This is a genomic window from Stenotrophomonas sp. 86428_Sma (assembly GCF_056481585.1).
Genome location: NZ_CM151156.1, coordinates 4,224,403 through 4,448,141, shown reverse-complemented (window position 1 = coordinate 4,448,141; position 223,739 = coordinate 4,224,403). Strand labels below are relative to the sequence as shown.

Below are 223,739 nucleotides of genomic sequence, written 5' to 3'. Positions count from 1 at the left end.
TGCAGAAGATGCGAAGGCAGGAGGCCCTGCTGCTGCTCGACGGTGATTCCACCCACGCCGACCGCGCCAGCGAGGAAAAGCTGCCGTTCGACCTCGCGCTGGCGGGCCTGCCCGCGGATGCGCAGGACGCCCTGCGCAGCGGGATGGAGGGCTATCAAGGCGCCCTGCTGGGGTATACCGCGGCCCGCGTCGGCCTGGATGTGGAAGCGCAGTCGCTGCTGGATACCGCCGCGGGCGTAGCGCCGGCGCTGGCCGCTTTCCAGCAGGCGCAGGTGGCAGCGCTGGCCAAGGCGCAGGCGCGCCAGCAGGTCGCCGCGCGCACGATGAGCGTGCTGTTCGCACTGACCCTGCTGCTGGTGGCCGGCGTGCTGATCACCAGCCTGGTGCTGGCGCTGCGTGCGGTGCGCCAGCCGATCCAGGACACCCTGCGTTTCGCCAGCGACATCGCCGACGACCGCCTCGACACCACCCTGCGCGTCTACAACGCCAACGATGAGATCGGCCAGCTTGCCCAGCGCCTGGTCGACATGCAGCAGCGCCTGCGCGCGCGCATCGAAACCGAGCGTGCCGTGGCGCGCGGCAACACCCGCGTGCGCCAGGCGCTGGACAGTGCGCAGACCGGGCTGATGGTGGTCGATGCCGAGGGCCTGGTGGCGTACGCCAATCCGGCGCTGCTGGAGCAGCTGGAACGTCAGGGCGATGAGCTGGTGGGGAGCGATGCGGTACGCCTGCATCCGGCGCTGGCCAGCCTGGCTGGCGTGCGACAACGCGAAGAACGCGAGATCGGCCATTGCGGTGTGCGCTATCAGCTGGTCGCCAATCCCATTGTCGACGAGGGGCATTTCCTCGGCGTGGCGGTGGAATGGCGCAGTCGCGCGCTGGAAACCCTGCTGGAAACCGAAGTGGCAGCCCTGGTCGACGCGGCCGCGCACGGTGACCTGCACGGTCGCATCGCGCTGGAGGGGAAGCAGGGCTTTGTGCGCACGTTGTCGACCAGCATCAATCGCCTGTTGACCACCTTCGAGACCAATCTTGGCGATCTGCAGGCGCTTCTGGCCGCGCTGGCCCGCGGTGACCTCAGCGTGCGCATGGAAGGTGAACTGCAGGGCGTGTTCGCGCGCATGCGCGATGATGCCAACGCCACCGTCGCGCAACTGGGCCGCATCGTCACCCGCATCCAGCAGGCCACGTCCAGCCTCGATACCGGTGTCGGCGAGATCGTTGCCGGTCACCATGATCTGTCGCAGCGTACCGAGCAGCAGGCGGTCAATCTGGAAGAGACGGCAGCGTCGATGCACGAGCTGACCGACACTGTTGGCCGCAATGCCGATGCCGCGGGCCGTGCGGATGCGCTGGTCAAGGGCGCGGCGGCAGTGGCCCAGCGCGGAGGCGAGGCGGTCGGCCAGGTGGTGGCCACCATGCATGGCATCAGCGAAGCCTCACGGCGGATCGGTGACATCACCCAGCTGATTGATGGCATCGCCTTCCAGACCAACATCCTCGCGCTCAACGCGGCGGTGGAAGCGGCGCGCGCTGGAGAGCAGGGCCGCAGCTTCGCCGTCGTGGCTGCCGAAGTGCGCCTGCTGGCTCAGCGCAGCGCGGAGGCGGCCAAGCAGATCAAGGGATTGATCGAGGATTCGGTGGCGCGTGTGGGCCAGGGCAACCAGCAGGCCGAACAGGCCGGCACCACGATGGGCGAGATTGTCGGCAGCGTGCAGCAGCTGGCGGATCTGCTGGCCGGGATCCGCAGCGCGTCGCAGGACCAGCATGCCGGCATCGCCCAGGTGAACCAGACCATCGTGCAGATGGAGGCCAGTACACAGCGCAACGCCAGTCTGGTGGAAGAGGCGGGGGCCTCGACCGCGCAGATGCAGGCGCAGGTGCATGCCCTGGCAGAAGCCGTGGGCGCGTTCCGTCTGCAGTCGATGCCACAGGCGCGCGCTGCGGCCTGATCCCGCTCCGGTAGTGCCGGCCGCTGGCCGGCACCGTCGATGATCCTGCCGGCCAGCGGTCGGCACTACCCTTGTGGCTCAGTACACGTCGCGCCGGTAGCGCCCGGTCTCCAGCAGCGTTTCCACAACCTCATCGCCCAGCGCAGCGCGCAGCACCTGGTCCACGCCTTCGGCCATGCCCTGCAGCGAGCCGCAGACATGAATCACCGCACCACGCTGCATCCATTCGCGCAGCGCATCGGTGGCGGCATGCAGGCAATCCTGCACGTAACCACCTTCGCCATCGCGCGAGAACGCCAGGTCCACCCGCGCGAGATGGCCATCGGCCTGCCACGCTTCGATCTCGTCGGCGAACAGGAAGTCGTGCGCGCGCTGGCGCTCACCGAACAGCAGCCAGTGCCCGTGCTCGCCTGTGTGGGCAGCTTCGCGCAACAGGCTGCGCAGACCCGCGATGCCGGTGCCATTGCCGACCAGCACCATCGGGGCGCCACTGACACGATGGAATCCAGGATTGCGGTGCACACGGGCCACGATGCTGGCACCGACCGGGGCATGCAGCGCCAGCCAGCCCGAGCCCAGCCCGGCTCGACCCGACAGGTCATGCACCAGGCGCACCACCAGTTCCACCACTTCATCACTCGTGGAGGAGGCGATGGAGTATTCGCGTCCGGGCAGCGTTGGCAATCCGGACAGCCACAGGCAGGCATCCTGCACCGCCAGCGCGGCGTCGGCCTCGGGCAGCTCGCGTTCACTGGCCAGCGCCAGCAGGGTGCGTGGGTGGCCGTCCACCAGCAGCGGCTGCAGCGGATCCAACCCCTGTGCCTTCAACACGGCGTTGGCGTGCCGTGCGTTGTGCCGGGGCGCGATATGCAGGATGTCGCCCGCCTGCCACTGCACGTCGGCCGGTGGCGCAAGACGGATGCGCCAGATGGCACCACCGATGCTGCCCGGATTGAGCCGGTCGCGGCCGAGCAGCCGCCACTCATGCATCTGCGTGGCCGCCGGCAGCACGCTGTCATCGGTGACGATGCCGGTCAGCGCGCCCAGCTGCAGCTGCCATTGGCGCAAGGCCGCTACCGAGGCGGCATCGACTTCGACGCGGTCGAACAACGGGCGCGCGCCGTTGCCGAGCAGCCAGCCATCAACCTGGCGACCGAAGCCGCAGTAGTGCGGGTACTGTCGGTCACCCAGCGCCAGCAGTCCAAACTGCAGGCCTGACAGGTCGAGTGTCTGTGCCGTCAGCCGTCGTGCAGCGCCTCGCGCCGCATCCGGTGGCTCGCCGTCGCCGAAGGTGCTCAGTACCCACAGCACCTGCGCGGTGCGTGCCAGCTGCGCGGCATCAACGCGGGCCAGTGGCAGCACCTGCACCGCATGACCGGACGCCTGCAGCTGCGCGGCGGCGCGCCATGCCAGTTGTTCTCCCAGTCCACTCTGGCTGGCATGCACCACCAGCCACGGCGTACCACCGCCATCGGCAGGCGTTGCTGGCAGCGACTGGCGCAGGTCACGCGCGGCGCGCTGGCTGCGGCGGCGGTCCAGGTAGAGCATCCAGCCGGTGATGAAGAACAGGCTCATGCCCAGGCTGCTGAGCATCACCACGACACGCCCGGGCACGCCGAAGTAACTGCCCGAGTGCAGCGCGAACACGCTGGTGGCCAGCTGCGCGCCGGCGCCCTGGCGCGCATAGGGGCGGGCATCGAGCGTGGCCCCCGTGCCTGGGTCCAGCTGCAGCAGATCATGCGCGCGGTCATGCTGGCCGCCGCGCTGCGACGGATCACCGGCCATCACCCGCACGTTCAGTGCCTGCCCCGGCTTCTCCGGCAGGCGCAGGTCGATGTAGCCGGTGCGCACGCCGGGCAGTGCGTACAGCGTGGCTTCGATGCGTTCCAGGTTCAGGGCGGCGTCGGTGGCGACCTTGTGCTTGGCGGCCGGTGCGACGCCCAGCAGGGTGTTGGCGGTACTGCGATACCAGTCGAACGACCACCACAGGCCGGTCAGCGCACTCATCAGGTAGATCAACAGCACCCAGGTGCCGACCACCGAGTGCAGGCTCCACAGGAAGCCACGGCCGCTGCGTTTCCATTCCACCGCCAGCCAGCTGCGCCAGTGCCACCAGCGCCGCGGCCAGCGCAGGTAGAGCCCGGACAGGGTGAAGAACAGCAGCGCGATGGCACAACTGCCGGTGATCCATTTGCCGCGCTCGCCGGCGGCGAGGTGGCGGTGCAGGTCCTCGACGAAATCGAAGAACGCCTGCCCGCGCAGGGCACTGAAGCGCTCACCGCTGTACGGGTCGAAGTACACCCAGTGTTCCTTGCCGCCGGCAAAGCGCGCCACCGACGGCCGCTGTCCGGTGGCATCCACGCGCAGGCGCTGCAGCGGGCGTTCGCTGCCAGCCTGCAGCAGCGGCACCAGCTCGCTGAGTTCAAGCGGAAGCTGGCCGTCGGCATGGTGCTCGGCGATCTCGGCGAAGCCGGGATTGGCCGCCCGCAGCAGTTCATCCTCGAAGGACAGCACGGCGCCGCTGAGGCCCATCACGGCCAGCACGGCGCCGGCGGTGATGCCCAGCAGCCAGTGCAGTTGGAACAGGACGTTCTTGAACATCGAAGGAGGAGGGCCTGGAAGGCTGCCGCCCGCATCCTGCGCAACAGCAAATGAGAATTAGTCGCGGAATTCTCCGTGGCGCCCCGGCTGTGGTCAAGCAGGGGATATCGGCCGGGCGCCGCCCGGCACCCGTGGTAGTGCCGGCCGCTGGCCGGCAACCTCAGAAGCAACAGCCGAAGCAACAGCGGGTTTCCTGTGAGGAGGCGGGGTGGGTCCGGTTGCGGGGGACGGCGTGAATACGTCCATGTAGCCTCGGTCGCGCCATCCATGGCGCTCACGCCCCCTCAACCGGACCTACCCCGCCTTCGACAGTTTCCTGCGATCTGTCGGAACGGCGTTCTGCTTTGGTGGGTGCCGACCGTTGGTCGGCACGGGGTCTGATTCCGCTCTGAATATCGATATCTGACAGATGTGTCGACCAAGGTCGACACCTGGCAACAGCCGCGAAGATCTGTCAGAGGTGGGGCGGTGTCGGAGTGCGGGGTGTCAGCCGCATGGATGCGGCTGCCAAGCTTACAGGGATGTACTTGCAGCGTCCCCGCACTCCGATACCGTCCCGCCAACCCACGGAATGCCCGCTTTGGCTGTTGCCGTTGCCGTTGCGTTGCATTGAGCAGGGTGCAGGGCTGCAAGCCCTGCAAAAAACACCCTCACTTCACCCAGCTGTCGATCTCGCCGTGGGCGAACGGCCCCAGCTTCGCCTTCACCAGCCGGCCCTGTGCATCGAACAGCACGCTGTAGGGCAGCAGGCCCTGCGTATTGCCCAGCTGCACGCTGGCATCGCGTGGCCCGGGTGTCTCGATCACGATCGGGTAATCCACCGGTACCCGCTGCAGGAAACCGCGCACGTCTTCCGGCGTATCCAGCGCCAGGCCAAGAACCTGCACACCGTTGTCGCCCTGGGTGTGGGCAAAGCGCGCCAGTTCAGGCATTTCTTCAACGCAGGGCGCGCACCAGCTGGCCCAGACGTTGATCAGCAGCGGGCGGCCGGTAGCGTGCTGGCGCAGGTCCAGCGGTCGGCCTTCAAGATCGGGCAGCGACAGCGCGGGCAGGTTGTCGCCGACCTGCAGGGCGGGTGCCACCGCCGCCACCGCAGGCGCCGCTGGCATGGCCTCAGGCGCAGCCGGCGCGGGAGCCAATCGATGCCCGGCCCACAGGCCGAGGCCGGCGGCCAGCACCGCTGTCCACAGCAGCGCTGGCCGTTGCCACTTCATCGTGCGGTGCGCAGCAGCGCTTCCTCGACCACCGCCTGGGTCAGCAGGGTCGGCAGCACGGTCGGCGGTGCGCCGGGGCCGTACACCACGTACAGCGGCACGCCCACGGCCTTGTGCTCTTCCAGGAACGTGGTGATCTGCGGATCGACGTTGGTGTAGTCACCGCGCATGTACACCGCGTTGGTGCGCTTGAGCAGTTCCTTGAACTCTGGGCGCGACAGCACGGCGCGCTCGTTGGCCTTGCAGCTCACGCACCAGTCGGCGGTCATGTTCACGAACACCACGCGGTTGTCGGCGCGCAGGCGATCCAGCAGCTGCGGCGAGTATTCGACCACGTTGTCAGTGGCCGCCTGTGCGGCACGCGCCGGCGCTGCCAGCTGGGTCACGCCCCAGGCCGGAACCAGTGCACCGATCGCCAGCAGCACGCCGAGCAGGGTGACGGCGCGCGAGCCGGTCCAGCGGTTGCGTTCAAACAGCCACAGACCGAAGGCCAGCAGCAGCAGGCCACCCAGCACCAGCGCCATGCCGTCCACGCCGCGCTGCTTGCCCAGCACCCACAGCAGCCACAGCACGGTGGCATACATCGGGAAGGCCAGCACGTGCTTGAGCGTTTCCATCCACGGGCCCGGCTTGGGCAGGCGGCGCGCCAGCGCCGGCACGAAGCCGATCAGCAGGAACGGCAGGGCCAGGCCCAGGCCGAGGAACAGGAACACGGTCATCGCCTTCAGCGGCGGGGCAATGAACGCGTAGGCAATCGCGCCGCCCATGAACGGGCCGACGCAGGCACTGCCGACCACGCAGGCCAGCGCACCGGTGAAGAAATCACCGGCCGGGCCACTGCGGCTGGCCAGCGACTGGCCGAGGTTGCCGATGCCGCCGCCCAGTGTGAACACGCCGGACAGGCTCAGGCCCACCGCGAACATGATGTAGGCCAGCGCCGCCACCACGCCCGGGTGCTGCAGCTGGAAGCCGATGCCGACGGCGTTGCCGATCGCGCGCAGGCCAACCATCAACGCACCGATCACCGCGAACGCGACCAAGACGCCCAGCGTGTACCAGAGGGCATGGCTGCGCGCGCGCTGCGGGCTTTCGCCACTCTGCGCCAGGCTCAGGACCTTCAGCGACAGGATCGGCAGCACGCAGGGCATCAGGTTCAGTACCAGGCCACCGGCCAACGCCAGCAGCAGGACCCATACGAACGAACGGTCCGGATTCGGCGTGGTCACCGGCGGTCGCGTGCGCAGCGCGTTGTCACCCTGTGCATCGGCGGCGAACTCACTGCTGGCGGTGCCGTCACCTGCAGCAGGGGTCGTGGCATCCGTATTGGGCACGGTTGGCAGCAGGCGCAGCGGTGCGCCGTTGGCGGCTTCGCGTGGTGCGCCGTTGGCAGCGGGCAGCGGGCTGATCACCTCATTGCGCGGTGGCGCCTGGTCGGCACTGCTGCTGACCTTGCCGGCCGGAATGGACAGCTTCACCCGGCGGGTCATCGGCGGGTAGCAGATGCCATCGGTCTGGCAACCCTGGAAGGTCACCACCAGAGTGCTGTCGACCGCATCGGCGATGGAGCGGCGCAGCGGCAGCGGCACTTCCACCTGGTTGAAGTACACCGAGACATCGCCGAAGTGTTCGTCGCGATGCGACTGTGCGGCAGGCCAGCGCAGCTTGTCGGCCAGCACCCCGGTGCTGCCGTCCAGCTTCACCGATGTGCGGTCGCGATACAGGTAGTAGCCCGGTGCCGGGCTGAAGCGCAGCAGCAGGGTATTGCCGTCGCTGGCGATGGCGTCGAAGCCGAACGCCTGCTCCGACGGCAGCGGCAGCGCCTGGCTGTTGCTGGCCGCGCCCGGCAGGCGCAGGCCACCGCTGTTGCCGGCACCGGCCAGCGGGTTGTTGAACGGGCTTGCCGCACCGGCACGCGCGGCAGGCACCGCGGCCGCCGCACCGGCGCCCGGCAGCGTGACCTGCACCACGCGCTTCTGCGGCGGGTAGCAGACACCGGCATCGGCGCAGCCCTGGTAACGCACTTCCAGGCTGATGGTGCCGGCGGCGTCGGTCGGCGTGCCGGGCAGGGTGGCCTGCAGGCGTTCGCGATAGGTTTCGACTTCGCCGAAGAAATCGTCGTGGTGCTTGTCGCCCTTGGGCATCTGCAGCGCGCCGGCATTGAAGGCCGGGTCGGCCTTGACGCTGGTGCGGTGGCGATACAGGTAATAGCCCGGTGCGATCTTGAACTGCAGTTGCACCTGGCCCCGTTCGGGGGCGCTGGCGGTCAGCGCGAACGCCTGGTCCACCGGCAGCAGGTCCTTCTCATCCAGCGCGAAGGCCGGCAGCGAGAGCCACAACAGGGCGCACAAGGCGGCGCCGCGCGCAAACAGAGTCTTCAATCAGTGTCCTCCCGGGTCTGTGCCCGGATCCAGTCCAGATACGCCGGCAGGCCGGCCCGGGTTTCGACCGCAATGCACTCCGGGAGTTCATACGGATGCAGTGCGACGATCCGGGCAATCGCGTCATCGACGCGGCTCGCGGTGGTTTTCACCAGCAGCTGCAGTTCGGCGTCGGTGGTCACCTCGCCCTGCCAGCGGTAGGTGGACTGCGCGCCATCGAGGCGGGTCACGCACGCGGCCAGGCGCTCGCCGACCAGCGCGTGCGCGATGCGCTCGGCACTGGCCCGGTCCGGGCAGGTGGTCAACAGCAGCAGGACGGGATCGACGGTCGACATGACCGTCGAGTATAGGGCCGCCGCCGGGTCAGGGCCCGGCGGCGGCAGTGGACCGCTGCGTTGCGCGGTCAGTTGGCCAGCTGGCAGGAGGCCGGCTTGGCCGAGGTGAACAGGCCCGGGGTCGCCCACTCGGGGTGGTCGATGAACGGGTTGCGGTTGCCCTGGAAGCTGTAGATCACGTCGTTGCGGGCACGCTCGGCATCATCCGGCGGATCGGACAGGTGCCAGTCGATCAGCGTCGAGAGCAGGCCCATGTAGGCCGGCGAACTGCTGGTCTTGACGATCCTGCTGCGGTCGTCGGTCAGCTCCAGGTCCGGCTCGGACTGGCCGGTGGCCGCATCCTTGCCGCCCTCGTAGCGGATCGCCATGTACATCACCGCACGTGCCATGTCGCCCTTGCGCTTGCCCCACACCTCGAAGGTGCCGGTGTTGCCGTCCGGCGTGCGCACCCAGTTGGAGTTGCCCGGGTAGCCGCCGCTGCCGCCGCCCTGGCCGTTGTTGGCCTCGGTGGCGCGTTCGCCGCAGTTGGCGTCGCACTTGCCGAACGGCTTGTTGCCACGGTCGGCGTTCCACTGCGCGTCGGTCAGGTACAGCATGTGGGTGTCGGTGTACGGCGCGTACGGCAGGCCCTTGTCGCCGGTGGTGCTGGCAAAGCCCAGCGAGTTCGGCCAGGTGTGCTCGCGGTTGTACTTCAGGCCGCCGCCGCTGCCGGCGCGGTCGGTCACCTTGGCGTAGCTGCGGTTGCGGTACGCATCCAGGATCCTGCCGCTGTTGTTCGGATCCTCGTCGGCGATTTCCAGGATGGTCCAGGTGCTGGTGCCCGAGCCGCTGTACGGGTAGGCGGTGTGGCCCTTGATGGTGGCGTGCAGCGAGCAGCGCAGCTGGCTGGGGCTGCTGGTATTGACCTTGGAGTAGTAACCGGCCGGCACGCCCGGGTTGCCCGGGTCCGGATTGCCGCCGGTGCTGGCCACGGTGAAGGCGATGCGGCTGTCGGCGGCGGGGTGCGCCCCCTGCAGGTCGGTGATGCGCGCGGCGCGGATGTCGAAGCGGCAGGCTTCACCGGCCACCAGCGCGGTGTTGGTGGACAGCTTCACGCTGCGGCCGCTGGCCGGGTAGGTCAGCGGCACGATGCCGGAGGTACCGCAGCTCAGCGCGAACGCGCCGCTGGCCAGGTTCACCGTCTCGCTGAACACCACTTCCAGATCGGCCGCGGCCGGGAAGGTGCTGCTGCCCTGCGCCGGGGTGGTGGTGGACACCGACGGCGGCGTGTTCGGGCCCGGGGTGCCGCCGCCGCTGAAGGTCTGGCCGTTGTTGCAGCTGCCGAAGGTCTGCCTGGCCGACTCGGCCCAGGTGAAGTGGGCGTACTGGCTGCCGCTGCCGGTCAGCTGCAGCGAGGTGCCGGGGGCCGTGCTGTTGGTCTCGGCCACCGGAATGTTCTGGCTGGTCATGCCGGCGGCAGGGCCACCGGAGGCGGTGATGGCGCCCTCGTAGCTGAGGAACTGGACCACCTTGCCGCTGGCGTCGACCAGGGCGATGCCGTCGTTCGGGCCGTTCTGGATGCCGTTGGTCGGGTAGTTGACCACGGCGATGCTGGCGCTGCCGCAACCGGCGGCGGTGCCGGCCGGGACCGGGTTGTTGGCGTAGACCGTGGCGGCCGAAGGATTGCTGCCGTTGTAGAGGTAGAGGCGGTAGCCGGACAGGTCTTCACCTGCGGTAGCGACCACTTCGATGACTTCGCCGACGTCACCGGCGGCGGTGCTGTCGTCGTAGTGCAGTTCATTGATGAAGACCTCGGCCTGGGCCGGCGCCGCGGCCAGTGCCAGCAGGCAGGCGGCGGCAAGCGGGGACAGCAATCGCATCGACTACTCCTTGTGATTGGGAATGCCTGACCGAGCCTAAGGCCGATCCAGTGACACTTTGTCGTAAATGAACGTCAGATATCTGACAGTGCGACGCTTGTCACCGAAATTGTCCAGGACCGACGCCGTGGCCGAGGCGCGCGGGTGGAAAAAATTTTTTCATTCCGCCCTTGAAAGGGGGCGGCGCGGCTCCATCTCTGCCCTGCTCCCGACGTTGTCGGGTTTCTTCACGTGCGGTTCTGGCACTCGCCTGGGGTGAGTGCTAACATCGCCGGACTTTTTTAGACCAATCAATCACTTAAGAGGTCTCCTATGAGCATCAAGCCGCTGCACGACCGCGTTGTGGTCAAGCCGATCGAAGCCGACGAAATCTCCGCCGGTGGCATCGTCATCCCCGACTCGGCCAAGGAAAAGTCCACCAAGGGTGAGGTCGTGGCCGTCGGCCCGGGCAAGCCGCTGGACAACGGCAACGTGCGCGCGCCGTCGCTGAAGGTCGGCGACAAGGTCATCTATGGCCAGTACGCCGGCAGCTCGTACAAGAGCGAAGGCGTCGAATACAAGGTCCTGCGCGAAGACGACGTGCTCGCCGTCATCGGCTGAGCCTCGGCGCGACCTGTTTCAACCTGATCCCAAACTCCCAGCCGCCGGGCATCGTCCGGCGCTACCAATGAGGTAAATGCAATGGCTGCCAAGGATATTCGTTTCGGTGAAGACGCCCGTTCGCGCATGGTGCGCGGCGTCAACGTTCTCGCCAATGCCGTCAAGGCCACCCTGGGCCCGAAGGGCCGCAACGTCGTGCTGGAAAAGAGCTTCGGCGCCCCGACCATCACCAAGGACGGCGTCTCCGTCGCCAAGGAAATCGAACTGGCTGACAAGTTCGAGAACATGGGCGCGCAGATGGTGAAGGAAGTTGCTTCGCGCACCAACGACGATGCCGGCGACGGCACCACCACCGCCACCGTGCTGGCCCAGGCCCTGATCCGCGAAGGCGCCAAGGCCGTTGCCGCCGGCATGAACCCGATGGACCTCAAGCGCGGTATCGACAAGGCCGTTTCGGCCGCCGTCGCCGAGCTGAAGAACATCTCCAAGCCGACCGCCGACGACAAGGCGATCGCCCAGGTCGGTACCATCTCGGCCAACTCGGACGAGTCGATCGGCCAGATCATCGCTGACGCGATGAAGGAAGTCGGCAAGGAAGGCGTCATCACCGTTGAAGAAGGCTCGGGCCTGGACAACGAGCTGGACGTGGTCAAGGGCATGCAGTTCGACCGCGGCTACCTGTCGCCGTACTTCATCAACAACCAGCAGTCGCAGACCGCTGACCTGGATGACCCGTTCATCCTGCTGCACGACAAGAAGATCTCCAACGTCCGTGACCTGCTGCCGGTGCTGGAAGGCGTCGCCAAGGCCGGCAAGCCGCTGCTGATCGTGGCCGAGGAAGTTGAAGGCGAAGCGCTGGCCACCCTGGTCGTCAACACCATCCGTGGCATCGTCAAGGTCGTGGCCGTCAAGGCGCCGGGCTTCGGCGACCGTCGCAAGGCGATGCTGGAAGACATGGCCGTGCTGACCGGCGGCACCGTGATCTCCGAAGAAGTCGGCCTGTCGCTGGAGAAGGCCACCATCAAGGACCTGGGCCGCGCCAAGAAGGTGCAGGTCTCCAAGGAGAACACCACCATCATCGACGGCGTCGGCGACAAGGCCAACGTTGATGCACGCGTGGCGCAGATCAAGACCCAGATCCAGGACACCTCCTCGGATTACGACCGCGAGAAGCTGCAGGAACGCGTGGCCAAGCTGGCCGGCGGTGTTGCCGTGATCAAGGTCGGCGCCTCGACCGAAATCGAAATGAAGGAAAAGAAGGATCGCGTCGACGACGCCCTGCACGCCACCCGTGCGGCCGTTGAAGAAGGCGTGGTTCCGGGCGGCGGCGTTGCCCTGGTCCGCGCGATCACCGCGCTGGCCGGCCTGAAGGGCGCCAACGAAGACCAGAACCACGGCATCCAGATCGCCCTGCGTGCGATGGAAGCCCCGCTGCGCGAGATCGTTGCCAACGCCGGTGACGAGCCGTCGGTCATCATCAACAAGGTCAAGGAAGGCACCGGCAGCTTCGGCTACAACGCCGCCACCGGCGAGTTCGGCGACATGCTGCAGTTCGGCATCCTGGACCCGACCAAGGTGACCCGTTCGGCGCTGCAGAACGCGGCCTCGATCGCTGGCCTGATGATCACCACCGAAGCCATGGTTGCCGAAGCTCCGAAGAAGGACGAGCCGGCCATGGGTGGCGCCGGTGGCATGGGCGGCATGGGTGGCATGGGCGGCATGGACTTCTAAGTCCCCGCATTCGCACCGCAATGAAAAACCCCGCTGCAAGGCGGGGTTTTTTTGTGGCCGGCTGCAATGGCATCGCTTTTCGAGCGGCTTATCCTGCGTCCTGCAGGGTGTGTGTGCCTGCTGCCTGCGGCGTCATCAATGCTGCATGCAACCAGGTCATGAAAGCAGGTATCGCCGCGTTGGCCTCGCCGTCCGCACGCGTCACCGCGTAGTAGGCAAAGGCCTGTGGCCAGGGCTGGTCGATCACCACCTGCAGCCGGCCATTGGCGAGTTCTTCGGCCGCGTGGATGTCGCGCACCAGGGCGATGCCTTGCCCGGCCACCGCCGCGCGGATCAGCAACAGGTCGTCATCGAACGCAGGGCCGCGCTCCAGTCGTTCATCGACGGGTAGATCCAGTGCCTGGAACCACAGCCGCCAGTCGCTGCGGTCGGCGTCCTGCAGCAGCGGCAGCTGCAGGCAATCCTGCACCGTACCCACGGCAGGCGCGCTGGCCAGCAGCGCAGGGCTGGCCACCGGCAGCAGTACCGGCGCCAGAAGATGCTCGGCATGCAGGCCAGGGTAGCGGCCCAGTCCATGACGGATCGCGATGTCCACCCCCTCGCGGCGCAGGTCGACCAACGCCGCGCTCGAGTCCAGCTGCACGTCCACCTGCGGATGCAACGCACTGAACCGGCCCAGTCGCGGCGCCAACCACTGTGCGGCGAAGCTCGGTGCCGCGCTGATGCGTAGCGTGCACCGGGTTTCCCAGCGTTCGAGTGTCTGCAGGCTCTGTGCGATCTGATCGAAGGCCTGCAGCAGCTCCGGATACACGCGCGCGCCGGCTGCACTGAGCACCACGCCATGCCGGGTGCGGTCGAACAGGCTCACGCCCAGCCGCTCCTGCAGCTGTCGAAGCTGCTGGCTGATTGCACCAGGTGTCACCCCCATCGCATCGGCGGCGGCGGTCAGGCTGCCATGTCGGCCGGTTTCAACGAAGGCCCGCAGGCCCAGCAGCGGCAGCACCGCACCCATCTCCACTCTCCTGTAACCGCGTCGGCACGCGCCGCGCTGCGACAGCATATCGACCACACTGCAGCCTGTCGCGCGCGCGTCGCGCACGTTGAGCCCCGCTCAACTCCCCGTGCAGAAGACATCGTTTCCCCGCGACGCAGGCCTTTCCTAGACTGCCTGCACGGCTGCTGCAGCGCCCGTTCCCGCATCGCCCGGCCACCTTCAACGGCCGGTACCTGCCGTCGCTCCCTGCCGTCCAGGATTCCCATGAACGAACCTTCGCTGCACCTGTACTCCGACAGTTCTCCCAATGGCTTCAAGGCCACCATCGCACTGGAAGAGCTGGGTCTTCCCTATCGCCTTCACCACGTCCACATCGCCGATGGCGAACATCGCCATCCCGACTTCCTGCGGCTCAACCCGCATGGCCGCATTCCCGTGCTGGAAGATCGCGCGCGCGGCATCGTTGTCTTCGAATCGGCGGCGATCCTGATGTACCTGGCCGAACAGGGCAATGCGTTGCTGCCTTCCGAACCGGCTGCGCGCTGGGAGACGCTGACCTGGCTGATGTTCCATGCCGCCAGCGTCGGCCCGATCCTCGGCCAGCGCGTGCACTTCGAGCATTTCGCACAACAGCCCGATTCCGCGGCAATCGAACGCTACCGCCGCCTGAGCGACGAGCTGTTCGGCGTACTCGACCAGCGCCTGCAGGGACGCGAGTGGTTGGCTGGCGATCACTACTCGATTGCCGACATCGCCCACTTCGGCTGGCTGCATATCGCCCGCATCATCGACATCGATTTGTCGCGGCATCGCCATCTGGATGCGTGGTACGCGCGGGTTGCAGCACGCCCTGCGGTACAGCGCGGCGTGCAGCTGCCCGAGCCGGCCACCGGTCCGTAAGGAGGCGATGCTGATGAATGATTCCATTGCGATGCCGGGCGCGTCGGCGCCGGTCTTTGCCGCGCACCCGGGCTACCAGCGCATGTTCCGCGCCGATGCACTGACGCTGGGCATCTACCTGCCGCTGCGCTTCTACCAGGGCGACATGGCCGTGCTGCAGGGCCAGGCGCGGCTGGTGGAGGAGATCGACCGCCACAACTTTGCCGCGGTATGGGTGCGCGACGTGCCGCTGTTCGATCCGCTGTTCGGTGATGCAGGCCAGCTGTTCGATCCATTCACCTACCTTGCGTGGCTGGCAGCGCGCACACAGCGCGTGGCCCTGGCCACCGGCAGCGTGGTGCTGCCACTTCGCCATCCGATCGATCTGGCCAAGGCCGCGGCGTCGATCGATCAGCTGTCCGGTGGGCGGCTGGTGATGGGTGTGGCGTCCGGTGATCGACCGCTGGAGTTCCCGGCCTATGGACTGGAGCACGCGGCGCGCGGAGAGCGTTTCGCCACCGCAATGAACGAGATGCGCCGTTGGCTGCAACCGGGCACGGATGGGCGGATGACACACGCCGGTGCCGGGCAGGGCGTGCAGTTGCTGCCGCCCACGGTCAGTGGCCGCGTTCCGCTGGTTGTCACCGGTGGCGCACGTCAGCCACTGGAGTGGATCGGCCAGCATGCCGATGGGTGGCTGACCTATCCAGAGGCCACCCATGACAACGCCGGTCCGCAGCGGCTGGCCGCGAAGATCGGCGCCTGGCGCGCGCTGATTCCGGACGGCGGCTTCCGTCCGCACATGACCAACGAATGGATCGACCTGGTGGACGATCCGGATCATCCACGCATGCCGTTGCGGGGTGGCTTCACCCTGCGCACCGGCCGCAAGGGTCTGATCGATCTGCTGCAGGCCTGGCAGCGGGCCGGCGTCAACCATGCCGCACTGGGGATCCAGTTCGCCGAGCGGCCTGCCGGCGAGGTGCTGCAGGAGCTGGCCGAGGAGGTACTGCCGTTGTTTCCGTCGCATCCCGGGCCGGCGGCGAAGGTGATGGACTGGTAGCCACGCCGAAGGGGATGGCATATGATTAGGCGCCTAATCATATGCTCATCACGAGATGATCGAAGCCAAGCACAATGCCCTGCTGGAAGAGGCGCTGCGACGCGGCCATGCCAATGTTGCGCAGCTGCGCCTGTGCTTCCAGCTGCTGTCGTTGTCGTCGTCCATCGACCACGATTGCGCCACCCGGCTGGCGCCACACGGGCTCAGTGAGGGTCGCTTCATCGTGTTGTTCCTGCTGCATGGGGCCGGTGGCACGTTGTCGCCCCACGAGCTGGCCGAACGCGCAGGCGTGACCCGCGCCACCATCAGCGGCCTGCTCGATGGCCTGCAGCGCGAAGAACTGCTGCAGCGTCGCAGCGATGCTGAGGATGGCCGTCGCCTGCAGATCGTATTGACCGCACGGGGAAAACGCTTGGCCGAGACACTGTTTGACCAGCACACACAGTGGATCGGAGGCCTGTTCAATGGTCTGGATACCGATGAACAGCAGCAGCTGTCGCGGTTGCTGCACAAGGTCTGGCAGCACACCGATGCTGGACGAGAGTCTGCAGCATGAGCCCGGCGATTGCGGCGCAACGCCTGCATGAACTCAACACCGGTCGCGTTGCCACCGCCCATCTGGCCGAATGCCTGGCAGTGGATTTCGCCGCGTTGCTGCAGGTGGTGGCGCCTGCGCTTGCACCGGAAGCGCTGCAACGCATGCGGGATGCCTCAGGCAAGGGCATCACGCTGCGCATGGCCCTGGCCGCGCAACTGCTGCGTGAGGCGGGGCAGGGCGCGCCTGAGTTCTGGCAGGATCACAGCTCCGATACCGTGCGTGGCTGGGCCTGCTATCTGGTCGGCAACGATGCCCACGCAACGTTGGCAGAGAAGCTGCAGCAGATGCGCACGCTGGCCGATGACCCACACTTCGGTGTGCGCGAATGGGCGTGGCTGGCGCTACGCACGGACATCGTTGCCGCGCCGATGCAGGCGCTTGAGTACCTGCAACCCTGGACACAGGAAACATCGCCGTACCTGCGCCGCTTCGCCTGTGAAGCGCTGCGCCCACGCGGTGTCTGGGCCACGCATATCGCACTGTTCAAGCAGCATCCGGAACTTGCGTTACCCATGTTGGAAGCACTGGCTGACGACCCGGAACGCTATGTGCAGGATTCGGTCGGCAACTGGCTCAATGACGCCGGCAAGACTCATCCGCAGTGGCTGCGCGAGCTGTGCACGCGTTGGCAGCACGAGCGCCACAGCGACGCCAACGCCTACATCCGCAAACGCGCATTGCGCTCGTTCCGGTAGTGCCGGCCGCTGGCCGGCAACCCCGCAACCCCGTAAACCTCAAGGACGAACCACCATGTCGCACACCTTCATCGAGCTCTACACCGCCACACCAGCCTGGACCGCACTCCCGCCCGAGCAGCGGAATGCCTTCTTCGCCCGTATTGGCGCCGGCATGCAGCAGTTCGATCCAGCCCGCATCACGCCGCTGGCGATGGGCCGCATTGCCACGGACGTACCGCACGGCAGTGGTGAGCAGTTCTATGCCGTCTGGTGCTGCGCCAGCCGCGAGGAGGCCGACGCGCTGGTGGCGGGCATCGCCGCCACCGGCTGGCACGACTACTTCACCACCACCCATGCGGTAGGCGCGGTGGACGACATGGCCCAGCATCTGGCTGATCTGGCTGCGTTGTAGCGGCGCGAAGAGCGCTCGCATAGCGCAGCCCACGGCATGGATGGCACATGCGCCTGTCACCCAGACACGGTAAACAGTGCATTGCCCATGTCCATCCGCAGGGAAGTCGATCATGCAGAGCACGCTCCAGGTCACGCTGTTCGGCCCTCTTGGCGACAGCCCGGCGTTGCAGTTGCCGGGCCTGGAGGGGCCGTCGGTGGCCATCCCGGAATCGGCCCTGCGGCGGTTGGTTTCCGACCTCTACACCGCGCGTTCCCTGCTCAACCCCGAGCAGCTGGACGAAGCCAGGCAGGAGCTGGACCGCGTGCTGGAGCGCTGGGCCGACATCCATGAGGGCCTGCTGCTGGACGTGGAAGTGCATGGTAAATGAGCAACTTCGCGTGGCTGCCGCCGCGTAGGCATGGCTGGTGCGCACCTCGCTGAACCGCGTCCCCAGTTGCGGATGAAACATTTTGCACTGCGCAAAAGCTGTGCTATCAATAGATCCCATGAACGCAGCCGCCACCCGCTTTTACTGGTATTACTTTCCGAAGCCACTGGCGGAGGAAGGACTGCGCTCACCCTGAAGAAAGCTTCAGACGCATTCCCGAAAGCCGCCAGCGAACCTGGCGGCTTTTTTCATGCCGCCACGCTGGGGGCCCCCAACGTTCCGGAGATCTCCTGCAATGCCCCCGCACACCGACGACCTGCGTATCCGCACCATCGAACCGCTGACACCGCCTGCCCAGCTGCTGGCGATGCTGCCTTGTGACGATGAAGCTTCCGACACCGTCAGCGCCTCGCGCGCGGCCCTGCACCAGATCCTGCATGGCCGTGACGACCGCCTGGCGGTGGTGGTTGGCCCGTGCTCGATCCACGACCCGAACGCCGCCATCGAGTACGCCCAGCGCCTGAAGCCGCTGCGTGACGCGCTGGCCGGTGAGCTGGAGATCGTCATGCGCGTGTACTTCGAGAAGCCGCGCACCACGGTGGGCTGGAAGGGCCTGATCAACGACCCGGACCTGGACGGCAGCTTCAGGATCGACAAGGGCCTGCGCATTGCCCGCGGCCTGCTGCGCGACATCAACAAACTCGGCCTGCCGGCCGGCGTCGAATTCCTCGACGTGATCTCGCCGCAGTACATCGCCGACCTGGTGGCATGGGGCGCGATCGGCGCACGCACCACCGAAAGCCAGGTGCATCGCGAGCTGGCCTCGGGGCTGTCGTGCCCGGTCGGCTTCAAGAACGGCACCGATGGCAACGTGAAGATTGCGGCCGATGCCGTGGGTGCGGCATCCAACCCGCATCACTTCCTGTCGGTCACCAAGCAGGGTGGCACCGCCATCGTGTCGACCACCGGCAACCCGGACTGCCATGTGATCCTGCGCGGCGGCAAGCAGCCGAACTACGACGCAGGCAGTGTTGCCGAGGCCTGCCAGGTGCTGGCCAAGGCCAAGCTGCCGACGCGCCTGATGATCGACGCCAGCCATGCCAACAGCCTGAAGAACCCGGAGAACCAGCCGAAGGTGATCGAGGACATCGCCGTTCAGCTGGAAGACGGCGAACAGCGCATCGTTGGCGTGATGATCGAGAGCCATCTGGTCGGTGGCCGCCAGGAACTGGTGGAAGGCCAGCCGCTGGTCTATGGGCAGAGCATCACCGATGGCTGCATCGACTGGGACACCACCGTGACGGTGCTGGAGCGACTGGCTGCGGCCGTGCGCGCCCGTCGCGACGTGAAGGTGTCCGAAGCAGCTTGATGGAAGCCGCCTGAGTGCGGCACGTGTGTGGATGGCGGCCAGCGCCTGCGGGGGTGCGGCCGCGATCAGGGCCGGTCGGAGTTGGAGACCGGCCCATCTGCACCGGCGATGCGCCTGGCGCTGCGCATGAGCGACAGCGCCAGGTACATCGCCGGGGTGGCAGTAGATCCACGCCATGCGTGGACGATTCGCCGTCCCCGGCAATGACGGCTACGACCGCTGGAGGCCACATTTGTCGCGGGCCCGTCGGGTCGCACCCGGCACGCCAAGTGGTCCAGTCCGCACAGTGCGATGATCCGCCTTGGACACGTAGAGTCGAGCTTGCTCGACTGCGGAAAAACGTGCACCAACGGCAGTCGAGCAAGCTCGACTCTACTCAAGGTCCGCAGTAGATCCACGCCATGCATGGATGTGGGCCACAATGCGATCACTTCTCCTTGCGGCTGCCGCCATGAAAGAACTGATCATCCCTGAAGCTGCCCAACGCGACGAATCTTCGGTCGAGATGATTCGCGTGTGGATCGCTGAGCGCGGGCTGCATGCATCATTGAAAGTGGGGCTGTACGAGGATCGCCCTGACATCCGCGAAGAACGTGCCTGGGGGCGAATTCTTGCAGATGTTGCCCAGCACGTTGCCGACGCGCTGGTGACCAGTGAGGGCATGGACCGTGACGTGGTGGTCGAGGCCATCAAGGCAGCCTTCAACGAGGAGCTGCAGGCGCCATCCAGCGGCCGGTCCGGCGGGTTCGTCGTGCGGCATTGACGGTAGATCCACGCCACGCGTGGATGAATTCCCCGCCCCACCTTCACCGCTTCGCCCGAATCCTCGCCAACGCCAGATACATCGCCGGGGTCGTGTACAGCGTCAACCATTGGCTGACCAGCAAGCCGCCGACAATCGCAATGCCCAGCGGTTGCCGCAGCTCCCAGCCTTCGCCATTGGCCAGCATCAGCGGCAGCGTGCCCAGCAGCGCTGCCAGCGAGGTCATCAGGATCGGCCGCAGGCGCAACCGTGCGGCTTCCATCACTGAATCCTTCGCGCTCAGCCCGCGCCGCTCGCCGGCCAGTGCGAAATCCACCAGCAGGATGGTGTTCTTCATCACCACGCCCACCAGCAGGAACAGGCCGAGCAGGGCGATCAGGTTCAGTTCGTTGCCGAACAGCCACAGCGCCAGCAGCGCACCGACACCGGCCGAAGGCAGGGTGGACAGGATCACCAGCGGCTGCAGGAAGCTCTCGTAGAGGATGCCCAGCACCAGGTAGACCGCCAGCGTGGCGCCCAGCACCAGCCATAGCTGGCGCGCGCGCAGCTGATCCAGGCCGCCGGCTTCGCCGGACAGTTTTCCCTGGACCGAACGTGGCAGCATCAGTTTCGACATCGCACCATCGATCGCCTGCGTGGCCTGTTCCAGGCCCACCCCCGGTGCCAGTGCGAACTCGATCCAGATCGAGGCGAACTGCTCGCTGTGGTACACCCGGTCCGGTGCCATGCCATAGCGCCAGCTGGCGATGCTCGACAGCGGAATGCGCTGGCCGTTGCCATCGATCACCTGCAGGCGTGACAGCGTGCCCGGGTCCTGGGTGTGCTTCGGGTCCAACTCCATCACCACGCGGTACTGGTTGAGGCTGTCGTACAGCGTGGCGACCTGGCGCTGGCTGAAGGAGTTGTTGAGCATGTTGGCCACCGTGCGCAGGTCGACGCCGTGGCGCGCGGCTGCTTCGCGGTCGATATCCAGCACCACCTGGCGCATGCCCGCTTCACCCTGTGCTTCCACGTCCACCAGTTCGGGCAGGCCACGCAGCGCGGCCGCCACCTTCGGCGCCCATTCGCGCAGTGGTGCTGTATCGGCCGACAGCAGCTGGAACTCGTACTTGCCGCTGCTGCCGGCGCCCTCCAGGCGGATGTCCTGGTCGACCCACAGATAGAGATTGCCGCCGGGCAGCTTGGGCAGCCGCGCGCGCAGGCGGTCGATCACCTGTTGGCTGGACACCTTGCGCTCGGCCAGCGGCTTCATCTTGATCATGATGAAGGCGTTGTTGACCCCGTTGCTGCCACCGATGTAGCCGATGATGTCCTCGATGGCCGGATCGGACAGCAACAGCTTCCTGTACGCATCGATCTTCGGTTGCATGGCCTGGAAGGACAGGCCGTCATCGCCGCGCGCGAAGCCGCGCAGCTGCGCGGTGTCCTGCTTGGGCACGATGCCCTTGGGCACCTGCTGGAACAGCCACGTGTTAAGCGCGATGACTGCAACGAAGGCCAGCAACGGCCAGCGCAGCCGGCGCAGGCTGGCCTGAAGCGTGCGCAGGTAGGCGCTGCGCACACGTTCGAACAGCGCATTGCTGCCCCGCTGCCAGCGCGAGGGTTGCTGCGCGGCATCCACGAACAATCGTGCACACAGCATCGGCACCAGGCTCAGCGCGACCAGCACGGAGACCGTCATGGCCGCCACCAGGGTCAACGAGAATTCGCGGAACAGGCGTTCGACGAAGTCGTCCAGGAACAGGATGGAGACGAACACCACGGCCAGTGCAACGTTCATCGACAGCAGCGTGGCACCGACTTCCGATGCGCCACGCACCGCCGCCTGCCAGCGGTCAGCGCCCAGCTCGCGATGGCGGGCGATGTTCTCCAGCACCACGATGGCATCGTCCACCACCAGCACCGCCGCGACAATCAACGCCGTCAGCGAGAGCGTGTTGAGCGAGAAGCCCATCAGCGCGATCAGCGCCAGCGTACCGAACAGCACCACCGGAATCGCCACGCTGGGCACCAGTGCAGCACGCCAGTGGCCGAGGAAGGCCAGCACCACCAGCACCACCAGTACGATCGCCAGCACCAGGGTGAGCTCTGCCTCATGCAGGGTGGCGCGGATTACCGGCGAGCGGTCCATCACCAGCCGCATGTCCACGCCGGAGGGCAGCAGTGCATGCAGCTGGGGCAGCTGGGCCTGGATGGCATCGACGGTGGCGATGATGTTGGCGCCGGGTTGGCGGCTGACGATCAGCAGCACGGCCGGGCGTTCGTTGTGGAAGCCGCTGGCGTAACGGTCTTCCACGCCATCGGCAACGGCGGCGACATCGCCCAGCCGCAGCGTGCGGTCGTCGCTCACCTTCAGAGCCAGTTCGCGGTACTGCGCGGCCTGGCGCAGCTGCAGCGGCGCTTCCAGCTGCCACTGCTGGCGGTCATCGCCCACGGCACCCAGCGGGCGCATGGCGTTGGCGCGGCCGATGGCCTGGGCCACGTCCTCCAGCGCCAGGCCTGCATGGTTCAGTGCATTCGGGTCCAGCGATACACGCACGGCGGGCAAGGCGCTGCCGCCCACCTGCACTTCGCCCACGCCCGGTACCTGCGACAGCTTCTGCGCCAGCACGGTGGAGGCCAGGTCATACAGCTGGCCTGGCGAACGCGTGTCCGAGGTCAGTGCCAGCGCCAGGATCGGTGCCTGTGAGGGATTGACCTTGCGGTACTGCGGCATGCCGGGCATGCCACTGGGCAACTGCCCGCGTGCAAGATTGATGGCGGCCTGCACTTCACGCGCTGCCTCATCGATGTCGCGGCCGAGTACGAACTTCAGTTCGATCTGGGTCTGGCCCTGGGTGCTGGCCGAGTCGATGCGTGAGATGCCGGGCAGGCTGCCCAGTGCGCGCTCCAGCGGCGTGGCGACGGTGGCTGCCATCGACTCGGGCGAGGCGCCGGGCAGGCTGGCACTGACTTCAATGGCGGGGTAATCGACCTGTGGCAGCGGCGCCACCGGCAACAGGCGCAATGCCAGCAGGCCGGCCAGCACCAGCGCCACCGCCAGCAGGATCGTCGCTACTGGGCGCTGCACGCAGGCCTGCGCCAGGCGCGCGATGGGGGTCACGCGCGCGCCTCGTCAACGGCCACCGGGGACGTCGCACGGCCTCGCTGCAGGCGATCAAAGGCCAGGTAGATCACCGGCGTGGTGAACAGGGTCAGTACCTGGCTGACCAGCAGCCCCCCCACCATCACCCAGCCGAGTGGCTGCCGCAGCTCTGCGCCGGAACCACTGGCCAGCATCAGCGGCACTGCGCCGAACAGCGCGGCCAGCGTGGTCATCAGGATCGGCCGGAAACGCAGCAGCGCGGCCTGATGGATCGCCTCGCGCGGTGACATGCCGCGTGTGCGCTGCGCGTCCAGCGCGAAGTCGATCATCATGATCGCGTTCTTCTTCACCAGGCCGATCAGCAGCACGATGCCGATCACCGCGATCAGGTCCAGGCTGCGTCCGCTTACCCACAGCGCAGCCAGCGCACCGACGGTGGCCGAGGGCAGGGTGGAGAGGATGGTGATGGGGTGGATGAAGCTCTCGTAGAGCACGCCCAGCACGATGTACATCACCACCACCGCGGCCAGGATCAGCCACAGTGTGGACGACAGCGAGCTGCTGAAGGCCGCTGCGGCACCCTGCAGGCGAAGTTCGATGCTCTGCGGCAGGTTCACCTGTGCGCGCGCGGCGTGCACAGCCTCCACCGCTTCGCCCAGCGAAGCGCCCGGGGCAAGGTTGAACGACAGCGTGGCCGCCGGGAACTGGCCCACGTGATTGCGTAGCAGTGCGGACGGACCCACCTCTACTCGCGCCACCGCACCCAGCGGCACGGTCTGCCCACTGCTGCTGCGCACACGCAGGCCCGTGATCGCCTCCGGCCCGGGCTGTCGTGAAGGATCGGCCTCCAGCACCACCCGGTACTGGCTGGCCTGGGTGAAGATGGTCGAAATCTGGCGCTGCCCATAGGCGTCGTACAGCGCATCGGCTACTGCTTCCACGCTTACGCCCAGGCGCGCCGCCGCATCGCGGTCGATCGCCACGCGCGCCTGCCGGCCCTGCATCTGCAGATCGCTGGCGACATCGCGCAGTGCAGGTTGCTGGCGTAGCGCCTGCAGCAGCTTCGGGGTCCAGCGTTCCAGTGTTTCAAGATCCGGCGTGGTCAGGGTGAACTGGTACTGGGTGCGGCTGATGCGGTCTTCGATGCCCAGCTCCTGCACCGGCTGCAGGTACAGGGTGATGCCGGGGATACTCGATACGCGCTGTTGCAGGCGCGCCATCACCACGGCGGCGCCGTCGCGGTCGCCGTGCGGTTTCAACTCGATCAGCAGGCGGCCGGTATTGAGCGTGGCGTTGTTGCCGTCCACGCCGATGTAGGACGAGACGCTGGCCACCGCCTCGTCGGCTTCGATGGCCGCCGCCAGCGCCTGCTGGCGCTGGCGCATGGCCTGGAATGAGATCGCCTGCGGCGCTTCGCTGATGCCCTGCACCAGGCCGGCATCCTGCACCGGGAAGAAACCCTTGGGCACGGCGAAGTACAGCGCCACGGTCAGTGCGAGGGTGGCAACGGTGGCCAGCAACATCAGCGGCTGGCGCTGCAGCACCCAGCGCAGCTGGCGGTCGTAGAGGCTGATGACGCGGTCGAAGACATCGGGCGCATGTGCAGTCTTCGCGTGCGGCTTCAGGAACCGCGCGCACAGCATCGGCGTCAGCGTCAGCGAGACCACCAGCGAAATGCTGATGGCTACCGCCAGTGTCACTGCGAACTCATGGAACAGTGCACCCACCAGGTCGGCCATGAACAGCAGCGGGATCAGCACCGCGATCAGCGAAACAGTCAGCGACACCAGGGTGAAGCCGATCTCGGCTGCGCCTTTCAGCGCTGCATCGCGGGGGCTTTCGCCTTCCTCCAGATGGCGGGCGATGTTCTCCAGCATCACGATGGCGTCGTCCACCACGAAGCCGGTGGCGATGGTCAGCGCCATCAGCGTGAGGTTGTTGAGCGAATAGCCGGCCAGCAGCATCACCGCGAAGGTGCCGATGAGCGACAGCGGCACCGCGACGCTGGGAATGAGCGTGGCCGGCAGATTGCGCAGGAACACCCAGGTGACCAGCACCACCAGGCCGATGGCCAGTACCAGTTCTTTCTGCACGCCGCGCACCGACGCGCGGATCGATTCGGTGCGGTCGCTCAGTACATTCATCTGCACGCCGGCGGGCAGCGTGGCCTGCAGCTGCGGCAGCAGCGTACGCACCTGCTCGACCACGGCGATCACGTTGGCGCCGGGCTGGCGCTGGATGTTCACCAGCACTGCCGGCGTGGTACCGCTCCACGCAGCCAACTGGCGGTTCTCGGCGCCATCGGTAATGGTGGCTACATCGCCCAGCCGCAGCGGCGCGCCGTCGCGCCAGGCCAGTATCAGGGCACGGTACTCATCCACGCTGCGCATCTGATCGTTGGCATCGAGCATCACCGCGCGGATCGGGCCATCGAAACTGCCCTTGGGCAGGTTGACGTTGGCGGCGGCGATGGCGGTGCGGATGTGGTCCATGCCCAGGTTGTTGGCGGCCAGCGCCGCTGGATTGACCTGGATGCGCACCGCCGGGCGCTGGCCACCGGCCAGGCTGACCAGGCCGACGCCGGGCAACTGCGCCAGGCGCTGGGCGATGCGCGTATCCACCAGATCGTGCACCTGCGGCAGCGACAGGCCTTGCGAGGTCACCGCCAAGGTCAGGATGGGGGTGTCGGCCGGGTTGACCTTGCGGTACACCGGCGGCACCGGCAGGTCCCCGGGCAGGAAGCTGCCCGCCGCGTTGATGGCGGCCTGCACGTCCTGCTCGGCCACACCCAGCGACACCTCCAGCCCGAACTGCAGGGTAATGACCGAGGCGCCACCGGAACTGGTCGACGACAGTTGTTTCAGGCCGGGAATCTGGCCGAGCTGGCGCTCCAGCGGTGCGGTGATGGTGCGTGTGGTCAGTTCGGGGCTGGCCCCCGGATACAGCGTGGTGATCTGGATGATCGGGTAATCGACCTGCGGCAGCGCCGCCACCGGCAGCAGGCGATAGGCCAGCACGCCGGACAGCAGCAGCGCCACCATCAGGAGAGTCGTTGCGACCGGGCGCAGGATGAACGGGCGCGAGAGGTTCATGCGCCGGCCTTGGTCGCGGCCTCCTCGGTGATGATCTCCACCGCCGTGCCGTCTTCCAGCCCGTCGATGCCTTCGATCACCACCTTGTCCCCTGCGGCCAGCCCGGAGCGCACGGCCACGCGTCCATCATCGGCTGGACCGAGCACCACGGTGCGGCGTTGTGCCTTGCTGTCCTTGTCGACGATATGCACGTAGTTGCCCTGGCTGCCGAACTGCACGGCGGCATCGGGAATCAGCAGCGCGGGCTGCTCGCCCAGCTGCAGGCGGACGTTGACGAACTGGTTGGGGAACAGCGCCAGATCGTGGTTGTCGAAGTGCGCACGCAGTTTCAACGTGCCGGTGGTGGTATCGATGCGGTTGTCGACGCTGGACAGCGAGCCGCGGGCCAGCTGCCGGCGTTCTTCGCGGTCCCAGGTTTCCACCGCCAGTGCCGGTTGCGCCTGCACGGCATCGAGCAGCGCAGGCAGCTCGGGTTCGGGCACGGTGAACAGCACGCTGATCGGCGCGGTCTGCGCCAGCGTCACCAGGCCTTCGGCATCGCTGGCGCGCACCAGGTTGCCCACGTCCAAACGGCGCAGCCCGACGCGGCCACTGACCGGCGCGGTGATGCGGGTGTACTGCAGCTGCAGGCGCGCTTCATCAACAGACGCCTGATCGCTGAGGCGGCGGCCCTGCAGCTGGCGCACCTTGCTCTGCTGGTCGCTCAGTTCCTGCCCGGACACGTAGTTCTGCTTCTGCAGTTCGCGGTAGCGCTGCAGCTGGCGCTCAGCGTTTTCCAGCTCGGCCAGATTCTGCTGCTGGGTACCCTGCGCCTGTGCCAGCTTCACTTCATACGGGCGCGGGTCGATCTGCGCCAGCAGATCGCCGGCCTTCACCTGCTGGCCTTCCTGGAAATGCAGCCGTAGCAGTTCGCCATCCACGCGGCTGCGTACCACCACGCTGTGCAGCGGGGTGACCGTACCGACCGCCTTCAGGCGCAGCACCAGCGGCTCGGCGCTGGCGCGTGCCACGCGTACCGGCACCGTTTTGCCCGGCGCATCGTCGCTGCTGCCGGCACCATTCCGGGGCCACAGCCACCACGCCAGAACGGCGACGAGGGCGATGGCCAGCACCGCCCATAACAGGCGGGCACGACGGAAGCGGGAATTTTCGGCGACAGACATGGGGCATCCTGCGCCCTGCGCGCGCAGGGACATGCGGGCCCGTCGGCGCGTTCACGGCACCACGGGCAGCGGGGAGGGAGTTGTCTGGCGGGGCCGCGGGCGCGGCGTGGCTGGATGCCGTCGCGGCAGCGACGGGGTGACAATGGTAGCCAATCACCCCGGCCAATGCCGTATGACCATGGTCATGCAACGCATTCGGTAGTGCCGGCCGCTGGCCGGCAACCTGCCGGAATCTGCGGGCGTGTGCCGTGTTGCAGGCCAGCGGCCGACACTACCGACAAACAATCAATGCACTTCGTCGTGATAGACGAACTTCGGCATTTCCCAGCGGTAGTGGATCGCCAGCAGGCGCAGCGCGAAGCCGCCGCCGAGGCAGCACAGGATCGCGGTGGCGTCGGCCACGCCCCAGTGCAGCAGCAACAGGTAGGCCGCGCCGGTCAGCAGCGCGATGATCGCGTACAGCTCCTTCTGGAAGATCAGCGGCACCTCGTTGCAGAGAATGTCGCGCAGCACGCCGCCGAAGGCGCCGGTCAGCATGCCGGCGATCAGCACGATCGGCATGGCATGGCCGGCCTCGCGCGCGATCGAACAGCCGATCAGGGTGAAGGCGATCAGGCCCAGGCCATCGAGCACCAGGAAGGTGCGGCGGAAGTGGTGCATCCAGCGTGCGACCCAGGTGGCGATCAGCGCCGCACACACGGTGAAGCCCAGGTACTCGGGATGCTTCACCCAGCCGAGCGGATAGTGACCGAGCAGGATGTCGCGCAGTGATCCGCCGCCGAGGGCGGTAACGCAGGCGATCATGACCACACCGAACAGGTCCATGCGGCGGCGGCCGGCGGACAGCGCGCCGGTCATGGCTTCGGCGGAAATGGCGATCAGGTAGATGATGGACAGCAGCATGGGACAGGCTCCGGGCGCGGTGGGGCCGGCCATGCGCGGCTACCGCCACTGCCTGCGCAATGACGGGATGACGATGACCGGTGCCGCTCCCGCTGTCCTTTTGCCTGAGAGTTCAGCGGCGTAGGCCGCGTGCCCCTTCGGCGGATCGTCCCGGGCGTGCCCGGTGACCTCTCTCCAGCTCGGCGAGTCGAATGCATGGTTGGTGGGATTCCAGCCCACCGGCCTGAGCGATCATGGGAGCCTGCGCCTTCGGCGGGCGCCAGCGCGGCGCCTCTCTCCTGCATTCGGGCGCCAGTATATCCGCTGCAGTGCAGCACGGCATAATCCGGGCATGGCCCCGTCCCTCCGCCCGTGGTTCCTGTACCTGCTCGAATGCCGCGATGGCAGCTATTACGCCGGCATCAGCACCGACGTGGACGCGCGCTTCGCCGCCCACCAGGCCGGCAAGGGCGCGCGCTACACCCGGGCCCGGCCGCCGCTGCGCGTGCTGGCCGTGCGCGAGTACCCGGACCGGGCCGCCGCCTCGCGGGCCGAGTGGCAGCTCAAGCAGCAGCCGCGCGAACGCAAGCTGGCCTGGCTGCAGGCCCCGGTCCTGTAGATCCACGCCATGCGTGGATGGTGTGCTGGGCCATGCCATCATCGCCACATCCATCGACACAGGAAGCGGTCCGATGAAATCCTGCTGGATGCTGATGTTGACGTTCTGTATCCCCCTGTCGGCCTGCGCCCAGACTCCGCCACCGCTGCAGCACGGGCAGATCGGCAGCGCCGCCGAACTGGCCGCACAGCGCGGCCCGGACACGCCCGAGCCCATCCACCTGCGCCGCGACCAGGTGCCGCCCGATCTGGTCGACCTGATCCCGCTGGCCGAAAAATGGGGCATCGGCGATGACCTGCTGCGCGATGAGATGCGGGAACATGCCACCGACGCGGAAAAGCGCGCGATAGCTGATGCGCTGAAGCATCGGCATGCGCGCATCTCCGCCTGGCTCGACAGTTTCCCGCAGGGCCAGCCGATGACCGACGAAGCGGCCGCGTTCCTGTACATGCAGCTGAGCGTCGACGAAATGGGCCTGATGCAGTAGATCCACGCCATGCGTGGATGCGGCTTGCCCATGCGATGATCGCCCCGCGCCCAGAGCCGGAGACCCGGATGTCCACGATTGCCCTGCTGTTCGCTCTTTCCGCAGCAACGAGCCCTGCCGCCGACCCGGCCACCATCGCGGCCATCGAAGCCACCTGCCACGATTACGTCGACGGCCAGCTGGAGGCCGACCCGCAGCGCGTCGCCCGCTCCCTGCACTCGGACCTGGCCAAGCGCGCGGTCCTCGGCGATACACCCGACGAACGCTTGGGCCTGCGCCGCATGTCGAAGGAAGAGCTGGTCTCGTTGACGAAGCAGGGCGCGCTGAAGACCCCGAAGGATCAATGGGACCGCCGCTGCACGGTGCTGGACGTGACCGGCAACGCGGCCTCGGTACGGCTGGAAACGCCGTGGTTCGTCGACTACTTCCACATGGGGCGCTTCGACCAGCGCTGGGTCATCGTCAACGCGCTGTGGTACCCGAAACCGAAGGCGCGGTAGAGCGATGCGTGCCGCAGGTAGAGCTTGGCTTTCAATTGCCGGTACTGCGAGAAAGGAAGACCTCTGCCGGGTTTGGTCGAAACGGCGAGTGCCCGGCGGCCTGATGAGGCAGTAGAGCCACGCCATGCGTGGCTGAGCTCCATGCGGCCTGGACAGACATTCATCCACGCATGGCGTGGATCTACTCCCAGGCAGAGAACCCGTGTCCGTCTTCGGCCCTAGCGCCTCGGTCGCCGGTCTTCCTGGTCATCACCGAAGATGATGCGCGCGCTGCGCTGGTAGCTCCAGTACGCCACGGCCCAGTTCAGCAGCACCACGATGCGGTTGCGGAAGCCGATCAGGAAGAACACGTGTGCGGCCAGCCAGAACCACCAGGCGAGGACGCCCGAGAGTTGCAGCCGGCCCAGGTGCACGATCGCGGCCATGCGGCCGATGGTGGCCAGGTTGCCGAAGTCGGCGTACTTGAACGGCCCCGGTGCGGCCTTGCCATGCAGACGCGCGCGGATCACCTCGGCCACGTACTTGCCCATCTGCTTGGCGGCGGGCGCGACGCCGGGCACCGGCTTGCCATTGGCTTGATTCAGTGCGGCCAGATCGCCGGCCACGAACAGCTCGGGGTGGTCGGGCAGGGTCAGGTCCGGCTGCACCTGCACGCGTCCAGCGCGGTCCAGTGGCACGTCCAGGGTGCGCGCCAGCGGTGAAGCGGCCACGCCGGCGGCCCAGACCACGGTGCGGGCCGGCACGAACTGATCGCCGAGCTTGAAGCCCTGGCTGTCGATGTCGCTCACCGGGGTACCGGTCAATACTTCCACGCCCAGTTTTTCCAGTTGCCGCCGTGCCTTCAGCGAAAGCACTTCCGGGAACGAAGACAGCACGCGCGGGCCGGCTTCGACCAGCCGCACCTTGGCGCTGGCCGGGTCGATATGGCGGAACTCGTTGCGCAGCGTATGCCGCGCGATTTCGGCCAGGGTGCCGGCCAGTTCAACACCGGTGGGGCCGCCGCCGACCACGGCGAAGCTCAACCACGCCGCTTTCTTCGCCGGGTCCGGCTCGGCCTCGGCGCGCTCGAACGCCAGCAGCAGCTTGCGGCGCAGTGCGATGGCATCGTCCAGCGTCTTCAGCCCGGGCGCATCATCGGCCCATTGGTCGTTGCCGAAGTAGGCGTGGGTGGCGCCGGTAGCCAGCAGCAGGCTGTCGTAGTCCAGCGTGCTGCCATCGGCCATGCGGATCTGCCGGGCCTGCTTGTCGATGGTCACCACTTCGCCGAGGCGGACTTCCACATTGCGCTGGTGGCCGAGGATGTGGCGCAGCGGCGCGGCGATGTCCGGCGCGGACAGGCCGGCGGTGGCCACCTGGTACAGCAGTGGCTGGAAGAGATGGTGGTTGCGGCGGTCGACCAGGGTGATGCGTATGCGCTCGCGGGCCAGGGCACGGGTGGCCCAGAGGCCGGCAAAACCGCCGCCGACAACGACCAGATGGGGAACGCGCTCGCGACTCATCGACTCACTCCAGTGGGGGCATTGGGGGAAGCGCCTGGCATCTTCGCACGATGGCGCCCTGTCACGTCAGCGCCCGCATGGATCGGCGATACTCGGGTTCAGGCAACCGCCCGTGAGGAGCCCATGAGCGAACCGGAAAAGCGCATCGCCCTGTTGATCGACGCCGACAACGCGCCGGCCTCGAAGATCGACGAGGTCCTGGCTGAAGTCGCCCGCTACGGCGTGGCCAACGTGCGCCGCGCCTATGGCAACTGGAAGAGCCCACGGTTGAAGGGATGGGAGGCGGTGCTGCACGAGTACGCGATCCGCCCGATCCAGCAGTTCGCCTACAGCAAAGGCAAGAACGCGTCGGACATGGCGATGGTGATCGATGCCATGGACCTGCTGTACGCGCGCAATCTGGATGGCTTCGCGATCGTGTCCAGCGATGCCGATTTCACCCCGATGGTGATGCGCCTGCTGACCGATGGCGTGAAGGTGTATGGCTTCGGCGAGAAGAAAACGCCGGAACCATTCGTCAATGCGTGTTCGAAGTTCACCTATCTGGAAGCGCTGGGCCAGACCCATGCCAGCGTGCCGGATACCGAACAGGCGTCCAGCGAACAGGCATCGAACGAGCCCGTGGCCAACGACGATGCGCGTCCACGCAAGAGCGGCGCGGAAATGCGCAGCGATACGCGGCTGGTGAAGATGCTGCGCCGTGCGGTGTCCTCGGCCGAGGGCGAGGATGGCTGGTCGCACCTTGGCCCGGTCGGCAGCCAGATCGGCAACCAGGCGTCGTTCGACCCGCGCAACTACGGCTACGGCAAGCTCAGTGACCTGCTGGCGGCGATCGGGCTGTTCGAGCTGAAGAAGGACGGCAAGTCCTCCTACGTGCGCGCGCTGCCGAAGAAAAACCGGTAGTGCCGGCCGCTGGCCGGCAGCGCGCAGATGCCCGATTCCACATCCGCCACCCACACACCCACTCCGATCAGGCGTATCGTTGCCGCTCGCATTGCCAGCAAGGAAAAACCCGCATGTTGAAGATCTGGGGCCGCCGCAATTCCAGCAACGTCCGCAAGGTGCTGTGGTGCGCCGAGGAAATCGGCCTGCCGTACGAATCCATCGAGGTTGGTGGCAGCCATGGCGGCACGCAGACGCCGGAGTACCTGGCGATGAATCCCAACAGCCTGGTGCCGGTGATCGAAGACCATGGCCTGCCGCTGTGGGAATCGAATGCCATCGTGCGCTACCTGAGCGCGCGCTACGCGCTGGGCACGCTGTACGCCGAAGACCCGATGGAACGCGCCCAGGCCGAGAAGTGGATGGACTGGAGCACCTCGCGCATGGCGCCGCTGTACACCGACCTGATCTGGGGCATCATGCGCACCGCCCCAGCTGACCGCGACGAAGCGCGCATCAATGCCGCCATCGTGCGTGCCGGTGACTACCTGGCGATGGCCGATGCCACGTTGGCCAGACAGCCGTGGCTGTCGGGCGAGACGTTCGCGATGGGTGACATCCCGCTGGGCTCGCTGATCTATGCCTGGTTCGAACTGCCCATCCAGCGCCCGGACCTGCCGCACCTGGCCGACTGGTACGCCCGCCTGCGCGAACGCCCGGCCTACCAGCGCGGCGTGATGTCGCCGCTGACCTGAGGGGTAGCGCCGGGCCATGCCCGGCGAGCGTGGTATGCGGAGGACCGCCGGGCATGGCCCGGCGCTAGCGTTCGTCTGCCTCAATACAGATCCGTCGGGTCCATACGGACCGACGGTAGAGTCGAGCTTGCTCGACTGTTTCTGGCGCACGGCAGTCGAGCAAGCTCGACTCTACGCAGCATTGGGCAGCGCCCTCAATACAGATCCGTCGGATCCACATCCAGCGACCAGCGCACCTTGCGTGCCTCCGGCAGCGCATACAGCTGCGGCACCAGCTGGGCCAGCACGCCATGCAGCGGTGGCCGCTGCAGCGCGGACAGCAGCAGCTGGGTGCGCTGGTAGCCGGCACGCCGCGGCATTGGCGCCGGCATCGGCCCGTAGGCCTCGACCACATTCTGTTCCCCCAGCAGTTGCCGCGCCGCCAGCAGGAACGCATTGGCATGCTCGACCTGCTGTGCCTCGGCGCGCATCAGTGCCAGATGCGCGAACGGCGGGAATCCGGCGGCCTGGCGCTGGTTCAACTCGGCCTGCGCGAACAGGTGGTAGCCACCGCTCACCAGGGTTTCCAGCAGCGGATGCCCGGGGTGATGGGTCTGCAGCCAGACCTCGCCGGGATCGCGTGCACGGCCGGCGCGGCCAGCGACCTGGATCAGCTGCTGTGCCAGTTTTTCACTGGCACGGAAGTCGGCCGAGAACAGCCCTTCGTCGATGCCCACCACCACCACCAGTGTCAGCTTCGGCAGGTCGTGGCCCTTGGCCAGGATCTGCGTGCCGACCAGGATGCCGGGTTGGTCGCCCAGCCTCGCCAGCTGCTGTTCCAGTGCGTCGCGTCGTGAGGTGGTGCCGCGGTCGATGCGCACCACCGGAAAATCGGCGAAGGCGGCGGTGAGGTGCTCTTCCAGGCGTTCGGTGCCGATGCCCTGCGGCTGCAGCGCCAGGCTGCCGCAGGCCGGGCATGCCAGCGGCGCCGGTTGCCGCGCACCGCAGTGGTGGCACTGCAGCCGGCGGCCGCCACCATGCACGGTCATCGGTGCATCGCAGCGCTGGCACGGCGCGGTCCATCCGCAGTCGTGGCACAGCAGCACCGGTGCGTAGCCACGGCGGTTCTTGAACACGAGCACCTGCTGGCCACGCTGCAGGTGCTCGCCGATGCCGGCCAGAACATCGGCCGAGAGGCCATCGTGCAATGGCCGTTTGCGCACATCAAGGATGCGCACGCGCGGTGGTCGTGCATCGCCGGCACGCTGCTTCAGGCGCAGGTGGGTGTAGCGCCCGGCATAGGCGTTGTGCAGTGTTTCCAGCGAGGGCGTGGCACTGCCGAGCAGCACGGGAATGCCGAGCGCCTTGGCGCGCACCAGGGCGAAATCGCGCGCGTGGTAGCGGATGCCGTCCTGCTGCTTGTAGCTGCCGTCATGTTCCTCGTCGATGATCAGCAGACCGGCCTGCGGCAGCGGCGTGAACACTGCCGAGCGGGTGCCGACAATGACCCGTGCTTCACCACGTGAGGCGGCTGCCCAGACGCGAGCGCGCTCGTTATCGTTCAAGCCCGAATGCAGCGCATGCACGGCGATGCCGAGGCGGCCGCGGAAGCGTGCCAGGGTCTGCGGAGTCAGGCCGATTTCCGGCACCAGCACCAGCGCCTGCCTGCCCTGTGCCAGGCAATGGATGATCGCCTGCAGGTAGACCTCGGTCTTGCCGCTGCCGGTCACGCCATCCAGCAGGAAAGGCTGGAAGCCGTCGGCGGCGTTGATCGCAGTCACGGCCTCGGCCTGGTCCGGGTTGAGCGTGGGCCCGGGCAGCGGCTGCGCATGCTGCGGTGCCACCGTCATCGCCACGCGCTCGGCCAGTGCACGCTTGGCCAGACTGCGTGCGGCGGTGCGCCAGTCCTCCATGCGTTCGCCCAGTACGTCTTCATCCACCACGGCCTCGGCCAGCAGTTCGGCCAGCTGCCGCGGGCGGCTGCCGGCGCGCAGCTTCCCGCGCTGGGCATGGCCTTCGGGTGTCAGTTGCCAGCCCCAGTGATGGGTGTCGGGCAGGGCCTCGCCGTGGCGCAGCGGGCCGGGCAGGGCAGTGCTGAGTACTTCGCCCAACGGCGCGTGGGTGTAGCGCGCCAGCCACTGCAGGCTCTGCCACAGCTCACCCTGCAGCAGCGGCTGCGGGTCGCACCAGGCCAACGCCTGGCGGAGTCCCTGGCCGTCGTCGGTCTGGCCGTGTCCCACCACCACACCGACCAGCTCACGGTTGCCGAACGGCACCTTCAGGCGGCAGCCGACCGCAACCGTGGGGGCCACGCCCTCCGGCGACAGGTAGTCGAACAGGCGGGGCAGGGGGACGGGCAGGGCGACCTGCAGGGTCGGAATCGGTGAAAGCATCGGGCCAGTGTACCGGGCCATGCGCGCGCGAATGGCGGAGTGGGCGGCGGCGGGGCGGGGTCCGTTGAATCATAAATGTCACCTAAATATCGGTGTCCATTGGAGATTCAGTCTTATCCACATGTTCTGTGGATAACGCTGTGCGTTACCGGTCGGCGGGCGCGCAGGAGGCCGATGGCGACGGCCTCACGCTCGGGTTGGTCAAAAAATCGCCATACTTTAAAATCCATCAAAATCAATGAGTTAAGTGTGAAACAATGCTGAAACAGAGTGAATTCAGCTGGATGCCACAGTTTCCTGCGCAGGCAGCGTGGTGCTGTGCACAACCTGCAGCACGAAGTGCCTGTGGGCGCAAGTCCTACGGGCGCCGATGGCCTGCCGCTATCATGCGGGCAGACCTTTGGAGTGATCGATGACGGCTGTGCCCGCCCCTGTTTCCTCGACCGCGGCCGGCGCGCTGTCGGCGTTCCTGCGAGGCGTTGAACGCCGCGCCCTGGTGGTGGCTGAACTGCAGTGCGGCGATGCTGCCCGGGCCGAACAGACCCTGGTGGCGGTGATGCGCGCGTTTGCGGCGGTCGCCAGTGACCTGCCGATGGCGCAGTGGCCAACCCGCTTCTGGACCCTGCTGGGCCAGCGCCAAGCGCTGCGTGAGCCGGTGGGCGGCCAGTGGGAGCCGCCGCTTGCCGCCTTGGGCCAGATGGGACCGTTGCCGCGCCTGGCGCTGTTGCTGCGGGTGGGCGGCAGCCTGGATGAAGGTATCGCCACGCGCGTGCTCGACCAGGACGAAGCCGGCTACCAGCAGTTGCTGGCCGATGCCTGCCCGCGTGACGCGCACGGCCAGCCCGACGCCTCGGCCTGGCGCCAGCTGGCCGAACAGGTGCAGCTGCGCATCCGCGATCTGCCCGTCAAACGCCTGCAGCAGCTGCAACAGCCGGCCGCACCGACGAACAGCAGTGAAGCGCCGACCTCCAGCTGGCGCACCCCGCAGCGCGACGAGCGGGCTGCAGCCACTGGCAAGCGCCGCCGCGCCAATGCCAAGCCGCGCTGGCGCGGTCCGTTGATCCTGCTGATAACCGTGGTGGTACTGCTGGCCGCCGCGCTGGGCTGGCGCCATTGGCAGGGACATTCGTTCGGCAGCGACGCACCGCTGCCGGAAGGCGTGGTTGGTGAGGCGGGTCCCGTCACGGTGGAAGCACTGCCGCCGAGCAAGGTCAATGCCACGCCGGACGCGACCCCTGCGCAGGCGACGGACGACGCCACGATGCTGGCCGACCGCGACTATCCGCTGGTGGCCGATGCCGATCTGTATGCATGGACCGCCGCGGGCGGCCCGCTGCCGGTGGACGAGTCGCAATCCAAGCCGAGTCGGCCGGAGCCGGCCAGCGCCACGCTGGAAACCGCTGCTGCCGATGAATAAGACCGTATTCGCCAGCCTGCTGCTGGCCCTGCCGTTGTCGCTGTCCGCCGCGCCGCAGACCTTGAACGTGCCGCTGCCGCCGCCAGTGCCGGGCAGTTCACCGGCGGCCCCGGCCACCACAGGTACGACGCCCGCTGCGTTCGCCCAGCTCGATGCCCAGCAGCAGCGCCAGCGCCGCGCCGACTACGCCGCATGGCGGGCATTGCCGGAGGGCGAGCGTGAGCGGATCCGTCAGGCCGCTGCGCGATTCAATGCGTTGCCGGCCGACCAGCAGCAGCGCCTGCGCCAGCAGTTCCAGGCGCAGGACCAGGCCTTCCGCGAAGGCTGGCGGCTGGGCCCGCAGCTGGGCCTGGAGTTCCCCAAGCTGCACGGCCTGTTCGGCTTCGTGCCGCCGGAACAGCGCGAGGCCGCGCTGGCCGTGCTGCGCCAGCTCAGCCCGGCGCAGCTGGCCCAACTGACCTTGGTGGCACAGCGCACGCCACCGCAGGAGCGCGACAAGGTCCGCGGCGCGTTCCTCGCGGTGCCGCCGGCCGAGCGCGATACCTGGCTCAAGCGCCAGGCCGGGCAGTAGAAAGAAAAGGGGACGGAGGGGATTAAGTCGTATTCGGCACAGTCGGGCTTGAAACGACTTAATCCCCTCCGTCCCCTTTTTCTGTTCGTAACGTGATCGCAACGCGTGATGCCGGGGCCTGCCGGAACCCAGCATTCACGCCATGTCATGGGAATGCGCGCGCTGCACGCGTAAGATGGCGGCCCGCAACCCGGTGCCTGTGCCCTTCGCGCGCAACCGTAGTTCGCGTCAAGCACCTTATGTCTACTGCAACCTCCACGCCGCGCTTCAGCAAGGAAGTCGGCGCTACCGGTCTGCTCGCCCTGCCGCTTGTGCTCGGGCATGTGTCCACCGGTCTGATCTCCTTCGTCGACAATGTCATTGCCGGCCACCACGCCACGGCGACCCTGGCCGCGGTGACCATCGGCACCGCCCTGCTGTGGCTGCCGATGCTGATCCCGATCGGCACCCTGATCTCACTCACCGCCTCGGTGTCGCAGCTGCATGGCGCTGGCCGCGAGCGCGAGATCGGCCCGCTGTTCCGCCAGGCACTGTGGCTGGCGCTGGGCCTGGGCCTGATCATGTTCACCTTCCTCACCGTGGTGCCGCCGCTGCTGCCTGCGTTCGGCATCGCACCGGACATCGTGCCGGGGGCCACCGCGTTCCTGCACGCGGTGCGCTGGGGCGGACCTGCGCTGACCCTGTACTTCTGCATGCGCTATCTCAGCGAGGGCATGCACTGGACGCTGCCGACCATGCTGCTCGGCTTCGGTGGCCTGCTGGTGCTGGCACCGATGGGCTACGTGCTGGCCAACGGCAAGCTCGGCTTCCCGGAAATGGGCGCCGAGGGCCTGGGCATCGCTTCGGCGGTGATGATGTGGCTGCAGGCGATCGCCTTCGCCACCTACCTGTGGTTCACCAAGCGCTTTGCCCACCTGCAGCTGTTCTCGCACTTCGAAGGACCGCGCTGGAAGGCGATCTGGGACCTGCTGCGCACTGGCCTGCCGATCGGCATCACCGTGCTGATGGAGGGCGGCCTGTTCATCGTCACCGCGCTGCTGATCGGCCGCCTTGGTGCCAATGAAGCGGCCGCGCACCAGATTGCGATCAACGTCGCCCAGCTGTGCTTCATGATCCCGATGGGCGTGGCCGAGGCCACCACCGTGCGCGTCGGCCATGCGGTCGGTCGTGGCGATGGCTTCGGCGTGCGGCGCGCGGCCTGGGCCGGCTACGCGATCATCATGGGTACGCAGACGTTGTCGGCAGCGGTGCTGCTGTTCGGCCATGACGCCATCGTCGGTGTCTACACCAACGACCTGGCGGTGGCCGGCCTGGCCTCCACCCTGCTGCTGTACGCGGCCACCTTCCAGTTCCCGGATGGCATCCAGGTGCTGTCGGCCGGCGCGCTGCGCGGGCTGAAGGACACCCGCGTGCCGATGTTCATCGCCATGTTCGCGTACTGGGGCCTGGGCATGCCGCTCGGCGCCGGGCTCGGCCTGGGCCTGGGCATGGGCCCGCAGGGCATGTGGATCGGCCTGATCGTCGGCCTGACCGCCGCCGCCATCCTGATGGGCTGGCGCCTGCGTCGCAGCAGCCTGCGCATCGGCCAATCGATGTTGTCCTGATCGTCCCGCCCGCCCTGCCGACCCATGGCGGGCGATCCCCTGACTTGTGTCCGATGCCGCATCACACGGCACCGGCTATGCTGGCACCACGGCAAGAAGCCATCCGGAGCGTTCCATGAATCAACCCGTGCCCCCGCTGCCCCCGGCGCGTCGCAACCCCGTCGCCAGTTTCTTCATCGGGCTGTGGGACGTCATGAACTTCACCCGCCGGTTGATCCTCAACCTGGTGTTCTTCGGCCTGCTGTTCCTGCTGCTGGTGATGTTCGTCATCGCCGCCGGCATGGGCGCCGGTGCCAGCAAATCGCTGCAGGACCGCACGACCCTGGTGATCGCGCCGGAAGGCCGCCTGGTCGAGCAGTTCAGCGCTGACCCGGTCAGCCGCGCGCTGGCCAAGGCGGTGGGCGACAACGGTGCCGAAGAGATCCAGCTGCGCGACCTGCTGCGGGTGATCGAGTCGGCCAAGGAAGACAAGAAGATCGAGCGCGTGGTGCTGGAGCTGGACAAGCTGCAGCCGTCGGGCTTCGCTTCGCTGCGTGAAGTGGCCGCGGCACTGCAGGACCTGCGTGCGTCCGGCAAGCAGCTGGTGGCCTACAGCGAGAGCATGGGCCAGTCGCAGTACCTGCTGGCCGCACAGGCCGACGAGGTCTACCTGGACCCGATGGGGTCGGTGGTGCTCGAGGGCCTGGGCCGCTATCGCCAGTACTTCCGCACCGGCCTGCAGGACAAGCTGGGTGTGGACGTGCACCTGTTCAAGGTGGGCGAGTACAAGTCCGCCGCCGAACCCTACGTGCTCGACGCCGCTTCGCCGGCCTCCAAGGAAGCTGACCTGTTCTGGATGAACGACGTGTGGCAGCGCTACCTGGGCGACATCGCCAAGGCCCGCCGCCTGGATCCGGCACAGCTGGCTGCCGGCATCGACACGCTGCCGGAAGGCATCGCCGCTGCCGGTGGTGACCTGGCCAAGTTCGCCCTGCAGCAGAAGCTGGTGACGTCGCTGAAGACCCGCGAGGAATTCGAGGATCTGATGATCGAGCGCGGCGTGGCTGACGACGATGCCGACGGTGGTTTCCGCAACATCGACTTCGGCTCCTACCTGGGCCAGCTCGATGCGCGCCGCAACCCGGTCGACAGCCGTCCGCAGGTGGCGGTGGTGGTGGCTGCCGGCGAAATCAGCGGTGGCGACCTGCCGGCCGGCCGCATCGGTGGCGAATCGACCTCGGCGCTGCTGCGTGCCGCGCGTGACGACGAGAACGTGAAGGCCGTGGTGCTGCGCGTGGATTCGCCGGGTGGTGAAGTGTTCGCCTCCGAGCAGATCCGCCGCGAAGTGGTGGCCCTGCAGGCCGCCGGCAAGCCGGTGGTGGTGTCGATGGGCGACCTGGCCGCCTCCGGTGGCTACTGGATCAGCATGAATGCCGATCGCATCTATGCCGATCCGTCGACCATCACCGGTTCGATCGGCATCTTCGGCATGGTGCCGAACTTCAGCCGCGCGCTGGACAAGATCGGCGTGCACACCGACGGTGTCGGCACCACCCGTTTCGCCGGTGCGTTCGATGTCACCCGCCCGATGGATCCGGCCGTGGGCCAGGTCATCCAGTCGGTGATCAACAAGGGTTACGCCGACTTCACCGGTCGCGTCGCCGACGCCCGCAAGAAGCCGGTCGAGGCCGTCGACGAAGTGGCCCGTGGACGCGTGTGGAGCGGTGCGCAGGCCAAGGAACGTGGCCTGGTCGATGCCTTCGGTGGCCTGAAGGATGCGGTGGCCGATGCCGCCAGCCGCGCCAAGCTGGGCAAGGCTGATGCCTACCGCGTGCGTTACATCGAGAAGGCGGCAACGCCGTTCGCGCAGTTCGTCAGCGGTTTCGCCGGCAGCCGTGCAGGTGCCTGGATGCTGTCCGACTCGGGCATGGCGCGGATGGTGCTGGCGCGCACGATGCCCGAAGTGGATACGCAGCTGCGATTTGTCGAGAACGCGGCCCGCGAGAAGGGCAACGGCACGCCGGTGAAGGCGCTGGCGTACTGCTTCTGCGGGTTCTGATCGGAGGCCATCCACGCACGGCGTGGATCTACTGGAAGCGCCCGGCCTCGGCCGGGCGTTTTCGTCTGCGGGGTTACTGCGTCGCGTCGGCTTCCGCCTTGCGCTCACGCGCGGCGGCATCGTCCACGGTCTTCTGCACGCCCTTGGCGCGGTCCAGCGGTTCGTTGATTGCGCGCGACATCGCCCGGGGCACCGGTGGCTTTTCCGGGTTCGGCGCCGGTGGGCGCTGGCAGCCCGCCAGCAGCGCGGTGGCCAGCAGGGACGTGGACAGGATCAGGATGCGCATGGCGGCACTCCGTGATGGGCGTGCGGGCAGTGTCGCATCCTCGGCAGGGGGCGGCCGTGAGCGCGTATCCTTGCCGCATCGAAACACAGCGGGCGCGGCCCGGGAGAACACATGACCCAGCAACGGTGGCGCCTGGACGGCCAGACCGCCCTGATCACCGGCGCCAGCGCCGGCATCGGCCTGGCCATCGCGCATGAACTGGCTGGCTTCGGCGCCGATCTGATGATCGTCGGCCGTGATATCGACATGCTGGAGACCGCGCGCGACGAACTGCTGGACGTGTATCCGCAGATGCAGGTGCATGCGCTGGCCGCCGATGTCTCAGACGACGAGGACCGCCGCCAGATCCTGGACTGGGTGGAGGACCATAGTGATGGCCTGCACATCCTGGTCAACAACGCCGGCGGCAATGTCACCAAGGCGGCCACGGAGTATTCCGAGGACGAATGGCGGAAGATCTTCGAGACCAACCTGTTCTCGGCCTTCGAGCTGTCGCGCTATGCACATCCGTTGCTGGCACGCCACGCGTCGTCATCCATCGTCAACGTCGGCAGCGTGTCCGGCCTGACCCATGTGCGCAGCGGCGTGGTCTACGGCATGACCAAGGCGGCGATGCATCAGATGACCCGCAACCTGGCCGTCGAGTGGGCCGAGGATGGCATCCGGGTCAACGCGGTGGCGCCGTGGTACATCCGCACGCGGCGCACGTCCGGTCCGTTGGCGGACCCGGACTACTACGAGGAAGTGATCAACCGCACGCCGATGCGTCGTATCGGCGAGCCGGAGGAAGTGGCCGCAGCCGTGGGCTTCCTGTGCCTGCCGGCGGCCGGCTATGTGACCGGCGAGTGCATCGCGGTGGACGGCGGTTTCCTGCGCTACGGGTTCTGATCTTTCAGCAGGTAGTGCCGACCGCTGGCCGGCAACTGCAATCATCTGCAGATCCTGTGGTTGCCGGCCAGCGGCCGGCACTACCGGTGGCTGTCACCCCGGTACCGGGCAGTTGCTGGCCTCCAGCACGCCCTGCAGCCGTTCGCGTTCACCGCGCACGGTATCGCGGTTCTCCGGCGCGGCGAAGCGCTCACGGCCGCGGGCATCGCGGAAGCGCTGCTGCCAACCACCGCAGCGCTGCGCTTCGGGAAGCGCTTCGCAGTGGTCGCGCACCACTTCACAGCTGGCGGCATTCACCGGCGTCACTCCGCCAAGGCCCTGTACCGTCATCAGCTCGCAGCGGCCGGGCGCGGCTTCGTACTCGTACAGGTAGCCGCCGCCCTGGCTGTCGGTGCACTGGAAGATCGGAGGAAGCGGCGGCTTCGGTGGACCGTCACCTGCGGCGGCGCGGGCCTCGGCATCGCGGCGCAGCGTCGCGCTGTCGAGGATCTGGTCGTCTCCTGCGTGTTCGACCATGCCTGCTTCCATGATCGTGCGTCCTTCGTCCGCGCGTCGCGGTTTTGCTGGGGCCGCAGGGGCAACAGCCGGTCCGGCCGGCACCGGCGCGGGTGTTTCAACGGGCGCGGATGCAGGTTCGGCGGCTACAGGCGCAGCGGCGGCCGCCTGCGAGTTGGCCGGGTCGGGGATGCGCAGCACCTGCTGCTTGCTGCCGGTGGCGCACGGCGTGCGCTGCAGGGTAGGGACGTCACTGCTGCTGGAGGTACAGCGGTAGATCACGCCCTCTTCGGCCAACGCGCTTCCGGGCAGCAGCACCAGGAGCAGCCAGATCACTCGGTTCATGCGCACAGCGTACAGGCTGCGACGGCGTGCTGCGCTCAGCGTTCGCAATCGCGCGACAGGCGCGCATCGATACCGCGCTGTTCGTTGCTGATGGCGGTGCGTTCACTCTGCAGCGCGCTGTTGTAACGGCGATCCAGCTCCCAGCGGCGGTCACTCAGCCGTGCGCAGACTTCCTGTGGTGGCAACGCATGGCAGCTGTCGCGGACCAGCACGCTGCCGGCCGGCACCTGCACGTCCATGCCGATCGAGGGGCGGCGATAACCCGTGCCTTCGCCGATCGGCGTGCCGATGGCCGGGCGTGGTCCGGGATAGGCTGGACCACGATGGCCGTGCGGCAGCCAGACACTGGTCCACAGTGGCACCCAGCGCGGATTGCCTTCGTTGTTGTCGCTGGTATAGCGCCGTCCGTCCTCGCTCACGCACTCGTACATCGGCTGCGGCGGCTGGATGTAGACGTGGCGGACTTCGCGCTCGCGGATGACCGGGGTTTCGCTGGGCGGCGGAGGCGTGGCATCACTGCGCACCACCCGTGGAGCGGGATCGCGCGGGCGCTGCAGGTCGCGCACCTGCTGGCGGCCGCTGTTGCACGGCCTGTCCTGCAGGGCGACGGCACCGTTGCTGGCAACGCAGCGGTAGACACGCACGTCCTCGGCCGCGGGTGCCGTCCACGGCAGCAGCAGGCACAGGCTCAAGGTGGCGCGCAGCAGGGTCATGGCGGCAGGGTGCGTGATTGTCCGCAGCAGCGCAATCGCCGGCTCAGGAGCGCAGCACGTTGCCGCTGAGCGCGTCGCGGATCGGGGTGGGCTGGGCCAGGCCGCCGGTCTGCCCATCGAGGATGCCGTCGAGCAGGCGCAGCAGGCGCGGGTCCAGTTCTTCGCGGCTGCGCGCTGGTGGTTCGCCGGCCAGGTTGGCACTGGTGGAGACCAGCGGGCCGCCCCAGGCGCGGCAGAGTTCGGCCACCAGCGGGTGCGCGCTGATGCGCACCGCGATACCGCTGTGTTCGCCGGTGACCCAGGGCTGCGCGCGCGGGCCGGCAGGCAGGATCCAGGTGTTGGCACCGGGCCAGCTGGCCAGCACCGCGCGCTGGCGGGCGTCGGGCAGCGCCTGCAGTCGCACCCAGCCTTCCAGCTGCGCCAGTTCGGCCGCGACCAGGATCATGCCTTTCTCGATCGGGCGCTGCTTCAGCCGCAGCACCATGTGCACCGCAGCTTCGTGCGAGGGATCACAGCCCAGGCCCCAGACCGCTTCGGTCGGGTAGGCGATCACGCCGCCCGCGCGGAGCGTGGCGACAGCAGAGTCCAGGGTGAGTTCTTTCATGGCGGCGACCGGCCCGGCGTGGGCCTTCATTATCCCCCTGCCGCGTGCAGAAGGGGTGGACCCTGGCACACGGTAGTGCCGGCCGCTGGCCGGCATCAGCGGTAGGTAATGACTGCTTATGGTGGGTGCGGACCGTTAGTCCGCACACCTTGACCCTCATCCACGCATGGCGTGGATCTACTTCTTTGCAGCGGCCTTCTTCGCCGAGGCTTTCTTCGCAGCAGCCTTCTTCACCGCTTTCTTTGCCGGGGCCTTCTTGGCAGGCGCTTTCTTTGCAGCGGCCTTCTTCGGCGCCGCTTCCTTCTTCACCGCGGCCTTCTTTGCCGGGGCCTTCTTCGCGGCAGCCTTCTTGGCGCCGAAGCCCTTGCGCACCGGCTTGCCGGTTTCTTCCATCAGCTGCTGCACTTCGGCCAGGGTAAGCGAGGCCGGCTCGCGATCCTTGGGGATCTTGCCGTTCATCTTGCCGTCGCTGATGTACGGGCCGAAACGGCCGTTCAGCACCTGGATGTCGCTGCCCTCGAACTCCTTGATGATCCGGTTGCGCGCGATCTCTTCCTTCTCTTCGACGAGGAACACGGCGCGGGCCAGGTCGATGGTGTACGGGTCGTCTTCCTTCTTCAGCGAGGCATAGGTGCTGCCGCGCTTGGCGAACGGGCCGAAGCGGCCGATGCCGACGCTGACCGGCTCGCCCTTGTCCTCACCCAGCGCGCGCGGCATCAGGAACAGTTCCAGCGCGTCTTCCAGGGAGATGGTGTGCATCGACTGGCCGGGGCGCAGCGAGGCGAACTTCGGCTTCTCCTCGGCGTCCTCGGCGGTGCTGCCGATGGCCGCATAGGGCCCGAAGCGGCCCAGGCGCACGCTGACCGGCTTGCCGGTCTTGGGGTCGGTGCCGAGCTCGCGCGCGCCACTGGCCTCGGCACGGTCGACCGATTCCTTCTTGTCTTCCACCAGCTCCTTGAACGGCTCCCAGAAGCGGGCCATCAGCGGGATCCACTCTTCTTCGCCACGCGAGACGGCGTCGAGCTCGTCTTCCAGCTTGGCGGTGAAGTCGTAGTCCACGTACCGGGTGAAGTGGCTGGACAGGAACTTGGACACCGCGCGGCCGACGTCGGACGGGCGGAAGCTGCGGCCTTCCATTTCCACGTACTTGCGGAACAGCAGGGTCTGGATGATCGAGGCGTAGGTCGAGGGACGGCCGATGCCGTACTCTTCCAGCGCCTTCACCAGCGCCGCTTCGGTGTAGCGCGGCGGCGGCTGGGTGAAATGCTGTTCGGCCTGGATGCGTTCCAGCGGCACGCGGTCGCCGGGCTTCATCGCCGGCAGCTTGCGGCCTTCGTCCTCGTCTTCGGCGCTCTTGTTGTCCTTGCCTTCTTCGTACACGGCCAGGAAGCCGGGCACCACCACGGTGGTGCCGCTGGCGCGGAACACGTGTTCGCTGCCGGCGGACAGATCGACGCTGACGGTGTTGAGGGTGGCCGGAATCATCTGGCAGGCCACCGCACGCTTCCAGATCAGCTCGTACAGCTTGCGCTCGTCATCGGTCAGGTAGCGCGCCACCTGCGCAGGCGTGCGCAGCGCCGAGGTCGGGCGCACCGCTTCGTGCGCTTCCTGGGCGTTCTTCGACTTGGTCTGGTAGGTGTTCGGCTGGTCCGGCAGCGAGGCGATGCCGTAGTCGCGGGCGATCACGTCGCGGATCTCGGCCAGCGCGTCCTGCGACAGGTTCACCGAGTCGGTACGCATGTACGAGATCAGGCCGACGGTGCCTTCGTCACCGATCGCCACGCCTTCATACAGCTTCTGCGCCACCTGCATGGTCTTGCGGGTGGTGAAGCCGAGCTTGCGCGAGGCTTCCTGCTGCAGGGTGGAGGTGGTGAACGGCGGCGCCGGGCGGCGCTTGCGCTCCTTGCTGGCCACATCGGTGACATGCAGCGAGCCCTGCGCGGCCTGCTGGATGCGCAGGCGGGCGGCCTCGGCGGTGTCGCCGTCGGTGATGGTGAACTGTTCGAACTTCTGCCCGTCCAGCTTGATCAGCTTGGCGTTGAAGTGCTGCGACGGGTGCGCGCACTCGGCGGCGATCGACCAGTATTCGCGGGCGATGAAGGCTTCGATCTCTTCCTCGCGCTCGACGATCATGCGCAGCGCCGGGCTCTGCACGCGGCCGGCGGACAGGCCGCGCTGGACCTTGCGCCACAGCACCGGCGACAGGTTGAAACCGACCAGGTAATCCAGCGCGCGGCGCGCCTGCTGGGCGTCGACCAGGTCGCTGGCGATCGCGCGCGGCTGGCTGATCGCTTCCTTGATGGCGCGCGGGGTGATCTCGGTGAACACCACGCGCTGCATCGGCTTGTCCTTGACCAGCCCGCGTTCCTTCAGGATCTCGGCGATGTGCCAGCTGATCGCTTCACCCTCGCGATCCGGGTCGGTCGCCAGCAGGATGTCGTCGGCGCCCTTGGCGGCCTTGGCGATCGCATCGACATGCTTTTCGTTCTTGTCGATCACGTCGTAGTGCATGGCGAACCCGTTGTCCGGGTCGACTGCGCCTTCCTTCGGGATCAGGTCGCGCACGTGCCCATACGAGGCCAGGACCGTGTAGTCCTTGCCGAGGTATTTGTTGATCGTCTTGGCCTTGGCCGGCGATTCGACGATGAGCAGGTGCTTGGGCATGTCAGGAAAGGTCTGTGGGCGGACCGGGGGAGAGGGGCCGCTAGGGTGGAGCAAACGGCCGCATTAGTGAAGCGGCCACGGGCAAATCCATAAACTGAACGCCCGGTAATGTGCCGGGCGTTCAGGTTTCACCTTATTAGAGGAATCACGCCCGGCCAGCCCATGTCAAGCAGCCAGGCGTGAGGATGGCCGTTCATGAGGCCATCTTGGCGATGAAGCCAACCGCGAACACCATGAGCGCCAGGCCCACCAGCGACAGCAGGCCGGTCAGTACGAGCACCAGCACGGTCACCGTGCCCAGCTCCCGGCGCTGCAGCTGCGGCTGGTCGGTGTAGGCCCAGCGGTCGACCACCAGGGTGTCGCAGATCATGTCGTGCAGGCCCTGCTTGCGCTCGGTGAAGGCGGCCATCAGGAAACCGATGCCGAGGGTGAAGGTGCTGAGCACCGCGGCCCAGTAGCGACCAAATGCGCGGGCCTTGGTCAGGCGCTCGCCATTGCTGCGCACGACCTTGATGCCGACCGCCATCTTGCCCAGCGTGGCACCGCCCTGCGAGGCATGGAACCAGGTGTAGTACGCCATGCCGATGGCCAGGTTGATCAGGGCACTGGCCAGCTGGGCCACGATTTCGATGGCCGATTCGCCGCTGCCCACCGCACCCATGCTGGCACCAAGCGCCACACCGAGGATGGCGCCGATGATGCCGCCGGGGATGGCCAGCACGAAGTAGTCGATCATGTAGGCCGCCACGCGCTTCCAGAAGCCCGCGTAGACCACTTCGCCGCCCATCACCGGCTGGGCATGGCCGCCGCCGCCGAGCGCCGCAGGGGCGCTGTAGGGCGAACTGCTGAGCGCGCCGGTGCCAGGCAGTGGCGCCGTACCGTTGTCGATCGCGGCATAGTCGCCACGCAGGTCGAAGCCGCCACTGCCGGTGGCGGTGCTGGCATCGGCCAGGGTCTGCAGGCCGAGCTCGTCGACCACCTGGCGCAGTGCAGCCCACTGGGCCATGCCCTCGCGCCAGACCAGGGTGTCCAGGTTCAACTGGCCGCGCTGGAAGCGCTGGCGGATCTCCTGGACCGGCAGCGGGCCCTGGCGTTGCTGTCCTTCGGCGTAGTACCACTCAGTCATTGCATGTTCCCTGTTGAATCATCCTTGGAGGTGCTGGCGTGCGCGTGGCTCAGCCGCGGCACGTCGGCGGCAGGTACTTGTCGTTGCTTTCGCCACTGCATTCCCAGCGGCCGCTGTCGCGATCGTATTCCAGCCACAGCAGGTCGCCGTCGATGCCCTTGCCTGGTACCGCCAGCGTTGCTTCGATGCCGCAGTGACCGTTGTTGAAGCGGCCGATGTTCACCGCCGACAGGCCCGCGTTGGCGAAGTCGCCCGGGGCCGGGAAGCCGGCGTCATTGGCACCCGGGCAGCGGCCTTCGTCATCGGCGAAATGCTGCACCTGGTCCTTCAGCGGCTGCAGCGCGGCCACGGCGCTGGCGACTTTGCTGCGCACGGTGTAGTCGTTGTAGGCGGGCAGCGCGATGGCAGCCAGGATGGCCACGATCGGGACCAGCACCAGCAGCAGGCCGCCGCCGATGATGGCGGTCAGGGCGCAGCCGGACAGCTTCTTCTTCGGCGCCGGCAGGGCGGTGGCCGATGCACTGGTGGTGTAGGGCGTGGACGGCGGCAGTACCGGCGGCTGCGGCGGAGGCGGTGCCACCGGTTCCGGATCGGGCTCGGGTTCCACCGGCGGTGCGGCAGCGTCCAGCGCCGGCACGATCAGGCCGAGTTCGTCGACCACGGTGCGCAACGGCTGCCATTGCGGCAGGCCGTCGCGCCAGACCAGGGTGTCCAGGGAGATCTGGTTGTTGCGGAACAACTCGACCAACTGTTCCGCCGGCAGCGGACCCTGCTGCCGGTTGCCTTCTGCATGGAACCACTCGCTCACGGGGACGCTCCTGAATGCGCTATGCCCCCAAGTGTACGGTCAGTGCAGGGGTTCTGGCTCGTCCATGAACATCTGCGTCTCCATCCAGGCGTACGCCGCCTCGGAGCCGGGCTGGTTGAACAGCACCATCAGCACGACCCACTTCAGGTCGTCCAGGTCCAGTTCGTCCTGGTCCAGGGCCATGGCCCGGTCCAGCACCAGCTCGCGCTGGTCGGCGTCGAGGATGCCGTGCTGTTCCAGGTACAGCAGGAAACCACGGCATTCCACGTCCAGCTTGTCCAGTTCGGGGCCGTGGTAGACGCGCACGGGGCCATCGACCCGTGCCTGGGCCACGCTCGGCCGCTGCGCGGCCAGGGCATCGAGCCAGTCGAATGCCTTGTTGATCTCGGTTGGGCTGAAACCGGCCTGGATCAGGCCGTTCTGGAGCGAATCGCGGTCACGGATCAGGTCCGCATCTTCGCTGAAATAGTGTTCAAACAGGTACAGCAGTACGTCCAGGATGCTCTCTTTCATTGCCCCTCGGCCTGCGTCGCGCGACGCTGTGGAGGTGAAGAAACTAGGGAGTTCGACAGTAGCGGCCGTGTACGCACACCACGATTCCCGCCAGTTCCATGGCCAGCAGCATGGAGGACACCTGGGGCGCCGTCAATCCACAGCGCGTGATCAGTGAATCCATACCGCTTGGGTTGTGGTCCAGGGCCCGCCACAAGCACTGGTAGTCAGGGTCGTCGGCCCAGCGCGCCGGCAGGAGTACCGGCGGTGCCTGTTCAGTCGGGGTGGCGAGCCGTGATTGCAAGCCCGGCAGCTGCTGGCGAAGGGCGGGCGCCAGCAGTTCAAGGACCTCCTCCGGGCGCTCGACCAGTGCGGCACCCTCGCGGATCAACCGGTGGCAGCCCGCGGCGCGTGGGTTGAGTACCGAACCGGGCAGGGCACAGACCTCGCGGCCGGCCTCGGCGGCCAGGCGTGCGGTGATCAATGCGCCGGAGCGCTGGGCGGCCTCGACCACCACCGTCGCCAGCGCCAGCCCGGCCACCAGGCGGTTGCGGGCTGGAAAGTGACCGGGGCGTGCCGGTGTGCCCGGCAGGTACTCGCTGAGCACCGTGCCTTCGGTGGCGATCCGGGCCTGCAGCCTGGCGTGGCTGTCCGGGTAAGCCCGGTCCGGGCCGGTGCCGATCACCGCCACGGTGCAGCCCCCGGCGTCCAGCGTGGCCTGGTGGGCGGCCGCGTCGATGCCTGCCGCCAGGCCGCTGGTCACCGCCAGCCCGGCTTCGACGAAGCAGCCGGCAAACCGGGCGGCCAGGGCGCGTCCGCCCGGCGTCGGCGAGCGGCTGCCGACCAGCGCCACCGACGGGCGCCAGGCCAGGCTGGGGTCGCCGGCGATGAACAGCGCCAGGGGTGGGTTCGGGACATCCAGCAGGGGCGGGGGGAATGCCGGATCGGTGAAGGCCAGCAGGTGCTGGTTGTCGTCTTCCAGCCAGCGCCGTGCCGCGGCCCAGGCCCGGGTGTCCGGGCGTTCCAGCGCGGCGCACTGCTCGGGCGTGCAGCCGTGCGCGCGCCAGTTCGCGGCGCCCTGCGCGATCGCAATCTCCGCGCTGCCTGCGGCCTGCAGCAGTGCCCGCCGTGGCGCCAGCGCGCCGCCTGCCATCAACAGGCGCAGCAGCGCCTCGTCAGCTTGGTTGGTCATCCCCCACTATCGAGCGCATACAACAAAGGCGCCCTAGGGCGCCTTCGCATGTGGCTGTCAGGTTTTGCCGGAGGTGCCTGCCGGCCAGCGGCCGGCACTACCTGCAGTGGCCGGGCAACCCGGGACTGGTTACTTCGCGTCCGGGTGCAGTGCGTTGAACCCCACGCGTACCGGCTTCACGCCCTGCATCACCAGCGCGTAGCTGACGTTGTCGAAGGTACGGAACACCATGGCGTGCGCGGCGTATTCGTCCGGCAGCGAAACCCGGCCGGCGCCGGTGCTGAGCGAATCGTCCATGCGCGACGAGGTGGGGTACTTCATGCGGTGCGCCACGTGGCGGCCCGGGCGCCACAGCGAGAACACGGTGCCGTTGTCCACGCCCTGTGCGCGACCTGCGGAAATCGCGATCACATCGCGCGGGCCAGCGGCGGTGAACATGTCGGTAACGGCCAGCACGCGCACATCGACGCCCTCGACACCGGCGGCCGGGACATGGGGGACGAACTGCAGGTCGTACGGCTTGGCCTCGACCGGGACCAGGCGGTCGCCGGCACGCACCTCGCGGCCGCCTTCGTTCTTGTCCAGCACCAGGGTGGACGCCTCGACCTTGCCGCCGGCGACATGGGTGATGGTGCCGGTGGCGACCTGGGCCAGCTCATAGCCGAGTATGCCGCGGCGGTGGTTGGGGGCGTTGTAGGCCCGCCACAGGTTGCCGCTGCCGGGGGTGACGTCGCCGTTGGCGGTCAGGTCCTCGGTCGGCTTGGGCTGGGCGTAGCGCACGGTCGGGCGGACCACGGCCCAGCGCTGGCCCAGCTGGGCGTCGGCCAGGCGCACGTAGACCGCACTGCCGCTGGTGACGCGCAGGCGTTCTTCTTCCAGGCCGGCCACGTAGGGTAGCTGCTCGATGCTGTCGACCACGCTCAGCTGCTTCAGGAACGGCTCGACCTGGGCCAGCGGAATGGCATCGATCGGGGCTTCCTGGCGCGGGCCGGGCTTGGCAGCGACGGTCACCCGGTCCAGATAGGCCAGGCTGAGCACGTCACCGGGATAGATCAGGTGCGGATTGGCGATCTGCGGATTGGCCTGCCAGATCTCCGGCCACAGCCACGGCTTCTGCAGGAAACGTGCGGCGATATCCCACAACGTATCCCCTTTTCGGACCACATAGGTGTCCGGGTGCCCGCCATTCACTTCCACGGCGGTAGCATAGGCAGCCACGGTCAGCATCGCCGCGGCGACGACCGTACGAAAACGAAGCAACATAGGTGTGAAGCCCTGATTCCCCAACAGGTCCGCGCACTATAGTCCAGAAACCGGGGCGCAAGGCAAGCGTTGGAGCTAGAATCTGCGACGTATGCCGGCGTGCCGGCCCCCTATCCGGAAACAGCCATGGCCCTTCTCCCCATTCTCGAGTTCCCCGATCCGCGCCTGCGTACCAAGGCTGCGTTGATCGAAGCCGCCGAAGTCACCACGCCGGCCTTCCAGGAACTGATCGACAACATGTTCCTGACCATGTACGACGCCCCGGGCATTGGCCTGGCCGCCACCCAGGTGGACGTGCACAAGCGCTTCATGGTCATCGACGTCAGCGAAGAAAAGAATGAACCGCATGTGTTCATCAACCCGGAAATCGTCGCCAAGGACGGAGGCCGGGTGTACCAGGAGGGCTGCCTGTCGGTTCCGGGCATCTTCGCCGACGTGACCCGCGCCGATACCATCACCGTGAAGTACCTGGACCGCAACGGCCAGGAACAGCAGCTGGAAGCCGGCGAAGTGCTGGCCACCTGCATCCAGCACGAGATGGATCACCTGGACGGCAAGCTGTTCATCGACTATCTGTCGCCGCTCAAGCGCGAGATGGTGCGCAAGAAGCTGGCCAAGCAGCGCAAGCACGTGGCGTGATCGCCAATCCGGGCCGCCCTTCGGGTGGCCCGTGCCTGCGCGACGCGCGCGGGCTGTACGGCGCCGGCCGACGGCGCCGTTTTCTTTCCTGCACGAATCCATCCTGCAAGTGGGGTAGCCATGAGGATTGTCTTTGCCGGTACGCCGGAATTCGCGGTGTCGTCGCTGCGCGCGGCTGCGCGCCACCATGAGGTCGTGGCCGTCTACACCCAGCCTGATCGTCCGGCCGGCCGTGGCCGTGGCCTGGCGCCGTCGCCGGTCAAGCTTGAAGCCGTGGCCCGTGGCATTCCGGTCTACCAGCCCGAATCGCTGAAGGATGAAGCCGCCCAGCAGCAGCTGCGCGACCTGCAGCCGGACCTGATGGTGGTGGTGGCCTATGGCCTGATCCTGCCCAAGGCGGTGCTGGCCATTCCGACCCACGGCTGCTGGAACGTGCATGCCTCGCTGCTGCCGCGCTGGCGCGGTGCCGCGCCGATCCAGCGCGCGATCCAGGCCGGCGATGCGAAGACCGGCGTCTGCCTGATGCAGATGGAGGCCGGCCTGGATACCGGCCCGGTGCTGCTGCACCAGGAGCTGCCGATCGCGGCCACCGATACCGGTGGCCAGCTGCATGACAAGCTGGCGGAACTGGGCGCGCAGGTGCTGTCCGACGGCCTGGGCCTGCTGCGGGCCGGCATCAAGCCGATCGCGCGGCCGCAGCCGGAGCAGGGCGTGACCTACGCGCACAAGCTGGACAAGGCCGAGGCCCGTCTGGACTGGGCGCTGGATGCAGAGGCGCTGGCACGCACCGTGCGCGCCTTCAATCCGTGGCCGATCGCCGAGGCGACGCTGGCTGGCGAGCGGGTGCGCATCCATGGCGCGGTGGCGCTGGATGAGGCCCACGGCCAGGCGCCGGGCACGGTGCTGGCGGCCAGCCGCGATGGCATCGACATCGCCTGTGGCCAGGGCGCACTGCGCCTGCGTGTGCTGCAGCGGGAAGGTGGCAAGGCGATTACTGCGGCCGACTACCTCAACGCCCGTCGCGATCTGCGCGTGGGGGCATAAGCGGTGTCGAAGCAGAACGATTTCTCCGTCGCCAAGGCGGCGCCGGGCGCGGCCACGCGCATGCTGGCCGCACGTGTGCTGGCACAGGTGTTCACCCGTGGCCGTTCGCTGAAGGCCGAACTGGCCTGGGCGCTGCCGAAGCTGGCCGACAGCCGCGACCGCGCGCTGCTGGAAGCCCTGTGTTTCGCCGTCCTGCGCCGCCGCAGCACCTATGACGCGGCGCTGCAGTCGTGGATGCAGAAGCCGCTGTCGGCGCGTGATGCCGATCTGCGCACGCTGCTGATGGTCGGGTTCGCCCAGCTGGACGTGCTGGAGCTGCCGGCGCACGCGGCGCTGTCGGCCACCGTCGATGCCGCGCGTGCACTGGGCCGTGAGCGCCAGGCGGGCCTGGTCAATGCGATCCTGCGCCGCGCGCAGCGCGAAGGTTTCCCGGAGCAGCCAGCGCGCGATGCCTTCCCGGAATGGCTGGCCGATGCGGTGCAACGCGATTGGCCGGCACAGGCCGACGCGATCTTCAGTGCCAGCCTGCAACCGGCGCCCCTGTGGCTGCGCGCCAACCGCCAGCAGGGCGGTCGTGACAAGGCACTGGCCGCGCTGGCCGAAGCCGGCATTGCCGCAGAAGCCAGTCCGCTCAGTGCCGACGCGTTGCGCCTGGCCTCTCCGGTTGCCGTGAATCAGCTGCCCGGCTTCGCCGAGGGCGCGATCTCGGTGCAGGACCTGTCGGCGCAGTGTGCCGCCGATGCGCTGGCCCCGGTGGCCGGTGCCCGCGTGCTGGACGCTTGTGCGGCACCCGGCGGCAAGTCGGCGCACCTGCTCGAGCGCGACCCCAGCCTGCGCCTGCTGGCGCTGGATATCGACGCGCGCCGCCTGGCCCGTGCACGCGATACCTACACCCGTACCGGCGTGGGCGAGCATGCGCAGACCCTGGCGGCAGATGCCAGTGATCCGGGCGCCTGGTGGGATGGCGTGCCGTTCGACGCGATCCTGCTTGATGCGCCGTGCTCGGCGACCGGCGTGATCCGCCGCCAGCCGGATGTGATGTTCCACCGTCGCGCCGAAGACATCGATGCACTGGTCGGCGTGCAGGCGCGCCTGCTGGAAGCCTGCTGGTCGATGCTGCGCCCGGGCGGCGTTCTGTTGTATGCCACCTGTTCGATCCTGCGCGCCGAGAACATCGATCAGGTGCGCGCATTCCTGAAGTGGCATCCGGATGCCGTGGCGCAGCCGCTGGGCGATGCATTCGGCGTGGATTGCGAAGGGGTGGCGCGCCAGCGGCTGCCGGGTGAAAACGATGCTGACGGTTTCTTCTACGCGCGTCTGTTAAAAGCAGCCTGACCCCCGCTGCCGTTTCGAGTCCCATGCTGAAAGCCCACGCGTCGCGCCAGACGTGGTTGTTGGTGGTGATGGCCCTGCTGGTGCTGGGGGCCGGCCTGGGCCTCCGTGATCCATGGCCCTCGGATGAGCCACGTTTCGCGCTGGTGGCCAAGCAGATGGTCGACAGTGGCTACTGGTTGTTCCCGCATCGCGGCCCCGAGCTGTATTCGGACAAGCCGCCGATGCTGATGTGGTTGCAGGCGGCGATGTACAGCCTGGTCGGCCACTGGCGGGTGGCGTTCCTGCTGCCCTCGCTGCTGGCCGCGCTGGGCACGCTGTGGTGCGTGGTCGATCTCGGCCGCCGCCTGTGGACGCGGCAGGTGGGGCTGTACGCGGGCTGGGCACTGCTGTTCGCGCTGCACTTCACCTTCCAGGCGAAGAAGGCGCAGATCGATCCGCTGGTGGTGCTGTTCATCACCCTGGCCAACTACGGCCTGCTGCGCCATCTGCTGTTGGGTCCGGCCTGGCGCTGGTGGTGGCTGGGCTGGTTCTTTGCCGGCGTCGGTGTGATCACCAAGGGCGTAGGCGTGCTGGCGCTGATGATGATCGCGCCGGCGGCAGTCGCATCCGTGCTGCACTGGCCACGGGTACGCCTGCACGTGCGCGACCTGCGTTTCTGGCTGGCACCGTTGGCCTTCCTGCTGGCGGTGTCGTTGTGGCTGGCGCCGATGCTGCTGGCAGGCTTCGCCACCGGTTCGGAGCCGTACCGCGCCTACATGGACGACATCCTGTTCCGGCAGACCGCGCGGCGCTATACGCAGTCCTGGGACCATCACCAGCCGTGGTGGTACTTCCTGGCGATCATGCCGTCGATGTGGATTCCCGCGTTCCTGCTGCTGCCCTGGGCGCTTCCGGCCTGGTTCCGGCGGCTGCGCCGGCGCGATGCGCGCTACCTGCTGCCGTTGGCCTGGTGGCTGCTGGTCGTGCTGTTCTTCTCCCTTCCGCACGGCAAGCGCGACGTCTACATCCTGCCGGCATTGCCGATGTTCTGCCTGGCGTTGGCGCCGTTGCTGCCCGGGTTGCTGAGGCGGCGCGATGTGCAGCGCGTGCTGGGCGCATTCACCGCGTTGCTGGCACTGGCGCTGGGGCTGGTGGGTGCGCTGGCGCTGCTGGGTGATCCGGATTTCGAAGTGCGCCTTACCCATGGCCGCGGGTTGCTTCCCGGTGCCACCGATGCGCTGGCCTGGGCGGCGCTGGCGATGGCGGTCTGGTCGGCCTTGAGCCTGTGGGTGTGCGGGCGCCAGCGTCGGCACGTTGCCCTGGTCTCTACCCTGGCAGGAGTCTGGGTGCTGTACAGCCTGGTCGGTTATCCGGTATTGAACGACTCCAGCTCGGCCCGTGGCCTGATGCGTGAAGTGAGTGTACGCATCGGCCCGCAGGCCGAGCTGGGACTGGTGGCATGGAAAGAGCAGAACCTGCTGATGGCCGATCGCCCGGCGGCCACCTTTGGATTCGAAGCACGTTGGCATCAACAGCTGCAGGCGGCCGTGCGCTGGCAGCGGCTGGTTCCGCAGCAACGCTGGCTGCTGGTGAACGAGGATGCGATGCAGGCCTGCATCGATCGTGCGCGGGCCGAGATGGCGGGCATTTCCAATCGTCGCCGCTGGTGGCTGGTGCCTGCCGATGCGGTCGCCGGCGACTGCCGGCCGTCAGTGGCGGAACTCGAGCACGAGCGCCGCCTGCAGGGGCCCGGCATCACCGATTGAGCGTTCGGGGAGCGTGGCTCAGGTGCTGGCCAGGGCGGCGTGGTAGCTGGCCAGCGTGGCGTCGGCGAATGTCTGCAGGCCGAACTCCCGCTGTGCATGGCGGCGTGCTGCGCGGCCCTGTTCCGGCAGCGCATCGCGCTGTGCGTACAGCGCCTGTACCTGGGCGGCGATGGCGTCGATGTCGCGTGTGGCAACCACCCAGCCATCGACGCCTTGTTCGATGTTCTCCGGCAGGCCTGCGTAGTCGCTGACCAGCATCGGCTTGGCGCTGGCCATCATCTCGCGGCAGGCGAAGGAGATCGTCTCGACGTCATGGGACAGTACGAAACCAGCATCGCCGGCCGCGATCAGGACGCGGGTATCGGCCAGCAGGCCGGTGAAGTGCACCTGCGCGGCCACCTCGCCCAGCGCCAGCACCTGTTCGCGCTGCTGCGCGCTGGGCAGGTGGCCGGCCACGGCCATGTGCACATGCGGACGCACCGCATCGGGCAGCCGTGCGATGGCCCGGGCCAGGTCGATCCAGCCCTTGTAATCGTCGGTGCCGGCGTTGCTGACCAGCACCAGCGCCTGTGGATCCTGCGTCCACTGCTGGCGCAGCGCGCTGCCGGTGCCGGCCGGCTGCGGTGAGTAGCGCTCCAGGTCAACGCCATTGCGGACCACGTCGATCGGGCAGCGACGGTACGGGCCCTGTTCCAGCAGGCGCTTGGTGTCGGCCGAGACCGCGATCAGTCGATCGGTGGCCCAGCGTGCGCGCAGCGCATTGCCAAAGGTATTGGTGGGTTTGCTGTTGTGCTTGGTCAGCACGATCGGCGGGCGGCGCATGCCCAGCAGCCCCTGCATCACGAAGCGGTGGTCGCGTGCACCGTTGACATGGATCAGGTCGATGCCTTCATCGTGGACCAGCCTGCGCAGCGCGCGCTGTTCGGCCAGCTGCCGGGGCAGCGTTGGCAGGCCGCTGCCGAACGCAATCGGCAGTGTGCGGGCAATGCCTTCATCGGCCATGGTCCGCAGCAGGCGGCTGTCGGCCGGCGCGGCGACGTGGAGCGTGTGCTGGCCGTGCAGCGCACGCGCCAGCGAGACGATGTACGTGGTGTGGCCGCCACCGTCGCCGTAGTGGAAGTTGGTGTACAGGATTTTCATGGGGGGTCTTCAGGCAACGCCCACGCAGTGTGACACAGCGTGGTCAAGGCCGGTCCGCGGAAGGTGCCGGGTCGGCCACCGCCTGTCCATTTCCCAGCATCCACAGCATGATGGTCTTCTGCCGCACGTAGTTGGCGCGGACGTAGGCGTAGACCAGGCCGTGCCAGCCGTCGCGGAAGCCGCCACGGAACAGGAAGCCGCGCCAGAACCGCCAGGCCGGCGCCAGCACCAGCTTGCCCAGCGTGGCCCGCTTGCCGCGTGCGAACTCGTGCTCGGCCATCATCCGCGCGTACTTCTCGGTCTTGGCCAGCTGCTGCTGCAATGACCGGTACGGATAGTGGATCAGGTCGCCGCGCAGGGTGCCCACACTGCCGTCGACACTGGCCGCCTCGTGGATCTCGCGCTTGCCGCGCCAGCCGCCGCGGCGGCGGTCGAACAGGCGCATCACCCGGTCCGGGTAGGCATTGCCATGGCGCAGGAACTTCCCGAAGTACTCCGAGAGGCGGGCGAAGCGGTAGCCGGCCTGGCCGGCGAAGCCACCGTCGCGGGCCTGCTCGATGGCGGTGCGCAGCTCGGGGCTGATGCGCTCGTCGGCGTCCAGGCACAGCACCCAGTCGTGGCTGGCCTGCTCGACGCAGAACGCCTTCTGGCTGCGGAAGCCCTCGAACCGGCGCTGCAGCACGCGGGCACCGGCGGACTCGGCGATGGCTACGGTGGCATCGGTGGACTGCGAGTCCACCACCACGATCTCATCGCAGAAGGCCAGCGAGGCCAGGCAGTCGCCGATGCGCCCGGCCTCGTTGAACGCGATAATGCACGCCGAGATGCGAGGCCGTTCGATGGGAGCGGTCGTGGAGGACATGATGGCCGGGTACCTGTTGTTTGCGACGGAGCGCTATGCGCTGCCTATTCTCGCCCCGTTGGCGCAGGCCTTGCACGCGTCCGGGCAGGAGGTGGCGGCCTGGTTCGAGGACGGCGCGGCCGGCAGCAGCCTGCCGGGGGTGCCCAACGTGGGCCTGAAGCAGGCCCTGGCAATGCGTCCGCGGGCGGTGTTCAGCGCGGCCAACTGGGTGCCGACCTTCCTTTCGGGGGCCAAGGTGCAGCTGTTCCATGGCTTCAACGTGGAGAAGCGGGACAGTGCGCGCGGCCACTTCCGGGTGCGCGGCATGTTCGACCTGTACTGCACGCAGGGGCCGGCCACGACCGCACCGTTCCGCGAGATCGCCAGCCTGCAGGGCCACTTCGCCGTGGCCGAGACTGGCTGGCCGAAGCTGGACCCGCTGTTCCGCGATGACGGAGGCGAGAGTTCCGCGCTGCGCGCACCGGCCGGTGACCGCCCGGTGATCCTGTTCGGTTCCACCTTCACCGAGCGGCTCAGCGCGGCTCCGCACCTGCATGCGCAGATCGCCGCTGATATCGCCGCCGGTGACCACTACTGGCTGCTGACCCTGCACCCGAAGTGCCCACCGGAACTGTTCGAACGCTACCGCGCGCTGGCCGGTGCCAATGCCCGCTTCATCGAGCCGGAGCAGGTGATGGCCGCGCAGCGCGCCGCCGATGTGCTGGTGTCGGACACCTCATCGATCGTTTCGGAGTTCATCGTGCAGCACAAGCCGGTGGTGACCTTCCGCAACCGCGTGCCGAAGCCGCACATGATCGACTTCGATGATCCTGCGCAGCTGCAGGCGATGCTGCAGCGCGCGCTGCACCCGGACGCCGCGCTGCAGGCGGAAATCGTGCGCTACGCCGATGCCATCCACCCTTACCGCGATGGCCGCTCCAGTGAACGGGTGATCGCGGCCACCGAGGATTTCCTGTCCGGTGAAATGGGTGCGTTGCGGCGCAAGCCATTCGGCAGCTGGGTGCGCGATCTGCAGATCCGCAAGGACCTGGGGTATTGGGGCCCGTCGCAGCGCTGATGCCTCGCTGACCCCGCTCGCGGTAGTGCCGGCCGCTGGCCGGCAACCTCGGGAATGGCGGCAGTTGCCGGCCAGCGACCGGCACGACCTGTAGTGCTTACCAGCGCAGCTTGCGCCGCGCCAGCGCCGCCGCCAGTTGCTCCATCACGTGTTGCGCCTGCGCCTGCGGCAGATGATGCAGCGTCAGCGCCACATCACCATGTGCACCGGCGGTGTCCAGCTGCAGGCTGCTGGTGCCCAGCAGTTTGTCCAGCGGCGAGCGTTGCAGGCGCAGGCCCTGCACCTTGTCCAGCTCGGCCCAGCGCCACCAGCGCTTCCACCAGCCGCCGCGCACCGCCACATAGTGTTCGTCCAGGTACCAGCCCATGCGTGCCATCTGCCGGTGCGCGACCAGCAGCGCCACCGGTAGCCACGCCAGCACCAGCAGGCCCCATGGGCCCCAGCGCCAGTACGCGGCCGCAGCCAGCAGCGGCACCAGCACCAGTGCGCCCAGGCACAGCCGCCACCAGCCGCGCTGCGGAATGGACTGCCATTGCAGCGGAGGCCACTGCAGCTGCGGCAGCAGGTGCTGCACCAGCTGCTCACAACGTGTACTGGACGCCAGCGGCGCGAGTTCGCGCAGGGCGCGGTCCTCATCGCGCGCGGGGCCACCGGCGGCACTGTCGATGCGCAGCTGACGCAGCCCGAACCAGCGCTGCAAAGTACCTTCGCGCAGCGTCCAGGCCTGGATGCGCCGGCGCGCCACGCTGCTGCGGGTGCGGCTGAGCAGACCGGCCGATACGGTCAGGCGTCGGTCCTGCTCGCTGAGGGTGAAGCCGTGGTAGCGCAGCAGCGTCAGCACCACCGACAGCACGCGCAGCGCAAGCCAGCCCAGCAGCAGCGCGGCAGCCAGCAGCAGAAACGCACCGGTCACGCCGGGGTGCAGATGGCTGGCGTAGCCAAAGGCTTCGCGTCCACCGCGCTGGAGGGCATCGTCCATCACCGGCCGTGGCACGGTCTGGAACAGCACGCCGAACGCGGCGATCGCCAGCGCCCAGCCGCGGTTGGAGAGCAGGCCCATGCGTACCACGTCCCAGCTCGACAGGCGCAGCAGTACCTGCTCGTTCTCAGTCGCGGTGCTGGCAACCGGGTCGGGCTCGGTGATGCCGGCGGCCTGCGGCGCCTGCCCGCGCTGGCGGACCAGCCGTTCCAGCGCCAGCGCCTGGTCCAGCTTCAGCACCCGCATCTCCGCTTCCGGGCGCACGCCACCGGCCGATTCCAGGCGCAGCTCGGCCACACCAAACAGACGGTGCAGCGGGTTCTGTCGCACCTCCACGTTGTGGATGCGCGCGAACGGAATCTCGCGCCGGTTGCGCGCGAGCAGACCGCTGCGCACGGTGATCGCATCACTGCCGATACGGTAGCGGTAGCTGAGGTACTGCAGCACCGACACCAGTACCAGTGCGGCAATTGCCGTCAGCGGAATCAGCTGCGCCCACATCGGGTCGCGGTCGCCGCGCTGGCCGAACACCAGCAGTGCGACCAGCGGCAGGAAGTAATGGCGCAACTGCATCAACAGTACGAACAACCACGACCACGGATGCAGGCGATGGTCCTCGCCACCGGCAGGCAGCGATGCGGGCAGGGGCGGCGGCAGGCTCACAGGGCGTCGGCGTCCTGGTCGAGCTGATGGGACAGGGTGTCACGCAGGCGCTCGGCGTCGGCCTCGTCCAGGCCGCTCACGGTCACTGCGCTCATGCGGGTCCCGGCGGTGTGCACGATCAGCGTGGCCAGGCCGGCACGGCGTTCCAGCGGGCCGCGGCGCAGGTCCAGGTGCTGCACGCGCGAAATGGGGATGCGCGTTTCCAGCTGCCACATCAGGTCGCGGCGCAGGCCCAGCCCTTGGGCATCCAGCCGCCAGCGGGTGCGGGTCAAGCGCCGGCGGCCGAGCCAGGCGCCGAAGACGATGCCGATCAGCAGCCCAAGGGCGGCCGTCCACAGGTCGCCGGGCAGGTCGAAGAACCACGCGGCTGCGGCCAGCGGCAGGCCCGGCACAAACAGGCCGCCGAAGGCACCTTCCAGTGCGGCCAGCCGCGCGGCGCGGCGCGGCAGCGACTGCCAGGCATCGGTGGTCGGAGCAGTAAGGGGAACGTCGGTCACGCGGGCTCCGTCAGGTGGCAGGGCGGGCGGTGGCGGCCGTGGCCGCACCGCGCAGACGGTAGCAGGTCGGCTGCGTTACTGGGCAGCCTGGATCAGCGCGTCCACATCCAGCATGTGGCCGGCACGATCAGCCTTGGTGCGCAGGTAGTGCTCGTTCTCGGCGGTGATCTCGCCGGTGACCGGAATGCAGTCCAGCACCTCGATGCCAGCGTTGCGCAGGCGCTGCGCCTTGGTCGGGTTGTTGCTGAGCAGGGCCACGCGCGAAATGCCCAGGCCGCGCAGCATCGCCACCGCGCTGCCGTAGCGCCGTTCGTCGGCGCCGAAGCCGAGCTGTGCATCGGCATCGATGGTGTCCAGGCCGTCATGCTGGTAGCCATAGGCGAGCATCTTGGCGGCGATGCCGGTGCCGCGGCCTTCCTGGTCCAGGTACAGCAGCACGCCGCCGCCCAGTTCCTTCAGCTTGCGCAGGCCGCGCCGCAGCTGGTCGCCGCAGTCGCACTTGAGCGAACCGAACAGGTCGCCGGTCAGGCACGAGGAGTGCACGCGTACCGGTACCACCGCCGACAGATCCGGTTCGCCGACGATGATCGCGACCTGGTCACGCTGGGCGACGCCACCACGGAACACCGCGAACGTGGTCATGCCGACATCGCGCAGCGGTACCGGCGAACGCGCCACCAGTTCGTAGTCATGCGCGGCATGTGCTGCGCCCTCGGCCAGGTCGCACAGCGCAACCTCGGCCGCGCCATCGAAGGTGTGGTCTTTGGCGTCCAGGCGCACCGCCACCATCGCCGGCAGCAACAGGCCGAGGCGGGCCAGTTCCACCGCGCCTGCATCGAAGGCGTCACCGGCGCTCCAGCCGTCCGGCATCGGGCCCGGTTCACGCAGGTAGCCCAGCGAGGGCAGGGCATCGAAGGCAACACCGGCCAGCGGCAGGCGCGCACCCTGCGGGGCCTCCACGCCAAGCACGCGGGCGCGGGTGGCGGTCAGGAACAGGTAGTGCCGCTCGCGGGCGGCATTGGCGAAGGCAGCGAAGCTGCTGGCCGTGGCGCTGTCCAGCGCGATCACCGCCAGGCGCTGGCCCTGGCCATCGTGGAGAAGCACCGGGCGACCGGCACGCAGTTCGGCCACCGCGCGCTCGCAGCGGATCGCGGCCGGATCGCCGAACAGGGAAGAAGCAGCAGACATGGCAGGACCGGGGGAGTCGGACATCGCAGTCTCTATGGGGGCGCCGGCGTCGTATTCAACGTGGTGCGGCCGCCGGTCGCAGGGGCCGGATGGGCCTGGGTGCGGCGGCCGTCAGTGCGGATGCTCTTCGGTCGCGTACGGGTCTTCTTCGCCGCTGCCCGGTGGCCGCAGCGTATAGCGCTTGTAGGTCCACTGGTACTGCGCCGGATCGCGGCGGGCAATGCGCTCGATGCCGGCATTGAGCGCGGTGGCGGCCACCTGCGGGTCGGGGTCGGCCACGGCGGCGTCGGTCGGTTCGATGTGCAGGGCGAATTCCATGTCCGGGCCGATGCGCTCGCACCAGCCATACAGCACGGTGGCGCCGGTGCGCTCGGCCAGCCGGTTGACCAGGGTCATGGTCAGCGCCTGCACGCCGAAGAACGGCACGAACACGCCATCGCCGGCCTTGGGCTGCTGGTCGGGCAGGATGCCGGTGGCACCGCCGTCCTTGAGCACCTTGAACAGCTGGCGCACGGCCGGGCCTTCGGCGCGCACCTGCTGTACGTTCTGGCCGCCCCGCACCAGCTGCAGGAAGGCATCGCTGGCCTCGTCCTCCGGTGGCTTGTAGACGATGGCGATCTGCCCGCGCGAGGCCAGCCACTGGTTCAGCAGCTCCCAGTTGCCGAAGTGCGGTGCGGCCACGATCACGCCCTTGCCGCTGGCCAGGGCCGCGTCGTACAGGGCCTCGCCGTGGCGCTGCTTCAGGTGCAGGCGCAGGTTGTCGGCCGGCGCCTGGCTCCACAGGCGCAGGGTCTCGATGGCCTGCAGGGCGGTGGAGCGCAGCAGCTCCCGGTGCAGGCGGTCGCGCGTGGCGCGGTCCAGGTCCGGGTAGGCCAGCTCCAGGTTGCGTCGGGTGACGCGGCTCTCACGGGCATTGAGACTGATCCAGGTCCAGGACAGGGCACGGGCGATTCCCCGCAGCAGCGGCCAGGGCAGGCGGGCGAACAGGGTGGTGGCGCGGTAGACCAGCCGGGCTTTGCGTTGCGGATTCATCTGCGCCAGTTTAGCCAAGGGCGCTGCTATCGTGGCCGGCCCCGTTCATTGGAGCCCACGATGCTCGTCCTTATCCAGCGTGTCAGCCAGGCTGCCGTCCACGTCGATGACGAAGCGGTCGGCCAGATTGGTCCGGGCCTGCTGGCGCTGGTGGGCATGGAACCGGGCGATACCGAGGCCCAGCTGCGGCGCATGGCCGAGCGCCTGCTGGGCTACCGGGTGTTCGCCGACGAGGCCGGGAAGATGAACCGGTCGCTGCGCGATACCGGCGGCGGCCTGCTGCTGGTCAGCCAGTTCACCCTGGCGGCCGATACCCGTTCGGGCATGCGGCCCAGCTTCACCAGCGCCGCACCGCCGGACGAGGCTGAACGCGGGTTCAATCGATTTGTCGAGATCTGTCGTGAAAATCACGCACCAGGGGTGGAAACGGGCCGATTTGGTGCCCATATGGTCGTCAGCCTGGTCAATGACGGTCCCGTGACCTTCCTTCTCAGGCCCTGAGCCTGCGGGACCACCGCCCGGCAGGCGGGGCCCCGGGCTGGTATAATGCTACGTTCCCTATTTCTCCCTAGCCGGTGGCGCGAGCACTACATGGCCAACGAACGTCCTGCCCAATCCGAAATCAAGCAACTGATCAGCAAGGGCCTGGAACAGGGCTACCTGACCTACGCCGAAGTCAATGACCATCTGCCGGACGACATGGTCGACCCGGAACAGATCGAAGACATCATCGGCATGATCAACGGCATGGGCATCGATGTCCATGAAGTTGCGCCGGATGTGGAAACCCTGCTTCTCAACGATGGCAACACCGGTAACCGCGAAGTCGATGACACCGCGGCCGAAGAAGCCGCCGCCGCGCTGAGCGCGCTCGATACCGAAGGTGGCCGTACCACCGACCCGGTGCGCATGTACATGCGCGAAATGGGCACCGTCGAGCTGCTGACCCGCGAAGGCGAAATCGCCATTGCCAAGCGCATCGAGGAAGGCCTTTCGCAGGTCCAGGCCGCCCTGGGCCAGTTCCCGGTCTCGGTCGAGTCGCTGCTGACCGACTACGAAGCCCACAAGGAAGGCAAGAAGCGCCTGGCCGAAGTGATCGTTGGTTTCAACGACCTGGCCGACGAAGAGCCGGCGCCGCCGGCGGCTGCTGCCGATGACAGCAGCGATGCCGACGCCGAAGGCGACGAGGACGAGGACGATGATGTCGAGGGTGGCGAGGAAGAAGCCGCACCGACCGGTCCGGATCCGGAGGAAGTCGCTGCGCGCATGCAGGCGCTGAGCGATGCCTTCAACGCCTTCAAGAAGGCCGCCACCAAGGGCGACAAGAAGAACCTGCCGCGCCTGCGCGAAGAGATGTCGGCGGTGTTCGTCACCCTGAAGCTGCCGCTGCCGCTGACCGACGTGCTGACCAAGCAGCTGCGCGACACCATGGCGTCGATCAAGGCCCATGAGCGCCGTGTGCTGAATCTGGCGACCGTCACCGCCCGCATGCCGCGCAAGGACTTCATCCGTTCCTGGGAAGGCAACCAGACCAATCTGGAGTGGGTGGAAGACGCGCTGAAGCGCAAGCAGAAGTGGTCTTCGGCCCTGCGCGAAGTAAAGGACCAGATCATCGCCGAACAGCAGGCGACGATCGACATCGAGAAGCTGACCCAGCTGGACCTGGAAGAGCTGAAGGAAATCAGCCGTGCCATGGCCTACGGTGAAGCCAAGGCGCGCAAGGCCAAGAAGGAAATGGTCGAGGCCAACCTGCGCCTGGTGATCTCGATCGCCAAGAAGTACACCAATCGCGGCCTGCAGTTCCTCGACCTCATCCAGGAAGGCAACATCGGCCTGATGAAGGCCGTGGACAAGTTCGAGTACCGCCGCGGTTACAAGTTCTCGACCTACGCCACCTGGTGGATCCGCCAGGCGATCACCCGCTCGATCGCCGACCAGGCGCGCACCATCCGTATTCCGGTGCACATGATCGAGACGATCAACAAGTTGAACCGCATTTCCCGCCAGATGCTCCAGCAGTACGGCCGCGAGGCTACGCCGGAGGAGCTGGCCAAGGAAATGGACATGCCGGAAGACAAGATCCGCAAGGTGATGAAGATCGCCAAGGAGCCGATCTCGATGGAAACCCCGATCGGCGACGACGAGGATTCCCATCTGGGCGACTTCATCGAGGACACCAACGTGGAGTCCCCGATCGAGAACACCACCAACATCAATCTGTCTGAAACCGTGCGCGACGTGCTGGCCGGCCTCACCCCGAGGGAAGCCAAGGTGCTGCGCATGCGCTTCGGTATCGACATGAACACCGACCACACCCTTGAGGAAGTCGGCAAGCAGTTCGACGTGACCCGCGAGCGCATCCGCCAGATCGAAGCGAAGGCCCTGCGCAAGCTGCGTCACCCGAGCCGCTCGGAGCAGCTGCGCAGCTTCCTGGATATCGATTGATTTCCAGCGGCTGTTGAAGCGTTGAGAGAAACCCCGCTTCGGCGGGGTTTTTCTTTGCCCACCATATCCCTGTAAAGCCGAGCCTTTGCTCGACTGAGGCTTATGATTACGTAACAAATAATGTAACGGAAGACCCGCGTCGAAGCTGGCTCTTCGTGAACATGCCCATTATTTTCAAGCTCATAGGTGCACGGCCGCGCTTGCAGTCCCGCTTTTTTGATGCTAATTACGTAACAAATTTCGTATTACGTAATGCACATGCCACGCGCTCAACGCCCACAGGTACTGGATCTGATCGCTCAGCTGGCCCCCGGCCAGCCGCTACCTGCCGCGGCGCTGGCCGAGCGTCTGGGGGTGGACCGGATGGCGCTCAGCCGGCTGGTGGCCGCCAGTGGCCCGCAGGTGGTGCGCATGGGCAGCACCCGGGCAACCGCCTATGCACTGCGGCGGCCCACCCGGGCCGGCAGCGAATGGCCGCTGTACCGGCTGCGCGAAGATGCGACGCTGGAGGAGCTGGGGCGGGTAATTGCGCTGGTAGGAGGCGGCTTCCACGTCGATGCCGGGCCTGACTGTCCGAACCTGCGACGCGCGCCCGAAGGTGACGTTGCCGCCTTCTTTCCTGACTTGCCGTGGTACCTGGATGACCTGCGACCGCAGGGATTTCTTGGTCGCAGCTTCGCCCATGGCCGTGCGCAGGCGCTCGGCCTGCCGAAGGACCTCAAGAGCTGGCAACCGGACGATGTGTTGATGGCCCTGGTAACCGCTGGCGGGACTGAAGCGGGCGATCTGCTGCTCGGTACCGCCGCCGTGGAGGCGGCGATGGAGACGTTGCAGGTGCCGATCGATCGGGTTGCGGCCGACGATCGTCTTGCACAGTATCGCGAGCGTGCGCGTGCTGCGCTGGACGGAGAGGACGTGGGCTCCTCGCCGGGTGGCGAGCAACCCAAGTTCACCGCCACCGTAGAGGCCTACGGCAGGCGCCGCTCGGTCCTGGTCAAGTTCGCGCAGCCCGATGAAGGCGCCGCCGCCCAGCGCTGGAGCGATCTGCTGGTCTGCGAACATCTGGCGCTTGAGGCCCTGCGCGAGTCCGGACAAGCCGCGGCGTCCAGCGAACTGCTGCAGTCGCCCACGCACACCTTCCTGGAAATCGAGCGCTTCGACCGCACGCCCGATCTGCTGGGGCGGCGAGGCCTGGTCTCGCTGCTGTCGCTATCGTCTGCGTTCACCGGCGAGGTCACCCCAGCGTGGCCGGTTGCAGGCGCCGAACTGCGTGATCAAGGCTGGCTGACGGCCGACACCGTGCAGGCGATGGGCCGACGCCATGCGTTCGGGCGGCTGATCGGCAACAGCGACATGCACCACGGCAACATCGCCTTCCACTTCATTGATCGCGGCCCGCTGCCGCTGGCGCCGGTCTACGACATGCTGCCGATGTCGCTGGCGCCGTCAAAGCTGGGCGTGTTGCGCGCGGACGAGCCGCTGTCGCCGGTCGCACCGCTGGGCAGTGGTGATCTGCAGCATCTGCGCTGGGCGGCACCGGTGGCTGAAGCATTCTGGCAGTGCGTGGCTGTTGACGGGCGGATCCAGTCGCCGGCAATGCGGTCGTTGGCGGGGGCGAACGCCGAGCGGGTGCGGGAGATGGGCGCGCGGTTTGGGTGAGCCAGCTGTTGCGCAAGCCTGGGCGCGTGGCGTTGCGCAGCGATGGCTGAGGGTTTTTCAGTGTGTCTTGGCGCCGGCGGGTAGCCGGTTGAGCGCAGGCTCCACTACACTGTGACGCTGCGCAGGGCCTATAGCTCAACGGTTAGAGCAGGGGACTCATAATCCCTTGGTTTCAGGTTCGAATCCTGGTGGGCCCACCAACCCAGCATGCATGAACAGCTGCTGGTCTGCCTTCAAGGCAACATCTGATCCACACGCAAGGATCGAACATGCCCGACACCCGCGCCCCGGTGGAAGACTTCACCACTGAAATCGAAGACAGCCGGCATCTGTTCGCCTGGTGCCTGGTGCGCTACGGCCAGATTCCCGAAGCGCTGGCAATCGAACAGGCACGCGAACGCTATCCGGACCAGGCCGCCGGCCACGAATACGAGCACGAACTGCTCTTCCACGACGAGCCCTGGCATTGGGCGATGCTGCATGTGCTGGGCGAAGGGTACTGGTACCAGAACCCGGAACTGTTGCAGCCGTCGCTGGAGTACGACACCGAATCGGACGCGCTGTGCCTGGCGCGCGGCGAGCCGATTCCCTTGCTGGATGAGGATGAGTATCTCGGTGCGCTTGCGCACGCGCGCCATATGCATGCGTGGACGTTGATCCATCAGGCAGGGATTGACGAAGAGCAGGCACAGCGGCAGGCGCTTGAGTACTACGCGTACTTTCCGCCGCATCATCGCTGGCGCATGTGCGTCCACGATGCGCGCGCTGCATGGGTCGACGTGATGAGCGTACTGCACATCAATGACTACTGGAGCCGGCCCGAACTGCAGAGGCCGCCTGAGGCGTACTGGCGCGCGTCACGTGCATTCGCCCTGGCACAGGGGCTCCAGCTGCCGGAAATTCCGCCTCCCTCATGAGAGGGCGCTGCAAGGGTGGCATGATGCGGCTTCCGCCGATCCGTACGACAAGGAGCCCGCATGAAGCGCAGTGCCCGTGTGTTCGTCGCCCTGACTGCCCTTGCGGCACTGCCTGCCGCTGCCGAGCCGTCCGACTCACCCAAGCGCCCGTCGGTTGACACCCTGCAACGCCTGATCGTCGACAAGGCACCGCAGACGCGCGTAGCAACACCGGACCACGAGCGCATCACCGCACGGCGCATCGATATCGTCGATGACACGGGGGTGATCCGCATGACGCTGTCCGGAAAGACACCGGCACCGATCATCGATGGCCTGCAGTACAAGCGCGCCTTCAATGTGGCCGGCATGGTGCTGTACGACGACAAGGGCAGCGAACGCGGTGGCTTCGGCACCGCCGATGTCGACGGCGGCATGGCGGTGCTTGCGCTGGACCATCCGGCGATGGATGCGATCGGCTGGCGGGTATCGCCGGACGGCGCGGTGAGTTTTTCGATCAACCAGGCGCCGAAGCTGATCCGCGAGCCTGCGCTGGGCAACAAGCTGATTCCTGGGGTGCAAGCACCGACCCGCATCGGTCTGGTGGTCGGGCCTGACGGCACGCCGGCCATCGCCTTGAACGACAAGGCAGACCGCACGCGACTGCGCCTGACTGTCACTGCGGAAGGCTACGGTGCGATCGAGTTCCTCGATGCGCAGGGCAAGGTGATCCACACATTGGCGCCGGAGGCTGAGCTTCGGCGCTAGCGCGTGGGGGGGCGCCGATCGGCGCTTACCCGCGCCGCCCTCTGCCATCAATGCTGTACCGCCCGGCCCCGGTGCAGGCCAGCAGCAGGAAGCCACCGGCCAGCCCCAGGTTCTTCAGGAACATGATCTGTTGGGTCTGGTCGGCGAAGTTGTGATGGAAGATGAAAGCGGTGACCAGGCTGAAACCCACCAGCACGATCGACACCAGCCGGGTCTGGAAGCCGAACAGGATGCACAGTCCGCTGCCGATCTCGAAGGCGATGGTGGGCCAGAGCAGGATGCCGGGCACGCCCATCGCTTCCATGTAGCCCTGGGTGACGCTGAGATCACCGAGCTTGCCCAGGCCGGAGATGAGGAACAGCGCCATCAGCAGGATGCGTGCAAGCAGGTAAGCGAGCGAATGGGATGAGTGGCTCACGTCGGTGTCCTCGGAGATGGCCGGCGAAGGCGATCGGAGCCCACCGGCAGTGAAGCCCGTGTCTACGCCAAGGGCAAGGCGCCTTGACAGCTGGCCGTCCGCAGGAGACCTTTCTCCCATGACGATTGATATTGAATCGCTCAGCCTTCGGGAGCTGGGCGCCTTGGTGGTTGCCGCTGAACAGCGGAAACAGCTGATATCCAGCCGCCGTCCGGCCAGTGCGGTACGGCGGATGTTGAAGGCCGCAGCAGCAGAAGCGGGGTATACCCTCGAAGAGCTGTTCGGCGGAGAGGTGAACGAAGAGGCCGCTCCCCGCCGGAAACCGGCACGGCGCAGAACCGGGAAAGTGGCTGCCAAGTACCGTGACCCGGAGTACAAGCGCCTGACCTGGTCCGGCCGCGGGCGCATGCCGCGCTGGCTGGCGTCCAAGGTGCAGAAGGGCCACAAGGTGACCGACTTCCTGATTCCCGGCCTGGCCCGGCCGACGGCGCGCAAGAGCAGCCCGATCGGCAAGCGCACGGTTTTCAAGAAGGATTGAACCTGCCGCGCTGCTACCCTGCCGGGGTCTTTGAACGAAGGAGCGCGCGATGGCACACGATGGCAGCCTGACGATCTCACCCAGAGTCCTCTACATCGCGGCAGGCGCGGCGGTGCTGGTCAGCCTGCTGGCCTGGGCAGTGGAATGGAGCGGGATGGCCTATGTCTGCCCGTACTGCCGCGTGCAGCGCACGGTCATCGGCGTGCTGGGCGTGCTGATGCTGTTCGCACGACCGGGCGGCCTCATCGTGCCCTGGTTGTCGTACACCGCAGGCGGCTTCGCGTTCGTGGTCGCGGCGATGCAGCACTTCAACGGCTGGAAGCGCATTTCCGCCGGAGATTTCAGCTTCAACGCGCAGTGGTACATCGACCCGTGGCTGCTGTCAGGTTGCGCGATGCTGATCCTGGTGGCGCAGCTGATGCTGGTGCAGGCCGCATGCCGGCGCAGTCTGCACTGAGGCTTGCCCACGGGCGTAGCGTCAGGCGTTCTGGAATACCGCCAGCTGCGCAGCAAACGCACGCTGGTAGGCGGGGCGCTGCGTTGCACGGCCCACATAGGCCACCACCTGCGGGTACTCATCGAGGAGGCCGCTGCTCTTCAGGCGCAGCAGCACCGAAACCATCATCAGGTCGCCGGCGCTGAACTCGCCCTCCAGCCACAACGCCGATCCCAACCAGGCGGACAGCTGCGCCAGCCGCATACGCACACGCTCATCGAGCATCGGCAGGCGCTGCGCATACCAGGGCTGCTCGTGCTCCAGCACCCAGGCCATCGAGCGCTCGACGATGGGCGGCTCCACCGTATTCAATGCAGCGAACACCCACATGATCGCGCGCATGCGTGCATCTGGATCAGCAGGAAGCAGGCCGGCATGCTGCTCGGCCAGGTGCAGCACGATCGCGCCGGATTCGAACAGGATCTGGCCGCCGTCCTGCCAGGTGGGGATCTGCCCGAAGGGGTTGCGGGCCAGGTGCGCGGGCTGCTTCAGCTCGGCAAAGCCGAGCAGCTGCACGTTGTAGGGCACGCCCAGCTCCTCCAGCGCCCAGCGCACGCGCATGTCACGGGCCAGGCCCTGGCCGCGGTCCGGGGAAGTGGCGAAGGCGGTGAGGATCGGGCACATCGTGGCACTCCTGCAGGTCGAAGGGCCTGCCTTTCCTGTTCCGACGAACGACGGGGCGGGAAATCGACACCCTTCCCGGGACGGCGGGCGATACACTGCCCCCCACCCACCACTCCTGTGCCTCCTCATGTGGCAGCGCCGCACTTCCCTGGCCGAACTGCAGCAGCAACGCGATGTGCTGCAGGCTGAGATGGATGCGGACGCCCAGCGATGGGTCTCACAGCTTCCGCCGGATGATCTCGTGGCAGCGCTGATGCCGCAGTCGCGCCGGCTTCAGGAGCTCAATCAGCTGATCCTGCGGGCTACACCACCGCGTGAGCTGATGAAGCGCCTGAAGGCGCTTGAGCGACAGCTGCTCGAACCCGGTACACAGAACGCAGGCGTGCGGAGGGGGCTGGAAGATGAACTGCGCGATCTGCACCTCTATTTCAGCAATCCCCGCCGTCGCCCATTGACGGCAAAGGTCATTCTCATCCTGTTCGCCTGCGTTCTGGCCGCCTTGTTCCTGCCGAGGCTGCTTGCGGACCTGCTGATCGCTCTCTAGACCGCCCTCACCCCGCCCGATGCAGCTTCCGGTACTGATCCGGCGTGCACTGCGCGTGCCGCTTGAACATCTCAGCGAAGGCGCTGACGCCGGAATAGCCCAGCTCCTCGGCGATCCGGCTGATCGGCCGGCGGGTGCACAGCGCCTCGGTGGCGCGCACGAACTTCACCCGTCCACGCCAGTCGCCGAGCGACATGCCCAGCTCGCTGCGTGCCATGCGCTCCAGCTTGCGCACGCTCATGTGGTGGCGCTGCGCGATTTCGGCAACCGATTCGGCCATCGACAGGTGTTTCTCCATGTACGCCATCACCTGCTTCAGCGCATCGCTGCTGGCGATTGGCAGGAAGCTGGGCACTACGGCCGCATTGACGATCTGGTCGATCACCACGGCGGCCATGCGCCGCTGGGCCGGGGTCTGCGGATCGGTCACGCCCTGCCGTGCCAGTTCGTGCAGCAGCTCGCGCAGCAGCGGGCTGACTTCCAGTGCACGGCAGCGATCAGGCAAGCGGCGTGACAAGGCCGGCGACAGATAGGCCGAGCGGTAGGCCAGCTGCGAGCGGTTGCGCGAATAGTGGGCCATTCCCGGTGGAATCCAGATCGCGTAGTGCGGCGGGGACACCATCCATTCGCCGTCGATCTTCATCTCCATCACACCCTGCGCGACGAAGTTGAACTGGCCCCACGGATGGCTGTGCGTGCCCCAGTCCGTGGGCTCCATCGCACCCTGCCGGAAGTAGATCGGACCGGGCAGCTGGCGGAAGGTGGGGATTGGCTCCATCGGTTGCCGCAAGCCGGGGTCGGTGTGGCGCATTTTCGGGATGTCCTCGATATGCGCCAAGCGTACGCTGGCCATTCCCCTACGTACACCCGCGTTCCGTGAACTATCTTTTCCCGATCCTCGCCTGCCTGCTGTGGGGCGCGAACACCATCGTTACCAAGCTTGCTTCGGGCTCGGTCGGTCCCATCGACATCGGCTTCTTCCGCTGGCTGGTCGCGGCGCTGGTCCTGCTGCCGTTGGCGCTGCCACGTCTGCGCGAAAACCTGCCGACCGTGCGCGCCAATCTCGGGCGCTTCCTGGTGCTGGGCTGCCTGGGTGGGGTGATGTACCAGTGCCTGGCCTACTATGCGGCGCACTTCACCTCGGCCACCAACATGGGGGTGATCCAGGCGCTGATTCCGTTGATCGCGCTGGCGCTGTCGCGCGTGTTCATGGGCCATCCGGTGCGAGGCACTTCCATTCTTGGCGCGGTGATCTCCACCGTCGGCGTGGTGGCGGTGGTCTCGCAGGGCGACCTGGCACGGCTGGCGGCGCAGGGCCTGAACCGAGGAGACGCGATCATGCTGATCGGCGCATTGGCCTTCGCCGCCTACAACGTGCTGATGCAGCGCTGGAAGATTCCGCTGTCGGTGCTGGAGTCGCTGTTCCTGCAGGCCACCGCTGCATCGCTGATCCTGTTGCCGGTACAGCTGCTGGTCGGCACCGGGGTGAACAACCTCACGGCGGTCGGCTGCATCGGCTTCGCCGCCGTGTGCGCTTCGATCCTGGCGCCGCTGACCTGGATGACCGGACTGTCACGCCTGGGCGCTGCGCGCGTCTCTGGCTTCTTCAACCTGGTGCCGATCGTGACCGCCGCGCTGGCTGTACTGCTGCTGGGAGAATCGCTCAGTGGCTGGGTACTGGGCGGTGGCCTGCTGGCGGTGTCCGGCGTGGTGTTCGCTGAGTACAGCGCCAGGCGCGCCGCCGCAGTGCCGAGCGAGCAGCCCGCATAGGGCTTCGCTCATGCGGGATACGTGTCTCCGCTCAGCGCCTGTTCCACCCGCTGTTGCAGCGCGTCTGCATCATGGCCGCGTTTGCCCTGCAGGCTGAGATACAGCGAAAGCGGGTCCACCACATCGCCAATACTGGTGAATGCCGGCGGATAGGCCCAGATCTGCAGCCGTGCGCTCTGAAGGCAGTCCGGGCCGGGCATGGGAAGTGCGCCCAGCAACCGCCACGCATCGATGTGCAGTGCGCGGGTGCCACCGATCGGGGGCGGTGACGTTTCAGCAAGCGCATCGAGGCCGGCCGTCGGCGCCGGATGCCCCGCATCGCGGAGTGCCTCGGCGGTCGGGCCCCAGCAGACATCCACTTCCTTCAGGATGGGGGAACGCAGGAACGGCTGTGCCCTGGCCCAGACCTCGTCGCGGTTGCCGGCCAGCTTCAGGAAGCGCTCGCGGCCCCCGGTGGAGCGCTCGACCAGGCCGCGACCGACCAGTTCGGCAGACAGGCGCGACGCCGTCATCGAGGTGTAGCCGGCGACGGCACTGATCTCGCGCGGCGACCACCAGCGCGACTGGCCGCTCAGCAGCACGTGGATCAGTACGGCCTGCGCCGAAGGCAGCAGCGAGATGGCTTTCTTCTCATGATCGGGGTCGTCGCGGAACTCAATGGCCAGGCTCGGCGCGAACAACTGGGTGTGCGGGACCACGAAGTCGATGTGGTTCTCGACCAGGAAGCGGCGCTGGGTCGGCGTGAGATAGGGCGAGACGTACAGCACCAGTGCATTCGCTGCAGAGCGCAGGCAGCGCACATCCTGGATCACACGGGTGCTGGATTCGCCCGGCTCGCGGGCCACGGCGAGCATGGCGGGGGTTTCCCCGTACAGCATCAGCCCGGCGAGGTGGTAGCGCGATGCCATCGCGTGGGGAATGGCATGCAATGAAGCAAGTGGATGCACTGCCGAGGCGAGCCCGGGGAGAATCCTGCGCAGGTACCGCTGCGCGTCAGCGACCAGGTCGGTCAGGCCGGTGCGAACTGCCGTCGTCATCTCGTACTTCCCTTGCGGCGGCATGTCCGGAAGATCGGAACCCGGCCACACCGTCACATTCAGTGGTGAACCTGGAGACGGGTGTGCAGTGTCGGGGCGCGTGGCGATCCATGCGGTCCTGCTCCTTAGCCGTCATGACATCAAGTGTTGCCGGGAACCTTGGAGATTCCGTCGAAAAACGATGGAGATTGGGTGGAGGCGGTGTGCATCGTGGCCGGCGGACTCCCCTTCCGCCGGCCACGAGCACGGACCTGCCCGTCAGAAGCGCTGCGAGTACTTCACGTACACGGTGCGGCCGATATCGAAGCCGCCGTAATAGGGGAAGGAGCTGGACGGCTTGGAGAACATGATCGGGCCCTGGTGGTTGAACACGTTGTTCGAACCCAGCGCCACGGTGCCGTCCCACGGCAGCTTGTAGCTGACCTGGATATCGTGGAAGGCATTGGAACCGACCTTGCGCAGGGCATCCGGCTCACCGTAGGCGTAGCGGTCGGGCAGGGTGCACGGACGGTTCGGTACGCAGTTTTCAACCATGCCGGAGTAGTAGCGCACGGTGTACTGCGTACTGAAGTTGCCGAGCTGCCAGTTCACACCCAGGTTCGAGCGCAGGCGGGAAATTCCCGGCTGGCCGATCCGGCCCATCATGATCGTATCGCCGGCGGAGTTCTGGTTCTCCTCGTCGTACTTGGAGACATAGCTGTTCTGCAGGTCGATGGTGAAGCGGCCGAACGAGAACTCGGGCAGGCGGTAGCGGATACCCAGGTCCCAGCCTTCGGTTTCCATCGAGCCCAGATTGGCCAGACCGTAGAACATGCTGGTGATGTGGCCATCGCCAGCGCGCTTGACGCTGCCACAACGCGAAGCGTTGCCGAGCACGTAGCAGTCACGCAGGATGCGGTCGACGCTGTCCTGGATGATCATGTTGGTGATCTTGTAGCTGTACCAGTCGAGGTTGATGTCCAGCCCGTCCACCCAGCGCGGGCTCCAGACCACGCCCACGGTCTTGCTCTTGGACTCTTCCGGGCGCAGCTTCGGATCGGAGCCGGTGGTGAACTCGTCAGGCGTGGCGCACGGATAGCTGGCGCAGGGCTTCAGGCTCTGGTTCAGCTGCTGGTAGCCCAGCGGGACGCCGGCGGCGTTGCAGGCGGCATTGCCGTTGACGCTGTTGGTGGCGCCGATGCCGCACGGGTCGACATAGGTTTCGAAGCTGGTGCCCAGGCCGCCATACAGATCGGAGATGCTCGGTGCGCGGAAGCCTTCGGCGAAGGTGCCACGGATCATGAGCTCTTCGATCGGACGCCAGGCGAAGCTCGCCTTGGAGTTGGTGGTGCTGCCGAAGTTGCTGTAGTCGGAGTAGCGCGTAGCCAGGTTCACGGTCAGTTCCTTGGCGAACGGCAGGTCGCGCAGGATCGGCACGTTCACTTCGGCGAAGAACTCGTTGAGGCTGTAGTCACCGGCGGTGGTGGATGCGCCCAGTGCAGTGCTCTGGCGCGACTGGGCGAAGGCATCGGGCACGAAGCGGCCTTCTTCCTTGCGGTACTGATACCCCAGGGCGACGGACAGGTCACCGGCAGGCAGTTCGATCACCGGGCCGGAGATGTTGGCGAAGTAACTGCGGGTCTTGGTGATGCCGGTATCGTTGAACGTCGGGAACAAGAAGCGCTGCAGTTCGGGATCGGAGAGAGAGCCAGCCCCCGCGACCCCGAACGGCAGCAAAGGATTCCAGGCCAGGCAACCCGAGACCGGCGATGCCGCCGTGCCACACCGGGCCACACCGTTGGCATCGAGGTAGGAGGGCCCCAATGCCTGCCGGGAAGCGATCAGGCTCATGTCGCCACGGCCTGTTTTTGTAACTTCATTGCGGTTGAACAACGCGCCGACTTCCCAGTCGTACGTCTTGGTCCCCAGCTCGAAGTAGCCGGACAGACTGGGTGCAACCCGCAGCGACTTCAGCTTGCTTTCGGTCGTGCGCGGCACTTCCCACAGGCGGCGATTGAACGCGATGCCGTGGTCGAGCGGGTTGAATACGCTGGCCGCGTCCAGCGGCGTGCCGAACTTGGTCGATTGGTACGGGTAGCCCGCGATCTGCTGGTCGGTGGTGCGCTCGTTGTAGCCGATGTCGGCAGTGAACTTGATCTGGTCGGTCAGCGCGTAGTCCGTGCTCAGGAACAGCGAGCGGCGCTCGATGCCGGTCTGCAGGTGCATCTGGTCGTTGCCGTTGGCGAACTCGGCCGGTGTGATCGGGTGGTAGTCGTTCGGGTTCTTCGGATCGCCGCCACGATTGAGGGTCTTGAATACGGCATCACCGGTATTGCACTTGTAGAGCGCCGGGTCGCACCAGGAACCGTTCTGGCTGATGTTGCTCCAGTCCGCGCCCGGGTAGTTGGGGCCGGCGCCACCGTACCGGGAGAACTCGCGGTCGCGGGCAAACACCGGGTCTGACTTCTGATATTCCAGTGCGAGCGTGTACCCGCCACGCTCCCCACGGGCGCCGGTGACCAGCGAGAACGTGCTGTCCTTGCCATCGCCCTGGCTGAACTGCCCGTGCTGCATGGACACTTCCAGGCCTTCGTAGTTCTTGCGGGTGATGATGTTGACCACGCCAGCGATTGCATCCGAGCCGTACAGCGAGGAGGCGCCGTCCTTCAGCACGTCGATGCGTTCCACCGCGCTCATCGGAATCTGGCTGAGATCCTGCAGGCCGCTGGTGGTGGCGCCGAGCCGCTTGCCGTTGACCAGAACCAGGGTGCGCGTGGCACCCAGATTGCGGATGTTGACGTAGTAGCCACCAACGTTCTCGCCGGACGCCAACGCGCGCGCACGCGAAATGGTCGGCGCGCCGGTGGATGTCAGGTTCTGCAGCAGGTCGGCGATGGTGGTGAAGCCCTGCTGCTCGATCATCGCGCGGGTGATGGCGATGATCGGCTGCTGCGTTTCGATATCCACGCTGCGGATGGCCGAACCGGTAACCTGGATGCGATCGAGGTTCTTCGGTGTTTTATCGCTGTCATCCTGCGCATGCGCGGCCGGTGACCAGGCAGCGGCCAAGGCCGTGCCCACTGCCAGGGAAAGCAGGGTGTACTTGTAGTGCATTTGGCTCTCTCCAAATCCAGTTGAATGGGTTTCCGCATCGCTGCGTGGAAACCGATCTGAAATCCCGCTGTGCGGAATCGGAAGGAACCTAACACTCCGCTTACAACTCGATTACGTTATGGACGCGTTATCGTCGCGCGCCGGATACAGCGTTCATGCACAGGCCATGCACGAAACCGCGACGCGCACCAAGGGTGCTCTGCTTCAGTCTGGCTGCGGGCTGATGACAGACTCCAGGAGACATCCGATGAATACCCCCGGCAAACCAAGACCCACGTGGAAGCAGTGGCATGTGCTGTTGCTGGTGCTTGCCATCGCACTGTTGGTGACGCTGATCATCGTCATCGCGCCATGGTGAATCGTCGGCGTTCTGCTCAGGTACCGTGAACGCGGAAATGCGACGGGATGAAGGAGTCAGGGCGCGTTGAGGGTGGTGATGCATGCATCAATTCGTACTCACCCAATCGGCACATTCAAACCTCCACAGTGGTCCCGAAGGCAACGCACTCGCGCTGTCATTCTCCATAGACCATCGAGCACACAGGAGCGATTCCATGAGCACCCAGTCCACCATCGAACACCGCCTCAACGACCTGATCGAGATTGCCCGTGATGGCAAGTCGTTCTACGAGGAAGCTGCGACCAAGGTGAAGGATGCCGAACTGTCGGCCCTGTTCACTCGTATTGCCGGCGTCAAGGGCCGCATCGTCGCCGCACTGAGTGGCTCCGTTGCTGCCAGCGGTGGCAAGCCGGCCGAGCACGGCACCGTGGTCGGTTCGATGCAGCAGTTCTATGGCAAGGTCCGCGCTGCATTCGGCGACACCAACTATGGTTACGTGGCCGAGCTGGAAGAGTCCGAAGACCGGCTGCTTGGCGCGTTCAAGGACGTGCTGAAGGATAACGAACTGCCGCCGGCCGTGCGCCAGGAAGTCACCCAGCTTCTGCCTGAAGTGCAGGAGTGCCATAACGTGATGCGCGCTCGCAAGCACGCCATGAAGGCGGCCTGACGATCATCGGCGGCCTTCTCCCCGGGGCCGCCACGGTCGGGGCAGCGTGGCTGCCCCGGCCATCTTTGCAACCAGCGCTCCAACATCATCGCCGCGTGGTGCTACGGCCCAGCAGCAACACCGCAAGGCTGGCCAGCAGCGCGGCGATGGCCGACGTCCACAGTGCACTGGCAAATCCATGGCTGTAGATCGCCTGTGCGAAGGCGGCGGTGCGCGCATCGGCGAAGGTGCCGGTAGCGATCGCATCGGCCATGGGCAGTACGTTGCGCGCGGGAACCGCCGCGGACAGTGCGCGGCGGATGCCCAGGCTCAAGGCACTGGACAGTACGGTGAATCCGAGCAGGATGCCGACAAAGCGCGTGGTCGCGCTGATGCCGGAGGCCATGCCGGCGCGCTCGCGCGGTGCCGCGCCGATGATGGCTTTGGATGTCTCGCCATTGAGGATGCCGCCGCCGGCACCGATCACCACCATTGCGACGAGTGCCAGCCACGGCAGGTGCTGCCACGCGGCCAGTCCGGCCACGGCATTGCCCGCGGCGGTGACCGACAACCCGATCGCCAGCACCGCCGGACTGGTCAGATGACGACCGAGCCGCCGGCCCACGCTGGGAAACAGCAGCATCGCCGCAGCGAACGGAAGCATGCCAGCACCGGCAGCCAGTACGCTCAGGTCGATGCCGTTCTGCAGGTACTGCGGCAGCATCGATGCCATCACCTGTGCGCTGACCGAATAGCCGACCATGGCAATGAGTGCGCCGACGAAACGCGGACTGGCCAGCAGCCCGAGATCGACCATGGGATGTGACCGTGCCCGTTCAACGATGACGAAGGCAACAGCCATGATGACGGCCAGGCCCAGCCCAATCAGCGCCGGGGCCGATGTCCATCCTTCTGCCAGTCCTTCCACCAGGAAGAACACGATGCCGAAGATGGCAGCGCTGAACGTGATGATGCCGGGTGGATCGAGCGGGCGGACCACGCTGTCTGACGACTCGGGTATCCAGCGCAGCGTGCCGTAGCCGAGCAGGCCCAGGAACGGCAGGATCGCGACGAACACCGCGCGCCAGCCCCAGAGTGCGGACAGCACGCCGCCGATCAGCGGTGAGAGCACCATCATCACGCCCATGGCTGTGCCCCAGAACGCCCATGCGGTGTCCTTGGCGGCCCCCTCGTGGTACGTGTGGCCGATGATCGACAGCGAGGGTGCCAGCAGAAAGGCTGCACCAATGCCCTGCAGAGCCCGCGCCAGGTAGAGCAGGGCAGCACCGGGCGCCAGTGCGCAGAGCAGAGAGGTGAGGGCGAACAGGCTGATGCCGATCAGCAGCACCCGGCGGCGGCCGTAGCGGTCGGCGACCGCACCGGCGGGCAGCAGAAGTGAGGTGAAGGACAGGATGTAGGCACTGATCACCCACTCGATATCCGCGAATCCGGCGTGCAGGTCACGTGCGATGCTGGGCAATGCGACCGCGACGGCATTGGTCTCCAGCACGGTCATCGTGCAGCCCAGCGAGGCCACCAGCAGGACCGAGTCAGGCAGCGTGTGCCGTGCAGGCGAAGGGGGAGGAGAGGGCGGCACCGGTCACTCGCAGGAAGGGGAGGACGGCCATTCCATCAATGATCGGTGTTTGTTTCATTCTCGGTGTTTTCTGGTTACGTTAGCTTGAACCTAACGAAATGCCGCCCATGGAACGCCGTCACCTGGAGTACTTCGTCACCCTGGCCGAGGAGCTGCACTTCGGTCGTGCGGCCCTGCGCCTGGGAATTGCCACTCCCACGCTGAGCGTGCAGATCCAGGACATCGAGCGTCGGCTTGGCACGCGCCTGTTCGACCGCGGCCGGCGCGAGGTGCTGCTGACCTCGGCAGGCGAGGTGTTCCTGGCGGAAGCCCGCGATGTGCTGCGCCGGTTCGAACAGGCTGAAACCCTGGGCCGGCGCGCGGGGCGGGGTGAGATCGGCAAGATCGAGATCGGTTACGTCGGCTCGGCGCTGTATGCCGGAGCATTGCAGGATCAGCTCAGCCGGTTCCGCAGCCGCTACCCGGGCGTGGAACTGCAGGTGAGCGAATGGCCGATGGGCGAGCTCCCGCAGCTGCTGCAGGAAGGACGGGTGGATGTGGTGTTCTGCCGGCCTCCGATGGATGTGCCCGACAGTTTCGGCGAACACACCCTGGTCGAAGACCAGTTCTGCGTGGCCCTGCCGGAAACCCATCCGCTGGCGCAGGCCCGGTCGCCGGTGCAGCCGGCGTCATTGGCCCGGGAGGGTTTCGTCATGCCGGAGCAGCCGGTGGGCGCAATGGAAGTCGGGCGCCGCGGCGGGTTCATTCCACGTATCCGTTCCCAGCCCGGGCATCTGGCGGCGGTGTTGGCCGAGGTGTCGGTCGGCGTTGGTTCGGTGGCGATCGTGCCATCGGTACTGCAACGCACGCTGGTGCTGCCCGGAATGATCTATCTGCCACTGGCGGGCCCCACCATCGTCTCGACCATCGCTGTGCAGTACCGGCGGGCAGAGACTTCGCCAGTGGTGCGGCGGCTGATCGAGCAGGTGAAGGAGACACCGTGCAGGCGCATCGACATGTTGCCCCTGGCCTGAGCGCCGCGCGGCAGGTGGACGATTGCTACACTGGTGCCACCTGCATTCGCATTCGATGGACACCATGAACAACGGGAACGGTCCGCAGACAGTTCGCTGAGCCGCAACAACGATGCAGACGTTGTTGCGGTGATCATCCCTGCGATGCACGCGAATTGGATGGATCACCGCCGGATTCACTCTGGGCGGAGACTCCCCATGTTCAATCGACAGGCCCCGCGTTGGGCCCACCCGCTGCCATCGGCCATTGTGCTGATGGCGCCGTTCGACCTCCTGGCCTCGCTGGCCATGGACATCTATCTTCCTGTGGTGCCGATGATACCGCAGGCATTGCAGACATCACCGACGCTGGTGCAGCTCACCTTGAGCATCTACCTGCTGGTACTTGGCCTCGGCCAGTTGCTGTTCGGCCCGTTGTCCGACCGCATCGGGCGGCGGCCGGTCCTGTTGCTGGGGGCGTTGCTGTTCGCGCTTTCGTCGTTCGCGCTGGCCATGTCCAGCAGCGGCGCAGCATTCCTGGCCTGGCGAGGCGTGCAGGCGGTGGGAGCGTCGGCGGCACTGGTGGCGACCTTTGCCACGGTGCGTGATGTGTATGCTGATACAGCCGAAGGCGCGTCGCTGTACGGGCTGTTTGCCTCGATGCTGGCCTTCGTGCCGGCGCTGGGACCGATCCTCGGCGCGCTGCTGGCAGGCGCCTTCGGCTGGCGCGCGATCTTCGTTCTGCTCGGCGTACTGGGCATGATCGCCGGCATGCGCGCGGTACGGCATTGGCAGGAAACCCGCCCGCAGTGCCGGGACGCGTCGCGACCCGCGCTACGACGCATCCTCGGCAGCGGCGCGTTCTGGGTCTACACGCTGGGCTTCAGTGCGGGCATGGGCACGTTCTTCGTGTTCTTCTCGGTCGCGCCCCGGCTGCTGGTCGGGCGCATGCAGTACTCGCCGCTGTCGTTCAGCCTGGCCTTCGCCACGGTGGCGCTGGTGATGATCGTCACGGCGCGGATGGCGAACGTGTGCATTGCCCGCTGGAACGCACGCGGTACCTTCCTGCGTGGCCTGTGGGTGATGGTGGCCGGCGTACTGCTGATGGCGTTGGCCGCAGCGTGGCCTCCCTCGTTCGTCGGAGTGGTGCTGCCCATGTGGGGCATCGCGGTGGGGCTGGTGATGGTGGTTTCGGTGGCTGCAAGCGGCGCGCTGCGTGATTTCGCCGATGCGTCAGGTACGGCGGTGGCCCTGTACTACGCCGTGCAGAGCCTGATCGTGGCAGGCATCGGCACGCTGGTTACCCTCGTGCTGCCCGGCGATACCGTGTGGCCGCTGGTGGCCTATGGGTTGCTGTTGCCACTTGCCAGCCTGGCAGGTGCCGCCGCGCTGCGGCATCGCGCATAACGCTGGGTGGCGGGCAAAAAAGGGGGCGGCCGCAAGGCCGCCCCAACCCGTCAAGAGAGCACGTGTTTAGAAGCGCACAGACCAGCGTGCGGTGGCGCCATGGTCGCGGCTTTCACTGCCGAACTGGCCGCTGTAGCCCAGCTCCAGCTGCTGCCGCGGGGTCAGCCATGCCGACAGGCCCAGCTCGGCCACCATGGCGTTGTCGGCAATTGGTGCGCCCTCGACCGCGAAGGTGCTGCTGCTGTTGGCGAAAGCCAGGTTGGCCACCTGGCTGCGGTCGCCAGAGGCGCGGCGATAGCCCACGCCACCGCGCAGGTGCAGCCAGCTGTCCTGCTGGAACGAGGCCTTCAGGCCCTTGTCGAAGCGCAGGCCAGCGGTGGCGATGGTGGTGCCGGTGTCGTCCACCTTGCCGTGCAGTGCGGCCGCGCCGCCACGCTCGTTGATCTGCTTCAGGTCCACTTCCACGCGGGCGACCTGCAGGTACGGCTCCAGTCCGCCTTCCGCATTGCCGAAGCGGTAGCCCGCTTCGATGAAGGCCTGGCGCGTACGTGCGTTGTAGCGCGCGCTGAGGCTGTCGCTGAAGCCGGCGAAGGCAACATCACGCGTGCTCTTCACTTCGTTGCGGCTCCATGCCACGCCACCACGCAGGCCGAAGCCGCCCCAGGTGTGGCTGGCATAGGCGCCGAAGTGCGTGTTGTCGATCTTCGACTTGGCACGACGCTCCTGCTGCTTCACGTCGGTGCGGCCTGTACCGGCCAGCACGCCGATCTGCCAGCCACCGAACTCGCGGTCGATGCCGACCAGCAGGCCGTTGCTGTTGGCGTCGGTGCGCGCGGTGTTGCTGTTGCCATCCAGCTTGCTGTTGCCGCCCAGTGCCTGCACCCAGGCGCCGGTGGCATCACCCGCATCGGCACCGGGTGCGGTGGCACCGGCACGACGTGACAGTGCGGCATCGCGCACATAGCGGCTGCCCTCGAGCAGGGCCAGCGCCGTGGCCGGATGCAGCTCGCCGCTGAGGCCATCGAGCACGCCACCCACCTGTTGCGGGAACAGTTGGGTCAGCGGCTTGGGCAGGCCCTGGTTGATCGCCAGTCCATCGGCCACCGCCGCGGCCGCACGCTGGTTCGGCGTGGTGGCGGCGCTGGCGAGCGAGGCACCCCGGGTCACGTCGATGCGGGTGCCATTGGCGCCGTAGGCCAGGCTGAACTGCAGGAACGGCGAGAACGCGCTGAAGTCGGTTTTCGCGAACTGGCCGCTGACACCGCCGTCGGCGCGGATGAAATTGAACTGCTCGCCGAGGTAGTAGGTACCCGGCTCCGGCAGTGCGACCAGGGTGCCGCCGAGAGTGGCGGTGCCGGTTACGTGCAACTGGTCACTGCGGCCGCCCGGGGCAAGTTCGGCGGCATAGACGCCGGTTGCGCCCTGCACGTAGTTGCCGTTGATGGTCAGCGTGCCGATCGAATTGCCGGGCGCGATGATGCCGTCCACACGGGTGTTGCCCAGCGTGCCGATGCCCTTCAGCAGGCCGTTGGCACCGACCGTGGTGGTGCCGCCGGTCTGCGTGCCGTTGAAGGACACCACGCCACCGTTGACCGTCAGGTTGCTGTCCTTCAGCAGGCCGCTGCTGCTGACCGTGCTCACGCCTCCGGTGGTGTTCAGGGCGGTGGAGACCAGCGAACCGTTGAGCAGGAACTGGCCACCCTGGACTTCGACCGCTGACGTGAGTGTGTTGGTGCCGTTCAATTCCAGCGTGCCGTCCTGCAGTACTGCGCCGTTGAAGGTGTTGCCACCACTCAGGCGCAGCCAGCCGATGCCGGACTTGGTCAGCTTGCCGGGGCCGCCGATGTCGTTGGTCCAGTCATCCCAGGCATCGCCTTCCCACACCTTCAGGCCACCGGCCTTCTGGTTCATTACCACGTTGGTGTCCACGCGCAGCGAGCCGTAGCCTTCGATGGCCTTGCGCAGGTCGACCATGCCCCAGCCGTAGATCGGATCGATGCCTGCTGCACCCAGGTCGCGTGCGGTGGTCAGCAACACGTCGCGGACCTGGGCGTTGTCCAGATAGGGGAAGCGCTCCATCAGCAGGCCGAGCGCGCCGGTGATGTGTGGCGCCGCCATCGACGATCAGGCGGACATAGGCGGAAGTGTTCTCGACGCGACCCTGGATATCACCGGACACAATGGTGCTCAGGATGTCGGTGCCCGGTGCCGAGATGCACCAGTTGGCGGCAACGCCGCAGATGCTGGAACTGCCATCGATCACGTAGTCGGTTTCGCCCGCAGCAGCGTTGGGCCGGCGGACGTTGGCCACGGCCAGCCAGTACGGTTCAAGTTCCGGCTTCCAGCGCGGCATGGCGGCCGTGATTCCGGCGACGGCGCCACTGCCGTTACCAGCCGACCACACCTGGATGAGGGTGGAGGAGGGGGCATCGCCATCGTTGGCGTAGATGCTGCCATACACGCCGTAGCCGTCACCGATCGCTGCATACTGTGCATCCAGCGCGGCAGCAGTCATGTTGCGGGTAGAGATACCCCAGCTGTGGTTGATGGCGCGCACGCCCTGCGCCTGGATCTGCGCATACATATCCAAGGTAGCGGTGTCATCGGGATCGGTGCGATATAGCGCGCGCGGACGATAGAAGTTGTCCGGATCCAGGCGCCACTCATAGTAGGTATCACCAAACACACGGGCTGCGGTCAGGTTCGAACCGAATGCTACGCCATGCATGCCTTTGCCATCGCGGTTGGCACCGATGGTACCCAGCACGTGGGTGCCGTGGTCGGCGTAGCTGAAGCCATAGGGCTGGCCTGCCGCGATCAGGCGTGCGGCCAGTGCGGCGGGAACGCCGGGGCCAAGGCCGTAGTAGTTGTAGCCTGGCTGCTCGCCACGGGTTTGTTCGCAGGCACCGGTACCGGCCACCACGCCTGGCGTGGCGCAGTCCGCGCCGATGGTGATGCTGGACGTATTGCGCCCCGCAAATTCCTGATGGGCCAGTGCCGAGCCCGAATCGAACAGGGCAAGACGTACGCCCTGGCCGGTCAGTCCACGTGCATAGGCGTAATCGGCCCCCATCGCACCCAGCCCCCAGTCAGCGTTGAATTCATCGCTGCGCCAACTGGCTGCATCGCCGGGGTTGCCGAGAACGGACGTGTTGGCCGCCGCTGGCGTGGTGGCCGTCGGTGCTGCGGACGCGCCGACGCCTGGTTGCGCCCAGGCCGCCTGCAACTGGCGCTGTTGTTGCCAGACCTCGAATGAGTCGTTGGCCATGGCGGGCAACGTGCTGGCAAGCAGCAATGTGCTGGTGACCGCCAGCGCGAGGCGGCTGTGCAGGGGAGAACGGGAGTGGGACGAACGGCCGTGCAGCGGGTGATTCATCGGACAACTTCCTTGATTGACGGACAACAAGGCCGTTAACCCCGCAGCGCGCCGATCCCCCCCAGTGGTGTGAAGGAAATTTAATGAACAGGTTAATGTTCCGTGACACGGGCGTTCACTCCATCTCCCGGAGGCCTCGCTACCGTGGCCCGGCCTGGGCTCACCAGGCTTATCAAGGAGTGATGTCGATGCGTACTTTCAGGAAAATGATCGCGGGTGCGGTGTTCGCCTTGGCCTGCAGCGGTTCGGTTGCTGTGGCTGGGCCGATTCCGCCATGCGATCTTCCCTGTTGGAAGGCTTACCAGGCGTGTCTGTCCGGTGGCGGTGATGCGATGGAATGCCAGTACGAATACGATCGTTGCATCATGGATCGCTGCGGCGCTGTGTAAGCAGTGGCAATGCAGGATTGATGACGAGCCCCGTCCCTGACGGGGCTCTTCTGTTTCAGCGCCGCCCGCTTGCAGGCCATGCACGCAGCGGCGAGGATGGGGAATCGCATCGGAGCCGCCGCACATGGCCGTCAAACGTGTCGTCGCCAACATCGCCACGCCTGACCCTGCGCGTGCTGCAGCGTTCTATGGCGAGCTGCTGGGCATGCCGGTGGTGATGGACCACGGCTGGATCGTCACCCATGGCGGCGAGGGCAGCGCGCTGGCGCAGGTCAGCTTTGCCACTGAAGGGGGATCCGGCACGGCGGTGCCGGATCTGTCGATAGAAGTCGACAATCTGCAACAGGTACTGGAGCGCATGCGCGCGGCCGGCATCCCGCTGGAATATGGCCCGGCCGATGAGCCCTGGGGCGTGCGCCGCTTCTTCGTCCGTGACCCGTTCGGGCGGTTGTTGAACATCCTTGCCCACACCTGAGCGGCAGAAAGTCTGTCAGCGCCGTTTGGCACTGGTCGGTGGCACGCCGACCATGCGCAGGCAATCATCCACCACGGCGGCGATGAAGGCATCGGCATTCTGTGCGGGTGTGGCGATCAGGTCGTCGGTGGCGCCGTGCACGCCGGCATAGATCAACGAGGCGGTGACTTTGGGCGCTGGAAGCTGCCACAGAGCTGCGGCATTGCCTGCTTCGAGGATGCCCAGCAGTTGCTGCTGGATCGCATTGCGTTCGGCATTGCCACGCTGGTGGTGATGATGGTTGGCGTACACCACGTCGTGCAGTGCATGGGTGCGCACATAAAGTTCGATGTTGGCGCGGATCCAGGCGCGCAGGCGTGCTACGCCATCGCTGGCCGGGTAGCGCTGCACGGCGTGGTCGACGCCTTCCATGAAACGCTGGGTATAGCGCTGCGCCAGCGCCTGCAGAATCTCGGTGCGCGAGGCGAAGTAGGTATAGAAGGTGCCCTTGGCAACGTCCGCTGCGGCGACGATGTCGCTGATGGTTGTGGCATCCACTCCCTTTGACAGGAACAGCGCCTGCGCGGCGTCCATCAGTTCTTCCTGGCGGGTTTCCGCAGGTTTGGTGCGAGGCCTGGCGACAGCTGGGGTCTGCATGTGGGAGGGATCCGGGTGCGACGGGAGCCATTCTAGCTGGCCTGTGGCACCGACTGACCGTCAGTCATTGACCGACGGTCAGTCAGTGGCTACGATGCGTACACATCCTTCCCCCGGGAACCGTACATGCGACGTTTCCAGCGGCCGGCCCTGGTGCTGGCGGCCTACCTCGGCACATTCCTCGCCTCGCTGGACATCAGCATCGTCAACGTCGCCCTGCCGACCCTGCAGCAGGCGTTGAATACCGACATGGCCGGCCTGCAGTGGGTGATCAATGCGTATGCAATCGCGCTGTCGGCGTTGATGCTGTCGGCGGGGCCGCTTGGGGACCGTTACGGTCATCGGCGGATGTGGCTGCTCAGCGTCGCCACCTTCACGCTGGGGTCGCTGCTGTGCGCCTGTGCCGGCAATCTTGCGACCCTGGTAGCCGGGCGTGCAGTGCAGGGCATCGCCGGCGCCTTGTTGATTCCCGCCGCAATGCCGATCCTCAGCCACGCGTTTCCCGATGCGCGCCAACGTGCGCGTGCGATCGGTGGCTGATCGGCGTTCAGTGCGCTGGCCCTGGTGCTTGGCCCGCTGCTGGGCGGCGTGCTGGTACAGCGCGTCGGATGGCCCAGCATCTTCCTGATCAACCTGCCGTTGGGCCTGCTCGCACTGGCGCTGGGCGCCTGGGGAATTCCGGAGCGGCGGCATCCGCAGCACGCTGCGCTGGACCCTGCCGGGCAGCTGCTCAGCATCGTCGCGCTGGGTGCGCTGAGCTATGGCCTGATCGCGATCGGCGCGCATGGCCTGCTTGCCCCGGTGACGCTGCTGGCGCTGGGCGTGGCAGCTGCCGGGTTGATCCTGTTCGGCATCGTCGAACGCCGGGTGGCACGCCCATTGCTGCCGCTGGACCTGTTTGCCGACCGCCGCTTCGGCATGTTCAACCTGGCCTCGTTCGTCCTGGGCTTCACTGCCTATGCCAGCCTGTTCTTCCTGTCGCTGTTCTTCCAGCAGGCGCAGGGGCACAACGCTGCGCTGGCAGGCTCCCAGTTGGCCCCGCAGTTCCTGTTGATGGGTGCCGTCTCGCTGTTGTTCGGGCGTCTGGTCGCCCACCTCGGGCTGCACGCCGCGCTGGTGCTGGGCTACGCCCTGGCTGGGGTGGCGCTGTGCGCGATGGCCACGTTCGAACCGGCTACTTCGCACGCTTGTTCCAGTGCTGTGCTGGTGCTGCTTGGCATTGGAATGGGGCTGGCAGTGCCGGCGACCGGCATGGCGGTCATGGCCAGCGCGCCGGTCGAGCGCGCGGGTATCGCCTCAGCCACGATGAACGCGTTACGTCAGGCAGGCATGAGCCTGGGCATCGCGCTGCTGGGCAGCCTGATGGGCCAGCGCGCCGTGCAGCAGTTCGCCGCGTCCGCGCAGGCGGCCGGGCAGCGGGAGCTGGCGGCACAGGCGCGCGAACTGATCCTGCAACCGGGCTCGATGCACGCCACGCCGCAGATGCTGACGTGGTATCGCAGTGCGATGGCCAGTGGTTTCGGATGGGCGATGGCTGTGGCCGGTGCGCTGGCCCTGCTTGCGGCGCTCGGGCTGTATCGGCAGCGCGCTCCGGCCTGACGCGCTGCATTCAGCCCTGCTGGCGTTGCGGACCCGCTGCCGTGCGTTCGATCTCCTGAGGCTGTTGTTGCTGCTGGCGCGCATTGGCGTGGCGAGCGTGTCCACCTTCACGACCGATCTCGGCCATGTGCTGGCGGTTGCGGCTGATCGCCTCGCCGCCCTTGCGGCCTGCGACACGTGCCTCGGCCGGACTGAATTCATGCGCGTTGCCGGAGGCATGTGCGGCGCGCCCGCCCTTGGCCGCGATCGCGCGCTGCTTTTCCTGGTCCATTGATGCGAAACCCCGGTTGGAGCTGCGCGGGTTCTGCTCAGTCATGTGAAATCTCCTGCGGTATGGGGGTCGCCTTCGTAGACGACGGCATCCATGCTTGGCCATCGCACGCTAAGTCCAGGTCGCCATCTTGGCCCTGGTTTTCACGCGCCCTGCGCACGGGGCTGATCAGGCAGCCATTCAGGCGGGCGCTGCCTTCGCTGCCGCCAGTGCCATGCCACTGACCACCGACCCGATCGTCTCTACGTCTGCCAAGGGAGCTCCCTGGTTCAGTCGCGCCTGCAGAGCTCCGTGGGAGACGGCGAAGACGATCGCTTGGCCGAGCAGTGCGTGGGTACGCAGCACCGTCTCGGCGCTGGATGGTTCGCTGCCGCGCAGGCACGCTACGCACGCGGCCAACGTGGTGTGCAGGGGTTCGAACAGCGTACGGTGGGCACTGGCGAACGCCGCCGTCGGTTGGATCTGTTCGCGCGCCAACAGCAGCGTGCGTGGACCCGCATCCGGCGCCGACAGCAAGGCATGGACGAATGCCCGCATCAACTGCTGCAGCTGCTGCGCGGCCTGCCGCGCGCCGCTGGGTGGCGTTGCCGGCAGCGGCAATCGCTCGGCAATGGCTTGAGCGCAGCGCTGCAGTACGGCGGCATACAGTTCCTGCTTGCCACCGAAGTGATAGGGAATGGCTGACTGGCTGCAGCCGGCCATGTCCACCAGCTGGCGGGTACGCACACCCTCCACGCCGAACGCGCTGAACAGCTGCAGCCCCGCGTGCAGCAGTCGGGCTCGGGTCTGCCCGCTGCGCGTCTCGGCCGCGCGCCGCCGTGCCGGTGTCTGCAGATGGGCGATGAACTCAGGCATCGGCCTGCATCAGCCATGTCGAGTTTTCATTGAGCGCGGTACCCGCTTCCGCGCCGACGATGACCGTACCGCCGATGTTGGCCATGTGCCGGCCGAATGCACAGTTCGGTTCGAAGGCGAAGCACATGCCGGCCTGCAGGGGCAGTTCGCGCCCGACAGTCGGCAGCGGCGCGATGTGCGCATAGCGCGCGGCCTCCGGCAGCGCTTCGATGCCCGGTGCACGGCCGAAGCCAATCGGTCCATAGGGGTTGAGGCTGTGGACCAACGGATGCACGTGCCAGCCGCCCGCCTCCAGCAGGGGCGCTTCCATCGCGTCGACGACATCGCCGAAGGTATTGCCCACGCGCAGTGCGGACAGGCCTGCTTCGTAGCTGCTGCGGGCGACGGCAGCGGCGCGATGGATGTCGTCGTGCACCTCGCCAATGGCAACCGCGGCCTGATGCTGGGTTTCCATCAGCCCGTACAGTGCGAAGATCTCCGACAGCACCAGGTCACCATCGCGCAGAATGCGCGGCGGCTGCGCACGATACTGCCAGGCGGGTGGTCCCCAGCCCACATACTCGGGACCCGAGCCGAGCAACACCTCGGCGGTATAGCCCCCCAGCGAGAAACAGGCGGCGGTCACTGCGGCAACCAGTTCGGCTTCCGAAACACCGGGGCGAGCAGTGGCACGCAGCGCCTCGCTCATGGATTCACCGATCCAGGCGGCATGCGCAATCAGCGCCAGTTCCTCCTGGCTCTTTACCGAGGCGCGCTGGAAGAACGCACGATATACCGGTACGAATTCCGCGTTCGGCACCGCCGCCTGCATGCCCTGCAGGGTGCGCGCGGGCATCGCGCCGTCGAAGTAGAACGGTGGATAGGGCTCCAGCCCCAGCACGCCGATACGTGCCGTGTGCAGGCCACATTGCTGCAGCCAGCGGCCAACCTCCAGACCGGATTTTCCAACCCACAGCTGTTCGGGTGCGATCCACTGCAGGTCGCCGCGCAGGCAGGCCTGCAGGTGGTCGGCAATCATCAGCGAGGCAAAGGTGAACACCCGTGGCGGCTGGTCGCCGACGAACACCACGATCGAGCCGGGCCGGTCATTGGTGAAGTAGCAGTCCGGCGAGAACCCGGCCGGTGCGGCGGCTTCCCGGTCGCCATGCACAACCAGGGCATCGAGGCGTTCACTGGCCATGAGGTCGCGGGCCAGGGCCCAGCGGCGGTCGCGTTCCATCAGGCTGAGCGGTGCGGGCGGCGTGCGCATGAGGAGTATTCCAGGGGAAGGAGCGCGCAGGCTCGATCACGCAGTTGAATGAATCAACCGCTTGAATCGGCATTGCACGTGCGCTGCTGCGGGGGCAGCTGAAGTCGGCGATTGCGCAGCGTTGTCGATGATCGTGATGGGGCCACCGTTGCTGTTGATAGGATGCGCAACAACGCCACTCGCCTGGCCACGACAGGGACGTAGAACATGAACAGGATTGGACTGATCGCAGTGCTGGCCTGTACCGCTCCCGTCCACGCAGCCAGCCCTCTGTTGTCCGGCAGCTTCGTCCACGTTGGCTACTCGGGCAGCGACGAACAACTGCCGGCCGCGCAGTTGCCGCTGTTCCTGGATGAACTGCAGGACCTGGGCAACGACACGATCATCCTCGGTCAGGTGCGTGCCATCCGTGCCGGCGTGGGCTGCGCCAGCGGCGTGCAGGATTTCGAATGGATTGCCGGCTTTCCCGGCAAGCTCGGCACCGTGCTCGATGCGGCGGCCGCGCGCGGCATGAAGGTCGTGGTCGGCACCACCTACAGCTCGGGGCAGTGCGCCACCTTCTGGCAGGGGCAGAACGCAACGGCCGTGGCACAGGATGCGGCGCAGTCGCTGGCCCAGCTGGGCCAACAGTACGGATCGCATCCGGCGTTCGCGGGCTGGTACATCACCGACGAGCCAGCACAGGTGCCGGCTGATCGCGCGCCGTTCTACCGTGCGATCGTGACGGCGCTCAAAGGCAGTACACCCGCGCGGCCGGTGATGGTGGCCCCCTACCTGGCGTCATCCAGCGTGGGTCCGGCCAGTGTGGGCCGGGCTGCTGCACAGTTCCGTACGGCCACCGGCGTGGATGTGCAGATCTGGCAGGACGGCATCGGCGCCGCCTCGCATGCACGCCTGTTCCAGTGGGATCGCCCAGGTCATTCCACCGAGGCGTATTACGAGGCGCTGTCGGCGGCGCTGGGGGCCAGCGGCCTGTGGGCCGACATCGAACTGTTCAACCATGGCAGTCCCTTGTTCCTGGGAACCGGCAACGGATTGTCCGGTGCCTATCGCTCCGCGTCAGTGCAGCGCATCAACCAGCAGTTGTGGAGCGCGCGTTCGGCCGGCAAGCGCGTTGCCTGGCTCAACCAGTACCACATGTCCGAGGTGGTCGGCCCCGGCCAGGGCTATGCCGAATCTCCGCGGTTGATGAACACCTATCGCGGGCTGTATGGGCTCGGTGCGTCCTACAGTGTCGATCCGGTGCAGACCACCTACAGCTACAGCGTGGCGCCGGATGCAAACTATCCCGACAGCACCGGGCATGAACTGTTCGATCGCCGGGTGGGGGATCCGCGCAACCCGATGGATGCCGGCTGGGTAGGCGTGCATGGCAACGCCAGCATCACCATCGACCTGGGCCAGCGCCGGCGGGTGGACTGGATCGGCCTGCATACGATGACCCGCCCGGCGTGGGGCATCGTCACGCCGACAGCTGTGGAGGTGATGTGTGCCGAGCCGGGCGCCGCTGCGGTGAAGATCGGTGTGCTGTCGGCGCCATTCCCCCAGGCCGGACTGAGCGGTTCGACCGAAGAGGAATACGTGCTGGGCAACGCCGCGCCGCTGGCCGCGCAGTGCCGTACGCTGGAGCTGCGGTTGGCCAATGGCAGCTGGACGTTCCTCAGTGAAATCGAGATGGCGGCCGAGCAGTAAGCGCCTCAGCGTTGGGGCGTGCCACGCAGTCGCTGCGCGAACGGCCGCTGTTCAAGCGCCTGCAGTGCCTCGCGCAGCACCTGCTCCAATGACTGTCCAAGATCGGCATCGAGGCTGCGCGCCGCGCGTGCCGTGGCCTGCCACTGCGCCTGCAGCGCCGGCAACGCCTGCAACGCGCGCGGGCTCAGCTGCAGGATGCGCTCGCGGCTGTCTTCACCGACCGCAGCGTGCAGCCAGCCGTCGCGCACCATTGCTGAAACCGTCTGGCTGAGCGCCGAATGGCTGAGCCCGCAGGCCAGTGCGAGATCCTTGATGCGGCAGGGTCCCTGCGCCATCAGCGTGCGCAGCACCGGGGTGTAGCGCGGCCGGTAGTCCAGCTTCAGGTCGCGGTAGGCCTGCTCGACCGCCGGGTCCAGCTGGTCGAGCAGGGCCCGCAGCAGTGTTCCCAGGGTGGCATGTTGGAGATCCATGGTGGCGATGATATATAAGAGCTTACATATCATCAACGTGGGGTGCGGTCATGGCAGTTTCGTGGATGCTGGGCGCGCTGCTGGCGGCGTCCTGCCCGGCCCAGGACGCGGTGCTGCAGGCGGCGGCCACGGCGATACAGGCGCAGTACCTGGACGTGGCCGAAGGCGCGCACATTGCTGAGGCCGTTCGCGGCTGGTCCACCCAGCAGCGCTATGTGGACAGCTGCGCGGACCCCAAGGCGTTCAGCGCACGCTTGAACCAGGATCTGGACGTGTTCGATGGCCACTTCCATGTCGAGCGGGTGGATGCCCGCGCCGGCCAGGACGACTGGCTGATGGCCTGGCGCGCGGATGCGCGCAGCAATGGTGCGGGCGTGCGCGAGGTGCGGGTGCTGGAAGGCAACATCGGTTACCTGCGCCTGAGCACCTTCTATCCGCTCGATCTGGCCCGGCCGAAGCTGGCTGCTGCCTTCACCCTGCTGGCCGACACCGATGGCCTGGTGCTGGACCTGCGCCAGAACGGTGGTGGCGATGACGGCAGTGCGGACCTGCTGGTGCGGACCCTGCTGGCGGCGGAGATCACCCAGGTGCAGTCACTGCAACGCCGTGGCCAGCGCAGTCCGGTACCGTTGCCACCGGCGAGCCTGGGGCTGTACCTGAAGCCGCTGGTGGTTCTGATCGACCGCCGCACCGGGTCGGCCGCCGAATTCGTCGCGTACTCGCTGCAGGCGCAGGGGCGGGCACGTGTCGTTGGTAGTCGAAGTGGCGGTGCGGCACATATGTTCGATGATCCTGTGCTGCTGCCGGATGGCTATCAGATCAGCATTCCCGACCGGCAGCCGATCAACCTCCGTACCGGAACCAACTGGGAACGCACCGGCGTCACGCCTGATGCAGCAGGCGGTGACGATCCGCTGTTCGTCGCCCGCCAGCTGCTGGCCCGATCGGCATCGCCAGAATGAACGCACAATTGCAACCGCGCCCTATCGCAGACGACATGCAGCGTGCCTAGAATCGATGCATCCCGGTAGTTCCCGGGCGCTTCGAGTGAATGGACTCAATGAAGATTCTGTTGACCGGCAGTTCCGGGCGGATCGGGCGTGCGATCTTCGGCGCGCTGGCGGCGGCCCACGAAGTGGTGGGGCTGGATCGCAGCCCATTCGCCACCACCCGCATCATTGCCGATGTCACCGATCGTCAGGCCGTGAAGCGGGCAGTGCAGGGCGTCGACGCGGTGATCCATACCGCCGCCCTGCACGCACCCCATGTCGGCCTGGTGCCGGATGCGGTATTCCAGCAGATCAATGTGGAGGCGACCGCACACCTGTTGCAGGCTGCCCGCGAGGCCGGTGCACGCCGCTTCGTGCTGACCAGCACCACGGCGCTGTATGGCCATGCGGTGGTGGCGGGCGGTTGCCGCTGGATCGATGAAGATACCGAGCCGCTGCCACGCACCATCTACCATCGCAGCAAGCTGCAGGCCGAGGCGTTGGCTGAAGCCGCTGCGGCGCCGGGCTTCAGCGTGCGCGTGCTGCGCATGGCCCGCTGTTTCCCCGAGCCACCGGAGCGGATGGCGATGTTCCGCCTGCACCGCGGCATCGACGCGCGCGACGTGGCCAGCGCACATGCCGCGCTGCTGCACGATGAGGGCGCTGCCTTCGCACGCTACATTGCCTGCGCACCGACGCCGTTCCTGCGCGAGGATTGCCTGGAACTGGCGACCCAGCCGTGCAGGGTGCTGGCCCGCCGCGCCCCGCAGTTGCTGGCCGAGTTCGAGCGCCGTGGCTGGCCGCTGCCGCTGAGCATTGACCGCGTCTACGACAGTGCACTGATGCGCCGCACATTGGGCTGGCAGCCGCGCTTCGGCCCGGACGACGTGCTGCAGCAGTACGCGGTTGGCAGCATCGAGGTGCTGCCGCGGGCGGAATGGATCAAGGACCGCGTGGCCGAATAGGGCGGCAGCCGGGCGGGTTCCTGACCCGACCCTGAGCAGGTTCAGGAATGTGCAGATGGACCGCCTCAACCTCGTTCGCAGGCGGCCGCTAACCCGGTGCGCTTCCAGCGCCGGGCGTGTCCCGGCGGCCGGTGGCCTGCGCGACGGATCGCGCACCTGCGCGGTGCCCTCGCGGTGCCGGTCGTCCTGAACTGCCTTGCGGATCCTTCCATGCCTTCTCCCCGTTCCGCCGCTGCCCGCCGCCCGGGCAGCATCGCCCACAAGCTGATGCTGGGCACCGCTGCGATCGCGCTGCTGTGCTTCGGCCTGACTGCGTTCCTGATCTACCGCCAGGCCAGCGCCAGCCTGATCGACGCCTCGCGCCAGACCATGGCCAGCGAAGCCACCGCCGAAGCCCGCCAGGTCGCGGCCGATCTGGGCACCGCCTTTGCCAGCAACGACGCCATGGTCGAGGCCGTGCTCGCCCAGCGCGCGCGCGGCGATGTTCCGGACCGTGCCAGCCTGGCTGCCGTGCTGGGCGAGCAGCTGCGCACCCACCCCGAGTGGCTGGGCAAGAGCACCATGTGGGAGGCCGACGCCTTCGATGGCAAGGATGCCGAGTTCGTCAACACTGAAGCGCACGATGCCACCGGTCGTTACATGAGCTACTGGGCCTGGCACGATGGCAAGCCGCAGCAGTCGACGATGACCGACTACACCGAGACGGCCAGTGGCTCCGGTGACTGGTACATGGTGCCCAGCCGCGACAAGCTGGCGAAGGTAAGCGAGCCCTACGCCTACGACATCGGTGGCCAGCAGGTGCTGATGAGCACGCTGAGCACGCCGATCATCGAAAACGGCCGGTTCCTCGGTGTATTTACTGTGGACTTCTCGCTGGCGGCGCTGCAGAAGCACCTGGCCACGCTCAAGCCGATGGGCGCCGGGCGCGTCGAACTGCTCTCGCCGAATGGCGTGGTGCTGGCCTCGGCCAATGCCGCCGAAATCGGCAAGCCACGAGGCGACGCATTGACCCGCAGCATGCTGGCAGACATCGCCGCCGACCGCCGGTTCGAAGCCTTCACTCCGGATGCCGCCGGCAACGTGCGCGTATACGTGCCGCTGCGTGTGGGCGATGCGCCGCAGCGCTTTGCACTGGGTGTGGTGATGCCGCACGCGGTGATCGTGGCCGAGGCGCGCCAGCTGCTGTGGCTGACCCTGCTGGTTGGTGTGGTGGCCGCGCTGACGCTGAGTGCCGGTGTCTATGTGCTGCTGCGCCGGTTGGCGATCCGCCCACTGGCCGAAGCCGTGCGCGTGGCCGGCGATGTCGCCGCGGGCAAGCTGGACAGCACCCTGCCGGCACGCAGCAACGACGAAGTGGGCCGCCTGCTGGACGCGATGCAGGGCATGCGGGGGCAGCTGCAGTCGGTGATGGCGGCGCAGGCGGAAATGGCGCGTCGCCATGACGCCGGTGAAATCAGCTACCGCATGGACGCCTCGGCGTTCCCGGGTGAGTACGGCCGGATGGTGGCTGACAGCAACCAGCTGGTGGCCTCCAGCAACGCCGTCACCCAGCGCCTGGTCGACGTGATGCAGCGCTATGCGGTGGGTGACCTGAGCGTGGACATGGAAGCGCTGCCGGGCGAGAAGGCGGTGTTCACCGCTGCAATGGCCACTACCAAGAGCAACCTGGCGGCGATCAACGATCAGATCCAGCAGCTGGCCGCTGCCGCCGCCGCCGGCGATTTTGCGGTGCGCGGCGACACGCTGCGTTTCGACCACGACTTCCGCCGCATGGTGGAAACCCTCAACACCATGATGCAGGTCAGCGACCACAACCTGGCCGAGCTGTCGACGCTGCTGCGCGCGATTGCCGCAGGCGACCTCAGCGCGCGCATGCAGGGCGACTTCCACGGCGTGTTCGCGGTGATGCGCGACGATGCCAACAGCACCGTGCAGCAGCTGACCCAGATCGTTGGCCAGATCCAGCAGTCGGCGGCCAGCATCCGCCTGGCGGCGGGTGAGATTGCCGCCGGCAACAGTGACCTGTCGCGCCGCACCGAGCAGCAGGCGGCGAACCTGGAAGAGACCGCGGCCTCGATGGAAGAGCTGACCTCCACGGTGCGCCAGAATGCCGACCACGCGCTGCAGGCCAACACCCTGGCCGGCTCCGCAGCGGGCGTGGCCAGCGAAGGCGGGCAGGTGGTCAGCCAGGTGGTGCAGACCATGGAACAGATCGAGGCCTCCTCGCAGCGCATTGCCGAGATCATTTCGGTAATCGATGGCATCGCGTTCCAGACCAACATCCTGGCGTTGAACGCGGCGGTGGAAGCGGCGCGTGCCGGCGAACAGGGCCGCGGATTCGCCGTGGTCGCCAGCGAAGTGCGTGCGCTGGCCCAGCGCTCGGCAGGCGCGGCCAAGGAGATCAAGGAGCTGATCGACGCCTCGGTGGCGCAGGTCGGTGCCGGTGCGCAGCTGGTGCACGGCGCGGGCCGCACCATGCAGGAAATCGTCGGCCAGGTCGGCCGAGTGAACGAGATCATGGCCGAGATCTCGGCAGCCTCGCGCGAGCAGTCGGCGGGCATCGAGCAGGTCAACCAGACCGTGGTGCAGATGGACGAGACCACCCAGCAGAACGCCGCGCTGGTGGAAGAGGCCAGTGCCGCTGCGCGCGCAATGGAAGAACAGGCCGAGCAGCTGGCGGTGGCGGTCTCGCGCTTCCGCCTGCAGGCCGAGCCGGTGGCTACGGTCCGCCGCGCGGCCTGATCCTGTTGCGCGCACATGAAGACGCCCGGCCAAGGCCGGGCGTCTTCATTTCTGCTTGATGCTATGCCAGGCCGGAGTGCGGCGGCAGCATCGCGTCAGAACATGCCTTCGAAGGGATTCCAGCTGGCTTTGCCCTTCACCTGCTCCAGGTAGTAGCTGTAGTTGGTGCTGGCGGCAACCAGGAAGTTCATGGCGATGAACAGCGGGCGCGCGATGATGTCCGGCAGGAACAGGGACACGATGCCCAGCACGAGGCCGATGCCGATCACCACCAGCGCCTTGCGCCACATGCCCAGAATGAACAGGTAGATGAAGCCGAAGAAGAAGGCGAAGAAGTTGATGTTGATCTTGAGGCGGTCGCCGAAGGACAGCGCCTTCCAGGCTTCCTTGAAGCGCGGCTCCTTCGGAGCGCCGTGCTGCTGGAAGAAATTGAAGCGGAACTGCCACTTCGGGCTGAAGCGGGAGAGGTCGACGGTGTTCATTGACGATTACGTCCTTGTAGGAAAACGGTTACATGATACGGGGCCGACGGTTCAGGAAACTACCCTCAACCGTCAAAAATGTGACGCGCCCGGCATGTGCAGGCCTGCGGCGGGGCGCCGCACCGTCACCCATCCGCCTTGTTTTTAGGATAGGGTGCGCAGTTCCGCTGCCGCCCCAGCTGAACCCGGGCGGCGGCGGGATGTCCATGGAGGTTGCATGACCACACCTGCTATACCGGAAAACGCACCGGGACCGGTGCTCCTGCCGACACCTGAAGTGGTGCAGGCACAACAACTGCTCGCACGCCAGCAACTGGCGGTAGCGATGGACCGTGCACGCACGGCCGCTACGCAGAACGCGGCCGCGGCCGCGCTGGAAAGCGAGTAATCCGCAACACCGCCGATCGCGCTGGCGTGCTGCCAGCGCGATCGCGGCGCGCGCCGCCGGTCAGAACCGCGCGGTCATGCTCATGAAGTAGCTGCGCCCGGCCACGAAGTAGTCGGTGGAGCCCTCCGCATACAGCTTCTTGTCGGCCAGGTTGCTGACGCCGCCGCGCAGGGTCAGTACCTCGTTGACGTTCCAGGCTGCGGTCAGGTCATACAGGGTGTAGGCCTTGAGGAAGGTCGTGGCGGTACCGGTCTGCTTGCCGGTGTACTGCGCCGACAGGCTGCTGGAAAACACCGTATTGGGCGTCCAGTCCAGCGACGAATAGCCGGAAAACTCCGGCGTATCGATCAGATTCCTGCCGGTGGTCAGGTTCTTGGCTTCCTTCATCCAGGTGGCCGAGGTGCGCCAGCGCCACTGCTCGCCGAAGCGGACATTGAAGTTGCCTTCCATGCCACTGGTGCGCGCGCGCTGCACGTTGCTCATGCGCGTCCACCAGATGCCGTTGAACTTGCCCAGGGGCGCGTACTCGATCTTGTTCTTGAAGTCGGTATGGAAGTAGGTCAGGCCGGCATCGAACAGGTCATTGTCGAAGCTGATGCCGATCTCTCGGTTGGTGCTGGTTTCCGGGTCCAGGTCCGGGTTGCCGGCCATGTAGCAGCCACCGCGGGTATAGCCCAGCGGGATCAGCGAGGTGCAGCCGCGGCCGCCGGACTGGGTGGCCGCGCTGGGCGAATTCTCGGTCAGGCTGGGCGCGCGGAAGCCCTTGGAGACGCCACCGCGGATCGTCCACTGTTCGGCCGGGTGCCAGACCAGGTACGCACGCGGGCTGACGTGGCTGCCGAACTTCTCATGGTGATCCAGGCGTGCGCCCACGGTCAGCGCCAGCGTGCGGTGCAGCTTCAGTTCGTCCTCGACAAACAATGCCCAGGTAACCACTTCCAGGTTGGAGCCGCTGACGGCATTGCCGGCATAGTCGATCGGCGCGCGGCCGATGGTATCGGTATTGGTCAGTTCCTGGCGCTTCCACTGGCCACCGACGGCGAACTGGTGTTCAACGCCCAGGGTGAACGGCGTGGTCAGGCTGCCTTCGATGATGGTATCGGTGGCCTCGGAGCGGCCGGTGGCACCGATGTCGTTCTTGTACTCGGTCCAGTACGCGCTGAGCTTCGAGTTGCCGAAGCTCCACTTGCCATCGTGGTTGAGTGCCAGCGAGCTGCGCTTGAGTTCGCTGGCACCCCAGGCGCCTTCGTCCTGCTTTTCCAGCGAGGCGTCGATGAAGGCCTGCTGCACGCCGTGGCCGGCTTCCAGCGACAGTTCCTGCGCATCGCTGAGCTTCCACTGCAGCAGCGCGTCGACATTGCGGTCCTTCTCGCCGGCGTAGGCATTGCCATAGACACCACCGTTGGAGCGGTCCGAGTCGCGGCGCATGCTGTTGGCACCGATGCGCAGGCCGAAGCGCTCGCCGAGCGGGCCGGAGAACGTCGCACCGATCTGCTGGGTATCACCGCGCTTGCCATCACCCGGGCGGGTATAGCTGTGGGTGGCGCTGCCGTTCCAGTCATCACCGATGCGCTTGGTGATGATGTTGATCACGCCGCCCATGGCGTCGGAGCCGTACAGTGACGACATTGGTCCGCGCACCACCTCGATCCGTTCGATCTGGTCGGGCGAGATCCAGTTCAGATCCTGGCGGCCGAGGTCGGGACGGTAGTTGGTCGAGGCCGAGCTGCCCATGCGCTTGCCGTCCACCAGCACCAGCGTGTAATTGGACGGCATGCCACGCAGCTTGATCTTGGACTGCTCGCCGACCGCGCTGAGGCCACCGGTCACGCCCGGCACGCGGCTGAGCAGGGTGGCCAGGTCGTGCACCGGCTGGCGCTCGATGTCCTCACGGCTGATCACGCTGATGCTGGCCGGTGCATCCTTGATCCATTGCTGGTTGCCCGAGGCGGTGACCACCACGGTATCCAGATCCTTGGTGGAGGCATCGGCGCTGGCCTCTGCGGCGGCCAGGCCGGGCAGGGCCAGCAGGCAGGCGGTGGCCAGAGCGCAGGCCAGGCGGGTGCGCGGCAGGCGCGCGGAAGGGGTACGGAACGACAGGGACATGACGGCTTCCATCGGAGGAGGGGGACCCGGTGGAAGCAGCAGGCGCACGCAGACAGCAGGCAGCCCCCTTCCATGGGTCGTTGGGCGCTGGGTGGGAACCGGCGCAGCTGGGTGGGTCTCGGCCGTGCGGAAGACGGTGACCTGCCTGGTTAATGAAATGATAACCGTTCGCGTTTGTTACGATCCAGTACCTGGGGCGACCAAGTGACATCCGTTCCCCTGCCCCGGCACTCGCCTGCTGTTTGCTGAATGGGGATAAATCCCGGCGTAGACCTTCGCACTCGGCTTACATCCGGCGCCCTAGACTGAGCCGCATTTTCGATTCCGCCCCGTTGGAGATCGTGTGGGTTCCGGTAGTGACAGACAGCGACTGCGTGGCGTGACGCCGACGCAGCCAGGACAAGTGCGGGCGCCGGGAAAGCGCGCCGGGAACCTTGGTGCATGCAGCCCGGCCGGGATGGCCGGCCGTGCCGACTGCGCGGAGTAGGCGGCAATGGAGGTGCAGACCATCCATGCGGAAGCAGATACGTCCCGGCTTGATGCCGGCTGGACGCTGCTGCCGGCCGAATCGCCGTTGCAGATGCCCGAGCAGACCCTGCGCGAAGGCCAACTGAAGGTTCGCCGCCACCGCACCTCGCCGCGGCTGATCGGCCTGCGCCGGTTCTATATCTTCGGCGGCACGCTGGCGATGACCGCCATCGCTACCCGGATGATGTGGCGGGTGCTGTCGGCCAATGGCATCAGCGTGCTCGAGGCCTGCCTGCTGGTGCTGTTTGTCGGCCTGTTCGCCTGGATCGCGCTGTCTTTCGCCAGCGCCGTGGCCGGCTTCCTGACTGCCGTGTTCGACCGGGGGTATCGCCTCGGCATCGACCCGGACAAGCCACTGCCGACCGTGCACAGTCGCACCGCGCTGCTGATGCCGACCTACAACGAAGATCCGCGCCGGCTGCTGGCCGGCCTGCAGGCGATCTACGAGTCGGTGGCCGCCACCGGCCAGCTCGACCGGTTCGACTTCTTCGTGCTCAGTGATACCCGGCGCGAAGACATCGCGCGGGCCGAGGAGCAGGTGTTCGCCGAACTGCGCGAGCGCGTGCCCGATGGCCAGGCGCGGCTGTTCTACCGCCGCCGTGGCGACAACAGCGGGCGCAAGGCCGGCAACATCGCCGACTGGGTCCGCCGCTTCGGCGGTGCCTACCCGCAGATGCTGATCCTGGACGCCGACAGCCTGATGACCGGCGACAGTATCGTGCGCCTGGTCGCGGGCATGGAGCACAACGCCGACGTCGGCCTGATCCAGACCCTGCCGTCGGTGATCGGCGGGCGCACCCTGTTCGCGCGCATGCAGCAGTTCGGCGGCCGTGTGTACGGTCCGGTGATCGCCCGTGGCGTGGCCTGGTGGCACGGTGCCGAGAGCAATTACTGGGGCCACAACGCCATCATCCGCACCCGCGCCTTCGCCGATCAGGCCGGGCTGCCTGCGCTGCCGGGGCGCAAGCCGTTCGGTGGCCACGTGCTCAGCCATGACTTCGTCGAAGCGGCGCTGATGCGTCGTGGCGGCTGGGCCGCGCACATGGTGCCGTACCTGGGCGGCAGCTATGAAGAAGGTCCGCCGACCCTGACCGACCTGCTGGTGCGCGACCGCCGCTGGTGCCAGGGCAACCTGCAGCACGGCAAGGTGGTCGGCAGCCGTGGCCTGCACTGGATCAGCCGCATGCACATGCTGATCGGCATCGGTCATTACTTCACCGCGCCGATGTGGGCGATGCTGATGCTGATCGGCATCGCCATCCCGCTGTTCCAGGAAGGCATCGATTTCAACGCGCTGCTGCACCTGTCGCCCAGCGTGTACTGGCGGGCCCAGGACGAGGAACAGGTGGTGCGCCTGTTCGCGGCGACCATGGCGGTGCTGCTGCTGCCCAAGGTGCTGGGTTACCTGGCGATGCTGCTGGACCCGGTCGACCGCCGCGGGTGTGGCGGTGCCCTGCGCGCGTTCGTCTCGATGCTGGTGGAAACCGTATTGGCCGCGCTGATGGCGCCGGTGGTGATGTACGTGCAGTCGCGCGGCGTGGCCGAAGTGCTGTCCGGCCGCGATTCGGGGTGGGACGCGCAGCAGCGTGACGATGGTGGCATTTCGTGGCTGGCGCTGATCCGTGGCTACGGTGGGCTGGGGGTGTTCGGCGCCTTCATGGGCATGCTGGCCTGGGCGGTGTCGCCATCGCTGGCCGCGTGGATGGCGCCGGTGGTGATCGGCATGGTGCTGGCGGTACCGGTGGTGGCACTGACGTCTTCGCGTGGCCCCGGCGCCTTCCTGCACCGTCTTGGCCTGCTTGATATCCCCGAGGAGAACATCCCGCCGCCGGTGCTGGTACGCGCCGCGCAGCTGCGCCGGGAAGCGGCCGAACAACCGCCGCTGTACTGATCGTCCCGCGGCAGCGGCATAATGCGGCTCGAACTTGAAGGAGCCGCATCATGCTGCAAACGGTGGAACAGGAGACCGGCGCCTCGCCGCAGTGGTCGGTGATCTGGCTGCACGGCCTCGGTGCCGATGGCCACGACTTCGCGCCGATCGTGCCGGAGCTGGTGCGTCCGCATTGGCCGGCGCTGCGCTTCGTGTTCCCGCATGCACCGGTGCGGCCGATCACGATCAACAACGGCGTGCCGATGCGCGGCTGGTACGACATCGTCGGCATGGATTTCCGTTCGCGCGCCGACATGGTGGGCGTGCAGGAATCGGTGGTACAGCTGGATGCGCTGATCGCGCGCGAGATCGAGCGTGGCATCGCGCCGGAGAAGATCTTCCTGGCCGGTTTCTCGCAGGGGGGCGCGATCATCCTGACCGCCGCGCTGTCACGCACTGCGCCGCTGGCCGGCCTGATCGCGCTGTCCACCTACCTGCCCGAAGCCGACGGCGCAAAGCGCGCTGAAGGCGCCGTGCAGGTGCCGGTGTTCATGGCCCATGGCAGCAGCGATCCGGTGATTCCGCAGGCGGTGGCCGCACACAGTGCGCAGGCACTGCAGGCGCTGGGCCTGGAGGTGGAATGGCACAGTTACCCGATGGCCCACCAGGTCTGCGCCGAAGAGATCCAGGCGCTGGGTGACTGGTTGCAGGAACGCCTGGGCGCTGCCTGACCCATGCCGCCGGCCAGCGCCCCGCCCTGGATGCCGGAACTGTGCCGCCTGCCGCGGCTGGCGGCGATGCTCGGCCTGGCCGAACTGGTGGTGGTGGTGCTGGCCCTGGCTCCGGATGGCAGCCGCCACTGGACTGTGGGCGAACTGCTGTCGGCCAGTGGTTTCGCGTTGTGGCTGGCGCTGGCTGTAACGGCCAGCCTGTGCCTGCTGCGGAACGCGTTGTCGAGGTTGCCACAGGTTCTGGGGGCGGTCTCGGCCATCGCACTGGCGACGCTGATCGCGGTGGTCTGCGCGGGCATCGTGCATGCCCTGTACGCGGTGCTTGGCGACAGCTTCGCCCGCGGCATCAGCTTCTGGCGCTTCACGCTGGGCAGCGCGGCGACGACGGCGCTGATCACTGCCTTGGCTCTGCGCTACTTCTATGTGAGTGATCGCTGGGCCGCGCAGGTACAGGCCAACGCACGCGCACAGGCCGATGCCCTGCAGGCGCGGATCCGCCCGCATTTCCTGTTCAACAGCATGAACCTGATCGCCAGCCTGCTGCATCGCGACCCGGTCGTGGCCGAGCGTGCGGTGCTGGACCTGTCCGATCTGTTCCGTGCCGCGCTGGGGGCGGGCGAGGGTGATTCCACCCTGCGTGACGAATGCGAGCTGGCCGAGCGCTACCTGTCGATCGAATCACTGCGCCTGGGCGAGCGCCTGCAGGTGCGCTGGCAGCGCGACGAACCGCTGCCCTGGGATCTTCCCCTGCCTCGCCTGGTACTGCAGCCGCTGGTGGAGAACGCCGTGCTGCATGGCATCTCGCGGCTGCCCGAGGGTGGCACCATCGAGCTGCAGCTGATGCGCGAGGGTAATGAACTGCAGATCTGCGTGCGCAATCCGGCGCCCGACCCGCAGGCCCCCGGGCTGGCCCTGGCGCGCGGTGCCGGCCATGCCCAGCACAGCATCGGCCATCGGCTGGCCTGGCGCTTCGGCAGCGCCGCGCGGATGACGGCTGGCTGGAGCGAGGGCTACTATGCCTGCCAGGTGACAGTGCCGATCCAGTGAGGGAGCGATCGTGAGGGTAGTCATCGCCGATGACGAACCGCTGGCGCGTGAGCGCCTGCGCAGCCTGTTGGCCGCGCAGGACGGCGTGGATGTGGTGGCCGAGGCCGGCAACGGCGAGCAGGCCCTGCACGCGTGCGCGGAGCTGCAGCCGGACCTGGTCCTGCTGGATATCGCCATGCCCGGGCTGGATGGCCTGGAAGCCGCCCGCCACCTGGCCAGCTTCGAGCCACGGCCGGCGGTGGTGTTCTGCACCGCTTACGATGCGCATGCGCTGTCGGCGTTCGAGGCGGCCGCGATTGATTACCTGATGAAGCCGGTACGCGCCGAGCGTCTGGCCGCGGCCATCGCGCGCGCGCGCACGTTCCTGGCCGGCCGCGATGGCCAGCCACAGGACCACCGCGGGCAGCAGGCGCGCAGCATGCTGTGCGCGCGCCTGCGCGGCAGCCTGCGCTTGATTCCGCTGGACGACATCCATTACCTGCAGGCCGAAGAGAAGTACGTGGTGGTGCACCACGCGCGCGGCGAGGACCTGATCGAGGAATCGTTGAAGTCGCTGGAAGAAGAGTTCGCCAGCCGCTTCATCCGCATCCATCGCAACTGCCTGGTGGCGCGCCATGAACTGGTCGAGCTGCGCCGTGGCACGGGTGGGCAGGTGCAGGCGATGTTGCGCCATGGCAAGCAACCGCTGGAAGTCAGCCGCCGCTGCGTGGCGACGCTGAAGCAGGAGTTGCGGCACCTGTGAGGTGTCCGCGCGGCCTGCGGCCGCGACTGCTTACGAGCAACGTCTGAAGCAACAGCAACAGCAACAGCAACAGCGGGTCATGGCTCGGTGTTTCTACGTGCTGGGTGAGGCGGGATGGGCGGGCGGGACACGCCGTGAACCCATCCATGGGGTCTCGATGGCGCCATCCATGGCGCCAACGGTCCCGCCCGCCCTTCCCGCCTCACCCTCGCGAATTTCCCGGTGACGGACGGCAAAGGCATTGTTGTTATCGGGTGGGGGAAGAAGGGTCAGATCCCTTTTCCTGCGGAAAAGGGATCTGACCCTGGAAGCAATCGGCTGTTGCCTTTGCTTCTGCTTTTTCCTTTTTTGATCTTCCGTGGCTGGCGCGCACGGAAACTTTCAGAGGTCGGGCGGGGTGGGCTGCGCAGGGGCGTGAGCCGCATGGATGCGGCGACCGAGCTTACATGGACGTACTTGCAGCGTCCCCTGCGTGGCCCACCCCGCCCGGCCACGCGCGGCTGTTGCTTTCATGACCCCTCCACCAGCCACGAGGGGCTCCGCCGTTGGCCGTATCCGCGCCGAAGGCGCGATAATGACCGGATGGAAACCGTCCGCATCGCCACCCGCAAGAGCCCGCTCGCCCTCTGGCAGAGCGAACACGTCGCCGATCGCCTGCGCCAGGCCCACCCCGGCCTGCATGTGGAACTGGTGCCGATGAGCACCCGCGGTGACGAGGTGCTGGACCGCTCGCTGGCCGCCATCGGTGGCAAGGGCCTGTTCCTGAAGGAACTGGAGCTGGCCATGCTGCGTGGCGAGGCCGACTGCGCCGTGCATTCGCTGAAGGATGTGCCGATGGAACTGGATGAACCCTTCGCGCTGTCGGCGATGCTGACCCGCCACGATCCGGCCGATGGTTTCGTCTCCAACCTGTACGCCTCGCTGGATGCGCTGCCGATCGGTGCGCGGGTTGGCACCTCGTCGCTGCGCCGCCAAGCCCAGCTGCGCGCGCTGCGCCCGGACCTGGAACTGCTGGACCTGCGCGGCAACGTCAACACCCGCCTGGCCAAGCTCGACAACGGTGGCTACGACGCCATCGTGCTGGCCGTGGCCGGCCTGGAGCGTCTGGGCCTGGGCGCGCGCATCGTCGCGCGCCTGCAACCGCCGCAATGGCTGCCGGCCCCGGCGCAGGGCGCGGTGGCGGTGGAGTGCGACGGTGGCAATGCGCGCCTGATGGCGCTGTTCGCGGGCCTGGATGACGCGGAAACCCGTGCCTGCGTGGAAGCCGAGCGAGCGATGAACCGTGCGTTGCATGGCAGCTGCCACGTGCCGGTGGCGGCGATCGCGCAGTGGCAGGGCACCGACCTGCACCTGCAGGGCCTGGTCGGCAGTGCCAGTGATGGCCAGGCGGTGCGTGCCGAAGCGATCGGCCCGGCCAGTGACCCGGAAGCACTGGGCCAGCGCGTGGCGAAGATGCTGCTGGATGCCGGTGCCGGCGAACTGCTGAACGTCTGAGCCATCGCAGCTAGTGCCGGCCGCTGGCCGGCAACCTCGTGCTCCGATTGAATGCAGTTGCCGGCCAGCGGCCGGCACTGCCGAAAGAAGAACGGGCGCCTTTGGCGCCCGTTTCTTATTTGAATTTGTAGACCACGTTCATCGTGGTCAGCGTATCGGTCTTGCGCTTGTCCTCGGCCACGTCACTGTTGTAACGCGCCTGCCAGCCGGCCTTCAGCGCCAGATGTTCGTTCATGCTCACCGAAACACCGAAGTCGTTCTGGCCGAAGGTGTTGTAGGAACCCGACTCGACCAGCAGGGTGTTGACCAGGTCGGTGTTGTCGGTCAGCGAGTACTTCATGTCGAACAGGCCGCGGCCGATCATGCCGGTGCGGGTGCGGTCGTCCTCGGTGCTGTGGGTGCGGCGCACACCGGGGCCGATCTGCGCGTCGAACGAGAAACGCTCGGTGTTCCACAGGCGGGTGCCGTAACCCAGACCGAACGAGCTCTGGCGGTCGTAGGTGGCGAAGTCATCGCGCTCGGTACGCACCGTGGCCGTCAGCTGGCGGTGCTCGCCCAGCTGCAGCGCGCTGCCGGCACTGCCGGTGTAACGGTTGGCGGTGGTGTTGTTGCGGCGGCTGGTGGAGCCGTCGTCGCGGGTCTCGATCACCTTGGAGCTGGAACGCAGGCCAGCCAGATCCATGCTGTGCACCCAGTCACCATCGGTGTAGCGCAGGCGCAGGCGGCCGTTGAAGCTCTCGGTGCTGCTGTTGCCGCGTGCCGAAGCGAAACCGAGCTCGCCGCCACTGCCGCTCCACGGCGAGGACATCGCCGCCAGTTCGGAGGCATCCTGCGCATACGCGAGCGGTGCGCACAGCAGCAGGGGGATCAGCAGGGACACGCGCAGGGACATCGGGGCTTCTCCGAAGCGGTTGACAGCCGGTGATGATACTGGAAGCGTGATGGCGGTCCGAATCGATCCAAACGGTTTCTTCAGCAGACGTTGCCGCGATCGCCTATTCAGGGCAGATCGACGCGCAATGCCGGGTCGTTGAAGCGCGAATAGCGCAGGCGCAGCTGGAAGCTGCGGCCATTGCTGCTGCCGCTGCGTACGATCTGCCGCGGCAGGCCCTGCGCGTCCACCCAGTACTCCAGGCGTTCGCCGGGCTGCGCACCGCGCAGGCGGTAGTGACGCGTCTCGACCCCGTCCAGCGACTGGCTGCCCAGGTCTTCGGCCTGCAGATCGGCGGGCAGGGCATCGGCCGGCAGCGGGTTGCGCCATTGCTCGAGCAGGCCCGGCGGGGTCGGCACCTGCCGGATCGCGTCGTCGGCCTGCAGGAACATGGTGTCGCCGATGATCGTCTGCGGACCGGCCGGGGTCTGCACCCGGAAGCGGTCGGGGGCGACGAAGTCCATGGCGCTGCGCACCGGCTGGGGCGCGCCCAGCACCTCCAGTTCGGCGTGGAAGCTGCGCAGGGCCGAGAAGCGCTGGCTGGCGCCCAGCACCGCCTGCGCCGGATCCGCCGCAGGCACGGGCGCTTCGGTGCTGGCCGGCGCGGGCGCGCGATCACAGGCGGCCAGCAGCAGGCAGGCCAGCAGGGACAGGGCAGGCAACCGGCGCATCGGGTGTTCCAGAGGGGGGGGGGCGACCACGATAGCCCAAACGTCCCACACAAGACCCGCGACTCGGACATAATCGGGGGTATGGACCGATACGAACGCATCACCGCCCTGCATCGTCTGCTCAAGTCCGCACGCTATCCGGTGACGGTGGCGACCCTGCAGGACAAGCTCGGTTGCTCCCGTGCCACCGTCTACCGCGATCTGGCCTTCCTGCGCGATGCGCTGATGGCACCGATCGAGGGCGACGGCGAAGCCGGCTTCCGTTACCAGGCCGACGAGAGCGACCGCTTCGAGCTGCCCGGCCTGTGGCTGAGCTCGGAGGAGCTGCATGCCCTGCTGGCCTCGCAGCACCTGCTGGCGCGGACCGGCGGCGGCGTGCTGTCCTCGGTGCTGGCACCGCTGCAGCAGCGCATCGAGAGCCTGCTGGCGGCCCAGGCTGGCGTTTCCAGCTGGCCGGTGGACCGGGTGCGGGTGATTCCGCACCGTGGCCGCAAGTTCGATGAAGGCAGCTTCCGCAGCGTGGCTTCGGCGGTGCTGGAGCGCCGCCAGCTGGCGTTCGAGTACCGCGCCCGTTCCACCGACGAGCCGACCAAGCGCACCGTTTCGCCGCAGCGCCTGACCCACTATCGCGACAACTGGTACCTGGATGCCTGGGACCATGACCGCGAGGCGCTGCGCAGCTTTGCCGTGGATCGCATCCACAAGGCGCGGGTGATCGACAGCACCGCCCGCGACGTGGCCGACAGCGAGCTGGACGAGCAGCTCGGGGCCAGCTACGGCATCTTCTCCGGTGCGCCGAAGGGCTGGGCGACCATCCTGTTCAGCGCCAAGGCCGCGCGCTGGGTGGCCGACGAGCACTGGCATTCCAAGCAGCAGGGCCGCTTCCTGGCCGATGGCCGCTATGAACTGAAGGTGCCGTACAGCGTCTCGCGCGAGCTGCTGATGGACGTGCTGCACTACGGCTCGGATGCCGAGATCGTCGAACCGGTGATGCTGCGCGAGCAGGCCAAGGCGCTGCTTGAGCTCGCCCTGAGCAACTACGACAACTCCTGACACTCCCCCCCGAGAACCCTTCCGCCCATGAAGAAGACCCTGTTGCTGCCCCTGCTCGCCGCTGCGCTGGCCCTGACCGCCTGCGGCAAGTCCGGCGAGCCCTCGCAGAAGCTGGTGGTGGCCGCCACGGCCGTGCCGCATGCCGAGATCCTTGAAGTGGTCAAGCCCATCCTCAAGCAGGAAGGCGTGGACCTGGACGTGCGCGTGTTCAACGACTACGTGCAGCCCAACGACCAGCTGGTGCAGAAGCAGGTGGACGCCAACTACTTCCAGACCGAGCCGTATCTGGATGCCTACAACCGCGATCGCAAGACCGATCTGGTGAAGGTGATCGGCGTGCACATCGAGCCGTTCGGTGCGTACTCGCGCAAGATCAAGTCGCTGGCCGAGCTGCGCGAAGGTGCCGACGTGGTGATCCCGAACGACCCGAGCAACAACAGCCGCGCGCTGATCCTGCTGCACAAGGCCGGTGTGATCGAGCTGAAGGATCCGACCAACGCGCTGTCGACCCAGCGCGACATCACTGCAAACCCGAAGAACCTGAAGTTCCGCGAGCTGGACTCGGCGATGCTGCCGCGCGTGCTGGACCAGGTCGACCTGGCCCTGATCAACACCAACTACGCACTGGACGCTGGCCTCAACCCGACCAAGGATGCACTGGCGATCGAGAGCAAGGACTCGCCGTACGTGAACTTCCTGGTCGCACGCCCGGACAACAAGGACGACGCCCGCGTGCAGAAGCTGGCCAAGGCCCTGACCAGCCCGCAGGTGAAGGCCTTCATCGAGACCAAGTACAAGGGCGCGGTGCTGCCGGCGTTCTGACGGCCGCTGGCCATGTGGTAGTGCCGGCCGCTGGCCGGCAATCTGCAGACGCCGCCAAGGATCATGGGGTTGCCGGCCAGCGGCCGGCACTACCGTCAGTCGACGTGGAAGGCGAGGGTGGCCGCCACGGCCTGCTGCCATCCCGCATACAGTTTCTCGCGCCGCGCCACCTCCATCTGTGGCTCGAAGCGCCGGTCCAGGCCCCATTGCGCGGCGATCTGTTCGCGGCTGGACCAGAACCCCACCGCCAGCCCGGCCAGGTAGGCCGCGCCCAGTGCGGTGGTTTCGGTCAGCCGCGGCCGCAGCAGTGGCACGCCAAGGATGTCGGCCTGGAATCCGGCCAGGAAGTCGTTGCTGATCGCACCGCCATCGGCGCGCAGCTCGGTCAGCGCGATACCGGCATCGGACTGCATCGCATCGAGCACGTCGCGGGTCTGGTAGGCCATCGCCTCCAGCGCGGCACGCACGAAGTGCGCTTTGCGGGTGCCACGGGTCAGGCCGAACATCGCGCCGCGCACATCACTTCGCCAATAGGGCGCACCGAGGCCGACAAATGCTGGTACCAGGTAAGCACCGCCACTGTCGGGCACCTGGGCGGCCAGCGCCTGGCTGTCGCTGGCGCGTTCGATCATGCGCAGCCCATCGCGCAGCCACTGCACCACCGAGCCGGCGATGAAGATCGAGCCTTCCAGCGCATATTCCACGCGCCCGTCCAGGCCCCAGGCGATGGTGGTCAGCAGTCCATTGCGCGAACGCACCGCCTGCGTTCCGGTGTGCATCAGCATGAAACAGCCGGTGCCATAGGTGTTCTTGACCATGCCCGGCTGGAAGCAGGCCTGGCCGAACAGCGCCGCCTGCTGGTCACCGGCGATGCCGGCGATCGGGATCGGGTGATCGAAGAAGAACTGCGGCCGGGTATGCGCGTACACCGCGCTGGAATCGCGCACCTGCGGCAGCATCGCGCGCGGGATGTCCAGCAGCGCCAGCAGGTCGTCATCCCAGTCCAGCGTGTGGATGTTGAACAGCAGCGTGCGCGCCGCGTTGCTGTAGTCGGTCACATGTGCCTGGCCACCACTGAGGTTCCAGACCAGCCAGCTGTCGATGGTGCCGAACAGCAGCTCGCCGCGCTCGGCACGCTGCTGCGCGCCCTCCACGTGGTCGAGGATCCAGCGCACCTTGGTGGCGGAGAAATAGGCATCGATCAGCAGGCCGGTGCGCTCGCGGATCAGCGCCTCATGCCCTTCGGACTTCAGCCGCTCGCAGATGGCGTGGCTCTGCCGCGACTGCCAGACGATGGCGTTGTGGATCGGCTGTCCGGTGGCACGGTCCCAGACCACGGTGGTTTCGCGCTGGTTGGTGATGCCCAGTGCGGCGATGTGGCGCGGGTCGATCTGCCCGCGGCTGAGCAGTTCGGTCAGCGTGGCATAGACGCTGGTGAGAATCTCGCGCGGGTCATGCTCGACCCAACCCGGCTGCGGGAAGATCTGCGCGAATTCGCGCTGCGCGCTGCCGACGATGTCGCCGGTGCGGTCGAACAGGATCGCGCGCGAACTGGTGGTGCCCTGGTCGATGGCCAGCACGTAGCGGGGCGTCATGCAGCGTCTCCGGTAGCGATGGTGTTGGTAGAGTCGAGCCTGCTCGACTGCTTTTCATGTCAGTCGAGCAAGCTCGACTCTACCGTCTATCGATCCACGCCTGCAGCCGCGCCACCTGCGCAGCATCCAGCCGCAACCCCAGCTTGCTCCGCCGCCACAGCACGTCCTCGGCGTCCCAGGCCCATTCGTGGTCGCGCAGGAAAGCCACTTCCCGCGCATGCAGGCCGCCGCCGAAGTCCTCTCCAAGATCGTCCATGCCCCGTGCACCCTGCAGAAGGGCGGCGCTGCGGCTGCCGTAGGCTTCGGCCCAACGCCGTGCGATCTCCACGGGCAACCACGGTGCCAGCGCCTGCAGACGGGAGCGCGCCTGCGCGGCGTCGCCCCAGTCGCTGCCCGGCAGCGGGTCTCCGCCTGCGGTCCAGGCCGGCCCCATCTGTGGCAGGGCAGGGCGCAGCAGGTCCAGCGCTTCCTCGGCCAGCACGCGGTAGGTGGTCAGCTTGCCGCCCAGCACATGCAGCGCCGGCGCCGGGTTGGACTGCAGCTGAAGGCGGTAGTCGCGGCTCAGCGTTGCCGCACGCGGGTCCGGGTCGGCCAGCAGGGGACGTACACCGGCGAACTGCCAGACCACGTCTTCCGGAGTGATCGGCTCACGCAGATAGCGGCTGGCGGCCGCGCACAGGTAGCTCACCTCGGAAGGCAGCACGCTGCAGCGCGCCGGGTCACCGCGGTAGTCGGTGTCGGTGGTGCCAATCAGCAGATGATCGTGGGCGAACGGCAGCAGGAACACCACGCGGCCATCGGGCTGCTGCAGCAGGCAGGCACTGTCATCGGGCCAGGGGCGGCGCATCACGATGTGGCTGCCCTGTACCAGCCGCAGCGCGGGGCCGCCGCTGCGGGCCTCCATCTGCTCAAGCAGGCCACCGGCCCATGGGCCAGCCGCATTGGCGACGGCGCGCGCGGTCACATGCTGCTGGCCATCGGCGGATTCCAGCACGGCCAGCCAACGGCCCTGCACAGGGCGCAGCTCGATGCAGCGGCTGCGCACATGTACCTGTGCGCCACGCCAGGCAGCATCCAGGGCATTGAGCAGTACCAGACGCGCGTCATCGACCTGCGCGTCGGCGTAGCTGAAGGCCTGCCGCAGATCCGGGGAGAGCCAGGGGCCGAGCGGATCATGCTGAAGGTCCAGGGCGCGCGAGGCGGGAAATGCCGGGCTGCGTGGGCCCAGGTGGTCGTACAGCCACAGTCCCACGCGCAGCATCCAGCGTGGGCGCAGGTGCGGTTCCCACGGCAGCACGAAACGCAGCGGGCGGACCAGATAGGGTGCCTGCCGGCGTACCACCTCGCGTTCGCCCAAGGCCTTGCGTACCAGACCGAACTCGCGCTGTTCCAGGTAGCGCAGGCCACCGTGGATCAGCTTGCTGCTGGCGCTGGATGTATGCGCAGCGAGGTCGTGCTGCTCGCACAACAGCACGCGCAGGCCGCGGCCGCTGGCATCACGGGCGATGCCGGCACCGTTGATACCGCCACCGATCACCAGCAGGTCGACGTCGTGCATCGCGCCTCCGCATCCTGTGTGTGTAGAGTCGACTGTCAGTCGACTGCTCTTGCAAAAGTCGAGCAAGCTCGACTCTACGAAAGGCAGTCGAGCAAGCTCGACTCTACAGAACGCGGGTGACGGAAACGACGACGGGCCCCGAAGGGCCCGTCGCGTTACATCAGTGAAGCAGGTGCAGCCTGGATCAGAAGCGGGCGCCGATGCCGAAGCCGACGGTCCACGGATCCATCTTGGCTTCGCCGATCTTCTCGCCGCCAACCTTCACGTCCGGGCGGGCGCGCATGTAGCGGGCGTCAGCACGGGCGAACCAGGTGGAGTTGATGTTCATGTCCACGCCGACGGTGCCGATCACGCCCTTGGCATCCTTGAAGCGGATGTCGGTGTCAGCGCCGTTGCCCAGCTTCTCGTTGCTGAAGCTCGACTGGTAGTAGCCCACGCCCACGAACGGACGGAACACGTTGTCAGCCTGGCCGAAGTGGTACTGGCCGCTCAGCGCGATCGGCTGCTGCTCGACCGAGCCCAGGCGGGCATTGTTCGGGCCCTTGAACTTGTTGTCGAACTTGTCGGCAGCGCCCCACAGTTCAACGGCCCAGTTGTCGTTGATGTAGTAGCTGAAGCTGACGGTCGGCGCCGGGCCACCATCGGTCTTCTTGACGCCGGTGATCGGGTCGTTCTTCGGTTCCAGCAGCGAGATGCCGCCAACAACGGCAAAATGCTTGCCCGAAGCGGTGTCGGTGCTGCTGCTGTCCTGGGCGAAAGCGGCCGGCGCGAAGGCGGCGGAGGTCAGCAGGGCGAGACTCAGGATACGGATGGAGCGCATGGGGGTATCTCCTAATGTTTCTTGTTTTGGGCCCCCGGTTGCGGGGCGAGCACACCGTAGTCGCCCCAACATGAATCGAATCCGACGCACGTTAAAAAATAGTTTCCCTTGTTCAGCGACTGGAGCGAAAAGCCTGTTTTCATGGGCTTTTCGGCCTTCGGCGACATTCATGCAGTTGGAGAAGATGTGAGCGAAGCAACGGTGTGCATCGGCCTGCAAGCGCAGGTGAACATGGAGTGCAGGGTGCTGCTGCTGGGTTCGATGCCCGGCGTTGCGTCATTGCAGGAGCAGCGCTACTACGCGCATCCGCGCAATCGCTTCTGGCCTGTGCTGGCCGATATCTGTGGCTTCGATGTGGCCCTGGCGTACCCGCAACGGCTGCGCGCACTGCAGGCAGCCGGTGTGGGTCTGTGGGATGTGATCGGTCAGTGCGAGCGGCGTGGCAGCCTGGATGCTGACATCGTGCGTGGCACGGAAGTACCCAATGCGCTGCCGGCATTGATCGCTTCGCTTCCTGAGCTGGAGCTGATCGGCTGCAACGGTGCGGCATCGCTGAAGGCATTCCAGCGTTGGGTGCTGCCCGGCCTGGAGGCGCCGCCAAGGCTGCTGGCGCTGCCGTCCACCAGCCCGGCCAACGCGGCCTGGTCGCTGCCGCGGCTGCGCCAGGCCTGGCAGCCGGTAGCCGACGCACTGGCGACATGAAGCGGACATCGTCCGGACAGTACGCTACCGACTGGTCGCGGCCGCAACCCATGAGCAACAGCGTGTCCCGGCTGCGTGAGTACTGAAAACACCTGTAACGGTTGGCGCTGGCCCCCGCTGGCCGCACAATAGACGTTTCCCTACACCAGATTGCCGGAGTTATCCCCATGGCCGAAATCAAGGAAGCACTTGTCCCCGATATCGGTGACTACAGCGATATCCCGGTAATCGAGGTGCTTGTCGCCGTCGGCGACACGGTCAAGAAGGACCAGGGCCTGGTGACGCTGGAAAGCGACAAGGCGACCATGGAAGTGCCGTCGGCCGTCGCCGGCGTGGTCAAGGAGATCAAGGTCAAGGTCGGTGACACCCTGTCCGAGGGCAAGGTCGTGGCGCTGATCGAAGTGGCTGAAGGCGAGGCTGCCAAGCCGGCCGCTGCCGCCCCTGCACCGGCCAAGGCCGCTGCCCCGGCTGCCGCCACCCAGAGCGCGCCGGCCCCGGCCGCAGCTGCGCCGGCCGCTCCGGCTGCCAGCGGTGGTGCGGTTGAAGCGCTGGTGCCGGATATCGGCGACTATTCCGGCATTCCGGTCATCGAAGTGCTGGTCGCCGTCGGCGACACGGTCAAGAAGGACCAGGGCCTGGTCACGCTGGAAAGCGACAAGGCCACCATGGAAGTGCCGTCGTCGGTGGCTGGCGTGGTCAAGGAACTGAAGGTCAAGGTCGGCGACACTCTGTCGCAGGGCAATGTGGTCGCCATCATCGAGGGCGCTGCCGCGCCGGCGCCGACCAAGGCAGCCGCTGCTGCCGCTCCGGCTGCCGCCGAGACCGCCACCAAGGTCGAGCCGGTCGCTGTGCCGGCGCAGCCGGACAAGCTGGCGGCCCGCGAGGTCGCCTCGGCCGGTACCCCGTCCAGCCCGCCGGTGCAGTTCAACGCCGATGGCGTGCTGCCGGCCAAGGTGCCGTATGCCACCCCGGCGGTGCGTGTGTTCGCCCGCGAACTGGGTGTGGACCTGCTGCAGATCAACGGCACCGAGAAGGGTGGCCGCATCACCAAGGGTGACGTGCAGAAGTTCGTCAAGGCCGCACTCAGCGGCGGCGTGCCGGCTGCCGGCGGTGCTGCTGTCGCTGCCGGTGGTGGCCTGAACCTGCTGCCGTGGCCGAAGGTCGACTTCAGCAAGTTCGGCGAGACCGAAGTCCAGCCGCTGTCGCGCATCAAGAAGATCTCGGGTGCGAACCTGGCCCGCAACTGGGCCATGATCCCGCACGTCACCCAGTTCGAACAGGCCGACATTACCGACCTGGAAGGCCTGCGCGTGGCGCTGAACAAGGAAAACGAGAAGGCCGGCATCAAGCTGACCATGCTCGCCTTCCTGATCAAGGCCAGCGCCGCGGCGCTGAAGAAGTTCCCGGAGTTCAACGCCTCGCTCGATGCCAGCGGTGAAAACCTGACCCTGAAGAAGTACTTCCACATCGGCTTTGCCGCCGACACGCCGAACGGCCTGGTCGTGCCGGTCATCCGCGACGTGGACAAGAAGGGCGTGGTGCAGATCGCGCAGGAAACCGGCGAACTGGCCAAGAAGGCGCGCGACGGCAAGCTCGGCCCGGCCGACATGAGTGGCGGCTGCTTCTCGATCAGCTCGCTGGGCGGCATCGGCGGCACCGCGTTCACCCCGATCGTCAATGCACCGGAAGTGGCCATCCTCGGCGTCTCCAAGTCGTCCATCCAGCCGGTCTGGAACGGCAAGGAATTCGCACCGAAGCTGATGCTGCCGCTGTCGCTGAGCTACGACCACCGCGTCATCGATGGCGCCCTGGCCGCACGCTTCACCACGTACCTGTCGCAGGTACTGGCCGACATGCGCCGCGTGCTGCTGTAAGGCACCGCTTCGCCCCCACCGTGCGGCCGCCGCCCCTGGCGCGGCCGCGTGAACAGATGCAGTGACAGCCCGCCGGTACCGCCGCGCGGGCACGAGGAAAACCCACCATGGCCACGATTGAAGTCAAGGTTCCCGACATCGGCGATTACAGCGATGTGCCGGTGATCGAAGTGTTGGTCGCCGTCGGCGACACGGTGAAGAAGGATCAGGGTCTGGTGACCCTGGAATCGGACAAGGCCACCCTGGAAGTGCCGTCCTCGGCTGCCGGCGTGGTCAAGGAAATCAAGGTCAAGCTGGGCGACACCCTGTCCGAAGGCGCGGTGGTCGTGGTGCTGGACGCCGAAGGTGCCGCCGAAGCCCCGGCCAAGGCGGCCGCGCCGGCCCCGGCAGCGGCCGCTCCGGCCAGCAAGCCGCCGGTGACCCCGTCGCACCGCGCCCCGGCTGAGCCGGCGGCGCCGAAGCCGGCGCTGTCCAGCGGCAAGCCGGCCGACATCGAATGCGAAATGGTCGTGCTGGGCTCGGGCCCGGGCGGCTATACCGCCGCCTTCCGCGCCGCCGACGTCGGTCTGGATACGGTGCTGGTCGAGCGTTACGCCAGCCTCGGTGGCGTCTGCCTCAACGTGGGCTGCATTCCGTCCAAGGCGCTGCTGCACGCCGCAGCGGTGATCGACGAAGTGGCCCATGCCGGTGATTTCGGCGTCGAGTTCGGCAAGCCGACCATCACCCTGGACAAGCTGCGCGAGTACAAGGAAAAGGTCGTCAACCAGTTGACCAAGGGCCTGGCCGGCATGGCCAAGCAGCGCAAGGTCCGCAGCGTGCAGGGCGTCGGCAAATTCGTTTCGGCCAACGAGCTGGAAATCACCGCCGCTGATGGTAGCACCCAGCTGCTGCGCTTCCAGAAGTGCATCATCGCCGCCGGTTCGCAGGCGGTGAAGCTGCCGAACTTCCCGTGGGACGACAAGCGCGTGATGGACTCCACCGACGCGCTGGAGCTGGCCGAAGTGCCGGGCTCGCTGCTGGTTGTCGGTGGCGGCATCATCGGCCTGGAAATGGCCACCGTGTACAGCGCGCTGGGCAGCAAGGTCACCGTGGTCGAGTTCATGGACCAGCTGATGCCGGGCGCCGACAAGGACCTGGTCAAGCCGCTGGCCGACCGCCTGAAGAAGCAGGGCATCGAAGTCCACCTGAAGACCAAGGCCTCGGGCGTCACCGCCGATGCCAAGGGCATCACCGTGACCTTCGACGCCGCCGAGGAAGGCCAGTCGCCGGCCCTGGCGCAGGGCACCTTCGACCGCGTGCTGGTGGCCGTGGGCCGCTCGCCGAACGGCAAGAAGATCGATGCCGAGAAGGCCGGCGTGCAGGTCACCGACCGCGGCTTCATTCCGGTCGACCGCCAGATGCGCACCAACGTGCCGCACATCTTTGCCATCGGCGACATCGTCGGCAACCCGATGCTGGCCCATAAGGCCACGCACGAGGGCAAGCTGGCTGCCGAAGTGGCTGCCGGCCACAAGAAGGAGTGGGTGGCCCGCGTGATTCCGTCGGTGGCTTACACCAACCCGGAAATCGCCTGGGTCGGCGTGACCGAAACCGAAGCCAAGGCCAAGGGCCTGAAGGTCGGCGTGGCCAAGTTCCCGTGGGCCGCCAGTGGCCGCGCGATCGGCATCGGCCGCACCGAGGGCTTCACCAAGCTGATCTTCGACGAAGAGACCCATCGCATCATCGGTGGTGCCATCGTTGGTGTGCATGCTGGTGACCTGCTGGCCGAGATCGGCCTGGCCATCGAGATGGGTGCCGAAGCCGAAGACATCGGCCACACCATCCACGCGCACCCGACGCTGAGCGAATCGGTGGCGATGGCCTCGGAAATCTACGACGGCACGATCACCGATCTGTACATGCCGAAGAAGAAGTAAGGCGCCCGCGCCTTCGCGAACGAAAAGCCCCGGCATCTGCCGGGGTTTTTTGTTTCTCCGCTCCGGATTTTTGCGAGCGGTGGGGCCGCTGCGCGGGTGGCAGGCGTTTGGACAAATGTCCCCCGTCGTCCGCCTGCGGCGGTCGCCTCCTCCTTTACTTTGTCCAAACGCCTGCCACCCGCGCAGCGGCTCGGCTTGCGGATAGTCGAGAGCCACAGCTTGGCCCGCCTGGATGCCTGACACGCGGGGGAAGAGGGGCTTGCGTGCGAAGTAAAGGAGGAGGTGACGGCCGCAGGCCGGTGCCGGGGGACATTCGCACGCAAGCCCCTCTTCCCCCAGCGCTCGACCAACCTGCTTCTCTGCTCGACGATGCAAAGAAAAAGCGCGGCCCCGATGTTCCGGAGGCCGCGCCAGGAGAGAGAGTGCCGTGGAAGGGGCGGGGGATCAGAACACGAAGCTGACGCCGGCCACCGGGCCCTTGAATTCCTGCTTCAGGCCGATGGTGCCGTCGCTGCCCTTCTTGTCCGCGTCGAGCTTGAACCAGTCGTAGCCAGCGAACACACCGAAGTTCTTCGTGAAGCGGTAATCGACGATGGCGTTGGCGCGGCTCAGGTCGCCCTTGTAGTCATCGAAGCTGCCCCAGCGCGTGTTGAGATACTGGCCCTGCAGCGTGATCATCCACTTTTCCGACGGGGTGAAGCTCAGGCGCGCACCGACCACCGGCGCCACGCCGTCCGTCTTCTCATTGAGGAACTGGCCTTCGTAGACGGTACCCAGATCGGCGTAGGCCTTGGTGCTGACCTTGGCGTACTCCGCACCCAGCTGCAGGCCGAGGTCGAAGGTATCGGTGTCCACCACCGAGTAGTCATAGACCAGGCTGGCGACCTGGTACTTCAGTTCGCCCTTGACGAAGCTGCCGGATGGCACGTTGACGTCTCCGAAGGAGATGTCCTGGCCAAGGGTCTCGCGGCGGTCCTTGTCGTACTTGAAGTAGTTGAACAGCAGGCGCTGGCGGTTGCTGATGCGGAACATGCCGTCGATGCGCGGTTCCCACTCCTTGCCACCCAGCTTGAAGTCCTCGGAGAAGCCGATGTCCTGGCCGGCGACGTTGGTCTTGCCGCGAAGGGTGTTGTCCGAGTCGATGTTCATCGCACCCAGGCGCAGGGCGAAGCGGTCGTCGCCTTCAGCGGCGTGGGCGGCAGTGGCGAACGAAGCACCAGCGGCGAGCAGGGAGAGGGCGAGCAGGGTGGGTACGGGGCGCATCGAAGAGTCCTTGCAGTGGTTCATCAGAATGAAGACCACTGTGCCGGACAGGCCCGTCCACCATCCGTGAACGTATGGTCCACGAAGTGTGCACGGTTCAGCGCTGTCGCGACGATGCAAAAAGATGGCCCCGGAGCCGGGCTTCGGGGCCATCGTGGGACCTGCGGGGCGGAGCGTCGACGAGGTTGCTGCAGGCAGGTCGAAAGATCGGACCGGCGCATTCGGTGAAAGTTCCGCGGCCTGCGACCAAAGTTCAATACTGCGCTGCAACATCATGCGGACGTCATTGTCCCCTGGGTGGCACGCAAAAATGTAACCGTTACCGCAACTTGCGGCCTCCCGGGATGAACAGGGAGCGGTTGTCTCGCAAATTGTCCCATTGCTATAATTTGGCGGCTCGATGAGGCCCCCCTGCTGTAGTCGCCTCAGCCCTCCACTTGCAACCACGCGGGACGTCCTGTGCTGAACTCCGTTGATGCGGGTCGGCGACTGATGCTGCGCGCCGCGGTCTACCCGCTGGCCGCAGTGGCTGTCCTGGCCCTGGCCTTCCTGCTGGTAGGTCCGAAATATGCCCTCGGCGCGCTGGCGTCCGGTGTGGCCATTTCGGCCGGTGGCTGGGTGGCGGCACGGATGGCCCTGGGCGGTGGGGCACTGGCCGCAGGTTCGGCGATGGCTCGCCTGATCATTGCGATCGTGGCCAAGTGGGTGGTGGTTTTCGGCGTCCTGCTGGTGGGGTTTCTGGTCTTCAAGCTGCCTGCATTGGCGCTGTTGGCCGGTATCGCCGTCGGCTTGATGTTCCAGGTCCTGGCGATGGCCAGGCGTTGACAGAATTCAATTAACTGAAGGTTCCGGACACATGGCGGGCGAGGCTCTAACCCCTACCAGCTACATCCAGCATCACCTGCACAACCTGACCGCGCCGGTCGGCAAGGGTGAGGGTATGTTCTGGCATATCCACGTCGATACCTTCCTCACCGCTGTCCTGATGGGCCTGGTGATCGTTGTCGCGTTCTGGCTGGGCACCCGCAAGGCCACCGCCGGCGTGCCGGGCAAGTGGCAGGCCTTCGTCGAGATCTGCCTGGAGTTCGTCGACCGCCAGGCCAAGGACACCTACCACGGCAAGAGCAAGCTGGTCACGCCGATCGCCATCACGATCTTCTTCTGGATCCTGTTGATGAATCTGCTGAAGATGATCCCGGCCGATTTCATCGCCAAGCCGCTGGAATGGGTGGGCGTGCACTACTGGAAGCCGGTCCCGACCGCTGACGTCAATGCCACCCTGGGCATGGCCATCAGCGTGTTCTTCCTGATGCTGTTCTTCGCGCTCAAGTCCAAGGGCCTGGGCGGCTTCATCAAGGAATTCCTGACGGCGCCGTTCGGCAAGTGGATGATGCCGTTCAACCTGATCCTCAACATCGTCGAGTGGCTGAGCAAGCCGATCTCGCTGGCGATGCGACTGTTCGGCAACATGTTCGGCGGCGAAATCGTGTTCCTGCTGATCTGGGTGCTGGGTGGTGCCGGTTTCTTCGGTGCCATTGCCGGTGGTGTGTTCGGCCTCGGCTGGATGCTGTTCCACCTGCTGGTGATCCCGCTGCAGGCCTTCATCTTCATGATGCTGTCGATCGTGTACCTGAGCCTGTCGGAAGACGCTCACTGAGTTTCAAGCTTCAACGCGTTTCAACCTTCATCCGTTTCATCACCCTTAGCAACTTAAGTTCCTGGAGATAACCATGTACTTCGCCGTCCTGACCAACTTCGCGCAGATTCAGAGCTCCACCGCCCTTGCCGTCGGCATCATGATCGGCCTGGCCGCGCTGGGCGCCGGTCTGGGTCTGGCCATCATGGCTGGTAAGTTCCTGGAGTCGGCCGCCCGCCAGCCGGAACTGATCCCGGTCCTGCAGGTCCGCATGTTCATCACCGCCGGCCTGATCGACGCCGCGTTCATCATCTCGGTCGCCGTTGGCCTGCTGCTGGCCTTCGCCAACCCGCTGTCGGCTGCCTTCGCTGGCGCCGTCACCAAGGCTCTGGCCGGCTGATACAGCGGTTTGAGACGACCGGGTGCTGATGCACCCGGTTTCGGATGAAGGCCGGATGTGCCGCTACGGCGGCGCGTCCACCCCGAAACCAGCGATCGAGCTAACCATGAATATCAATTTCACCCTTCTTGCGCAGGCGCTGGCCTTCGCTGGTCTGATCTGGATCATCGCGACCAAGATCTGGCCGCCGCTGATGAACGCGATCGAAGAGCGCCAGCAGAAGATTGCTGAAGGCCTCGCTGCTGCCGACCGCAGCCAGAAAGATCTGGCCCAGGCGCAGGAGAAGGTCAACGAAGCGCTGAAGGAAGCACGCACCAAGGCCAACGAGATCATCGATCAGGCTCACGCGCGTGCCAACCAGATCGTTGATGCTGCCCGTAACGAAGCGATCACCGAAGCCACCCGTCAGAAGGAACTGGCCCAGGCTGAAATCGACGCCGCCGCCAACCGTGCCCGTGAAGATCTGCGCAAGCAGGTGTCCGCGCTGGCCGTGACCGGTGCCGAAAAGCTGCTCAAGCGCGAAATCGACGCCAACGCCCACAAGGCGCTGCTCGACGAGCTGGCCTCGGAGATCTAAGGATGAGCCAGGCCCTCACGCTTGCCCGCCCGTACGCCCGCGCCGCGTTCGCGACCGCGCGCGACGAAGGCGCGTTCGCGCCGTGGTCGGACGCCCTGGCGTTCTCCGCCCACGTCGCCGCCGACCCGCGCGTGGCGGCCCTGCTCGCCAACCCGGAGCTGGGTCGTGACGACGCCGTCGCCCTGCTGGCGCCGGTGTCCCACGGCGAGACCTACTCGCGCTTCCTGGCCATCCTGGCCGAATCGCATCGTCTGCCGCTGCTGCCGGAGATTTCCGGCATGTTCGACGCCCTGCGCGCCGAAGCCGAGCACGTGGTCAAGGCCACCGTCACCTCGGCCGCCGAACTGTCGGCCGGTGAGCTGGACGCGATCAAGGTCGCGCTGCGCAAGCGCTTCAACCGCGAGGTCGACGTGACCACCGCGGTCGATGCCTCGCTGATCGGCGGCGCCGTGATCGACGCCGGCGACGTGGTCATCGATGGTTCGCTGAAGGGCAAGCTGGCCCGTCTGCAGACCGCGCTCGCTAACTGAATTCATTTAACGTCCGGCCCCGCTGCCGGCACTAGGACTTGACGATGGCAACCACGCTCAACCCCTCCGAAATCAGCGAACTGATCAAGAACCGCATCGAGAAGGTCAAGCTGGCCGCGGAATCGCGCAACGAAGGCACCGTGACCAGCGTGTCCGACGGCATCGTGCGCATCTTCGGTCTGGCCGACGTGATGCAGGGCGAAATGATCGAACTGCCGAACAACACCTTCGCCCTCGCCCTGAACCTGGAGCGCGACTCGGTCGGCGCCGTGGTGCTGGGTGACTACGAGCACCTGCGCGAAGGCGACGTCGCCAAGACCACCGGCCGCATCCTGGAAGTGCCGGTCGGTCCGGAACTGCTGGGCCGCGTCGTGAACGCGCTGGGCGAGCCGATCGACGGCAAGGGCCCGCTGGGCACCGACCTGACCGCTCCGGTGGAGCGCGTTGCGCCGGGCGTGATCTGGCGCAAGTCGGTCGACCAGCCGGTGCAGACCGGCTACAAGTCGGTCGACTCGATGATCCCGATCGGCCGTGGCCAGCGCGAGCTGATCATCGGTGACCGCCAGACCGGCAAGACCGCGATGGCGATCGATGCGGTGATCAACCAGAAGGGCACCGGCATCAAGTGCGTGTACGTTGCGATCGGCCAGAAGGCTTCGACCATCGCCAACATCGTGCGCAAGCTGGAAGAGAACGGCGCGCTGGCCCACACCATCGTGGTGGCCGCGACTGCTTCCGAATCGGCTGCCATGCAGTACATCAGCGCCTACTCGGGCTGCACCATGGGTGAGTACTTCATGGACCGCGGCGAAGACGCGCTGATCGTGTACGACGATCTGTCCAAGCAGGCCGTCGCCTACCGCCAGATCTCGCTGCTGCTGAAGCGCCCGCCGGGCCGTGAAGCCTACCCGGGTGACGTGTTCTACCTGCACTCCCGTCTGCTCGAGCGCGCTGCCCGCGTGTCCGAGGAATACGTCGAAAAGTTCACCGAAGGCAAGGTCACCGGCAAGACCGGTTCGCTGACCGCGCTGCCGATCATCGAAACCCAGGCCGGCGACGTGTCCGCCTTCGTTCCGACCAACGTGATCTCGATCACCGACGGCCAGATCTTCCTGGAAACCGATCTGTTCAACGCCGGCATCCGCCCGGCCGTGAACGCCGGTATCTCGGTGTCGCGCGTCGGTGGCTCGGCCCAGACCAAGATCATCAAGAAGCTGTCCGGCGGCATCCGTATCTCGCTGGCCCAGTACCGCGAGCTGGCTGCGTTCGCGCAGTTCGCCTCGGACCTGGACGAAGCGACCCGCAAGCAGCTGGAGCGTGGTCAGCGCGTCACCGAGCTGATGAAGCAGAAGCAGTACGCGCCGATGTCGATCGCCAACCAGGCACTGTCGATCTACGCCGTCAACGAGGGTTACCTCGACGACGTGCCGGTCAACAAGCTGCTGGCGTTCGAAGAAGGCCTGCACGCCCACTTCGCCAACACCCAGGGCGAGCTGGTCAGCAAGGTCAACGCCACCGGCGGTTGGGACAACGACATCGAAGGTGCCTTCAAGAAGGGCATCGCCGAGTTCAAGACCACCGGCAGCTGGTAATCGCGGTCCTGTAGAGCGGAGCCGCTGGCTCCGCTGGACCAGATGACAAACGGTTGAACAACGCGGGGCAGCAGCCCCGCGCCACGGGAAACAAGAGATGGCAAGCGGACGCGAAATCAAAACCAAGATCAAGAGCGTGCAGAACACCCGCAAGGTGACGCGCGCCCTGGAAATGGTCTCGGCCTCCAAGATCCGCAAGGCGCAGGATCGGATGAAGACCTCGCGTCCGTACGCGCAGGCGATGAAGCAGGTGATCGGTCACCTGGCCCAGGCCAGCACCGACTACCAGCATCCGTTCCTGGTCGAGCGCGAGCAGGTCAAGCGGGTCGGCTTCATCGTGATCTCCTCCGATCGCGGCCTGGCCGGCGGCCTGAACAACAACCTGTTCCGCAGGATGCTGGGCGAAGCCAAGGCATGGCAGGACAAGGGCGCGGAAGTGGACCTGGTGACCATCGGCCAGAAGGCATCGACCTTCTTCCGCCGCGTGAAGGTCAACATGGTCGGCAGCGTGACCCACATCGGCGACGTGCCGAAGCTGGAATCGCTGATCGGTGTGATCAAGGTCATGCTCGACGCCTTCACCGAAGGCAAGATCGACCGCGTGTACCTGGTCTACAACCGCTTCGTGAACACCATGGTGCAGAAGGCCAGCTTCGATCAGCTGCTGCCGCTGCCGCCGGCTGAGAAGCAGGTCGCTCACCACGACTGGGACTACCTGTACGAACCCGATGCCGCGACCGTGCTCGAGCACGTGATGACGCGTTACATCGAGTCGCTGGTGTACCAGGCATTGCTGGAAAACGTCGCCTCCGAGCATGCGGCACGCATGGTTGCGATGAAGGCGGCGAGCGACAACGCCAACAAGCTGATCGGCACCCTGCAGCTCGTCTACAACAAGGCGCGCCAGGCAGCGATCACCCAGGAAATCTCCGAAATCGTCGGCGGCGCGGCAGCAGTCTGACCGCGTTCGTTCAAAGCACACATTAGAGGATGCAGCAATGAGTCAGGGCAAGATCGTTCAGATCATCGGCGCGGTCGTCGACGTCGAATTCCCGCGTGAATCGGTGCCGAAGGTGTACGACGCACTGAAGGTGGAAAACACCGAGATCACCCTCGAAGTCCAGCAGCAGCTGGGCGACGGCGTGGTGCGTACCATCGCCCTCGGTTCCACCGACGGCCTGAAGCGCAACCTGGTTGCCGTCAACACCGGCCGTGGCATCTCGGTGCCGGTCGGCGCTGGCACCCTGGGCCGCATCATGGACGTGCTCGGCCGTCCGATCGACGAAGCCGGCCCGGTGGCCGCCAGCGACAGCTGGGAAATCCACCGTGCGGCCCCGTCGTACGAAGACCAGTCCCCGGCCACCGAACTGCTGGAAACCGGCATCAAGGTCATCGACCTGATGTGCCCGTTCGCCAAGGGCGGCAAGGTCGGCCTGTTCGGCGGCGCCGGCGTCGGCAAGACCGTCAACATGATGGAGCTGATCAACAACATCGCCAAGGCGCACAGCGGTCTGTCCGTGTTCGCCGGCGTGGGTGAGCGTACCCGTGAGGGCAACGACTTCTACCACGAAATGAAGGACTCCAACGTCCTCGACAAGGTGGCGATGGTGTACGGCCAGATGAACGAGCCGCCGGGCAACCGTCTGCGCGTCGCCCTGACCGGCCTGACCATGGCCGAGTACTTCCGCGACGAGAAGGACGAAAACGGCAAGGGTAAGGACGTCCTGCTGTTCGTCGACAACATCTACCGCTACACCCTGGCCGGTACCGAAGTGTCGGCACTGCTGGGCCGCATGCCGTCCGCCGTGGGTTACCAGCCGACCCTGGCCGAGGAAATGGGCGTTCTGCAGGAGCGCATCACCTCGACCAAGAACGGTTCGATCACCTCGATCCAGGCCGTCTACGTTCCCGCGGACGACCTGACCGACCCGTCGCCGGCGACCACCTTCGCCCACCTGGACTCGACCGTCACCCTGTCGCGTTCGATCGCCTCGCTGGGTATCTACCCGGCCGTCGATCCGCTGGACTCCACCAGCCGCCAGATGGACCCGCTGGTCATCGGCCACGAGCACTACGACACCGCCCAGCGCGTCCAGCAGACCCTGCAGAAGTACAAGGAACTGAAGGACATCATCGCGATCCTGGGCATGGACGAGCTGTCCGAAGAGGACAAGCAGGCCGTGTCGCGCGCCCGTAAGATTGAGCGCTTCTTCAGCCAGCCGTTCCACGTGGCCGAAGTGTTCACCGGTTCGCCGGGCAAGTACGTGCCGCTGAAGGACACCATCCGTGGCTTCAAGGCCATCGTCGATGGCGAGTACGACCACCTGCCGGAGCAGGCGTTCTACATGGTCGGCGGCATCGAAGAAGCGGTCGAGAAGGCCAAGAAGATGGCCGAGAAGGCCTGATCCGGGACGGGCGGGAGCGATCCTGCCCGACCTGACGCCGGCGCCGGGCAACCGCCCGCGCCGGTGGACTCCCACGGTGGCATTGCGCCGCCGCGAACAGCGAAGAGATTTGCATGAGCACGATCCGTTGCGACATCGTCAGCGCCGAGCAGGAAATCTTCCGTGGCGAAGCGACCCTGGTCGTGGCCACCGGTGAGCTGGGCGAACTGGGCATCGCGCCCAAGCACGCGCCGCTGATCACCCGCCTGAAGCCGGGCAAGGTGGTGGTGACCACGCCGAACGGCGAGCAGCTGGATTTCGCCATTTCCGGCGGCATCCTGGAAGTGCAGCCGCAGGTGGTGACCGTGCTGGCCGACACCGCGATCCGCGCGCAGGACATCGACGAAGCCTCTGTCCGCAAGGCCAAGGAAGAAGCCGAGCGCATCCTGGCCAACCGCGGCGAGGCGATGGAAGTGGCTGAAGCCCAGCAGAAGCTGGCCGAAGCCGTCGTCCAGCTGCAGGCGCTGGAGCGCCTGCGCAAGAACCTCAAGCACTGAGGTTTCTCGCGCTGCATCCACGAGAACGCCGGCCCTGTGCCGGCGTTTTTGTTTGTGCGGGGTAGAGTGTCGGCTGGGTAGAGTCGACTATCGCGCGCAGCGCGGGATTTCCGCATTCTGATGGAAGAGCAGTCGACCAACAGTCGACTCTACCGATCCCGATCCCGATCCCAGCGCCGTATCAGCGGTAGACCACGCAGCGCATCAGCAGGAAGGAAACGCACGCCAGCCCGCCTTCCACCAGCGGCTTGGCCAGCCAGGTGTACTGCAGGCCCAGCGCGTGGTCGACCAGGCTCACCAGCAACGTGCTTGTCGCGGTCAGCAGCAGCCACAGCCCGAAGAAGCGTGAAAATCGACGCCAGCCAAGGCGCGCATCACCTGCATTGGCAAAGGTGTAACGGCCGTTGAGCCAGAAGCCCAGCAGCATCCCGGCCAGGCGACCGGCAATGTTGGCAGGCACCACCGGCAGGCCCAGCGCGGTCGCGGTGACGAACACCAGCCAGTCGAGCAGCAGCTGCACGAGCCCGATGATGAGATAGGTGCTTCCCTGGCGGACGAGGCCCATCAGTGCGGTGAAGGAGGTGGGATGCACATGTTAACGGCCCACGCTCTAGAATCATCGGCAACGAACCACGGACTGCCGTTTCCATGACCCAACCCCTGCACGTCATCATCCTCGCCGCTGGCGCGGGCAAGCGCATGAAGTCGGTGCTGCCGAAGGTGCTGCAGCCGATCGCCGGCCAGCCGATGCTGGCACACGTGATCGCGGCCGCCCGCGAACTGGAACCGGCGGCGATCCACGTGGTCTACGGCCATGGTGGTGAAGCGGTGCGCCAGTACTTCGCCGACCAGCCCGACCTGCAATGGGCTGAACAGGCACGGCAGCTGGGCACCGGCCATGCGGTGGCCCAGGCGATGCCGCAGGTGCCTGACGCCGCGCAGGTGCTGGTGCTGTACGGCGACGTGCCGCTGATCCGCGCGCAGACCCTGCGCGACCTGCTGGCGCAGCCGGGTCGCCTGGCGGTGCTGGTCGCCGATGTCGATGACCCGACCGGTTACGGCCGCGTGCTGCGCGATGCCGAAGGCAAGGTGGGCTCCATTGTCGAGCAGAAGGACGCTACCGATGACCAGCTGCGTGTGCGCACGATCAACACCGGCATCATTGCCGCCGAGTCGACCGCGCTGCGGCGCTGGCTGTCGCAGTTGTCCAACAGCAACGCGCAGGGCGAGTACTACCTGACCGACGTGTTCGCCTTTGCCGCGCACGAGTACACCCCGGCCGAAATGGCACTGGTGGCCGACGCGCAGGAAGCCGAAGGGGCAAACGATCCCTGGCAGCTTTCGCAGCTGGAGCGTGCCTGGCAGCGCCGCGCGGTACGGGCCCTGTGCGCGCAGGGCGCGCGCGTACGCGATCCGGCACGTCTCGATATCCGTGGCACTGTCACCGTGGGCAGTGACGTGCTGATCGATGTCGATGTCGTTCTCGAAGGCAATATCGTGCTGGGCGATGGCGTGACCATCGGTCCATTCAACCGCCTGAAGGACGTTGCTCTCGGTCCGGGCACCGAAGTACGTGCGCACTGTGATCTGGAAGGCGTGGTCACCGAAGGCGCAGCACTGGTCGGTCCGTTCGCGCGCCTGCGCCCGGGTACCGTGCTGGCCGATGGCGTGCACGTCGGCAACTTCGTCGAGACCAAGAAGGTCACCCTCGGTGTTGGCAGCAAGGCCAACCATCTGACCTACCTGGGCGATGCGGTGATCGGCAGCAGGGTAAACATCGGTGCCGGCACCATCACCTGCAACTACGACGGCGTGAACAAGTCGACCACCACCATCGGCGACAACGCCTTCATTGGCTCCAACAGTTCGCTGGTAGCACCGGTGACCATTGGCGACAGTGCGACGATTGCCGCCGGTTCGGTCATCACCCGCGACGCCCCGGATGGCAAGCTGACACTGGCACGTGCACGACAGGAAACCATCGATGGCTGGAAGCGCCCGCTCAAGAAGTCCTGAGCCACGCATCCCGCATGCCGACGAACTCGGCATGCTGCCGGCAATTGAACAACGTGCCGGTGAACTGCTGAAGGGTCACCAGGCCTACCCGGTGTTTGCCGGGCATGGTCTGAACCTGCCGACGCTGCAGGATGGCCTTCAACGTGGCCAGTTGTGGGTGGTGGATGCGGCTGACGGTGGTATCGCGGGTTACCTGCTGGCCGGTGAACTCTGCGGTGAATTCCATGTGCTGCAGATGGACGTGGATCCCGCACACGCGCGGCGTGGCCACGGCCGCGCTTTGCTGCGCCATTCCTTGGCGCAGGCGAGGGCGGGAGGCTACGCGGCCGCGGTGCTGACCACGCTGTCCGATGTGCCGTGGAATGCGGCCTTCTATGCCAGCGAAGGATTCAACGTAGTGCCCGAGGCGCAGTGGAACGATGGCCTGCGCGCGGTGATGGCCGAAGAGGCTGCGCTCGGGTTCCCGATGCACCTGCGGGTGGCGATGCGGCAGGTTTGGTAGGTGCCGACCTTGGTCGGCACATCCGCGCATGGCGTGGACCTACCCGCTCAACCCACCGGCAACAGGATCGACACGCACAACCCGCCATCGCCGCGATTCTGCAGTGATACCCGGCCGCCATGCGCTTCCACGATCTCGCGGGTCAAGGCCAAGCCCAGCCCGGTGCCATTGCGCTTGGTCGAATAGAACGGCATCAGCGCATTCTGCAGCACCTGCTCGTTCATGCCCTTGCCGCGATCCAGTACGTCCAGGCGCAGCCACTGCGGCAGCCGCGTGAGTTGCACCTGTACGTCGTCGTTGGGCGGTTCTGCTTCGGCGCAGGCTTCGTGCGCGTTCTTCAACAGGTTCAGCAGTGCCTGCCCGAACTGGGCGATGTCGATGCGGCTGCTCAGTTCCTCGTCCGGCTCACGTTCCATGCCGAACGGGATCTGCTGGCGCAGGCTGGACAGGAAGGGGGCCCAGTGCACGGTCTGCAACTGCGGTTGCGGCAGCTTGGCAAAGCGCGCATAGCCGCGGATGAAGCCTTCCAGGTGGCGTGCACGATCCTCGATGGTGGTGAAGATCTCCGGCAGCCGGTCAAAGCGCTCACGCTGCACCAGTACACCGCCGGAGTGGGCCAGCGAGGCAATCGGTGCCAGCGAGTTGTTGAGCTCGTGGCTGATCACCCGGATCACCTTCTTCCAGGTCTGTACTTCCTGGCGGCGCAGCTCGGCGGTCAGCAGGCGCACCAGCAGCAGGTCGTGCGGACGACCATTGAGCTGGAAGGCGCGGCGCGAGAGGTGGTACACCTGCTCGTCGTCCTCATCGCCGTCCTCGCCCTCGGCATGCACCGCGAACAGGCTGTCGCCACCGCGGGCGATGGCATCGCGCAGCTCCACCGGCACCTGTTCCAGCACGTCCTCCAAGCGCTGGCCTTCCAGCTTCCAGCCACCATGCAGCAGCTTGCGCGCAGCCAGATTGGAGAACACCACGCGGGCGATGCCATCACCGCCCGAGGCGATCAGCAGCATCGCCACCGGCGTGTTCTGCACCATCGTGTCCAGCAGAAGTTCGCGTTGCACCAGGCCCTGCCGCTGTGCACGCAGCACATCGCCCAGTTCGCGGTGTGCCTGCACCAGGTCGCCGAGCTCGTCATTGCCGGGCCAGTGCACGCCGAAGTTGTATTCGCCGTCGCGATAGCTGCTGGTGGTGCCCGCCAGGGCCCGCATCAGTGACCGCACCGGGGCGGTAGCGCGACGCAGGGTCCACCACATCAGCGACAGCAGGATCAACGCCGACACCGTGGTCACCACCCAGCCATGGTCCATCCAGTAGGCCAGCAGCCACGGCAACGCGGCGGCCAGCGCCAGCACCGGCAGCAGGCGCAGGAACAGGCGGAAAGTGAACGAGCGCCGTTTCATTCGCGCGGGATACCGTGGCGGTCCATGCGCCGGTACAGCGCCTGGCGGCTCAGGCCGAGTTCGGCGGCGGCCTGGGCGATGACGCCATGGTTGCGCGCCAGTACCTCCTCGATGCGCGCGCGGTCGGGGTCATTGCCCGCACTGGGGGCCGGGCGCGGTGCGGCGGCTGCACGCGGCAGGTTGAGATCGGCCACTTCAATTCGGTTGCCGGTGGCCAGCAGTTCGGCGCGCTGGATCACGTTGCGCAGTTCGCGCACGTTGCCTGGCCACGGGTGCCGCTGCAGGGCGGCGGTGGCGGCGCTGGACAGGCGCTTGCCAGCGGTCAGGAAGCGCTCGGCCAGCGGCACGATGTCGCCCGGGCGATCGGCCAGCGGCGGCAGCACCAGTTCCACCGTGTTGAGGCGGTAATAGAGGTCTTCGCGGAAGGTGCCGTCGCGGATCATCGCCGGCAGGTCGGCATTGGTCGCGCTGACCACGCGGACCTTGACCTGGCGTTCGCGGTTGGAGCCCAGGCGCTCGAAGCGGCCGGTTTCCAGCACACGCAGCAGCTTCATCTGCCCGCCCAGCGACAGGTTGCCGATCTCATCCAGGAACAGGGTGCCACCATCGGCGGCCTCGAACTTGCCTTCGCGCGCCTTGTTGGCGCCGGTATACGCACCGGCCTCGGCACCGAACAGTTCGGCCTCGATCAGTTCCGAGGGCAGCGCGCCACAGTTGACCGCCACGAATGGACCCTTGGCCACCAGGGAATTGGCCTGGATGATCTGCGCGATCTTCTCCTTGCCGGCACCGTTCGCGCCGGTGATCAGTACCGGCAGTTCCGAGCGTGCGACCTGGCAGGCCAGGGCGATGACGCGCTCGCTGGCGGGGTCGGCGAAGACCGCGCCGCACAGGTCGTACTTCTCTTCCAGCGCATTGCGCTGGCGCAGTTCACGGCTGCGGCGCCGGTCCAGTTCGCGGCGCGCCTCGGACAGTTCCAGCAGGTTGTTGACCGTGGTCATCAGCTTGCGGTCGTCCCAGGGCTTGGCCAGGTAGTCGGCCGCACCGGCCTTGACCAGATCCACCGCGCTGCTGAGGTGGGTCCAGGCGGTCAGCAGGATCACCGGCAGATCGGGATGGCGCGCGCGGATCTGCGCGAACAGGGCCTCGCCTTCTTCGCCGGAGGTGGTGTCCTCGCTGAAGTTCATGTCCTGGATCACCAGGTCGACCGGCTGCGACTCCAGCAGGGCCAGCCCTTCGGACGGGCTCTGCGCCTGCAGGGTGTCGATGTCGTGCAGGGAGAACAGCACGTCCAGCGCGGTACCCACGCTGGCGTTGTCGTCGATGATCAGGATCGCAGGCATCAAGCGGTTCTGCAGAAAGGGATGGGCGGCGCCGTTGGAGCCGTTCGTGTCCACGCACCGGGAGAGCCCGGCGCCACCCATCAAGCATAGCCAAACCCGTGGCTGTGCAGGAGCGGCCCTCGCTCAGCGCCGGGGAGGCACCGGGGGCCGTGGCGGCGCGGGTGGCGGCGGCACCTCCAGCGCCTGGCGCCAGGCTGCGGCGTCGACCGCCACCGTCAGTTCGCGCTTGTCGCGGCGCAGCAACAGATAGGCGGTGGCTGCGTTGGAATGACGCAGGGCCTCGGCAAGGTGTTCGACCCGGCGCACCGCCGTGTCGTCCACGCGCAGGATGCGATCGCCACTGCGCACGCCGAAGCGCATTTCCGGGCTGGCGGCCTCCACGCGCACCTGGCCCTCCGTTGAGCGCAAGGACAACCGCGCGGCATCCTGGCGCCACTCCAGTGTCTGCGCACTGCCACCGCCGGCCAGCGCCGGCAATGGCAGGAGCAGCATCAGGCACATCGCGCGGGCACGCATCTCACGCGCCCCGCGTGGCGACCGCAGGCGGCACCGCTGCCGCACGCCGCGCCGGCCCGAACACGGCGATCTGGCCCAGCACCCACAGCAGCAGTGCACCCAGCGGCAGGTAGTACAGCGGCATGCGCGGCAGCTCGTACAGGTTCATCAGCGCCAGGTTGATGGCGTAGGCCGCCAGCATGCCCAGCACGATGCCCAGCGTGGCCAGCAGGAAGTTCTCGGTCTGGAAGTAGCGCAGGATCTGCCCGCGGGTCGCGCCCAGCGCACGGCGGATGCCGATCTGCTTGCTGCGCTGCTGCACCCAGAAGCTGGCCAGGCCGATGATGCCCAGCGCGGTGACCACCAGCAGCGAGATGCTGACGGTGATCAGCAGGCCGACCATCGCGCGGTCGTTCTTGAAGAAGTCCTTGCGCTGGTCTTCATAGGTCAGCTTGTCGCGCATCAGCCGGTTGGGGTCGTTGCGTTCCAGCGCGGCGGCACCGGCATCGAGTACTTCCTTGCGGCGTTCCGGCGAAGTGCGCAGTACATACGTGCCACCTTCGTCGAAGGTGCGCCGCATGGGCAGCAGCATCGAGTTGGTCCAGTTGTCATTCCAGCCGTTGGGCGTGCTGAGCGTGTCGACGATGCCGACCACATGCAGCGGCTGCTTGCCCATGTAGTAGGTCTTGCCCAGCGCACTGCCATTGGGTTCCATCTTGGCGGCGGTGGCCTGGGTGAGGATGACCGGGATCGCGTTCTCCTTTGCGCCGCCCTTGCTGGCGTCTTCGAAGTTCTGGTACTCGTCGGGCAGGAAATCGCGGCCTGCGATCAGGTTGATGCCCATCGTGGCCAGCCCGTTCTCGGACAGGGTGTACATCGAGGCGTTGGTGGTCGGCCGTTCCTGGTCGATCACACGCGAAATGCTGCTGCTGGAGGAGCCGTTGCGGAAGGGGACCTGGTTGATGATGGTGACGTTGCTGACGCCGGGAATCGCGCGCAGCGATGCCAGGTCCTCGCGGGTGCGGGCCATGGCGTCGGTCTGCTTGCCGATGCCGCTGACGCGCAGCATGACCAGTTCGCTCTCGGCGATGCCGCTGGGCATGCTGATCTTCTCCACGCGCTGGCTGACCAGGAACAGCGCGTTGCAGACGATGGCGCAGGTCAGTGCGACTTCCAGCACGATCAGGGCAGCGGCGGTCTTGTGCCGGCGCAGCGTGCTGAGGATGGGGCGGATGTCCATGGGAGTCCTCGTTCGGGTGCTTACTGCGACTTGAGCTGGATGGCCGGGGTGACCTGCATGGCGCGCCAGGCGGGCAGGAACCCGGCGGCAAGACTGGCGAGCAGGGTCAGGCCCAGCGCGAGCAGCAGCATGTTGCCGTCCAGGTGGGCCAGCTTTGCGTATTCCACCGGTTGCTGGCGCACCGCGAACAGGCCAAGCAGGGCCAGGCCGATACCCAGCACGCCACCGACCACGCCGACCGCACCGGCTTCCACCAGGCACTGCAGGAAGATCTGGCCACGGCTGGCACCGAGGGCGCGGCGCACGCCGATCTCACCACTGCGGCGCAGGAACTTGGCCAGCAGCAGGCCCACCGTGTTGACCAGGCAGACACCCAGGAAGCCCAGCGCCAGCCACAGCTGCAGGCGCACATCGCTGGGGACTGCGCCATTGAAGTCCAGCCATTCCATCACGGTGCGCAGGCGCACGTTCGGCGGATGTTTGAAGCGGCCGGCCTCGCGCTGCTGGGTCGAATAGTTCTCCAGGTAGCGGCGGTAGTCGGCGGCCTTGGCCGGGTCCATCTCCACCCAGTACTGCAGCCACGCGCACGGTGCGTTGAGCGAGTAGCTGTTGCCATCGGGATTCTCGCCGAAGCAGTTCATGTTGCCGTTGTTGCCCAGCTTCAGGTCGAAGGAGGTGGAGATCGGCAGCAGCAGGTCCTCGTTTTTGCCGTAGCTGCCCGTGGTCAGGTCGTAGAAGTGCGGCTCCGGACTCCATTCCTTCATCACGCCGACGATGCGGTAGCTCTGCCCTTCCATGCGCAGGTCGCGGCCCACGCTGTTGGCGCCCTGGTACAGCTTGTCATTGAGCGCCTTGGAGATGACCACCACGCGTGCACGGCCTTCATCGTCCTCGCGCGTCCAGGGGCGGCCGTACTGCATGGGCACCTCGAACATCGGGAAGAAGTCGGCCGAGGTCCAGCGGGTGTCGATGCTGAAGGGCTTGAGAGTGCTGTTGTCCGGTTCGATGGTACCGCCGCCGCCGCTCATCAGTGCCTGGCGCTCGCCCTTGGCCTCGCGCAGCAGGGCTTCACCGTCGAAGCGGGTCAGCTGGGTTTCCGGTTCCTCGCCAGCGACATAGGCGCCGGTCGCGGCATCAAGCTGCACATAGAACAGGCGGTCACTCTTGCCGGGGATCGGGTCACCGGACAGCACATGGAACACCGTCAGCGTGGTCATCGAGGCGCCGATGCCTAGCGCGATAGCAATCACCATCAACGCGGTCAGTACCTTGTTGCGGCGGAAGCTGCGCACCGCCAATCGGGCGTAGTAGGCGAACATGGTCGGGCCCTCACTCGTTGACGGCGACGATGTGGCGCGGCGGGGTGGCCAGCACCGGCTCGCGCACCAGGTCGGTCACCTGGCCATCGACGATGTGCACGTTGCGCTGCGCGCGCGCGGCCAGTTCCGGATCGTGGGTGACCATCACGATGGTGGTGCCGGCAGCGTTGATCTCCTCCAGCAGTTCCATCACGCCGCGGGCCATCTGTGTGTCCAGGTTGCCGGTCGGTTCGTCGGCCAGCAGCAGGCGCGGGCTGCCGGCCAGCGCACGCGCGATGGCCGCGCGCTGCTGCTGGCCACCCGACAGTTCATTCGGATAATGCTTCATGCGCGAGCCGAGGCCGACCTGGCTCAGCGCCTTCTCGATACGTTCGCGGCGCTCGTTGGCGCTCATCTTCCGATAGCGCAGCGGCACGTCGACGTTGTCGAACAGGTTCAGGTCGGGGATCAGGTTGAAGCCCTGGAAGATGAAACCGATCTTCTGGTTGCGCAGGCGGCTGCGGGCATCATCGCCCAGCGTGCTCACGTCCTGGCCGTCAAGCATGTAGGTGCCGCTGGTGAAGGTTTCCAGCAGGCCGGCGATATTGAGGAAGGTGGTCTTGCCGGAGCCTGACGGGCCGGTGACGGCGACGAACTCACCTTCCTTGACCTGCAGTTCCAGCGAGCGCAGTGCGTGGGTTTCCACCTGTTCGGTGCGGAAGACCTTGGCGACCGAACGCATTTCGAGCATGTACATGGGGTGTCCTCTCTCCAGGATTCAGGTATCAGGTATCAGTTGACGGAGACGCGTTCGGCGTCCTTGAACAGGTCGCTGCCAGAGACCACGATGCGGTCGCCCGGCTGCACACCCGACTTGATTTCCACTTCGCCCAGGCTGCTGACGCCCAGTTCCACCGGACGCCGCACTGCGGTGCGGCCATCCATCACGTAGGCGATGCCGTTGCCCTGTTCGACGAACGGGCCGCGCTCGACCTTCAGCACGTCCTTGCGGGTGTCGAGCAGCACGCGCACCGACATCCGCTGGCTCTGGCGCAGGCCTTCCGGCTGCGCGCTGGCGAAGCGCACGCGGGCGTTGACCTCGCCGTTGACCACTTCCGGCGACACCGCACTGATCTCGCCCGGGAACGGCTTGCCGTTGCCGCCGGTCAGCTGCGCCGGCATGCCGATCGCCAGGTCGCGAGCGAAGCTCTCCGGCACCTTGATCTCGACCTCGAACTTGGACAGGTCGACCACGCCCAGCACGGGCGCATTGGCGGCCAGGTTGGTGGACTGGACGGCCTGCACCTGGCCGACCTGGCCGTCGAACGGTGCGCGCAGGGTCAGCGCGTCCACCTGGCGCTGCACCTCGGCCACCACCGCCTTCTGGCGGTCGGCCAGCAGGCGCTTGTTGCGGGCGTCCAGGTCCGCGCCCTGGCTCTGCAGGCGGGCATCGGTGGTGGCGTTGGCCAGGGTGATATCGGCCTTCTTCAGCGAGTCCTTGGCCTTGGCCAGATCGATCTGCGGTACTGCACCGCCGTCGTAACCGCGCTGGTAGCGCTGCAGGTCGCGGTCGGCGGCCTGGCGCTCGATGGTGGCCTGGTCGGTTTCCTTGCGCGACTTGGCGCGGGCCAGGGTGGCGTCCAGCGCGGCGCGGCTGGCCTCGGCTTCCAGGCCGGCCAGGGTGGCCTGCTCCTGGGCCAGCTTGCTGCGCAGTTCCGGGCTGTCGATGACCGCCAGCTCCTGGTCCTTCTTGACCACGTCACCGGCAACGACTTTCAGGTCCACGGTACCGGCCGAGATGGCGTACAGGATCGGGCTGTTGGCGGCGATCACGCGGCCGTCGGCGGCGATGTCGCGGACCAGGTCACCGCGCTTCACTTCGGCGATGCGCACGCGGCTGCTGTCGTAGGAGCGGCTGGCGTTGGACCAGGCGTACACGGCCCAGCCGATGCCGGCCAGCAGCGCGATGGCGCCCAGTGCCGGCCAGCGGTAACGCTGCCAGTTGGCTCGGGTGGTGCCGGCCGGGGCGGAGGAAACGATCTGGTCCTGTGCGGAGGTGTCGCGGATCATCGGGTGCGTGCCTGACGGTGGTAGTGGGTACCAAGCACGTAGCGTGCCAACTTTATTTCCTTGTGGGTCAATGGGTTGGGAGGCACCCTGAAGTGTCCGGGTGTCCGCGGACACCTTTCCGGACACTTTCATTAAGCGGACAGGAGGGGGAGCGCGGGCCCGCAGGCTAGAATGCGGCGATCGTCTTCAAGGAAACGCGTGACATGTGTGGAATCGTGGGTGCGATCGCTGATCGCGACGTAGTGCCGGTGCTGATCGAAGGCCTGAAGCGCCTTGAGTACCGTGGTTACGATTCCTCGGGCATCGCGGTGATCGACCATGCCGAACGGCCGGATGTGCGCCGCGTGCGTCGTACCGGCCGTGTGTCGGAAATGGCCACTGCGGCCGAGGCCGAGGGCTTCAATGCAGTGCTGGGCATCGGCCACACCCGCTGGGCCACCCACGGTGGTGTCACCGAGGCCAACGCGCATCCGCACATCAGCCACGGCGTGGCACTGGTGCACAACGGCATCATTGAAAATCACGAGGAGCAGCGCGAGAAGCTGCGTGCCCTGGGTTACACCTTCGAGTCGCAGACCGACACCGAAGTCATCGCGCACCTGATCCATCACCACCTGAAGGACGGCGACGACCTGCTGGTGGCGCTGCAGCACACGGTGAAGGAGCTGACCGGCGCCTACGCGCTGGCCGTGGTCAGCCGCGCCGAGCCGGAACGCTTCGTGTGCGCGCGCATGGGCTGCCCGCTGTTGATCGGCCTGGGTGAGGGCGAGAACTTCGTGGCGTCCGACGTTTCGGCGGTGATCTCGGCCACCCGCAAGGTGATCTTCCTGGAAGAGGGCGACACCGCCGAAATCCGCCGCGACGGCGTGCGCATCTTCGATGAGCATGACCAGCCGATCGAGCGCGAGGTGCACCTGTCCGACGTATCGCTGGCATCGCTGGAGCTGGGCCCGTACCGCCACTTCATGCAGAAGGAAATCCACGAGCAGCCGCGCGCGCTGGGCGACACCATCGAGGCAGCGATCGACGCCGGTGGTTTCCCGGCCGAACTGTTCGGCAAGAATGCCGAGGCCGTGCTGTCAGGCATCGAAGGCGTGCAGATCATCGCCTGCGGCACCAGCTATTACGCCGGCCTGACCGCGCGCTACTGGATCGAAGCCATCGCCGGGCTGCCGTGCAGCGTGGAGATCGCCAGCGAGTACCGCTACCGCGCCGCGTATGCCAACCCGAAGCACCTGATCGTCACCATCTCCCAGTCCGGCGAAACGCTGGATACGATGGAAGCGCTGAAGTACGCCAAGTCGCTGGGCCACAAGCACACGCTGTCGATCTGCAATGTGCCGGAAAGCGCGATTCCGCGCGCCAGCGAGCTGGTCTGCTACACCCGTGCCGGCGCCGAGATCGGCGTGGCGTCGACCAAGGCCTTCACCACCCAGCTGGCCGCACTGTTCCAGCTGACCGTGGTGCTGGGCAAGCTGCATGGCCGCATCGACGCGGCGCAGGAAGCGGACTACCTGGAGCAGCTGCGCTTCCTGCCGGGCAGCGTGCAGCACGCGCTGAACATGGAGCCGCAGATCGCCGCCTGGGCCGAGCGTTTCGCCCGCAAGAGCAGCGCGCTGTTCCTGGGTCGTGGCCTGCATTACCCGATCGCGCTGGAAGGCGCGCTCAAGCTGAAGGAGATCTCCTATATCCACGCCGAGGCCTATCCGGCGGGCGAGCTGAAGCATGGCCCGCTGGCGCTGGTGGACGAGGACATGCCTGTAGTGGTGATCGCGCCCAACGACAGCCTGCTGGAGAAGGTGAAGTCGAACATGCAGGAAGTACGCGCGCGCGGCGGCGAGCTGTTCGTATTCGCCGACCAGGACAGCAATTTCAACGAGTCCGAAGGCGTGCATGTGATCCGTACGCCGCGCCATGCCGGCGTGCTCAGCCCGATCGTGCACACCATCCCGGTGCAGCTGCTGGCGTACCACACCGCACTGGCACGTGGCACCGACGTGGACAAGCCGCGCAACCTGGCCAAGAGCGTGACGGTGGAGTAACTCCGCCGGAACCGCTGGAAGCTGCATGCGAAAGGGGCCCCACGTGGGCCCCTTTCGTTTGCGCCGGTGGTCGTGCCAAGTGGGACAGCCGCCGGGTGTTCTGTCCGCCGTCGGCAGCAGGCAATCAATCTTTAATGCGCGGCATCGCCTGTATTCAGCGGCGGTTTCAGCCGCGGTGCCATTCTCTGGATCGTCAGTTGGTTCCCACGACGAACTGTCCTATCGATGCCGGTAGTGACCGATGGTCGCAGTCGTAGAATCGATTTGACCGAGGGCCGGGTTGAGCGGTTGAACCCACCTCGTTCGCGTTGCAGCACGTCGTCTGCCGATCCATTTCCACCGGCAGCCGGGTGCGCCAGACGTGCGCTGAAAGGTCTGTTCCCGGGGAGGGGGCGTATCGGAAGAGCACACTTTTTTGACTTCAGTGACCTGCACCAGGAAACAAGAATGAACGTCCGCGAACTCCTGCAATCCAAGAAAGAAGCTGTCATCACCATCGACGCCGAAGACACCATCGGTGCCGCCGCCCACAAGATGAGCGCGAACAAGATCGCTGCGCTGGTGGTGATGAAGGACGATGCCCCGGTCGGCATCATTTCCGAGAAGGACATCGTGCGCACCCTGGCCGACGACGGCCCGCAGGCCGGCCGTCGGGTGATTTCCAGCCTGCCGTCCACCGGCCTGGAAGGCATTGCGCCGGAAGCGACCCTGAAGCAGGCCATGTCGCTGATGACATACTCGCGGCGCCGTCATCTGATGGTCACCGAAGGCACCCGACTGGTTGGCATCCTCAGCCTGGGTGACATCGTGAAGAACCTGCTGGGCGAGCTGGAGCTGGAAAAGGCCGTGCTGCAGGACATCTACATGGCCGCCCACTGAGGGCTGGACCCTTGGATGCAGAGAAGCCGGGCATTGCCCGGCTTCTTCGTTCACGGCTTCGGTGATATCAGAAAGTGACCTTCACCGAATCGGCGCTGTAGTTCGCCGGACCGTGATAGACCACTTCGATGTTGTTGCCATCCGGATCGAGTACGAACGCGCCGTAGTAGCCCGGGTGGTAAGGGCGTTCGCCCGGCGCGCCGTTATCGGTGCCGCCGGCGGCGATCGCGGCGGTATGGAAGGCATCGACGGTGGCGCTGTCGCGCGCCTGGAATGCCAGGTGGTGGCGGCCGGTCAGCTGGCCGGCGGCGGCCTCGCTGGTGGCGCTGGAAATGAACAGCTCATCGGCCCAGAAGTAATCCTCGCCTTCGCCGGCGATCGGGATGCCGATCGTGTCGAACACCGCCTGGTAGAAGCGGCGGCTGGCGGTGAGGTCGCGTACGACCAGCTGGATGTGGTCGATCAGTCGTCCGCGGTGCAGTTCCATCGTTTCCATACGAACCTCGCAAAAAAGGGGACGGAGGGGATTAAGTCACTTCCAGCCAATAGTGCCAGAAACGACTTAATCCCCTCCGTCCCCTTTTGTCAGTTGGCGATGATCTCGACCCAGTAGCCGTCCGGGTCCTTGATGAAGGCCAGGTTCTTCATGCGGCCGTCGGTCAGGCGCTTCTGGAAGGTCACGCCCAGGTCCTCGAAGCGCTGGCAGGCGGCTTCGATGTCCGGCACGGACACGCAGATGTGGCCGAAGCCGCGCGGGTCGCTGTTGCCGTCGTGGTAGACCGCGCCGTCCTGGGCCTCGGTGCCATGGTTGTGGGTCAGTTCCAGCACGCCCGGCAGGCCGGCCATCCACACGCGGCGCTGGCTGTCGTCTTCCGGCACCACCGCGCCGGCCGGTACGTAGGCCAGGAAGTACAGGCTGAACTGGGCTTCGGCGAAGTCGCGCTTGTCGATCAGCTGGTAGCCCAGCACGCGGGTGTAGAAGTCCAGCGAGGCGGTGATGTCCTTCACCCGCAGCATGGTGTGGTTGAACACGAAGCCGGTGGTCTCGGCCGGAGCCTGGGCGGCGACGCCGGGGACATCGCGCAGGGCGGGGATGGTCATGGGGGAGGTCCTTCAGACAGGGCCGTTGCCGGCCGGATGTGGCCATTCTACCGGCTCTGAATTTGGCCATTCGCGACATACAATGGCCAGATAGCACCGTTCCGTCCTGATGACCATTGCCCGCCATGTCGCAGCGTGAATGGGTGGCCGCCGCCATCCGCAAGATCGAAGCCGATTTCAACCGTTCCGCCGATACCCACCTGATCCCGTTGGCGCTGGCCGGGTTCGCGGGCATCGATGTGTACCTGAAGGATGAATCGAGCCATCCCACCGGCAGCCTCAAGCACCGGCTGGCGCGCTCGCTGTTCCTGTATGCGTTGACCAACGGCTGGCTGCGCGAAGGGCGGCCGGTGATCGAGGCTTCCAGCGGGTCGACGGCAGTGTCCGAGGCCTATTTCGCGCGCCTGCTGGGGGTGCCGTTCATCGCGGTGATTCCGGCCACGACCTCGCCGGAGAAGATTGCCGCCATCGAATTCCACGGGGGCCGCTGCCACCTGGTCGAGCGCGCCTGCGAACTCAACGGTGAATCGGAGAAGCTGGCCCGCGAAACCGGTGGCCACTTCATGGACCAGTTCACCTATGCCGAGCGGGCGACCGACTGGCGCGCCAACAACAACATTGCCGAGTCCATCTTCAAGCAGATGGCCGAGGAGCCCAGCCCGGTTCCGGAATGGATCGTGTGCAGCCCCGGTACCGGCGGTACCGCAGCGACGCTGGGCCGCTATGTCAGCTACCGCCGGCATGACACCCGCATCCTTTGCGCGGACCCGGAAGTGTCGGTGTTCTTCGATGGCTATCAGGCTGCCGTGGCCGGCCAGCAGGACTGGCGCGGCCTGACCTGCAGCGGCGGTTCGCGCGTGGAAGGCATCGGCCGGCCGCGGGTGGAGCCGAGCTTCATCCCGACCAGCGTCGATGCGATGGTGAAGGTGCCCGACGCGCTGAGCCTGGCCGCGATGCGCCATGTCAGCCGCCAGCTCGGTCGACGCGTGGGTGGCTCCACCGGCACCAACTTCATCGGTGTGCTGCGGGCGGCGCAGTGGATGCGTGAGGCAGGCCACCAGGGCAGCATTGTCAGCATCCTGTGCGACAGTGGCGAGCGCTACGCGCAGAGCTACTACGACCCGGCGTGGTACGCGCGGCAGGGCATCGATGTCGACGGCGCCGATGCACAGCTGGCAGCGGCAGTGGCCGGGCAGGGGCTGCCGGAACTGCCGTGGTGCAGCCTGGAAGCGTTGTAGCCGGCCGGCATTTCCGCCGGGCGATGCCCGACGAGCGCAGCGGTGTGTCGTACCCCGATCAATACCCCGCCGCGGTGAACGCGTCCAGCACTGCATCTCGCAGCGCATCGGGCAAGGCCTCGATGTCCATCGCGCGATCATCCAGATGCAGGCTCGGGTCCAGGATGCTGGCACGGCCCTGGGCCAGCGCCTGCAGCCACAGCAGCACGCAGATCACGAACTCGCGCTCATGGCCCAGCCGCAGCTGGCTGGCGCCACGTTCGATCACCTCGAACGGGTACCACTCCTGGGCATCGTTGAACGTGCCGCCCTGCTGCAGCACTGCCTGCAGTTGATGCAGGTGACGCGGGGCGTCGTCGCCGGCATCGCACAATGCGGCGATCCAGGTCAGTTCGGCCGGGCTGGCGGACAATGCCAGTGACCGGGCCGGTGAGGCGGATGCAACTGCAGCCAGACCTTCCATGTAGGGCCTCGTTCGGTGCGTACCGCTGCGGACTCCCCCGCAGCCAGAGCTTCGATGCGTGACCGTAAGGCCGATGTGAATGCCGCGCCCCCTTGTCAGCCACGCCTGCCAGCGCCATATCTACCAAGCTGCCCGCCCGCCGGGCCCGTTCCCTGGAGATCTGCCGTGACCGTTGCCAACCCCCTGCTCGATTTTTCCGGCCTGCCGCGCTTCGAGGCGATCCGCCCCGAGCACGTGGCGCCGGCGCTGGACGTGCTGCTGGCCGAGGCCGAAGCCGCCGTCAGCACGGCCGAGCAGGTGCAGCCGGTGCGCTGGGAGACCTTCGTTGCCCCGCTGGATGACGCCACCGAGCGCCTGTGGCGCGCCTGGGGCCTGGTCGGCCACCTGCAGGGCGTGGTCAACACCCCGGAACTGCGCGAGGCCTACAACAGCAACCTGCCGCGGGTGACCCGCTTCGCCAGCGCGCTCAGCCAGAACCTGGCGTTGTACCGGCAGTACCAGACCCTGGCCGCCAGCACCGAGGCGGCGCGCTTCGACGAGGCCCAGCGCAAGGTGCTGGACAACACGCTGCGTGACTTCCGCCTCGGCGGCGCCGAGCTGGCGCCGGAGGCGCAGCAGCGCTTCGCGGCGATCAAGGAAGAACTGTCGGCGCTGTCGGCGAAGTTCTCGCAGAACGTTCTTGACGCTACCGATGCCTGGTCGCTGATCGTCGAGGACGAAGCGCGATTGAAGGGCCTGCCGGAAGACGTGAAGGCCGCCGCGCATGCCGCAGCACAGAAGGACGGCAAGTCTGGCTGGAAACTGACCCTGCAGATGCCGTGCTACCTGCCGGTGCAGACCTGGGGTGAGGACCGCGATCTGCGCGAGATCCTGTACCGTGCCAGCGCACAGCGTGCGTCCGAATTCGGCGATGACACGCTGGACAACAGCGGCAACATCGACCGCATCCTCGCCCTGCGCGCGGAACTCGCCGCACTGCTCGGCTTCGGTTCGTATGGTGATTATTCGGTGGCGACCAAGATGGCGCAGGACCCGGCCGAGGTGCTCGGTTTCCTGCGTGACCTGGCCTCGCGCGCCAAGCCGTTCGCGGCCAAGGACCGCGCCGAACTGGAGCAGTTCGCACGCGAGCAACTCGGCATCGACAGCCTGCAGGCCTGGGACCTGGCATTCGCCGCCGACCGCCTGAAGCAGGCGCGTTACAGCTATTCCGAACAGGAAGTGAAGCAGTACTTCACCGAACCGAAGGTGCTGGGCGGCCTGTTCTCGGTAATCGAGCAGCTGTACGGCCTGCGCGTGCAGGAGGACAGCGCGCCGGTGTGGCACGAGGATGTGCGCTTCTTCCGCCTGGTCGATGCGCAGGGCGGGCTGGTGGGCCAGTTCTACCTGGACCTGTACGCGCGCGAAGGCAAGCGCGGTGGCGCGTGGATGGATGATTGCCGTAACCGCCGCGAGCGTGCCGACGGCAGCGTGCAGACGCCGCTGGTCTACCTGGTGTGCAACTTCGGCCGAGGTGCCAATGGCAAGCCGGCCACCTTCAGCCACAATGAAGTGACCACCCTGTTCCATGAAATGGGCCACGGCCTGCATCAGCTGCTGACCCGCATCGGCGAACTGGGCGTGGCCGGCATCAACGGCGTGGAATGGGACGCGGTGGAGCTGCCCAGCCAGTTCATGGAGAACTTCTGCTGGGAATGGGAGCACCTGCAGGCGATGACCGCACATGTGGACAGTGGCGAGCCGCTGCCGCGCGCGCTGTACGAGCGCATGCTGGCTGCACGCAACTTCCACAGCGGCATGGCCACGGTGCGCCAGCTGGAGTTCGGCCTGTTCGACATGCTGCTGCACAGCCAGTTCGAACCGGCGCAGGACAGCGTGCTGGCACTGCTCGACCGCGTGCGTGCGGAAGTGGCGGTGAACCACCCGCCGGTCTGGAACCGCTTCCCGCATCAGTTCAGCCACATCTTCGCCGGCGGCTACGCAGCCGGTTACTACAGCTACAAGTGGGCCGAGGTGCTGAGCGCCGATGCCTATGCGGCGTTCGAGGAGGCGCCGCAGGCGCTGGCTGAAACCGGCGCGCGCTTCCGCGAAGAGATCCTGTCGCGCGGTGGCAGCCGCCCGGCGGCGGAGAACTTCAAGGCCTTCCGCGGCCGCGCGCCTCAGATCGACGCGCTGCTGCGCCACTCGGGCATGGCGTAAGGTGTTTGGTAGGTGCCAACCTTGGTTGGCACGTTACCGCTATCCACGCATGGCGTGGATCTACCGGAATGTTCGGACATGGCGTAACGCCTTGGTAGGCGCCAACCTTGGTTGGCGAAAAGCCCAGGCCAACCAAGGTTGGCCTCTACCGGGCGTCGCGCCTTGGGGTCATTCGGCGTAGATCATCTTCCGGGTCATGCCGCCGTCCACGATGAAGTCCTGGCCGGTGGTGAAACCGGACAGCGACGACAGCAGGTACACCGCCAGTGCACCGATGTCTTCGGGGCGGCCGACCCGGCCGACCGGGTGTTGCGCATGGTCGATGGCTGAGTATTCCGGCGCGTGGCGCCGTGAGGGTGCCTGCCACGCAGTGGTGCCGATCCAGCCGGGGCTGATGCTGTTCACCCGCACCGCCGGGCCGGCGCTGATCGCAAGTGCATGGGTGAAGGCCACCAGCCCACCCTTGGCTGCCGCGTAGGCTTCGCTGTGTGCTTCGGATTGCCAGGCGCGGGTGGAGGCGATGTTGATGATCGCACCGGCGGCGCTGGCGATCAGTGCTGGCAACGTGTGCTTGCTGCACAGGAATGCACCGTGCAGTGACGACAGCCGGCGCTGCCACTCGTCCCAGTCCATATCCTGCAACCCTGTGCCGTGTGGACCGGCGATGCCCGCGTTGTTCACCAGTCCGTCGATACGGCCGAAACGCTGCAGGGCCACGGCGATGAAGTCGCGCACGCTCGCTTCGTCGGTGATGTCCAGGCGCTGGAACGCGGCATCCTCGCCGCGCTGCCATTCCGCCAGACACGCTTCTCCGGCCTCCACGTCCAGGTCGCCGATCAGCACGCGTCCACCGGCACCAAGTACGGCCTGGGCAATACCACGGCCGATGCCGTTGGCACCGCCGGTGACCAGCACAACCTTGCCCGACAGTGGCGCGGCCGGCCATGCGGCGATCGGCGGCACCGTGCTCACGTCAGGTCTTCGCCGCGCAGGCGGCGATGCCAGCCGTCCACACCGATGCGGTCCAGGGTCTGGATGTTGCGCTCGACGATCACGTCCGGGTCCGGATAGACATCCACCGCGCGTGCCACGCTGTCTTCGCGCAGCAGGTGCAGGGTGGGGAAGGGTGCGCGGTTGGTGTAGTTGCTGGCGTCGTCCGCGGCCACGCCATCGAACTGGTAGTCCGGGTGGAAGCTGGCCACCTGCAGGATGCCCTGCAGGTCCAGTGCCTCGATCGCCGCATCGGCGTTGTCGAGGAAATCGTTGTAGTCGAGGAAATCGGTCAGCACCTGCGGATGCACGATCAGCGTCGTGTCGATCTGCTCGGCCGGCGTATCGCGCAGCAGCACCAGCTCCTCGGCCAGCTGTTCAACCAGCGCTTCCGGCGTGGTCGCATCGCTGAGCACGATGCGGACCTGGTCCTTCACGTACACCGCCTTGGCGAACGGGCACAGGTTCAGGCCGATGACGATGCGCTCCAGCCACAGGCGGGTGGCGGCGATCGGGTCATCGGTGGGCAGGTGTGAATCGGTCATGGCGGGCACGTGGGCTGGCGGGGCCGCCATTGTAGGCAGTGTGCCGGTGCTGCGCTGTCCACTGTGCAGGAACTGGACAGTGGCGAAGCTGGAAATTCCTGAAGATTCAAACCGTTGCGCGCTACCGATGGATGGCCGATTGCCAGTCCGGGGCGACGGGCGTGGAATGGATGCACGAAACAGGAGGACACCCATGACTGCATCTTCCCCGTGGCTGCCGGACGCCCTCTGGGCCGGCGCCTTCTTTGATGGCCACTGGCAGGCTGCCCCGCAACGGCACCCGGTGATTGAACCGGCCACTGGCCGGGAGCTGGGCGAGATCGGCCTGGCCGATCCGGCGCAGATCGCGCGTTCGGCGGCTGCCGCGGCACAGGCGCAACAGGCTTGGGCGGCGGCGCCCTACGAACAGCGTGCCGACGTGCTGCGCAAGGCCGCGCGTCTGGCCGAAGAGAACATCGACACCCTGGTCGAGTGGCTGGTGCACGAAAGCGGCTCGACCCGCCTGAAGGCCGGCTTCGAGGCCAAGGTGACGATCAAGGCGCTGCACGAGGCCGCCGCACTGCCGTCGCGCAGCACGGGTGAGATCCTGCCCTCCGAGCCGGGCAAGCTGAATCTGGCGCGGCGCCGCCCGCTGGGTGTGGTCGGGGTCATTTCGCCGTTCAACTTCCCGCTCTACCTGGCGATGCGTGCGGTGGCCCCGGCGATCGCGCTGGGCAACGCTGTGGTTCTCAAGCCGGACCCGCGTACGGCAGTGTGTGGTGGCGCGGTGATCGCGCGCCTGTTCGAGCAGGCGGGCCTGCCGGCAGGCGTGCTGCACATGCTGCCCGGCGATGGCGCGGCCGGGGCCGCGCTGACCAGTGACCCGCACGTGGCGATGATCCAGTTCACCGGTTCCACCGCCGCCGGGCGCAAGGTCGGCGAAGCGGCGGGCAAGCACCTGAAAAAGGTTTCGCTGGAGTTGGGTGGCAAGAATTCGTTGATCATCCTGGACGATGCGGACCTGGACCTGGCGGTGGCCAACACCGCGTGGGGCGTCTACCTGCACCAGGGCCAGATCTGCATGGCGACCGGCCGCGTGCTGGTGCACCGGAAGATCCATGACACGTTCCTGCAGAAACTGGTGGCCAAGGCCAACGCGCTGAAGGTAGGCGACCCGGCACGTGAGGACGTGGCGATCGGCCCGCTGATCAATGCCGGCCAGCGCGACCATGCTGCACGCGTGGTCGAGCAGGCGGTGCAGGCCGGTGCCACGCTGGAAGCGGGCGGCACGCACCGGGAGCTGTTCTTCGCACCCACCGTGCTCGGCAACGTTGCGGCCGACAATCCGGCCTTCAGCGAGGAAATCTTCGCGCCGGTAGCGGTGGTGGTGCCGTTCGACGATGACGACGAAGCCGTGCGCCTGGCCAACGACAGCGAGTACGGGCTGTCGATGGCGATCGTGTCCAGCAACGTCGGCCGCGCGCTGAAGATCGGCGAGCGCCTGCGTACCGGTCTGCTGCACATCAACGACCAGACCGTGAATGACGAGGTGATCAACCCCTTCGGCGGCGTCGGCGCGTCCGGCAACGGCACCAGCATCGGTGGCCCGGCCAACGGCGAGGAGTTCACCCAGTGGCAGTGGTTGACCGTCAAGGGCGAAGCGCCCGCATACCCGATCTGATCGAAGGAGCCATCACGATGAACGACAACAACGCAACGCGTGAGATCACCGCCGCCGTGGTACGCGGCAAGGAGCAGCCCTTCGTCATCGAGCAGGCGACGCTGCGCGGTCCGCAGGACGACGAGGTGCTGGTGAAGGTGGTGGCCACCGGCCTGTGCCATACCGACCTGATCGTGCGCGATCAGTACTATCCGGTGCCGCTGCCGGCGGTGCTGGGCCATGAGGGGGCGGGCATCGTCGAAGCGGTTGGCCCGAACGTGCGCGACCTCAAGGCGGGGGATCACGTGGTGCTGACCTACGGCGCCTGTGGTCACTGCAATCCCTGCCGGGGTGGACACGGTGCTTACTGCAGGGATTTCTTCGCCCTGAACTTCGGTGGCGATGATGGCCACGGCCATACCGCGATCACCGATGCGCAGGGCCAGCCGCTGCACGATCATTTCTTCGCCCAGTCCTCGTTTGCCACCTACGCGCTGGCCCGCGAGATCAATGCGATCAAGGTGCCTGATGACGCACCACTGGAACTGCTGGGCCCGTTGGGGTGCGGCATCCAGACCGGTGCCGGTGCGGTGCTCAACTCGCTGCAGGTGCGGTCGGGCAGCAGCTTTGCAAGCTATGGTGCCGGTGCGGTGGGCCTGAGCGCGGTGATGGCGGCCAGGGTGGCCGGGGCCACCACCATCATTGCCATCGACGTGGTGCCTTCGCGCCTGGAGCTTGCTCTGGAGCTGGGGGCCACCCACGTGGTCAACAGCCGGGAGACCGATGTGGTCGAGGCGGTGCGTGCGATCACGGGTGGGGGTGCTGACTTCGCGCTGGAATCGACCGGTCGTCCGGACGTGCTGTCCGCTGGCGTCGAGGCGCTGGGTGGGCTGGGCATGATGGGCGTGGTCGGTGCGCCGAAGCTGGGCACCACCGCCAGTTTCGATGTGAACAACCTGCTGCTCGGCGGTCGCAGCATCCGCGGCATCGTCGAGGGCGACAGTGTGCCGCAGGTGTTCATTCCGCAGCTGGTGACCCTGTTCCAGCAGGGACGCTTTCCGTTCGACAAACTGGTGAAGTTCTATCCGCTGGACCAGATCAACCAGGCCGCCGAAGACAGTACCCGTGGCATTACCCTGAAGCCGGTGCTGCGCATCGCGGCGTAGTTTCCCTTGTTGGTAGTGCCGGCCGCCGGCCGGCCCGGGGGGCAGATCCGTTTTCCAGAAGATAACGGCTCTGCCCCTTTGTTTGAACGCGTCTTGAAACGGAAACGCTCCGTTGCCGAGACGTAACATGGCGTTGCCGCTGGCGGGTGTACGCTGCGTCCATGATGGCCACGACAGTCGGGCAGCAACAACTGGTGGCGGCACGTGCCGCTTTCGCCGACGGCGATGCGCGCTCATTGGGCGTGTTGCCGCTGCCGCTACAGCAGTCATGGCTGCGTTCGCGCGCGGCGGGCCTGCAGCCGGGGCAGGAGCCGGACTATCGGCCGCTGCTGGGCGATGGCCGCCATCTGTCCCATCCCGATGACCGGCGCCTGGCGCGTTGCGTGCAGCCGGAGCTGGAACAGCTCTGGGCGGCCTTCGGTGGGCGTGGCTGGACGATGTTCTGCGCCAACCGCGACGGCATGGTGATCGCGCAGCAGGCCCACGGGCTGGAAGATGCTCCCTTGCTGCGGCCGATCCAGGTCGGGCGACAGCTGGGCGAGACCGAGATCGGCACCACCGCGCCAGCGGTCAGCCTGGCCGACGATGTGCCGGCACTGGTGCGCGGCAACGAACACTACCTGCAGCGGTTCGCGCCGGTGTTCTGCCTGAGCGAGCCACTGCACGATCTCGACGGTCGGGTCTGCGGAGTGATCGACATCACCGGTCTTGGCGAGCGCGATCCCGCGCTGCTGCAGGGCTATTTCCGGCAGGCTGCGCTGGCCAGCGAAAATCGCTTGTTCCACAGCCTCACTGACGTGCACCTGCTGGCCGTGCAACATGATCCGCGCTGGCTGGCGTCACCGCTGCAGGGGCTGCTGGCGGTGCAGGAGGATGGCCAGCTGCGTGCAGCCAACCGCGTTGCACGGCGCCTGCTGGGCCTGCCACGGCGCGGGCCGTTGCCGCTGCTGGGTCTGGAAGCGCTGTTTGCCGGTGCCAGTGCGGCGCAACGGCGTCGGCTGCTGCAACCGGGCGCAGCGCATCGGGTCCGGCTGGGCGAGGGCAGTGCGGTCTACCTGCAGCGTCTGCAGGGGCCGCGGGGCGCGACGCACCGGTCTACTGTGCGAAGCACCCCGGCAGATCCAGGCGCGCCGCTGCTGCGTGACCAGCAGCGTGAGGCCGCGCGTCGCGCGGCCCTGGCCGCTGACGGCAACCTCAGCCTGGCCGCACGCCAGTTGGGAATCTCGCGTACCACGCTGTACAAGCTGCTGCGCGATTGACCGCGTAGTCCACCGGGCAGGGCCTGGCGGGGGCATCAGTCGCGGAAGTTGTTGAACTGCAGCGGCAGCTCGAACTTGCCGGCCTTGAGTACGGCGATGGCGTCCTGCAGATCGTCGCGCTTCTTGCCCTGCACGCGCAGCTTGTCGCCGTTGATCTGGCTTTCCACCTTCAGCTTGGCGTCCTTCAGTGCCGCCGCGATCTTCTTGGCGATCTTCTGCTCGATGCCCTGCTTGACGGTGATCTTCTGCCGGGCCTGGGCCAGGTTGGTTTCGATGTCGCCGAACTCCAGGCTGAGCACGTCGATGCCGCGCGCGGCCAGGCGTGCGCGCAGGATGTCGTTCATCTGCTTGAGCTGGAACTCGGTCGGCGCCGTCTGATTGATGACATCGCCATCGCGTTCAAACTTGGCGTCCACGCCCTTGAAGTCGAAGCGGGTGGCCAGTTCGCGGTTGGCCTGGTCGATGGCGTTGGTCAGCTCGTGGGTGTCGACTTCGGACACGACGTCGAAGGAGGGCATGGGCGATGCTCCGCAGGATTCAGTGGTGGCCATTCTATCGCGCCGGCCCGCATGCCCGCTTTGTAGAGTCGAGCAAGCTCGACTCTACAAACCGGTGCTGTCGGCGATAATGGGCCATGAACGTGCAACGCTCTCCCTCGCGTGCGGTGGCCTGGATGGTCGCTGCGGTCGCCTGTTTCTCGCTGATGGATGCTGGCATGAAGCAGCTGTCGGCCAGCTATCCGACCCTGGAAGTGACCTTCCTGCGTGGTGCGGCTTCGTTGCCGTTCGTGCTGGTCTGGGTGCTGGTCAGCGCCGGCCCGCGCTCGCTGATCCCGCGCCGCTGGGGCCTGCACCTGCTGCGTGGTGGGCTGGGCATGGCGATGATCGGCTGCTTCGTGTTCGCCCTGCGTGACCTGCCGCTGTCCACCGCCTACACCATCTATTTCGTTGCCCCACTGCTGATCGCCGCGCTGTCGGTGCCGTTGCTGGGTGAGCGGGTTGGCCCGCGGCGCTGGGTGGCCATCGGCATCGGCCTGGTCGGCGTGCTGGTGGTGCTGCGGCCGGGCGTGGACGGCTTCATTTCGGTGCCGGGGCTGATGGTGCTGGCCGCGGCCACTGCGTATGCCGTGGCGGCGATCACGGTCAGCCTGCTCACCCGCACCGATACCTCGCAGTCGATGGTGGTCTGGTTCCTGGTGATCATGGCCATCGGTGCCGGCCTGCTGGCCCTTCCCGGCTGGGTGCCACTGCAGCTGGCGCATGCGCCGCTGATCGCCGGCATGGGTCTGGCTGGGGCGCTGGGCCAGATTGCCCTGACCAAGGCGTTCCAGCTGGGCGAGGCCTCGATGATCGCGCCGCTGGAGTACAGCGGCCTGGTCTGGGTGATCGGCTGGGATCTGGCCTTCTGGGGCCAGCTGCCGGACAGCTATACCTGGGTGGGCGCGGCGATCATCGTCGCCTCGGGGCTGTACCTGCTGCACCGTGAGCGGGTGAACCGGCAGGAACCGCCGAAGCCGCTGGATCATCCCTGAGCCGGGGTAGTGCCGGCCGCTGGCCGGCAACTCCTTGCCCCGGAGGAACCGCTGCAGGTGCCGGCCAGCGGCCGACACTACCGGGCGCGGGCGACTTAGAACCAAAAGGAATAACATTCTGGCCCATGGCGCGGGCGCGCGACCGCCTGCGCTGGTAGGCTGCACGCCCCCTTCCGTCACCCAGCCGGTGAGCCACGCCCGTGATCGAGTTCCAGCGCCTGCACAAATCCTATGCCGTTGCCGGCCGCGCAGTCAGCGCGCTGCAGCCGCTGGACCTGACCATCGAGGCCGGTGAGGTATTCGGCATCATCGGCCATTCCGGCGCCGGCAAGTCGACCCTGATCCGCATGATCAACCGCCTGGAAGAGCCCAGCGGTGGTCGCCTGCTGATCGGTGGCGAGGATGTCACCGGACTGGATGCGGACGGCCTGCGCGCGCTGCGCCGGCGCATCGGCATGATCTTCCAGCACTTCAACCTGTTGTCTTCGCGCACGGTGGCCGGCAACGTTGCCTTCCCGCTGGAGCTGGCGGGCACGCCGAAGGCGGAGATCGATGCACGCGTGGCCGAGCTGCTGCAGACCGTGGGCCTGGAGGCGCACGCGCAGAAGTACCCCGCACAGCTGTCCGGTGGGCAGAAGCAGCGCGTCGGCATCGCCCGTGCGCTGGCGACACGCCCGCAGATCCTGCTGTGCGACGAGGCCACCAGTGCGCTGGACCCGCAGACCACCGCCTCGGTGTTGTCGCTGCTGTCGAAGATCAATCGCGAGCTGGGCCTGACCATCGTGCTGATCACCCACGAGATGGATGTGATCCGCCGTGTCTGCGACCGTGTCGCCGTGCTCGACGCCGGCCAGATGGTCGAGACCGGGCCGGTCACCCGGGTGTTCCTGCATCCGCAGCACCCGACCACGCGCCGTTTCGTCAGCGAATCGGAGCACGTGGATGAAGGCGCGCTGCATCGTGATTTCGATGCCGTCGGTGGCCGCATCGTGCGGCTGACCTTCCTCGGCGGAGACACCTACGAACCCCTGCTCGGCAGTGTCGCGCGGGAGACCGGGGTCGACTACAACATCCTGTCCGGCCGTATCGACCGGATCAAGGACACCCCGTATGGCCAGCTGGTGGTCGCCCTGGTGGGCGGTGACCAGTCCGCCGCGCAGGCCGCGTTCGTGGCTGCCGGCGTGCACGTTGAGGAGCTGCGTCGATGATCATCGCCACTGCCGGCGGATTCTTCCGCCACCTGGATGCGGGCAAGTGGGCCGACATCGGCCAGGCCACCATCGACACCCTGCTGATGCTGCTCGGTTCGCTGCCGCTGACCCTGGCCATCGGCCTGCCGCTGGGCGTGCTGCTGTACCTGTTCGGCGCGCCGCAGATGAAGCGCCGTCCGTTCGCCTACGGCGTGCTGGCGCTGGTGGTGAACCTGCTGCGCTCGGTGCCTTTCATCATCCTGATGATCGTGCTGATCCCGGTCACCCTGTTCCTGATGGGGACGTCGCTGGGGGTACGCGGTGCGATCGTGCCGCTGGTGATCGGTGCCGCGCCGTTCTACGCGCGCCTGGTCGAAACCGCACTGCGCGAAGTGGACCGTGGCGTGATCGAAGCGACCCAGTCGATGGGTGCCACCACCTGGCAGCTGGTCACCCGCGTGCTGCTGCCCGAGGCGCGCCCCGGCCTGATCGCCGGTGCGACGGTCACCACCGTGGCGCTGATCGGTTTCACCGCGATGGGCGGCGCGATTGGTTCCGGCGGCCTTGGTGACCTGGCGTTCCGCGATGGCTACCAGCGTTCGCACACCGACGTGGCCCTGGTTACCGTGGTCTTGCTGTTGGTTCTGGTGCAGCTGCTGCAGATGCTCGGCGACCGCCTGGTCGCGCATTACAGCCGCAAATGACGAGGCGCCGGGGCGCTGCCCCCGGCGTCGCCCGGTGCATCGCGGCAGCCGGCCAGCGGCCGGCTCTACCCCATTGCCTGGAAACGGTAGTGCCGGCCGCTGGCCGGCAATCCCACCTGCAATCAACGCACGTTCGGTACTTCGTAGCCCAGCTTGCCGACCTGCTCCGGGTGCTGCGGCACGCGCTTGAGCTTGTCGGTGTTCACGCCGTACTCGTCACGCAGGCGCTCGGCCAGCTCCTTGTACAGGGCTTTGTCCATGTCCGGCGTACGCGAGAAGATCCAGGCCATTTCGCGGCCCGGGTAGCCGATCAGTGCCCACGAGTAATCCGGCGCTACTTCCAGCACCCTCGAATGGGTGGGCACGACACGGTAGAACCAGGTGCGCCAGCCGTGGTTGCCACTGTCCGGGTCGACGCTGGCGCGGGCACGCACTTCCTGCAGCGGTTCGCCGAAGCCATCACGGTAGCGGTAGGTGATGCCGACCTTGTGCGCGTCGCGCAACTCGTACTCGTTGACGCTGGCGACATGGCCACGTTCGATGAAGTTCGGCACGCGGCCGATCACATACCAGGTGCCCATGAAGCGCTTCAGGTCGATCGGTGCGTCCAGGGCAGCCGCACCAGAGGCGCTGGTACGGGGCGACGGCGGCTCACTGGCGGCCACGGCGGGGCCGGCCAGGGAAAGGGCCAGCAGCGCGGCGCAGAGCGGGCGGATCGAAGTCATGCGGGAGCGGGCTCCAGTGGGCTTGCACGCGCATGGTCGACTGTGTGCACGCGATCCGTCAATGGTGTCGCAACCTGTGAGAAGGGGGTTGCCCATGCTGTGTTGCATTGTCCACCGGAGAAGCCCCATGAACGCACGTTCCGTCCGCCGCTCTGCAACTGAACGCGTCATTCTCGAGCGTGCCGACCCGCGCCTGCTGCGCAGCGTGCAGCAGCTGGCCCTGGCCGGTATGGCGCTGGTACTGGTCTGGCCGGCCGCGCGCGGCAGCAGTGCCTGGCTGGGCTGGCTACCCATGTGGCTGGTGGGCATGCCGCTGGTGGCCTGGTGGGCGTTGCTGCGCTTTCCGTTGCCGCGCCTGTCGTGGCTGCGGCTGGCGCGTCGTACCGGTGGACAGGCACGTCGCCGTAGCGGCGGGGCGGCGCGAGGCCGTCGCGGCTCCACCGCCGCGGCCTGACCTTCGACACGGGGGCGGCCGCGGCGATCCATGCTAGCGTTCCACGGCTTATGACTGCCTGGAGCTGCAATGTCTCGACTCGCTTCCGCCTGCCTGCTGGCCGGCATGATGACCGCTGCCTCGGTGGGGACCGCCGTGGCCGCTGAAGACACCGATCGCTACGCCTGGCTCGAAGACGTCACCGGCGACAAGCCGCTGACCTGGGTCAAGGAACAGAACGCCAAGTCCGAGGCGCGCCTGGCGCAGACCCCGGCCTTCAAGCAGATGGAGACCAGCATCCGCGAGGTGCTCGACTCCGATGCCAAGATCCCCGGCGTGCAGAAGATCGGCGACTACTACTACAACTTCTGGAAGGACCAGCAGCACGAGCGCGGCCTGTGGCGGCGCACCACCCTGGCCGAGTACCGCAAGGCCTCGCCGCAGTGGGAAACCGTGCTCGACCTGGATGCGCTGAACAAGGCCGAGGGTGAGAACTGGGTCTGGCACGGCGCCGATTGCCTGCGCCCGGATTACAGCCGCTGCCTGATCGCGCTGTCGCGCGGTGGCGCCGACGCCGACGTCACCCGTGAGTTCGACCTGGCCAACAAGACCTGGATCAAGGACGGCTTCTTCCGTCCCGAGTCCAAGGGCGGCCTCAACTGGGTCGACCGCGACACCGTGTTCGTCTACACCGACTTCGGTGCGGGCTCGATGACCACCTCCGGCTACCCGCGCGTGGCCAAGCTGTGGAAGCGCGGCACGCCGATGACCTCGGCCACCGTGGTGTACGAAGGCAAGCCGGAGGACATGTACATCGCGGCGATGCACGATGACACCCCGGGCTTCGAGCGCAACCTGGTCAGCCGCACGCTGGCGTTCTACAACAACGAGCTCTACCTGCGTGGCGACGATGGCACGCTGACCAAGATCGACGCGCCGAATTCGGCCGAGAAGGGCCTGCACAAGCAGTGGCTGACCCTGGAACTGCGCGATCCGTGGACCGTGGGCGGCAAGACCTACGCGTCCGGTTCGCTGCTGGCGACGAAGCTGGACGACTTCCTGGCCGGCAAGCGCGACTTCGAGGTGCTGTTCACCCCGACCGCGACCACCTCGCTGGCCGGCGCCACCTGGACCAAGAGCCACCTGGTGCTGAACGTGCTGGATGACGTCAAGAACCGCCTGTCGGTGCTGACCCCGGGCGCCGATGGCTGGCAGACCAGCCGCTTCGTCGGCGCGCCGGCCTTTGGCACGCTGGCCGTGGGCGCAGTGGACAGCAACGACAGCGATGCGGTGTGGCTGACCGCCACCGACTACCTGACCCCGACCACGCTGGCTCTGGCCGAGATCGGCCAGGCGCCGGAAACGTTGAAGACCATGCCGGCCTTCTTCGATGCCAAGGGCAAGGTAATCGAGCAGCACTTCGCCACCAGCAAGGACGGCACCCGCGTGCCGTACTTCGTGGTGCACGACAAGGCGATGAAGCTGGACGGCTCCAACCCGACCCTGCTGTACGGCTATGGTGGCTTCGAGATCTCGCTGACCCCGAATTACTCAGGTGGCATGGGCCGCGCCTGGCTGGAGAAGGGCGGTGTGTACGTGGTCGCCAACATCCGTGGTGGTGGCGAGTACGGCCCGCGCTGGCACCAGGCAGCGCTGAAGCAGAACCGTCACAAGGCCTATGAAGACATGGCTGCGGTGGCGCGCGATCTGGTCAAGCGCAAGATCACCAGCGCCAAGCACCTGGGCGTGCAGGGTGGCAGCAACGGTGGCCTGCTGACCGGCAACATGCTGACCCAGTACCCGGAGCTGTTCGGTGCAGTGGTGGTGCAGGTGCCACTGCTGGACATGAAGCGCTACAGCCACCTGTTGGCCGGTGCCTCGTGGATGGCCGAGTACGGTAACCCGGATACCAGCGACTGGGAGTTCATCAAGACCTTCTCGCCGTACCATCTGTTCAACGAGAAGAAGAACTACCCGCCGGTGCTGTTCACCACCTCCACCCGCGATGACCGCGTGCACCCGGGCCATGCCCGCAAGATGGCGGCGAAGATGATCGACGCCGGCAAGGACGTGACCTACTACGAGAACATCGAAGGTGGCCACGGCGGCGCAGCCAACAACGCGCAGGCCGCACACATGTCGGCGCTGGCCTACAGCTTCCTGTGGGAGCGGTTGGGCGGTAAATAAGCAGAACGGAAAACGCCGCCCCAGGGCGGCGTTTTTCGTTGGGTTCACGTATCCACGCATGGCGTGGATCTCCCTACGTATCGTGCGCTGGGTCAATAGATCCACGCCATGCGTGGATGCCGTTCGCGCAGATCGATCAGGCGCCCCAGCTCTTCAACCCGCGTGCAATCCGCGCCACCGCCTCCTGCAGCCGCGGCACTTCCTGGGTATAGGCCAGGCGCACATGCTGGTTGGCGCGATGGAAACCGAAATCCAGCCCCGGGGTGAACGCCACGTGCTCGGTTTCCAGGAAGTGCGCGCAGAACGCCTGCGCGTCGTCAGTGAACGCGCTGACGTCGGCGTACAGGTAGAACGCACCCTGCGGTTCCACTTCGATGCGGAAACCAAGCTCGCGCAGCGCCGGCAGCAGATAGTCGCGACGCTGGCGGAACGCCTCGCGGCGCTGTTCGAAGATCGCCATCGATTCCTCGCTGAAGCAGGCGAGTGCGGCATGCTGGGCGATGCTCGACGCGCTGATGTACAGGTTCTGTGCCAGCTTCTCCAGGTCCGGCACCGCCGCCGGCGGCGCCACCAGCCAACCCAGCCGCCAGCCGGTCATGCCGAAATACTTGGAGAAGCTGTTCAGCACGAACGCGCTGTCGTCCACCTGCAGCACGCTGGGTGCATCCAGGCCGTAGGTCAGGCCGTGGTAGATCTCGTCCACCACCAGATGGCCGCCACGCGCGTGCAGGGCCTGCGACAGTGCTGCCAGTTCGTCGGCGGACAGCACGGTGCCGGTCGGATTGGCGGGGGAGGCCACCAGTGCGCCGACGCTGTCGGCATTCCAGTGCTGTTCCACCAGCGACGGCGTGAGCTGGTAGGCGGTGTCCGGGCCGACCGGCACCAGCTGTGCACCGCCTTCCACCAGGCGCAGGAAATGACGGTTGCAGGGGTAGCCGGGGTCGGCCAGCAGCCAGTGGCGGCCGGGGTCGACCAGCAGGCTGCTGGCCAGCAGCAGCGCACCGGAGCCGCCGGGAGTGACCAGGATGCGTTCGGGATCGATATCCAGCCCGTAGTGGCTGCGATAGAAGCCACTGATCGCCTGGCGCAGGGCCGGCAGGCCACGTGCGGCGGTGTAGCGGGTATGGCCGGCGGCCAATGCGGCCTGGCCGGCACGCACGACCGGTTCAGCCGTGGTGAAGTCCGGTTCGCCGATTTCCAGGTGGATCACATCGTGGCCCGCCTGTTCCAGCGCCTGCGCGCGGGCCAGCAGGGACATCACGTGGAACGGAGCGATTTCATGACTGCGCCGGCTGTAGCCCGGCGTGTGGGGCAGGGTACTCATGTGCCCATGGTACGCCGCGCGTCCTGGAAGTGCCGGCCGCTGGCCGGCAACCCCCCGCCTCTGTTTATCCCGAGGTTGCCGGCCAGCGGCCAGCACGACCCATGACGATCCGCAGGGTTGCCCGCAACCCTCCTGCAACCCAGACTCGAGCACAAGGACGCCATTGCATTGCGGCTCAAGGAGCCTTATCTCATGAAATCCACCCTCTGCCTGTTGCTTGCGAGCCTGATGACCACCACTGCCATCGCCGCCACGCCGCCCGTTCCGCCGGATGCCGCCAAGCATCCGCATGTGGTCAAGGCGCCGTTCGGCGCGACCCGCAACGACGACTATTACTGGCTGCGCGACGACAAGCGCGAGAACAAGGACATGCTGGCCTACCTGCAGGCCGAGAATGCCTACGCCGACCAGTTGCTGGCGCCGCTGAAGCCGCTGGAAGACACCTTGTACAAGGAGATCGTCGGCCGCATCAAGCAGGACGATTCCAGTGTGCCGGCGCGCGAGCGCGGCTACTGGTACTACAGCCGCTTCGAGACCGGCCAGGACTACCCGATCCACGCACGCCGCAAGGGCAGCATGGATGCCGCCGAGGAAATCCTGCTGGACGTCAACACGATGGCCGCCGGCAAGGGCTACTTCAGCGTCGGCTCGATGGAAGTCAGCCAGGACAACCAGCTGCTGGCCTGGGCCGATGACGATGTCGGTCGCCGCCAGTACACCATCCGCTTCAAGGACCTGGCTACCGGCAAGGTGCTGCCCGATGTGATCACCGGCAGCTCCGGCGACCTGGTCTGGGCCGACGACAACCGCACCGTGCTGTATGTCGAGAACGATCCGGAAACGCTGCTGACCGTACGCGTGAAGAAGCACGTGCTGGGCACCCCGGCCAGTGCCGACACCGTCGTCTACGAAGAGAAGGACGACAGCTTCTACATGGGCATCGGCCGCACTCGCGACGATCGCTTCATCACCATAGGCGTGCACAGCACTGTGTCCTCGGAAGAGCGCTACGCGCCGGCCAGCGACCCGACCACGTTCACCGTACTGGCGCCGCGCCAGCGCGATGTGGAGTACGACGCTGACCACTACGACGGCCGCTGGGTGATCCGCACCAACGACGGTGCGAAGAACTTCAAGCTGGTCACCGCACCGACCGATGCGACCTCGCGCGCACAGTGGAAGGACTGGATCGCGCATGACGATGCGGTGTTCATCGAAGGCTTCGAGCTGTTCGATGCGTACACCGCCATCGCCGAACGTTCCGAGGGCCTGGAACGCATCCGCCTGCTGTTCAAGGATGGCCGCAGCGACTACGTGAAGGCCGATGAGCCGGCGTATTCGATGGGCCTGGGCGACAACACCGAGGCCGATACGCCGTGGCTGCGCTACGTCTACACCTCGATGACTACCCCCACCACCGTGTTCGAGCTGAACACCGCCACCGGCGAGCGTCGCCAGCTGAAGGTGCAGCCGGTGATCGGCTATGACGCGTCGAAGTACGAAACCGATCGTGTCTGGATCACCGCACGCGATGGCGTGAAGGTGCCGGTGTCGCTGGTCTACCGCAAGGGCTACCAGAAGGACGGCAAGGGCGCGCTGTTCCAGTACGCCTATGGCAGCTACGGCATGTCGATGGATCCGTACTTCAACCAGACCGCGGTGAGCCTGCTCGATCGTGGCGTGGTGTATGCCATCGCCCATATCCGTGGCGGCCAGGAGATGGGCCGCGACTGGTACGAGAACGGCAAACTGCTGCACAAGCAGAACACCTTCAACGACTTCATCGACGTCACCCGCGGCCTGGTCGCACAGGGCTGGGCGGCGAAGGATCGCGTCGCCGCGTCCGGCGGCAGCGCCGGTGGCCTGCTGATGGGCGCCGTGGCCAACCAGGCGCCGCAGGACTACCGGGTGATGGTGGCGCAGGTACCGTTTGTCGACGTGGTCACCACCATGCTCGACCCGACCATTCCGCTGACCACCAACGAATACGACGAGTGGGGCAACCCCGAGCAGAAGCAGTATTACGACTACATGCTGTCCTACTCGCCCTACGACAACGTGAAGCAGCAGGCGTACCCGGCGCTGTTCGTGGGCACCGGTCTGTGGGATTCGCAGGTGCAGTACTGGGAGCCGGCCAAGTGGGTGGCCAAGCTGCGTGACGACAACACCGGCCATTACCCGATCCTGTTCCGCACCAACATGGAAGCCGGCCACGGCGGCAAGTCGGGGCGCTTCCAGCGCTACCGTGAACTGTCCGAGTCGTACGCGTTCGTGCTGCAGCAGCTGGGCATCGCCCAGCCGTAATGGTGCAGGGGTGCCGGGCGTTGCCTGGCATCCCGAACCGGTATCCTTGCGGCCATGAGCCAGCCCGACCCCTCCGCATCCCGCGATGCTGCCACGCCACCGCGCGTGGTGCGTTTCCGCTGGGCGTGGTGGCTGCTGGCCTACGTCAGCCTGGGCACCGGTATCGTCGGCATCTTCGTGCCGGGCCTTCCCACCACCGTATTCATCCTGATCTCGGCCTGGGCTGCCTCGCGTGGTTCCGAGCGCCTGCACAACTGGCTGCTGCAGCACCCGCGCTTCGGCCCGGCCATTGCCAACTGGCAGGCACACGGGGCGGTCAGCCGCTACGGCAAGTGGATGGCCACGATCACCATGGCAGTGTGCGCCGGCATCATGCTGTGGTGCGTGCCGATCGCCTGGGTGAAGTGGTTCTCGATCGGCAGCATGACCGTGGTGGCGATCTGGCTGTGGACCCGGCCGCTGCCGCCGCCTGCAGATTGAACGCCTGCGGTGGTGCCGGCCGCTGGCCGGCAACCCGATCCCCTGCACCAACCGCTCAGCCGCCAATGGCTATACTCGGGGCATGAAGATCCCCCATCGAAACGCCATCCTGATTCCGCTGGCAGCGGCCTCGCTGCTGCTCCTCTCCGCCTGCGGCAACAAGGGCCCGCTGGTACTGCCGCAGAAGCCGGTGCCGGTGGAAGAAGCCGTCGAACCGGTTGCCGAGCCCGCTACCGAAGCGACCCCGGCGCAGACCGAAGGCAGCGGCACCCCGGCCACGACCGTGGAGCCGGCTGCACCGACCACGCAACCGGCGCCTGCGCCTGCGAAGAAGGTGGGCGGCGGGAATGAGTAAGGCCGGTTCCAAGGCGCTGCGCTTCAGCAAGATGCATGGCGCGGGCAATGATTTCGTAGTGATCGACCTGCGTGACGGCACTGCGCCGCCCACGCCTGAACTGGCCGCGCGCCTGGCCGACCGCCACACCGGCGTCGGCTGCGACCAGATCCTGACCATCGAAGCGCCGCGCGCGGAAGGCTCGGTGGCGTCGTACCGCATCTGGAATGCCGACGGTTCCAACTCCGAGCAGTGCGGCAACGGCGCGCGCTGCATCGCGGCCTGGCTGGTGCGTGAGGGCAGTGCGCAGGGGGATCAGTTCGTCATCGACAGCCCGCTGGCCAGTCATGAGGTGAAGGCCCTGGGCGATGGCCAGTTCGCGGTGACCATGGGCGTGCCTGCGTTCGAGCCGGTCAACGTGCCGCTGGTGGGCTTCGCCCATGCACGCGAGGAGTACCTGCTGCCGTTGCAGGGCGAGAGCATACGCTTCGCCGCGGTGTCGATGGGCAATCCGCATGCGGTGATCGAAGTGGGCCTGATCGATGCAGCACCGGTCGAGCGCGTCGGTTCGCTGCTGCAGCAGCATGCCTCGTTCCCGCGCTCGGTGAATGTGGGTTTTGCCCAGGTGATGAGCCCGGCGCATGCACGCCTGCGCGTGTTCGAGCGCGGCGTCGGTGAAACCCTGGCCTGTGGCAGTGGTGCCTGCGCCGCTGCGGTGACCCTGATGCAGCGTGGCCGCCTGCAGCGCGATGCGCGCATCAGCCTGCCCGGGGGTGACCTGCGCATCCAGTGGCCGGGCGATGGCCAGCCGGTGGTGATGGCCGGCCCGACCGCATTCGTCTTCGAAGGGGAGTGGATCGCATGACCGAAACCGTCGACAAGCTCGGGGCCCATGAAGTCGCTGCGTGGTTGCGGCGACATCCCGGCTTCCTCAAGCAGTTCCCGGACCTGGCCCTGACCCTGGTGGTGCCACGCGACGACGGCCCGACCGCGTCGCTGGCCAGCTACCAGCTGGAAGTGCTGCGCGAGAAGAACCGCGAGCTGGCACGACGGTTGGCCGATCTGGGTGCCACCGCCCAGGTCAATGAACGCCTGGCAGTGCGCACGCATCAGCTGACCCTGGCGCTGATGAAGCAGGACAACGCCGCCGACACCCTGCGTGCGATGGCAGCCTCGCTGCAGGAAGATTTCGCCGGCGACCTGGTGCGATTGGTGGTGCACGCGCCGGTGGCCGGGCTGGAGCAGGCCGACTGGCTGCAGGTGATTGCTGCAGATGATGCGCAGCTGGGCCCGTTCCGCGATTGTCTGAACGACGGCGAGCCGATCTGCGGCCGCCTGCAGCCGGAAAAGAACGCCGTGCTGTATGGCGTGCGCAGCGAAGAAGTGCAGACCACCGCGCTGTTGCCGTTGCCGGGCGTGGGCCTGATTGCTGTGGGCAGCCACGACCCGAACCGCTTCTACCCGGGCATGGGCACGCTGTTCCTGCGCATGATGGGCGATGCGTTGGCCACCGGCCTGAAGCGCTTCCCGGGCTGAGCAGGATACGACGATGAGCGCGGTACAGGCCTTCCTGCAGCATCTGCAGGTAGAGCGGCGGATGTCGGCGCATACGCTCGATGCCTACCGCCGTGACCTGGACGCGTTGTCGGTCTGGGCCGAGCCGCGCGGTGTTGCGGTGGACGCACTCGATGCCGAGGCGCTGCGCCAGTTCGTTGCCGATGAGCACCGCAGAGGCCTGTCACCCAAAAGCCTGCAGCGCCGCTTGTCGGCCTGCCGCAGCTTCTACGCCTGGCTGTTGAAGCATGGACGCATCGAGGTCAGCCCGGCGGCGACGCTGAAGGCGCCACGCGCACCGCGCCGGTTGCCGCAGGTGCTTGACGCCGACGAAGCCGTGCAGCTGGTCGAGCTGGAACCGGAAGGTGAGCTCGGCCGCCGTGACCGCGCGCTGCTGGAACTGTTCTATTCCTCTGGCCTGCGCCTGAGCGAAGTCTGCGCGCTGACCTGGCGCGACCTGGATTTCGACAGCGGCCTGGTCAACGTGATGGGCAAGGGCAATCGCCAGCGCCGCGTGCCGTTCGGCCGGCCTGCACGCGAAGCGCTGCAGGCGTGGCGTGCGGAAAGCGGGGGCGGCCCGGCCTCGCCGGTGTTTCCCGGCCGCAACGGGCCGATCAGCCAACGCGCGGTGCAGATCCGCATCCGCCAGCTGGCGCAGCGCCAGGGCCTGTTCAAGCACGTGCACCCGCACATGCTGCGGCACAGTTTCGCCAGCCACATCCTGGAATCGTCCGGTGACCTGCGTGGCGTGCAGGAACTGCTTGGCCATGCCGACATCGCCACCACGCAGATCTACACCCACCTTGATTTCCAGCACCTGGCCAAGGTCTACGACGCCGCGCATCCACGTGCGAAGCGCCGCAGCAAGGACGACAAGGCTGAATAAACCGTCCTTGATCTGGATCAGGGCAGGGCGGGCGCTACCGGCGCATCGTGGCCGCAGGCCACGAGGACACCGCCACCATGGCGAAGCCCATACCGTTGCATCCCAAACACCCCGAGCGCATCTGCTGGGGCTGCGACCGCTACTGCGCGGCTGACGCCCTGGCCTGCGGCAATGGCTCCGGCCGCACCCAGCATCCGATCGAGACGCAGGGTGAAGACTGGTACCTCGCCTGGGGCATCGAGCCCAATCCGGACCGGCCATCGCAGGCCAAGCGCTGAACGGCAGGCGTTCCACGTTCGGGCGGCGGGGTCCGCGCGCATTGCGATGCGCTCGTTAAAAGGGCGCCCTCTTCCCATGGGGCGCCACCAAGCGCTGAACGGCAGCCATCCGCGCAGGCTTGATCGCACCCGGCGCTGTCCCCATGTCCCGTGAACAGCTATCGGAGGCCGCATGGACCCCAGTCAGAATCCCAACGTTTTCCACGCCACCACCATCGTCTGCGTCCGTCGCGGCGAGCACGTGGCCATTGCCGGCGACGGCCAGGTCACGCTGGGCCACACCGTGATGAAGGGCAATGCACGCAAGGTGCGCCGTCTCGGACGTGATGGCCAGGTGCTGGCCGGCTTCGCCGGTGCCGCCGCCGATGCCTTCACCCTGTTCGAGCTGTTCGAGGCCAAGCTGGAAAAGCACGGCCAGCTGCAGCGCGCTGCGGTCGAACTGGCCAAGGATTGGCGCACCGAGCGCCGCCTCGGCAAGCTCGAGGCCCTGCTGGCAGTGGCCGACAAGGAAACCTCGCTGATCATCAGCGGCACCGGTGATGTGATCGAGCCGGAGGACGGCATCATCGCAATCGGTTCCGGTGGTTCCTATGCACTGTCGGCCGCGCGCGCACTGATGGCGCACACCGAACTGGATGCGCGCACCATTGCCAGCGAAGCGATCGGCATTGCCGGCGACATCTGCATCTACACCAACCGCAACGTGGTGGTCGAGGAGCTGTGAGGGGCGTGCCGGCCGCTGGCCGGCAACCTCATGATCCCCCGCACGCGTGCCTGGTTGCCGGCCAGTGGCCGGCACTACCGACACTGAATCCGTGAGCACATCCATGTCGAAGATCGAAGTTTCCTCCGCCACCATGACCCCGCGCGAGATCGTGCAGGAACTGGACCGGCATATCGTGGGCCAGCACGACGCCAAGCGCGCCGTGGCCATTGCCCTGCGCAACCGCTGGCGCCGCATGCAGCTGGTGCCCGAGCTGCGCAATGAAGTGATGCCGAAGAACATCCTGATGATCGGCCCGACCGGCGTCGGCAAGACCGAGATCGCGCGTCGACTGGCCACCCTGGCCAACGCGCCGTTCGTGAAGGTTGAAGCCACCCGCTTTACCGAAGTCGGCTACGTCGGCAAGGACGTCGAGCAGATCATCCGCGACCTGGCCGATACCGCGGTCAAGCTGTACCGCGAACAGGCCAAGGTGCGCGTGCGTACCCAGGCCGAGGAGCGCGCCGAAGACCGCATCCTCGATGCGCTGCTGCCGCGCCGCAGCGGTGGCATCGGTTTCGATCCGGAAGTCGCCCGCAACGAGCCGTCGGCGCAGGACAACGAGACCCGCATCAAGTTCCGCAAGATGCTGCGCAACGGTGAGCTGGACGAACGCGAGATCGAGCTCGACCTGGCTGCCAACGTCAGCATGGACATCATGACCCCGCCGGGCATGGAGGAAATGGGCCAGCAGCTGAAGTCGATGTTCGCCAACCTCGGCGGCGGCGCCAAGGCGCACAAGCGCACGCTGACCATCAAGGCCGCGCGTCCGCTGCTGATCGAGGAAGAAGCCGGCAAGCTGGTCAACGAGGACGACATCCGCACTGCCGCGATCGAGGCCTGCGAGCAGCACGGCATCGTCTTCATCGACGAGATCGACAAGGTTGCCAAGCGTGGTGACAACGTGGGTGGTGGCGACGTCTCGCGCGAAGGCGTGCAGCGCGACCTGCTGCCGCTGGTGGAAGGCTCCAACGTGTCCACCAAGTACGGCACGATCAAGACCGATCACATCCTGTTCATTGCTTCGGGTGCGTTCCACCTGGCCAAGCCCAGCGATCTGATTCCGGAGCTGCAGGGCCGCTTCCCGATCCGCGTGGAGCTGGGTGCGCTGAGCAAGGGTGATTTCGTGCGTATCCTGACCGAGCCGAAGGCCGCGCTGACCAAGCAGTACGAAGCGCTGCTGGCCACCGAAGGCGTCAAGGTCAGCTTCACTGCCGACGCCATCGATCGTCTGGCCGAGATCGCCTTCCAGGTGAACGAGCGCCAGGAGAACATCGGTGCCCGTCGCCTGCACACCGTACTGGAGCGCCTGTTGGATTCGCTCAGCTACGAGGCACCGGACCGCGACGGCGAAACCCTGGCCATCGACAGCGCTTACGTCGATGCGCACCTGGGTGAGCTGGTGCAGGACCCGGACCTGAGCCGCTACATCCTGTAACGCCCGACGCTGCAAAGCATGAGGCCGCCGAAAGGCGGCCTTTTGCGTTGGCAGTCAGCGCGAGTGCCGTGTGCGGTAGGCCTGCAGCACCTGGTCGATCACCGCACTGGTGCGGGCGGCGCTGATGCCGTTGGATGGTGAGTGGCCGCTGCCGCGCAGCTCATCCACCAGAGTGGCGATCAACGGCTGCTGGATCGACGGCGGGTTCGGGATGTCGAACGCCTGCACGCCCGCTTCCGTCTCCAGAACCACTGGAACGTCCTCGAAGGTGGCAAAGCGCAGTTGTCCGCGATCGCCGGTGATTTCGATTTCATCCTGGCGGCGGAACGCGCAGAAACTCCATTGCGCGATGCCGTGCGCCCCCGTCCCGGTGCGGAAGCACATCGAAACGCTGTCCTCGGCGGCGTAGGCGCCGGTCAACGAGCTGGCCAGGCCACGCACATCGCTCAGCGGCCCCAGCAGATGATCCAGCAGGTCCAGGGTGTGCGAGCCCAGATCGACGAACAGCCCGCCGCCGGCGATCGCCGGGTTGGTCCGCCAGAAGTCCGGCGATGCAGCGTTCGCCGAATGCGGCCGGTGCAGGGTGGCGTGCACGCTGCGCGGCGTGCCGATCGTGCCGCTGTCCAGCAGCCGCTTCACCTGCGCGAAGCGGGGCAGGGCGCGGCGGTAGTAGGCCACGAACACCGGCACGCCACTGCGCGCGCTGGCTTCAATGATGCGCTGGCACTCGCCGTGATCCATGGCCATCGGCTTTTCGATGTAGACCGGCTTGCCCGCGGCAATCGCCTGCAATGCGTAGTGCATGTGCGTGGAGGGCGGCGTCGCAACGTAGATCGCGTTCACTTCCGGGTCGGCGATGAGTGCATCGGCGTCCGCGTACCAGCGGGGAATCGCATGGCGCCGCGCATAATCCTCGGCCAATGCCGCATTGCGGCGCATGACCGCGGCCACCCGTGAGCCCGGCGTGTTGGCCAGGGCCGGCCCGCTCTTCTTCTCGGTGACGCTGCCACAGCCGATGAAGCCCCACACCACGTTGTCCAGGATCATCACGATGCGTCCAGAAAAGGGAAGGTCCGCCGGGTTCAACCCAACAGTGAGCGTAATCGATCACCGGCGGAGGCGGAGACATCGGCACCGGTGGGCAGGAAGCAACGAAGCTGCCACTGCCGGGTCCGGATCGCGTCCTTTGCGGTCGGCGTGCTCCACGGCGGATAGACACGGAGGGCGCGCTTTCCGCCCTCGCCATCGCGCGACATCACGCCGCGCTCGATCAGCAGGTCACGACTGAAGATGAACTGTCCGCGCTGTGTTCCGTCGAAGACCGCGATCACCACGAAGTGCACAGCATCGGCTGCATCCAATGGAGCGATATCAGAACCGGGGGCGGGGCGCTTCCACAGGGTTACGAACTGGCCGGTCTTGGTGGGGGTGATCTTCGCGACGCGGAACACGATGCTGTGACCCTCAAGGGGAAAGCGGCAGGCACCGTACTCTGCGCTTTCCGCTTCCGCCACGATCGGTCCGGTCAACTGCAGCCCTGCGGGCAGGTAGAGATCGTGCAGTGCCGCAGTGGCGGCAGCAATGCCGCTCATGCTTCCGGCAGCGGCTCGGGCACCGTTCCGGGCACGAACACGCCTTCTTTCACGTAGGCGGCCAGGGTCATGTCCAGCGCAAGCATGCCGTCGCGCTTGAGGTCCATCAGTTCCGGTTCGACCATCGCGCCATGCAGTACGCCCAGCACAGTGGCGTGCAGCATGCGCGCGGCGATCTTCGGGTCCGCGCCTTCGCGCAGCTGGCCCAGGTCCTGGGCCCGGCGCAGGGCGCGCTCCATCCGGTCCAGCGCGTCGCGGAAGCCGGCCTGCTGCATTTCGGTCAGCACCTTGGTATCGGCCGAGGCGTCGCTGCGCAGCATGATCTCCATGGTCTTGCGCAGGCGTTCGTCCTCGGACAGCTCGATGAACGAGTGGATCATCACTGCGCTCAGGTCGTGCACCGGTGTGTCGCGCTGGTCGGTGGAGGTGCGCTCCAGTTCCTGCATGAAGGGCAGGTGCACCCGTTCGACGATCGCGGCCAGCACCTCGCTCTTGTTCTTGAAGTGCCAGTACACCGCGCCACGGGTATAGCCGGCGCGGGCACCGATCATCTCCAGCGTGGTACGGGCCACGCCGTGTTCATGGAAGCAGGCTTCGGCGGCGTCAAGGATGCCTTCCCGGGTTGCCTGGGTGTCCTCTTTGGTCTTGCGGGCCATGGGTGTGGGTACGAGTGCGGGTGAAACGTGGCTGAATTGTACCGGTTTACAAACAAACAAGCATGTATGTATATTTCGCACCCATCATTCCCGTCGTGTGCGTGGCAGGCCCGTCCGGCTCCCACTCCACCCGGGTCGGCGCTGTTCGCACGGTCTTCACCTTCGCTGGTGGAGGGTCCGCCGTATCAGCGCTGGCTGAGACCCTTTCCTTCAAGAGCCTTTCCGTCATGTTGCTGAGCCGAATCCGACCCTTTGCACTGTCGCTGGCAATCGCCGCGACCGTGGCTGCCTGCGGCGGCCAACCCCAGGCCCCCGAACAGGGCCCGGGTGACGTCACAGTGGTCACGCTGAAGTCCGAGACCGTGGGCCTGACCCGCGAGCTGCCGGGCCGTACCAACGCCTTCCTGGTCGCCGAAGTGCGTCCGCAGGTCAACGGCATCGTCGCCAAGCGCCTGTTCACCGAGGGCGGCATGGTCAAGGCCGGCGAGCCGCTATACCAGATCGAGGACGCCAGCTACCGCGCACAGGCCAACAGTGCCCGTGCGCAGCTGGCGCGTGCCGAGGCCACCGCCAACGCCGCGCGCCTGAGCGCCAAGCGCATCACCGAGCTGGCCAAGGTTGATGCGGTCAGCCAGCAGGACCTGGAAAACGCGGTGGCCGCGCAGAAGCAGGCCGAGGCTGACGTGGGCGCCGCCAAGGCCTCGCTGGATGCGGCCAACGTCACTCTGGGCTACGCCCGCATCACCGCCCCGATCAGCGGCCGCATCGGCAAGTCCAGCGTCACCCAGGGTGCGCTGGTCAGCGCCGGCCAGGCCAATGCACTGGCCACCGTGCAGCAGCTGGACCCGATCTATGTCGACCTGACCCAGTCCTCGGCCGAGCTGCTGCAGCTGCGTCGTGAGCTGGCCGCGGGCCGCCTGCAGGACAACCAGACGCTGCCGGTCAGCATCCTGATGGAAGACGGCAGCACCTTCGAGCACAAGGGTACGCTGGAATTCTCCGAAGTCAGCGTCGACCCGGCCACTGGCAGCTTCGGCCTGCGCGTGAAGGTGGACAATCCGGATGGCCTGCTGATGCCGGGCACGTACGTGCGCGCGGTGATCGGCGGCGGTGTGCGCAGCGATGCAGTGCTGGTGCCGATGGCCGGCATCGCCCGCGATCCGAAGGGTGACACCTCCGCGATGGTGGTCGACAAGGACAACAAGGTCGAAGTGCGCCCGGTCAAGGTCAGCCGCACGGTCGGCGACAAGTGGCTGGTCGAGGACGGTCTGAAGGCCGGCGACAAGGTCATTGTCGAAGGCCTGCAGAAGATCGGCCCCGGCATGCCGGTCAAGGCCACCGAGAAGGGCGCTGCTCCGGCCAAGCCGGCAGCGGCCGCCCAGCCTGCCGCTCCGGCCGGCGACGCGAAGTAAGCGGAGAACCCCATGGCACGCTTTTTCATCGATCGACCCATCTTTGCATGGGTGATCGCCATCATCATCATGCTCGCCGGCGGCCTGGCCCTGTTCAAGCTGCCGGTCTCGATGTACCCCAACGTCGCACCGCCGGCGGTGGAAATCAGCGCCACCTACCCGGGTGCATCGGCCAAGGTGGTCGAGGACTCGGTGACGCAGATCATCGAGCAGAACATGAAGGGCCTTGATGGCCTGATCTATTTCTCCTCCAACAGCTCGTCCAACGGCCAGGCCACCATCACCCTGACCTTCGAGAGCGGCACCAACCCGGACATCGCCCAGGTGCAGGTGCAGAACAAGCTGTAGCTGGCCATGCCGCTGCTGCCGCAGGAAGTGCAGCGGCAGGGCATCAACGTGGCCAAGTCCAGCTCGGGCTTCCTGAACGTCATTGCGTTCGTGTCCGAGAACGGCAGCATGGACGCCAACGACATCGCCGACTACGTCGGTTCCAATGTCGTCGACCGTCTGAGCCGCGTGCCGGGCGTGGGCAACATCCAGGTGTTCGGTGGCAAGTACGCCATGCGCATCTGGCTGGACCCGAACAAGCTGCATACCTATGGCCTGTCGGTTGCGGAAGTGACCGCAGCAGTCAAGGCACAGAACGCCCAGGTGGCCATCGGCCAGCTCGGCGGCGCGCCGTCGATCAAGGGCCAGCAGCTCAACGCCACCATCAATGCGCAGTCGCGCCTGCAGACCCCGGAACAGTTCCGCAACATCATCGTGCGCGGTGCGCAGGACGGTGCCGAACTGCGCCTGGGCGATGTCGCCCGCGTCGAACTGGGTGCAGAGTCCTACGACTTCGTCACCCGCTACAACGGCCAGCCGGCCAGCGGCCTGGCGGTTACCCTGGCCACCGGCGCCAACGCGCTGGATACCGCGGCCGGCGTGGATGCCGCGCTGCAGGACATGAAGAGCTTCTTCCCGGCCGGCCTGAAGGCCGAGATCCCGTACGACACCACCCCGTTCGTGCGCGTGTCGATCAAGGGCGTGGTGCAGACCCTGATCGAAGCGATCGTGCTGGTGTTCGTGGTGATGTACCTGTTCCTGCAGAACTTCCGCGCCACCCTGATCCCGACCATCGCCGTGCCGGTGGTGCTGCTGGGTACTTTCGGCGTGCTGGCGATGCTGGGCTTCTCGGTGAACATGCTGACCATGTTCGCGATGGTGCTGGCGATCGGCCTGCTGGTGGACGATGCCATCGTGGTGGTGGAGAACGTCGAGCGCATCATGTCCGAGGAAGGACTGTCGCCGCTTGAGGCCACCCGCAAGTCGATGGGCCAGATCACCGGCGCGCTGGTGGGTATCGGCCTGGTGCTGTCGGCGGTGTTCGTGCCGATGGCCTTCATGAGCGGCTCCACCGGCGTGATCTACCGCCAGTTCTCGGCCACGATCGTTTCGGCGATGGCGCTGTCGGTGCTGGTCGCGATCGTGCTGACCCCGGCGCTGTGCGCGACCATGCTCAAGCCGCTGAAGAAGGGTGAGCACCACGTCGCACACAAGGGCTGGTCCGGTCGTTTCTTCAATGGTTTCAACCGCGGCTTCGACCGCACCAGCGAAAGCTACCAGCGCGGCGTGCGCGGCATCATCCACCGTCCGTGGCGCTTCATGGGTATCGTGGCGGCACTGTTCGTGCTGATGGGCGTGCTGTTCGTGCGCCTGCCCAGCTCGTTCCTGCCCAACGAAGACCAGGGCGTGCTGATGGCGCTGGTGCAGGCGCCGGTCGGTGCCACCCAGGAACGTACGCTGGAATCGATCGCGGCACTGGAAAACCACTTCCTGCAGAACGAGAAGGATGCGGTGGACTCGGTGTTCTCGGTGCAGGGCTTCAGCTTCGCCGGTATGGGCCAGAACGCGGGCATGGCATTCGTCAAGCTGAAGGACTGGAGCGAGCGTGACGCCGACAATGGCGTGATGCCGATCACCGGTCGCGCGATGGCGGCACTGGGCCAGATCAAGGATGCCTTCATCTTCGCCTTCCCGCCGCCGGCCATTCCGGAACTGGGTACCGCTTCGGGCTACACCTTCTTCCTGAAGGACAACAGCGGCCAGGGCCACGAGGCACTGGTGGCCGCGCGCAACCAGCTGCTGGGCCTCGCCGCCGGCAGCAAGAAGCTGGCCAACGTGCGCCCGAACGGCCAGGAAGACACGCCGCAGTTCCGCATCGACATCGATGCAGCCAAGGCGACCTCGCTGGGGCTGTCGATCGACCAGATCAACGGTACCTTGGCCGCCGCATGGGGCAGCTCGTACATCGACGACTTCGTCGATCGTGGCCGCGTCAAGCGTGTGTTCGTGCAGGCCGACCAGCCGTTCCGCATGGTGCCGGAGGACTTCGATCTGTGGTCCGTGAAGAACGACAAGGGCGAGATGGTGCCGTTCAGCGCGTTCGCCACCAAGCACTGGGACTACGGTTCGCCGCGTCTTGAACGCTACAACGGTGTGTCGGCGATGGAAATCCAGGGCGAACCGGCCCCGGGTGTCGCGTCCGGTGACGCCATGGCCGAGATCGAACAGCTGGCCAAGCAGCTGCCGGCGGGCTTCGGCATCGAGTGGACGGCGATGTCCTACCAGGAACGCCAGGCCGGCTCGCAGACGCCGCTGCTGTACACGCTGTCGCTGATGATCGTGTTCCTGTGCCTGGCCGCGATGTATGAAAGCTGGAGCGTGCCGACCGCGGTGCTGCTGGCGGCCCCGCTGGGTATCCTCGGCGCGGTGCTGGCCAACACCTTCAAGGGCCTGGAGCGCGACATCTACTTCCAGGTGGCGATGCTGACCACGGTGGGCCTGACCAGCAAGAACGCGATCCTGATCGTCGAGTTCGCCAAGGAAAACCTGGAGAAGGGGGCCAGCCTGATCGAGTCGATCATGCACGCCGTGCGCGACCGCTTGCGCCCGATCGTGATGACCTCGCTGGCCTTCGGCATGGGCGTGGTGCCGCTGGCAATCTCCACCGGTGCCGGCTCCGGTGCCAAGCAGGCGATCGGCACCGGTGTGCTTGGCGGCATGATCGTCGGCACCGTGCTCGGCGTGTTCTTCGTGCCGCTGTTCTTCGTGGTGGTGCAGCGCGTGTTCAAGCGCAAGTCCACGACGTGACCTGAAACGGTAGTGCCGGCCGCTGGCCGGCACCTACTGCCCGCGTGATGTGAATCCAACGAGGTTGCCGGCCAGCGGCCGGCACTACCTCCTGCCATCCGGCAGTACCGATGGAAGTCATTCCCATGAAAAGTGCATCCCTGTTTCTTTCCATTGCCGCCGCGCTCGCGCTCGCCGGCTGCTCCACCCTGGTGCCGAAGAACACCGCCGTTGCTCCGGCCATTCCGGCGCAGTGGCCGGCCGAGGCCGCGCAGGGCGAGGTGGCCGATGTCGCCGCCGTCGGCTGGCGCGACTTCTTCACCGATGCGCGCCTGCAGCAGGTGATCGACCAGTCGCTGCAGAACAACCGCGACCTGCGCGTGGCCGTACTCAACGTTGAACGCGCGCGCGGCCAGTACCGCGTACAGCGCGCCGACCGTGTGCCCGGCGTGGCCGTCACCGGCCAGATGGACCGCCGTGGTACCGACGCCGGTGTCACCGAGCAGTTCACCGCCGGTGTTGGCGTAGCCGAGTTCGAGCTGGATCTGTTCGGCCGCGTGCGCAATCTCAGTGAAGCGGCGCTGCAGCAGTACTTCACCGTGGCCGCCAACCGCCGCAACGCGCAGCTGAGCCTGGTGGCCGAGACCGCCACGGCGTGGCTGACCTACGGGGCTGATGCGCAGCGGCTGAAGATCGCCGATGCCACGCTGAAGACCTACGAGGATTCGCTGCGGCTGGCCGAGGCCCGCCACGAGCGTGGTGGCAGTTCGGCGCTGGAGCTGACCCAGACCCGTACCCTGGTCGAGACCGCACGTACGGATGCTGCACGCCTGCGTGGCCAGCTGGCCCAGGACCGCAATGCGCTGGCGCTGCTGGCCGGTGGCCAGTTGGATCCGGCACTGCTGCCGGACAGCATCGAACCGCAGCTGCTGGCACTGGCACCGCCGCCGGCCGGCCTGCCCAGCGACGTGTTGCTGCAGCGCCCGGACATCATGGCCGCCGAACACCAGCTGCTGGCGGCCAACGCCAACATCGGTGCGGCACGCGCGGCGTTCTTCCCGAGCATCTCGCTGACCGGCAGCATCGGTAGTGGTTCGAGCGAATTGTCCAACCTGTTCGACAGTGGCACCCGCGTGTGGAGCTTCCTGCCGAAGATCACGCTGCCGATCTTCCAGGGCGGCAAGCTGCGCGCCAATCTGGCCATCGCCAATGCGGACCGTGACATTGCGCTGGCGCAGTACGAGAAGTCGATCCAGGTGGGCTTCCGCGAAACCGCCGATGCGCTGGCGTTGAACGTCAGCCTGGATGAGCAGGTGAGTTCACAGCAGCGCCTGGTGGAAGCGGCCGAACAGGCCAACCGCCTGTCGCAGGCACGCTACGACGCTGGCCTGGACAGCTTCGTGACCCTGCTTGATGCGCGCCGTACCGCCTACAACGCGCAGCAGACCCAGCTGCAGGCGCAACTGGCCCAGCAGGCCAACCGCATCACCCTGTACAAGGTGCTGGGCGGCGGCTGGCACGAGCGCGGGTAAGCAGTGCTTCTGGTAGGTGCCAACCTTGGTTGGCACAATGCCGGCCGCATGCGCTGACGCATCCGTGCCAACCAAGGTTGGCACCTACCAGAGCAGGTGGCGCTACCGTTACACCGCTTCATCGTCGCGCCGCGCTGCATGGCAGGCGCGCACACGCGCCAGCGCGTCGCCAGCTTCGCGCGCCATCTGCTCGTACTCGCGCCGGATCTCTTCCAGCCGCTCCTCGTCCAGTTCTTCCAGATCCAACAGTTCGTTGTTGGCTTCGGCCGTCGCGCGGATCAGCTCGTCCAGCTTGATCTGCATCGCGGCGGTATCTGCGTTCTGCGTGTGCTGGATCAGGAACACCATCAGGAAGGTGATGATGGTGGTACCGGTGTTGATCACCAGCTGCCAGGTGTCGTTGAAACCGAATACCGGGCCACTGATGCCCCAGATCACCACGATCGCTACCGCGGCCAGGAAGGTCCACGGCGAGCCGGTGGCGGCCGCGGCCTTCTTGGCGATCGTATTGAACAGGTTGCGTGCTTTCATCGTCGTCGTCCCACTCAGGTGACGAGGATGATCGGCAGCGGCTCGTGCAGGGGCTGTGCAGCTCAGGCGCGCAGGCGCGGGGCGTCCTGCAGGCGCACCGGGCTGGTCTGGTAGACGTGCTGCCAGCAACGGTCGACGAATTCGCGGGCCTGGGCTTCGCTCAGGCGCGGCATGATCTGCAGGGCGTACTGGGTCTGGAACATCTCGTCGCGCTGCGCATTGCTGGCGCGCGGCTGGGTGATCAGCGAATCGCAAGCGAACTTGATCCACGGTACGTACGAGCCGAACGAGTTGTGCGCCAATGCACCGTCGGCATGCTGGCGGCGCCAGTGGTCAAGCTCAGCGTCAACATTGATGACCGGGGGAATGGTGGGGACTTCGGCGTGCATGTCGATCCAATCGGTTGAAGTGGATGGGAGTGGGGGTTCATCGCAGTGTGGCCCGGACCCCGGTGGATACCGCGTCAGGGAGATGTGCAGCCGGCGTTGCGATTGCCTATCAGTTGCGCATGCTCGACCGCGCCCATCTCTTCGGCCATGTCGGCCATGGCATTGCAGAGGCGTTCGTGTTCGAGCGGATGGCCGCGCACCAGTTCCAGCTGCAGGCCCTGGTAAGCGGTCCAGAACCGGGCGCCACGCTGATGCAGCGCGAACTGCTGCTGCAGGCGCTTGCGGATGGCGTCAAGGATCGGGTCGGGCGTGGGGCGTACGGCGTGCGCGCACATGGCTGGCTCCGCCGGGGAAGGAAGGTCCCGGTAGCCCCACCCTAGGCGCGACGCTGGGGCGGGGTGTTACCGCAGCGTGTGCACGGGGCACGGCTGACTGTGCGCGGGTTCACGGCTGGCGCCGCAAACGCTGCCGGCACTAGGGCGTGCCGGCACTGAAGCGTTCATTAAGCGGGTTCAACAGCACACTGCGTGGTGCTCATTCACCGATGTCTTCGTTCCAGATCTCGGGATGCTGCGCAATGAAGCCGCCGAGCAGATCGACGCATTCCTGGTTGTCGAGGTCGATCACGTTGACGCCGTTTTCGCGCAACCAGTCGATGCCGCCCTGGAATGTGCGCGATTCGCCCACCACCACGGTGCCGATGTTGAACTGGCGCACCAGGCCCGAGCAGTACCAGCAAGGCGCCAGCGTGGTGACCATGATGGTGTCCTGGTAGCGGCGCTGGCGGCCGGCCTTGCGGAACGCATCGGTTTCGCCGTGCACCGACGGGTCGCCTTCCTGCACGCGGCGGTTGTGGCCGCAGCCGAGCAGGCGGCCGTCGTTGTGGTACAGCGCCGCGCCGATCGGCACGCCGCCCTCGGCCAGGCCCTGGCGGGCTTCGGCGATGGCGGTCTGCAGCAGGGCCTGGTAGTCGGGCGTGGTGATCATGCGGGGCTCCGGTAAGTCGTGGCCCGCCATGATACGGGCAGGGGGTGCCGCTGGCCCCCGGCGGTGCGATAATCGGGGCCATGAGCGAATCCCCCTACAAAGCCGGTACCACCCATTTCGGGTTCCGCGACGTCGCCGCCAAGGACAAGCAGAAGCTGGTCGGCCAGGTGTTCACCTCGGTCGCGCGCAACTACGACCTGATGAACGACCTGATGAGCCTGGGCGTGCACCGGGCGTGGAAGCGCTACTACGTGGCGACCGCGCAGGTGAAGCCGGGCGACCGTGTGCTCGACCTGGCCGGCGGCACCGGCGATATCGCCGCCCTGCTGAAGGAGCGCGTTGGCGCCGAGGGCTCGGTGGTGCTGGGCGACATCAACGCCGGCATGTTGTCGGTCGGCCGTGACCGCCTGACCAACCGCGGCCTGGTGCTCGGCCTGGACTACGTGCAGTGCAACGCCGAAGCCCTGCCGTTCCCGGACAACAGCTTCGACCTGGTCACCATCGCCTTCGGCCTGCGCAACGTGACCGACAAGGACGCTGGCCTGCGCGAGATGTACCGCGTGCTGAAGGTGGGCGGCCAGGCCCGCGTGCTGGAGTTCTCCGAAGTCACCGCCGACTGGTTCAAGCCGATCTACGACTTCCACTCGTTCAAGATCCTGCCCAAGCTGGGCAAGCTGTTCGCCAACGATTCGGACAGCTACCAGTACCTGGCCGAGAGCATCCGCAAGCACCCGCCGCAGGACGAACTGAAGGCGATGATGGGGCAGGCCGGCTTCGAGCGCTGCCACTACAAGAACCTGACCGGCGGCATTGTTTCGATCCACTCCGGCTACAAGCTGTAAGCCCTGCCCTGATAGGTGCCAACCTTGGTTGGCATGCGCCCGAGGCGCAGCGCAGCCCCGGCCGCCCGTACCGCGTCCGCCACCATTCCGGTAGAGGCCAACCTTGGTTGGCATGCGCCCGAGGCGCAGCGCAGCCCCGGCCGCCCGTACCGCGTCCGCCGCCATTCCGGTAGAGGCCAACTTTGGTTGGCATGCGCCGGAGGCGCAGGATCGGCCCCGGCCGCCATTACCCCGCACCGCGCAACGCCTGCGGAGCCGGAGGGAGTTACCATTGGGGGTCTGATCCCCGTAACGGTCCCGATTCATGCGTAATCCGCTGATGCTCCTTCCGCTGGCCGTGGCCCTGGCCGCCGGCTGCTCCCAGGAGGCGGCTGCACCCGCCGCCGCCCCGACTGCCGCCAAGGCCCCCGCCGCCCCCGTGAACGCCGAGAACCGCAGCCACGACGAAAGCTCGTACGCCGAGCCGGACAAGGTCGTCATCAAGGACATCGCGCTGGATCTGAAGCTGGACTTCGACCAGAAGCAGATCGGCGGCACCGCCACCTACACCCTGGAATGGAAGCAGAAGGACGCCAAGCAGCTGGTGCTCGACACCCGCGAGCTGACCGTGTCCAAGGTCGAGGCCGTCGCTGCCGATGGCGCGCGCAGCCCGTTGAAGTTCGAGCTGGCCGCCGCTGACAAGGTGTTCGGCAGCAAGCTGACCATCGAAGCCCCGGAACAGCCGGCCAAGGTGGAAGTGACCTACCACACCGCGCCGACCGCCTCGGGCCTGCAGTGGCTGGCACCGTCGATGACCGAGGGCAAGAAGCTGCCCTTCATGTTCAGCCAGTCGCAGGCCATCCACGCCCGTTCGTGGGTGCCGCTGCAGGACACCCCGAGCGTGCGTTTCACCTACAGCGCGCACGTGGTCTCGCGCCCGGACGTGATGGTGCTGATGAGCGCCGACAACGATCCGAAGGCCGCGCGTGACGGTGACTACACCTTCAAGATGCCGCAGCCGATTCCGTCCTACCTGCTGGCCATCGCGGCCGGCGACCTGGTGTTCGAGCCGATCTCCGGCCGCTCCGGCGTCTGGGCCGAGCCGACCATGGTCAACAAGGCCGCCAAGGAATTCGAAGACACCGAGAAGATGATCGGTGCCGCCGAGAAGCTGTACGGCGAATACCGCTGGGGCCGCTACGACATGCTGGTGCTGCCGCCGTCGTTCCCGTTCGGTGGCATGGAGAACCCGCGCCTGACCTTCGCCACCCCGACCGTGATCGTTGGTGACAAGTCGCTGGTCTCGCTGGTCGCCCACGAACTGGCGCACAGCTGGTCGGGCAACCTGGTGACCAACGCCAGCTGGAAGGACATCTGGCTCAATGAAGGCTTCACCACCTACGTCCAGGGCCGCATCACCGAAGCTCTGTACGGCAAGGAAATGGCCGAGATGGAGAAGCAGATCGACCAGACCGACCTGCTGGCCGAAGTGAAGGACATGAGCCCGGCCGACCAGGCGCTGGCGCTGCTGCCGCTGAACGAGCGTGACCCCGACGAAGCCCTCAGCCAGGTCGCCTACGTCAAGGGTTCGTGGTTCCTGGAATTCCTGGAGCAGCGCTTCGGCCGCGAAACCTTCGATCCGTTCCTGCGTGGCTGGTTCGATGACCACGCCTTCCAGAGCGCGAACACCGACCAGTTCGTTGCCTACATGAAGGAAAAGCTGCTGCCGAAGAACCCGTCGGCAGTGACCGAGGCCGAACTGAAGGCGTGGCTGGACGAGCCGGGCATCCCGGCGTTCGCGGCCAAGGCGCAGTCGCGCAACTTCAGCAGCGTCGATACCGCGCGCATCGCCTTTGCCAGCGCCGGCACCGTGCCGAGCAGCCAGGTCATCGCCGACTGGAGCACGCAGGAATGGGTGCGCTTCATCGACGGCCTGGGCGCGACCCAGCCGCTGGACAAGCTGGCCACGCTGGACAAGGCCTTCCACTTCACCGGCACCCCGAATGGCGAAATCGCCATGCGCTGGTACCCGCTGGCGATCCGCAGCGGCTACGAGCAGGCCAATGAAGGCGCGGCCGCCTTCATCGAGCGCGTCGGCCGTCGCAAGCTGATCCTGCCGATCTACGCCGAACTGGTGAAAACTCCGAAGGGGCTGGAGCTGGCCAAGCAGGCCTTCGAAAAGGCCAAGCCGGGCTACCACCCGATCACCACCGCCTCGGTCCAGGACATGCTGGCCAAGGCCGAAGCCAAGTAAGAAAACGCGCCGGGCATCCCCCGGCGCTTTTTTTGTAGAGTCGAGCTTGCTCGACTGGCTCTTCAACAGCAGTCGAGCAAGCTCGACTCTACAGATATGCGAAAACACGAAGGACCTCCGCCATGAAACGACTGATCCTGCTCACCGCCTGTACCCTGGCCCTGGCTGCCTGCAGCAACCCCGAGGAAGAGCGCAGGGCGCAGGAAGCCGCCGCAGCCGCCGTGCAGGCGCAGAAGGAAGCCAAGGCCGAAGACGTGGCCAAGCAGTACGACATGGCCGTGGCCGCACAGGACTGGGAGCGTGCGCGCCTGCATGGCGCCTCGCTGCTGGACCAGTACAAGGACACCGCCGCCGCCGAGCGCATCGCCGCCGGCTTCGACGAGGTCAAGGCCAAGGGCGATGCTGCGCGCGACCTGCGCCGCATGCAGGCGCTGTGGCAGTACAACCAGATCCCGGTGGGCAACAAGGGCAACCAGGTCTCGGCGCAGATCTACAGCAAGGAACGGGTGGACGTGGATGGCAGCGGTGCCAAGCCGGTGCAGCTGGTGTTCCGCGATCATCCGGAGTGGAAGCGGCATGCCTACCTGGTGCTGCAGGCCGGCGATTTCCGTTGCCCGCAGTGCACGGTGAAGGTGACCGTGGACGACGGCAAGCCGGTGTCGATGGCGGCCTGGCGCCCGAAGACCGATGAAGCCATCGCGCTGTTCATCACCGACCAGAAGGCGCTGTGGAAGCTGGCGCGCAAGGGCAAGTCGATCAGCATCGAGTTCCCGGTCAAGGCCGGCGGCACGCGTACCGCCGTGTTCGAAACCGGTGGTGTCGACGCCAGCCGCATGCCGCAGTGGTGGCAGTGATGGTTGCGGCGGGCAGCGCAGTGCACGCGTTGTCCGCGATCCGGCACTGGGTGTTTGACATGGACGGCACGCTGACGGTGGCCGTGCATGACTTCGCCGCGATCCGCCGCGCGCTGCAGATCGCCGCGGAGGAAGACATCCTCGACCACATCGCGGCGCTGCCGGACGCATCGGCGCAGGCCAAGCGTGAGTGGCTGTTGGAACACGAGCGCACGCTGGCCGAGGACGCGCTGCCGGCACCGGGCGCGGTGAAGCTGCTGCGCGCGCTGGCGGCGGCGGGCTGCCGGCTGGGCATCCTGACCCGCAACGACCATGCGCTGGCGAAGCTGACCCTGGACGCGATCGGGGTCGGGGAGCTGTTCGACGATGCCGACATCATTGGCCGCGATGAAGCGGTGCCCAAGCCGTCGCCGGATGGCCTGCAGCAGCATCTTCGACGCTGGGGAATCGGGGCTGCGGAGGCGGTGATGGTCGGAGACCACGCCTATGACCTGGAGTGCGGCCGCGCCGCGGGCACCCACACCGTGCTGGTCAATCTGCCGGAGAACCCGTGGCCGGGCAGTGCCGACTGGCATTTCGCCGATTGCCGCGACCTGTTGGCCGCCTGGCAGCAGAAGGGGTAGTGCCGGCCGCTGGCCGGCAGTGTCGACCAAGGTCGACACCTACCAAGGCACAGCGTGTCGACCAAGGTCGACACCTACCGAGCGGGTGCGCGGGCAGTTCGGCTTACGCGCCCAGCGCGTAACCGAACTGCTGCTTGAACTGCTCGTTGAACTCATCGAAGGTGAAGCGCTGGTTCTGCGTGCCCGGGTGCTCGACCTTCAGTGCGCCCATCAGGTTGCCCATGCGGCCGATGGTCAGCCAGTCGTAGCCCTTCTGGATGCCGTAGATCAGGCCCGCACGGAAGGCGTCGCCACAGCCGGTCGGGTCGACCACGCGGCGCTCGTGCGCCGGCGGGATGTCGTAGCTCTTTTCCGGGGTGTGGATGACCGCGCCCTTCGGGCCGCGGGTGGTGATGTAGGCCTTGACCCGGCTGACGATCTCCTTCTCGTCCCAGCCGGTGCGTTCCTGCAGCAGGTTCGACTCGTAGTCGTTGACCACCACGTAGTCGGCCTGGTCGATGAAGGCGCGCAGCTCCGGGCCGTTGAACAGCGGCATGGCCTGGCCCGGGTCGAAGATGAACGGAATGCCGTCTTCGTGGAATTCCTGCGCGTTCTGGATCATGCCTTCGCGGCCGTCCGGGCCGACCAGGCCCAGGGTCACGCCCGGTACGCCACGCACGTGGTTTTCGTAGGAGCGCATCATCGCGCCCGGGTGGAAGGCGGTGATCTGGTTGTTGTCGTGGTCGGTGGTGATGAACGCCTGCGGGGTGAACAGCTCATCGATCACGCGCACGCGCGACAGGTCGATGCCCAGGCCGTCGAAGTATTCGCGGTACGGGCCGAAGTCCGAACCCACGGTGCCCATCGGGATCGGCTGGCCGCCCAGCAGGTGCAGGTTGTAGGCGATGTTGCCGGCGCAGCCGCCGAACTCGCGGCGCATGCGCGGCACCAGGAAGGACACGTTCAGGATGTGCACCTTGTCCGGCAGGATGTGATTCTTGAACTGGTCCGGGAACACCATGATGGTGTCGAAGGCAAGAGAACCACAGATCAGAGCGGACATCGATGTAAGCCTATGCGGTGAATTTTGGGGTGGGCCGGCCCGGTTCGGCGGGCAAGCAAACGGCGCCCTTGGGCGCCCGACGGCGCAAAGGTTACCCGCTGGTGCCGCTCAGGGCCAGAACCGGGTGAGACCCGATCAGGCCGAAAGCCTGTGAAGACGCGGGTTCAGCTAGTTTTTTCCTTGCTCGGCGGCAGGCGGGTTGCTAGGCTTGTCGGCCTCGATTTCTGCCCATTTTTTCGCCATCCCGCGGCGGGCACGACACCCCTCAGGACTCCTTCCTCAGATGTTCAAGAAACTCCGTGGCATGTTCTCCAACGACCTGTCCATCGACCTGGGCACGGCCAACACCCTCATCTACGTGCGCGGGCAGGGGATCGTGCTGAACGAGCCGTCGGTCGTGGCCGTGCGCCAGGACCGTGCCATTGGTGGTACCCGCTCGGTGGCAGCCGTAGGCGCCGAAGCCAAGCAGATGCTTGGCCGTACCCCGGGCCACATCACCACCATCCGCCCGATGAAGGACGGCGTCATCGCCGACTTCACCTACACCGAGGCGATGCTCAAGCACTTCATCAAGAAGGTGCACAAGTCGCGCGTGCTGCGCCCGAGCCCGCGCGTGCTGGTCTGCGTGCCGGCCGGCTCGACCCAGGTCGAGCGCCGCGCGATCAAGGAATCGGCCGAGGAAGCCGGTGCCCGTGATGTGTTCCTGATCGAAGAGCCGATGGCCGCCGCGATCGGCGCCGGCATGCCGGTCACCGAAGCCCGTGGCTCGATGGTCATCGACATCGGCGGCGGCACCACCGAAGTTGCGGTGATCTCGCTCAACGGCATCGTCTATTCGGCCTCGGTCCGCATCGGCGGCGACCGCTTCGACGAGTCGATCACCAACTACGTGCGCCGCAACCACGGCATGCTGATCGGCGAAGCCACCGCCGAGCGCATCAAGGTCGAGCTGGGCTGCGCCTACCCGCAGGCGGAAGTGATCGAGATGGAAATCTCCGGCCGCAACCTCGCCGAGGGCGTGCCGAAGATGATCAAGATCAGCTCCAACGAGGTGCTTGAAGCCCTGCACGAGCCGCTGTCGGGCATCGTCAGCGCGGTCAAGCTGGCGCTGGAACAGACCCCGCCGGAACTGTGCGCCGACGTCGCCGAGCGCGGCATCGTGCTGACCGGTGGTGGCGCCCTGCTGCGTGACCTGGACCGCCTGATTTCCGAGGAAACCGGCCTGCACGTGCAGGTGGCGGACGATCCGCTGACCTGCGTGGCCCGCGGCGGTGGCCGTGCGCTGGAGCTGGTCGACATGCACGGCAACGAGTTCTTTGCGCCGGAATAAGCCGTCCCGGCTGCCTGCGCCCGCAGCGCCCCTCCGGGGTGCGGCCCACCATGAGGGTAGGCCGGCACCGGCGGGGCGTCCGCGTGTTTCCCTTCCGCCTTCTGCCAGTTGAATCGTTGCCGTGCCGCCCTACGCCGGACCTCCCGTTGCTTCCCGATCCGGTGATGCCGCCAGCCCGCTGCGTCTGCTGGCTTATCTCGCACTGGCCATCACCCTGATCGTGCTTGACGACCAGGCCGGCTGGCTTGCGCAGCTGCGCGGGCAGGCCAACAGCCTGGTGCAGCCGGTATGGGCACTGGCGGGACTGCCGGGCAAGCTCGGCAACCAGGTCAAGGACTCGGCGGCCAGCCACGGCCAGCTGGTCAACGAGAACCGTGAACTGCGCAACCAGCTGCTGCTGGCCAACGCCCGCCTGACCCGCCTGCAGACCGCCGCGTTGGACAACGCCCAGCTGCGCGAACTGCTGAACGTGGCCGAGCGCAGTGGCCTGGACGTGCAGCTGGCGCCGATCCTGGATATCGACCTGGACCCGGTGAAGCAGCGCTTGGTGCTCGACGCCGGCAGCCGCGAAGGCGTGCACGTCGGGCAGGCGGTGATCGATGCCGGTGGCCTGATGGGGCAGGTGATCAGCGTCACCGGCGGTACCTCCACCGTGCTGCTGCTGACCGACCCCGACCACGCGGTGCCGGTCACCGTGGCCCGCAACGGCGTTCGCCTGATCGTCTACGGCCGCGGCGACAAGCTGGAGCTGCGCGACATCCCGCTCAGCGCCGGCGTGGAAGTGGGCGATGAGATCGTCACCTCCGGCCTCGGTGGCCGCTTCCCGGCCGGGTTCCCGGTCGGCACCATCACCGGCCTGCGCCCGGACGACACGCACGCCTTCCTGGTCGGCGAACTGAAGCCGGCGGCGCAGCTGGACCGCGGCCGCGACGTGCTGCTGCTGCGCCCGGGCGCAGCAATTCGCTTGCCTGCGGCCAGCGAATTGCTTCAGCCAAGTTTGCCTTCGGCAAACCAGGCTGCCGGGGGGGCATCCCACCTTACCCCCGCGCCTTCAGCGCGCCCCCCTCAACAAGAGGGGGGCTCTCCACCCGATGCTGGGTCGGCGACGGTAGTGCCGGCCGCTGGCCGGCAACCGACCACGCCGGAGGCCCAGCGATGAGCCGCTTGCGCGACAATCCGTGGGTGCTGCCGGCCAGCCTGGTGGTGGCATTGCTGCTGGGCCTGCTGCCGTTGCCGGCGCTGCTGCAGCCGCTGCGCCCGTACTGGCTGGCGCTGGTGCTCGCGTACTGGGTGATTGAAGCGCCTGAGCGTGTCGGCCTGGGCGTCGCTTTCGCCAGTGGCGTCATCGCCGATCTGCTGTACGGCGGTGTACTCGGCGAACAGGCGCTGCGGCTGGTGATGCTGGCCTTCATCCTGCAGCGCTTCCGCGCCCGCATCCGCTTCTTCCCGATGTCCCAGCAGATGCTGGCCATCGGCGGCCTGCTGTTCAACGACCGCATCGTCAGCGCGCTGGTTCACATCGTGGTGGATGAGCCGACCCTGCCGTGGTCGTACTGGTGGGCACCGCTGCTGGGCATGGGCCTGTGGCCGCTGGTATTCGTGCTGCTGGACGCGGTGCGCTTCGGCAAGCGCGGGCGCTGAGCCATGATTCCGCGCCGCCAGGTCAAGAATCCGCATGCCGAAGCCGAACAGTTCCGCCGCCGCGCGGCGCTGGGCTTCCTGGGTGTGCTGGTCTGCCTGCTGGGCCTGGGCGGCTGGTACTTCAAGCTGCAGGTGCTGGACCACGACGTCTACGCCACGCGCTCGGAAGCCAACCGCATCAAGCCGCGGCCGGTGGTGCCCGGGCGCGGCATGATCTACGACCGCAACGGCCGCCTGCTGGCCGAGAACGTGCCGGCCTTCCGCCTGGACGTGACCCCGGACAAGGTCAAGGACATGGACGCCACCCTGGAAGGGCTGGCGAAGATCATCAGCATCAGCCCGGAAGAACTGGAAGCGTTCAACAAGTCGCGCAAGGCGCGCCGCAAGTTCCTGCCGGTCACGCTGAAGCTGCGCATGAGCGACGAGGAGATGGCGCGCTTTGCCGTCGACCGCTGGCGCTTCCCCGGCGTCGAGCTGGAACCCTACCTGACCCGTCGCTATCCCTATGGCGATCTGTTCGCGCACATCATCGGTTACGTCGGCCGCGTCGATGACAAGGACCTGGAAATCCTCGGCGAGGGCAATGCCGCGCTGACCCACATCGGCAAGTCCGGCCTGGAGCGCTATTACGAGCAGCAGTTGCGCGGCAAGGTCGGCTACGAGCAGGTCGAGACCAACGTGCAGGGCCGTGCGATCCGGACCATCGGCCGCGTTGCCGCGCAGTCCGGCGCCGACCTGCGGCTGTCGATCGACGCCGACCTGCAGCGCGCCATGGTGGCCGCCTTCGGCGACCAGGAAGGCTCGGCAGTGGCGATGGACCCGCGCACCGGCGAAGTACTGGCGATGGTCAGCCTGCCGTCCTACGACCCCAACCTGTTCGTCAACGGCATCTCGCATGCCGATTTCAAGGCGTTGAACGAAAACCCGTCGCGGCCGCAGTTCAACCGCCTGGTGCTCGGTGGCGTCGCCCCCGGTTCCACGCTGAAACCGCTGATCGGCCTGGCCGGCCTCGATTCGGGCGTGCGCCGCCCGGAAGACAAGGTGTTGTCCACCGGCATGTTCTACCTGCCGGGCACCTCGCGCGGCTGGGGTGACGCCCACCGTGGCGGCCACGGCTGGACCGACCTGCGCAAGTCCATCGCCGAATCGGTCAATACCTATTACTACAAGCTGGCGCTGGACCTGGGTATCGAGCGCTTCGACCATTACATGGAGTACTACGGCTTCGGCCAGCCGACCGGCATCGACCTCACCGGCGAGATCGGCGGCATCCTGCCGTCGCCGGCCTACAAGCGGAAGAGCCGCAAGGAAGCCTGGTACCCCGGTGATACGGTCAACATCAGCATCGGCCAGGGCGACTGGAAGGTCACCCCGCTGCAGCTGGCGCGCGGCGTCAGCGGTCTGGCCGACGGCCAGCTGCGCACCCCGCATCTGGTCATCCAGCAGCGCGACGGTTTCGACAGCGACTGGTCGGCGATGCCGGCTGGCGAGAGCAAGCCGGTCAGCCCCAACCCCAACAACGTGCAGGCCGTGCGCGAGGGCATGATGGCGACCATGCGGCCCGGCGGCAGCGGCTGGCGCGTGGCGGTCGGTGCGCCGTACGTGATGGCCGGCAAGACCGGTACCGCGCAGGTCATCAGCCGCAAGGGCACGGCGGCGGTGAATCCCAAGAGCCTGCCGATGCACCTGCGCCACCGCGCGCTGTTCGTCGGCTTCGCGCCGGTCGAGAACCCGGTGATCGCGATCGCGGTGGCCGTGGAAGGCGGTGGCTATGGTGGTTCGGCCGCTGCACCGATCGCGCGCAAGGTGTTCGACGCCTACCTGCTGGGCAAGATGCCCGAAGGCATGCAGCCGTTGGACAGCGAGCGCGGCACCACTGCCATCGGCGCCACCGCGTTCGACAACGAAGACGCCGGCGCGCGCCAGGCCGGGGACCTTGCCGCTGCGCAGCTGGGTGAACATCCGGTGCTGGTCGGCGTGCCTGCGCCGGAACCTGTACCCGCACCGCAGCCGGGTACGCCGGCCGCCGCCGCGCTGCCCGCCACGCCGCGCCCGACTCCCGCGGAGCCCGCACGATGAGAGTGTTCCTGCGCTGGGCTGGCGACATGCTGCGCCGCTTCTTCAGCACGCTGGACTGGGTGCTGTGCCTGGCCCTCGGCGCGCTGATGGTGATCGGCCTGGCCACCTTGAAGAGCGCCGGTGGCGACGGCCTGGTGATGGCCCAGGGCGCGCGCTTCGCAGTGGGCATGGCGGCGCTGTGGGGCATCTCACGGGTACCGATCCTGCGCATCCGCTCGGCCACGCCGATGATCTACGCGATCTCGATGATCCCGTTGCTGGCGGTGTTCGTGCTGGGCACCGGCAAATACGGCCGGCAGTGGCTGGACCTGAAATTCTTCTACCTGCAGCCGGCCGAGCTGCTCAAGGTCAGCCTGCCGATGATGGTGGCCTGGTACCTGCACAAGATGCCGTTGCCACCGCGCTTCAATACCGTGCTCGTGTCCCTGGTCATCATCGGCGTACCGACCGGCCTGGTGATGCTGCAGCCGGACTTCGGTACCGGTGTGCTGATCGCCGCCAGCGGCGTGTTCGTGCTGCTGTTGGCAGGCCTGCCGTGGTGGTGGGTCGGGCTGGGCGTGGGTGGCGTGGCTGCGGTCGCGCCGGTGGCCTGGTTCTGGCTGCTGCGGCCGTACCAGAAGGACCGCATCATGATGTTCCTGGACCCGGAGATGGATGCGCTGGGTGCTGGCTGGAACATCATCCAGTCGAAGATCGCGATCGGTTCCGGCGGCTTCGATGGCAAGGGCTGGGGCGAGGGCTCGCAGTCGCACCTGAACTTCATTCCCGAGCAGACCACCGACTTCGCGTTCTCGGTGCTGAGCGAGGAGTTCGGCTGGATCGGCGTGGCCACCGTGCTGGCGCTGTACCTGGTGGTGATCGGGCGCTGCCTGTGGATCGCCAGCCAGTCGCGCGATTCCTATTCGCGCCTGCTGGCCGGCGCCACCGGCCTGGCGTTCTTCGTCTACGTGCTGGTGAACGGCGGGATGATCTCCGGCCTGCTGCCGGTGGTGGGCGTGCCGATGCCGCTGATCAGCTATGGCGGTACCTCGGCGGTCTCGCTGCTGGCCGGCTTCGGGTTGGTGATGGCCGTGCGTAGCCACAATCCAGTGCACGGCGGCTACGGGTAACAACGGCCGCGCCTTTCACCGCGCTTCCATATGCTCGATTGCTTCTCGCTGTTCTGTAGAGTCGAGCCGTGCTCGACTGCTTCTGCTGCATGAAAGGCAGTCGAGCACGGCTCGACTCTACAGACGCAGAAGCACCCTGACAGCTTCACGCAAGCGCGCGTTGTTACCGTGGCCAGCGTGGACTGGAAACGAATGCTTGGCGGCTGCCGTGAGGCGGTGCGCACGATCGACCTGCCGTTGCTGGTCGCGTTGTTGATCCTGATGGGCGCGGGGCTGGCGGTGCTGCACAGCGTGTCCGGTCCGGTGGCCGGGCAGGCGGCGCGCTTCGCCGGTGGCCTGCTGGCGATGTGGCTGCTGTCGCGTGTTTCGCTGCTGCGCCTGCGCGCGTGGACACCGGCGCTGTACGCGCTGTCGATGCTGCCGCTGATGGCGGTGTATGTGATCGGCACCGGCAAGTACGGGCAGCGCTGGCTCAACCTCGGCGTCTTCTACCTGCAGCCCTCCGAGCTGCTCAAGCTCAGCCTGCCGTTGATGATGGCCTGGTACCTGCACCGGCAACCGCTGCCACCGTCACCACGCACGGTACTGACGGCCGCAGTGCTGATCGGCGTTCCCGCCGTGCTGATCCTGATGCAGCCCAACCTCGGTACCGCCACGCTGGTCACCGCCAGCGGTGTGTTCGCGTTGTTGCTGGCGGGCCTGCACTGGGGCTGGGTGGCCACCGGCGCGGTGGGGCTGGCGGTGGCCGCGCCACTGGCCTGGCTCGGCGTGTTGCGGCAGTACCAGAAGGATCGCGTACTGACCTTCCTCGACCCGGCAGCAGACCCGCTCGGCACCGGCTGGAACATCCTGCAGTCGCGCATCGCGATCGGTTCCGGTGGCTGGCAGGGACGTGGCTGGGGGCAGGGCACCCAGGCCACACTGGATTTCCTGCCCGAGTACACCACCGACTTCGCGTTTTCGGTGCTGGCCGAGGAGTTCGGCTGGATCGGTGTGGCGACGCTGTTCGCGCTGTACCTGTTCGTGGTCGGGCGTTGCCTGTGGATCGCAGTGCACGCGCGCGACACCCATGCGCGGTTGCTGGCCGGCAGCCTGGGGCTGGCGTTCTTCGTCTACGTATTGGTGAACGGTGGAATGATTTCCGGCCTGCTGCCGGTGGTGGGCATTCCGATGCCGTTGATCAGTTATGGCGGGACATCAGCGGTCTCGCTGCTGGCCGGCATTGGACTGGTGATGGCGGTACGTGGGCACCGACCCGTGCACGGGGGATAGGGTTTCCAGCCAACGGCGCAGCCCCTCGTGGGTGGTCGCGCAAAGCAGTTCATGGGTGGGGCCGGGTAGATGGGCTGCGCAGGGGACGCTGCAAGTACGTCCATGTAAGCTCGGTCGCCGCATCCATGCGGCTCACGCCCCTGCGCAGCCCATCTACCCGGCCACGGACAGGTTCCGTGCGCGTCCACCCACGGAAAAGAAAAAGAAGATCAAAAGCAAAACCAGCTTGGCCGCCCGCTTCATTGCTTCCTGTAGAGCCGAAGGCAGCGGCAGGAGCCGCTGCCAACGTCGCCCACGGCGACGGCCCGAAGGGTGCCGGTCAGGACGACCGGCATAGCCATGCTCGGCTCTCGAGCAAGCGCAGCGCGCGACCCGCTTGTGATCTTCTCTTTCTTCTCCGTGGGTGGCAGACCACCGAAATCTGTCAGAGGGCGGTCGGGTTGGGTATGCGGGGGTGTCAGCCGCATGGGCCCGAGGCATGCCTCGGGCGGGTTGGGCAGGACGCCCAACCCTGGCCTTGCCGCGCGTGCAGGACTGCGCGCAAGAGCAAGCGGCTGCCAAGCCTCCAGGGACGGATTCACGGCGTCCCCCGCGTACCCAACCCGACCGGCCCAGCGGCGGCTTCTGCTTTCCGCAACACACCCCACCCACGAGGGGCTGCGCCGTTGGCTGGAAACTTCCTGACTCTGCGCAACGCCCGTTGTGGAAGCGTTCTCACAACGATGCACGGCAGCACGTCCACTGACCAAAGTCCGGAAAAAGCGTTAGCTGGTTCACACTTTTACAGCGCGTTGATCCTGATCAATGGACTTGTCGTAATCGGCCTGCACAATGGCGGCCCGTTCGGCACGGCGCGCCGTCAATCGTTGCAGCGCGAGGGGGCGTCGGGCGGGAAGCAGTACTGATCCAACGGGTACAGGGAGCGCGGAGCACTGCCACTGGGGAGCGGCAGCCGCGCGGGTACCGACCGGATCCGGTCGCCGGTTGCGTCTGCGGGGATGGGGACGCAACCGGCAACCTCTATCTGAATGGGGAAGTGTGATCACGACGTCTTCACATTTCCCGCTGCTCGCAGGCAAATCGTTGTGATTCATGGTGTTAGGGGTTTTAATTCATCCATGACCTGCTAACCTGCGACGATGATTCGACGCACTCTGGCCTGCATGCTCACCCTCGGCCTGGTCGCCTGCGCGACCCAGCCGAAGTCCCCACCGTCTTCGCCCCAGGCCAGCAGTACGCCGCGCCAGCCCGCCGCCAAGGCCCATGGCCCGGCCGAGGCCGCGCCCGAAGCCGCTGCCGCCACCGCGCCGCCGGTCGATCTCACCCCGGTGCCGTTCGAGGTCGCACGGGCCCGCTTCATTGCCGATACCGCCAAGCGCTATGGCCTGAAGCCGGAGCAGATCAGCAGCGTGCTCGACCAGGCGCAGGTGCGCCAGCCGATCATCGCCGCGATGTCGCGCCCGGCCGAGCGGGTCAAGCCGTGGAACGAATACCGGCCGATGTTCATCAGCAAGGCGCGCATCGATGGCGGCCGCGCGTTCCTGGCCCAGCATCGCGCCGAACTGGATCGCGTCCAGCAGCGCACCGGTGTGCCGGCCGAAGTGATCGTGGCGATCATCGGCGTGGAAACCAGCTACGGGAAGAATGCCGGCAGCCACCGCGTGCTGGATGCGCTGTACACGCTGGCCTTCTATTACCCGCGCAGCGGCGACCCGGCCAAGCTGGAACGCGAAGTGCGCCGCGAGCTGTTCTTCCGCGATGAGCTGGCCAAGCTGTTCGAGCTGGGCCGCGAAGAGAACCTGGACATCACCACGCTCAAGGGCAGCTATGCCGGCGCGATGGGCATGGGCCAGTTCATGCCGTCCAGCTACCTCGATTACGCGGTGGACGGTAACGGCGACGGCCGTCGCGACCTGTTCACCAGCTACGACGACGTGTTCTCGTCCATCGCCAACTACTTCGTGAAGAAGGGTGGCTGGGTGCGTGGCGGGCAGGTGGCCGTGCCGGCCACGTTGGCGCCGGGCCGCGAGGAATTCAATCCGACCGAATGGATGCCGACCTGGTCGCTGGCCGACCTGGCGAAGCGTGGCTACCAGCCCAGCGCTGCGGTGCAGCCGGGCGCCACCGCCACGCCGATCACGCTTGAAGGCAGCACCGGCAAGCAGTACTGGCTGGGCTTCCAGAACTACTACGCGATCACCCGCTACAACCTCTCGAAGATGTACGCGATGGCCGTGTTCCAGTTGTCCCAGGCCATCGCCGGACAGGAGCTGCCCCCGGCATGAACATCAGATGGCTGGTCCCAGGCTTGATCGTCCTCGCACTGGCTGCCTGCAGCAGCGCGCCGAAGAAGCCGGCCACGGCCGGCCATGGTGGCAAGTCCGGCGGCACCCTGGTGCAGGGTCGTGGCTCGCGCCCGGCACACTGCCCGGAAGGATCGCCCTACGCGGCGGCCAAGGAAGACCTGAGCACCCGCGGCAACTACACCGCCGGTGGCCTGTACAAGCCGGGCGTGCGTGACAGCACGCCGGACTACATTCCCAACGTGGCCTGCATCCCCGAGCCGGAAGTGACCGCGGAAGAGCGCTCGGCGATCGGCAACAAGACGCCGTACGTGGTGCTGGGCAAGTCGTACAAAGTGCTCGACGACACCCGCAACTATGTCGAGCGTGGCACTGCGTCGTACTACGGTGCCAAGTTCCATGGCCGCCTGACCTCCAACCGCGAGGTCTACGACATGTACCAGTTCACCGCTGCGCACAAGACGCTGCCGCTGCCCAGCTTCGCCCGCGTGACCAACCTCGACAACGGTGAGTCGGTGATCGTGCGCGTCAACGATCGCGGTCCGTTCCATGATGGCCGCGTGGTCGATCTCAGCTATGCCGCCGCTGTGCGCCTGGGCATCACCCAGCGCGGCACCGGCAACGTGGAAGTGCGCGCGCTGCAGCCGGGTGAGGGCAACCTGCTGGCGCAGAAGCCGTCGCGCCGCGAACGTCGTGCTGCGGAAGCGGCCGCCGCCAGCGCTGTAGCCAGTGCGCGCCCGGCACCGACCGCGCGTGCTGCCGCCGACAGCGACATCGATCGCCTGGTCAAGGGGCTGCCGGCCGATGGCATGCCGGCGCGTGGCCAGCCGGCCACCACCCAGGGCGTGGCCAGCACCGTGCCGGATGTGGCGGTCAGCAGCCTGCCGCCGAGTGCTCCGCCGGTGCGCAGCACCGCATACGCGCCAGCTCCGGCGGTCGTTGCCAGCACCACGCCGCGCGCCGCTGCGCAGGCACCGGTCCGCACCGCCGCCGCTACCCCCAGCCTGTCGCAGCAGGTGGTGGGCGCAGTCATGGTGCAGGTTGCCAGCTTCTCCAACCGTGACAACGCCAACCGCGCGATGGGCCAGCTCAACGCCGCCGGCATCGTCGGTGCCACCATCAGTGACATCGCCGCCGGTGGCCGTACCCTGTTCCGCCTGCGCGTTCCCGCCAGCGACCATGCCAGTGCCGCGGAACTTGTCGGCCGCATCGCCGGTCTGGGGCTGGGTTCGCCGCAGATCGTCAAGGATTGATCCACCCGGGCCGGTGCTGCCGGCCCATGCTGCCCCGGCCTTACAATGGCCGCTACGTTCCACCCTCCATTCCCGGCCGTCCCCTGGAGCCTGCTGTCCAATGAATTTCCGTTCCGCCGCCACCGCCCTGGCCGCCACCCTGGTGGTGGGCCTGGCTTCCGCCCAGACGCCGCTGCCGACTCCGGCCACGCCGGCGCCTGCCGCCGCCGCTGCCGCCCCGGCCACCGTCGCCACTCCGCCGGCGCCGGCGCCGAGCGTGTCCAAGGCCTGGGTGCTGATGGATTACGCCACCGGCCAGGTGCTGGCCGGTGAAAACATCAACGAACAGCTGGCTCCGGCCAGCATCACCAAGGTGATGACGTCCTACGTGATCGCCGCCGAGGTCAAGAACGGCAAGGTCCGTGCGGATGACCAGGTGATGATGAGCGAACGCGCCTGGCGCGAAGGTGGCGCGGGTACCGATGGCAGCTACAGCGGCTTCCCGGTCAACCAGACCGCGCGCCTGGAAGACATGGAAAAGGGCATGGCGATCCAGTCCGGCAACGACGCCGCGATCGCCCTGGCCGAACATGTGGCTGGCAGCGAGGAAGCCTTTGCGTCGCTGATGAACAGCTATGCCGCGAAGATCGGCATGAAGAATTCGCACTTCGTCAACGCCCATGGCCTGACTGCGCAGGGCCACCACAGCACCGCCTACGACCTGGCGCTGCTGGGCCGCGCGATGGTGCGCGATTACCCGGAAACCTACGCGTACAACAAGATCAAGGAATTCCAGGTCGGCAACATCAAGCAGCCGAACCGCAACCTGCTGTTGTGGCGCGATGGCAGCGTGGACGGCATCAAGACCGGCCACACCTCGGAAGCCGGCTACTGCCTGATGAGCTCTGCCCAGCGCGGCGACCAGCGCCTGATCGCCGTGGTGCTGGGCGGCCAGTCGGAAAAGCAGCGTGCCGATGACAGCCTGGCCCTGCTGAACTGGGGTTTCCGCTTCTTCGAGACCCACCGCCTGTACGAGCCGGGCAAGGCCGTGGCCGAGCACAAGGTCTGGAAGGGCACCACCGACAAGGTGCAGCTGGGCGTGGCCCAGCCGATGCTGGTGAGCGTGCCGCGCGGCCGCTACAACGACCTGAAGCCGAGCATCGACGTGCCCAAGACCCTGGAAGCACCGTTCACCGCCGGCCAGCAGATCGGCACCGTGAAGGTGATGCTGGATGGCAAGCTGGTGGCCGAAGCGCCGCTGGTGGCGGTGGCTGCCGTCGAACAGGCCGGCTTCTTCAAGCGCCTGTGGGACAGCTTCTGGATGTGGTGGGAATCGGAATGATCCACGCCCCGGCGTGGTGAAGGAAAAGGCCGGCAAATGCCGGCCTTTTCTGTTTCGGGATGCCGCTTGCGCATGAATCCTGCCGGATGTGGGTAGTGCCGGCCGCTGGCCGGCTCCCCATGGATCCATCCGGATATGCCGGCCCCGGTGTGCCGACCAACGGTCGGCACCTACCTACAGCGAGCGGCTGATGGTGAAGCTGCCGAACACCGGCGCTTCGCGCTGGCCGTTGAACTCGCGCGTGCTGTGGTAACGCGCCGCAGCGAACTTCCAGCGTCCGTACATCACCGCCACGCCATAGCCGCCGTAGGCCACCACATGGCGCTTGTCCACACTGTGGCTGTTGCGGAACGTGTTGCCATCCAGCGTGATGTCACGGATCACCCAGGCGGCGTCCGAGGTCGCGAACAGGTGCCAGGACCAGCCATTCGGACGGCCGCCGCGGGTCGGCGCAGTGTTCTCACCGGCCGGGCGCAACGGCGTGCTGCCGAAGTCGTCCGGCAGCTTCCAGCCGAAGCGTACTTCACCGCCAAGGTTGGCTTTGGTTTCCAGATTGCCGATCGATCCGCCGTAGTGGCTGATCGCGTCCCAACCCCAGCCGTCGGCATTGACGCTGGCATCGCCCGGCCAGCGGCGCATGCGCTCATGGGTCAGCATGAACAGGGGCTCGTTGTGCAGCTGGTTGTCCCAGCCCTTGAATTTCTCGTCGCCCAGCACTTCGTGCACGGCATTCTGCACTTGCTTGCCCTGTGCCCACGGGCCAACCACGCCCAGCGTCAGCTGGGTGGTCTGCAGGCGGTCGCCGCTGCGCGCATTGAAACCGAAGTTTGCGATCAGTACGCCGGCGTAAGGGCGGTCGTCCTCAATCAGGTCCCTGCGGCTGAAATCGGTCGGGGTGAAGATGCCCTGGCCGATGCTGAAGATCATGTTCTGCTGTTCGAACTTGCCCGGATGCAGCCCTTCCAGGTACTGGTTCACCCAGCGGGCCATGCGTGGCAGGCAGGGGTCGTCGGTGTAATCGACCAGATTGGGCGAGACCAGGGTCAACAGTGCACCATTGGTATAGCCCTGGTCCTGGTGGCGGCCGCCGAACAGGTCGTTGTCAACGCGGAAATTGACCTGCGGAGGATGGTCGCGCATCGCGTCCGGGCCACATTGTTCGGCCGCCTGGGCGGCGAGGGGGAGGGCAGCAGCCAGCAGGCCGGACAGCCCGAGGGCTGCAAGGCGGCGTTGGGAAGGGGGGCTCATGTGGAGGTTTTTTCTGTCTGTCGTTATATGCCGCGACACGGTACTCGTGCGGGCGTGATGGAACGAGCGCGTTCGAATCACTTGTCTGTTCCGAAAACGACATCGTCTCGTGAAGACAATCCTGCACTGTCCTGCGGCGCCCCAAGGGGCAACGGCCAATGCTGAACGGCCGTTCAGCTGCAACGCAGCGACTCACCGGTGCACTGTTTGACGTTGATGAATACTCTTGGGTTTGTTGGCCTGCGGCCCGATAATGGGGGCATGGAAATCAAGTCCGACAACCCCGACCACGGCTTCCAGTTCCCCGGCCAGTTCGAGCTCAGTGCCATGGGCCCGGCCAACCGCGGCCTGGAACATGAGCTTCCCCGCCTGCTGCTGGCTGCCGGCATCGATGTGGTGAATGAACGCATCAGCTGGAAGCATTCCTCCAACGGCAAGTACGTGTCCGTGCGCATCGTGTTCAAGGCCGAGAGCCGCGAACAGTACGACCTGGCGCACCAGGCACTGCGCGACCACCCGGAAGTGAAGTGGACGCTGTAGCCGACAGCTGCCCGGCCGAAGCCGCCCCGGAAGACCGCGCGCCGCGCCCGGCGCTGGTCCGCGACCTCGGCCGCCAGGCCTATGAACCGGTGTGGCGCGCCATGCAGCGCTTCACCGACCAGCGCAGCGAGGCCGACGCCGATGAGCTGTGGGTGGTCGAGCACGACCCGGTATTCACCCTGGGCCAGGCCGGCAAGGACGAGCATGTGCTGGCGCCGGGCGAGATCCCGGTGCTTCACGTGGACCGCGGCGGCCAGGTGACCTATCACGGCCCCGGCCAGCTGGTGGTCTATCCGCTGCTGCGCCTGCCGCGTTTGGGCATCGGTGTGCGCGATTACGTGTGCCGCATCGAGCAGGCCATCATCGACACGCTGGCCGAGTGGAACATCGGCGCCGAACGCCGCGAGGGTGCCCCGGGCGTCTACGTCGGTGGCGCCAAGATCGCCGCACTCGGCATCCGCGTGCGCCGCGGCTGCACCTTCCACGGACTGGCCTTCAACGTGTCCATGGACCTGGAACCTTTCCACCGTATCAACCCCTGTGGCTATCAGGGGTTGCAGGTGACCTCGGTAGTAGACTTGGGCGGGCCCTCCGGGATGGAGGCCGTCAAGCCGGTGCTGCTGGACCACCTGGCCCGCCAGTTCGGCCTGCTGCTGCAGCCCACGCCCGAACTGCCTGATCTTTCTGCGGCCGCCTGACCGCCCCCCGGAACTGCCATGACTGAAACCACCGCCCGTTCCATTCCCCTGCAGATCGTGCAGGGCGACTCTCCGTCCGCCGCGCCGTTGCAGGCCGGGGTCAAGCAGCTGGGCGGTGACAAGATCAACCGCTCGCCGGTGCAGTTCGCCGACGCGCCGGTGCTGCGCAAGCCGTCCTGGATCCGCGTGCGCATTCCTTCGGGCAATGCGGTGCAGAACCTGAAGGCCAAGCTGCGCGAGAACCGCCTGGTGACGGTGTGCGAGGAAGCCAGCTGCCCGAACATCCACGAGTGCTTCGGCCACGGCACGGCAACGTTCATGATCCTCGGCGAGGTCTGCACCCGCCGCTGCTCGTTCTGCGACGTCGCCCACGGCCGCCCGAAGCCGCCGGATGCCAACGAACCGGCCAGCCTCGGCCAGACCGTGGCCGACATGGGGCTGAAGTACGTGGTGGTGACCAGCGTCGACCGAGATGACCTGCGCGACGGCGGTGCCCAGCACTTCGTCGACTGCATCAGTGCCATCCGCGCGAAGTCGCCGGGCACCCGCATCGAAGTGCTGACCCCGGACTTCCGCGGCAAGGGCCGCATGGAGCGCGCGCTGGAGATCCTGGCGCAGAACCCGCCGGACGTGTTCAACCACAACATCGAAACCGTGCCGGACCTGTACCGCAACGTGCGCCCGGGTGCGGACTACCAGTGGTCGCTGAACCTGCTGAAGAACTTCAAGGCGCAGCACCCGGACGTGCCGACCAAGAGCGGCATCATGCTGGGCCTGGGCGAAGAGTTCGAGCAGATCAAGGCCACCATGCGTGACCTGCGCGCGCACGACGTGGACATGATCACCATCGGCCAGTACCTGCAGCCGACCGCGCATCACCACCCGGTGCTGAAGTACTGGACCCCCGAGGACTACAAGGCGCTGGAAGACTACGGCTACGAGCTGGGCTTCAGCCACGTGGCCTCCGGCCCGATGGTGCGCTCGTCGTACCACGCCGACGTGCAGGCCAAGGGCGCCGGCGTCCGGTAAGCGGTTGCGCGATGCGCGCTACCGCTTCCCACGCTGCGCTGCGCACACCGTGGGCCCCGGCTTACCACCACCCACACCCCCGCCGCTTCGCGGCCGCCCCCTGACTCAGGGGGCTTGCAACCCCATGCCCTCTGCAACCGGACAGACGGCGCCGCTGGGTGCGCCGCTCTTCAGCCATTCACAATTTGCTACACCGGCCCGGCTAGGCTGGTTTTCCACCGAGCGCGGCCGGGTGACAAACCCGGCAACTTTCGGCACTGTCGTGGTGTCTTAACACCCCGCAGTCTCCCCCTTGGCAAGGCGCCTTCGAGCACGTCAATGAAATTCAAAGCCCCCGCATTCCTGATGGCCCTGGCGCTGGTCGCGCCGCTGGCGCTGGCGGCCAAGGCCGATTCGCCGGCATTGCCCGCTGCGGCAACCGCCGATCAGGTGACCACCTCCAAGCTGGTGTACGGCCTGCTGTCCGACAGCCGCTACGCGTACCGCCCGCGTGCGCTGGACGAGGCCACCTCCAAGGACGTGTTCAAGCGCTACCTGGAGACGCTGGACGGCGGCAAGCAGTACTTCACCCAGGCCGACGTGGCGCGCTTCGCGCCGTTCGAAGCCAACATTTCCTCGGCCATCCGTGGCGGCGAGCTGGAGCCGGCGTTCCAGGTGTTCGCGGTCTACAAGCAGCGCGTCGGCGAACGTGTGGCCTACGCGCGCAAGCTGCTCAAGCAGGAGCCGGACTTCACCACCGACGAGCGCTTCGAATACGACCGCAAGAAGGTGCCGTGGGCGGCCAGCAGTGCAGAGCTGGATGAGCTGTGGCGCAAGTCGGTCAAGAACGACTGGCTGCGCCTGAAGCTGGCCGGCAAGAAGCCGGACGACATCCGCAAGACGCTGGACAAGCGCTACGCGACGCTGGAGAAGTCGGTCAATGAACTGAAGGGCGAAGACGTCTTCCAGTTCTTCATGAACTCGTACACCAGTGCCGTTGACCCGCACACGGATTACTTCACCCCGCGCACCGCCGAGAACTTCAACCAGGCGATGTCGCTGTCGCTGGAAGGCATTGGTGCGCAGCTGCAGCGCCAGGACGACGTGGTGGTGATCCGCGAGATCATCGCCGGTGGCCCGGCCGCAGTGGATGGCACGCTGAAGCCGGGTGACCGTATCGTCGGCGTCGGCCAGGGCAAGTCCGGCCTGGTCGAGGACGTGATCGGCTGGCGCATCGACGACGTCGTGGCCAAGATCCGCGGCGCCAAGGATACCCAGGTCAAGCTGGAGTTCATCCCGGCTGCTGAGGGCGCCGACGGCAAGCACCACACTCTGGTGCTGACCCGCCAGAAGGTGCGCCTGGCCGAACAGGCCGCCAAGGGCGAGACCATGACCATTCCGGCCGCCAATGGCGAGCCGGCGCGCAAGGTCGGCGTGATCAAGCTGCCGACCTTCTACCAGGACTTCGAAGGCCGTCGCCGCAACGCGGCCGACTACGCCTCGGCCACCCGCGACGTGGCCAAGCTGCTGGCCGGCTTCAAGAACGACAAGCTGGACGGCGTGGTGCTGGACCTGCGCAACAACGGTGGTGGTTCGCTGGATGAAGCCATTGAACTGACCGGTCTGTTCATCGAGCAGGGCCCGGTGGTGCAGGTGCGCGAGTCCGGTGGCCGCGTCACCGTCAACAGCGACCGCAACCAGGGCGTGGCATGGGATGGCCCGCTGGCAGTGCTGATCAACCGCGGTTCGGCCTCGGCTTCGGAAATCTTTGCCGGTGCCATCCAGGATTACGGCCGTGGCCTGGTGATCGGTGAGACCAGCTTCGGCAAGGGCACCGTGCAGAACATCGTCGACCTGGACCGTTGGCCGAGTGGCGAGACCCAGCGCTTCGGCCAGGTGAAGCTGACCATCGCCCAGTTCTTCCGCATCAGCGGCAGCAGCACCCAGCACAAGGGTGTGGTGCCGGACCTGGCCTTCCCGGCCAGCGTCGATGCCACCGAGTTCGGCGAGAGCACCTACGACAACGCGCTGCCGTGGACCCGCATCGCTGCCGTGCCGCACACCCAGTACGGCAACTTCGCGCCGCTGCTGCCGAAGCTGGAAACCCGCCATGACGCGCGCATCGCCGCCGACAAGGAATTCCAGTGGTGGAACGAGGACGTGCAGCAGTTCCGCACCGAGGCCGCGAAGAAGTACATCTCGCTCAACGAGGCCACCCGCCGCGCCGAGCGTGAGCGCCAGGACACCCAGCGCAAGGAGCGCCAGGCGATGCGCAAGGAGCTGGGCCTGGCCCTGGACCCGCTGGCCGATGACAGCAACGACGACGGCCTGACTGGCAACGAGCGCGACATCGTCAAGGATGCCGCCCGCGAGAAGGCTGCCGAGAAGCGTCCGGACCCGCTGCTGCGCGAGTCGGCCTCGATCCTGGCCGATGCGGTGAACCTGCTGGCCAATGATCGCCCGCTGTCGGCGCAGGTGCTGCCGCAGTCGACCGGCGCTGGTCGCTGGGCGGACTGAGCCGGCGACGGCATGTGATACCCGAGGGGCCGGCATTGCCGGCCCCTTTCTGTCTGGGGACCTCGTTCACGGTAGCGCCGGGCCATGCCCGGCGAGCGAAGTGCCACAAACGACTTAATCCCCTCCGTCCCCTTTTCTGTGCATGAACCGGCAGCAACGGGGTGGCTCGGTCACGCCGGTTTCAACCTGCCGCACACGGCCGCAGGGCTACCCTTGGCGGTACCGTCCTCGCAGGAGTACCCATGCGGGCCTCCCGTCTTTCCAGTGCTGCCGTGGCGCTCGCCAGCGCCCTGATCCTGTCGGCCTGTGGTGGCCGCGCCGCCGACAGTACGTTGCTGCGCGAATCCTTTGATTCCGGCGACACCTTCTCGCGTACCGTCGATGGCCGCCCCGGTGACGCCTGCGAGGCCGCGCGGCGCACCCTGCTCAGCCAGGGCTACGCCATCGCCCGCTCCGACGAAGCGCAGGTGGAAGGCAACAAGAACTTCCAGCCACGCGAGGACGACCACGAGCAGCTGGTGCTGCGCATCTCCTGTGCCCCGCGTGGCAGCCAGACGCTGGTGTTCGTCAGCGCCGTGCAGGACCGCTATGCGTTGAAGAAGAGCCCGACGTCGGCCAGCGTGGGCGTGGGTGCATTGGGCTCGGTGTCGCTGCCGTTCGGCAGCAATGACGACTCGCTGGTGAAAGTGGCCAGCAGCACGGTCACCGATGCCGAGTTCTATCGCCGCTTCTTCCAGCGCCTGCAACAGTACCTGCCGGCGGATGCTGGCAAACCCGCACCGCCTGCGCTCGCGCCGCCCGAGCCTGCATCGTCCGAGCCCGCACCGGCCCGCAGCACGGATCAAGGGTGATCGTGCGCGGCACGTTGATGGGCGTGGCACTCCTGCTGATGCCCGCGCTGGGCATTGCGTCTGCAACGCCGGACTGCACGCAGGGCCTGCTGCAGCGGCTGGGATGGCGCTTTGACGAGGTCACGGCCGGTGCACCACAGGTGCACGGCGGCCCGGTGTGTACACGTTCCTCGCTGGCTGAAGCACAGGCGGCAGGCGATCTGCGCGTGGGGTGGCCGGCCGGAATGTCCGCTGCAGCACGCCAGGCGTTGCTGCAACAGTTGCTGGACGATCCAGCCACGGTCTGCGCCTATGCCTTCGAACTGGGCGCGGCCACGCAACGTGCGGCTTCTGCACTGCAGGACAACCCCACCTTCCGCTTCTCCGGCCCGCAGCTGGGCTGGATCGGCTTCGGCCTGCAGGGCCCACGCGCGCAAGGCTGGCAGCGCACACGCAGTTTCGGTCGTGGCTTCGTGCCGAGCGCGGGTAACAGTCATGCACTGGAGGCGTTCTACAGCGGTGCCGTGCGTGCCGAATGCGGGGTCGGCCGCCAGGTCGCGCAGCTGGCCACGCAACGAGAGCTATATGGTGATGCCGCGTTCGATACGGAGTTCGCAGCGGATGAACTGTCGATCGGCACCTTCCTCGCCCTGCACGAGACCGACAGCATCCTGCTCGGTGCCCACGCGGGCGATTTCTTCGCCGATGGCAAGGCGGTGCGCACCTCGGCGATGGGACGGCAGGCCTTCGTTGGCGTGCCCGGTTTCATCGAGCACGTGTACGACAAAGGCACGCTGGATGATCTGAGCAACCAGGCCGAGAACTTCGTCGTGGTCGAGGTGGGCGAGGGCGCCGCGCAGGCACTGGCTGCGCATGGCGGCCTGGCCTGGTACGACCAGCGCAATGTCGAACTCTGGAAACTCGCGCAGGGCATCCCGCGCATCGGCCAGCGCTACTTCGAGCGCCTGCTGTTCGAGCGCGATCCGAACCTTCGTGCACGGCTGGAACCGCGCTACCACGACACGCTGGCACGCATGGACCAGCTGCTGGACGATCCGTTCTACCAGCAGTTCGTGATCTATGTGCATCCACGCGGTATACGTCCCATCGGCTACCACATCGCCCGCCTGCTCGATCGCAACCCGCGAACGCCGTTTTCGATCGACCTGGCGGTGCACAATCTGCATACCACGCTCTACCGGCGTTGGCGCGAGGCGCAGCTGCGCCACTGCGCGGCTACCGGCAGGCCAGGCAGCCTGACCCTAGACCCCAACTGAAGGTGAAACAATGGATATTGCAATGATCGGCCTCGGCCGCATGGGCGCCAACATGGCCCAGCGCCTGCATCGCGGCGGCCACCGCGTGGTCGGCTACGACCCGGGCGAGGGTGCCCGCCAGCGCGCTGCCGAGGCCGGCCTGGAAGTGGTTGATTCGCTGGCCGCCGCGGTTGCCGCGCTGCCGGCACCGCGCGTGGTGTGGCTGATGGTGCCGGCCGGCGAAACCGTCGACCAGACCCTGGGCCAGTTGACCCCGCACCTGGCCGAGGGTGACATCGTCATCGATGGCGGCAACTCCAACTACCAGGACTCGATCCGTCGCGCCAAGGCACTGGCCGAAGACGATCTGGGCTACGTCGACTGCGGCACCAGTGGTGGCGTGTGGGGCCTGCAGGAGGGCTACAGCCTGATGGTCGGTGGCGAAGCGTCGGTGGTGGAGCAGATCGCACCGCTGCTGCGCACGCTGGCACCGGCCGAAGATCGTGGCTGGGGTCGTGTCGGCCCGTCCGGCGCTGGCCACTTCACCAAGATGGTCCACAACGGCATCGAGTACGGAATGATGCAGGCCTACGCCGAAGGCTTCGCACTGATGGAGCGCAAGCAGGAAATGGAGCTGGACCTGGCCCAGGTGGCCGAGGTGTGGCGCCACGGCAGCGTGGTGCGCTCGTGGCTGCTGGACCTGAGCACCGAAGCCCTCAAGCGCAATCCATCGTTGGATGGCATTGCACCGTACGTGGAAGACTCCGGCGAAGGCCGCTGGACGGTTGTCGAAGCGATCGCACTGGATGTACCGGCACCGGTGATCACCCTGTCGCTGCTGGAACGCCTGCGCTCGCGCGAATCGAATTCGTTCACCGACCGCCTGCTGTCGGCGATGCGCAACGAGTTCGGCGGCCACGCCATCAAGAAATCGTAAGCACCGCGGTGGGGTCGGACCCCTTCGGCGTTGCCGAAGGGGTCCGACCCCATGAAGCCAGTCGAGCATGGCTCGACCCTACAAAAGCCGTCTCCGATGGTTTCCACGTCGATGTGTCGACCAAGGTCGACACCCACCGTCGGACCCCACCCCGCCATCCACGGAATGCCCGCTTTTGACGTTGACGTTGCCGTTGATTCGGCAGGTGCAGGGCGCAGCCCTGCCGGTCACCCCAACGCGATTCGCCGCCCTTCGCGCGCGCTGTCCATGCCGGCCTGCAGCAACCGCATCAGCTGCAGTGCCTGCACCGGGCTGACCGTCGGCTCGCCATCGCCGTGCATCGCCGCCGCGAACTGCGAATACAGCCGCCGGTAGTCGCCCGGCAGGTTGTCCACGGTACTGCGCTGCACATTGTCCTCAGTATCGCAGCGCACCAGCTCGCCGTGCCGTGGGTCGATGCCCCAGCCTGGCGCTCCTGGCGCAACACCGCGCCGCAGCTGTGCCTCCTGCACGTCCAGCCCATGCTTGATCCAGCTGCCACGACTGCCATGCACACTGAAGTGCGGCGTGGGGGCCGCCACCAGCGAACCGGCATGCACGATCGCGCGATGCCTCGGGTAGTGCAGTACCGCGTGGAAGTAATCGATGCCGCTGCCACCTTCGCGTTGCACGGCCAGATCGGCATCGATGGCCTCGGGCCAGCCGAACAGCACCAGCATCTGGTCCAGCAGGTGCGGTCCGAGGTCGTACCACAGGCCGCTGCCCGGTCCGTCCTGCTCGCGCCAGCGGTCGCGCACCTGCGGCCGGTAGCGGTCGAAGTGCGCATGGCACTCGGCCACGTCACCGAGCGCGCCTTCGGCCAGCAGCGCCTGCAGGGTGAGGAAGTCGGCATCGAAGCGCCGGTTCTGGAACACGGTCGCGATGCGTCCGGCATCACGTGCCGCAGCCAGCACCGCTTCGGCTTCAGCGACATCCAGCGCGAACGGCTTGTCGACCAGCACATGCTTGCCCGCGGCCAACGCCGCGATCGCCAGCGGTGCGTGTTGTGCGTTCGGAGTGGCGATCACCACCGCGTCCACCGCCGGGTCGTTGAACACCTCCTGCGGCGTGGCGCGCACGTGCACGTCGCTGAACGCGCGCAGCAACGTGTCGCGCTGCGAACTGACGATGCTGTGCAGCACCAGCCCGGGCGTGTGCTGGATCAGCGGCGCATGGAAGACGCGGCCGGCGAGGCCGTAGCCGATCAGGGCCAGTTGCAGGTCGGGGCGCATGAGACGGCTCCGGCAATGGGGAAGGGCAGGGTAAACGACACCTGCGTACAGGCCAAAACTGAACCGTTGCCGTTGGAATCGCCTCGATTCACAGCGGCATGACCGCAACGCCACGCCTGCTCTACGGCGGCTTGTCCAGACTGGCAGCACATCCCGAAGGAGTACGACACGATGAGCAATACCACCCGCACGCTGATTGCTTCCGCCCTGACCCTGGGCCTGGCGCTGTCCTCCTCGGCTGCATTCGCCAAGGACCCGGCCGCGAAGAGCCCGCCGACCAGCACCCATCCGGCAACCCATGCTGATCGCCATGACTCCAACGAGCCGGTGACCGATACCTGGATCACCACCAAGGTGAAGGCCGATCTGCTGGCCAGCAGCAACGTTCCGGGCACTGAAATCAAGGTGGAAACCGTGAACGGCGTGGTCAGCCTGAGTGGTGCCGTGGCCACCCAGGCCGAGAAGGACAAGGCGGTCACCACCGCCAAGGGCATCAAGGGCGTGACCCGCGTCGATGCCGCTGCATTGAAGGTCAGCGCTGCTGCCAAGCGCTGACCCCGGAGGGCGCCCCGTATGGGGCGCCCACTGCCTGGGTAGAGTCGAGCTTGCTCGACTGCCCTTTGGGTTGCAGCCGAGCACGTCTCGGCTCTACCGTGGGTTTCCGCAACCCGTTCAGCCAACCAGGCTGGAAACTCCAGAGTTGTGACCGCCTGCGCTATATTGCCCGTTCCGCCGCAGCCGGGCCGGTATCGGCCTACGCTCCGCGGCTGTGCTGACGAGGAACTATGGCGCTGGTTTTCAGTGATGACATCTGGGACCGTTGGCGGTTGCCGGCCTTGGCGCTGGCTGCTGCCGCGATCATCGTGGTGCCGTGGTTGACCCTGCGCCAACTGCAGCAGGACAGCGAAGATGCGATGGCCTGGGTCAATCATACCCAGGCCGTGGGTGTGGCCCTGCAGCAGCTGCAGGCCGATGTACGCGATGTCGAATCGGCTGCGCTGACCCTGTCCAAGGGTGTGGATGCGCCTGGCCTGCGCGAGCGCATGGCCAAAGCCAATGACCTTCCCGGCCGCCTGGCTGAACTGGGCCGGATGACCCGCGACAATCCTGAGCAGCTGATCCGCATCGGCCGTATCGAGTCGATGCTGGAAGGGCGCATGGCGCTTGCCCGCGAACTGGCGAAGTCCGAACCCAACAGTGATCAGCGCGAGCTGGTGCAGGACCTGAGCACGCGCTATCCGATCCGTGGCCTGGTGGAGGAACTGCAGGCGAGCGAGCAGACGCTGCTGACACAGCGCGCCGAGCAGGCCGCACGCCAGCGCAAGCAGACCGAGCTGGTGTCGTGGAGTTCGCTGGTGATCCAGCTGGCGCTGCTTGGCCTGGTGCTGTGGCTGCTGCAGCGGCAGATCGGTCGCCGCCTGCATGCCGAACGACAGTCGCTGCGTTCGGCCGCGCGTGCAGCCTCGGTGCTGCAGACCGTGCGTGAGCCGATCGTGCTGCTCGACCGCGACCTGCGTGTGCAGCTGCACAACCCTGCCTTCGCCGAGCTGTACGGGCTGCAGGATGAACGCGCCGATGGCCTGTTGCTGGACACTGTCGGCGACGGTGCATGGAAAGACCCCGTGATGCGCCAGCGACTGTCCGATGTGCTGTTGCGCGGCCGCGAACTGTGGGACTTCGAGCATGAACAGCGCGCCGCCGATGGCATGGTGCGCTACATGCTGCTCAACGCGCGGCGCATGCCGCTGCCGGACACCGACGACGAAGTGGTGTTGCTCACGGTCAGCGACGTCACCGTGCAGCGTGCCGTGCAGCTGCGGGTGGAGGAACTGAACCGCCAGCTGGAAGGCAAGGTTGCGCAGGTGTCCGAGGTCAACAGGGAACTGGAAGCCTTCAGCTACTCGGTGTCGCACGACCTGCGTGCACCACTGCGCCACGTGGCCGGTTTCTCCGACAAGCTGTCGCGCCATCTGGGCGACGCCGCCGATGACAAGAGCCGCCATTACCTGGAGGTGATCTCCAGTTCGGCGCGGCGCATGGCGGCACTGATCGACGACCTGCTGGTCTACTCGCGGCTGGGCCGCGCGGCAATGCGCCAGCAGGCGGTGGACATGCAGTCGCTGGTGGCCGATACCCGCGCCATGCTCGATTCCAACCTGCAGGCCGAGGCCGAGAACAGCGGCCATGCGCACCACGTGGAGTGGAGCATCGCGCCGCTGCCGATCGTGGTGGGCGATGAGAACATGATCCGCCAGGTCTGGCTGAACCTGCTCGGCAACGCGGTGAAGTACTCGGGCAACCGCGAACCAGCGAAGATCCGCGTGGACTACCAGCCACAGCCTGACGGCGGTCATCAGTTCACGGTCAGCGACAATGGTGCAGGCTTTGACATGGCCTACGCCGGCAAGCTGTTTGGTGTCTTCCAGCGCCTGCACAAGGCCAGCGACTACCCGGGTACCGGCATCGGCCTGGCCAGCGTGCGCCGCGTGCTCACCCGTCATGGCGGCCGTATCTGGGCCGAGGCTGAACCGGACGTCGGCGCCACCTTCCACTTCTACCTGCCTCCCGCGATCGATGCGGACAAACAAGGGCCTTCTGCATGACCACTCTGCGCACCATTCTTCTCGCCGAAGACAGCCCGGCTGATGCCGAAATGGCGATCGACGCCCTGGAAGAGGCGCGTCTGGCCAACCCCATCGTGCACGTCGAGGATGGCGTGGAAGTGATGGACTACCTGTTGCGCCGTGGCGCCTTCGCCAACCGCGAGGAAGGCCTGCCGGCGGTGCTGCTGCTGGACATCAAGATGCCGCGCATGGACGGCCTGGAGGTGCTGCGGCAGATCCGCGAGCACGAAGAGCTCAAGCGCCTGCCGGTGGTGATCCTGTCGTCCTCGCGCGAGGAAAGCGACCTGGCCCGCAGCTGGGACATGGGCGTGAACGCCTATGTGGTCAAGCCGGTGGACGTGGACCAGTTCTTCGGCGCGGTGCAGACCCTGGGCAAGTTCTGGGCGTTGATCAACCAGGCACCGGAACTCGAGTGAGCCCATGCCCCTGACCGGTCCCGCCCTGGGGGCGCTGCGCATCCTGCTGGTGGAAGACTCACCGGAAGATGCCGAGCTGATGTCCGAACAGATGCTCGACGCGGGCCTGGAGGCCCGTTTCGAGCGTGTCGAAAGCGAGGCCGAACTGCGCCAGGCACTGGTCGCGTTCCAGCCGGACATCGTGCTGTCCGACCTGAGCATGCCGGGGTTCTCCGGTGATGACGCGCTGCGCATCGTGCGCGAGACCTCACCGGAAGTGCCCTTCATCTTCGTCTCCGGCACCATGGGTGAGGAGAACGCGGTGGCGGCGCTGCAGAAGGGCGCCAACGATTACATCATCAAGCACCTGCCGGCGCGCCTGCCGTCGGCGGTGGCGCGTGCGATCCGCGATGCACGCAGCGCCATAGAGCGCGCGCGGGTGGAAACCGAACTCATGCGCGCGCAGCGCCTGGAAAGCCTGTCGCTGCTTGCCGCCGGCCTCAGCCACGACCTGCGCAACATCCTGCAGCCGCTGCTGATCATGCCGGACCTGCTGAAGGCGCGCACCGAGGATCCGCAGCTGCACCATCTGGCCGATGTCATCGCCGAGTGCGGCCGCCGTGGCCACGAGATGGCCGAGTCGATGCTGTCGTTCGTGCGCGGCTCGCGCAAGCCGAGCGAGCGCATCGAGATCGATGGCCTGTTCGATGCGGTGGCGCTGCTGTTGCGCAGCAACGTGCCCGATGCGGTGCGCCTGGAGTTGCAGGTGCAGGACGAAGGTCTGGTGGTCGACGCCAACTACACCGAACTGCAGCAGGTGATGCTGAACCTGGCGCTCAACGCGATCCAGGCGATGCCCAACGGCGGGCGCCTGAGCCTGACTGCCAGCCATGCCGGCCAGCGCGATGGCGTGGACTGGATGCAGATCTGCGTGGCCGATGAAGGCATCGGCATGGATGCGGACACGCTGTCGCACCTGTTCAATCCGTTCTTCACCACCAAGGCCGATGGCACCGGCCTGGGGCTGATTTCCTGCAAGCGCATCGTTGAAGGCGCCGGTGGCAGCATCCACGTCAACAGCCAGCCGGGGCAGGGCACCTGCTTCGAGCTGCGCCTGCCGATGCATGAGGCCATCGATGGCAGCGAGCCGATCGAGCAGCTGGTGGCGCTGGGCAGTGGCCAGTCGATCCTGGTGGTTGACGGCGAAGCCACGCGCCTGTCGCTGCTCGGCAACGCGCTGTCCAGCCAGGGTTACCAGTTGCAGCTGGCCTCCGATGGCCCGGCGGCGTTGCGCTGGATGCAGCAGGAGGCGATGCCGGCGCTGGTGATTGCCGATGCCGGCTCCAAACTACTGCCGGCCAGCCAGCTGCTGGGCGAGATGGCCACGCTTGGCTACCGCGGTCCGGCGCTGGTGCTGGAGGATCCGGCGGTGCCAGTCGCGGCGGACGCGTTCCCGGCCGGTGTGGAGGTGCATGTGTTGCACAAGCCGCTGCAGATGCAGCAGGTCTTCCGCGCGGTGGCTGAAGCGCTGGGCTGATGCCGCGGTAGTGCCGGCCGCTGGCCGGCATCGCCGTGCGATGGGATCACTGCGGTTGCCGGCCAGCGGTCGGCACTACCGGTCCCCGGTTTCCCTGGAGATGCGTGGCTGGTATTGGCCGCTGCCGATGCAGCAGGTCTTCCGCGCGGTGGCCGAAGCGCTGGGCTGATGCCGCGGTGGTGCCGGCCGCTGGCCGGCATCGCCGTGCGATGGGATCACTGCGGTTGCCGGCCAGCGGCCGGCACTACCAGTCCCCGGTTTCCCTGGAGATGCGTGGCTGGTATTGGCCGCTGCCGATGCAGCAGGTGTTCCGCGCGGTGGCCGAAGCGCTGGGCTGATGCCCGGTAGTGCCGGCCGCTGGCCGGCATCGCCGTGCGATGGGATCACTGCGGTTGCCGGCCAGCGGCCGGCACTACCGGTCCCCGGTTTCTCTGGAGATGCGTGGCTGGTGTTGGCCGCTGCCGATGCAGCAGGTGTTCCGCGCGGTGGCCGAAGCGCTGGGCTGACGCCCCGGTAGTGCCGGCCGCTGGCCGGCATCGCCGTGCGATGGGATCACTGCGGTTACCGGCCAGCGGCCGGCACTACCGGTCCCCGGTTTCCCAGGGGAACCGCGGCAGCGCGTCCACCGCCTGTTCCAGCCGCCGCGACCAGTTCTGGTGAATATCGGCATACAACGCCGAATCCGCGCCCAGCCGCAGCTGCTGGCCGATGCGCAGCTCGCCGTCGCGCAGCAGCGCCAGATCGATCGGCAGGCCCACCGACAGGTTGGAACGGATGGTGGAGTCCAGCGAGACGATCGCCGTACGCGCGGCATCCTCCAGGTGTGTGGCCGGGCTGAGGATGCGGTCGAGGATCGGCTTGCCGTACTTGGACTCACCGATCTGCAGGTAGGGCGTTTCCGGCGAAGCAGCGATGGCGTTGCCGAGCGGGTAGATCATGTACAGCCCGGGCCGCTCGCCGGCGATCTGGCCGCCGAAGATCAGCGTGGCCTGGGTATTGACCCCGTCATGGCCATGTTCGCTGTGGCTGCTGTGCACCTGGCTGTCCACCAGCAGTTGGCCGACGTACTCGGCGGCTTCGAACAGGTGAGTCATGTCGCGCAGGTTGGGCGTGCGCCGTTCGCCGGCATCGCGCCCCAGGCGCGACACCAGCAGCTGGGTGGTGGCCAGGTTGCCAGCCGCCATCAGCACGTAGGCTGCCTGGCCGGGGTACTCGAACACGTGCAGCTTGCGGTGCACGCGCACATCGTCCAGCGAGGCATTGGTCCGGGTGTCGGCAGCGAAGACCAGGCCCTCGTCCACCTCGATTCCAACGCAATAGGTCATGTCGGTGCCCTATCATGTGCGTCCCGGATTGTAGGCAGGCCGCCGTGATGACGGCATGTCCACGCCCCCCCAAGTGCCGTCACCTGAACGCATGACCACCGTGCTCCTGAGCCTGGGCAGCAACGTCCAGCCCCGTCGCTACCTCCACGCCGCGGTGACGGCCCTGCGCGAGCGCTTCGGCGCACTGCAGGTATCGCCGGCCTACCGTACCGCCGCGGTCGGTTTCGATGGCCCGGCCTTCCTCAACAATGCGGTGGCGATCGAAACCGACCTGCCGCTGCAGGAACTGGACGACTGGCTGCATGCGCTGGAAGACGCGCACGGCCGCGACCGCAGCGGGCCGCGCTTCTCCGATCGGACCCTGGACATCGACGTGGTGTTCTACGGGGATCTGGTGGTGGAAGGTCCCGGCCACCTGCGCATTCCGCGCCCGGAGCTGAAGCACGCCTTCGTGCTGAAGCCGCTGGCCGACATCGCGCCGGGCTTCATCGACCCGGTCAGCGGGCAGGACCTGGCAACGCTGTGGCGTGCGCACAGACAGTTTGGCGAGGCGTTCGAGGTGGTGGACCTCGGATGACGGAGGTTGCCGGCCAGCGGCCGGCACTACCTCAACTGACCGTACGCCCACCATCCACGCGCAGGGTGTGGCCGGTGACGAAGCTGGCTTCGGCCACCAGCCAGTAGACCGCCTCGGCGATCTCCTCGACCGTGCCGATCCGTGCCAGCGGCGTGCGTGCCAGCAGCGCTTCGCGGGCGAAATCGTCCTTGCCCTGTTCCGGCCACAGGATCGCCCCCGGCGCTACCGCATTGACCCGCACTTTCGGCGCCAGCTCCAGCGCCAGCGAGCGGGTGGCCATCTCCAGCGCGGCCTTGGCCATGGTGTAGGCGATGTGGTCGCGCATCGGGTCGGTGCCGTGCAGGTCGGTCAGGTTGATGATGCAGCCCTGCTGGCGGCGCAGGTAGGGCGCCGCCGCCTGTGACAGCAGCAGCGGCGCGCGCGCATTGACTGCATACAGCTCGTCCATCGCCTCGGCGGTGACCTGGCCGAGTGGGGTGGGGAAGAAGTTGGAGGCGTTGTTGACCAGTGCATCCAGTCGCCCGAAGTGGGTGACGGCCTGCTCCACCAGGTCGGCCAGGGCGTCGGCGTCACGCAGGTCGGCCTGCAGGGCCAGCACGCTGCCGGGGCGCACGTTGTCGAAATCGAACGCGGCCTGCTGCAGCTCGGCGCTGGAGGTGTTGGCATGCAGCACCACCGACCAGCCGCAGGCGTGGAACTGGCGGGCGATGGCCGCACCGATCCGGCGCGCGCTGCCGGTGATCAGGACCACGGGGTGGGTGTCGCTCATCTAGGGTCCTCCAAGGCTCGGCTATCCTGTGCACCATTGTCACCGCATTCGAAGACGCCATGCAGCCCACCTTCCCCTTGCCCGAAGCCGATGCCCTGGCCCACAGCGACCAGCTGGCCGCCGCCCTGCGCGCCGAAATCCTTGCGCAGGGCGGGGCAATGCCGTTCTCCCGCTTCATGGAGCTGTGCCTGTACACCCCCGGCTGGGGCTATTACAGCGCCGGCGCCAGCAAATTCGGCGGCAGTGGCGACTTCACCACCGCGCCCGAGCTCGGCAGCCTGTTCGCCGGCAGCGTGGCCAATGCGCTGGCACCGGTGTTCGCCCAGCTGGGTGCGCAGGCGCGGATGCTGGAACTGGGCGGTGGTACCGGCGCCTTCGCCGAAGCGGTGCTGCTGCGCCTGGCCGAGCTCGACGCGCTGCCGTCGCGCTACGCCATCCTCGAACCCAGCGCCGACCTGCGCGAGCGCCAGCAGCAGCGCCTGCAGCAGAACCTGCCGGCCGAGCTGGCCGCGCGCGTGGACTGGGTCGACCGCCCGTTCGAGGAGGACTGGGAGGGCGTGGTGTTTGCCAACGAGGTGATCGACGCGCTGCCGACCCCGCGCTTCCTGATCCGGGATGGCGAGGTCTACGAGGAAACCGTGGAGCTGGATGCCGAAGGCAACTTCATCCGCGGCGCGCAGCCGGCCGACATCCTGCTCAATGGCGCGGTACGCCACATCGAGCGCTATCTGGAAAAGCCCTTCGCCGAGGGCTACCGTTCCGAAGTGCTGCCGCAGCTGCCGTACTGGCTGCAAGCGGTCGCCGGTGGCCTGCAGCGTGGCGCGATGCTGTTCGTCGACTACGGTTACAACCGCGGCGAGTTCTACCAGCACGACCGCGACGATGGCACCGTGCGTGCGTTCTACCGCCACCACGTGCACAACGACGTGCACCGCTGGCCGGGCCTGCAGGACATCACGGCGTCGGTGGATTTCACCGCGATGGCCGAGGCCGGCATGCACGGCGGTTTCGAGCTGGCCGGTTACTGCAGCCAGGCCAGTTTCCTGCTTGGCAACGGCCTGGACCAGGTGCTGCTGCTGGCCGAGGAACGCACCGATGAGGTCGGCCGCATCCAGCTGCGCGACCAGGTGAAGAAGCTGACCCTGCCGACGGAAATGGGCGAGCGCTTCCAGGCCATCGGCCTGCAGCGAGGCGTCGACTTCGAACCGGCCTTCGAGCTGGGTGACCTGAGCTGGCGCCTGTGAGCCACGCGTTGCCGGTGATCAAGCCGCTGCGGCGGCCCCGGCTCTGGGCCGCGCTGTGGGCGGCGGCAGTACTGCTGGTGATCGTGGTCTGCCTGATCCCACCACCGCCGATTCCGTTGCCGGAAAACAGCGACAAGGGCGAACACTTCCTCGCCTATTTCATCCTGGCCGGCAGCGCGGTGCAGCTGTTCCGTCGGGGCCGCCCGCTGCTGTGGGTGGGCGTGGGCCTGGTGCTGATGGGCATCGGCATCGAGTTCGTGCAGGGCGCGCTGACCAGCAACCGCATGGCCGACCCGATGGATGCGCTGGCCAACACCATTGGCGTGCTGGCCGGCATGGCCACCGCACTGACCCCGATGCGCGACCTGCTGCTGCGCTGGCGCGGATAAAGGCGTGCCAACCAAGGTTGGCACCCACCTGTAGATCCACGCCATGCGTGGATGGAATCAGTAGATCCACGCCATGCGTGGATGGAATCCGTAGATCCACGCCATGCGTGGATGGAATCAGTAGATCCACGCCATGCGTGGATGGAATCAGTAGATCCACGCCATGCGTGGATGGAATCAGTAGATCCACGCCATGCGTGGATGAACTGCCCGGGGTGCCGACCAAGGTCGGCACCCACCAGGACAGACCTGCCGTCATTTCCCCAGCGTGACCTCATCCAGCACCCACATCGCCGGGCGCGTGTCGCCGGTGAAGTTGATGCACAGGTCGCCGTTACCCTGGGTACCCTTCGGCAGCGTCGCACGCAGGGTCACGAAGCCATCGGCATCGGGCTTGGCCGGCAACGCTACTTCGGCCAGCACCTTGCCGCTGCAGTCGCCGCGACGCACCTGCATCTCGCCATGCGCGCGCTTGGCCTTCTCGAAGCGACGCTTGGGCTCGTCGTGGGCCAGCTGGAAGTAGTACGGAATACGGCCCGCGCGGACTTCCACGCTGCCGACGCCGTCCAGCTGTGCCTGTGGCCAGCGCCAGCACGGCTGGAAGATGTCCACGTTGAACACCGCACGCGTTCCCTCGCGCGGGCCATCGTCTTCCAGGCGCAGCACCAGGCCCTTCTTGCCCACGCAGCTGAGCAGTTCATCACTGCGGCGGCTGAGCAGTGATTGCGCAGTGAAGTCCGCAACCGTCGGCTTCGCGGCCAGCATCTGGCCCTGGTAGAACGCGGCGGCCTGCACGGCGGCGGGCAGCTGCGCCGTCAGCGGCTGCTGGTACAGCGGCGACTGCGCGGTCACCGGCTGTCCGTCGGTGCGGTAGCGCACCTCATAGCCCAGCGGATTGGCCAGCGACACGGTCACGGTGTTCTTCGCACGATCATCGGTGTAGTCCACGCCTACTTCAAACGGGGTCTGCGCATAGGCCAGGCCCCAGGCACGGTAGCGCTGCAGCTGTGCCGGCAGGCGTGCGAGGAAATCGCGGAAGTCGCGATGTTCCGGCGTGCTCCAACCGGTCTCGGCCACGGCGGCCAGGCGCGGGAACAGGTTGTGCTGCAGGCGCGCATAGCTGCGCGTGTGCTCGGTGAACATGTTGGCCTGCAGGCCGAGAATGTGCCCGCGCTTGTCTGCGGCCAGTTCGGCCGGCACCGGCTCGAAGTTGTAGAGCTTGCCGAGATTGACCTGGGTTGGGCGGCCAGGCGGTTCGTTCGGCGAGGCAGTCTGCAGGTAGTCCAGGTACAGGTAACCCACCGGCGACATGATCACGTCATGGCCGGCACTGGCCGCAGCGAGGCCACCTTCGGTGCCCTGCCACGACATCACCGTGGCCTGCGGCGGCAGACCACCTTCGAGGATCTCATCCCAGCCGATCAGGCGCCGGTCGTGTTCCTCCAGGAAGGTCTCCAGGCGCTTGATGATGTGGCTCTGCATGGCCATCTCATCCTTGATGCCCAGCGCACGCATGCGCTGCTGCACCTGCCTGGAGGCTTCCCACTGGTCCTTCACTGCCTCGTCGCCACCCACGTGCACGTACTTGGCCGGGAACAGTTCGATCACTTCCTCCAGGACGTTCTCGAGGAAGCTGACGGTGCTGTCTTCCACGTTGAACAGGTTCGGGAACACGCCCCATTCGCTGATCGGCTTCAGCGGGGTATTGATCGAACCCAGTTCCGGATACGCGGCGATCGCTGCGGTCGCGTGCCCCGGCACATCGATTTCCGGAATCACCTGGATATGCAGCTTCGCGGCATAGGCGATCACTTCGCGGATCTGGTCCTGCGTGTAGAAGCCGCAGTACGGATGCTCCTGGCCGCTGACCGGATCGATGCCACCGTCGCCGGCCGGCAGGCGGCAGCTGCCCACTTCGGTCAGCTTCGGGTAGCGCTTGATCTCCATGCGCCAGCCCTGGTCATCGGTGAGGTGCCAGTGGAAGGTGTTGAGCTTGTGCGCAGCCATTGCGTCGAGCACGCGCTTGATCTCGTCAAGGCTCTGGAAATGCCGTGCCGAGTCGAGCATGAAACCGCGCCAGCTGAAGCGTGGCGCATCCTGGATCTGCACCGCTGGCAGCACCCCATTGCTGCCGCCGGTGGCGAGCTGGGCGAGCGTGGTCGCGCCATAGAACAGGCCGGTTTCGTTGCCGGCCTGCACCAGCACGCCCTGCGCGGTGCTTTCCAGCGTGTAGCTTTCGCCGCTGTCGCGGAAGGTGGGCACGATCTGGAAGCGGATGCTGCCGGTCTTGGCTGCAGCCTTGCCCTTGGCCAGGACCAGGCGCGGGCCACCACTGCGGGCCAGCAGGTCGGCAAACTGGGCGGCGACGCGCTGCGCGACTTCGCCTTCGGCCTGCAGCACGGTGTCGGCGCGGACGGTGATGCCGCTGCCCTGGCCGCGCTGCACGGTGGCCGGGGCCGGAATCAGCATCAGGCTGCCGGCACGCAGCTGCGGGCCAGGAGCTTCAGCGGCGGGCGTGGGATCGGCGGCGAGTGCCGGCATCGCCGGCAGCATCGCGAACAGGCTGCCCAGCAGCAGTGCGCTGCGCATCCGGGCGCGGGAAAGCTTGACCATCGGAACGACTCCTTGGAACGGTGCGATGAACGCTATACATGAAAAACGCCGGGCCCGGAATGACCCAGGCCCGGCGTGCGTGCACGACTCGGCGATGTTGCCGCCGCTGGATCAGTACTTGAAGCGGAAGTTGAGGTAGTACTGGCGGCCGTTGCTGTAGAACGAGGTCGGGATGGCCGCGGTCTGGTAGTACTTGTAGGTCGGGTTGTTGAGGTTGAGCGCATCGAAGCTGATGCTCAGCCAATCGGTGGCCTTGTAGCTCAGCGATGCCGACAGCGTGCCGAAGTCATCCTGGTAGTACGGGTTGGCACCGGACAGGCCGATCAGGAACGACGAACGGCGCGTGTAGCTGACGCGTGCACCGAAGGTGTCGTTCTCGAAGTAGGCACCCACGTTGTAGGTGTTCTTCGAAGTGCCCAGCAGGTTGTCGGTTCCATCGGCCCAGGTGTGCTCGGTGCTGCCATCAGCGTAGGTGTAGTTCGCGTTGACGCCGAAGTACTCGCCGATCGGCTGCTCGTAGGCCACTTCGATACCGCGCACCTTGCCATCGGCGTTCTTCGGACGCGAGATGTCGTACTCCTCGAGCTGGTTGGTCAGCTCGCTGAACAGCATCTGCTTCTCGGTGCTGAAGGCCACGTAGTCCTTCAGGCGCATCGAGTACGCACCAACCGACAGCATGCCGCGCGGCATGAAGTACCACTCCAGGTTGGCGTCGAAGTTGGTCGAGATCACCGGCTTCAGTTTCGGATTGCCGCCGCCGCCCTTTCGGTTCAGATCCGAGCCGTACGAAGACGCACCCAGTGCGGAGTAGTCGGGCAGGGTCTGGGTCTGCGAGGCGGCGAGGCGCAGCACCAGGTCGTCGCGCAGGTCGTACTTGAAGTTCGCGCTCGGCAGCACGCGGTTGTGCTTGTTCTCGAAGGCTTCGCGGGTCCACGCACCGAACAGGCTCTTCACGTCCGGCACGGTCGAGCCCATGGCGGTGGCGTAGGTATCGATGTCCTGCTTGATGTTGACGTAGCGCAGGCCGACGTTACCGCTCCAGCGGTCGCCGCTGAAGTTGCCCTGCACGTAGGCGGCGAAGTTCTTTTCGGTCACCTTCCATTCGGCGCCATAGTTGTGGCGGCCATCCGGACCGTCATTGCCCGACAGCCATTCGGAGTTGTTGGTCACCGCATTACGCAGTGCTGCCGGAGTGTAGTACCAGATGTTGCGTGGGAAGTTGCCGCCGATGTCGCCGGCGAAGCCACCCGGGTAGTTGGCGGTGGGGCTGCCGCGCAGGGCGTCCCAGATGTTGCCTGGGGTGGCGCCTTCCGGCGACTTTGCTTCACGCGTGTGGTCGGCGTAGCGCGCGCCGAAATCGATCGAGCTCAGCACGCCTGCGTTGAAGTACTGGCTGAAATCGACGTTGGCCCACTTTTCCTTGTCGATCGCAGTGACCTGCTGGTTGCCCCAGGTGCCGCCCCAGCTGGCGCCGGCAGGGCTGATATCGCCCCCCACATTCCAGTCCACCGGCGAGCCGTTGCCATGGGTGGTCCAGCTGGCGCCGCCACCCTTTGCAGTCAACAGCTCGGCGATGTACTGGCGCGGCGTTTCGCCAGTGCCCTTGGTGGTACCGGCCTGGAACTTCGCAGTCAGGTTTTCGCTGACCTGCCAGTCGGCATCCAGGGTGATGTAGTTGGTCTTGGCCGTCGACTCGCGGTAGATCATGTCGTACACCGCGTAGTTGGTGTCGGGCATGCCCTTGTAGCTGGCCTGCGTCAGCACGCCATCCTTCACCACGTAGCCCGGATCAGGCGCCTGCGACTTGCCGAAGCTGTTGCCGAACATCATGAAGTTGCGGTTGTAGTTGTTGGCTTTCAGCTTGGAGCTGAAGCCGCTGAGCACGAAGCTCAGATCATCGGTCGGCTTGAACTGCAGCGAGACCAGGCCACCGGTGCGCTTGCGGGTCTGCTCGAACAGGGTTGAGCCCAGCAGGCCCGGAACCTGTACGCCGAGCAGATCCGGGTTGGTCTTGGCCACCGGATCGTTGGCTTCGATAGTGAAGAAGCCACCCGGAATTTCCTGCGCTTCGCGGCGCAGCTCGCGCTTCTGGCTGAAGGCCTGCAGCATCACGCCGAAGGTGCCTTCATCGTTCTTGTAGTTGAACAGCGCCGACAGCTGCGGGTCGTTCGACTTGGCCTGGTCCGAGCGCACCGCGCCGATCGAGCCTTCCGCGGTGAACTGCTTGGAGAATTCCAGCGGCTTGCGGGTGATGATGTTGACGGTACCGGTGGTGCCGCCGTCCTGCAGCTTGGCCTGCGAGGACTTGTTCACTTCCACCGAGCTGACCAGTTCCGACGGCAGCAGCGAGTAGCTGACGCTGCGGCCGACGTTGTTGCCCTGGCTGAGCACGAACCAGTCGGCCGAGCCGACGGTATGGCCGTTGATCAGGGTCTGGGTCAGGCTCGGGCTGGTGCCGCGCAGGCTGACACGGTCGGCTTCGTCGAAGCCGCCTTCGTCGGCGCTGGACGAGCTGATGTTCACACCCGGCAGGCGCTGCAGGGTATCGGCGACGTTGTGCGCGGGCAGCTTGCCCACGTCTTCGGCGGTGACCACTTCCACGCGCGCATTGGCTTCGCGCTTGGTATCCAGCGACTTTTCCATCGAACCACGGATGCCGGTGACCTGCACGGTATCCAGGTCGGTGGCGGTCTGGGTGGCCTGCTGCGCGTGCGCGCTGAACGCGAGGCAGCTGACGATGGCGGCCGAAAGCAGGGTCTTGCGGGTGTTCATGATGTCTCTCCTCATCACTCGATTGGATGCCGGCGGCGGTGTTCGATTACGGTTGCGATGACATGCGCGGGGCGGCGGCGAAGTCCCGTGCGTTGGCGTGCCACGTACTGCGTGCTGCGATTGCGTTGAAGCCTGTTGCGGTGTCAGGCGGCCGACTGCTGCAGGTACCAGCTGGCAGCGCCGACCACGCCCAGCTGGCCGTGCTCGACGACCTTCACCGGGATGCGTGCCAGCGCTTCGCCCATCGGTCCCTTCTGCAGGTAGCGTTCGACGAAAGTGCTGGCGTGCAGGTATTCACGGATCTGCGGCAGGATGCCGCCGGCCAGGTAGACGCCACCGTGGGCGCCGTAGAACAGCGCCATGTCGCCGATGGTGCTGCCGAGCAGGCCGCAGAACACATCCAGCGCCTGGCGCGCATGTGCATCGCTGTCGGCCATGGCCGCAGCGGTGACCGCGTCGGGGCTGGTCAGGCTCGGCGCCTGGCCCTGCAGTGCGCACACCGCGCGGTACAGGTTCATCAGGCCCGGGCCGGAGATCGCGTGTTCGATCGACACGTGCGCGCGGTCGCGCTGCATGTGGCGGACGATGGCCATTTCCAGTTCGGTGCTGGCGGCCAGGGTCGGTTGCCCGGCTTCGGTCGGGAGCACGACCGGGCCGTGCGCGGTGGGGATCCACAGCGCGGCGCCGAGGCCGGTGCCGGGGCCGACCACCAGGGTCGGGCCGCGGGCGGCGGTTTCCGGTCCGCACAGGTGCAGCACGCCACTGGCGTCAACCTGCGCGGCGGCGTAGGCCACGGCTTCGAAGTCGTTGACGATGTAGACCCGCTGCAGGCCGACGTCGGCTTCCACCTGGCGCGCCGACAGCGGCCACGGCAGGTTGGCGGTGATCACCGTACCGTCCTCGCGGGCGTAGCCGGCACTGGCGACCACGCAATGCGTGGGCCGCGGGCCTTCGCCGAGGAAGTCGGACAGGATCGCGCTGAGGCCGGCATGGTCGGCGTTGCGGTACTTGCGGTACTCCAGCACCTGCACCGGATGGGCGGCATCACCGCTGGCCTGGACCCGGGCCACGCGCACATGGGTGCCACCGACGTCGGCGGCCAGGAACGTCGGCGCGACTCGGGACAGGACATGGGCCGGGGCGGGGTGGCTGGCGGTCACGCGGGCTCCTGCTGCAGGTGGGGCCGGCCCCGGGATCGGGGGCGGCGATTGGGGCGGAGTCTGTAACCCCGCTGACAACGATGTCAACGAGTTCGTGACACTTTCGTTGCTGCATCGCAACGAATGCGACATGCAGTAAACGTTTACATGGCGTGAGTGCGGCTTTCACGTGGGAACCGTTGCCGCACATGGGCCAAGGCCTTCGGCGCATTCAGCACGATGCGTTGCGATCGGGTTGCGCAGTGCAGCACGAGGTTCACAGGGCTGCGTGTGGAAGTTGACAAACCGCAGCTGTCCATCGAAAGAATGTGACAACGTTGTTCCCAGCCACTCTCCGACGCCGCGTTCTGCGGCCGTCGCCGCAGGAGCCCTCCTGATGTCCGCCGTCCCCGCTGCAAGCGCGCGCCCGAACGTGGCCACCTCCATCGCCATCGTTGGCGTGTTGTTCTTCCTGATCGGCTTCTTCACCTGGCTCAACGGCCCGCTGATCACCTTCGTCAAGCTCGCCTTTGAACTCAGCGAGGTCGGCGCCTTCCTGGTGCTGATGGTGTTCTACCTGTCCTACTTCTTCCTGGCCCTGCCGGCGTCGTGGATCCTGCGCCGCACCGGCATGAAAAAGGGCCTGAGCCTGAGCCTGCTGGTGATGGCCGGTGGTGCTGCGTTGTTCGGTGAGTTCGCCACCCAGCGCTGGTACCCGGGCGCGCTTGGCGGCCTGTTCGTGATCGGCAGCGGCCTGGCCCTGCTGCAGACTGCGATCAACCCCTACATCTCCATCCTCGGCCCGATCGAGACGGCGGCACGCCGCATCGCGCTGATGGGCATCTGCAACAAGATCG

198 protein-coding genes, 1 tRNA gene, 3 pseudogenes and 2 riboswitches (2 of these 204 only partly in view) are annotated in these 223,739 nt (G+C 66.8%); of the genes and pseudogenes, 123 read left to right on the top strand and 79 right to left on the bottom strand.

All coding sequences use genetic code 11. From position 1 onward, the window contains the following. Positions 1–1,952, top strand: the 3' portion of a protein-coding gene (locus ACZK3J_RS20390) for a methyl-accepting chemotaxis protein (protein ID WP_049463268.1). It extends 586 nt beyond the left edge of the window; only the last 1,952 of its 2,538 coding nucleotides appear in the window; its start codon lies off the left edge, out of view; the stop codon is at positions 1,950–1,952. A 78-nt stretch (positions 1,953–2,030) separates the two neighbouring features. On the opposite strand, the gene ACZK3J_RS20385 is transcribed toward ACZK3J_RS20390, so the two are convergent. The 5 genes from ACZK3J_RS20385 to ACZK3J_RS20365 all read right to left on the bottom strand — a co-directional run bounded on the left by ACZK3J_RS20385 (position 2,031) and on the right by ACZK3J_RS20365 (position 10,339). After that, on the bottom strand, positions 2,031–4,553 hold the full coding sequence (locus ACZK3J_RS20385) for a PepSY domain-containing protein (protein WP_049463267.1): 2,523 nt from the start codon (positions 4,551–4,553) through the stop codon (positions 2,031–2,033). Between the two features lie 650 nt (positions 4,554–5,203). Beyond that, on the bottom strand, positions 5,204–5,767 hold the full coding sequence (locus ACZK3J_RS20380) for a TlpA family protein disulfide reductase (RefSeq protein WP_049462806.1): 564 nt from the start codon (positions 5,765–5,767) through the stop codon (positions 5,204–5,206). Further along, positions 5,764–8,145 carry a protein-disulfide reductase DsbD family protein gene (locus ACZK3J_RS20375; protein ID WP_049462805.1) on the bottom strand — a complete coding sequence of 794 codons (2,382 nt, stop codon included), beginning with the start codon at positions 8,143–8,145 and terminating at the stop codon, positions 5,764–5,766. The genes ACZK3J_RS20380 and ACZK3J_RS20375 overlap by 4 nt, the downstream gene beginning before the upstream one ends. Next, the gene (gene cutA / locus ACZK3J_RS20370; RefSeq protein ID WP_014648595.1) at positions 8,142–8,480 is read right to left on the bottom strand and encodes a divalent-cation tolerance protein CutA; all 339 of its coding nucleotides are present in this window, start codon (positions 8,478–8,480) and stop codon (positions 8,142–8,144) included. Before cutA ends, ACZK3J_RS20375 begins: the two co-directional genes overlap by 4 nt. Before the next feature lie 68 nt (positions 8,481–8,548). Then, positions 8,549–10,339, bottom strand: a complete 1,791-nt coding sequence (locus ACZK3J_RS20365; RefSeq protein ID WP_049462804.1) for an endonuclease — start codon at positions 10,337–10,339, stop codon at positions 8,549–8,551. A gap of 312 nt (positions 10,340–10,651) precedes the next feature. Here ACZK3J_RS20365 and ACZK3J_RS20360 point away from each other — a divergent pair, with 312 nt between their 5' ends. Both ACZK3J_RS20360 and groL read left to right on the top strand, forming a co-directional pair. Further along, positions 10,652–10,939 (top strand): co-chaperone GroES, encoded by a 288-nt coding sequence (locus ACZK3J_RS20360; RefSeq protein WP_005411227.1) that lies wholly within the window; start codon positions 10,652–10,654, stop codon positions 10,937–10,939. An 81-nt stretch (positions 10,940–11,020) separates the two neighbouring features. Next, the gene (groL, locus tag ACZK3J_RS20355; protein ID WP_005411226.1) at positions 11,021–12,670 is read left to right on the top strand and encodes a chaperonin GroEL; all 1,650 of its coding nucleotides are present in this window, start codon (positions 11,021–11,023) and stop codon (positions 12,668–12,670) included. An 88-nt stretch (positions 12,671–12,758) separates the two neighbouring features. Here the strand turns inward: groL and ACZK3J_RS20350 are convergent, their stop codons facing one another. Beyond that, complete coding sequence (locus ACZK3J_RS20350; protein ID WP_049462803.1) at positions 12,759–13,682, bottom strand: LysR substrate-binding domain-containing protein; 924 nt, start codon at positions 13,680–13,682, stop codon at positions 12,759–12,761. A gap of 246 nt (positions 13,683–13,928) precedes the next feature. Between ACZK3J_RS20350 and ACZK3J_RS20345 the strand changes: the two genes are divergently transcribed. The 8 genes from ACZK3J_RS20345 to ACZK3J_RS20310 all read left to right on the top strand — a co-directional run bounded on the left by ACZK3J_RS20345 (position 13,929) and on the right by ACZK3J_RS20310 (position 19,795). After that, the gene (locus ACZK3J_RS20345) at positions 13,929–14,564 is read left to right on the top strand and encodes a glutathione S-transferase family protein (RefSeq protein WP_049462802.1); all 636 of its coding nucleotides are present in this window, start codon (positions 13,929–13,931) and stop codon (positions 14,562–14,564) included. A 13-nt stretch (positions 14,565–14,577) separates the two neighbouring features. Continuing rightward, positions 14,578–15,606 carry an LLM class oxidoreductase gene (locus ACZK3J_RS20340; RefSeq protein WP_049462807.1) on the top strand — a complete coding sequence of 343 codons (1,029 nt, stop codon included), beginning with the start codon at positions 14,578–14,580 and terminating at the stop codon, positions 15,604–15,606. Between the two features lie 55 nt (positions 15,607–15,661). Further along, positions 15,662–16,162: a MarR family winged helix-turn-helix transcriptional regulator gene (locus ACZK3J_RS20335; RefSeq protein WP_049462801.1), complete on the top strand. Its 501-nt coding sequence runs from the start codon at positions 15,662–15,664 to the stop codon at positions 16,160–16,162. After that, complete coding sequence (locus ACZK3J_RS20330; RefSeq protein ID WP_049462800.1) at positions 16,159–16,899, top strand: DNA alkylation repair protein; 741 nt, start codon at positions 16,159–16,161, stop codon at positions 16,897–16,899. Before ACZK3J_RS20335 ends, ACZK3J_RS20330 begins: the two co-directional genes overlap by 4 nt. Before the next feature lie 55 nt (positions 16,900–16,954). After that, positions 16,955–17,293: a DUF6616 family protein gene (locus ACZK3J_RS20325; RefSeq protein ID WP_149908988.1), complete on the top strand. Its 339-nt coding sequence runs from the start codon at positions 16,955–16,957 to the stop codon at positions 17,291–17,293. A gap of 112 nt (positions 17,294–17,405) precedes the next feature. Continuing rightward, the gene (locus ACZK3J_RS20320) at positions 17,406–17,663 is read left to right on the top strand and encodes a hypothetical protein (protein WP_005414620.1); all 258 of its coding nucleotides are present in this window, start codon (positions 17,406–17,408) and stop codon (positions 17,661–17,663) included. Between the two features lie 295 nt (positions 17,664–17,958). Beyond that, positions 17,959–19,032, top strand: coding sequence for a 3-deoxy-7-phosphoheptulonate synthase (locus ACZK3J_RS20315; RefSeq protein ID WP_049462798.1), 1,074 nt, complete (start codon positions 17,959–17,961; stop codon positions 19,030–19,032). Positions 19,033–19,483: 451 nt separating this feature from the next. Then, positions 19,484–19,795 (top strand): DUF5076 domain-containing protein, encoded by a 312-nt coding sequence (locus ACZK3J_RS20310; protein WP_080356512.1) that lies wholly within the window; start codon positions 19,484–19,486, stop codon positions 19,793–19,795. Positions 19,796–19,838: 43 nt separating this feature from the next. On the opposite strand, the gene ACZK3J_RS20305 is transcribed toward ACZK3J_RS20310, so the two are convergent. From ACZK3J_RS20305 to ACZK3J_RS20290, 4 genes are all read right to left on the bottom strand, one after another. Then, positions 19,839–22,898, bottom strand: coding sequence for an efflux RND transporter permease subunit (locus ACZK3J_RS20305; RefSeq protein WP_080356513.1), 3,060 nt, complete (start codon positions 22,896–22,898; stop codon positions 19,839–19,841). Continuing rightward, the gene (locus ACZK3J_RS20300; protein WP_049461954.1) at positions 22,895–25,972 is read right to left on the bottom strand and encodes a multidrug efflux RND transporter permease subunit; all 3,078 of its coding nucleotides are present in this window, start codon (positions 25,970–25,972) and stop codon (positions 22,895–22,897) included. Before ACZK3J_RS20300 ends, ACZK3J_RS20305 begins: the two co-directional genes overlap by 4 nt. After that, positions 25,969–27,135 carry an MdtA/MuxA family multidrug efflux RND transporter periplasmic adaptor subunit gene (locus ACZK3J_RS20295; protein WP_012512239.1) on the bottom strand — a complete coding sequence of 389 codons (1,167 nt, stop codon included), beginning with the start codon at positions 27,133–27,135 and terminating at the stop codon, positions 25,969–25,971. The genes ACZK3J_RS20300 and ACZK3J_RS20295 overlap by 4 nt, the downstream gene beginning before the upstream one ends. Before the next feature lie 285 nt (positions 27,136–27,420). Further along, entirely contained in the window at positions 27,421–28,038 is a 618-nt protein-coding gene (locus tag ACZK3J_RS20290) for a trimeric intracellular cation channel family protein (RefSeq protein ID WP_005411215.1), read from the bottom strand. Between the two features lie 84 nt (positions 28,039–28,122). After that, positions 28,123–28,226: riboswitch (glycine riboswitch) on the bottom strand. A 13-nt stretch (positions 28,227–28,239) separates the two neighbouring features. Next, positions 28,240–28,329: riboswitch (glycine riboswitch) on the bottom strand. A gap of 40 nt (positions 28,330–28,369) precedes the next feature. Between ACZK3J_RS20290 and ACZK3J_RS20285 the strand changes: the two genes are divergently transcribed. From ACZK3J_RS20285 to ACZK3J_RS20275, 3 genes are all read left to right on the top strand, one after another. Next, complete coding sequence (locus ACZK3J_RS20285; protein ID WP_005419660.1) at positions 28,370–28,636, top strand: GIY-YIG nuclease family protein; 267 nt, start codon at positions 28,370–28,372, stop codon at positions 28,634–28,636. A gap of 73 nt (positions 28,637–28,709) precedes the next feature. After that, on the top strand, positions 28,710–29,123 hold the full coding sequence (locus ACZK3J_RS20280) for a hypothetical protein (RefSeq protein ID WP_049461955.1): 414 nt from the start codon (positions 28,710–28,712) through the stop codon (positions 29,121–29,123). Positions 29,124–29,191: 68 nt separating this feature from the next. Beyond that, positions 29,192–29,623: a nuclear transport factor 2 family protein gene (locus ACZK3J_RS20275; protein WP_049461956.1), complete on the top strand. Its 432-nt coding sequence runs from the start codon at positions 29,192–29,194 to the stop codon at positions 29,621–29,623. A gap of 218 nt (positions 29,624–29,841) precedes the next feature. On the opposite strand, the gene ACZK3J_RS20270 is transcribed toward ACZK3J_RS20275, so the two are convergent. Then, a complete protein-coding gene (locus tag ACZK3J_RS20270; protein ID WP_049461957.1) occupies positions 29,842–31,122 on the bottom strand; it encodes an NAD(P)/FAD-dependent oxidoreductase in 1,281 nt (426 codons plus the stop codon). Between the two features lie 123 nt (positions 31,123–31,245). On the opposite strand from ACZK3J_RS20270, the gene ACZK3J_RS20265 reads away from it, so the two are divergent. Continuing rightward, positions 31,246–32,025 (top strand): NYN domain-containing protein, encoded by a 780-nt coding sequence (locus ACZK3J_RS20265; RefSeq protein WP_010481148.1) that lies wholly within the window; start codon positions 31,246–31,248, stop codon positions 32,023–32,025. Between the two features lie 113 nt (positions 32,026–32,138). Further along, positions 32,139–32,759, top strand: coding sequence for a glutathione S-transferase family protein (locus tag ACZK3J_RS20260; protein WP_049461958.1), 621 nt, complete (start codon positions 32,139–32,141; stop codon positions 32,757–32,759). 194 nt (positions 32,760–32,953) lie between these two features. On the opposite strand, the gene ACZK3J_RS20255 is transcribed toward ACZK3J_RS20260, so the two are convergent. Then, positions 32,954–35,131, bottom strand: coding sequence for a primosomal protein N' (locus tag ACZK3J_RS20255; RefSeq protein WP_049461959.1), 2,178 nt, complete (start codon positions 35,129–35,131; stop codon positions 32,954–32,956). A 412-nt stretch (positions 35,132–35,543) separates the two neighbouring features. Between ACZK3J_RS20255 and ACZK3J_RS20250 the strand changes: the two genes are divergently transcribed. The 4 genes from ACZK3J_RS20250 to sppA all read left to right on the top strand — a co-directional run bounded on the left by ACZK3J_RS20250 (position 35,544) and on the right by sppA (position 40,761). Next, positions 35,544–36,548 (top strand): hypothetical protein, encoded by a 1,005-nt coding sequence (locus ACZK3J_RS20250; protein ID WP_032129681.1) that lies wholly within the window; start codon positions 35,544–35,546, stop codon positions 36,546–36,548. Beyond that, positions 36,541–37,119: a DUF3106 domain-containing protein gene (locus ACZK3J_RS20245; RefSeq protein WP_049423404.1), complete on the top strand. Its 579-nt coding sequence runs from the start codon at positions 36,541–36,543 to the stop codon at positions 37,117–37,119. Before ACZK3J_RS20250 ends, ACZK3J_RS20245 begins: the two co-directional genes overlap by 8 nt. Positions 37,120–37,358: 239 nt before the next feature. After that, the gene (locus tag ACZK3J_RS20240) at positions 37,359–38,723 is read left to right on the top strand and encodes an MATE family efflux transporter (RefSeq protein ID WP_032129679.1); all 1,365 of its coding nucleotides are present in this window, start codon (positions 37,359–37,361) and stop codon (positions 38,721–38,723) included. A gap of 115 nt (positions 38,724–38,838) precedes the next feature. Beyond that, the gene (gene sppA, locus ACZK3J_RS20235; RefSeq protein WP_049400998.1) at positions 38,839–40,761 is read left to right on the top strand and encodes a signal peptide peptidase SppA; all 1,923 of its coding nucleotides are present in this window, start codon (positions 38,839–38,841) and stop codon (positions 40,759–40,761) included. 73 nt (positions 40,762–40,834) lie between these two features. Here sppA and ACZK3J_RS20230 read toward each other — a convergent pair whose 3' ends face one another. Beyond that, complete coding sequence (locus ACZK3J_RS20230; protein WP_049400999.1) at positions 40,835–41,047, bottom strand: hypothetical protein; 213 nt, start codon at positions 41,045–41,047, stop codon at positions 40,835–40,837. A 111-nt stretch (positions 41,048–41,158) separates the two neighbouring features. Between ACZK3J_RS20230 and ACZK3J_RS20225 the strand changes: the two genes are divergently transcribed. Next, entirely contained in the window at positions 41,159–41,935 is a 777-nt protein-coding gene (locus tag ACZK3J_RS20225) for an SDR family oxidoreductase (RefSeq protein ID WP_049461960.1), read from the top strand. Positions 41,936–42,028: 93 nt separating this feature from the next. On the opposite strand, the gene ACZK3J_RS20220 is transcribed toward ACZK3J_RS20225, so the two are convergent. The 9 genes from ACZK3J_RS20220 to ACZK3J_RS20180 all read right to left on the bottom strand — a co-directional run bounded on the left by ACZK3J_RS20220 (position 42,029) and on the right by ACZK3J_RS20180 (position 51,637). Continuing rightward, positions 42,029–42,775 carry a hypothetical protein gene (locus ACZK3J_RS20220; protein ID WP_049461961.1) on the bottom strand — a complete coding sequence of 249 codons (747 nt, stop codon included), beginning with the start codon at positions 42,773–42,775 and terminating at the stop codon, positions 42,029–42,031. A gap of 35 nt (positions 42,776–42,810) precedes the next feature. Next, positions 42,811–43,488 (bottom strand): DUF4124 domain-containing protein, encoded by a 678-nt coding sequence (locus tag ACZK3J_RS20215; protein WP_049401000.1) that lies wholly within the window; start codon positions 43,486–43,488, stop codon positions 42,811–42,813. 43 nt (positions 43,489–43,531) lie between these two features. Beyond that, the gene (tsaC, locus tag ACZK3J_RS20210; protein WP_019338925.1) at positions 43,532–44,122 is read right to left on the bottom strand and encodes an L-threonylcarbamoyladenylate synthase type 1 TsaC; all 591 of its coding nucleotides are present in this window, start codon (positions 44,120–44,122) and stop codon (positions 43,532–43,534) included. Between the two features lie 147 nt (positions 44,123–44,269). After that, positions 44,270–46,756, bottom strand: a complete 2,487-nt coding sequence (locus ACZK3J_RS20205) for a DNA topoisomerase I (RefSeq protein WP_049461962.1) — start codon at positions 46,754–46,756, stop codon at positions 44,270–44,272. 193 nt (positions 46,757–46,949) lie between these two features. Next, positions 46,950–47,882 (bottom strand): RDD family protein, encoded by a 933-nt coding sequence (locus ACZK3J_RS20200; RefSeq protein WP_049461963.1) that lies wholly within the window; start codon positions 47,880–47,882, stop codon positions 46,950–46,952. Positions 47,883–47,931: 49 nt separating this feature from the next. Beyond that, positions 47,932–48,690: a pilin gene (locus ACZK3J_RS20195; protein ID WP_049461964.1), complete on the bottom strand. Its 759-nt coding sequence runs from the start codon at positions 48,688–48,690 to the stop codon at positions 47,932–47,934. A 39-nt stretch (positions 48,691–48,729) separates the two neighbouring features. Beyond that, a complete protein-coding gene (locus tag ACZK3J_RS20190) occupies positions 48,730–49,203 on the bottom strand; it encodes a DUF494 family protein (RefSeq protein ID WP_005411195.1) in 474 nt (157 codons plus the stop codon). A 43-nt stretch (positions 49,204–49,246) separates the two neighbouring features. Further along, entirely contained in the window at positions 49,247–50,374 is a 1,128-nt protein-coding gene (dprA, locus tag ACZK3J_RS20185; protein WP_049461965.1) for a DNA-processing protein DprA, read from the bottom strand. Between the two features lie 129 nt (positions 50,375–50,503). Continuing rightward, a complete protein-coding gene (locus ACZK3J_RS20180; RefSeq protein WP_032128553.1) occupies positions 50,504–51,637 on the bottom strand; it encodes a LysM peptidoglycan-binding domain-containing protein in 1,134 nt (377 codons plus the stop codon). Positions 51,638–51,763: 126 nt separating this feature from the next. Between ACZK3J_RS20180 and def the strand changes: the two genes are divergently transcribed. From def to ACZK3J_RS20160, 4 genes are all read left to right on the top strand, one after another. Further along, positions 51,764–52,276, top strand: a complete 513-nt coding sequence (def, locus tag ACZK3J_RS20175; RefSeq protein WP_008267110.1) for a peptide deformylase — start codon at positions 51,764–51,766, stop codon at positions 52,274–52,276. 120 nt (positions 52,277–52,396) lie between these two features. Beyond that, entirely contained in the window at positions 52,397–53,320 is a 924-nt protein-coding gene (gene fmt, locus ACZK3J_RS20170) for a methionyl-tRNA formyltransferase (RefSeq protein ID WP_049461966.1), read from the top strand. Positions 53,321–53,323: 3 nt separating this feature from the next. After that, a complete protein-coding gene (gene rsmB / locus ACZK3J_RS20165; protein WP_032128556.1) occupies positions 53,324–54,655 on the top strand; it encodes a 16S rRNA (cytosine(967)-C(5))-methyltransferase RsmB in 1,332 nt (443 codons plus the stop codon). A gap of 23 nt (positions 54,656–54,678) precedes the next feature. Continuing rightward, entirely contained in the window at positions 54,679–56,400 is a 1,722-nt protein-coding gene (locus ACZK3J_RS20160) for an ArnT family glycosyltransferase (RefSeq protein ID WP_049461967.1), read from the top strand. Between the two features lie 18 nt (positions 56,401–56,418). Here ACZK3J_RS20160 and ACZK3J_RS20155 read toward each other — a convergent pair whose 3' ends face one another. Next, the gene (locus ACZK3J_RS20155; protein ID WP_049461968.1) at positions 56,419–57,540 is read right to left on the bottom strand and encodes a glycosyltransferase family 4 protein; all 1,122 of its coding nucleotides are present in this window, start codon (positions 57,538–57,540) and stop codon (positions 56,419–56,421) included. 43 nt (positions 57,541–57,583) lie between these two features. After that, complete coding sequence (locus ACZK3J_RS20150; protein WP_049461969.1) at positions 57,584–58,402, bottom strand: glycosyltransferase family 2 protein; 819 nt, start codon at positions 58,400–58,402, stop codon at positions 57,584–57,586. Here ACZK3J_RS20150 and ACZK3J_RS20145 point away from each other — a divergent pair. Beyond that, positions 58,401–59,459: a CDP-glycerol glycerophosphotransferase family protein gene (locus ACZK3J_RS20145; RefSeq protein ID WP_049461970.1), complete on the top strand. Its 1,059-nt coding sequence runs from the start codon at positions 58,401–58,403 to the stop codon at positions 59,457–59,459. The two genes, ACZK3J_RS20150 and ACZK3J_RS20145, sit on opposite strands and share 2 nt — an antisense overlap. Positions 59,460–59,556: 97 nt before the next feature. Here the strand turns inward: ACZK3J_RS20145 and ACZK3J_RS20140 are convergent, their stop codons facing one another. The 4 genes from ACZK3J_RS20140 to ACZK3J_RS20125 all read right to left on the bottom strand — a co-directional run bounded on the left by ACZK3J_RS20140 (position 59,557) and on the right by ACZK3J_RS20125 (position 63,818). Further along, a complete protein-coding gene (locus ACZK3J_RS20140; RefSeq protein WP_049461971.1) occupies positions 59,557–61,101 on the bottom strand; it encodes a PH domain-containing protein in 1,545 nt (514 codons plus the stop codon). Then, positions 61,098–61,598, bottom strand: coding sequence for a PH domain-containing protein (locus tag ACZK3J_RS20135; RefSeq protein WP_049461972.1), 501 nt, complete (start codon positions 61,596–61,598; stop codon positions 61,098–61,100). Before ACZK3J_RS20135 ends, ACZK3J_RS20140 begins: the two co-directional genes overlap by 4 nt. A gap of 75 nt (positions 61,599–61,673) precedes the next feature. Next, positions 61,674–62,810 (bottom strand): GTP cyclohydrolase II RibA, encoded by a 1,137-nt coding sequence (gene ribA / locus ACZK3J_RS20130; protein WP_478476206.1) that lies wholly within the window; start codon positions 62,808–62,810, stop codon positions 61,674–61,676. 87 nt (positions 62,811–62,897) lie between these two features. Beyond that, the gene (locus ACZK3J_RS20125; RefSeq protein ID WP_049461974.1) at positions 62,898–63,818 is read right to left on the bottom strand and encodes a lauroyl acyltransferase; all 921 of its coding nucleotides are present in this window, start codon (positions 63,816–63,818) and stop codon (positions 62,898–62,900) included. A 60-nt stretch (positions 63,819–63,878) separates the two neighbouring features. Here ACZK3J_RS20125 and dtd point away from each other — a divergent pair, with 60 nt between their 5' ends. The 6 genes from dtd to ACZK3J_RS20095 all read left to right on the top strand — a co-directional run bounded on the left by dtd (position 63,879) and on the right by ACZK3J_RS20095 (position 69,586). After that, a complete protein-coding gene (gene dtd / locus ACZK3J_RS20120) occupies positions 63,879–64,319 on the top strand; it encodes a D-aminoacyl-tRNA deacylase (protein ID WP_049401012.1) in 441 nt (146 codons plus the stop codon). Between the two features lie 90 nt (positions 64,320–64,409). Next, a complete protein-coding gene (gene rpoD, locus ACZK3J_RS20115) occupies positions 64,410–66,263 on the top strand; it encodes an RNA polymerase sigma factor RpoD (RefSeq protein WP_014038623.1) in 1,854 nt (617 codons plus the stop codon). A gap of 258 nt (positions 66,264–66,521) precedes the next feature. After that, the gene (yjjJ, locus tag ACZK3J_RS20110) at positions 66,522–67,922 is read left to right on the top strand and encodes a type II toxin-antitoxin system HipA family toxin YjjJ (protein WP_065428852.1); all 1,401 of its coding nucleotides are present in this window, start codon (positions 66,522–66,524) and stop codon (positions 67,920–67,922) included. Positions 67,923–68,046: 124 nt separating this feature from the next. Next, positions 68,047–68,122 (top strand) — tRNA-Ile (locus ACZK3J_RS20105). Positions 68,123–68,191: 69 nt separating this feature from the next. After that, positions 68,192–68,839 carry a hypothetical protein gene (locus ACZK3J_RS20100; protein WP_049461986.1) on the top strand — a complete coding sequence of 216 codons (648 nt, stop codon included), beginning with the start codon at positions 68,192–68,194 and terminating at the stop codon, positions 68,837–68,839. 60 nt (positions 68,840–68,899) lie between these two features. Beyond that, positions 68,900–69,586, top strand: coding sequence for a hypothetical protein (locus tag ACZK3J_RS20095; RefSeq protein ID WP_049461987.1), 687 nt, complete (start codon positions 68,900–68,902; stop codon positions 69,584–69,586). 25 nt (positions 69,587–69,611) lie between these two features. Here ACZK3J_RS20095 and ACZK3J_RS20090 read toward each other — a convergent pair whose 3' ends face one another. Continuing rightward, positions 69,612–70,004 (bottom strand): DoxX family protein, encoded by a 393-nt coding sequence (locus ACZK3J_RS20090; protein WP_049461988.1) that lies wholly within the window; start codon positions 70,002–70,004, stop codon positions 69,612–69,614. Between the two features lie 118 nt (positions 70,005–70,122). On the opposite strand from ACZK3J_RS20090, the gene ACZK3J_RS20085 reads away from it, so the two are divergent. Both ACZK3J_RS20085 and ACZK3J_RS20080 read left to right on the top strand, forming a co-directional pair. Continuing rightward, positions 70,123–70,542, top strand: a complete 420-nt coding sequence (locus ACZK3J_RS20085; RefSeq protein ID WP_049423730.1) for an H-NS histone family protein — start codon at positions 70,123–70,125, stop codon at positions 70,540–70,542. A gap of 49 nt (positions 70,543–70,591) precedes the next feature. After that, positions 70,592–70,999: a hypothetical protein gene (locus ACZK3J_RS20080; RefSeq protein WP_049461989.1), complete on the top strand. Its 408-nt coding sequence runs from the start codon at positions 70,592–70,594 to the stop codon at positions 70,997–70,999. 21 nt (positions 71,000–71,020) lie between these two features. On the opposite strand, the gene ACZK3J_RS20075 is transcribed toward ACZK3J_RS20080, so the two are convergent. Continuing rightward, the gene (locus ACZK3J_RS20075) at positions 71,021–71,662 is read right to left on the bottom strand and encodes a glutathione S-transferase family protein (protein ID WP_049461990.1); all 642 of its coding nucleotides are present in this window, start codon (positions 71,660–71,662) and stop codon (positions 71,021–71,023) included. A 127-nt stretch (positions 71,663–71,789) separates the two neighbouring features. Here ACZK3J_RS20075 and ACZK3J_RS20070 point away from each other — a divergent pair, with 127 nt between their 5' ends. Continuing rightward, a complete protein-coding gene (locus ACZK3J_RS20070; RefSeq protein WP_049461991.1) occupies positions 71,790–72,206 on the top strand; it encodes a hypothetical protein in 417 nt (138 codons plus the stop codon). Positions 72,207–72,213: 7 nt separating this feature from the next. On the opposite strand, the gene ACZK3J_RS20065 is transcribed toward ACZK3J_RS20070, so the two are convergent. Beyond that, positions 72,214–73,017, bottom strand: a complete 804-nt coding sequence (locus tag ACZK3J_RS20065) for an AraC family transcriptional regulator (RefSeq protein WP_049462005.1) — start codon at positions 73,015–73,017, stop codon at positions 72,214–72,216. Between the two features lie 65 nt (positions 73,018–73,082). Between ACZK3J_RS20065 and ACZK3J_RS20060 the strand changes: the two genes are divergently transcribed. Then, positions 73,083–73,976 (top strand): DMT family transporter, encoded by an 894-nt coding sequence (locus tag ACZK3J_RS20060; RefSeq protein WP_049401061.1) that lies wholly within the window; start codon positions 73,083–73,085, stop codon positions 73,974–73,976. Between the two features lie 8 nt (positions 73,977–73,984). Here the strand turns inward: ACZK3J_RS20060 and ACZK3J_RS20055 are convergent, their stop codons facing one another. Both ACZK3J_RS20055 and ACZK3J_RS20050 read right to left on the bottom strand, forming a co-directional pair. Further along, positions 73,985–75,013: an IclR family transcriptional regulator gene (locus tag ACZK3J_RS20055; protein WP_049462006.1), complete on the bottom strand. Its 1,029-nt coding sequence runs from the start codon at positions 75,011–75,013 to the stop codon at positions 73,985–73,987. Positions 75,014–75,271: 258 nt separating this feature from the next. Next, on the bottom strand, positions 75,272–78,106 hold the full coding sequence (locus ACZK3J_RS20050; protein ID WP_032128574.1) for a TonB-dependent receptor: 2,835 nt from the start codon (positions 78,104–78,106) through the stop codon (positions 75,272–75,274). Between the two features lie 554 nt (positions 78,107–78,660). Between ACZK3J_RS20050 and ACZK3J_RS20045 the strand changes: the two genes are divergently transcribed. Continuing rightward, entirely contained in the window at positions 78,661–79,113 is a 453-nt protein-coding gene (locus tag ACZK3J_RS20045; RefSeq protein ID WP_005419568.1) for a PA2169 family four-helix-bundle protein, read from the top strand. Positions 79,114–79,198: 85 nt separating this feature from the next. Here ACZK3J_RS20045 and ACZK3J_RS20040 read toward each other — a convergent pair whose 3' ends face one another. Then, entirely contained in the window at positions 79,199–80,689 is a 1,491-nt protein-coding gene (locus ACZK3J_RS20040) for an MFS transporter (RefSeq protein ID WP_478476205.1), read from the bottom strand. Positions 80,690–80,796: 107 nt separating this feature from the next. Here ACZK3J_RS20040 and ACZK3J_RS20035 point away from each other — a divergent pair, with 107 nt between their 5' ends. Together ACZK3J_RS20035 and cml are read left to right on the top strand one after the other, a co-directional pair. Further along, positions 80,797–81,702: a LysR family transcriptional regulator gene (locus ACZK3J_RS20035; RefSeq protein ID WP_032128595.1), complete on the top strand. Its 906-nt coding sequence runs from the start codon at positions 80,797–80,799 to the stop codon at positions 81,700–81,702. 198 nt (positions 81,703–81,900) lie between these two features. Further along, on the top strand, positions 81,901–83,088 hold the full coding sequence (gene cml / locus ACZK3J_RS20030) for a CmlA/FloR family chloramphenicol efflux MFS transporter (protein ID WP_478476204.1): 1,188 nt from the start codon (positions 81,901–81,903) through the stop codon (positions 83,086–83,088). A 66-nt stretch (positions 83,089–83,154) separates the two neighbouring features. Here the strand turns inward: cml and ACZK3J_RS20025 are convergent. Further along, positions 83,155–86,464, bottom strand: a pseudogene (locus ACZK3J_RS20025) (autotransporter domain-containing protein). A gap of 188 nt (positions 86,465–86,652) precedes the next feature. Here ACZK3J_RS20025 and ACZK3J_RS20020 point away from each other — a divergent pair. Together ACZK3J_RS20020 and ACZK3J_RS20015 are read left to right on the top strand one after the other, a co-directional pair. Beyond that, entirely contained in the window at positions 86,653–86,853 is a 201-nt protein-coding gene (locus ACZK3J_RS20020; RefSeq protein ID WP_049462007.1) for a hypothetical protein, read from the top strand. A 124-nt stretch (positions 86,854–86,977) separates the two neighbouring features. Beyond that, positions 86,978–87,328 carry a VOC family protein gene (locus ACZK3J_RS20015; protein ID WP_032128579.1) on the top strand — a complete coding sequence of 117 codons (351 nt, stop codon included), beginning with the start codon at positions 86,978–86,980 and terminating at the stop codon, positions 87,326–87,328. Between the two features lie 15 nt (positions 87,329–87,343). Here the strand turns inward: ACZK3J_RS20015 and ACZK3J_RS20010 are convergent, their stop codons facing one another. Continuing rightward, on the bottom strand, positions 87,344–87,964 hold the full coding sequence (locus ACZK3J_RS20010; protein ID WP_049461995.1) for a TetR/AcrR family transcriptional regulator: 621 nt from the start codon (positions 87,962–87,964) through the stop codon (positions 87,344–87,346). 126 nt (positions 87,965–88,090) lie between these two features. Between ACZK3J_RS20010 and ACZK3J_RS20005 the strand changes: the two are divergent. Continuing rightward, positions 88,091–89,563: pseudogene (locus tag ACZK3J_RS20005) on the top strand (MFS transporter). A gap of 10 nt (positions 89,564–89,573) precedes the next feature. On the opposite strand, the gene ACZK3J_RS20000 reads toward ACZK3J_RS20005, so the two are convergent. From ACZK3J_RS20000 to ACZK3J_RS19990, 3 genes are all read right to left on the bottom strand, one after another. Next, positions 89,574–89,879 (bottom strand): KGG domain-containing protein, encoded by a 306-nt coding sequence (locus ACZK3J_RS20000; RefSeq protein WP_032128582.1) that lies wholly within the window; start codon positions 89,877–89,879, stop codon positions 89,574–89,576. 135 nt (positions 89,880–90,014) lie between these two features. Beyond that, positions 90,015–90,689: a CerR family C-terminal domain-containing protein gene (locus ACZK3J_RS19995; RefSeq protein WP_049461997.1), complete on the bottom strand. Its 675-nt coding sequence runs from the start codon at positions 90,687–90,689 to the stop codon at positions 90,015–90,017. Beyond that, positions 90,682–91,938: a M24 family metallopeptidase gene (locus ACZK3J_RS19990; protein WP_049461998.1), complete on the bottom strand. Its 1,257-nt coding sequence runs from the start codon at positions 91,936–91,938 to the stop codon at positions 90,682–90,684. The genes ACZK3J_RS19995 and ACZK3J_RS19990 overlap by 8 nt, the downstream gene beginning before the upstream one ends. Positions 91,939–92,145: 207 nt before the next feature. Here ACZK3J_RS19990 and ACZK3J_RS19985 point away from each other — a divergent pair, with 207 nt between their 5' ends. Further along, a complete protein-coding gene (locus ACZK3J_RS19985) occupies positions 92,146–93,630 on the top strand; it encodes a DUF4434 domain-containing protein (protein ID WP_049461999.1) in 1,485 nt (494 codons plus the stop codon). 5 nt (positions 93,631–93,635) lie between these two features. Here the strand turns inward: ACZK3J_RS19985 and ACZK3J_RS19980 are convergent, their stop codons facing one another. After that, a complete protein-coding gene (locus ACZK3J_RS19980) occupies positions 93,636–94,100 on the bottom strand; it encodes a MarR family winged helix-turn-helix transcriptional regulator (RefSeq protein ID WP_049423760.1) in 465 nt (154 codons plus the stop codon). Between the two features lie 50 nt (positions 94,101–94,150). Between ACZK3J_RS19980 and ACZK3J_RS19975 the strand changes: the two genes are divergently transcribed. The 3 genes from ACZK3J_RS19975 to ACZK3J_RS19965 all read left to right on the top strand — a co-directional run bounded on the left by ACZK3J_RS19975 (position 94,151) and on the right by ACZK3J_RS19965 (position 98,796). After that, entirely contained in the window at positions 94,151–95,062 is a 912-nt protein-coding gene (locus ACZK3J_RS19975; protein ID WP_049462000.1) for a S41 family peptidase, read from the top strand. A 98-nt stretch (positions 95,063–95,160) separates the two neighbouring features. Further along, complete coding sequence (locus ACZK3J_RS19970) at positions 95,161–96,054, top strand: NAD-dependent epimerase/dehydratase family protein (protein ID WP_049462001.1); 894 nt, start codon at positions 95,161–95,163, stop codon at positions 96,052–96,054. Positions 96,055–96,264: 210 nt separating this feature from the next. Further along, complete coding sequence (locus ACZK3J_RS19965) at positions 96,265–98,796, top strand: methyl-accepting chemotaxis protein (protein ID WP_032128587.1); 2,532 nt, start codon at positions 96,265–96,267, stop codon at positions 98,794–98,796. Between the two features lie 95 nt (positions 98,797–98,891). On the opposite strand, the gene ACZK3J_RS19960 is transcribed toward ACZK3J_RS19965, so the two are convergent. Then, entirely contained in the window at positions 98,892–99,278 is a 387-nt protein-coding gene (locus tag ACZK3J_RS19960; protein WP_049423770.1) for a DUF2628 domain-containing protein, read from the bottom strand. Positions 99,279–99,495: 217 nt separating this feature from the next. On the opposite strand from ACZK3J_RS19960, the gene ACZK3J_RS19955 reads away from it, so the two are divergent. Next, positions 99,496–99,666: a hypothetical protein gene (locus ACZK3J_RS19955; protein ID WP_165929944.1), complete on the top strand. Its 171-nt coding sequence runs from the start codon at positions 99,496–99,498 to the stop codon at positions 99,664–99,666. Between the two features lie 60 nt (positions 99,667–99,726). On the opposite strand, the gene ACZK3J_RS19950 is transcribed toward ACZK3J_RS19955, so the two are convergent. Beyond that, entirely contained in the window at positions 99,727–101,772 is a 2,046-nt protein-coding gene (locus tag ACZK3J_RS19950; protein WP_049463474.1) for a TonB-dependent receptor domain-containing protein, read from the bottom strand. Between the two features lie 493 nt (positions 101,773–102,265). Here ACZK3J_RS19950 and mdoH point away from each other — a divergent pair, with 493 nt between their 5' ends. The 5 genes from mdoH (at position 102,266) to hemC (ending at position 108,184) form a co-directional block, all read left to right on the top strand. Beyond that, complete coding sequence (gene mdoH / locus ACZK3J_RS19945) at positions 102,266–104,191, top strand: glucans biosynthesis glucosyltransferase MdoH (RefSeq protein ID WP_032128590.1); 1,926 nt, start codon at positions 102,266–102,268, stop codon at positions 104,189–104,191. 50 nt (positions 104,192–104,241) lie between these two features. Continuing rightward, on the top strand, positions 104,242–104,901 hold the full coding sequence (locus ACZK3J_RS19940) for an alpha/beta hydrolase (protein ID WP_080291776.1): 660 nt from the start codon (positions 104,242–104,244) through the stop codon (positions 104,899–104,901). A 3-nt stretch (positions 104,902–104,904) separates the two neighbouring features. Continuing rightward, positions 104,905–105,948, top strand: coding sequence for a sensor histidine kinase (locus ACZK3J_RS19935; RefSeq protein WP_177179491.1), 1,044 nt, complete (start codon positions 104,905–104,907; stop codon positions 105,946–105,948). A 10-nt stretch (positions 105,949–105,958) separates the two neighbouring features. Further along, complete coding sequence (locus tag ACZK3J_RS19930) at positions 105,959–106,690, top strand: LytR/AlgR family response regulator transcription factor (RefSeq protein WP_010481294.1); 732 nt, start codon at positions 105,959–105,961, stop codon at positions 106,688–106,690. Between the two features lie 582 nt (positions 106,691–107,272). Continuing rightward, the gene (hemC, locus tag ACZK3J_RS19925; protein WP_478476203.1) at positions 107,273–108,184 is read left to right on the top strand and encodes a hydroxymethylbilane synthase; all 912 of its coding nucleotides are present in this window, start codon (positions 107,273–107,275) and stop codon (positions 108,182–108,184) included. A gap of 115 nt (positions 108,185–108,299) precedes the next feature. Here hemC and ACZK3J_RS19920 read toward each other — a convergent pair whose 3' ends face one another. Both ACZK3J_RS19920 and ACZK3J_RS19915 read right to left on the bottom strand, forming a co-directional pair. Then, the gene (locus tag ACZK3J_RS19920) at positions 108,300–109,076 is read right to left on the bottom strand and encodes a DUF481 domain-containing protein (RefSeq protein ID WP_010481298.1); all 777 of its coding nucleotides are present in this window, start codon (positions 109,074–109,076) and stop codon (positions 108,300–108,302) included. 107 nt (positions 109,077–109,183) lie between these two features. Next, on the bottom strand, positions 109,184–109,786 hold the full coding sequence (locus ACZK3J_RS19915; protein WP_049399177.1) for a LolA family protein: 603 nt from the start codon (positions 109,784–109,786) through the stop codon (positions 109,184–109,186). Between the two features lie 81 nt (positions 109,787–109,867). On the opposite strand from ACZK3J_RS19915, the gene ACZK3J_RS19910 reads away from it, so the two are divergent. Both ACZK3J_RS19910 and ACZK3J_RS19905 read left to right on the top strand, forming a co-directional pair. Next, positions 109,868–110,839, top strand: coding sequence for a helix-turn-helix transcriptional regulator (locus ACZK3J_RS19910; RefSeq protein ID WP_010481302.1), 972 nt, complete (start codon positions 109,868–109,870; stop codon positions 110,837–110,839). 27 nt (positions 110,840–110,866) lie between these two features. Beyond that, a complete protein-coding gene (locus ACZK3J_RS19905) occupies positions 110,867–111,661 on the top strand; it encodes a MetQ/NlpA family ABC transporter substrate-binding protein (RefSeq protein ID WP_032129055.1) in 795 nt (264 codons plus the stop codon). A gap of 95 nt (positions 111,662–111,756) precedes the next feature. On the opposite strand, the gene glpK is transcribed toward ACZK3J_RS19905, so the two are convergent. The 3 genes from glpK to ACZK3J_RS19890 all read right to left on the bottom strand — a co-directional run bounded on the left by glpK (position 111,757) and on the right by ACZK3J_RS19890 (position 115,634). Next, complete coding sequence (gene glpK, locus ACZK3J_RS19900; protein ID WP_049460861.1) at positions 111,757–113,256, bottom strand: glycerol kinase GlpK; 1,500 nt, start codon at positions 113,254–113,256, stop codon at positions 111,757–111,759. A 79-nt stretch (positions 113,257–113,335) separates the two neighbouring features. Then, positions 113,336–114,814 carry a glycerol-3-phosphate dehydrogenase gene (glpD, locus tag ACZK3J_RS19895; RefSeq protein ID WP_049460863.1) on the bottom strand — a complete coding sequence of 493 codons (1,479 nt, stop codon included), beginning with the start codon at positions 114,812–114,814 and terminating at the stop codon, positions 113,336–113,338. A 184-nt stretch (positions 114,815–114,998) separates the two neighbouring features. Next, on the bottom strand, positions 114,999–115,634 hold the full coding sequence (locus ACZK3J_RS19890; RefSeq protein WP_032129052.1) for an OmpW/AlkL family protein: 636 nt from the start codon (positions 115,632–115,634) through the stop codon (positions 114,999–115,001). Positions 115,635–115,820: 186 nt separating this feature from the next. On the opposite strand from ACZK3J_RS19890, the gene ACZK3J_RS19885 reads away from it, so the two are divergent. The 3 genes from ACZK3J_RS19885 (at position 115,821) to lpdA (ending at position 120,126) form a co-directional block, all read left to right on the top strand. Continuing rightward, the gene (locus ACZK3J_RS19885) at positions 115,821–116,336 is read left to right on the top strand and encodes a DNA-deoxyinosine glycosylase (protein ID WP_049421431.1); all 516 of its coding nucleotides are present in this window, start codon (positions 115,821–115,823) and stop codon (positions 116,334–116,336) included. Positions 116,337–116,503: 167 nt separating this feature from the next. Beyond that, positions 116,504–118,210: a dihydrolipoyllysine-residue acetyltransferase gene (gene aceF / locus ACZK3J_RS19880; protein WP_478476202.1), complete on the top strand. Its 1,707-nt coding sequence runs from the start codon at positions 116,504–116,506 to the stop codon at positions 118,208–118,210. A 107-nt stretch (positions 118,211–118,317) separates the two neighbouring features. Beyond that, a complete protein-coding gene (lpdA, locus tag ACZK3J_RS19875; RefSeq protein ID WP_478476201.1) occupies positions 118,318–120,126 on the top strand; it encodes a dihydrolipoyl dehydrogenase in 1,809 nt (602 codons plus the stop codon). Between the two features lie 444 nt (positions 120,127–120,570). Here lpdA and ACZK3J_RS19870 read toward each other — a convergent pair whose 3' ends face one another. After that, positions 120,571–121,389 carry a hypothetical protein gene (locus tag ACZK3J_RS19870; protein WP_010481314.1) on the bottom strand — a complete coding sequence of 273 codons (819 nt, stop codon included), beginning with the start codon at positions 121,387–121,389 and terminating at the stop codon, positions 120,571–120,573. Positions 121,390–121,848: 459 nt separating this feature from the next. Between ACZK3J_RS19870 and ACZK3J_RS19865 the strand changes: the two genes are divergently transcribed. The 9 genes from ACZK3J_RS19865 to ACZK3J_RS19825 all read left to right on the top strand — a co-directional run bounded on the left by ACZK3J_RS19865 (position 121,849) and on the right by ACZK3J_RS19825 (position 129,065). Beyond that, positions 121,849–122,214 carry a hypothetical protein gene (locus tag ACZK3J_RS19865; RefSeq protein ID WP_006394654.1) on the top strand — a complete coding sequence of 122 codons (366 nt, stop codon included), beginning with the start codon at positions 121,849–121,851 and terminating at the stop codon, positions 122,212–122,214. 31 nt (positions 122,215–122,245) lie between these two features. After that, positions 122,246–123,046 carry a F0F1 ATP synthase subunit A gene (atpB, locus tag ACZK3J_RS19860; protein ID WP_010481316.1) on the top strand — a complete coding sequence of 267 codons (801 nt, stop codon included), beginning with the start codon at positions 122,246–122,248 and terminating at the stop codon, positions 123,044–123,046. Positions 123,047–123,119: 73 nt separating this feature from the next. Continuing rightward, positions 123,120–123,425: a F0F1 ATP synthase subunit C gene (atpE, locus tag ACZK3J_RS19855; protein ID WP_005411133.1), complete on the top strand. Its 306-nt coding sequence runs from the start codon at positions 123,120–123,122 to the stop codon at positions 123,423–123,425. A gap of 106 nt (positions 123,426–123,531) precedes the next feature. Then, a complete protein-coding gene (locus ACZK3J_RS19850) occupies positions 123,532–124,002 on the top strand; it encodes a F0F1 ATP synthase subunit B (protein ID WP_005419512.1) in 471 nt (156 codons plus the stop codon). A 2-nt stretch (positions 124,003–124,004) separates the two neighbouring features. Continuing rightward, the gene (locus ACZK3J_RS19845; RefSeq protein ID WP_005411131.1) at positions 124,005–124,532 is read left to right on the top strand and encodes a F0F1 ATP synthase subunit delta; all 528 of its coding nucleotides are present in this window, start codon (positions 124,005–124,007) and stop codon (positions 124,530–124,532) included. 44 nt (positions 124,533–124,576) lie between these two features. Beyond that, positions 124,577–126,124 (top strand): F0F1 ATP synthase subunit alpha, encoded by a 1,548-nt coding sequence (gene atpA, locus ACZK3J_RS19840; protein ID WP_005411130.1) that lies wholly within the window; start codon positions 124,577–124,579, stop codon positions 126,122–126,124. Between the two features lie 97 nt (positions 126,125–126,221). Next, positions 126,222–127,085 (top strand): F0F1 ATP synthase subunit gamma, encoded by an 864-nt coding sequence (gene atpG, locus ACZK3J_RS19835; protein WP_134709722.1) that lies wholly within the window; start codon positions 126,222–126,224, stop codon positions 127,083–127,085. Between the two features lie 37 nt (positions 127,086–127,122). Then, positions 127,123–128,529: a F0F1 ATP synthase subunit beta gene (gene atpD, locus ACZK3J_RS19830; protein WP_005411128.1), complete on the top strand. Its 1,407-nt coding sequence runs from the start codon at positions 127,123–127,125 to the stop codon at positions 128,527–128,529. Positions 128,530–128,642: 113 nt separating this feature from the next. Beyond that, positions 128,643–129,065 (top strand): F0F1 ATP synthase subunit epsilon, encoded by a 423-nt coding sequence (locus tag ACZK3J_RS19825; protein ID WP_005419509.1) that lies wholly within the window; start codon positions 128,643–128,645, stop codon positions 129,063–129,065. Positions 129,066–129,246: 181 nt separating this feature from the next. Here the strand turns inward: ACZK3J_RS19825 and ACZK3J_RS19820 are convergent, their stop codons facing one another. Further along, entirely contained in the window at positions 129,247–129,630 is a 384-nt protein-coding gene (locus ACZK3J_RS19820; protein WP_049460896.1) for a GtrA family protein, read from the bottom strand. 83 nt (positions 129,631–129,713) lie between these two features. Between ACZK3J_RS19820 and glmU the strand changes: the two genes are divergently transcribed. Both glmU and ACZK3J_RS19810 read left to right on the top strand, forming a co-directional pair. Continuing rightward, entirely contained in the window at positions 129,714–131,081 is a 1,368-nt protein-coding gene (gene glmU, locus ACZK3J_RS19815) for a bifunctional UDP-N-acetylglucosamine diphosphorylase/glucosamine-1-phosphate N-acetyltransferase GlmU (RefSeq protein WP_049460871.1), read from the top strand. Beyond that, the gene (locus ACZK3J_RS19810) at positions 131,050–131,583 is read left to right on the top strand and encodes a GNAT family N-acetyltransferase (protein WP_478476200.1); all 534 of its coding nucleotides are present in this window, start codon (positions 131,050–131,052) and stop codon (positions 131,581–131,583) included. Before glmU ends, ACZK3J_RS19810 begins: the two co-directional genes overlap by 32 nt. A gap of 47 nt (positions 131,584–131,630) precedes the next feature. Here the strand turns inward: ACZK3J_RS19810 and ACZK3J_RS19805 are convergent, their stop codons facing one another. The 7 genes from ACZK3J_RS19805 to ACZK3J_RS19775 all read right to left on the bottom strand — a co-directional run bounded on the left by ACZK3J_RS19805 (position 131,631) and on the right by ACZK3J_RS19775 (position 139,429). Then, positions 131,631–132,983, bottom strand: a complete 1,353-nt coding sequence (locus ACZK3J_RS19805) for a sensor histidine kinase (RefSeq protein ID WP_049399192.1) — start codon at positions 132,981–132,983, stop codon at positions 131,631–131,633. After that, positions 132,980–134,326 (bottom strand): sigma-54-dependent transcriptional regulator, encoded by a 1,347-nt coding sequence (locus ACZK3J_RS19800; RefSeq protein WP_134951580.1) that lies wholly within the window; start codon positions 134,324–134,326, stop codon positions 132,980–132,982. Before ACZK3J_RS19800 ends, ACZK3J_RS19805 begins: the two co-directional genes overlap by 4 nt. A gap of 123 nt (positions 134,327–134,449) precedes the next feature. Next, complete coding sequence (locus ACZK3J_RS19795; RefSeq protein ID WP_177179520.1) at positions 134,450–134,827, bottom strand: PDZ domain-containing protein; 378 nt, start codon at positions 134,825–134,827, stop codon at positions 134,450–134,452. Between the two features lie 16 nt (positions 134,828–134,843). Next, positions 134,844–136,061 (bottom strand): ABC transporter permease, encoded by a 1,218-nt coding sequence (locus ACZK3J_RS19790; protein WP_049399196.1) that lies wholly within the window; start codon positions 136,059–136,061, stop codon positions 134,844–134,846. A gap of 20 nt (positions 136,062–136,081) precedes the next feature. Continuing rightward, complete coding sequence (locus ACZK3J_RS19785) at positions 136,082–137,380, bottom strand: ABC transporter permease (protein ID WP_121504340.1); 1,299 nt, start codon at positions 137,378–137,380, stop codon at positions 136,082–136,084. A 10-nt stretch (positions 137,381–137,390) separates the two neighbouring features. Then, entirely contained in the window at positions 137,391–138,116 is a 726-nt protein-coding gene (locus ACZK3J_RS19780; RefSeq protein WP_032129038.1) for an ABC transporter ATP-binding protein, read from the bottom strand. A gap of 35 nt (positions 138,117–138,151) precedes the next feature. Next, positions 138,152–139,429 (bottom strand): efflux RND transporter periplasmic adaptor subunit, encoded by a 1,278-nt coding sequence (locus ACZK3J_RS19775; RefSeq protein ID WP_049399200.1) that lies wholly within the window; start codon positions 139,427–139,429, stop codon positions 138,152–138,154. Positions 139,430–139,632: 203 nt separating this feature from the next. Here ACZK3J_RS19775 and glmS point away from each other — a divergent pair, with 203 nt between their 5' ends. Continuing rightward, complete coding sequence (gene glmS / locus ACZK3J_RS19770) at positions 139,633–141,471, top strand: glutamine--fructose-6-phosphate transaminase (isomerizing) (RefSeq protein WP_049399202.1); 1,839 nt, start codon at positions 139,633–139,635, stop codon at positions 141,469–141,471. A gap of 447 nt (positions 141,472–141,918) precedes the next feature. Beyond that, positions 141,919–142,350, top strand: coding sequence for a CBS domain-containing protein (locus ACZK3J_RS19765; protein WP_010481344.1), 432 nt, complete (start codon positions 141,919–141,921; stop codon positions 142,348–142,350). 67 nt (positions 142,351–142,417) lie between these two features. Here the strand turns inward: ACZK3J_RS19765 and ACZK3J_RS19760 are convergent, their stop codons facing one another. Then, entirely contained in the window at positions 142,418–142,846 is a 429-nt protein-coding gene (locus tag ACZK3J_RS19760; protein WP_414577243.1) for a VOC family protein, read from the bottom strand. Between the two features lie 89 nt (positions 142,847–142,935). Beyond that, complete coding sequence (gene gloA, locus ACZK3J_RS19755; RefSeq protein ID WP_049460883.1) at positions 142,936–143,451, bottom strand: lactoylglutathione lyase; 516 nt, start codon at positions 143,449–143,451, stop codon at positions 142,936–142,938. Positions 143,452–143,576: 125 nt separating this feature from the next. On the opposite strand from gloA, the gene ACZK3J_RS19750 reads away from it, so the two are divergent. Next, positions 143,577–144,689 carry a PLP-dependent cysteine synthase family protein gene (locus ACZK3J_RS19750; RefSeq protein WP_049460884.1) on the top strand — a complete coding sequence of 371 codons (1,113 nt, stop codon included), beginning with the start codon at positions 143,577–143,579 and terminating at the stop codon, positions 144,687–144,689. Between the two features lie 58 nt (positions 144,690–144,747). Here ACZK3J_RS19750 and ACZK3J_RS19745 read toward each other — a convergent pair whose 3' ends face one another. Then, positions 144,748–145,152: a hypothetical protein gene (locus ACZK3J_RS19745; protein WP_049460886.1), complete on the bottom strand. Its 405-nt coding sequence runs from the start codon at positions 145,150–145,152 to the stop codon at positions 144,748–144,750. A 165-nt stretch (positions 145,153–145,317) separates the two neighbouring features. Here ACZK3J_RS19745 and ACZK3J_RS19740 point away from each other — a divergent pair, with 165 nt between their 5' ends. Continuing rightward, positions 145,318–147,348, top strand: coding sequence for a M3 family metallopeptidase (locus tag ACZK3J_RS19740; RefSeq protein ID WP_049460888.1), 2,031 nt, complete (start codon positions 145,318–145,320; stop codon positions 147,346–147,348). 168 nt (positions 147,349–147,516) lie between these two features. Here ACZK3J_RS19740 and ACZK3J_RS19735 read toward each other — a convergent pair whose 3' ends face one another. Together ACZK3J_RS19735 and ACZK3J_RS19730 are read right to left on the bottom strand one after the other, a co-directional pair. Continuing rightward, positions 147,517–148,320: an SDR family oxidoreductase gene (locus ACZK3J_RS19735; RefSeq protein WP_277778297.1), complete on the bottom strand. Its 804-nt coding sequence runs from the start codon at positions 148,318–148,320 to the stop codon at positions 147,517–147,519. Continuing rightward, positions 148,317–148,883: a DUF1415 domain-containing protein gene (locus tag ACZK3J_RS19730; RefSeq protein ID WP_032129027.1), complete on the bottom strand. Its 567-nt coding sequence runs from the start codon at positions 148,881–148,883 to the stop codon at positions 148,317–148,319. The genes ACZK3J_RS19735 and ACZK3J_RS19730 overlap by 4 nt, the downstream gene beginning before the upstream one ends. A 193-nt stretch (positions 148,884–149,076) precedes the next feature. Here ACZK3J_RS19730 and ACZK3J_RS19725 point away from each other — a divergent pair, with 193 nt between their 5' ends. The 3 genes from ACZK3J_RS19725 to ACZK3J_RS19715 all read left to right on the top strand — a co-directional run bounded on the left by ACZK3J_RS19725 (position 149,077) and on the right by ACZK3J_RS19715 (position 152,947). Next, on the top strand, positions 149,077–150,543 hold the full coding sequence (locus tag ACZK3J_RS19725; protein ID WP_478476199.1) for a benzaldehyde dehydrogenase: 1,467 nt from the start codon (positions 149,077–149,079) through the stop codon (positions 150,541–150,543). 17 nt (positions 150,544–150,560) lie between these two features. Further along, positions 150,561–151,688: an NAD(P)-dependent alcohol dehydrogenase gene (locus ACZK3J_RS19720; protein ID WP_049460891.1), complete on the top strand. Its 1,128-nt coding sequence runs from the start codon at positions 150,561–150,563 to the stop codon at positions 151,686–151,688. 164 nt (positions 151,689–151,852) lie between these two features. After that, positions 151,853–152,947, top strand: coding sequence for a helix-turn-helix domain-containing protein (locus ACZK3J_RS19715; RefSeq protein ID WP_238380432.1), 1,095 nt, complete (start codon positions 151,853–151,855; stop codon positions 152,945–152,947). 35 nt (positions 152,948–152,982) lie between these two features. Here ACZK3J_RS19715 and ACZK3J_RS19710 read toward each other — a convergent pair whose 3' ends face one another. Beyond that, complete coding sequence (locus ACZK3J_RS19710; protein ID WP_006471121.1) at positions 152,983–153,465, bottom strand: YajQ family cyclic di-GMP-binding protein; 483 nt, start codon at positions 153,463–153,465, stop codon at positions 152,983–152,985. A 116-nt stretch (positions 153,466–153,581) separates the two neighbouring features. Here ACZK3J_RS19710 and ACZK3J_RS19705 point away from each other — a divergent pair, with 116 nt between their 5' ends. The 3 genes from ACZK3J_RS19705 (at position 153,582) to ACZK3J_RS19695 (ending at position 156,372) form a co-directional block, all read left to right on the top strand. Beyond that, positions 153,582–154,478 (top strand): DMT family transporter, encoded by an 897-nt coding sequence (locus ACZK3J_RS19705; protein ID WP_049399222.1) that lies wholly within the window; start codon positions 153,582–153,584, stop codon positions 154,476–154,478. Positions 154,479–154,678: 200 nt separating this feature from the next. Beyond that, positions 154,679–155,686 carry a methionine ABC transporter ATP-binding protein gene (locus tag ACZK3J_RS19700; protein ID WP_049463219.1) on the top strand — a complete coding sequence of 336 codons (1,008 nt, stop codon included), beginning with the start codon at positions 154,679–154,681 and terminating at the stop codon, positions 155,684–155,686. Further along, positions 155,683–156,372 (top strand): methionine ABC transporter permease, encoded by a 690-nt coding sequence (locus ACZK3J_RS19695; protein ID WP_032129021.1) that lies wholly within the window; start codon positions 155,683–155,685, stop codon positions 156,370–156,372. Before ACZK3J_RS19700 ends, ACZK3J_RS19695 begins: the two co-directional genes overlap by 4 nt. Before the next feature lie 122 nt (positions 156,373–156,494). On the opposite strand, the gene ACZK3J_RS19690 is transcribed toward ACZK3J_RS19695, so the two are convergent. Then, the gene (locus tag ACZK3J_RS19690) at positions 156,495–157,097 is read right to left on the bottom strand and encodes a lipocalin family protein (protein WP_010481371.1); all 603 of its coding nucleotides are present in this window, start codon (positions 157,095–157,097) and stop codon (positions 156,495–156,497) included. Between the two features lie 127 nt (positions 157,098–157,224). On the opposite strand from ACZK3J_RS19690, the gene ACZK3J_RS19685 reads away from it, so the two are divergent. Together ACZK3J_RS19685 and ACZK3J_RS19680 are read left to right on the top strand one after the other, a co-directional pair. Further along, complete coding sequence (locus ACZK3J_RS19685; RefSeq protein ID WP_049399225.1) at positions 157,225–157,551, top strand: hypothetical protein; 327 nt, start codon at positions 157,225–157,227, stop codon at positions 157,549–157,551. A 69-nt stretch (positions 157,552–157,620) separates the two neighbouring features. After that, on the top strand, positions 157,621–159,717 hold the full coding sequence (locus tag ACZK3J_RS19680) for a prolyl oligopeptidase family serine peptidase (protein WP_049463220.1): 2,097 nt from the start codon (positions 157,621–157,623) through the stop codon (positions 159,715–159,717). A 136-nt stretch (positions 159,718–159,853) separates the two neighbouring features. Here the strand turns inward: ACZK3J_RS19680 and ACZK3J_RS19675 are convergent, their stop codons facing one another. Then, on the bottom strand, positions 159,854–161,041 hold the full coding sequence (locus ACZK3J_RS19675; protein ID WP_049399229.1) for a pyridoxal phosphate-dependent aminotransferase: 1,188 nt from the start codon (positions 161,039–161,041) through the stop codon (positions 159,854–159,856). A 192-nt stretch (positions 161,042–161,233) separates the two neighbouring features. Here ACZK3J_RS19675 and ACZK3J_RS19670 point away from each other — a divergent pair, with 192 nt between their 5' ends. The 9 genes from ACZK3J_RS19670 to hslU all read left to right on the top strand — a co-directional run bounded on the left by ACZK3J_RS19670 (position 161,234) and on the right by hslU (position 169,078). Further along, positions 161,234–163,345 carry a S9 family peptidase gene (locus ACZK3J_RS19670; protein WP_478476198.1) on the top strand — a complete coding sequence of 704 codons (2,112 nt, stop codon included), beginning with the start codon at positions 161,234–161,236 and terminating at the stop codon, positions 163,343–163,345. Positions 163,346–163,399: 54 nt separating this feature from the next. Next, positions 163,400–163,825: a YbaN family protein gene (locus ACZK3J_RS19665; RefSeq protein WP_049399233.1), complete on the top strand. Its 426-nt coding sequence runs from the start codon at positions 163,400–163,402 to the stop codon at positions 163,823–163,825. An 82-nt stretch (positions 163,826–163,907) separates the two neighbouring features. Beyond that, complete coding sequence (gene lptM / locus ACZK3J_RS19660) at positions 163,908–164,180, top strand: LPS translocon maturation chaperone LptM (RefSeq protein ID WP_478476197.1); 273 nt, start codon at positions 163,908–163,910, stop codon at positions 164,178–164,180. Continuing rightward, positions 164,173–165,024, top strand: a complete 852-nt coding sequence (dapF, locus tag ACZK3J_RS19655; RefSeq protein ID WP_134951029.1) for a diaminopimelate epimerase — start codon at positions 164,173–164,175, stop codon at positions 165,022–165,024. The genes lptM and dapF overlap by 8 nt, the downstream gene beginning before the upstream one ends. Then, positions 165,021–165,695, top strand: coding sequence for a DUF484 family protein (locus ACZK3J_RS19650; protein ID WP_049463225.1), 675 nt, complete (start codon positions 165,021–165,023; stop codon positions 165,693–165,695). Before dapF ends, ACZK3J_RS19650 begins: the two co-directional genes overlap by 4 nt. A 13-nt stretch (positions 165,696–165,708) precedes the next feature. Continuing rightward, positions 165,709–166,599, top strand: coding sequence for a tyrosine recombinase XerC (gene xerC / locus ACZK3J_RS19645; RefSeq protein ID WP_049463226.1), 891 nt, complete (start codon positions 165,709–165,711; stop codon positions 166,597–166,599). 77 nt (positions 166,600–166,676) lie between these two features. Continuing rightward, the gene (locus tag ACZK3J_RS19640; RefSeq protein WP_032129030.1) at positions 166,677–166,877 is read left to right on the top strand and encodes a DUF3079 domain-containing protein; all 201 of its coding nucleotides are present in this window, start codon (positions 166,677–166,679) and stop codon (positions 166,875–166,877) included. A gap of 172 nt (positions 166,878–167,049) precedes the next feature. After that, the gene (hslV, locus tag ACZK3J_RS19635) at positions 167,050–167,601 is read left to right on the top strand and encodes an ATP-dependent protease subunit HslV (protein WP_005411093.1); all 552 of its coding nucleotides are present in this window, start codon (positions 167,050–167,052) and stop codon (positions 167,599–167,601) included. 103 nt (positions 167,602–167,704) lie between these two features. Next, positions 167,705–169,078: an ATP-dependent protease ATPase subunit HslU gene (hslU, locus tag ACZK3J_RS19630; protein WP_014038532.1), complete on the top strand. Its 1,374-nt coding sequence runs from the start codon at positions 167,705–167,707 to the stop codon at positions 169,076–169,078. A 54-nt stretch (positions 169,079–169,132) separates the two neighbouring features. Here hslU and ACZK3J_RS19625 read toward each other — a convergent pair whose 3' ends face one another. The 3 genes from ACZK3J_RS19625 to smeT are packed head-to-tail and all read right to left on the bottom strand — an operon-like array spanning position 169,133 to position 171,326. Next, positions 169,133–170,125 carry a Gfo/Idh/MocA family protein gene (locus tag ACZK3J_RS19625; protein WP_149908686.1) on the bottom strand — a complete coding sequence of 331 codons (993 nt, stop codon included), beginning with the start codon at positions 170,123–170,125 and terminating at the stop codon, positions 169,133–169,135. Positions 170,126–170,160: 35 nt separating this feature from the next. Next, on the bottom strand, positions 170,161–170,670 hold the full coding sequence (locus tag ACZK3J_RS19620; protein ID WP_478476196.1) for a MepB family protein: 510 nt from the start codon (positions 170,668–170,670) through the stop codon (positions 170,161–170,163). Continuing rightward, on the bottom strand, positions 170,667–171,326 hold the full coding sequence (gene smeT, locus ACZK3J_RS19615) for an efflux transporter SmeDEF transcriptional repressor SmeT (RefSeq protein ID WP_478476195.1): 660 nt from the start codon (positions 171,324–171,326) through the stop codon (positions 170,667–170,669). Before smeT ends, ACZK3J_RS19620 begins: the two co-directional genes overlap by 4 nt. Positions 171,327–171,553: 227 nt before the next feature. Here smeT and smeD point away from each other — a divergent pair, with 227 nt between their 5' ends. From smeD to smeF, 3 genes and pseudogenes are all read left to right on the top strand, one after another. Next, positions 171,554–172,738: a multidrug efflux RND transporter periplasmic adaptor subunit SmeD gene (gene smeD / locus ACZK3J_RS19610; protein WP_032129008.1), complete on the top strand. Its 1,185-nt coding sequence runs from the start codon at positions 171,554–171,556 to the stop codon at positions 172,736–172,738. Between the two features lie 12 nt (positions 172,739–172,750). After that, a pseudogene (gene smeE, locus ACZK3J_RS19605) lies at positions 172,751–175,873 on the top strand (multidrug efflux RND transporter permease subunit SmeE). 110 nt (positions 175,874–175,983) lie between these two features. Further along, on the top strand, positions 175,984–177,384 hold the full coding sequence (gene smeF, locus ACZK3J_RS19600) for a multidrug efflux RND transporter outer membrane subunit SmeF (RefSeq protein ID WP_478476194.1): 1,401 nt from the start codon (positions 175,984–175,986) through the stop codon (positions 177,382–177,384). 108 nt (positions 177,385–177,492) lie between these two features. On the opposite strand, the gene ACZK3J_RS19595 is transcribed toward smeF, so the two are convergent. From ACZK3J_RS19595 to ACZK3J_RS19580, 4 genes are all read right to left on the bottom strand, one after another. Continuing rightward, entirely contained in the window at positions 177,493–177,915 is a 423-nt protein-coding gene (locus ACZK3J_RS19595; RefSeq protein ID WP_032129005.1) for a low affinity iron permease family protein, read from the bottom strand. 62 nt (positions 177,916–177,977) lie between these two features. Further along, positions 177,978–178,304 carry a hypothetical protein gene (locus ACZK3J_RS19590; RefSeq protein WP_049463228.1) on the bottom strand — a complete coding sequence of 109 codons (327 nt, stop codon included), beginning with the start codon at positions 178,302–178,304 and terminating at the stop codon, positions 177,978–177,980. A gap of 74 nt (positions 178,305–178,378) precedes the next feature. Beyond that, positions 178,379–178,639 carry a hypothetical protein gene (locus tag ACZK3J_RS19585; RefSeq protein ID WP_049399251.1) on the bottom strand — a complete coding sequence of 87 codons (261 nt, stop codon included), beginning with the start codon at positions 178,637–178,639 and terminating at the stop codon, positions 178,379–178,381. 199 nt (positions 178,640–178,838) lie between these two features. After that, positions 178,839–179,291, bottom strand: a complete 453-nt coding sequence (locus ACZK3J_RS19580; RefSeq protein WP_049399252.1) for a nucleoside deaminase — start codon at positions 179,289–179,291, stop codon at positions 178,839–178,841. A gap of 80 nt (positions 179,292–179,371) precedes the next feature. On the opposite strand from ACZK3J_RS19580, the gene ubiE reads away from it, so the two are divergent. The 4 genes from ubiE (at position 179,372) to ACZK3J_RS19560 (ending at position 183,843) form a co-directional block, all read left to right on the top strand. Continuing rightward, positions 179,372–180,133 carry a bifunctional demethylmenaquinone methyltransferase/2-methoxy-6-polyprenyl-1,4-benzoquinol methylase UbiE gene (gene ubiE, locus ACZK3J_RS19575; protein ID WP_005411082.1) on the top strand — a complete coding sequence of 254 codons (762 nt, stop codon included), beginning with the start codon at positions 179,372–179,374 and terminating at the stop codon, positions 180,131–180,133. Between the two features lie 304 nt (positions 180,134–180,437). Then, positions 180,438–182,366, top strand: a complete 1,929-nt coding sequence (locus tag ACZK3J_RS19570) for a M1 family metallopeptidase (protein ID WP_478476193.1) — start codon at positions 180,438–180,440, stop codon at positions 182,364–182,366. Positions 182,367–182,488: 122 nt separating this feature from the next. After that, complete coding sequence (locus ACZK3J_RS19565) at positions 182,489–183,220, top strand: hypothetical protein (protein WP_478476192.1); 732 nt, start codon at positions 182,489–182,491, stop codon at positions 183,218–183,220. Then, positions 183,220–183,843: an HAD family hydrolase gene (locus ACZK3J_RS19560; protein WP_049463235.1), complete on the top strand. Its 624-nt coding sequence runs from the start codon at positions 183,220–183,222 to the stop codon at positions 183,841–183,843. Before ACZK3J_RS19565 ends, ACZK3J_RS19560 begins: the two co-directional genes overlap by 1 nt. Before the next feature lie 103 nt (positions 183,844–183,946). Here ACZK3J_RS19560 and ACZK3J_RS19555 read toward each other — a convergent pair whose 3' ends face one another. Next, positions 183,947–184,885, bottom strand: a complete 939-nt coding sequence (locus ACZK3J_RS19555; protein ID WP_049463230.1) for a carbohydrate kinase family protein — start codon at positions 184,883–184,885, stop codon at positions 183,947–183,949. A gap of 283 nt (positions 184,886–185,168) precedes the next feature. On the opposite strand from ACZK3J_RS19555, the gene ACZK3J_RS19550 reads away from it, so the two are divergent. The 9 genes from ACZK3J_RS19550 (at position 185,169) to ACZK3J_RS19510 (ending at position 197,193) form a co-directional block, all read left to right on the top strand. Next, positions 185,169–186,215, top strand: a complete 1,047-nt coding sequence (locus ACZK3J_RS19550; RefSeq protein ID WP_005419402.1) for a rod shape-determining protein — start codon at positions 185,169–185,171, stop codon at positions 186,213–186,215. 121 nt (positions 186,216–186,336) lie between these two features. After that, positions 186,337–187,374 carry a rod shape-determining protein MreC gene (mreC, locus tag ACZK3J_RS19545; protein ID WP_107433307.1) on the top strand — a complete coding sequence of 346 codons (1,038 nt, stop codon included), beginning with the start codon at positions 186,337–186,339 and terminating at the stop codon, positions 187,372–187,374. Then, on the top strand, positions 187,371–187,856 hold the full coding sequence (gene mreD, locus ACZK3J_RS19540; RefSeq protein ID WP_049463232.1) for a rod shape-determining protein MreD: 486 nt from the start codon (positions 187,371–187,373) through the stop codon (positions 187,854–187,856). Before mreC ends, mreD begins: the two co-directional genes overlap by 4 nt. A gap of 3 nt (positions 187,857–187,859) precedes the next feature. Beyond that, positions 187,860–189,935, top strand: a complete 2,076-nt coding sequence (mrdA, locus tag ACZK3J_RS19535; protein ID WP_277778304.1) for a penicillin-binding protein 2 — start codon at positions 187,860–187,862, stop codon at positions 189,933–189,935. Beyond that, a complete protein-coding gene (gene rodA, locus ACZK3J_RS19530; protein ID WP_032130317.1) occupies positions 189,932–191,044 on the top strand; it encodes a rod shape-determining protein RodA in 1,113 nt (370 codons plus the stop codon). The genes mrdA and rodA (ACZK3J_RS19530) overlap by 4 nt, the downstream gene beginning before the upstream one ends. Before the next feature lie 192 nt (positions 191,045–191,236). Further along, positions 191,237–192,316 (top strand): rod shape-determining protein RodA, encoded by a 1,080-nt coding sequence (rodA, locus tag ACZK3J_RS19525; RefSeq protein ID WP_032130316.1) that lies wholly within the window; start codon positions 191,237–191,239, stop codon positions 192,314–192,316. Between the two features lie 1,139 nt (positions 192,317–193,455). Continuing rightward, a complete protein-coding gene (gene mltB, locus ACZK3J_RS19520) occupies positions 193,456–194,601 on the top strand; it encodes a lytic murein transglycosylase B (RefSeq protein ID WP_049400491.1) in 1,146 nt (381 codons plus the stop codon). Further along, positions 194,598–195,872, top strand: coding sequence for a septal ring lytic transglycosylase RlpA family protein (locus ACZK3J_RS19515; RefSeq protein WP_049421381.1), 1,275 nt, complete (start codon positions 194,598–194,600; stop codon positions 195,870–195,872). Before mltB ends, ACZK3J_RS19515 begins: the two co-directional genes overlap by 4 nt. A gap of 100 nt (positions 195,873–195,972) precedes the next feature. Beyond that, positions 195,973–197,193 (top strand): D-alanyl-D-alanine carboxypeptidase family protein, encoded by a 1,221-nt coding sequence (locus ACZK3J_RS19510; RefSeq protein ID WP_032130313.1) that lies wholly within the window; start codon positions 195,973–195,975, stop codon positions 197,191–197,193. A 174-nt stretch (positions 197,194–197,367) separates the two neighbouring features. On the opposite strand, the gene ACZK3J_RS19505 is transcribed toward ACZK3J_RS19510, so the two are convergent. After that, the gene (locus ACZK3J_RS19505) at positions 197,368–198,441 is read right to left on the bottom strand and encodes a lipid A deacylase LpxR family protein (protein ID WP_032130312.1); all 1,074 of its coding nucleotides are present in this window, start codon (positions 198,439–198,441) and stop codon (positions 197,368–197,370) included. Between the two features lie 261 nt (positions 198,442–198,702). Here ACZK3J_RS19505 and ACZK3J_RS19500 point away from each other — a divergent pair, with 261 nt between their 5' ends. The 7 genes from ACZK3J_RS19500 (at position 198,703) to gnd (ending at position 206,227) form a co-directional block, all read left to right on the top strand. Further along, positions 198,703–198,981, top strand: coding sequence for a YbeD family protein (locus ACZK3J_RS19500; protein WP_005411067.1), 279 nt, complete (start codon positions 198,703–198,705; stop codon positions 198,979–198,981). Beyond that, on the top strand, positions 198,969–199,679 hold the full coding sequence (gene lipB / locus ACZK3J_RS19495; protein WP_010480980.1) for a lipoyl(octanoyl) transferase LipB: 711 nt from the start codon (positions 198,969–198,971) through the stop codon (positions 199,677–199,679). The genes ACZK3J_RS19500 and lipB overlap by 13 nt, the downstream gene beginning before the upstream one ends. A gap of 18 nt (positions 199,680–199,697) precedes the next feature. Then, complete coding sequence (lipA, locus tag ACZK3J_RS19490; RefSeq protein WP_032130310.1) at positions 199,698–200,708, top strand: lipoyl synthase; 1,011 nt, start codon at positions 199,698–199,700, stop codon at positions 200,706–200,708. 318 nt (positions 200,709–201,026) lie between these two features. Beyond that, positions 201,027–203,204 carry a carboxy terminal-processing peptidase gene (locus tag ACZK3J_RS19485; protein WP_032130309.1) on the top strand — a complete coding sequence of 726 codons (2,178 nt, stop codon included), beginning with the start codon at positions 201,027–201,029 and terminating at the stop codon, positions 203,202–203,204. A 242-nt stretch (positions 203,205–203,446) separates the two neighbouring features. Beyond that, positions 203,447–204,055, top strand: coding sequence for a DUF2242 domain-containing protein (locus tag ACZK3J_RS19480; protein ID WP_134951871.1), 609 nt, complete (start codon positions 203,447–203,449; stop codon positions 204,053–204,055). 17 nt (positions 204,056–204,072) lie between these two features. Next, complete coding sequence (locus tag ACZK3J_RS19475) at positions 204,073–205,311, top strand: hypothetical protein (RefSeq protein ID WP_478476991.1); 1,239 nt, start codon at positions 204,073–204,075, stop codon at positions 205,309–205,311. A 10-nt stretch (positions 205,312–205,321) separates the two neighbouring features. Next, positions 205,322–206,227 carry a phosphogluconate dehydrogenase (NAD(+)-dependent, decarboxylating) gene (gene gnd, locus ACZK3J_RS19470; RefSeq protein ID WP_478476191.1) on the top strand — a complete coding sequence of 302 codons (906 nt, stop codon included), beginning with the start codon at positions 205,322–205,324 and terminating at the stop codon, positions 206,225–206,227. A gap of 227 nt (positions 206,228–206,454) precedes the next feature. Here gnd and ACZK3J_RS19465 read toward each other — a convergent pair whose 3' ends face one another. Then, a complete protein-coding gene (locus tag ACZK3J_RS19465; RefSeq protein WP_134951137.1) occupies positions 206,455–207,498 on the bottom strand; it encodes an oxidoreductase in 1,044 nt (347 codons plus the stop codon). A gap of 171 nt (positions 207,499–207,669) precedes the next feature. On the opposite strand from ACZK3J_RS19465, the gene ACZK3J_RS19460 reads away from it, so the two are divergent. The 7 genes from ACZK3J_RS19460 to ACZK3J_RS19430 all read left to right on the top strand — a co-directional run bounded on the left by ACZK3J_RS19460 (position 207,670) and on the right by ACZK3J_RS19430 (position 212,560). Continuing rightward, positions 207,670–208,053 (top strand): BON domain-containing protein, encoded by a 384-nt coding sequence (locus ACZK3J_RS19460; RefSeq protein WP_006470382.1) that lies wholly within the window; start codon positions 207,670–207,672, stop codon positions 208,051–208,053. 230 nt (positions 208,054–208,283) lie between these two features. Next, positions 208,284–210,101 carry a sensor histidine kinase gene (locus ACZK3J_RS19455; protein ID WP_164081145.1) on the top strand — a complete coding sequence of 606 codons (1,818 nt, stop codon included), beginning with the start codon at positions 208,284–208,286 and terminating at the stop codon, positions 210,099–210,101. Further along, positions 210,098–210,538 (top strand): response regulator, encoded by a 441-nt coding sequence (locus ACZK3J_RS19450; RefSeq protein ID WP_005411057.1) that lies wholly within the window; start codon positions 210,098–210,100, stop codon positions 210,536–210,538. The genes ACZK3J_RS19455 and ACZK3J_RS19450 overlap by 4 nt, the downstream gene beginning before the upstream one ends. Before the next feature lie 4 nt (positions 210,539–210,542). After that, complete coding sequence (locus ACZK3J_RS19445) at positions 210,543–212,054, top strand: hybrid sensor histidine kinase/response regulator (RefSeq protein WP_149908681.1); 1,512 nt, start codon at positions 210,543–210,545, stop codon at positions 212,052–212,054. Positions 212,055–212,094: 40 nt separating this feature from the next. Then, positions 212,095–212,223, top strand: a complete 129-nt coding sequence (locus tag ACZK3J_RS19440) for a hypothetical protein (protein WP_262975182.1) — start codon at positions 212,095–212,097, stop codon at positions 212,221–212,223. A gap of 40 nt (positions 212,224–212,263) precedes the next feature. Then, positions 212,264–212,392: a hypothetical protein gene (locus ACZK3J_RS19435; RefSeq protein ID WP_262975181.1), complete on the top strand. Its 129-nt coding sequence runs from the start codon at positions 212,264–212,266 to the stop codon at positions 212,390–212,392. Between the two features lie 39 nt (positions 212,393–212,431). Continuing rightward, positions 212,432–212,560: a hypothetical protein gene (locus tag ACZK3J_RS19430; RefSeq protein WP_478476190.1), complete on the top strand. Its 129-nt coding sequence runs from the start codon at positions 212,432–212,434 to the stop codon at positions 212,558–212,560. Between the two features lie 75 nt (positions 212,561–212,635). Here ACZK3J_RS19430 and ACZK3J_RS19425 read toward each other — a convergent pair whose 3' ends face one another. Further along, positions 212,636–213,379, bottom strand: a complete 744-nt coding sequence (locus tag ACZK3J_RS19425; protein WP_478476189.1) for a proteasome-type protease — start codon at positions 213,377–213,379, stop codon at positions 212,636–212,638. Positions 213,380–213,470: 91 nt separating this feature from the next. Here ACZK3J_RS19425 and folK point away from each other — a divergent pair, with 91 nt between their 5' ends. Further along, a complete protein-coding gene (folK, locus tag ACZK3J_RS19420; RefSeq protein ID WP_164138662.1) occupies positions 213,471–213,956 on the top strand; it encodes a 2-amino-4-hydroxy-6-hydroxymethyldihydropteridine diphosphokinase in 486 nt (161 codons plus the stop codon). Between the two features lie 31 nt (positions 213,957–213,987). Here folK and ACZK3J_RS19415 read toward each other — a convergent pair whose 3' ends face one another. Further along, complete coding sequence (locus tag ACZK3J_RS19415; protein ID WP_478468494.1) at positions 213,988–214,725, bottom strand: pteridine reductase; 738 nt, start codon at positions 214,723–214,725, stop codon at positions 213,988–213,990. A gap of 59 nt (positions 214,726–214,784) precedes the next feature. On the opposite strand from ACZK3J_RS19415, the gene ACZK3J_RS19410 reads away from it, so the two are divergent. Both ACZK3J_RS19410 and ACZK3J_RS19405 read left to right on the top strand, forming a co-directional pair. Beyond that, entirely contained in the window at positions 214,785–215,969 is a 1,185-nt protein-coding gene (locus tag ACZK3J_RS19410; RefSeq protein WP_010480950.1) for a class I SAM-dependent methyltransferase, read from the top strand. Further along, on the top strand, positions 215,966–216,358 hold the full coding sequence (locus tag ACZK3J_RS19405) for a VanZ family protein (protein ID WP_478476188.1): 393 nt from the start codon (positions 215,966–215,968) through the stop codon (positions 216,356–216,358). The genes ACZK3J_RS19410 and ACZK3J_RS19405 overlap by 4 nt, the downstream gene beginning before the upstream one ends. A 255-nt stretch (positions 216,359–216,613) precedes the next feature. On the opposite strand, the gene ACZK3J_RS19400 is transcribed toward ACZK3J_RS19405, so the two are convergent. The 3 genes from ACZK3J_RS19400 to ACZK3J_RS19390 all read right to left on the bottom strand — a co-directional run bounded on the left by ACZK3J_RS19400 (position 216,614) and on the right by ACZK3J_RS19390 (position 222,903). Then, complete coding sequence (locus ACZK3J_RS19400) at positions 216,614–218,971, bottom strand: beta-N-acetylhexosaminidase (RefSeq protein WP_134951778.1); 2,358 nt, start codon at positions 218,969–218,971, stop codon at positions 216,614–216,616. Between the two features lie 111 nt (positions 218,972–219,082). After that, positions 219,083–221,743, bottom strand: coding sequence for a TonB-dependent receptor (locus ACZK3J_RS19395; RefSeq protein ID WP_134951779.1), 2,661 nt, complete (start codon positions 221,741–221,743; stop codon positions 219,083–219,085). Between the two features lie 143 nt (positions 221,744–221,886). Then, positions 221,887–222,903 carry a glucokinase family protein gene (locus ACZK3J_RS19390; RefSeq protein ID WP_049461491.1) on the bottom strand — a complete coding sequence of 339 codons (1,017 nt, stop codon included), beginning with the start codon at positions 222,901–222,903 and terminating at the stop codon, positions 221,887–221,889. A gap of 376 nt (positions 222,904–223,279) precedes the next feature. Between ACZK3J_RS19390 and ACZK3J_RS19385 the strand changes: the two genes are divergently transcribed. Next, positions 223,280–223,739 carry the 5' end (the start) of a sugar MFS transporter gene (locus tag ACZK3J_RS19385; RefSeq protein ID WP_032128949.1) on the top strand. 830 nt of this gene lie beyond the right edge of the window, so only the first 460 of its 1,290 coding nucleotides appear in the window; the start codon lies at positions 223,280–223,282; its stop codon lies off the right edge, out of view.

What these genes read in the sequence shown, in the direction of transcription:
- ACZK3J_RS19550 (WP_005419402.1), top strand. Translation starts at nt 185,169, where the DNA reads ATGTTCAAGAAACTCCGTGGCATGTTCTCCAACGACCTGTCCATCGAC.
- ACZK3J_RS19980 (WP_049423760.1), bottom strand. Translation starts at nt 94,100, where the DNA reads ATGGATCTCCAACATGCCACCCTGGGAACACTGCTGCGGGCCCTGCTC.
- ACZK3J_RS19800 (WP_134951580.1), bottom strand. Translation starts at nt 134,326, where the DNA reads ATGCCTGCGATCCTGATCATCGACGACAACGCCAGCGTGGGTACCGCG.
- ACZK3J_RS20225 (WP_049461960.1), top strand. Translation starts at nt 41,159, where the DNA reads ATGACCCAGCAACGGTGGCGCCTGGACGGCCAGACCGCCCTGATCACC.
- ACZK3J_RS20190 (WP_005411195.1), bottom strand. Translation starts at nt 49,203, where the DNA reads ATGAAAGAGAGCATCCTGGACGTACTGCTGTACCTGTTTGAACACTAT.
- ACZK3J_RS20230 (WP_049400999.1), bottom strand. Translation starts at nt 41,047, where the DNA reads ATGCGCATCCTGATCCTGTCCACGTCCCTGCTGGCCACCGCGCTGCTG.
- ACZK3J_RS19680 (WP_049463220.1), top strand. Translation starts at nt 157,621, where the DNA reads ATGTCTCGACTCGCTTCCGCCTGCCTGCTGGCCGGCATGATGACCGCT.
- groL (WP_005411226.1), top strand. Translation starts at nt 11,021, where the DNA reads ATGGCTGCCAAGGATATTCGTTTCGGTGAAGACGCCCGTTCGCGCATG.
- ACZK3J_RS20315 (WP_049462798.1), top strand. Translation starts at nt 17,959, where the DNA reads ATGCCCCCGCACACCGACGACCTGCGTATCCGCACCATCGAACCGCTG.
- ACZK3J_RS19460 (WP_006470382.1), top strand. Translation starts at nt 207,670, where the DNA reads ATGAGCAATACCACCCGCACGCTGATTGCTTCCGCCCTGACCCTGGGC.
- ACZK3J_RS19705 (WP_049399222.1), top strand. Translation starts at nt 153,582, where the DNA reads ATGAACGTGCAACGCTCTCCCTCGCGTGCGGTGGCCTGGATGGTCGCT.
- smeT (WP_478476195.1), bottom strand. Translation starts at nt 171,326, where the DNA reads ATGGCCCGCAAGACCAAAGAGGACACCCAGGCAACCCGGGAAGGCATC.
- ACZK3J_RS20300 (WP_049461954.1), bottom strand. Translation starts at nt 25,972, where the DNA reads ATGAACCTCTCGCGCCCGTTCATCCTGCGCCCGGTCGCAACGACTCTC.
- ACZK3J_RS20160 (WP_049461967.1), top strand. Translation starts at nt 54,679, where the DNA reads ATGCTGAAAGCCCACGCGTCGCGCCAGACGTGGTTGTTGGTGGTGATG.
- ACZK3J_RS20365 (WP_049462804.1), bottom strand. Translation starts at nt 10,339, where the DNA reads ATGCGATTGCTGTCCCCGCTTGCCGCCGCCTGCCTGCTGGCACTGGCC.
- ACZK3J_RS19465 (WP_134951137.1), bottom strand. Translation starts at nt 207,498, where the DNA reads ATGCGCCCCGACCTGCAACTGGCCCTGATCGGCTACGGCCTCGCCGGC.
- ACZK3J_RS19665 (WP_049399233.1), top strand. Translation starts at nt 163,400, where the DNA reads ATGAGCCAGCCCGACCCCTCCGCATCCCGCGATGCTGCCACGCCACCG.
- xerC (WP_049463226.1), top strand. Translation starts at nt 165,709, where the DNA reads ATGAGCGCGGTACAGGCCTTCCTGCAGCATCTGCAGGTAGAGCGGCGG.
- ACZK3J_RS20275 (WP_049461956.1), top strand. Translation starts at nt 29,192, where the DNA reads ATGTCCACGATTGCCCTGCTGTTCGCTCTTTCCGCAGCAACGAGCCCT.
- lipA (WP_032130310.1), top strand. Translation starts at nt 199,698, where the DNA reads ATGACTGAAACCACCGCCCGTTCCATTCCCCTGCAGATCGTGCAGGGC.
- ACZK3J_RS19505 (WP_032130312.1), bottom strand. Translation starts at nt 198,441, where the DNA reads ATGAGCCCCCCTTCCCAACGCCGCCTTGCAGCCCTCGGGCTGTCCGGC.
- ACZK3J_RS19695 (WP_032129021.1), top strand. Translation starts at nt 155,683, where the DNA reads ATGATCATCGCCACTGCCGGCGGATTCTTCCGCCACCTGGATGCGGGC.
- ACZK3J_RS20340 (WP_049462807.1), top strand. Translation starts at nt 14,578, where the DNA reads ATGAATGATTCCATTGCGATGCCGGGCGCGTCGGCGCCGGTCTTTGCC.
- cml (WP_478476204.1), top strand. Translation starts at nt 81,901, where the DNA reads ATGTTCAATCGACAGGCCCCGCGTTGGGCCCACCCGCTGCCATCGGCC.
- ACZK3J_RS20335 (WP_049462801.1), top strand. Translation starts at nt 15,662, where the DNA reads ATGATCGAAGCCAAGCACAATGCCCTGCTGGAAGAGGCGCTGCGACGC.
- ACZK3J_RS20055 (WP_049462006.1), bottom strand. Translation starts at nt 75,013, where the DNA reads ATGACGACGGCAGTTCGCACCGGCCTGACCGACCTGGTCGCTGACGCG.
- ACZK3J_RS20255 (WP_049461959.1), bottom strand. Translation starts at nt 35,131, where the DNA reads ATGCTTTCACCGATTCCGACCCTGCAGGTCGCCCTGCCCGTCCCCCTG.
- ACZK3J_RS20075 (WP_049461990.1), bottom strand. Translation starts at nt 71,662, where the DNA reads ATGTGCCCGATCCTCACCGCCTTCGCCACTTCCCCGGACCGCGGCCAG.
- ACZK3J_RS20350 (WP_049462803.1), bottom strand. Translation starts at nt 13,682, where the DNA reads ATGGGTGCGGTGCTGCCGCTGCTGGGCCTGCGGGCCTTCGTTGAAACC.
- mltB (WP_049400491.1), top strand. Translation starts at nt 193,456, where the DNA reads ATGATTCGACGCACTCTGGCCTGCATGCTCACCCTCGGCCTGGTCGCC.
- ACZK3J_RS20270 (WP_049461957.1), bottom strand. Translation starts at nt 31,122, where the DNA reads ATGAGTCGCGAGCGCGTTCCCCATCTGGTCGTTGTCGGCGGCGGTTTT.
- ACZK3J_RS19795 (WP_177179520.1), bottom strand. Translation starts at nt 134,827, where the DNA reads ATGTGCCTGATGCTGCTCCTGCCATTGCCGGCGCTGGCCGGCGGTGGC.
- ACZK3J_RS20015 (WP_032128579.1), top strand. Translation starts at nt 86,978, where the DNA reads ATGGCCGTCAAACGTGTCGTCGCCAACATCGCCACGCCTGACCCTGCG.
- ACZK3J_RS20065 (WP_049462005.1), bottom strand. Translation starts at nt 73,017, where the DNA reads ATGCGCCACACCGACCCCGGCTTGCGGCAACCGATGGAGCCAATCCCC.
- smeF (WP_478476194.1), top strand. Translation starts at nt 175,984, where the DNA reads ATGGAAGTCATTCCCATGAAAAGTGCATCCCTGTTTCTTTCCATTGCC.
- ACZK3J_RS19780 (WP_032129038.1), bottom strand. Translation starts at nt 138,116, where the DNA reads ATGTACATGCTCGAAATGCGTTCGGTCGCCAAGGTCTTCCGCACCGAA.
- hslU (WP_014038532.1), top strand. Translation starts at nt 167,705, where the DNA reads ATGTCGAAGATCGAAGTTTCCTCCGCCACCATGACCCCGCGCGAGATC.
- dprA (WP_049461965.1), bottom strand. Translation starts at nt 50,374, where the DNA reads ATGACCAACCAAGCTGACGAGGCGCTGCTGCGCCTGTTGATGGCAGGC.
- ACZK3J_RS19760 (WP_414577243.1), bottom strand. Translation starts at nt 142,846, where the DNA reads ATGGAAACGATGGAACTGCACCGCGGACGACTGATCGACCACATCCAG.
- ACZK3J_RS19580 (WP_049399252.1), bottom strand. Translation starts at nt 179,291, where the DNA reads ATGATCACCACGCCCGACTACCAGGCCCTGCTGCAGACCGCCATCGCC.
- def (WP_008267110.1), top strand. Translation starts at nt 51,764, where the DNA reads ATGGCCCTTCTCCCCATTCTCGAGTTCCCCGATCCGCGCCTGCGTACC.
- ACZK3J_RS19515 (WP_049421381.1), top strand. Translation starts at nt 194,598, where the DNA reads ATGAACATCAGATGGCTGGTCCCAGGCTTGATCGTCCTCGCACTGGCT.
- ACZK3J_RS20220 (WP_049461961.1), bottom strand. Translation starts at nt 42,775, where the DNA reads ATGAACCGAGTGATCTGGCTGCTCCTGGTGCTGCTGCCCGGAAGCGCG.
- ACZK3J_RS19820 (WP_049460896.1), bottom strand. Translation starts at nt 129,630, where the DNA reads ATGGGCCTCGTCCGCCAGGGAAGCACCTATCTCATCATCGGGCTCGTG.
- ACZK3J_RS20385 (WP_049463267.1), bottom strand. Translation starts at nt 4,553, where the DNA reads ATGTTCAAGAACGTCCTGTTCCAACTGCACTGGCTGCTGGGCATCACC.
- ACZK3J_RS19415 (WP_478468494.1), bottom strand. Translation starts at nt 214,725, where the DNA reads ATGAGCGACACCCACCCCGTGGTCCTGATCACCGGCAGCGCGCGCCGG.
- ACZK3J_RS19975 (WP_049462000.1), top strand. Translation starts at nt 94,151, where the DNA reads ATGGCAGTTTCGTGGATGCTGGGCGCGCTGCTGGCGGCGTCCTGCCCG.
- dapF (WP_134951029.1), top strand. Translation starts at nt 164,173, where the DNA reads ATGAGTAAGGCCGGTTCCAAGGCGCTGCGCTTCAGCAAGATGCATGGC.
- ACZK3J_RS19845 (WP_005411131.1), top strand. Translation starts at nt 124,005, where the DNA reads ATGAGCCAGGCCCTCACGCTTGCCCGCCCGTACGCCCGCGCCGCGTTC.
- ACZK3J_RS20125 (WP_049461974.1), bottom strand. Translation starts at nt 63,818, where the DNA reads ATGAATCCGCAACGCAAAGCCCGGCTGGTCTACCGCGCCACCACCCTG.
- ACZK3J_RS19670 (WP_478476198.1), top strand. Translation starts at nt 161,234, where the DNA reads ATGAAATCCACCCTCTGCCTGTTGCTTGCGAGCCTGATGACCACCACT.
- ACZK3J_RS20265 (WP_010481148.1), top strand. Translation starts at nt 31,246, where the DNA reads ATGAGCGAACCGGAAAAGCGCATCGCCCTGTTGATCGACGCCGACAAC.
- ACZK3J_RS19425 (WP_478476189.1), bottom strand. Translation starts at nt 213,379, where the DNA reads ATGACCTATTGCGTTGGAATCGAGGTGGACGAGGGCCTGGTCTTCGCT.
- hemC (WP_478476203.1), top strand. Translation starts at nt 107,273, where the DNA reads ATGGAAACCGTCCGCATCGCCACCCGCAAGAGCCCGCTCGCCCTCTGG.
- ACZK3J_RS19410 (WP_010480950.1), top strand. Translation starts at nt 214,785, where the DNA reads ATGCAGCCCACCTTCCCCTTGCCCGAAGCCGATGCCCTGGCCCACAGC.
- smeD (WP_032129008.1), top strand. Translation starts at nt 171,554, where the DNA reads ATGTTGCTGAGCCGAATCCGACCCTTTGCACTGTCGCTGGCAATCGCC.
- ACZK3J_RS19920 (WP_010481298.1), bottom strand. Translation starts at nt 109,076, where the DNA reads ATGTCCCTGCGCGTGTCCCTGCTGATCCCCCTGCTGCTGTGCGCACCG.
- ACZK3J_RS19585 (WP_049399251.1), bottom strand. Translation starts at nt 178,639, where the DNA reads ATGTGCGCGCACGCCGTACGCCCCACGCCCGACCCGATCCTTGACGCC.
- gnd (WP_478476191.1), top strand. Translation starts at nt 205,322, where the DNA reads ATGGATATTGCAATGATCGGCCTCGGCCGCATGGGCGCCAACATGGCC.
- atpB (WP_010481316.1), top strand. Translation starts at nt 122,246, where the DNA reads ATGGCGGGCGAGGCTCTAACCCCTACCAGCTACATCCAGCATCACCTG.
- hslV (WP_005411093.1), top strand. Translation starts at nt 167,050, where the DNA reads ATGGACCCCAGTCAGAATCCCAACGTTTTCCACGCCACCACCATCGTC.
- ACZK3J_RS20380 (WP_049462806.1), bottom strand. Translation starts at nt 5,767, where the DNA reads ATGAAGTGGCAACGGCCAGCGCTGCTGTGGACAGCGGTGCTGGCCGCC.
- ACZK3J_RS19400 (WP_134951778.1), bottom strand. Translation starts at nt 218,971, where the DNA reads ATGGTCAAGCTTTCCCGCGCCCGGATGCGCAGCGCACTGCTGCTGGGC.
- ACZK3J_RS19985 (WP_049461999.1), top strand. Translation starts at nt 92,146, where the DNA reads ATGAACAGGATTGGACTGATCGCAGTGCTGGCCTGTACCGCTCCCGTC.
- ACZK3J_RS19690 (WP_010481371.1), bottom strand. Translation starts at nt 157,097, where the DNA reads ATGACTTCGATCCGCCCGCTCTGCGCCGCGCTGCTGGCCCTTTCCCTG.
- ACZK3J_RS19940 (WP_080291776.1), top strand. Translation starts at nt 104,242, where the DNA reads ATGCTGCAAACGGTGGAACAGGAGACCGGCGCCTCGCCGCAGTGGTCG.
- ACZK3J_RS19765 (WP_010481344.1), top strand. Translation starts at nt 141,919, where the DNA reads ATGAACGTCCGCGAACTCCTGCAATCCAAGAAAGAAGCTGTCATCACC.
- ACZK3J_RS19720 (WP_049460891.1), top strand. Translation starts at nt 150,561, where the DNA reads ATGAACGACAACAACGCAACGCGTGAGATCACCGCCGCCGTGGTACGC.
- ACZK3J_RS19510 (WP_032130313.1), top strand. Translation starts at nt 195,973, where the DNA reads ATGAATTTCCGTTCCGCCGCCACCGCCCTGGCCGCCACCCTGGTGGTG.
- ACZK3J_RS19500 (WP_005411067.1), top strand. Translation starts at nt 198,703, where the DNA reads ATGGAAATCAAGTCCGACAACCCCGACCACGGCTTCCAGTTCCCCGGC.
- rodA (WP_032130316.1), top strand. Translation starts at nt 191,237, where the DNA reads ATGCTTGGCGGCTGCCGTGAGGCGGTGCGCACGATCGACCTGCCGTTG.
- ACZK3J_RS20150 (WP_049461969.1), bottom strand. Translation starts at nt 58,402, where the DNA reads ATGTCCTCCACGACCGCTCCCATCGAACGGCCTCGCATCTCGGCGTGC.
- ACZK3J_RS20295 (WP_012512239.1), bottom strand. Translation starts at nt 27,135, where the DNA reads ATGTCTGTCGCCGAAAATTCCCGCTTCCGTCGTGCCCGCCTGTTATGG.
- ACZK3J_RS19995 (WP_049461997.1), bottom strand. Translation starts at nt 90,689, where the DNA reads ATGCCTGAGTTCATCGCCCATCTGCAGACACCGGCACGGCGGCGCGCG.
- ACZK3J_RS19935 (WP_177179491.1), top strand. Translation starts at nt 104,905, where the DNA reads ATGCCGCCGGCCAGCGCCCCGCCCTGGATGCCGGAACTGTGCCGCCTG.
- glmU (WP_049460871.1), top strand. Translation starts at nt 129,714, where the DNA reads ATGACCCAACCCCTGCACGTCATCATCCTCGCCGCTGGCGCGGGCAAG.
- ACZK3J_RS19810 (WP_478476200.1), top strand. Translation starts at nt 131,050, where the DNA reads ATGGCTGGAAGCGCCCGCTCAAGAAGTCCTGAGCCACGCATCCCGCAT.
- ACZK3J_RS20280 (WP_049461955.1), top strand. Translation starts at nt 28,710, where the DNA reads ATGAAATCCTGCTGGATGCTGATGTTGACGTTCTGTATCCCCCTGTCG.
- ACZK3J_RS19485 (WP_032130309.1), top strand. Translation starts at nt 201,027, where the DNA reads ATGAAATTCAAAGCCCCCGCATTCCTGATGGCCCTGGCGCTGGTCGCG.
- ACZK3J_RS19990 (WP_049461998.1), bottom strand. Translation starts at nt 91,938, where the DNA reads ATGCGCACGCCGCCCGCACCGCTCAGCCTGATGGAACGCGACCGCCGC.
- ACZK3J_RS19590 (WP_049463228.1), bottom strand. Translation starts at nt 178,304, where the DNA reads ATGCACGCCGAAGTCCCCACCATTCCCCCGGTCATCAATGTTGACGCT.
- ACZK3J_RS19825 (WP_005419509.1), top strand. Translation starts at nt 128,643, where the DNA reads ATGAGCACGATCCGTTGCGACATCGTCAGCGCCGAGCAGGAAATCTTC.
- ACZK3J_RS20000 (WP_032128582.1), bottom strand. Translation starts at nt 89,879, where the DNA reads ATGACTGAGCAGAACCCGCGCAGCTCCAACCGGGGTTTCGCATCAATG.
- fmt (WP_049461966.1), top strand. Translation starts at nt 52,397, where the DNA reads ATGAGGATTGTCTTTGCCGGTACGCCGGAATTCGCGGTGTCGTCGCTG.
- mdoH (WP_032128590.1), top strand. Translation starts at nt 102,266, where the DNA reads ATGGAGGTGCAGACCATCCATGCGGAAGCAGATACGTCCCGGCTTGAT.
- ACZK3J_RS19430 (WP_478476190.1), top strand. Translation starts at nt 212,432, where the DNA reads ATGGGATCACTGCGGTTGCCGGCCAGCGGCCGGCACTACCGGTCCCCG.
- mreD (WP_049463232.1), top strand. Translation starts at nt 187,371, where the DNA reads ATGAGCCGCTTGCGCGACAATCCGTGGGTGCTGCCGGCCAGCCTGGTG.
- ACZK3J_RS19965 (WP_032128587.1), top strand. Translation starts at nt 96,265, where the DNA reads ATGCCTTCTCCCCGTTCCGCCGCTGCCCGCCGCCCGGGCAGCATCGCC.
- dtd (WP_049401012.1), top strand. Translation starts at nt 63,879, where the DNA reads ATGCTCGTCCTTATCCAGCGTGTCAGCCAGGCTGCCGTCCACGTCGAT.
- ACZK3J_RS20010 (WP_049461995.1), bottom strand. Translation starts at nt 87,964, where the DNA reads ATGCAGACCCCAGCTGTCGCCAGGCCTCGCACCAAACCTGCGGAAACC.
- ACZK3J_RS20260 (WP_049461958.1), top strand. Translation starts at nt 32,139, where the DNA reads ATGTTGAAGATCTGGGGCCGCCGCAATTCCAGCAACGTCCGCAAGGTG.
- ACZK3J_RS19620 (WP_478476196.1), bottom strand. Translation starts at nt 170,670, where the DNA reads ATGAGCGGCATTGCTGCCGCCACTGCGGCACTGCACGATCTCTACCTG.
- ACZK3J_RS20070 (WP_049461991.1), top strand. Translation starts at nt 71,790, where the DNA reads ATGTGGCAGCGCCGCACTTCCCTGGCCGAACTGCAGCAGCAACGCGAT.
- ACZK3J_RS19675 (WP_049399229.1), bottom strand. Translation starts at nt 161,041, where the DNA reads ATGAGTACCCTGCCCCACACGCCGGGCTACAGCCGGCGCAGTCATGAA.
- ACZK3J_RS20080 (WP_049461989.1), top strand. Translation starts at nt 70,592, where the DNA reads ATGGCACACGATGGCAGCCTGACGATCTCACCCAGAGTCCTCTACATC.
- ACZK3J_RS19565 (WP_478476192.1), top strand. Translation starts at nt 182,489, where the DNA reads ATGAAACGACTGATCCTGCTCACCGCCTGTACCCTGGCCCTGGCTGCC.
- ACZK3J_RS20310 (WP_080356512.1), top strand. Translation starts at nt 19,484, where the DNA reads ATGAAAGAACTGATCATCCCTGAAGCTGCCCAACGCGACGAATCTTCG.
- lpdA (WP_478476201.1), top strand. Translation starts at nt 118,318, where the DNA reads ATGGCCACGATTGAAGTCAAGGTTCCCGACATCGGCGATTACAGCGAT.
- ACZK3J_RS19455 (WP_164081145.1), top strand. Translation starts at nt 208,284, where the DNA reads ATGGCGCTGGTTTTCAGTGATGACATCTGGGACCGTTGGCGGTTGCCG.
- ACZK3J_RS19750 (WP_049460884.1), top strand. Translation starts at nt 143,577, where the DNA reads ATGTCGCAGCGTGAATGGGTGGCCGCCGCCATCCGCAAGATCGAAGCC.
- ACZK3J_RS19710 (WP_006471121.1), bottom strand. Translation starts at nt 153,465, where the DNA reads ATGCCCTCCTTCGACGTCGTGTCCGAAGTCGACACCCACGAGCTGACC.
- ACZK3J_RS20205 (WP_049461962.1), bottom strand. Translation starts at nt 46,756, where the DNA reads ATGCCCAAGCACCTGCTCATCGTCGAATCGCCGGCCAAGGCCAAGACG.
- ACZK3J_RS19685 (WP_049399225.1), top strand. Translation starts at nt 157,225, where the DNA reads ATGAACGCACGTTCCGTCCGCCGCTCTGCAACTGAACGCGTCATTCTC.
- ACZK3J_RS19775 (WP_049399200.1), bottom strand. Translation starts at nt 139,429, where the DNA reads ATGATCCGCGACACCTCCGCACAGGACCAGATCGTTTCCTCCGCCCCG.
- ACZK3J_RS20035 (WP_032128595.1), top strand. Translation starts at nt 80,797, where the DNA reads ATGGAACGCCGTCACCTGGAGTACTTCGTCACCCTGGCCGAGGAGCTG.
- ACZK3J_RS19625 (WP_149908686.1), bottom strand. Translation starts at nt 170,125, where the DNA reads ATGATCCTGGACAACGTGGTGTGGGGCTTCATCGGCTGTGGCAGCGTC.
- cutA (WP_014648595.1), bottom strand. Translation starts at nt 8,480, where the DNA reads ATGTCGACCGTCGATCCCGTCCTGCTGCTGTTGACCACCTGCCCGGAC.
- ACZK3J_RS20285 (WP_005419660.1), top strand. Translation starts at nt 28,370, where the DNA reads ATGGCCCCGTCCCTCCGCCCGTGGTTCCTGTACCTGCTCGAATGCCGC.
- ACZK3J_RS20360 (WP_005411227.1), top strand. Translation starts at nt 10,652, where the DNA reads ATGAGCATCAAGCCGCTGCACGACCGCGTTGTGGTCAAGCCGATCGAA.
- ACZK3J_RS19650 (WP_049463225.1), top strand. Translation starts at nt 165,021, where the DNA reads ATGACCGAAACCGTCGACAAGCTCGGGGCCCATGAAGTCGCTGCGTGG.
- glmS (WP_049399202.1), top strand. Translation starts at nt 139,633, where the DNA reads ATGTGTGGAATCGTGGGTGCGATCGCTGATCGCGACGTAGTGCCGGTG.
- ACZK3J_RS19570 (WP_478476193.1), top strand. Translation starts at nt 180,438, where the DNA reads ATGCGTAATCCGCTGATGCTCCTTCCGCTGGCCGTGGCCCTGGCCGCC.
- atpE (WP_005411133.1), top strand. Translation starts at nt 123,120, where the DNA reads ATGTACTTCGCCGTCCTGACCAACTTCGCGCAGATTCAGAGCTCCACC.
- ACZK3J_RS19955 (WP_165929944.1), top strand. Translation starts at nt 99,496, where the DNA reads ATGACCACACCTGCTATACCGGAAAACGCACCGGGACCGGTGCTCCTG.
- ACZK3J_RS20085 (WP_049423730.1), top strand. Translation starts at nt 70,123, where the DNA reads ATGACGATTGATATTGAATCGCTCAGCCTTCGGGAGCTGGGCGCCTTG.
- ACZK3J_RS19555 (WP_049463230.1), bottom strand. Translation starts at nt 184,885, where the DNA reads ATGTCCGCTCTGATCTGTGGTTCTCTTGCCTTCGACACCATCATGGTG.
- ACZK3J_RS19480 (WP_134951871.1), top strand. Translation starts at nt 203,447, where the DNA reads ATGCGGGCCTCCCGTCTTTCCAGTGCTGCCGTGGCGCTCGCCAGCGCC.
- ACZK3J_RS20095 (WP_049461987.1), top strand. Translation starts at nt 68,900, where the DNA reads ATGAAGCGCAGTGCCCGTGTGTTCGTCGCCCTGACTGCCCTTGCGGCA.
- gloA (WP_049460883.1), bottom strand. Translation starts at nt 143,451, where the DNA reads ATGACCATCCCCGCCCTGCGCGATGTCCCCGGCGTCGCCGCCCAGGCT.
- ACZK3J_RS19640 (WP_032129030.1), top strand. Translation starts at nt 166,677, where the DNA reads ATGGCGAAGCCCATACCGTTGCATCCCAAACACCCCGAGCGCATCTGC.
- ACZK3J_RS19970 (WP_049462001.1), top strand. Translation starts at nt 95,161, where the DNA reads ATGAAGATTCTGTTGACCGGCAGTTCCGGGCGGATCGGGCGTGCGATC.
- ACZK3J_RS20240 (WP_032129679.1), top strand. Translation starts at nt 37,359, where the DNA reads ATGTCTACTGCAACCTCCACGCCGCGCTTCAGCAAGGAAGTCGGCGCT.
- yjjJ (WP_065428852.1), top strand. Translation starts at nt 66,522, where the DNA reads ATGCCACGCGCTCAACGCCCACAGGTACTGGATCTGATCGCTCAGCTG.
- ACZK3J_RS20330 (WP_049462800.1), top strand. Translation starts at nt 16,159, where the DNA reads ATGAGCCCGGCGATTGCGGCGCAACGCCTGCATGAACTCAACACCGGT.
- atpG (WP_134709722.1), top strand. Translation starts at nt 126,222, where the DNA reads ATGGCAAGCGGACGCGAAATCAAAACCAAGATCAAGAGCGTGCAGAAC.
- ribA (WP_478476206.1), bottom strand. Translation starts at nt 62,810, where the DNA reads ATGTCCGACTCCCCCGGTCCTGCCATGTCTGCTGCTTCTTCCCTGTTC.
- ACZK3J_RS20050 (WP_032128574.1), bottom strand. Translation starts at nt 78,106, where the DNA reads ATGCACTACAAGTACACCCTGCTTTCCCTGGCAGTGGGCACGGCCTTG.
- rodA (WP_032130317.1), top strand. Translation starts at nt 189,932, where the DNA reads ATGAGAGTGTTCCTGCGCTGGGCTGGCGACATGCTGCGCCGCTTCTTC.
- ACZK3J_RS19745 (WP_049460886.1), bottom strand. Translation starts at nt 145,152, where the DNA reads ATGGAAGGTCTGGCTGCAGTTGCATCCGCCTCACCGGCCCGGTCACTG.
- ACZK3J_RS19870 (WP_010481314.1), bottom strand. Translation starts at nt 121,389, where the DNA reads ATGCGCCCCGTACCCACCCTGCTCGCCCTCTCCCTGCTCGCCGCTGGT.
- ACZK3J_RS19960 (WP_049423770.1), bottom strand. Translation starts at nt 99,278, where the DNA reads ATGAACACCGTCGACCTCTCCCGCTTCAGCCCGAAGTGGCAGTTCCGC.
- ACZK3J_RS19915 (WP_049399177.1), bottom strand. Translation starts at nt 109,786, where the DNA reads ATGCGCCGGTTGCCTGCCCTGTCCCTGCTGGCCTGCCTGCTGCTGGCC.
- ACZK3J_RS20045 (WP_005419568.1), top strand. Translation starts at nt 78,661, where the DNA reads ATGAGCACCCAGTCCACCATCGAACACCGCCTCAACGACCTGATCGAG.
- ACZK3J_RS20325 (WP_149908988.1), top strand. Translation starts at nt 16,955, where the DNA reads ATGTCGCACACCTTCATCGAGCTCTACACCGCCACACCAGCCTGGACC.
- ACZK3J_RS19805 (WP_049399192.1), bottom strand. Translation starts at nt 132,983, where the DNA reads ATGAAACGGCGCTCGTTCACTTTCCGCCTGTTCCTGCGCCTGCTGCCG.
- ACZK3J_RS19440 (WP_262975182.1), top strand. Translation starts at nt 212,095, where the DNA reads ATGGGATCACTGCGGTTGCCGGCCAGCGGTCGGCACTACCGGTCCCCG.
- lptM (WP_478476197.1), top strand. Translation starts at nt 163,908, where the DNA reads ATGAAGATCCCCCATCGAAACGCCATCCTGATTCCGCTGGCAGCGGCC.
- ACZK3J_RS19910 (WP_010481302.1), top strand. Translation starts at nt 109,868, where the DNA reads ATGGACCGATACGAACGCATCACCGCCCTGCATCGTCTGCTCAAGTCC.
- ACZK3J_RS19890 (WP_032129052.1), bottom strand. Translation starts at nt 115,634, where the DNA reads ATGCGCTCCATCCGTATCCTGAGTCTCGCCCTGCTGACCTCCGCCGCC.
- mrdA (WP_277778304.1), top strand. Translation starts at nt 187,860, where the DNA reads ATGATTCCGCGCCGCCAGGTCAAGAATCCGCATGCCGAAGCCGAACAG.
- ACZK3J_RS19435 (WP_262975181.1), top strand. Translation starts at nt 212,264, where the DNA reads ATGGGATCACTGCGGTTGCCGGCCAGCGGCCGGCACTACCAGTCCCCG.
- ACZK3J_RS19725 (WP_478476199.1), top strand. Translation starts at nt 149,077, where the DNA reads ATGACTGCATCTTCCCCGTGGCTGCCGGACGCCCTCTGGGCCGGCGCC.
- ACZK3J_RS19445 (WP_149908681.1), top strand. Translation starts at nt 210,543, where the DNA reads ATGCCCCTGACCGGTCCCGCCCTGGGGGCGCTGCGCATCCTGCTGGTG.
- tsaC (WP_019338925.1), bottom strand. Translation starts at nt 44,122, where the DNA reads ATGAAGGCCCACGCCGGGCCGGTCGCCGCCATGAAAGAACTCACCCTG.
- sppA (WP_049400998.1), top strand. Translation starts at nt 38,839, where the DNA reads ATGAATCAACCCGTGCCCCCGCTGCCCCCGGCGCGTCGCAACCCCGTC.
- ACZK3J_RS19905 (WP_032129055.1), top strand. Translation starts at nt 110,867, where the DNA reads ATGAAGAAGACCCTGTTGCTGCCCCTGCTCGCCGCTGCGCTGGCCCTG.
- ACZK3J_RS19395 (WP_134951779.1), bottom strand. Translation starts at nt 221,743, where the DNA reads ATGAACACCCGCAAGACCCTGCTTTCGGCCGCCATCGTCAGCTGCCTC.
- aceF (WP_478476202.1), top strand. Translation starts at nt 116,504, where the DNA reads ATGGCCGAAATCAAGGAAGCACTTGTCCCCGATATCGGTGACTACAGC.
- ACZK3J_RS20245 (WP_049423404.1), top strand. Translation starts at nt 36,541, where the DNA reads ATGAATAAGACCGTATTCGCCAGCCTGCTGCTGGCCCTGCCGTTGTCG.
- ACZK3J_RS19730 (WP_032129027.1), bottom strand. Translation starts at nt 148,883, where the DNA reads ATGACCGATTCACACCTGCCCACCGATGACCCGATCGCCGCCACCCGC.
- glpD (WP_049460863.1), bottom strand. Translation starts at nt 114,814, where the DNA reads ATGCACGACGTCGACCTGCTGGTGATCGGTGGCGGTATCAACGGTGCC.
- ACZK3J_RS20215 (WP_049401000.1), bottom strand. Translation starts at nt 43,488, where the DNA reads ATGACCCTGCTGCGCGCCACCTTGAGCCTGTGCCTGCTGCTGCCGTGG.
- ACZK3J_RS19475 (WP_478476991.1), top strand. Translation starts at nt 204,073, where the DNA reads ATGGGCGTGGCACTCCTGCTGATGCCCGCGCTGGGCATTGCGTCTGCA.
- ACZK3J_RS19950 (WP_049463474.1), bottom strand. Translation starts at nt 101,772, where the DNA reads ATGTCCCTGTCGTTCCGTACCCCTTCCGCGCGCCTGCCGCGCACCCGC.
- ubiE (WP_005411082.1), top strand. Translation starts at nt 179,372, where the DNA reads ATGAGCGAATCCCCCTACAAAGCCGGTACCACCCATTTCGGGTTCCGC.
- ACZK3J_RS19450 (WP_005411057.1), top strand. Translation starts at nt 210,098, where the DNA reads ATGACCACTCTGCGCACCATTCTTCTCGCCGAAGACAGCCCGGCTGAT.
- ACZK3J_RS19850 (WP_005419512.1), top strand. Translation starts at nt 123,532, where the DNA reads ATGAATATCAATTTCACCCTTCTTGCGCAGGCGCTGGCCTTCGCTGGT.
- ACZK3J_RS20020 (WP_049462007.1), top strand. Translation starts at nt 86,653, where the DNA reads ATGCGTACTTTCAGGAAAATGATCGCGGGTGCGGTGTTCGCCTTGGCC.
- folK (WP_164138662.1), top strand. Translation starts at nt 213,471, where the DNA reads ATGACCACCGTGCTCCTGAGCCTGGGCAGCAACGTCCAGCCCCGTCGC.
- ACZK3J_RS19790 (WP_049399196.1), bottom strand. Translation starts at nt 136,061, where the DNA reads ATGGACATCCGCCCCATCCTCAGCACGCTGCGCCGGCACAAGACCGCC.
- ACZK3J_RS20320 (WP_005414620.1), top strand. Translation starts at nt 17,406, where the DNA reads ATGCAGAGCACGCTCCAGGTCACGCTGTTCGGCCCTCTTGGCGACAGC.
- ACZK3J_RS20155 (WP_049461968.1), bottom strand. Translation starts at nt 57,540, where the DNA reads ATGAAAATCCTGTACACCAACTTCCACTACGGCGACGGTGGCGGCCAC.
- ACZK3J_RS19595 (WP_032129005.1), bottom strand. Translation starts at nt 177,915, where the DNA reads ATGAAAGCACGCAACCTGTTCAATACGATCGCCAAGAAGGCCGCGGCC.
- ACZK3J_RS19560 (WP_049463235.1), top strand. Translation starts at nt 183,220, where the DNA reads ATGGTTGCGGCGGGCAGCGCAGTGCACGCGTTGTCCGCGATCCGGCAC.
- ACZK3J_RS20145 (WP_049461970.1), top strand. Translation starts at nt 58,401, where the DNA reads ATGATGGCCGGGTACCTGTTGTTTGCGACGGAGCGCTATGCGCTGCCT.
- ACZK3J_RS20180 (WP_032128553.1), bottom strand. Translation starts at nt 51,637, where the DNA reads ATGTTGCTTCGTTTTCGTACGGTCGTCGCCGCGGCGATGCTGACCGTG.
- ACZK3J_RS20250 (WP_032129681.1), top strand. Translation starts at nt 35,544, where the DNA reads ATGACGGCTGTGCCCGCCCCTGTTTCCTCGACCGCGGCCGGCGCGCTG.
- atpA (WP_005411130.1), top strand. Translation starts at nt 124,577, where the DNA reads ATGGCAACCACGCTCAACCCCTCCGAAATCAGCGAACTGATCAAGAAC.
- glpK (WP_049460861.1), bottom strand. Translation starts at nt 113,256, where the DNA reads ATGACGCCCCGCTACGTGCTGGCCATCGACCAGGGCACCACCAGTTCG.
- rpoD (WP_014038623.1), top strand. Translation starts at nt 64,410, where the DNA reads ATGGCCAACGAACGTCCTGCCCAATCCGAAATCAAGCAACTGATCAGC.
- ACZK3J_RS20345 (WP_049462802.1), top strand. Translation starts at nt 13,929, where the DNA reads ATGAACGAACCTTCGCTGCACCTGTACTCCGACAGTTCTCCCAATGGC.
- ACZK3J_RS19715 (WP_238380432.1), top strand. Translation starts at nt 151,853, where the DNA reads ATGGCCACGACAGTCGGGCAGCAACAACTGGTGGCGGCACGTGCCGCT.
- ACZK3J_RS20290 (WP_005411215.1), bottom strand. Translation starts at nt 28,038, where the DNA reads ATGCTGCTGTCCATCATCTACCTGATCGCCATTTCCGCCGAAGCCATG.
- ACZK3J_RS19785 (WP_121504340.1), bottom strand. Translation starts at nt 137,380, where the DNA reads ATGTTCGCCTACTACGCCCGATTGGCGGTGCGCAGCTTCCGCCGCAAC.
- atpD (WP_005411128.1), top strand. Translation starts at nt 127,123, where the DNA reads ATGAGTCAGGGCAAGATCGTTCAGATCATCGGCGCGGTCGTCGACGTC.
- ACZK3J_RS20200 (WP_049461963.1), bottom strand. Translation starts at nt 47,882, where the DNA reads ATGACTGAGTGGTACTACGCCGAAGGACAGCAACGCCAGGGCCCGCTG.
- ACZK3J_RS20100 (WP_049461986.1), top strand. Translation starts at nt 68,192, where the DNA reads ATGCCCGACACCCGCGCCCCGGTGGAAGACTTCACCACTGAAATCGAA.